General features: G+C 29.4%; 246 protein-coding genes and 1 tRNA gene (2 of these 247 running past the window's edge). 146 read left to right on the top strand and 101 right to left on the bottom strand.

What is annotated here, in order from left to right; all coding sequences use genetic code 11:
* The 4 genes from dnaN to mutM form a co-directional block, all read right to left on the bottom strand.
* A protein-coding gene (gene dnaN / locus ACTT88_RS07115) for a DNA polymerase III subunit beta (protein WP_440908600.1) crosses the window boundary here: on the bottom strand, positions 1-317 show its beginning. Its footprint begins 796 nt before the window's first position; only the first 317 of its 1,113 coding nucleotides appear in the window; it begins with the start codon at positions 315-317; its stop codon lies off the left edge, out of view.
* Positions 307-1,725 (bottom strand): chromosomal replication initiator protein DnaA, encoded by a 1,419-nt coding sequence (gene dnaA, locus ACTT88_RS07110; RefSeq protein WP_440908599.1) that lies wholly within the window; start codon positions 1,723-1,725, stop codon positions 307-309. Before dnaA ends, dnaN begins: the two co-directional genes overlap by 11 nt.
* Before the next feature lie 313 nt (positions 1,726-2,038).
* Positions 2,039-2,299 (bottom strand): 30S ribosomal protein S20, encoded by a 261-nt coding sequence (gene rpsT / locus ACTT88_RS07105; RefSeq protein WP_440908598.1) that lies wholly within the window; start codon positions 2,297-2,299, stop codon positions 2,039-2,041.
* 50 nt (positions 2,300-2,349) lie between these two features.
* Complete coding sequence (gene mutM / locus ACTT88_RS07100) at positions 2,350-3,213, bottom strand: bifunctional DNA-formamidopyrimidine glycosylase/DNA-(apurinic or apyrimidinic site) lyase (RefSeq protein ID WP_440908597.1); 864 nt, start codon at positions 3,211-3,213, stop codon at positions 2,350-2,352.
* A gap of 29 nt (positions 3,214-3,242) precedes the next feature.
* Here mutM and ubiE point away from each other — a divergent pair, with 29 nt between their 5' ends.
* From ubiE to ACTT88_RS07070, 6 genes are read left to right on the top strand one after another with little or no spacing between them, the layout of a single operon-like run.
* Complete coding sequence (ubiE, locus tag ACTT88_RS07095; RefSeq protein WP_440908596.1) at positions 3,243-3,947, top strand: bifunctional demethylmenaquinone methyltransferase/2-methoxy-6-polyprenyl-1,4-benzoquinol methylase UbiE; 705 nt, start codon at positions 3,243-3,245, stop codon at positions 3,945-3,947.
* Positions 3,947-5,515, top strand: coding sequence for a 2-polyprenylphenol 6-hydroxylase (gene ubiB, locus ACTT88_RS07090; RefSeq protein WP_440908595.1), 1,569 nt, complete (start codon positions 3,947-3,949; stop codon positions 5,513-5,515). Before ubiE ends, ubiB begins: the two co-directional genes overlap by 1 nt.
* Positions 5,516-5,523: 8 nt before the next feature.
* A complete protein-coding gene (gene coaBC / locus ACTT88_RS07085; protein WP_440908594.1) occupies positions 5,524-6,729 on the top strand; it encodes a bifunctional phosphopantothenoylcysteine decarboxylase/phosphopantothenate--cysteine ligase CoaBC in 1,206 nt (401 codons plus the stop codon).
* A complete protein-coding gene (gene dut, locus ACTT88_RS07080; RefSeq protein ID WP_440908593.1) occupies positions 6,729-7,166 on the top strand; it encodes a dUTP diphosphatase in 438 nt (145 codons plus the stop codon). Before coaBC ends, dut begins: the two co-directional genes overlap by 1 nt.
* Positions 7,163-7,930 carry a HesA/MoeB/ThiF family protein gene (locus ACTT88_RS07075; protein ID WP_440908592.1) on the top strand — a complete coding sequence of 256 codons (768 nt, stop codon included), beginning with the start codon at positions 7,163-7,165 and terminating at the stop codon, positions 7,928-7,930. The genes dut and ACTT88_RS07075 overlap by 4 nt, the downstream gene beginning before the upstream one ends.
* A complete protein-coding gene (locus tag ACTT88_RS07070; RefSeq protein WP_440908591.1) occupies positions 7,905-8,360 on the top strand; it encodes an SH3 domain-containing protein in 456 nt (151 codons plus the stop codon). The genes ACTT88_RS07075 and ACTT88_RS07070 overlap by 26 nt, the downstream gene beginning before the upstream one ends.
* Here ACTT88_RS07070 and ACTT88_RS07065 read toward each other — a convergent pair.
* The 4 genes from ACTT88_RS07065 to ACTT88_RS07050 all read right to left on the bottom strand — a co-directional run bounded on the left by ACTT88_RS07065 (position 8,357) and on the right by ACTT88_RS07050 (position 11,299).
* On the bottom strand, positions 8,357-8,950 hold the full coding sequence (locus ACTT88_RS07065; RefSeq protein WP_440908590.1) for a DUF3501 family protein: 594 nt from the start codon (positions 8,948-8,950) through the stop codon (positions 8,357-8,359). The genes ACTT88_RS07070 and ACTT88_RS07065 overlap by 4 nt on opposite strands.
* A gap of 2 nt (positions 8,951-8,952) precedes the next feature.
* The gene (locus tag ACTT88_RS07060) at positions 8,953-10,284 is read right to left on the bottom strand and encodes a (Fe-S)-binding protein (protein WP_440908589.1); all 1,332 of its coding nucleotides are present in this window, start codon (positions 10,282-10,284) and stop codon (positions 8,953-8,955) included.
* 64 nt (positions 10,285-10,348) lie between these two features.
* Complete coding sequence (locus ACTT88_RS07055) at positions 10,349-10,765, bottom strand: rubrerythrin family protein (RefSeq protein ID WP_075485664.1); 417 nt, start codon at positions 10,763-10,765, stop codon at positions 10,349-10,351.
* 105 nt (positions 10,766-10,870) lie between these two features.
* Positions 10,871-11,299 carry a Fur family transcriptional regulator gene (locus ACTT88_RS07050; protein WP_440908588.1) on the bottom strand — a complete coding sequence of 143 codons (429 nt, stop codon included), beginning with the start codon at positions 11,297-11,299 and terminating at the stop codon, positions 10,871-10,873.
* A 91-nt stretch (positions 11,300-11,390) separates the two neighbouring features.
* Here ACTT88_RS07050 and fabA point away from each other — a divergent pair, with 91 nt between their 5' ends.
* Genes fabA through ACTT88_RS07035 form a run of 3 tightly spaced genes read left to right on the top strand, consistent with a single transcriptional unit; the run spans position 11,391 to position 13,891 of the window.
* Positions 11,391-11,891: a bifunctional 3-hydroxydecanoyl-ACP dehydratase/trans-2-decenoyl-ACP isomerase gene (fabA, locus tag ACTT88_RS07045; protein ID WP_440908587.1), complete on the top strand. Its 501-nt coding sequence runs from the start codon at positions 11,391-11,393 to the stop codon at positions 11,889-11,891.
* On the top strand, positions 11,891-13,102 hold the full coding sequence (fabB, locus tag ACTT88_RS07040) for a beta-ketoacyl-ACP synthase I (RefSeq protein WP_440908586.1): 1,212 nt from the start codon (positions 11,891-11,893) through the stop codon (positions 13,100-13,102). The genes fabA and fabB overlap by 1 nt, the downstream gene beginning before the upstream one ends.
* A 3-nt stretch (positions 13,103-13,105) precedes the next feature.
* Positions 13,106-13,891, top strand: a complete 786-nt coding sequence (locus ACTT88_RS07035; RefSeq protein ID WP_440908585.1) for an enoyl-ACP reductase FabI — start codon at positions 13,106-13,108, stop codon at positions 13,889-13,891.
* A gap of 136 nt (positions 13,892-14,027) precedes the next feature.
* Here ACTT88_RS07035 and pnp read toward each other — a convergent pair whose 3' ends face one another.
* From pnp to ACTT88_RS06975, 12 genes are all read right to left on the bottom strand, one after another.
* A complete protein-coding gene (gene pnp / locus ACTT88_RS07030; protein WP_440908584.1) occupies positions 14,028-16,100 on the bottom strand; it encodes a polyribonucleotide nucleotidyltransferase in 2,073 nt (690 codons plus the stop codon).
* A gap of 57 nt (positions 16,101-16,157) precedes the next feature.
* Positions 16,158-16,406 carry a 30S ribosomal protein S15 gene (gene rpsO / locus ACTT88_RS07025; RefSeq protein WP_440908583.1) on the bottom strand — a complete coding sequence of 83 codons (249 nt, stop codon included), beginning with the start codon at positions 16,404-16,406 and terminating at the stop codon, positions 16,158-16,160.
* A gap of 12 nt (positions 16,407-16,418) precedes the next feature.
* Positions 16,419-16,787: a 30S ribosome-binding factor RbfA gene (rbfA, locus tag ACTT88_RS07020; RefSeq protein WP_075485631.1), complete on the bottom strand. Its 369-nt coding sequence runs from the start codon at positions 16,785-16,787 to the stop codon at positions 16,419-16,421.
* Complete coding sequence (infB, locus tag ACTT88_RS07015) at positions 16,787-19,006, bottom strand: translation initiation factor IF-2 (protein WP_440908582.1); 2,220 nt, start codon at positions 19,004-19,006, stop codon at positions 16,787-16,789. The genes rbfA and infB overlap by 1 nt, the downstream gene beginning before the upstream one ends.
* A gap of 10 nt (positions 19,007-19,016) precedes the next feature.
* Positions 19,017-20,570, bottom strand: a complete 1,554-nt coding sequence (gene nusA, locus ACTT88_RS07010; RefSeq protein WP_440908581.1) for a transcription termination factor NusA — start codon at positions 20,568-20,570, stop codon at positions 19,017-19,019.
* A 99-nt stretch (positions 20,571-20,669) separates the two neighbouring features.
* Positions 20,670-21,839, bottom strand: a complete 1,170-nt coding sequence (gene metK / locus ACTT88_RS07005; RefSeq protein WP_440908580.1) for a methionine adenosyltransferase — start codon at positions 21,837-21,839, stop codon at positions 20,670-20,672.
* The gene (lnt, locus tag ACTT88_RS07000) at positions 21,832-23,376 is read right to left on the bottom strand and encodes an apolipoprotein N-acyltransferase (RefSeq protein WP_440908579.1); all 1,545 of its coding nucleotides are present in this window, start codon (positions 23,374-23,376) and stop codon (positions 21,832-21,834) included. Before lnt ends, metK begins: the two co-directional genes overlap by 8 nt.
* 1 nt (position 23,377) lies before the next feature.
* Positions 23,378-23,839 carry an rRNA maturation RNase YbeY gene (gene ybeY, locus ACTT88_RS06995; RefSeq protein ID WP_440908578.1) on the bottom strand — a complete coding sequence of 154 codons (462 nt, stop codon included), beginning with the start codon at positions 23,837-23,839 and terminating at the stop codon, positions 23,378-23,380.
* Entirely contained in the window at positions 23,832-24,827 is a 996-nt protein-coding gene (locus ACTT88_RS06990; RefSeq protein WP_440908577.1) for a PhoH family protein, read from the bottom strand. The genes ybeY and ACTT88_RS06990 overlap by 8 nt, the downstream gene beginning before the upstream one ends.
* A gap of 3 nt (positions 24,828-24,830) precedes the next feature.
* The gene (gene miaB, locus ACTT88_RS06985) at positions 24,831-26,159 is read right to left on the bottom strand and encodes a tRNA (N6-isopentenyl adenosine(37)-C2)-methylthiotransferase MiaB (protein WP_440908576.1); all 1,329 of its coding nucleotides are present in this window, start codon (positions 26,157-26,159) and stop codon (positions 24,831-24,833) included.
* A gap of 2 nt (positions 26,160-26,161) precedes the next feature.
* Positions 26,162-26,575 carry a Fur family transcriptional regulator gene (locus tag ACTT88_RS06980; RefSeq protein ID WP_440908575.1) on the bottom strand — a complete coding sequence of 138 codons (414 nt, stop codon included), beginning with the start codon at positions 26,573-26,575 and terminating at the stop codon, positions 26,162-26,164.
* Between the two features lie 9 nt (positions 26,576-26,584).
* Complete coding sequence (locus ACTT88_RS06975) at positions 26,585-26,926, bottom strand: peptidase M22 (RefSeq protein WP_440908574.1); 342 nt, start codon at positions 26,924-26,926, stop codon at positions 26,585-26,587.
* Between ACTT88_RS06975 and ACTT88_RS06970 the strand changes: the two genes are divergently transcribed.
* Positions 26,919-27,980: a polysaccharide deacetylase family protein gene (locus tag ACTT88_RS06970; protein WP_440908573.1), complete on the top strand. Its 1,062-nt coding sequence runs from the start codon at positions 26,919-26,921 to the stop codon at positions 27,978-27,980. The two genes, ACTT88_RS06975 and ACTT88_RS06970, sit on opposite strands and share 8 nt — an antisense overlap.
* On the opposite strand, the gene ACTT88_RS06965 is transcribed toward ACTT88_RS06970, so the two are convergent.
* Genes ACTT88_RS06965 through murJ form a run of 4 tightly spaced genes read right to left on the bottom strand, consistent with a single transcriptional unit; the run spans position 27,977 to position 32,179 of the window.
* Entirely contained in the window at positions 27,977-29,041 is a 1,065-nt protein-coding gene (locus tag ACTT88_RS06965) for a glucosaminidase domain-containing protein (RefSeq protein ID WP_440908572.1), read from the bottom strand. The two genes, ACTT88_RS06970 and ACTT88_RS06965, sit on opposite strands and share 4 nt — an antisense overlap.
* Before the next feature lie 6 nt (positions 29,042-29,047).
* Positions 29,048-29,590 carry a NifU family protein gene (locus ACTT88_RS06960; RefSeq protein ID WP_440908571.1) on the bottom strand — a complete coding sequence of 181 codons (543 nt, stop codon included), beginning with the start codon at positions 29,588-29,590 and terminating at the stop codon, positions 29,048-29,050.
* A gap of 53 nt (positions 29,591-29,643) precedes the next feature.
* Positions 29,644-30,645 (bottom strand): tryptophan--tRNA ligase, encoded by a 1,002-nt coding sequence (trpS, locus tag ACTT88_RS06955; protein ID WP_440908570.1) that lies wholly within the window; start codon positions 30,643-30,645, stop codon positions 29,644-29,646.
* Positions 30,646-30,649: 4 nt separating this feature from the next.
* Positions 30,650-32,179 (bottom strand): murein biosynthesis integral membrane protein MurJ, encoded by a 1,530-nt coding sequence (murJ, locus tag ACTT88_RS06950; RefSeq protein WP_440908569.1) that lies wholly within the window; start codon positions 32,177-32,179, stop codon positions 30,650-30,652.
* A 52-nt stretch (positions 32,180-32,231) separates the two neighbouring features.
* On the opposite strand from murJ, the gene ACTT88_RS06945 reads away from it, so the two are divergent.
* Positions 32,232-34,517: an NADP-dependent malic enzyme gene (locus ACTT88_RS06945; RefSeq protein ID WP_440908568.1), complete on the top strand. Its 2,286-nt coding sequence runs from the start codon at positions 32,232-32,234 to the stop codon at positions 34,515-34,517.
* On the opposite strand, the gene ACTT88_RS06940 is transcribed toward ACTT88_RS06945, so the two are convergent.
* Together ACTT88_RS06940 and rsmI are read right to left on the bottom strand one after the other, a co-directional pair.
* Positions 34,518-35,111: a BON domain-containing protein gene (locus tag ACTT88_RS06940; protein WP_440908567.1), complete on the bottom strand. Its 594-nt coding sequence runs from the start codon at positions 35,109-35,111 to the stop codon at positions 34,518-34,520.
* A complete protein-coding gene (rsmI, locus tag ACTT88_RS06935; RefSeq protein WP_440908566.1) occupies positions 35,101-35,964 on the bottom strand; it encodes a 16S rRNA (cytidine(1402)-2'-O)-methyltransferase in 864 nt (287 codons plus the stop codon). The genes ACTT88_RS06940 and rsmI overlap by 11 nt, the downstream gene beginning before the upstream one ends.
* Positions 35,965-35,998: 34 nt before the next feature.
* Between rsmI and ACTT88_RS06930 the strand changes: the two genes are divergently transcribed.
* Positions 35,999-37,153, top strand: a complete 1,155-nt coding sequence (locus tag ACTT88_RS06930) for an ABC transporter substrate-binding protein (protein ID WP_440908565.1) — start codon at positions 35,999-36,001, stop codon at positions 37,151-37,153.
* On the opposite strand, the gene rdgB is transcribed toward ACTT88_RS06930, so the two are convergent.
* Positions 37,137-37,739 carry an RdgB/HAM1 family non-canonical purine NTP pyrophosphatase gene (rdgB, locus tag ACTT88_RS06925; RefSeq protein ID WP_440908564.1) on the bottom strand — a complete coding sequence of 201 codons (603 nt, stop codon included), beginning with the start codon at positions 37,737-37,739 and terminating at the stop codon, positions 37,137-37,139. The two genes, ACTT88_RS06930 and rdgB, sit on opposite strands and share 17 nt — an antisense overlap.
* Positions 37,740-37,775: 36 nt before the next feature.
* Here rdgB and ACTT88_RS06920 point away from each other — a divergent pair, with 36 nt between their 5' ends.
* The 9 genes from ACTT88_RS06920 (at position 37,776) to ACTT88_RS06880 (ending at position 47,089) form a co-directional block, all read left to right on the top strand.
* Complete coding sequence (locus tag ACTT88_RS06920; protein WP_440908563.1) at positions 37,776-38,429, top strand: nucleotide exchange factor GrpE; 654 nt, start codon at positions 37,776-37,778, stop codon at positions 38,427-38,429.
* A 63-nt stretch (positions 38,430-38,492) separates the two neighbouring features.
* A complete protein-coding gene (gene dnaK / locus ACTT88_RS06915; protein WP_440908562.1) occupies positions 38,493-40,418 on the top strand; it encodes a molecular chaperone DnaK in 1,926 nt (641 codons plus the stop codon).
* Positions 40,419-40,447: 29 nt separating this feature from the next.
* Complete coding sequence (gene dnaJ, locus ACTT88_RS06910; RefSeq protein WP_440908561.1) at positions 40,448-41,575, top strand: molecular chaperone DnaJ; 1,128 nt, start codon at positions 40,448-40,450, stop codon at positions 41,573-41,575.
* A 49-nt stretch (positions 41,576-41,624) separates the two neighbouring features.
* Positions 41,625-42,779, top strand: a complete 1,155-nt coding sequence (locus tag ACTT88_RS06905; RefSeq protein ID WP_440908560.1) for a glycosyltransferase family 4 protein — start codon at positions 41,625-41,627, stop codon at positions 42,777-42,779.
* Positions 42,779-43,579 (top strand): hypothetical protein, encoded by an 801-nt coding sequence (locus ACTT88_RS06900; RefSeq protein WP_440908559.1) that lies wholly within the window; start codon positions 42,779-42,781, stop codon positions 43,577-43,579. The genes ACTT88_RS06905 and ACTT88_RS06900 overlap by 1 nt, the downstream gene beginning before the upstream one ends.
* Positions 43,563-44,717, top strand: coding sequence for a glycosyltransferase (locus ACTT88_RS06895; RefSeq protein WP_440908558.1), 1,155 nt, complete (start codon positions 43,563-43,565; stop codon positions 44,715-44,717). Before ACTT88_RS06900 ends, ACTT88_RS06895 begins: the two co-directional genes overlap by 17 nt.
* A gap of 11 nt (positions 44,718-44,728) precedes the next feature.
* Positions 44,729-45,505, top strand: coding sequence for a 4-hydroxy-tetrahydrodipicolinate reductase (gene dapB / locus ACTT88_RS06890; RefSeq protein ID WP_440908557.1), 777 nt, complete (start codon positions 44,729-44,731; stop codon positions 45,503-45,505).
* Positions 45,505-46,158 (top strand): endonuclease III, encoded by a 654-nt coding sequence (gene nth / locus ACTT88_RS06885; RefSeq protein WP_440908556.1) that lies wholly within the window; start codon positions 45,505-45,507, stop codon positions 46,156-46,158. Before dapB ends, nth begins: the two co-directional genes overlap by 1 nt.
* A gap of 1 nt (position 46,159) precedes the next feature.
* Positions 46,160-47,089, top strand: coding sequence for an adenosine kinase (locus ACTT88_RS06880; protein ID WP_440908555.1), 930 nt, complete (start codon positions 46,160-46,162; stop codon positions 47,087-47,089).
* Positions 47,090-47,091: 2 nt separating this feature from the next.
* On the opposite strand, the gene ACTT88_RS06875 is transcribed toward ACTT88_RS06880, so the two are convergent.
* Positions 47,092-47,211, bottom strand: a complete 120-nt coding sequence (locus ACTT88_RS06875; RefSeq protein ID WP_440908554.1) for an alternative ribosome rescue factor ArfA — start codon at positions 47,209-47,211, stop codon at positions 47,092-47,094.
* On the bottom strand, positions 47,192-47,749 hold the full coding sequence (locus ACTT88_RS06870; RefSeq protein ID WP_440908553.1) for a winged helix-turn-helix domain-containing protein: 558 nt from the start codon (positions 47,747-47,749) through the stop codon (positions 47,192-47,194). The genes ACTT88_RS06875 and ACTT88_RS06870 overlap by 20 nt, the downstream gene beginning before the upstream one ends.
* A 15-nt stretch (positions 47,750-47,764) precedes the next feature.
* Here ACTT88_RS06870 and ACTT88_RS06865 point away from each other — a divergent pair, with 15 nt between their 5' ends.
* A complete protein-coding gene (locus tag ACTT88_RS06865; protein ID WP_440908552.1) occupies positions 47,765-48,259 on the top strand; it encodes a L,D-transpeptidase family protein in 495 nt (164 codons plus the stop codon).
* On the opposite strand, the gene ACTT88_RS06860 is transcribed toward ACTT88_RS06865, so the two are convergent.
* Positions 48,256-48,915 carry a YggS family pyridoxal phosphate-dependent enzyme gene (locus tag ACTT88_RS06860; RefSeq protein WP_440908551.1) on the bottom strand — a complete coding sequence of 220 codons (660 nt, stop codon included), beginning with the start codon at positions 48,913-48,915 and terminating at the stop codon, positions 48,256-48,258. The two genes, ACTT88_RS06865 and ACTT88_RS06860, sit on opposite strands and share 4 nt — an antisense overlap.
* Between ACTT88_RS06860 and ACTT88_RS06855 the strand changes: the two genes are divergently transcribed.
* Positions 48,910-49,440, top strand: coding sequence for a thiamine phosphate synthase (locus ACTT88_RS06855; RefSeq protein WP_440908550.1), 531 nt, complete (start codon positions 48,910-48,912; stop codon positions 49,438-49,440). The genes ACTT88_RS06860 and ACTT88_RS06855 overlap by 6 nt on opposite strands.
* A gap of 48 nt (positions 49,441-49,488) precedes the next feature.
* On the opposite strand, the gene ACTT88_RS06850 is transcribed toward ACTT88_RS06855, so the two are convergent.
* Complete coding sequence (locus tag ACTT88_RS06850) at positions 49,489-50,478, bottom strand: porin (RefSeq protein WP_440908549.1); 990 nt, start codon at positions 50,476-50,478, stop codon at positions 49,489-49,491.
* A 216-nt stretch (positions 50,479-50,694) separates the two neighbouring features.
* Between ACTT88_RS06850 and ACTT88_RS06845 the strand changes: the two genes are divergently transcribed.
* Genes ACTT88_RS06845 through holA form a run of 4 tightly spaced genes read left to right on the top strand, consistent with a single transcriptional unit; the run spans position 50,695 to position 55,250 of the window.
* Entirely contained in the window at positions 50,695-51,246 is a 552-nt protein-coding gene (locus ACTT88_RS06845; RefSeq protein ID WP_440908548.1) for a DUF3576 domain-containing protein, read from the top strand.
* Between the two features lie 17 nt (positions 51,247-51,263).
* Entirely contained in the window at positions 51,264-53,804 is a 2,541-nt protein-coding gene (gene leuS, locus ACTT88_RS06840; protein WP_440908547.1) for a leucine--tRNA ligase, read from the top strand.
* 1 nt (position 53,805) lies between these two features.
* Positions 53,806-54,261 (top strand): hypothetical protein, encoded by a 456-nt coding sequence (locus tag ACTT88_RS06835; RefSeq protein WP_440908546.1) that lies wholly within the window; start codon positions 53,806-53,808, stop codon positions 54,259-54,261.
* Positions 54,258-55,250, top strand: coding sequence for a DNA polymerase III subunit delta (holA, locus tag ACTT88_RS06830; protein ID WP_440908545.1), 993 nt, complete (start codon positions 54,258-54,260; stop codon positions 55,248-55,250). Before ACTT88_RS06835 ends, holA begins: the two co-directional genes overlap by 4 nt.
* Here holA and ACTT88_RS06825 read toward each other — a convergent pair.
* The 5 genes from ACTT88_RS06825 to mnmE all read right to left on the bottom strand — a co-directional run bounded on the left by ACTT88_RS06825 (position 55,240) and on the right by mnmE (position 60,841).
* Positions 55,240-56,082, bottom strand: a complete 843-nt coding sequence (locus ACTT88_RS06825) for a ParB/RepB/Spo0J family partition protein (protein WP_440908544.1) — start codon at positions 56,080-56,082, stop codon at positions 55,240-55,242. The genes holA and ACTT88_RS06825 overlap by 11 nt on opposite strands.
* On the bottom strand, positions 56,082-56,876 hold the full coding sequence (locus tag ACTT88_RS06820) for a ParA family protein (protein ID WP_440908543.1): 795 nt from the start codon (positions 56,874-56,876) through the stop codon (positions 56,082-56,084). Before ACTT88_RS06820 ends, ACTT88_RS06825 begins: the two co-directional genes overlap by 1 nt.
* Positions 56,877-57,521, bottom strand: a complete 645-nt coding sequence (locus ACTT88_RS06815) for a 16S rRNA (guanine(527)-N(7))-methyltransferase RsmG (protein ID WP_440908542.1) — start codon at positions 57,519-57,521, stop codon at positions 56,877-56,879. It lies immediately after the preceding gene.
* The gene (gene mnmG / locus ACTT88_RS06810) at positions 57,521-59,392 is read right to left on the bottom strand and encodes a tRNA uridine-5-carboxymethylaminomethyl(34) synthesis enzyme MnmG (RefSeq protein ID WP_440908541.1); all 1,872 of its coding nucleotides are present in this window, start codon (positions 59,390-59,392) and stop codon (positions 57,521-57,523) included. Before mnmG ends, ACTT88_RS06815 begins: the two co-directional genes overlap by 1 nt.
* A 117-nt stretch (positions 59,393-59,509) precedes the next feature.
* Positions 59,510-60,841, bottom strand: a complete 1,332-nt coding sequence (gene mnmE / locus ACTT88_RS06805; protein ID WP_440908540.1) for a tRNA uridine-5-carboxymethylaminomethyl(34) synthesis GTPase MnmE — start codon at positions 60,839-60,841, stop codon at positions 59,510-59,512.
* A gap of 47 nt (positions 60,842-60,888) precedes the next feature.
* Between mnmE and ACTT88_RS06800 the strand changes: the two genes are divergently transcribed.
* Positions 60,889-61,740 carry a sulfotransferase domain-containing protein gene (locus ACTT88_RS06800; RefSeq protein ID WP_440908539.1) on the top strand — a complete coding sequence of 284 codons (852 nt, stop codon included), beginning with the start codon at positions 60,889-60,891 and terminating at the stop codon, positions 61,738-61,740.
* Between the two features lie 11 nt (positions 61,741-61,751).
* Here the strand turns inward: ACTT88_RS06800 and ACTT88_RS06795 are convergent, their stop codons facing one another.
* From ACTT88_RS06795 to hemE, 5 genes are all read right to left on the bottom strand, one after another.
* Positions 61,752-63,422, bottom strand: coding sequence for an O-linked N-acetylglucosamine transferase, SPINDLY family protein (locus ACTT88_RS06795; RefSeq protein ID WP_440908538.1), 1,671 nt, complete (start codon positions 63,420-63,422; stop codon positions 61,752-61,754).
* Positions 63,423-63,430: 8 nt separating this feature from the next.
* On the bottom strand, positions 63,431-64,699 hold the full coding sequence (gene rho / locus ACTT88_RS06790) for a transcription termination factor Rho (protein ID WP_440908537.1): 1,269 nt from the start codon (positions 64,697-64,699) through the stop codon (positions 63,431-63,433).
* Between the two features lie 66 nt (positions 64,700-64,765).
* Positions 64,766-65,200 (bottom strand): protoporphyrinogen oxidase HemJ, encoded by a 435-nt coding sequence (hemJ, locus tag ACTT88_RS06785; RefSeq protein ID WP_440908536.1) that lies wholly within the window; start codon positions 65,198-65,200, stop codon positions 64,766-64,768.
* A gap of 3 nt (positions 65,201-65,203) precedes the next feature.
* Positions 65,204-66,199, bottom strand: coding sequence for a ferrochelatase (gene hemH / locus ACTT88_RS06780; protein WP_440908535.1), 996 nt, complete (start codon positions 66,197-66,199; stop codon positions 65,204-65,206).
* Positions 66,196-67,200 carry a uroporphyrinogen decarboxylase gene (hemE, locus tag ACTT88_RS06775; protein WP_440908534.1) on the bottom strand — a complete coding sequence of 335 codons (1,005 nt, stop codon included), beginning with the start codon at positions 67,198-67,200 and terminating at the stop codon, positions 66,196-66,198. Before hemE ends, hemH begins: the two co-directional genes overlap by 4 nt.
* Positions 67,201-67,467: 267 nt before the next feature.
* On the opposite strand from hemE, the gene ACTT88_RS06770 reads away from it, so the two are divergent.
* The 5 genes from ACTT88_RS06770 to dnaQ are packed head-to-tail and all read left to right on the top strand — an operon-like array spanning position 67,468 to position 70,885.
* Positions 67,468-68,295: a pyruvate, water dikinase regulatory protein gene (locus ACTT88_RS06770; RefSeq protein ID WP_440908533.1), complete on the top strand. Its 828-nt coding sequence runs from the start codon at positions 67,468-67,470 to the stop codon at positions 68,293-68,295.
* Entirely contained in the window at positions 68,285-68,869 is a 585-nt protein-coding gene (locus ACTT88_RS06765) for a Maf family protein (protein WP_440908532.1), read from the top strand. Before ACTT88_RS06770 ends, ACTT88_RS06765 begins: the two co-directional genes overlap by 11 nt.
* A complete protein-coding gene (gene aroE / locus ACTT88_RS06760) occupies positions 68,866-69,663 on the top strand; it encodes a shikimate dehydrogenase (protein WP_440908631.1) in 798 nt (265 codons plus the stop codon). The genes ACTT88_RS06765 and aroE overlap by 4 nt, the downstream gene beginning before the upstream one ends.
* Positions 69,656-70,225, top strand: a complete 570-nt coding sequence (gene coaE, locus ACTT88_RS06755; protein ID WP_440908531.1) for a dephospho-CoA kinase — start codon at positions 69,656-69,658, stop codon at positions 70,223-70,225. Before aroE ends, coaE begins: the two co-directional genes overlap by 8 nt.
* Complete coding sequence (gene dnaQ, locus ACTT88_RS06750; protein WP_440908530.1) at positions 70,226-70,885, top strand: DNA polymerase III subunit epsilon; 660 nt, start codon at positions 70,226-70,228, stop codon at positions 70,883-70,885.
* Here the strand turns inward: dnaQ and ACTT88_RS06745 are convergent.
* Together ACTT88_RS06745 and ACTT88_RS06740 are read right to left on the bottom strand one after the other, a co-directional pair.
* On the bottom strand, positions 70,882-71,304 hold the full coding sequence (locus ACTT88_RS06745; RefSeq protein ID WP_440908529.1) for a protein-export chaperone SecB: 423 nt from the start codon (positions 71,302-71,304) through the stop codon (positions 70,882-70,884). The two genes, dnaQ and ACTT88_RS06745, sit on opposite strands and share 4 nt — an antisense overlap.
* Positions 71,294-71,713 carry an FxsA family protein gene (locus ACTT88_RS06740; protein ID WP_440908528.1) on the bottom strand — a complete coding sequence of 140 codons (420 nt, stop codon included), beginning with the start codon at positions 71,711-71,713 and terminating at the stop codon, positions 71,294-71,296. Before ACTT88_RS06740 ends, ACTT88_RS06745 begins: the two co-directional genes overlap by 11 nt.
* A 58-nt stretch (positions 71,714-71,771) precedes the next feature.
* On the opposite strand from ACTT88_RS06740, the gene ACTT88_RS06735 reads away from it, so the two are divergent.
* Together ACTT88_RS06735 and ACTT88_RS06730 are read left to right on the top strand one after the other, a co-directional pair.
* The gene (locus ACTT88_RS06735; RefSeq protein WP_440908527.1) at positions 71,772-72,368 is read left to right on the top strand and encodes a Tim44/TimA family putative adaptor protein; all 597 of its coding nucleotides are present in this window, start codon (positions 71,772-71,774) and stop codon (positions 72,366-72,368) included.
* Positions 72,369-72,791 (top strand): Smr/MutS family protein, encoded by a 423-nt coding sequence (locus ACTT88_RS06730; RefSeq protein ID WP_440908526.1) that lies wholly within the window; start codon positions 72,369-72,371, stop codon positions 72,789-72,791.
* Here the strand turns inward: ACTT88_RS06730 and hslU are convergent.
* Positions 72,781-74,154, bottom strand: a complete 1,374-nt coding sequence (hslU, locus tag ACTT88_RS06725; RefSeq protein ID WP_440908525.1) for an ATP-dependent protease ATPase subunit HslU — start codon at positions 74,152-74,154, stop codon at positions 72,781-72,783. The two genes, ACTT88_RS06730 and hslU, sit on opposite strands and share 11 nt — an antisense overlap.
* Positions 74,154-74,669: an ATP-dependent protease subunit HslV gene (gene hslV / locus ACTT88_RS06720; RefSeq protein WP_072090978.1), complete on the bottom strand. Its 516-nt coding sequence runs from the start codon at positions 74,667-74,669 to the stop codon at positions 74,154-74,156. Before hslV ends, hslU begins: the two co-directional genes overlap by 1 nt.
* Before the next feature lie 89 nt (positions 74,670-74,758).
* On the opposite strand from hslV, the gene hisB reads away from it, so the two are divergent.
* From hisB to ACTT88_RS06680, 8 genes are read left to right on the top strand one after another with little or no spacing between them, the layout of a single operon-like run.
* Positions 74,759-75,349 carry an imidazoleglycerol-phosphate dehydratase HisB gene (gene hisB / locus ACTT88_RS06715; protein ID WP_023854544.1) on the top strand — a complete coding sequence of 197 codons (591 nt, stop codon included), beginning with the start codon at positions 74,759-74,761 and terminating at the stop codon, positions 75,347-75,349.
* Positions 75,350-75,354: 5 nt separating this feature from the next.
* Positions 75,355-75,981 carry an imidazole glycerol phosphate synthase subunit HisH gene (gene hisH / locus ACTT88_RS06710; RefSeq protein ID WP_440908524.1) on the top strand — a complete coding sequence of 209 codons (627 nt, stop codon included), beginning with the start codon at positions 75,355-75,357 and terminating at the stop codon, positions 75,979-75,981.
* Between the two features lie 16 nt (positions 75,982-75,997).
* Positions 75,998-76,435 (top strand): hypothetical protein, encoded by a 438-nt coding sequence (locus ACTT88_RS06705; protein WP_440908523.1) that lies wholly within the window; start codon positions 75,998-76,000, stop codon positions 76,433-76,435.
* A complete protein-coding gene (gene hisA / locus ACTT88_RS06700) occupies positions 76,432-77,148 on the top strand; it encodes a 1-(5-phosphoribosyl)-5-[(5-phosphoribosylamino)methylideneamino]imidazole-4-carboxamide isomerase (protein ID WP_440908522.1) in 717 nt (238 codons plus the stop codon). Before ACTT88_RS06705 ends, hisA begins: the two co-directional genes overlap by 4 nt.
* Positions 77,141-77,896, top strand: coding sequence for an imidazole glycerol phosphate synthase subunit HisF (gene hisF / locus ACTT88_RS06695; protein ID WP_440908521.1), 756 nt, complete (start codon positions 77,141-77,143; stop codon positions 77,894-77,896). Before hisA ends, hisF begins: the two co-directional genes overlap by 8 nt.
* 1 nt (position 77,897) lies before the next feature.
* Positions 77,898-78,245 carry a phosphoribosyl-ATP diphosphatase gene (hisE, locus tag ACTT88_RS06690; RefSeq protein ID WP_440908520.1) on the top strand — a complete coding sequence of 116 codons (348 nt, stop codon included), beginning with the start codon at positions 77,898-77,900 and terminating at the stop codon, positions 78,243-78,245.
* Position 78,246: 1 nt separating this feature from the next.
* Positions 78,247-78,612, top strand: a complete 366-nt coding sequence (locus ACTT88_RS06685) for an HIT domain-containing protein (RefSeq protein WP_440908519.1) — start codon at positions 78,247-78,249, stop codon at positions 78,610-78,612.
* Complete coding sequence (locus ACTT88_RS06680) at positions 78,609-79,112, top strand: GNAT family N-acetyltransferase (protein WP_440908518.1); 504 nt, start codon at positions 78,609-78,611, stop codon at positions 79,110-79,112. The genes ACTT88_RS06685 and ACTT88_RS06680 overlap by 4 nt, the downstream gene beginning before the upstream one ends.
* On the opposite strand, the gene ACTT88_RS06675 is transcribed toward ACTT88_RS06680, so the two are convergent.
* Together ACTT88_RS06675 and ACTT88_RS06670 are read right to left on the bottom strand one after the other, a co-directional pair.
* Positions 79,109-79,657 carry a LolA family protein gene (locus ACTT88_RS06675; protein WP_440908517.1) on the bottom strand — a complete coding sequence of 183 codons (549 nt, stop codon included), beginning with the start codon at positions 79,655-79,657 and terminating at the stop codon, positions 79,109-79,111. The two genes, ACTT88_RS06680 and ACTT88_RS06675, sit on opposite strands and share 4 nt — an antisense overlap.
* A complete protein-coding gene (locus ACTT88_RS06670) occupies positions 79,657-81,741 on the bottom strand; it encodes a DNA translocase FtsK (protein ID WP_440908516.1) in 2,085 nt (694 codons plus the stop codon). The genes ACTT88_RS06675 and ACTT88_RS06670 overlap by 1 nt, the downstream gene beginning before the upstream one ends.
* 23 nt (positions 81,742-81,764) lie before the next feature.
* Between ACTT88_RS06670 and ACTT88_RS06665 the strand changes: the two genes are divergently transcribed.
* The gene (locus ACTT88_RS06665) at positions 81,765-82,880 is read left to right on the top strand and encodes a ubiquinone biosynthesis protein UbiB (RefSeq protein ID WP_440908515.1); all 1,116 of its coding nucleotides are present in this window, start codon (positions 81,765-81,767) and stop codon (positions 82,878-82,880) included.
* A gap of 1 nt (position 82,881) precedes the next feature.
* Here ACTT88_RS06665 and ACTT88_RS06660 read toward each other — a convergent pair whose 3' ends face one another.
* Positions 82,882-83,526, bottom strand: coding sequence for an LON peptidase substrate-binding domain-containing protein (locus tag ACTT88_RS06660; protein ID WP_440908514.1), 645 nt, complete (start codon positions 83,524-83,526; stop codon positions 82,882-82,884).
* A gap of 50 nt (positions 83,527-83,576) precedes the next feature.
* Here ACTT88_RS06660 and ACTT88_RS06655 point away from each other — a divergent pair, with 50 nt between their 5' ends.
* Positions 83,577-84,944: a tetratricopeptide repeat-containing sulfotransferase family protein gene (locus tag ACTT88_RS06655; protein ID WP_440908513.1), complete on the top strand. Its 1,368-nt coding sequence runs from the start codon at positions 83,577-83,579 to the stop codon at positions 84,942-84,944.
* A 1-nt stretch (position 84,945) separates the two neighbouring features.
* Here ACTT88_RS06655 and ACTT88_RS06650 read toward each other — a convergent pair whose 3' ends face one another.
* Genes ACTT88_RS06650 through ACTT88_RS06640 form a run of 3 tightly spaced genes read right to left on the bottom strand, consistent with a single transcriptional unit; the run spans position 84,946 to position 87,819 of the window.
* Positions 84,946-86,271 (bottom strand): tetratricopeptide repeat protein, encoded by a 1,326-nt coding sequence (locus ACTT88_RS06650; RefSeq protein ID WP_440908512.1) that lies wholly within the window; start codon positions 86,269-86,271, stop codon positions 84,946-84,948.
* Between the two features lie 16 nt (positions 86,272-86,287).
* The gene (locus ACTT88_RS06645; RefSeq protein ID WP_440908511.1) at positions 86,288-86,959 is read right to left on the bottom strand and encodes a hypothetical protein; all 672 of its coding nucleotides are present in this window, start codon (positions 86,957-86,959) and stop codon (positions 86,288-86,290) included.
* Positions 86,960-86,985: 26 nt separating this feature from the next.
* Positions 86,986-87,819 carry a hypothetical protein gene (locus tag ACTT88_RS06640; RefSeq protein ID WP_440908510.1) on the bottom strand — a complete coding sequence of 278 codons (834 nt, stop codon included), beginning with the start codon at positions 87,817-87,819 and terminating at the stop codon, positions 86,986-86,988.
* Positions 87,820-87,939: 120 nt separating this feature from the next.
* Here ACTT88_RS06640 and ACTT88_RS06635 point away from each other — a divergent pair.
* From ACTT88_RS06635 to ACTT88_RS06625, 3 genes are all read left to right on the top strand, one after another.
* Positions 87,940-88,014: transfer RNA gene (locus ACTT88_RS06635), tRNA-Gly, on the top strand.
* Between the two features lie 17 nt (positions 88,015-88,031).
* Positions 88,032-88,877 (top strand): sulfotransferase domain-containing protein, encoded by an 846-nt coding sequence (locus ACTT88_RS06630; RefSeq protein ID WP_440908509.1) that lies wholly within the window; start codon positions 88,032-88,034, stop codon positions 88,875-88,877.
* Complete coding sequence (locus ACTT88_RS06625) at positions 88,870-89,217, top strand: 4a-hydroxytetrahydrobiopterin dehydratase (protein WP_440908508.1); 348 nt, start codon at positions 88,870-88,872, stop codon at positions 89,215-89,217. Before ACTT88_RS06630 ends, ACTT88_RS06625 begins: the two co-directional genes overlap by 8 nt.
* Here ACTT88_RS06625 and purH read toward each other — a convergent pair.
* From purH to ACTT88_RS06595, 6 genes are all read right to left on the bottom strand, one after another.
* The gene (purH, locus tag ACTT88_RS06620; protein ID WP_440908507.1) at positions 89,207-90,745 is read right to left on the bottom strand and encodes a bifunctional phosphoribosylaminoimidazolecarboxamide formyltransferase/IMP cyclohydrolase; all 1,539 of its coding nucleotides are present in this window, start codon (positions 90,743-90,745) and stop codon (positions 89,207-89,209) included. The two genes, ACTT88_RS06625 and purH, sit on opposite strands and share 11 nt — an antisense overlap.
* The gene (locus tag ACTT88_RS06615) at positions 90,745-92,370 is read right to left on the bottom strand and encodes a heparinase II/III family protein (RefSeq protein WP_440908506.1); all 1,626 of its coding nucleotides are present in this window, start codon (positions 92,368-92,370) and stop codon (positions 90,745-90,747) included. Before ACTT88_RS06615 ends, purH begins: the two co-directional genes overlap by 1 nt.
* Positions 92,371-92,374: 4 nt before the next feature.
* Positions 92,375-93,034, bottom strand: coding sequence for a ribulose-phosphate 3-epimerase (gene rpe / locus ACTT88_RS06610; RefSeq protein WP_440908505.1), 660 nt, complete (start codon positions 93,032-93,034; stop codon positions 92,375-92,377).
* A 34-nt stretch (positions 93,035-93,068) separates the two neighbouring features.
* Positions 93,069-93,419: a hypothetical protein gene (locus ACTT88_RS06605; protein ID WP_440908504.1), complete on the bottom strand. Its 351-nt coding sequence runs from the start codon at positions 93,417-93,419 to the stop codon at positions 93,069-93,071.
* Positions 93,420-93,488: 69 nt separating this feature from the next.
* Positions 93,489-95,303, bottom strand: a complete 1,815-nt coding sequence (locus ACTT88_RS06600) for a sodium:solute symporter family protein (protein ID WP_440908630.1) — start codon at positions 95,301-95,303, stop codon at positions 93,489-93,491.
* Complete coding sequence (locus tag ACTT88_RS06595; RefSeq protein ID WP_271560210.1) at positions 95,300-95,560, bottom strand: DUF4212 domain-containing protein; 261 nt, start codon at positions 95,558-95,560, stop codon at positions 95,300-95,302. The genes ACTT88_RS06600 and ACTT88_RS06595 overlap by 4 nt, the downstream gene beginning before the upstream one ends.
* A 135-nt stretch (positions 95,561-95,695) precedes the next feature.
* Here ACTT88_RS06595 and ACTT88_RS06590 point away from each other — a divergent pair, with 135 nt between their 5' ends.
* Positions 95,696-96,319: an esterase gene (locus ACTT88_RS06590; protein WP_440908503.1), complete on the top strand. Its 624-nt coding sequence runs from the start codon at positions 95,696-95,698 to the stop codon at positions 96,317-96,319.
* Here ACTT88_RS06590 and acs read toward each other — a convergent pair.
* Genes acs through tsaD form a run of 3 tightly spaced genes read right to left on the bottom strand, consistent with a single transcriptional unit; the run spans position 96,316 to position 99,914 of the window.
* Positions 96,316-98,412, bottom strand: coding sequence for an acetate--CoA ligase (acs, locus tag ACTT88_RS06585; RefSeq protein ID WP_440908502.1), 2,097 nt, complete (start codon positions 98,410-98,412; stop codon positions 96,316-96,318). The two genes, ACTT88_RS06590 and acs, sit on opposite strands and share 4 nt — an antisense overlap.
* Positions 98,413-98,427: 15 nt before the next feature.
* The gene (locus tag ACTT88_RS06580; RefSeq protein ID WP_440908501.1) at positions 98,428-98,841 is read right to left on the bottom strand and encodes an EVE domain-containing protein; all 414 of its coding nucleotides are present in this window, start codon (positions 98,839-98,841) and stop codon (positions 98,428-98,430) included.
* Entirely contained in the window at positions 98,841-99,914 is a 1,074-nt protein-coding gene (gene tsaD, locus ACTT88_RS06575) for a tRNA (adenosine(37)-N6)-threonylcarbamoyltransferase complex transferase subunit TsaD (protein ID WP_440908500.1), read from the bottom strand. Before tsaD ends, ACTT88_RS06580 begins: the two co-directional genes overlap by 1 nt.
* Before the next feature lie 54 nt (positions 99,915-99,968).
* Here tsaD and hemC point away from each other — a divergent pair, with 54 nt between their 5' ends.
* The 10 genes from hemC to ACTT88_RS06525 are packed head-to-tail and all read left to right on the top strand — an operon-like array spanning position 99,969 to position 106,935.
* Positions 99,969-100,886: a hydroxymethylbilane synthase gene (hemC, locus tag ACTT88_RS06570; protein ID WP_440908499.1), complete on the top strand. Its 918-nt coding sequence runs from the start codon at positions 99,969-99,971 to the stop codon at positions 100,884-100,886.
* A 1-nt stretch (position 100,887) separates the two neighbouring features.
* Complete coding sequence (locus ACTT88_RS06565; RefSeq protein WP_440908498.1) at positions 100,888-101,586, top strand: uroporphyrinogen-III synthase; 699 nt, start codon at positions 100,888-100,890, stop codon at positions 101,584-101,586.
* A gap of 2 nt (positions 101,587-101,588) precedes the next feature.
* Positions 101,589-102,674, top strand: a complete 1,086-nt coding sequence (locus tag ACTT88_RS06560) for a mechanosensitive ion channel family protein (RefSeq protein ID WP_440908497.1) — start codon at positions 101,589-101,591, stop codon at positions 102,672-102,674.
* On the top strand, positions 102,671-102,961 hold the full coding sequence (locus tag ACTT88_RS06555) for a YggT family protein (RefSeq protein ID WP_023854572.1): 291 nt from the start codon (positions 102,671-102,673) through the stop codon (positions 102,959-102,961). Before ACTT88_RS06560 ends, ACTT88_RS06555 begins: the two co-directional genes overlap by 4 nt.
* 9 nt (positions 102,962-102,970) lie before the next feature.
* Entirely contained in the window at positions 102,971-103,816 is an 846-nt protein-coding gene (locus ACTT88_RS06550; RefSeq protein WP_440908496.1) for a bifunctional 5,10-methylenetetrahydrofolate dehydrogenase/5,10-methenyltetrahydrofolate cyclohydrolase, read from the top strand.
* Between the two features lie 38 nt (positions 103,817-103,854).
* Positions 103,855-104,058 (top strand): hypothetical protein, encoded by a 204-nt coding sequence (locus ACTT88_RS06545; RefSeq protein WP_440908495.1) that lies wholly within the window; start codon positions 103,855-103,857, stop codon positions 104,056-104,058.
* A gap of 3 nt (positions 104,059-104,061) precedes the next feature.
* Positions 104,062-104,337 (top strand): SHOCT domain-containing protein, encoded by a 276-nt coding sequence (locus ACTT88_RS06540; protein ID WP_440908494.1) that lies wholly within the window; start codon positions 104,062-104,064, stop codon positions 104,335-104,337.
* 11 nt (positions 104,338-104,348) lie between these two features.
* Positions 104,349-105,221, top strand: a complete 873-nt coding sequence (locus tag ACTT88_RS06535) for an alpha/beta hydrolase (protein ID WP_440908493.1) — start codon at positions 104,349-104,351, stop codon at positions 105,219-105,221.
* Positions 105,214-106,005 carry a TauD/TfdA dioxygenase family protein gene (locus tag ACTT88_RS06530; protein ID WP_440908492.1) on the top strand — a complete coding sequence of 264 codons (792 nt, stop codon included), beginning with the start codon at positions 105,214-105,216 and terminating at the stop codon, positions 106,003-106,005. The genes ACTT88_RS06535 and ACTT88_RS06530 overlap by 8 nt, the downstream gene beginning before the upstream one ends.
* Before the next feature lie 3 nt (positions 106,006-106,008).
* A complete protein-coding gene (locus tag ACTT88_RS06525; RefSeq protein ID WP_440908491.1) occupies positions 106,009-106,935 on the top strand; it encodes an AEC family transporter in 927 nt (308 codons plus the stop codon).
* On the opposite strand, the gene ACTT88_RS06520 is transcribed toward ACTT88_RS06525, so the two are convergent.
* From ACTT88_RS06520 to ACTT88_RS06510, 3 genes are read right to left on the bottom strand one after another with little or no spacing between them, the layout of a single operon-like run.
* Complete coding sequence (locus ACTT88_RS06520; protein WP_440908490.1) at positions 106,930-107,913, bottom strand: MBL fold metallo-hydrolase; 984 nt, start codon at positions 107,911-107,913, stop codon at positions 106,930-106,932. The genes ACTT88_RS06525 and ACTT88_RS06520 overlap by 6 nt on opposite strands.
* A gap of 1 nt (position 107,914) precedes the next feature.
* The gene (locus ACTT88_RS06515) at positions 107,915-109,009 is read right to left on the bottom strand and encodes a PQQ-dependent sugar dehydrogenase (protein ID WP_440908489.1); all 1,095 of its coding nucleotides are present in this window, start codon (positions 109,007-109,009) and stop codon (positions 107,915-107,917) included.
* On the bottom strand, positions 108,984-109,694 hold the full coding sequence (locus ACTT88_RS06510) for an SDR family NAD(P)-dependent oxidoreductase (protein WP_440908488.1): 711 nt from the start codon (positions 109,692-109,694) through the stop codon (positions 108,984-108,986). Before ACTT88_RS06510 ends, ACTT88_RS06515 begins: the two co-directional genes overlap by 26 nt.
* Positions 109,695-109,721: 27 nt before the next feature.
* Here ACTT88_RS06510 and ACTT88_RS06505 point away from each other — a divergent pair, with 27 nt between their 5' ends.
* From ACTT88_RS06505 to ACTT88_RS06490, 4 genes are read left to right on the top strand one after another with little or no spacing between them, the layout of a single operon-like run.
* Positions 109,722-111,212, top strand: a complete 1,491-nt coding sequence (locus ACTT88_RS06505; protein ID WP_440908487.1) for a cryptochrome/photolyase family protein — start codon at positions 109,722-109,724, stop codon at positions 111,210-111,212.
* Positions 111,212-111,340, top strand: a complete 129-nt coding sequence (locus ACTT88_RS06500; RefSeq protein WP_075504933.1) for a DUF2256 domain-containing protein — start codon at positions 111,212-111,214, stop codon at positions 111,338-111,340. The genes ACTT88_RS06505 and ACTT88_RS06500 overlap by 1 nt, the downstream gene beginning before the upstream one ends.
* 5 nt (positions 111,341-111,345) lie before the next feature.
* Complete coding sequence (locus ACTT88_RS06495; protein WP_440908486.1) at positions 111,346-112,065, top strand: type 1 glutamine amidotransferase; 720 nt, start codon at positions 111,346-111,348, stop codon at positions 112,063-112,065.
* Positions 112,062-112,283 (top strand): hypothetical protein, encoded by a 222-nt coding sequence (locus tag ACTT88_RS06490; RefSeq protein ID WP_440908485.1) that lies wholly within the window; start codon positions 112,062-112,064, stop codon positions 112,281-112,283. Before ACTT88_RS06495 ends, ACTT88_RS06490 begins: the two co-directional genes overlap by 4 nt.
* On the opposite strand, the gene ACTT88_RS06485 is transcribed toward ACTT88_RS06490, so the two are convergent.
* The 6 genes from ACTT88_RS06485 to ACTT88_RS06460 are packed head-to-tail and all read right to left on the bottom strand — an operon-like array spanning position 112,280 to position 117,051.
* Positions 112,280-113,419: an FAD-binding domain-containing protein gene (locus tag ACTT88_RS06485; RefSeq protein ID WP_440908484.1), complete on the bottom strand. Its 1,140-nt coding sequence runs from the start codon at positions 113,417-113,419 to the stop codon at positions 112,280-112,282. The two genes, ACTT88_RS06490 and ACTT88_RS06485, sit on opposite strands and share 4 nt — an antisense overlap.
* Before the next feature lie 6 nt (positions 113,420-113,425).
* Positions 113,426-113,806 (bottom strand): phosphate-starvation-inducible PsiE family protein, encoded by a 381-nt coding sequence (locus ACTT88_RS06480; protein WP_075504930.1) that lies wholly within the window; start codon positions 113,804-113,806, stop codon positions 113,426-113,428.
* Positions 113,806-114,264, bottom strand: a complete 459-nt coding sequence (locus ACTT88_RS06475; protein WP_440908483.1) for a hypothetical protein — start codon at positions 114,262-114,264, stop codon at positions 113,806-113,808. Before ACTT88_RS06475 ends, ACTT88_RS06480 begins: the two co-directional genes overlap by 1 nt.
* A gap of 57 nt (positions 114,265-114,321) precedes the next feature.
* Positions 114,322-115,509: an argininosuccinate synthase gene (locus ACTT88_RS06470; protein WP_440908629.1), complete on the bottom strand. Its 1,188-nt coding sequence runs from the start codon at positions 115,507-115,509 to the stop codon at positions 114,322-114,324.
* 4 nt (positions 115,510-115,513) lie between these two features.
* Complete coding sequence (locus ACTT88_RS06465) at positions 115,514-116,026, bottom strand: invasion associated locus B family protein (protein ID WP_440908482.1); 513 nt, start codon at positions 116,024-116,026, stop codon at positions 115,514-115,516.
* Positions 116,017-117,051 carry an aldo/keto reductase gene (locus ACTT88_RS06460; protein WP_440908481.1) on the bottom strand — a complete coding sequence of 345 codons (1,035 nt, stop codon included), beginning with the start codon at positions 117,049-117,051 and terminating at the stop codon, positions 116,017-116,019. The genes ACTT88_RS06465 and ACTT88_RS06460 overlap by 10 nt, the downstream gene beginning before the upstream one ends.
* An 81-nt stretch (positions 117,052-117,132) precedes the next feature.
* Between ACTT88_RS06460 and ACTT88_RS06455 the strand changes: the two genes are divergently transcribed.
* Complete coding sequence (locus ACTT88_RS06455) at positions 117,133-117,894, top strand: Bax inhibitor-1/YccA family protein (protein ID WP_440908480.1); 762 nt, start codon at positions 117,133-117,135, stop codon at positions 117,892-117,894.
* Between the two features lie 2 nt (positions 117,895-117,896).
* Here the strand turns inward: ACTT88_RS06455 and ACTT88_RS06450 are convergent, their stop codons facing one another.
* Both ACTT88_RS06450 and ACTT88_RS06445 read right to left on the bottom strand, forming a co-directional pair.
* A complete protein-coding gene (locus ACTT88_RS06450; protein ID WP_440908479.1) occupies positions 117,897-118,241 on the bottom strand; it encodes a DUF2794 domain-containing protein in 345 nt (114 codons plus the stop codon).
* Positions 118,234-118,785, bottom strand: coding sequence for a septation protein A (locus ACTT88_RS06445; RefSeq protein WP_440908478.1), 552 nt, complete (start codon positions 118,783-118,785; stop codon positions 118,234-118,236). The genes ACTT88_RS06450 and ACTT88_RS06445 overlap by 8 nt, the downstream gene beginning before the upstream one ends.
* A gap of 87 nt (positions 118,786-118,872) precedes the next feature.
* Here ACTT88_RS06445 and hspQ point away from each other — a divergent pair, with 87 nt between their 5' ends.
* From hspQ to mmsB, 15 genes are all read left to right on the top strand, one after another.
* Entirely contained in the window at positions 118,873-119,193 is a 321-nt protein-coding gene (gene hspQ, locus ACTT88_RS06440) for a heat shock protein HspQ (protein ID WP_440908477.1), read from the top strand.
* A gap of 179 nt (positions 119,194-119,372) precedes the next feature.
* The gene (gene ccmC, locus ACTT88_RS06435; RefSeq protein WP_440908476.1) at positions 119,373-120,080 is read left to right on the top strand and encodes a heme ABC transporter permease CcmC; all 708 of its coding nucleotides are present in this window, start codon (positions 119,373-119,375) and stop codon (positions 120,078-120,080) included.
* Positions 120,077-120,304: a heme exporter protein CcmD gene (locus tag ACTT88_RS06430; protein ID WP_440908475.1), complete on the top strand. Its 228-nt coding sequence runs from the start codon at positions 120,077-120,079 to the stop codon at positions 120,302-120,304. The genes ccmC and ACTT88_RS06430 overlap by 4 nt, the downstream gene beginning before the upstream one ends.
* Before the next feature lie 10 nt (positions 120,305-120,314).
* Positions 120,315-120,734, top strand: coding sequence for a cytochrome c maturation protein CcmE (gene ccmE / locus ACTT88_RS06425; protein ID WP_440908474.1), 420 nt, complete (start codon positions 120,315-120,317; stop codon positions 120,732-120,734).
* 1 nt (position 120,735) lies between these two features.
* The gene (locus ACTT88_RS06420) at positions 120,736-122,616 is read left to right on the top strand and encodes a heme lyase CcmF/NrfE family subunit (protein WP_440908473.1); all 1,881 of its coding nucleotides are present in this window, start codon (positions 120,736-120,738) and stop codon (positions 122,614-122,616) included.
* The gene (locus ACTT88_RS06415) at positions 122,606-123,124 is read left to right on the top strand and encodes a DsbE family thiol:disulfide interchange protein (protein WP_440908472.1); all 519 of its coding nucleotides are present in this window, start codon (positions 122,606-122,608) and stop codon (positions 123,122-123,124) included. The genes ACTT88_RS06420 and ACTT88_RS06415 overlap by 11 nt, the downstream gene beginning before the upstream one ends.
* Positions 123,121-123,483 (top strand): cytochrome c-type biogenesis protein, encoded by a 363-nt coding sequence (locus ACTT88_RS06410; RefSeq protein ID WP_440908471.1) that lies wholly within the window; start codon positions 123,121-123,123, stop codon positions 123,481-123,483. The genes ACTT88_RS06415 and ACTT88_RS06410 overlap by 4 nt, the downstream gene beginning before the upstream one ends.
* 44 nt (positions 123,484-123,527) lie before the next feature.
* Entirely contained in the window at positions 123,528-124,007 is a 480-nt protein-coding gene (locus ACTT88_RS06405; RefSeq protein ID WP_440908470.1) for an acyloxyacyl hydrolase, read from the top strand.
* A 12-nt stretch (positions 124,008-124,019) separates the two neighbouring features.
* Complete coding sequence (locus tag ACTT88_RS06400) at positions 124,020-125,171, top strand: alpha-hydroxy acid oxidase (RefSeq protein ID WP_440908469.1); 1,152 nt, start codon at positions 124,020-124,022, stop codon at positions 125,169-125,171.
* 102 nt (positions 125,172-125,273) lie between these two features.
* Positions 125,274-126,437: a pyridoxal phosphate-dependent aminotransferase gene (locus ACTT88_RS06395; RefSeq protein ID WP_440908468.1), complete on the top strand. Its 1,164-nt coding sequence runs from the start codon at positions 125,274-125,276 to the stop codon at positions 126,435-126,437.
* Positions 126,438-126,440: 3 nt separating this feature from the next.
* A complete protein-coding gene (locus ACTT88_RS06390) occupies positions 126,441-127,937 on the top strand; it encodes an FAD-linked oxidase C-terminal domain-containing protein (protein WP_440908467.1) in 1,497 nt (498 codons plus the stop codon).
* Positions 127,891-129,171: an FAD-binding protein gene (locus tag ACTT88_RS06385; protein WP_440908466.1), complete on the top strand. Its 1,281-nt coding sequence runs from the start codon at positions 127,891-127,893 to the stop codon at positions 129,169-129,171. Before ACTT88_RS06390 ends, ACTT88_RS06385 begins: the two co-directional genes overlap by 47 nt.
* Positions 129,171-130,460, top strand: a complete 1,290-nt coding sequence (gene glcF / locus ACTT88_RS06380; protein WP_440908465.1) for a glycolate oxidase subunit GlcF — start codon at positions 129,171-129,173, stop codon at positions 130,458-130,460. Before ACTT88_RS06385 ends, glcF begins: the two co-directional genes overlap by 1 nt.
* A gap of 5 nt (positions 130,461-130,465) precedes the next feature.
* Positions 130,466-131,419 (top strand): 2-hydroxyacid dehydrogenase, encoded by a 954-nt coding sequence (locus ACTT88_RS06375; protein WP_440908464.1) that lies wholly within the window; start codon positions 130,466-130,468, stop codon positions 131,417-131,419.
* Between the two features lies 1 nt (position 131,420).
* Positions 131,421-132,335 carry a 3-hydroxyisobutyrate dehydrogenase gene (gene mmsB, locus ACTT88_RS06370; protein ID WP_440908463.1) on the top strand — a complete coding sequence of 305 codons (915 nt, stop codon included), beginning with the start codon at positions 131,421-131,423 and terminating at the stop codon, positions 132,333-132,335.
* A gap of 7 nt (positions 132,336-132,342) precedes the next feature.
* Here mmsB and ACTT88_RS06365 read toward each other — a convergent pair whose 3' ends face one another.
* On the bottom strand, positions 132,343-133,473 hold the full coding sequence (locus ACTT88_RS06365) for a Gfo/Idh/MocA family protein (RefSeq protein WP_440908628.1): 1,131 nt from the start codon (positions 133,471-133,473) through the stop codon (positions 132,343-132,345).
* A gap of 23 nt (positions 133,474-133,496) precedes the next feature.
* Positions 133,497-134,552, bottom strand: a complete 1,056-nt coding sequence (locus tag ACTT88_RS06360) for a sugar phosphate isomerase/epimerase family protein (protein WP_440908462.1) — start codon at positions 134,550-134,552, stop codon at positions 133,497-133,499.
* Positions 134,553-134,668: 116 nt separating this feature from the next.
* Here ACTT88_RS06360 and ACTT88_RS06355 point away from each other — a divergent pair, with 116 nt between their 5' ends.
* The 19 genes from ACTT88_RS06355 to ACTT88_RS06265 all read left to right on the top strand — a co-directional run bounded on the left by ACTT88_RS06355 (position 134,669) and on the right by ACTT88_RS06265 (position 154,227).
* Complete coding sequence (locus ACTT88_RS06355) at positions 134,669-135,973, top strand: ABC transporter substrate-binding protein (protein WP_440908461.1); 1,305 nt, start codon at positions 134,669-134,671, stop codon at positions 135,971-135,973.
* A 67-nt stretch (positions 135,974-136,040) separates the two neighbouring features.
* Positions 136,041-136,940, top strand: coding sequence for a carbohydrate ABC transporter permease (locus tag ACTT88_RS06350; RefSeq protein ID WP_023854043.1), 900 nt, complete (start codon positions 136,041-136,043; stop codon positions 136,938-136,940).
* On the top strand, positions 136,940-137,884 hold the full coding sequence (locus ACTT88_RS06345; RefSeq protein ID WP_440908460.1) for a carbohydrate ABC transporter permease: 945 nt from the start codon (positions 136,940-136,942) through the stop codon (positions 137,882-137,884). Before ACTT88_RS06350 ends, ACTT88_RS06345 begins: the two co-directional genes overlap by 1 nt.
* Complete coding sequence (locus tag ACTT88_RS06340; protein ID WP_023854045.1) at positions 137,884-138,075, top strand: hypothetical protein; 192 nt, start codon at positions 137,884-137,886, stop codon at positions 138,073-138,075. Before ACTT88_RS06345 ends, ACTT88_RS06340 begins: the two co-directional genes overlap by 1 nt.
* A gap of 1 nt (position 138,076) precedes the next feature.
* Complete coding sequence (locus ACTT88_RS06335; protein WP_440908459.1) at positions 138,077-139,159, top strand: ABC transporter ATP-binding protein; 1,083 nt, start codon at positions 138,077-138,079, stop codon at positions 139,157-139,159.
* A complete protein-coding gene (locus ACTT88_RS06330; protein WP_440908458.1) occupies positions 139,159-140,166 on the top strand; it encodes an ABC transporter ATP-binding protein in 1,008 nt (335 codons plus the stop codon). The genes ACTT88_RS06335 and ACTT88_RS06330 overlap by 1 nt, the downstream gene beginning before the upstream one ends.
* Positions 140,156-140,785 carry a dihydroxyacetone kinase subunit DhaL gene (dhaL, locus tag ACTT88_RS06325; protein ID WP_440908457.1) on the top strand — a complete coding sequence of 210 codons (630 nt, stop codon included), beginning with the start codon at positions 140,156-140,158 and terminating at the stop codon, positions 140,783-140,785. Before ACTT88_RS06330 ends, dhaL begins: the two co-directional genes overlap by 11 nt.
* Before the next feature lie 8 nt (positions 140,786-140,793).
* Positions 140,794-141,786, top strand: a complete 993-nt coding sequence (dhaK, locus tag ACTT88_RS06320) for a dihydroxyacetone kinase subunit DhaK (protein ID WP_440908456.1) — start codon at positions 140,794-140,796, stop codon at positions 141,784-141,786.
* Positions 141,787-141,917: 131 nt separating this feature from the next.
* Positions 141,918-143,075 (top strand): TRAP transporter substrate-binding protein, encoded by a 1,158-nt coding sequence (locus ACTT88_RS06315; protein WP_440908455.1) that lies wholly within the window; start codon positions 141,918-141,920, stop codon positions 143,073-143,075.
* An 89-nt stretch (positions 143,076-143,164) separates the two neighbouring features.
* Positions 143,165-143,749: a TRAP transporter small permease subunit gene (locus ACTT88_RS06310; RefSeq protein ID WP_440908454.1), complete on the top strand. Its 585-nt coding sequence runs from the start codon at positions 143,165-143,167 to the stop codon at positions 143,747-143,749.
* A complete protein-coding gene (locus ACTT88_RS06305) occupies positions 143,739-145,100 on the top strand; it encodes a TRAP transporter large permease (protein ID WP_440908453.1) in 1,362 nt (453 codons plus the stop codon). The genes ACTT88_RS06310 and ACTT88_RS06305 overlap by 11 nt, the downstream gene beginning before the upstream one ends.
* 4 nt (positions 145,101-145,104) lie before the next feature.
* Positions 145,105-146,442 (top strand): amidase, encoded by a 1,338-nt coding sequence (locus tag ACTT88_RS06300; RefSeq protein WP_440908452.1) that lies wholly within the window; start codon positions 145,105-145,107, stop codon positions 146,440-146,442.
* Positions 146,435-146,611 carry a hypothetical protein gene (locus ACTT88_RS06295; protein WP_440908451.1) on the top strand — a complete coding sequence of 59 codons (177 nt, stop codon included), beginning with the start codon at positions 146,435-146,437 and terminating at the stop codon, positions 146,609-146,611. Before ACTT88_RS06300 ends, ACTT88_RS06295 begins: the two co-directional genes overlap by 8 nt.
* A gap of 127 nt (positions 146,612-146,738) precedes the next feature.
* A complete protein-coding gene (locus ACTT88_RS06290) occupies positions 146,739-147,863 on the top strand; it encodes a TRAP transporter substrate-binding protein (RefSeq protein WP_023854623.1) in 1,125 nt (374 codons plus the stop codon).
* 69 nt (positions 147,864-147,932) lie between these two features.
* Positions 147,933-148,916: a TRAP transporter small permease subunit gene (locus ACTT88_RS06285; RefSeq protein ID WP_440908450.1), complete on the top strand. Its 984-nt coding sequence runs from the start codon at positions 147,933-147,935 to the stop codon at positions 148,914-148,916.
* Between the two features lie 3 nt (positions 148,917-148,919).
* Positions 148,920-151,571, top strand: a complete 2,652-nt coding sequence (locus tag ACTT88_RS06280; protein WP_440908449.1) for a TRAP transporter large permease subunit — start codon at positions 148,920-148,922, stop codon at positions 151,569-151,571.
* 3 nt (positions 151,572-151,574) lie between these two features.
* Entirely contained in the window at positions 151,575-152,813 is a 1,239-nt protein-coding gene (locus tag ACTT88_RS06275; RefSeq protein ID WP_440908448.1) for an MFS transporter, read from the top strand.
* Entirely contained in the window at positions 152,797-153,615 is an 819-nt protein-coding gene (locus tag ACTT88_RS06270) for an alpha/beta hydrolase (RefSeq protein ID WP_440908447.1), read from the top strand. The genes ACTT88_RS06275 and ACTT88_RS06270 overlap by 17 nt, the downstream gene beginning before the upstream one ends.
* A gap of 48 nt (positions 153,616-153,663) precedes the next feature.
* On the top strand, positions 153,664-154,227 hold the full coding sequence (locus ACTT88_RS06265; RefSeq protein WP_440908446.1) for a hypothetical protein: 564 nt from the start codon (positions 153,664-153,666) through the stop codon (positions 154,225-154,227).
* On the opposite strand, the gene ftsY is transcribed toward ACTT88_RS06265, so the two are convergent.
* On the bottom strand, positions 154,220-155,137 hold the full coding sequence (gene ftsY / locus ACTT88_RS06260; protein ID WP_440908445.1) for a signal recognition particle-docking protein FtsY: 918 nt from the start codon (positions 155,135-155,137) through the stop codon (positions 154,220-154,222). The two genes, ACTT88_RS06265 and ftsY, sit on opposite strands and share 8 nt — an antisense overlap.
* Entirely contained in the window at positions 155,137-155,961 is an 825-nt protein-coding gene (gene dapF, locus ACTT88_RS06255; protein WP_440908444.1) for a diaminopimelate epimerase, read from the bottom strand. Before dapF ends, ftsY begins: the two co-directional genes overlap by 1 nt.
* A 160-nt stretch (positions 155,962-156,121) precedes the next feature.
* Here dapF and ffh point away from each other — a divergent pair, with 160 nt between their 5' ends.
* The 29 genes from ffh (at position 156,122) to atpC (ending at position 189,035) form a co-directional block, all read left to right on the top strand.
* Positions 156,122-157,480 carry a signal recognition particle protein gene (ffh, locus tag ACTT88_RS06250; RefSeq protein ID WP_440908443.1) on the top strand — a complete coding sequence of 453 codons (1,359 nt, stop codon included), beginning with the start codon at positions 156,122-156,124 and terminating at the stop codon, positions 157,478-157,480.
* Between the two features lie 12 nt (positions 157,481-157,492).
* Positions 157,493-157,987 carry a 30S ribosomal protein S16 gene (gene rpsP / locus ACTT88_RS06245; RefSeq protein ID WP_440908442.1) on the top strand — a complete coding sequence of 165 codons (495 nt, stop codon included), beginning with the start codon at positions 157,493-157,495 and terminating at the stop codon, positions 157,985-157,987.
* 14 nt (positions 157,988-158,001) lie between these two features.
* Positions 158,002-158,688, top strand: coding sequence for a tRNA (guanosine(37)-N1)-methyltransferase TrmD (trmD, locus tag ACTT88_RS06240; RefSeq protein ID WP_440908441.1), 687 nt, complete (start codon positions 158,002-158,004; stop codon positions 158,686-158,688).
* 16 nt (positions 158,689-158,704) lie between these two features.
* Positions 158,705-159,280, top strand: a complete 576-nt coding sequence (gene rplS, locus ACTT88_RS06235; RefSeq protein ID WP_440908440.1) for a 50S ribosomal protein L19 — start codon at positions 158,705-158,707, stop codon at positions 159,278-159,280.
* An 11-nt stretch (positions 159,281-159,291) separates the two neighbouring features.
* Positions 159,292-160,695, top strand: coding sequence for a 3-isopropylmalate dehydratase large subunit (leuC, locus tag ACTT88_RS06230; RefSeq protein WP_440908439.1), 1,404 nt, complete (start codon positions 159,292-159,294; stop codon positions 160,693-160,695).
* The gene (gene leuD / locus ACTT88_RS06225; RefSeq protein WP_440908438.1) at positions 160,696-161,301 is read left to right on the top strand and encodes a 3-isopropylmalate dehydratase small subunit; all 606 of its coding nucleotides are present in this window, start codon (positions 160,696-160,698) and stop codon (positions 161,299-161,301) included.
* Positions 161,294-162,400: a 3-isopropylmalate dehydrogenase gene (gene leuB, locus ACTT88_RS06220; RefSeq protein WP_440908437.1), complete on the top strand. Its 1,107-nt coding sequence runs from the start codon at positions 161,294-161,296 to the stop codon at positions 162,398-162,400. Before leuD ends, leuB begins: the two co-directional genes overlap by 8 nt.
* Before the next feature lie 26 nt (positions 162,401-162,426).
* Complete coding sequence (locus tag ACTT88_RS06215) at positions 162,427-164,190, top strand: acyl-CoA dehydrogenase family protein (protein ID WP_075484712.1); 1,764 nt, start codon at positions 162,427-162,429, stop codon at positions 164,188-164,190.
* A complete protein-coding gene (locus tag ACTT88_RS06210; protein WP_440908436.1) occupies positions 164,190-165,806 on the top strand; it encodes a long-chain-fatty-acid--CoA ligase in 1,617 nt (538 codons plus the stop codon). Before ACTT88_RS06215 ends, ACTT88_RS06210 begins: the two co-directional genes overlap by 1 nt.
* 7 nt (positions 165,807-165,813) lie before the next feature.
* On the top strand, positions 165,814-166,587 hold the full coding sequence (locus ACTT88_RS06205) for an alpha/beta fold hydrolase (RefSeq protein WP_440908435.1): 774 nt from the start codon (positions 165,814-165,816) through the stop codon (positions 166,585-166,587).
* The gene (locus ACTT88_RS06200) at positions 166,587-167,696 is read left to right on the top strand and encodes a dimethylsulfoniopropionate demethylase (protein ID WP_440908434.1); all 1,110 of its coding nucleotides are present in this window, start codon (positions 166,587-166,589) and stop codon (positions 167,694-167,696) included. The genes ACTT88_RS06205 and ACTT88_RS06200 overlap by 1 nt, the downstream gene beginning before the upstream one ends.
* Positions 167,697-167,711: 15 nt before the next feature.
* Positions 167,712-168,707 carry an aspartate-semialdehyde dehydrogenase gene (locus tag ACTT88_RS06195; protein WP_440908433.1) on the top strand — a complete coding sequence of 332 codons (996 nt, stop codon included), beginning with the start codon at positions 167,712-167,714 and terminating at the stop codon, positions 168,705-168,707.
* Between the two features lie 3 nt (positions 168,708-168,710).
* Positions 168,711-169,091: a succinate dehydrogenase, cytochrome b556 subunit gene (gene sdhC, locus ACTT88_RS06190; RefSeq protein ID WP_440908432.1), complete on the top strand. Its 381-nt coding sequence runs from the start codon at positions 168,711-168,713 to the stop codon at positions 169,089-169,091.
* Positions 169,091-169,420 (top strand): succinate dehydrogenase, hydrophobic membrane anchor protein, encoded by a 330-nt coding sequence (sdhD, locus tag ACTT88_RS06185; protein WP_440908431.1) that lies wholly within the window; start codon positions 169,091-169,093, stop codon positions 169,418-169,420. Before sdhC ends, sdhD begins: the two co-directional genes overlap by 1 nt.
* Positions 169,417-171,192, top strand: a complete 1,776-nt coding sequence (gene sdhA / locus ACTT88_RS06180; protein WP_440908430.1) for a succinate dehydrogenase flavoprotein subunit — start codon at positions 169,417-169,419, stop codon at positions 171,190-171,192. Before sdhD ends, sdhA begins: the two co-directional genes overlap by 4 nt.
* Complete coding sequence (locus ACTT88_RS06175) at positions 171,192-171,971, top strand: succinate dehydrogenase iron-sulfur subunit (RefSeq protein ID WP_440908429.1); 780 nt, start codon at positions 171,192-171,194, stop codon at positions 171,969-171,971. The genes sdhA and ACTT88_RS06175 overlap by 1 nt, the downstream gene beginning before the upstream one ends.
* A gap of 39 nt (positions 171,972-172,010) precedes the next feature.
* Positions 172,011-173,504, top strand: coding sequence for a CoA-acylating methylmalonate-semialdehyde dehydrogenase (locus ACTT88_RS06170; protein WP_440908428.1), 1,494 nt, complete (start codon positions 172,011-172,013; stop codon positions 173,502-173,504).
* Positions 173,505-173,513: 9 nt separating this feature from the next.
* Positions 173,514-174,476, top strand: coding sequence for a malate dehydrogenase (gene mdh, locus ACTT88_RS06165; protein WP_440908427.1), 963 nt, complete (start codon positions 173,514-173,516; stop codon positions 174,474-174,476).
* Between the two features lie 2 nt (positions 174,477-174,478).
* Positions 174,479-175,639, top strand: coding sequence for an ADP-forming succinate--CoA ligase subunit beta (gene sucC / locus ACTT88_RS06160; RefSeq protein ID WP_440908426.1), 1,161 nt, complete (start codon positions 174,479-174,481; stop codon positions 175,637-175,639).
* A gap of 1 nt (position 175,640) precedes the next feature.
* The gene (gene sucD, locus ACTT88_RS06155) at positions 175,641-176,516 is read left to right on the top strand and encodes a succinate--CoA ligase subunit alpha (protein WP_440908425.1); all 876 of its coding nucleotides are present in this window, start codon (positions 175,641-175,643) and stop codon (positions 176,514-176,516) included.
* Between the two features lie 35 nt (positions 176,517-176,551).
* Positions 176,552-179,470 (top strand): 2-oxoglutarate dehydrogenase E1 component, encoded by a 2,919-nt coding sequence (locus ACTT88_RS06150; RefSeq protein WP_440908424.1) that lies wholly within the window; start codon positions 176,552-176,554, stop codon positions 179,468-179,470.
* A gap of 5 nt (positions 179,471-179,475) precedes the next feature.
* Positions 179,476-180,762 carry a 2-oxoglutarate dehydrogenase complex dihydrolipoyllysine-residue succinyltransferase gene (gene odhB, locus ACTT88_RS06145; RefSeq protein ID WP_440908423.1) on the top strand — a complete coding sequence of 429 codons (1,287 nt, stop codon included), beginning with the start codon at positions 179,476-179,478 and terminating at the stop codon, positions 180,760-180,762.
* On the top strand, positions 180,763-182,163 hold the full coding sequence (gene lpdA / locus ACTT88_RS06140) for a dihydrolipoyl dehydrogenase (RefSeq protein WP_440908422.1): 1,401 nt from the start codon (positions 180,763-180,765) through the stop codon (positions 182,161-182,163).
* 22 nt (positions 182,164-182,185) lie between these two features.
* Complete coding sequence (gene priA, locus ACTT88_RS06135) at positions 182,186-184,141, top strand: replication restart helicase PriA (RefSeq protein ID WP_440908421.1); 1,956 nt, start codon at positions 182,186-182,188, stop codon at positions 184,139-184,141.
* 108 nt (positions 184,142-184,249) lie between these two features.
* Positions 184,250-184,807 carry an ATP synthase F1 subunit delta gene (gene atpH, locus ACTT88_RS06130; protein ID WP_440908420.1) on the top strand — a complete coding sequence of 186 codons (558 nt, stop codon included), beginning with the start codon at positions 184,250-184,252 and terminating at the stop codon, positions 184,805-184,807.
* Positions 184,808-186,343, top strand: a complete 1,536-nt coding sequence (gene atpA / locus ACTT88_RS06125) for a F0F1 ATP synthase subunit alpha (protein ID WP_440908419.1) — start codon at positions 184,808-184,810, stop codon at positions 186,341-186,343.
* A gap of 6 nt (positions 186,344-186,349) precedes the next feature.
* Positions 186,350-187,222, top strand: coding sequence for a F0F1 ATP synthase subunit gamma (locus ACTT88_RS06120; protein WP_440908418.1), 873 nt, complete (start codon positions 186,350-186,352; stop codon positions 187,220-187,222).
* A 2-nt stretch (positions 187,223-187,224) separates the two neighbouring features.
* Positions 187,225-188,643: a F0F1 ATP synthase subunit beta gene (gene atpD, locus ACTT88_RS06115; RefSeq protein WP_440908417.1), complete on the top strand. Its 1,419-nt coding sequence runs from the start codon at positions 187,225-187,227 to the stop codon at positions 188,641-188,643.
* Positions 188,643-189,035: an ATP synthase F1 subunit epsilon gene (gene atpC, locus ACTT88_RS06110; RefSeq protein ID WP_440908416.1), complete on the top strand. Its 393-nt coding sequence runs from the start codon at positions 188,643-188,645 to the stop codon at positions 189,033-189,035. Before atpD ends, atpC begins: the two co-directional genes overlap by 1 nt.
* On the opposite strand, the gene ACTT88_RS06105 is transcribed toward atpC, so the two are convergent.
* The 12 genes from ACTT88_RS06105 to metX all read right to left on the bottom strand — a co-directional run bounded on the left by ACTT88_RS06105 (position 189,027) and on the right by metX (position 198,064).
* On the bottom strand, positions 189,027-189,500 hold the full coding sequence (locus ACTT88_RS06105) for an RNA pyrophosphohydrolase (protein ID WP_440908415.1): 474 nt from the start codon (positions 189,498-189,500) through the stop codon (positions 189,027-189,029). The two genes, atpC and ACTT88_RS06105, sit on opposite strands and share 9 nt — an antisense overlap.
* A 1-nt stretch (position 189,501) precedes the next feature.
* Positions 189,502-190,641: a S41 family peptidase gene (locus ACTT88_RS06100; RefSeq protein WP_440908414.1), complete on the bottom strand. Its 1,140-nt coding sequence runs from the start codon at positions 190,639-190,641 to the stop codon at positions 189,502-189,504.
* Complete coding sequence (gene rsfS / locus ACTT88_RS06095; RefSeq protein WP_440908413.1) at positions 190,638-190,988, bottom strand: ribosome silencing factor; 351 nt, start codon at positions 190,986-190,988, stop codon at positions 190,638-190,640. The genes ACTT88_RS06100 and rsfS overlap by 4 nt, the downstream gene beginning before the upstream one ends.
* A 17-nt stretch (positions 190,989-191,005) precedes the next feature.
* Positions 191,006-191,533 (bottom strand): nicotinate (nicotinamide) nucleotide adenylyltransferase, encoded by a 528-nt coding sequence (nadD, locus tag ACTT88_RS06090; protein WP_440908627.1) that lies wholly within the window; start codon positions 191,531-191,533, stop codon positions 191,006-191,008.
* The gene (locus ACTT88_RS06085) at positions 191,529-192,779 is read right to left on the bottom strand and encodes a glutamate-5-semialdehyde dehydrogenase (RefSeq protein WP_440908412.1); all 1,251 of its coding nucleotides are present in this window, start codon (positions 192,777-192,779) and stop codon (positions 191,529-191,531) included. Before ACTT88_RS06085 ends, nadD begins: the two co-directional genes overlap by 5 nt.
* Positions 192,780-193,886, bottom strand: coding sequence for a glutamate 5-kinase (gene proB, locus ACTT88_RS06080; protein ID WP_440908411.1), 1,107 nt, complete (start codon positions 193,884-193,886; stop codon positions 192,780-192,782).
* On the bottom strand, positions 193,876-194,859 hold the full coding sequence (gene cgtA / locus ACTT88_RS06075; RefSeq protein WP_440908410.1) for an Obg family GTPase CgtA: 984 nt from the start codon (positions 194,857-194,859) through the stop codon (positions 193,876-193,878). Before cgtA ends, proB begins: the two co-directional genes overlap by 11 nt.
* Positions 194,860-194,890: 31 nt before the next feature.
* Entirely contained in the window at positions 194,891-195,145 is a 255-nt protein-coding gene (gene rpmA, locus ACTT88_RS06070) for a 50S ribosomal protein L27 (protein WP_023854670.1), read from the bottom strand.
* Positions 195,146-195,159: 14 nt separating this feature from the next.
* Positions 195,160-195,558 (bottom strand): 50S ribosomal protein L21, encoded by a 399-nt coding sequence (gene rplU / locus ACTT88_RS06065; protein WP_440908409.1) that lies wholly within the window; start codon positions 195,556-195,558, stop codon positions 195,160-195,162.
* Between the two features lie 64 nt (positions 195,559-195,622).
* Positions 195,623-196,348, bottom strand: coding sequence for a hydroxyacylglutathione hydrolase (gene gloB / locus ACTT88_RS06060; RefSeq protein ID WP_440908408.1), 726 nt, complete (start codon positions 196,346-196,348; stop codon positions 195,623-195,625).
* Between the two features lies 1 nt (position 196,349).
* Entirely contained in the window at positions 196,350-196,946 is a 597-nt protein-coding gene (metW, locus tag ACTT88_RS06055) for a methionine biosynthesis protein MetW (RefSeq protein WP_440908407.1), read from the bottom strand.
* Positions 196,947-196,948: 2 nt separating this feature from the next.
* A complete protein-coding gene (metX, locus tag ACTT88_RS06050; protein ID WP_440908406.1) occupies positions 196,949-198,064 on the bottom strand; it encodes a homoserine O-acetyltransferase MetX in 1,116 nt (371 codons plus the stop codon).
* 191 nt (positions 198,065-198,255) lie between these two features.
* Here metX and hisC point away from each other — a divergent pair, with 191 nt between their 5' ends.
* On the top strand, positions 198,256-199,341 hold the full coding sequence (hisC, locus tag ACTT88_RS06045; protein ID WP_440908405.1) for a histidinol-phosphate transaminase: 1,086 nt from the start codon (positions 198,256-198,258) through the stop codon (positions 199,339-199,341).
* Complete coding sequence (locus ACTT88_RS06040) at positions 199,338-200,234, top strand: prephenate dehydrogenase (RefSeq protein ID WP_440908404.1); 897 nt, start codon at positions 199,338-199,340, stop codon at positions 200,232-200,234. The genes hisC and ACTT88_RS06040 overlap by 4 nt, the downstream gene beginning before the upstream one ends.
* On the opposite strand, the gene ACTT88_RS06035 is transcribed toward ACTT88_RS06040, so the two are convergent.
* The 3 genes from ACTT88_RS06035 to ACTT88_RS06025 are packed head-to-tail and all read right to left on the bottom strand — an operon-like array spanning position 200,231 to position 203,785.
* The gene (locus ACTT88_RS06035) at positions 200,231-200,977 is read right to left on the bottom strand and encodes an NlpC/P60 family protein (protein ID WP_440908403.1); all 747 of its coding nucleotides are present in this window, start codon (positions 200,975-200,977) and stop codon (positions 200,231-200,233) included. The two genes, ACTT88_RS06040 and ACTT88_RS06035, sit on opposite strands and share 4 nt — an antisense overlap.
* A complete protein-coding gene (locus ACTT88_RS06030; RefSeq protein WP_440908402.1) occupies positions 200,967-202,343 on the bottom strand; it encodes an AmpG family muropeptide MFS transporter in 1,377 nt (458 codons plus the stop codon). Before ACTT88_RS06030 ends, ACTT88_RS06035 begins: the two co-directional genes overlap by 11 nt.
* Before the next feature lie 2 nt (positions 202,344-202,345).
* Entirely contained in the window at positions 202,346-203,785 is a 1,440-nt protein-coding gene (locus ACTT88_RS06025; RefSeq protein WP_440908401.1) for a TrkH family potassium uptake protein, read from the bottom strand.
* Between the two features lie 91 nt (positions 203,786-203,876).
* On the opposite strand from ACTT88_RS06025, the gene ACTT88_RS06020 reads away from it, so the two are divergent.
* The 4 genes from ACTT88_RS06020 to ACTT88_RS06005 are packed head-to-tail and all read left to right on the top strand — an operon-like array spanning position 203,877 to position 207,409.
* On the top strand, positions 203,877-205,439 hold the full coding sequence (locus tag ACTT88_RS06020) for a lysine--tRNA ligase (RefSeq protein ID WP_440908400.1): 1,563 nt from the start codon (positions 203,877-203,879) through the stop codon (positions 205,437-205,439).
* Positions 205,439-206,491 carry a quinone-dependent dihydroorotate dehydrogenase gene (locus ACTT88_RS06015; protein WP_440908399.1) on the top strand — a complete coding sequence of 351 codons (1,053 nt, stop codon included), beginning with the start codon at positions 205,439-205,441 and terminating at the stop codon, positions 206,489-206,491. Before ACTT88_RS06020 ends, ACTT88_RS06015 begins: the two co-directional genes overlap by 1 nt.
* A 52-nt stretch (positions 206,492-206,543) precedes the next feature.
* Positions 206,544-206,855 carry a 50S ribosomal protein L28 gene (gene rpmB / locus ACTT88_RS06010; protein WP_023854682.1) on the top strand — a complete coding sequence of 104 codons (312 nt, stop codon included), beginning with the start codon at positions 206,544-206,546 and terminating at the stop codon, positions 206,853-206,855.
* Positions 206,855-207,409 carry a queuosine precursor transporter gene (locus ACTT88_RS06005; protein ID WP_440908398.1) on the top strand — a complete coding sequence of 185 codons (555 nt, stop codon included), beginning with the start codon at positions 206,855-206,857 and terminating at the stop codon, positions 207,407-207,409. Before rpmB ends, ACTT88_RS06005 begins: the two co-directional genes overlap by 1 nt.
* On the opposite strand, the gene speB is transcribed toward ACTT88_RS06005, so the two are convergent.
* Genes speB through ACTT88_RS05990 form a run of 3 tightly spaced genes read right to left on the bottom strand, consistent with a single transcriptional unit; the run spans position 207,406 to position 210,511 of the window.
* On the bottom strand, positions 207,406-208,281 hold the full coding sequence (gene speB, locus ACTT88_RS06000) for an agmatinase (protein WP_440908397.1): 876 nt from the start codon (positions 208,279-208,281) through the stop codon (positions 207,406-207,408). The genes ACTT88_RS06005 and speB overlap by 4 nt on opposite strands.
* 2 nt (positions 208,282-208,283) lie before the next feature.
* Entirely contained in the window at positions 208,284-209,327 is a 1,044-nt protein-coding gene (locus ACTT88_RS05995) for a 1,9-bis(guanidino)-5-aza-nonane synthase (protein ID WP_440908396.1), read from the bottom strand.
* On the bottom strand, positions 209,327-210,511 hold the full coding sequence (locus ACTT88_RS05990; protein ID WP_440908395.1) for a type III PLP-dependent enzyme: 1,185 nt from the start codon (positions 210,509-210,511) through the stop codon (positions 209,327-209,329). The genes ACTT88_RS05995 and ACTT88_RS05990 overlap by 1 nt, the downstream gene beginning before the upstream one ends.
* 168 nt (positions 210,512-210,679) lie before the next feature.
* Here ACTT88_RS05990 and ACTT88_RS05985 point away from each other — a divergent pair, with 168 nt between their 5' ends.
* The gene (locus ACTT88_RS05985) at positions 210,680-211,243 is read left to right on the top strand and encodes an ActR/PrrA/RegA family redox response regulator transcription factor (protein ID WP_075505213.1); all 564 of its coding nucleotides are present in this window, start codon (positions 210,680-210,682) and stop codon (positions 211,241-211,243) included.
* Here the strand turns inward: ACTT88_RS05985 and ACTT88_RS05980 are convergent.
* A complete protein-coding gene (locus ACTT88_RS05980) occupies positions 211,236-211,787 on the bottom strand; it encodes a biotin transporter BioY (protein ID WP_440908394.1) in 552 nt (183 codons plus the stop codon). The genes ACTT88_RS05985 and ACTT88_RS05980 overlap by 8 nt on opposite strands.
* A 114-nt stretch (positions 211,788-211,901) precedes the next feature.
* On the opposite strand from ACTT88_RS05980, the gene polA reads away from it, so the two are divergent.
* The 7 genes from polA to ACTT88_RS05945 are packed head-to-tail and all read left to right on the top strand — an operon-like array spanning position 211,902 to position 220,389.
* Positions 211,902-214,676: a DNA polymerase I gene (gene polA / locus ACTT88_RS05975; RefSeq protein WP_440908393.1), complete on the top strand. Its 2,775-nt coding sequence runs from the start codon at positions 211,902-211,904 to the stop codon at positions 214,674-214,676.
* Between the two features lie 50 nt (positions 214,677-214,726).
* Positions 214,727-215,434, top strand: a complete 708-nt coding sequence (locus ACTT88_RS05970; RefSeq protein WP_075484256.1) for a response regulator transcription factor — start codon at positions 214,727-214,729, stop codon at positions 215,432-215,434.
* Positions 215,434-216,975: a sensor histidine kinase gene (locus ACTT88_RS05965; protein ID WP_440908392.1), complete on the top strand. Its 1,542-nt coding sequence runs from the start codon at positions 215,434-215,436 to the stop codon at positions 216,973-216,975. Before ACTT88_RS05970 ends, ACTT88_RS05965 begins: the two co-directional genes overlap by 1 nt.
* Before the next feature lie 42 nt (positions 216,976-217,017).
* The gene (ahcY, locus tag ACTT88_RS05960) at positions 217,018-218,304 is read left to right on the top strand and encodes an adenosylhomocysteinase (RefSeq protein WP_440908391.1); all 1,287 of its coding nucleotides are present in this window, start codon (positions 217,018-217,020) and stop codon (positions 218,302-218,304) included.
* On the top strand, positions 218,288-218,734 hold the full coding sequence (gene tsaE / locus ACTT88_RS05955; RefSeq protein ID WP_440908390.1) for a tRNA (adenosine(37)-N6)-threonylcarbamoyltransferase complex ATPase subunit type 1 TsaE: 447 nt from the start codon (positions 218,288-218,290) through the stop codon (positions 218,732-218,734). The genes ahcY and tsaE overlap by 17 nt, the downstream gene beginning before the upstream one ends.
* Before the next feature lie 16 nt (positions 218,735-218,750).
* A complete protein-coding gene (locus tag ACTT88_RS05950; RefSeq protein WP_440908389.1) occupies positions 218,751-219,695 on the top strand; it encodes a phosphotransferase in 945 nt (314 codons plus the stop codon).
* Between the two features lie 4 nt (positions 219,696-219,699).
* Positions 219,700-220,389 carry a sugar phosphate nucleotidyltransferase gene (locus tag ACTT88_RS05945; protein WP_440908388.1) on the top strand — a complete coding sequence of 230 codons (690 nt, stop codon included), beginning with the start codon at positions 219,700-219,702 and terminating at the stop codon, positions 220,387-220,389.
* On the opposite strand, the gene ACTT88_RS05940 is transcribed toward ACTT88_RS05945, so the two are convergent.
* Positions 220,367-221,074 (bottom strand): 2,3-bisphosphoglycerate-dependent phosphoglycerate mutase, encoded by a 708-nt coding sequence (locus tag ACTT88_RS05940; RefSeq protein ID WP_440908387.1) that lies wholly within the window; start codon positions 221,072-221,074, stop codon positions 220,367-220,369. The two genes, ACTT88_RS05945 and ACTT88_RS05940, sit on opposite strands and share 23 nt — an antisense overlap.
* 45 nt (positions 221,075-221,119) lie before the next feature.
* Between ACTT88_RS05940 and ACTT88_RS05935 the strand changes: the two genes are divergently transcribed.
* Together ACTT88_RS05935 and ACTT88_RS05930 are read left to right on the top strand one after the other, a co-directional pair.
* The gene (locus tag ACTT88_RS05935; protein ID WP_440908386.1) at positions 221,120-221,515 is read left to right on the top strand and encodes a VanZ family protein; all 396 of its coding nucleotides are present in this window, start codon (positions 221,120-221,122) and stop codon (positions 221,513-221,515) included.
* Positions 221,496-222,095, top strand: a complete 600-nt coding sequence (locus ACTT88_RS05930) for a transglycosylase SLT domain-containing protein (protein ID WP_440908385.1) — start codon at positions 221,496-221,498, stop codon at positions 222,093-222,095. The genes ACTT88_RS05935 and ACTT88_RS05930 overlap by 20 nt, the downstream gene beginning before the upstream one ends.
* Here ACTT88_RS05930 and ACTT88_RS05925 read toward each other — a convergent pair.
* Genes ACTT88_RS05925 through msrA form a run of 4 tightly spaced genes read right to left on the bottom strand, consistent with a single transcriptional unit; the run spans position 222,092 to position 227,475 of the window.
* Positions 222,092-225,214, bottom strand: coding sequence for an efflux RND transporter permease subunit (locus ACTT88_RS05925; RefSeq protein WP_440908384.1), 3,123 nt, complete (start codon positions 225,212-225,214; stop codon positions 222,092-222,094). The two genes, ACTT88_RS05930 and ACTT88_RS05925, sit on opposite strands and share 4 nt — an antisense overlap.
* A 4-nt stretch (positions 225,215-225,218) precedes the next feature.
* Positions 225,219-226,214, bottom strand: coding sequence for an efflux RND transporter periplasmic adaptor subunit (locus ACTT88_RS05920; protein WP_440908383.1), 996 nt, complete (start codon positions 226,212-226,214; stop codon positions 225,219-225,221).
* Between the two features lie 3 nt (positions 226,215-226,217).
* Positions 226,218-227,030, bottom strand: coding sequence for a sulfurtransferase (locus tag ACTT88_RS05915; RefSeq protein ID WP_440908382.1), 813 nt, complete (start codon positions 227,028-227,030; stop codon positions 226,218-226,220).
* 1 nt (position 227,031) lies between these two features.
* On the bottom strand, positions 227,032-227,475 hold the full coding sequence (msrA, locus tag ACTT88_RS05910; protein ID WP_440908381.1) for a peptide-methionine (S)-S-oxide reductase MsrA: 444 nt from the start codon (positions 227,473-227,475) through the stop codon (positions 227,032-227,034).
* A 34-nt stretch (positions 227,476-227,509) separates the two neighbouring features.
* On the opposite strand from msrA, the gene ACTT88_RS05905 reads away from it, so the two are divergent.
* Both ACTT88_RS05905 and ACTT88_RS05900 read left to right on the top strand, forming a co-directional pair.
* Positions 227,510-228,391 (top strand): DMT family transporter, encoded by an 882-nt coding sequence (locus tag ACTT88_RS05905; protein ID WP_440908380.1) that lies wholly within the window; start codon positions 227,510-227,512, stop codon positions 228,389-228,391.
* Positions 228,384-229,019, top strand: coding sequence for a DNA-3-methyladenine glycosylase family protein (locus tag ACTT88_RS05900; protein ID WP_440908379.1), 636 nt, complete (start codon positions 228,384-228,386; stop codon positions 229,017-229,019). Before ACTT88_RS05905 ends, ACTT88_RS05900 begins: the two co-directional genes overlap by 8 nt.
* Before the next feature lie 12 nt (positions 229,020-229,031).
* Here the strand turns inward: ACTT88_RS05900 and ACTT88_RS05895 are convergent, their stop codons facing one another.
* Positions 229,032-229,319 (bottom strand): DUF1330 domain-containing protein, encoded by a 288-nt coding sequence (locus tag ACTT88_RS05895; protein WP_440908378.1) that lies wholly within the window; start codon positions 229,317-229,319, stop codon positions 229,032-229,034.
* Positions 229,320-229,362: 43 nt separating this feature from the next.
* Between ACTT88_RS05895 and ACTT88_RS05890 the strand changes: the two genes are divergently transcribed.
* On the top strand, positions 229,363-229,686 hold the full coding sequence (locus tag ACTT88_RS05890; protein WP_440908377.1) for a c-type cytochrome: 324 nt from the start codon (positions 229,363-229,365) through the stop codon (positions 229,684-229,686).
* A gap of 7 nt (positions 229,687-229,693) precedes the next feature.
* On the opposite strand, the gene puuE is transcribed toward ACTT88_RS05890, so the two are convergent.
* On the bottom strand, positions 229,694-229,731 hold the end of the coding sequence (gene puuE, locus ACTT88_RS05885) for an allantoinase PuuE (RefSeq protein WP_440908376.1). It continues 862 nt past the right edge of the window; the window shows 38 of its 900 coding nt (coding positions 863-900); the start codon falls outside the window, past its right edge — the gene reads right to left on this strand; the stop codon is at positions 229,694-229,696.

Raw genomic sequence — 229,731 nt, 5'->3', positions numbered from 1 at the left:
ATAGATTTTTCAGACTCTACTTGTAATTTACTTATATCAGTTAGAGAAAGATTTATTTTTTTTCCTGAGTTAAATTTTCTTATAATATCATACATGATTGAGGAAGTTGTGGTTGTTTTGCCCTCCTCTAAAATTTCTACATTATTTAATTGATGTATAAATATTAAATCTAGATCAGTCGCAGTGATAGTAAGTTTTGAATTGCTTGCATCTAACAAAATATTAGAAAGTATTGGCAATGTACTTCTTTTTTCAATAACTCCTTGACAATAATTTAATGCTTGCTGAAGATCCTGTTGATTAACGTTAAATTTCATTTTCTTTATTATTATATAAAATCTGGTTTTTTAATTTATTTATATTATCAACCATCTCAGGATCTTTTTCTTTTATCTTTTCAATAGTTTTTACTGAATGAATTATTGTTGTATGGTCTCTGTTAGAAAATTCCCTTCCAATTTCAGGTAATGATTTAGAAGTTAAAATTTTAGTTAAATAAATTGCTGTTTGCCTAGGTCTTACTAAATATCTTGATCTTCTAGATGATAGCATTTCATTCTTGCTGATTTTGAAAAACTTACAAACAATTGTCTGAATTAGATCTATTGTAACCTTATTTTCTCCTAAATTTAATAAATCCTTTAAAACTACTTTAGTTTCAGCAAGATTTGGGACTTTGTTATAGATTCTTGAAAATGAAACAACTCTGTTTATTGCTCCAACTAGTTCCCTTACACTTCCAGTTATTTCATTACTTATAAAATCTTGAATTTCTCTAGAAACTTGTAATTGTTCAGAATACAAAGCATTCAATTCTTCAGTTTTTTTTTCAACTATTTTTTTTCTAAGTTCAAGGTCTGGCTTTTGAATATCAACAACTAATCCACCTGAAAATCTTGATTTAATTCTTTCTTGAATCCTTGATAATTTGTTTGGTGCTCGATCAGCAGATACTATTATTTGAGATCCCTTATCAAGTAATGCATTAAATGTATGAAAGAACTCCTCCTGCATAACCTCTTTTCCACTTATAAACTGGATATCATCGATTAATAAAATATCTGTATTTCTAAAATATTCTTTAAACTTAACCATGTCGTTTGATTTAATTGATTTTACAAACTGATACATGAAACGTTCAGCAGAAATAAACATTACTTTATTATTTTTTTTAAGCTCTAAACCTATTGAATTTAATAAGTGAGTTTTTCCCATCCCAACACCACCATAAATATAAAGTGGATTATAATGAGATATATTTTCTGAAACTTTTAAAGAAGCTTCGTAAGCTAATTTGTTACTTGAACCTGTAATAAAATTATCAAATCTTTTATTTGGATCAATTCGATTATACTGGAGGTAAGAGTCTTTTATAAATGAAACATTTTCATTTATATTATTCTCTTTAATATTATTTTCCTTTAAAGTGATATCTTGGGCTTTTTCGACGATTTTGAACTCAATTCTAATAATGTCCTTTTTATATACCTTAATTATCTTTAATATTTGGTCTAAATACCTTGATGTAATCCAATCTCTAATAAATCTTGTTGGAACAGATAATAATAAGTAATTATTGAATTCCTCGACAAAAGAAATCTTTTTTAACCAGCTCTCATAAACTTCTAAGCCTAGTTTATTTTTCAATTCATTCTGTACTTGCTTCCATTCAAAACTTTGAGAAGAAAAATTATTAATATTTTTTGTATTTGTTAATTTATTCATAACTTAAGGGGAAATCTCAGTTAGAACTATTTAAAAAAATTTGCAACAAGTTAATATAGAAAATTAAAAAAAAATAAAATCTATGATTGTGATTTATATTTTAAAAAATTAATTCTAAATTAAACTTAAATTTAAAATTATAAATTGAATCGAATATAGATTGAATCAATTAATTGATTGAATTAAAATTAAATCAAATATAGATTGAATGACGATAATCCAAATATTTACTAAATCTAAATATAGTAACTTAACACAAAACTTAAATATATAATGTGGATATCAGGAGTTGTTTGAAAATTTAAACTAACGTTTAGATTGCAGCAATTTTTTTTGTTATTCTAGAAACATTTCTAGAAGCATTTTGTTTTTTTATTATTCCGGTTTTTGCAATTTTCATCAACTCAGAGTTTAACTTTGGTAGAAATTTAAGAGCTTCATCTTTCTTTTTATTATCAATTAGAAGGTTCATTTTCTTAAGAGCGTTTCTAAACCTGCTCTTTCTAGCTTTATTTACTGTTGTTTGTCTAGAAATTCTTCTAATTCTCTTAATTGCTGATTTTGTGTTTGCCATCTGCGCAGGGGTATAGCTTGAGAATTTAAAGTGGTCAACTAAATATTTAACTATTTTTGACAAGAATTACAAAAAAAAGTTGATCTATTTGATGTTATTTTTTTTTTTATAATACCCTCACACTGCATACGCTTACAACCAGTGCCGTCTTGCTGATAAACTTTAAACTCTTTTTGAAAGTTACCTTTGTTACCTGAAATATCTTTAAAATCTCTTATACTTGAACCTCCCTTATTAATTGCCTGTTGTAGTATTTTCTTAGAATTTAAAATAATATTCAAACATTCATATTTGTTAAGTCTTTTTGCCTTTTTAAATGGATTTATTTTACTAGCGAAAAGAATTTCACTTGCATAAATATTACCTATTCCAGAAACAAATCTCTGATCAAGTAAGAAACTTTTTATATCCTTATTTTTTTTCTTAAAATAATTAACTACATAATTTAAGTTAAATTTGTCACTAAATGGTTCAGGTCCCATTGATTTAAATCTTCTCTGTAGATCTTGATAATTTTTAATTATTTCAAAAAATCCAAAACGTCTTGGATCATTATAAATTACTTTCAAGTTATCAAATACAAACTCTGCATGATTGTGTTTTTTAGGTAAAAAAGGTGAATGATAAAAACTAGTATTCGTAAATTTTAGAGGCTTTTTTTTATCAAGAATATGAATTGTTCCTGACATTCCTAAATGGATTAAACAATAATCTTCATTTTGAAAATGGATAATCAAATATTTAGAAAATCTACTAACTTCAATTATTTTTTTATTTTTAAGAAAGCTTTCAAAATCACTTGGTATTTTAAACCTTAAATTCCTGTTTCTGATTATTACTTTTTTTATGCTTTTTTTTTTGATCTTTTTATGAAGGGATTGTCTAACAATTTCTACTTCTGGTAATTCTGGCATTTGATACTATATTCAATATATATTTTTTTATGCAACAAAATCTTCAAAATAAAAAAGGACTTGTAGAAAATGTGTTTAATCAGGTCTACAACAAATATGACTTGATGAATGACTTTATGTCTATGGGTGTACATAGATATTGGAAAAAAAGTTTAATCAATATGATGAATCCGAGAGTTAATAGAAAATTAATAGATGTTGCGTGTGGGACGGGGGATGTTGGAAAGTTATTTTTAGATAGCACAAATAAAGAGGCTGAAATTACTTGTGTTGACCCTAATAAAGGAATGATTAGTCAAGGAAAGCAAAAATTATCTAATTACAAAAATGTGAAATGGGTTAATTCTTCAGCAGAAAAATTACCGATAAAACACAACTCATTTGATTATTACACTATTAGCTTCGGGCTAAGAAATACAAAAAATTTAAATAAAGCACTTTCAGAAGCATATAGAGTTTTAAAGCCTGGTGGACGCTATTTATGTCTGGAATTTTCTAAGATTCAAAATTCAAATCTTGATTTTGTATATAAAAATTATTCAAAATTCATTCCTATTATTGGTCAGTTTGTAGTTGGAGAAAAAGAACCTTACGAATATTTAATCAAAAGTATTGAACAATTTATTAATCAAGATGAATTAATAGAGTTGATGGAAAAAAATAATTTTCATAAATGTTCTTATAGAAATCTTTCTGGTGGTATTGTTTCAATTCATAGTGGTTGGAAAATTTAATGATTAAAAAACTTATTACTTTATTTAAATTAGGAAGAAAAATTGCAAAATCAGATATTTTAAAAATTGCATCAAAAATTAAAAAACCTCCTTTAGCTGTAACAATATTGTTCCAATTTTTATCCATTTCATTTGAAAAAAAGGAACAAAATAATTTAATTGAAGATGATGGAGAAAGACTATCTAGATCATTAGAATCTATGGGTACAACTTTCATCAAACTTGGACAATTTCTTGCTACTAGACCTGATATAATTGGAGAAGAATTATCTTTAAAGCTGGAAAAACTTCAAGATCGATTGCCCCCTTTTTCAATTCATGAAGCAAAAGAAATTATTAAAGAAGATCTCGGTGTCGATGCGTTTAATTCTATAATTGATTTAAGTGAACCAGTTGCTGCTGCTTCGATTGCACAAGTTCATAAAGCAAAAATAAATGACAATGGAACTATTAAAGATGTGGCAATAAAAATTTTAAGACCAAATATAAAAAAAATATTCAATGAAGAAATAGATGCGATGATGTTATTTGCATTTATTATTGAGTCATTAGTAAAAAAAACAAAAAGATTAAAACTTGTTGAAGTTGTTTTTTTACTTAAAGAAATAACTAATCTTGAAATGGATTTAAGATTCGAAGCTGCTGCAGCAAATGAATATGCAGAAAATACAAAAAATGATGCTGGATTTAAAGTTCCTGAGATTTATTGGAATTTTACCAGTGAAAATGTAATGACTTTGGATTGGATAGATGGAATTTCAATAAGAGAAGCTGAGGAGCTTAAGAAAAGAAATTTAGATACTAATAAAATAGCTGAAGATATTATCCAACATTTTTTGAGACATGCTGTAAGAGATGGTTTTTTTCATGCAGACATGCATCAAGGAAATATTTTTGTTGATAATAGTGGCCAGATTGTCCCTATAGATTTTGGGATTATGGGTAGATTAGATAAACTTAGTAAAAGGTTTTTAGCAGAAATTTTATTTGGATTTATTAAAAGAGATTATCGCAAAGTAGCTGAAGTTCACTTGGTTGCTGGATTAGTTCCTAAAGAAGTGCCAATCGATGATCTAGCTCAAGCTTTGAGATCTATTGGTGAACCTATATTTGGTCAAGAAGTAAAAGATATTTCAGGAGGTAAATTACTCAAACAATTGTTTGATGTAACAGAAAAGTTTAATATGCAAACTCAACCTCAATTATTAATGTTGCAAAAAACTATGGTTGTTGTTGAAGGAGTGGCAAGAAAATTAAATCCAAACACAAATATTTGGACAACTTCAAAGCCTGTACTAGAAAATTGGCTTAAAGAAACCAAAGATCCAATTAATAATTTAAATGAAACTTTAAAAAATACATCTGAAGTGATTAAACGTTTACCAGAATTTCCTGAGATTATGGATAAAGCAAATCAAGCATTAACGTTTTTAGCTAGTGGTCAAATTCCACAAAATTCAAATTCTTACACCGCTCTGAATGATAAGAAATCAGAAATGATAGCATTTAGAAATCAATCTATTATTGGTTTATTACTTCTTGTAATTTTTGGCCTTATAGTATTTTAATTCTGCAGATGAAAAATTTGATAAATAAAAAAATACTATTTATTATTTGTGGAGGAATATCTGCTTATAAAAGTCTTGAAACAATTAGGCTTTTTAAAAAGAATGGTGCAGAAATAAAGACAATTCTTACAACAAGTGCAAAAGAGTTTGTAACTCCGCTTTCAATAACATCACTTTCTCAAGGTAAAGTTTATAGTGATTTATTTAGTTTAGAAAATGAGGCTGAAATGGATCATATTTCACTTTCAAGATGGGCAGATATAATTGTAATTGCACCTGCAACGGCAAATACAATTTCTAAACTAGCTCAAGGAACAACTGATGATTTAGCATCCACTGTTGTTTTGGCATCAGATAAAGACATTATTTTAGCACCAGCAATGAATGTAAGAATGTGGGAGCATCCAACTACTAAAACAAATATAAAAAAATTAAAAGGTTTTGGATATAAACTAATAGGTCCAGATGTTGGTGATATGGCATGCGGTGAATATGGAGAGGGTAAAATGTCAGACCCATCAGTAATTGCTGAAGAAGTTGATAAATATTTCTTAACTCAAAAAAATAATAAAAAATTTAAAGCATTAGTTACAGCAGGTCCAACAAATGAGTACATAGATCCAGTTCGTTTTATTACAAATAAATCAAGTGGCAAACAAGGATATGAATTAGCAAAATCATTATCCAAAAAAGGTTTTGATACAACATTAATATCAGGTCCAACTAATCTTGAAATAACTAAAGATATTAATCTTATAAAAGTTGAAACAGCAGATGAAATGTTAGTTGCTACTCAAGAAAATTTACCTGTTGATGTAGCAATTTTTTCTGCTGCGGTAGCTGATTTTAAAATAAACAAAAAGCATGAAAATAAAATTAAAAAACAAGAGAACTTAAACTTAAATTTAGAAAAGAATGTAGACATACTTCATTATGTGTCTAACCATAACTCTATGAGACCTGAACTTGTAATAGGATTTGCAGCAGAAACTAATCAGATCAATAAAAATGCAGAGGAAAAATTAAACAAGAAAAATTGTGACTGGATAATTTCTAATGATGTATCAAATAAAGATATAGGGTTTAATTCTGATTATAATGAGGTAACAATTCATTATAAAAACAAAGATGTTAAAAAAGAAAAACTTTCATATAAAAAAAAATCTGGAATTTCTGATGAAATAGTTGATAGAATAATTGATCAATTAAATTAATGGCAAAAGTTCATATCAAAAAGTTAGACCCTGAGGTTGAATTACCTGCTTACAAAACAGAAGGTGCATCTGGTATGGATTTAATGGCATTAGTAAAAGAACCCATCAATCTTAAACCAAACTCATCATGTTTAGTTCCAACAGGGCTTGCTGTTGCATTTTCAAATGATTTCGAAATCCAAATAAGGCCAAGATCTGGTTTAGCTGCAAAAAACAGTATAAGTATTTTAAATACACCTGGAACTATTGATAGTGATTACAGGGGAGAAATAAAAGTAATCCTTTTTAATCACGGTAAAAATGATTTCTTGATAAATAATAAAGATAGAATAGCACAAATGATTTTAACTCCTGTAATTAAAATGGATCTTGAGGAAACTGATGATCTACCAGAAACAATTAGAGGAGAAGGTGGTTTTGGCTCTACTGGAAAATGAGCAAAAATTTAAGCAAAAAAGAAATAGATAAATTTTCTAGACAAATAATTTTAAAAAACATAGGTCCGTTAGGACAAAAAAAAATCCAAGACTCAAAGGTTTTAATAATTGGGATGGGTGGTCTAGGATGTCCAGCGGCTGATTTTTTGACCCGATCTGGCATTGGGAAACTAGGAATTGTTGATCATGACACCGTTAGCCTATCAAATATTCATAGACAAAGTTTATATGATGAAAAAGATTTAAATCACTCAAAAGTTATAATTGCCAAAAAAAAACTAAATAAAATAAACCCAAAAACAAAAATAAATCTTTATAACTTTAAAATGGATAGAGTAAAATTTGAAAAAATAATAAAAAATTATGACTTCATTATTGATGGTACTGACAATTTTGAAAGTAAATTTTTAATAAATGATTTAAGTTTTAAATATAAAAAATTTCTTGTGACTGGAGCAATTAGTAAATTTGATGGTCATATTTTTACTTTTAATTTTATAGATAAAAATACTCCTTCTTTACGAGACTTTTATCAAGAGGAAGTTATTACTGATGAAATATTAAACTGTGAATATGAAGGAATATTGGGACCAGTAGCAGGAACAATTGGAACAATGCTAGCTAATGAAGTTTTAAAAAAAATATTAAAAATTGGTCAAAATTTAAATGGATTTATTCTTATTATAGATTTATTAAATTTAAGCTTTAGAAAAGTTAAATTAAATAAAACAAAGAAAAGTGAAAATAAAAAATCTAATAAATAATATTTTTATATTCTCTCTTTTAATATTCTTTATTACCTCAAGTAATGCAGGAGAAATATTCGTTTCTCTTAAAAAAAATAAGGTAAACGTACGCTATGGACCAAGTTTTGAATCTGACATCAAGTATGTTTACAAGAAAATAAATTTACCTTTAAAACAAATCGATAAAAAAGAAAATTTTAGACGAATTATAGATTTAAAAAATAACAGTGGTTGGATTCATATTTCACAATTAAAAAAAAGTAATTCAGTAATAGCCATAAAAGATAAAGTTTTATTTAAGAAACCTACATCTTTTGCTAAACCAGTTGCTCAAATAAAAGAAGGAAGATTACTAATTATAGAAAAGTGTGAACGAAATTGGTGCAAAATTACATCAGAAGAATTTGAAGGTTGGATTAAAACAGATAATATTTGGGGACTAAATTAACTAAAATCAGTAGATAAAGAGGCTATATTTTCTTTAGATAATTTTGTGCTATGAGAATACTCTTTATGATCAATTCCAAGCTCAATTTCTGAGCTATTAGATTGAAATTTTTCTATTTGATCATCAGTAAAATTAAAATGAATAAACTGTACTGATGAAGCTTTTCCTTCAGAAGAAGTTCTATCAACATCTTCTTCGGCAACAGCTTTAATTTTCTCACCATTTATTTTCATAAATACTGTTTCTTCTATTCCACCAACTTTTCCAAGAAAGGCAGCCCTTGAAATAGGATTATCTATTTCAAACATTAAAGTTGCAGTTAGTTCTTTGCCGTTAGGTATTAAAGGATTGTACGCAGTTAACTCATCCTGAAGTTGCTCATCACCACCTTTTTCAATGTATAGCATTTCTTGTACTTGAGCTAACATTGTTTCATAACTTTCAAAATAAAAAGTAGCATAAGGCCCTAAAGCAACTCTTCTATTTTTTTTATAATCAACGATACTTTTTCTTAATTCACGTCTCTTTTCTATATAAACATCTAAAGGCATAATGTCTTCTTTTTGAATTTCTCTTTTATCTCTAGGCATAATCATAAGTTATAGCTTTTAGCCACCAATTCGATAGGGTGTAGTGCCTCATCATTAGATATGTTTGTATCAACTTCTAACTGTTTTAAATGTTTACCAGCTAAAGGACAATCAGAAGCCATATACTTATTATTTTTAGTTTTTATTTGTCTTGCTGTAGGTCTTCCAACTTTATTTGCTAAATCATGAGTTTCTTTCATTACTCCAAAAGTTCCTCCATGACCTGCACATCTTTCAACTACATCAATTTTAATGTTTGGTATCAATTTTAACATATCTCTTGCTTTGATACCCATATTCTGTGCTCTAGCATGACAAGCATGATGCACTGTTACTCCTCCATCAATCTCATTTAATCCTTCTGCTAATCCCTCATTATTTGCAATATCCACAACATACTCATCAATATCCATAACATTTGAAGATAATTTTTTTATTTTTTCATCGTTTGGTAATAACAAGGGCCATTCAAATTTTAACATCAATCCACAACTAGCTGTTAACGTTACTACTTTATATCCTTTATCAATCCATTCATTTAAATCTTTAGAAACTTTTTTCGCTTGTTCAACAACTTTTGGCAGATCTGCTTGCTCTAAAAATGGCATCCCACAACAACCAGGATAAGCTTCTTGAACCTCTACACCATTTTTTTTCAAAACTTTTAAAGCAGCAACACCCGTATTTTTTTTATTAAAATTTACAAAACAAGTTGAATAAATAACTACTTTTCTTTCTTTAGAAGGTGTTAGATAATTTATCTTATCTTTATTTTTTTTAAAAAAATATGAAAAAGTTTCTGAGTTATATTTTGGTAACTGAACTCTTTTATCTATTCCGATAATTAGTTCTAAGATCTTTCTAATTAATTTATTTTTAATATTTGATGCCCAATTAACTATTTTTGAGAACATAATACCAATTTTAGCGTTTCGATCTATTTGAGCTAATTGTGTTGGTACACTTGGTAGTTTACCTAATTTTTTTTGAGCCGTTCTATATCGCAGCATTAAATGTGGAAAATCCAAATCAAAATCATGAGGTGGAACATATGGGCATTTAGTCATAAAACACATATCGCACAAAGTACATGCATCAACGACGGGAGCAAATTGATCACTAGATAAGCTTTCAACATCTTCATTTTTAGACTCATCAATCATGTCAAAGAGCTTAGGAAATGAATCACAAAGATTAAAACATCTTCTACATCCATGACAAATATCAAACACTCTTCTCATTTCAGCATCTAATTTTTCAGGATTTAAAAAATCAGGATGCTGAAAATCTATAGGATGTCGTATAGGTGCACCTAAACTTCCTTCTTTGCTCATATAATAAGTTTTTTGAAATTCGAATTATTTTTAGTGGGCGACTAACGCCCACTAAGAAATTTGATTAGCTAATAGACTCTAAAGTTTTTTGAAATTTACCAGCGTGTGATTTTTCAGCTTTAGCTAAAGTTTCAAACCAGTCAGCAATTTCTTCAAAGCCTTCTTCTCTAGCTGTTTTAGCCATACCAGGGTACATATCAGTATACTCATGAGTTTCGCCTTGTACTGCCGAAGCTAAATTTGCTTTTGTTTCACCAATTGGCATACCAGTTCCTGGATCACCAACTTCTTCTAGATACTCCAAATGACCATGTGCGTGACCAGTTTCACCTTCGGCTGTAGATCTAAAAACTGCAGCTACATCATTGTAACCTTCTATGTCAGCTTTTTGTGCGAAATAAAGATATCTTCTATTTGCTTGACTTTCACCAGCAAACGCTTCTTTCAAATTTTCTTCTGTTTTACTTCCTTTTAAAGACATTTTTTCTCCTTTTTAATGATTAACAAATCATATAATGCATATTAACAGTATGTCAATAGTTTAGAATTATTATAATGTAGATTTTAAGTGTATGATTTAATTAAATTATTTTTGAGTTTGATTATCACTCGCAACTCTAACTAACACTTCAACTGAATTTATTTTTTTTCCTGTAATATTTTTTCTAATGTTTATTTTGTCTATATCGCTCTCATCACAATCAATCAACTCATGCGTATCTTCATCAAAAAAATGATGATGTGCTGATGTGTTTGTATCAAAATAACTTCTGTGACTATCGATTGAAATTTCTTTTAAATATCCTTTTTTTTCAAATGCATGAACTGTGTTATAAACTGTGGCCAGAGATATCTTTTCATTCATTTTTTCAGATATCATTTTAACCAAATCGTTAATTGTGAAATGGAAAGTTTTTTCTCTATTATACAAAACTTCACAAATTTTTATTCTTTGCTTGGTCGGTCTAAGCCCAACTTCTCTTAATTTTTCAATAAAATTGCAGTTTTTTGGCATTGTTTTTTATAATTATTCTAAAGTATGAATTAAAATATAGTGTTTTATTATATTATATTAGGATTAAATCAAGTATTAAGGGTGCTCTAATATGAAAAAAAACTCATACTCCTATGATGATCTAATAACTTGTGGTAATGGCGATCTTTTTGGTCCTGGTAATGCAAAATTACCACTCCCACCAATGCTTATGTTTGACAGAATAACAGAAATCAATGAAAATAATGGAGCATTTAATAAAGGCTCTTTAAAAGCTGAATTAGATATTAAAGATAATCTTTGGTTTTTTGATTGTCATTTTAAAAAAGATCCAGTTATGCCAGGGTGCCTAGGTTTAGATGCTATGTGGCAACTGGTAGGTTTTTTTCTAGGTTGGCTAGGAAATCCTGGAAAAGGAAGAGCTCTAGGAGTGGGTACTGTGAAATTTACAGGCGAAGTATTACAGAGTGTAAAAAATGTAAGATATGAAATAGATATGAAAAAAATTATGTCTCCTGGAGGAACAACTGTTGGGCTTGCAAATGGAATTGTTCTTGCAGATAATAAAAAAATATATTCAGCAGAAAGTTTAAAAGTGGGGTTATTTAAATAATGAGAAGAGTAGTTATTACAGGTTTAGGAGTTGTTTCTTGTTTAGGAAATAATCAAGAAGAAGTTCATCAATCTTTATTAAATTCAAAATCAGGAATTTCTTATGCTGAAGATTATAAAGAGCATAACCTGAAAAGCCATGTTCACGGTAAACCAAATATTAAACTTGAGGATCATATAGATAGAAAAACAATTAGATTTATGGGATCAGGCTCAGCTTACAATTATATTGCAATGAAAGAAGCTATTGAAGACTCTGGATTAGAAGAAAGTGAAGTAAGTAATTTTAAAACTGGAATTGTAATGGGCTCAGGTGGACCTTCTATAGAAAATGTAATTTTAGCTGCAGATAAAACTAGAGCGAAGACACCAAAATTAATGGGACCTTTTATTGTTCCGAGAACTATGGCCAGTACTGCTTCTGCAACACTTGCTGTGCCATTTAAAATTAAAGGAACTAACTACACAATGAGTTCTGCATGTGCAACTAGTGGGCATTGCATAGGAAATTCTATGGAATTAATTCAAATGGGTAAACAGGATGTTGTTTTTGCAGGTGGTAGTGAAGAAATTCATTGGGCAATGACAGCAATGTTTGACGCAATGACAGCTTTATCATCAAAATATAATGACACTCCACAATCTGCGTCTAGAGCTTATGACAAAACTAGAGATGGGTTTGTAATTGCAGGCGGTGCAGGCGTATTAGTACTTGAAGAATACGAACATGCTAAAGCAAGAGGAGCTAAAATATACGCAGAATTAACTGGTTATGGAGCAACTTCGGATGGATACGACATGGTAGCGCCATCGGGTGAAGGTGCTGTTAGATGTATGAAAATGGCAATGGCAACTGCTAAAAATAAAATTGATTATATTAATACTCATGGAACATCTACTCCAGTTGGAGATATAACTGAGCTTAATGCTATTAAGGAAACTTTTGGAGACAATGTTCCTAAAATAAGTTCAACAAAATCTTTATCGGGTCATCCTTTAGGGGCTGCTTCAGTGCATGAAGCAATCTATTGCTTGATAATGATGAAAAATAATTTCATAACAGGATCAGCAAATATTACAGATATGGATGATGATGCTAAAAAATTTCCAATTGTTGCGAAAACTGAAACAGGAGCAACCTTAAATACAGTAATGTCAAATAGCTTTGGCTTTGGTGGAACTAATGCAGCTTTAATTTTTGAAAAGGTTTAGTTTATGAGTTTGATGAAAGGTAAAAAAGGATTAATCATGGGGGTTGCGAATGAAAGATCTATTGCTTGGGGTATTTCTCAAAAACTTGCAGAGGCTGGAGCTGAATTAGCATTTACTTATTTAGGTGACGCTTTAAAAAAAAGAGTAGTTCCTTTAGCAGAAAAATTAAATTCAAATGTTACATTTAGTTGTGATGTTGAAAAAAAAGAAGAAGTAGTAAAATTATTTGAAGATACCAAATCTCAATGGGGTGAAATTGATTTTGTAGTTCATGCAGTTGCTTTTTCAGATAAATCAGAATTGTCAGGTGAATATTTAAATACTACTAGAGAAAACTTTTTAAGAAGTATGTTAATTTCATGCTTTTCATTCACCGAGGTTGCGAAAGAAGCATCTAAGGTAATGAAAGAAGGTGGTAGTATGTTAACTTTAACTTACGAGTCCACAAAAGCTATTCCAAATTATAATGTAATGGGTGTTTGTAAATCAGCATTAGAAGCAAGTGTAAAATACTTAGCTAGAGACTTAGGTGCCAAAGGTATTAGGGTAAATGCAATAAGTGCAGGACCCATAAAAACGTTAGCTGCATCTGCAATTGGAGATGCAAAATTTCTTTATAAGTGGAATGAAGACCATTCTTTTCTTAAAAGAAATGTAGATATTCACGATGTTGGAAATTCAGCATTATATTTATTAAGTAACCTTGCAAATGGGGTTACTGGCGAAATCCACTATGTAGATGCTGGATATAACAAAGTTGGTATGCCAGATCCTAAGAATATAAGCTAGATCAAATCAAAGGTATGGAAATCCTAATATTTATATTATGTCTTATATTTGTGATTTATTACTTGTTTAGACCCACCTCTAAAAAAGAAAAAGACCAATTTGATGATAAAAACAATTGGCGAGGTGGGTTTTAATTTTATTCAGTAGCTTGTTTCATAGAAAGTTTAACTTTACCTCTATCGAAACCAATCACTTTAACTTTTACTTCGTCACCTTCTTTGACAACATCAGTAACTTTAGCTACTCTTTTATCTGCAAGTTCTGAAATATGAACCAGTCCATCTTGTTTTCCTAAAAAATTAACAAATGCACCAAACTCCATAATCTTCATTACTTTTCCTGAATAAATTTTGTTTAACTCAGCTTTTGCAGTGATGTCTTTAATCATTTGCATTGCGATGTTTCTAGATTCTTCATCTGGAGCAGCAACTGTTACCACACCTTCGTCATTTACATCTACTTTCGCACCTGATTTTTCAACTATCTCTCTGATTGTTGCACCACCTTTTCCAATTACAGCAGCAATGTCTTTTTTATCTACATTGACTTGTTCCATTTTTGGAGTGTGTTTTCCAACATCAGATCTTGAAGCTGATAATGCTTTATTCATTTCACCTAAGATGTGAACTCTACCATCTTTAGCTTGGCTTAACGCCTGCTCCATAATTTCAAATGTAATACCTGTAATTTTGATATCCATTTGAAGAGAGGTAATTCCATCTTTAGTTCCAGCAACTTTAAAGTCCATGTCACCAAGGTGATCTTCATCACCTAAAATATCTGATAGAACGCTAAAATCATCACCTTCTTTAATTAATCCCATTGCAATACCTGCAACTGGCTCTTTAATTGGCACTCCCGCATCCATTAATGCTAAAGACGTTCCACAAACCGTAGCCATTGAAGAAGAACCATTAGACTCTGTAATCTCTGAAACTACTCTAAAAGTATATGGAAATGCTTCTTTTGAAGGTAATGAAGAGTTAATCGCTCTCCAAGCTAATTTACCATGACCAATTTCTCTTCTACCTGTTCCAATTCTTCCAGTTTCTCCAACTGAAAAAGGAGGAAAATTATAGTGAAGCATAAATCGCTCTCTTTGTAATCCATCTAAACTTTCAATTCTCTGTTCATCATCAGATGTTCCTAAAGTTGCTACAACAATTGCTTGGGTTTCTCCTCTAGTAAATAATGCAGAACCATGTGCTCTTGGTAAAACACCTACTTCACATTCGATAGGTCTTACATCAGATAAACCTCTGCCATCAATTCTATTTTTATTTTTTAGAATATCTGTTCTAACAATTGATTTTTCTAGATTTTTCAGCTGACTGTTAACATCAAGATCTGTGTAGTTTTCATCTTCCTCATAAAGTTTTTTAGCTTTATCAGTGATTTCAGAAATTTGATTTGATCTATCTTGTTTATCTCTTGTAGAAAAAGCTTTCTTAAGATCTTCAGTAAAAGTTTCCTCAAGTTTTTTCTTAACTTCAGATAAATCTTTTTTCTCAACTGTCCACTCAGGTTTTCTGCAATCTTTTGCAAGTTCCTCGATCATTTCAATCACTGGAATAAATCCTTCATGTCCAAATTTAACTGCGTTTAGCATTTCTTCTTCAGTTAAACCACTTGCTTCAGATTCAACCATAAGAACAGCATCTTTTGTACCTGCTACAACTAAATCTAATTTCGATTTTTCTAACTCTGCTTTAGATGGATTTAGAACATATTTACCATCAATAAATCCAACCCTCGAAGCTCCTACAGGACCCATAAATGGCATTCCTGATATAGCCAATGCTGCTGAAGATGCAGTGATTGATAAAATATCTGGTTCATTTTCTTTGTCATAAGAAATTACAGTTGGTAACAACTGAACTTCATTTTTAAATTCATCAGGAAACAAAGGTCTGATTGGTCTATCAATTAATCTAGAGATCAATGTTTCACTCTCAGTTGGTCTTGCTTCTCTTTTAAAATATCCACCTGGAATTTTTCCAGCTGCATAATATTTTTCTTGGTAATTTACAGATAATGGAAAATAATCCATATCAGGATTTACTTTTTTTGCTCCCACTACTGTTGCTAGTACGACTGTCTCTCCACATGTTGCAATTATTGCACCGTCTGCTTGTCTTGCTACTTTGCCTGTTTCTAAACTTATCTTTTTTCCAGCTACTTCAATTTCCTTCTTGTATACTTTAAACATTTCATTTCCATTTCGTTTCGTTCTTTTCGTTCCATTCCGATCTATCTATCTTGAATTCTACTTTCTTAAATTCAATTTCGACAGTACATTTTTGTAAGAATCCATTTTGTTTTTCTTTAGGTATTCTAACAACTTCTTTCTTCTATTTACCGCTCTCAACAATCCAACAGATGAATGTTTATCCTTTTTGAATTGTTTAATATGTTTAGAGAGAGTTTCAATTTTCTCTGTTAGCAAAGCAACCTGTATTTCTGAAGATCCAGTATCTTTATCGTGCATTGCTAGTTCTTGTGCCTTTTTGTTCATGCTTCTTTCTTCCTATTTATTTGTTTGTTTTATTAAGTTTTCTATTTTTTCTGCATACTCAAAAGATTCGTCTTTTCTAAAAAGTAATTTTGGTAAAAATTTCATAACCACTTTTTGTGATAAAATTTTTCTAATTAAAAATGAGTATTCTTTTAGAACATTAATTGTTTCCTCCGCATCTTTTCCACCCAATGGAAGAACATATGCTTTAGCAATTTTTAAATCAGGACTCATTCTAACCTCAGTAACCGTTATAGTGTTTGTTTCTAAATTTGGCACCTTAGCCTCGTTTCTTATAAAAATCATGCTTAAAGACTGCTTAATCATTTCACCTACTCTTAACTGTCTTTGTGAAACTGGTTTTCCTATTCTGTCTGCCATTAAATTGACCTCTCAGTAGATGTAACACTAAATGCCTCTATTGTGTCATTTTTTTGAAAATCCATATAATCTTTTACTGTAATTCCACACTCTTGACCGCCACTTACTTGTTTTACTTGGTTTTTTTCTCTAAATATAGTTGAGACTTTACCAGTATAAATAATTGCACCATCTCTAATAATTCTTACATCTGAAGTACTATTAATTTCTCCTTCAGTTACTTTTGAACCAGCAACTTTTCCTGCGCCTGAAACTTTAAATATTTCCAAAATTTGTGCTGTACCAGTAATTTTTTCTTGTACATCTGGTGACAATAGTCCTGACATTCTTTGTTTAATGTAATCCAAAACTTCATAAATAATATTGTATGAGGATATTTTTATCTTCTCATTTTCAGCAAGTTTTTTGGCCTCTTTACTTGGTTTAACGTTGAAAGCTATCAATACTGCATTTGAAGCTTTAGCTAATGTAACGTCTGTTTCTGTTACCATTCCAATATCTGCTAAAATTATTTTAGGTTTAACTTCATCATGTTTAATTTGACTAATTGCATTTTTTATTGCTTCAGATGATCCATGAACATCGGATTTAATAATTAAATTTAGTTCCTCTGTAGATTTATCTGAAAAAGCTGATTCTTGAGTAGCAAACGTAAGTGGATTTTTTCCATCCTTACTCTCTTGAGCTCTATTTTCACTCAGTGTCTTGGCTTCTTTTTCTGAATCAAGTACAATAAAATCATCACCAGCTTTTGCTGCACCATTTATACCTAAAATTTCAACTGGAGTAGAAGGTGATGCTTCATTAATATTTTGCCCTTTGTCATTAATAATAGCTCTAACTTTTCCCCATTTTAAACCACTTACAAAAAAATCACCTCTCTTGAGTGTTCCTGTCGTTACAATTATATTTGCAACAGGACCTCTACCAACATCTATTTTGGACTCTAAGACTATACCTGTAGCTTTTGACTCGTAATCTGTTTTAAGATCTAAAATCTCTGCTTGAAGTATTATAGAATCAACTAATTTATCTAGGTTTTGTTTTGTTTTAGTTGAAATTTCAACCATTAAAGTATCTCCGGATAAATCTTCTGCGATTAGTTCATGTTCTAATAGTTGATTTTTAATTTTCTGGGGATCTGCTTCTGGTAAATCACATTTGTTTATCGCTACTACTATTGGAACATTTGCAGCTTTAGCATGCTTGATAGACTCAACTGTTTGAGGTTTTACCCCATCATCTGCAGCAACAACTAAAACAACTACATCCGTTAATTTTGACCCTCTTGCTCTCATCTCCGTAAAAGCAGCATGGCCTGGTGTATCAATAAATGTTAATTTATTATCTTGGCTTTCAATTTGATAAGCTCCAATGTGTTGAGTTATTCCACCAAATTCTCCTGAAACCACGTTCGCACTTCTTAGCACATCTAATACTGATGTCTTACCATGATCAACGTGACCCATGACTGTAACTATTGGTGGTCGATTTTTTAAATTTTCTGCTCTTGAAGCTTTTATTTTTTGAATTATTTCTTCTGCTTTCTCTTCTCTAATTGGATTGTGACCAAATTCTTTAACTAAATATTCAGCAGTATCTGCAGCTAATGTTTGATTGATAGTTACAGTAACACCCATTCCAAATAAATGCTTAATTACATTGCTTGATTGTTCAGCCATCCTATTTGCAAGTTCTCTTACTGTGATTGCTTCAGGAATATTAATATCTCTTTTAATCGGTTTTAAATTTTCTTGAGAGACATCTTTTGTAGCATTTTTAATTTCTTTTTGTCTTGCTCTCTTAACTGATGCTAAACTTCTTTGTTTTGCATCAATCTCATCACTTAATGCTCTTGATACAGTTAACTTTAACTCTCTCTTTTTTGTGCCTGCTTTTAAAGTTTTTCTATCTTTGTTTTCACTGTCTCCTTTAAGTCGTTTAGTAGCTCTTTGCTCTGCTAGTTTTCTCTTTTCAAAATCATTTGTTATAGAGGGTGATTTAGGATTAAATGAAGTTTTTAATGGTGTTCCTCTGTTGAAAGTTGAGGTTGTTCTTGGCTTATTTGTACTAGATCTGAATGATCCTCCTCTACTTGAGAATTTTCCAGTTTGTTTTTCAATTACTACTGAGTTTTTACCTTGAGTTTTTGCAATCTCAATGTTCTTTATTGATTTTTTGGCTGAGCCTGAAATTGTTAATTTTGTTTTTTTCTCCATACCTCATTACTCAATCTTTATATACAATGTTTCGTGCAGACATAATAAGCTCATCTGCCTCTTCTTTTGATAAAGCAAAATCCTCAAGATAACCTTGAATTTTTACTCTTTCTCCTTTAACCAAATCATAACCACCAGTTAATTCATCAGATGCTAGGTCTGCAAAGTCTTCCAAGCTTAGAATTTTTTGTTCCCCAAGTGTAACTAACATTCCTGGAGTTAATCCCTTTAGATTAATCAAGGCGTCTTCAAGACCTAATTCTTTAATTCTTTGCGAAATATCCTCTTGATCCTTTTCATAAAACTCCTTAGCTCTTTCTATCAATGCTTTAGCAGTATCTTCCTCTATACCTTCTATCTTCATTAAATTTTCAGCTGTACTATCTTTGATGTCATCAATAGTTGAAAAGCCTTCAGCAACAAGTAACTGACCCAACGTTTCATCTAACTCTAAATTTTTTACAAAGTTCTCTGTTTTTTCTTTAAATTCTAATTGTCTTCGTTCAGAGTCTTCTGCATCAGTCATTATATTAATTTCATAATTTAAGAGTTTTGTCGCAAGTCTTACATTTTGTCCTCTTCTTCCAATTGCTTTGCTTAAATTTTCTTCAGTAAGAATTACATCAAGTTTTTTTCTTTCGCTATCAACATTCACTCTTTGTACATCAGCAGGAGATAACGCGTTAGAAACCAAAATTGCAGGATCTTCTGACCAATTAACTATATCAATTTTTTCACCTTGAAGTTCATTTACAACTGCTTGAACTCTTGAACCTCTCATACCTACACAAGCGCCCACCGGATCTAATGATGTATCAACCGCTTTAACACATATTTTTGCTCTACTTCCAGGGTCTCTTGATGAAGATTTGATTTCTATTAATCCATCATAAATTTCTGGTACTTCTTGAACAAAAAGTTTTTCCATAAATTTGGGATGAGCTCTAGAAAGAAATATTTGTTGTCCTCTAGGTTCTCTTCTAACATCATAACAATATGCTTTTATACGATCACCTGCTTTAATATTTTCACGAGGAATCATCTCATTTTTTTGAATTATTGCTTCAGTTCTTCCTAAATCAACAATTACGTTTCCAAATTCTAATCTTTTAACAATCCCACTTAAAATTGAATCTTTTTTATCAATAAAATCATTAAATTGTCTTTCTCTTTCAGCTTCTCTTACATTAAAGCTAATTACCTGCTTTGCAGTTTGTGCAGCTATTCTTCCAAAATCAAATGAAGGAAGTGGCTGTAATACTTCATCACCAATAGACTTATCTTTGTTTAATTCATTTAAATTAATTGCATCTTCCAATTTAATCTCTGTATTTGCATTTTCAGGATTTTCAGCGATTATCAATTTTCTAAAAAGCTCAATATCTCCATTGTCTCTATTGATATAAACTTTAATTTCATTTTCTTGTCCAAATTTTGATTTTGCAGCCTTTGCAATGCCGGTTTCCATAGAACTTATAATAAGTTCTTTATCAATTGATTTTTCTAAAGCTACGGCTTCAGCAATTCTTAATAATTCAAGTTTATCTGCTCTTTTATTTAACATAATTTTGTTTGCTCCAAAAAAAAATGGGCTAAAGCCCATTTTGTAAAGTTCAATAATGTAGCTGCAATATAGTAAAGTTTTTTTTTAATTCAACAGAAACTATTTAGAAAAAACGTTAATTTTATCAGTTTTTTCCCATGAAAATGAACCATTTTCTTCAGGTGCTCTACCAAAATGACCATAGGCAGCTGTTTTTTCATATATTGGTTTGTTTAAATTTAACATTTCTCTGATACCTCTAGGGCTTAAATCAAAATTTTCATTAATCTTTTCTACAACAAATTTATTTTTATCTAGGTCTTTATCAAATAAATCAACATAGATAGATAATGGTTTTGATACACCAATTGCATAAGCTAGCTGAATTAAACATTTGTCAGCAATTTTAGAACCAACAACATTTTTAGCAATGTACCTTGCCGCATAAGCTGCTGATCTATCAACTTTAGTTGGATCTTTTCCAGAGAAAGCTCCACCACCATGAGGTGCTGCTCCACCATAAGTATCAACAATAATTTTTCTACCTGTCAAACCACAATCTCCATCTGGCCCACCAATTACAAAATTTCCCGTCGGATTTACGTAAAACTCATCCTCATTAAAACCATCAAGAAAATTCTCAGGAATAGATTTTAACATATAGGGTCTAAGTAAATCTCTGACTTGCGATTGATTAACATCTGGTGAATGCTGTGAAGAGATAACTACAGATTTTACTTTTGAAGGTTTTCCATCAACATATTCGAATGTTACCTGGCTTTTTGAATCTGGTTCTATATTTTTTAATTCTCCAGATTTTCTATCTTCAGCCATTAACCTTAAAATTTTATGAGAATAATGTATAGGTGCTGGCATTAAAACATCTGTTTCATTACATGCATATCCAAACATGATACCTTGATCACCAGCTCCTTCGTCTTTATTGCCTGAAGAATCTACACCAATAGCAATATCAGCTGATTGGGAATGTAAATGACTCTCAATTTTTGTAGCTTCTTTCCAAGTAAATCCTTCTTGGTCATAACCAATATCTTTTATACAGTTTCTTACTTTTTCAATTAATTCATCTTTTTTAATCTCGGGTCCTCTTACTTCACCAGCTAAAACAACTTTATTGGTTGTTGTTAATGTTTCACATGCAACTCTAGAGTATGGGTCTCCAGAAATAAAACTATCAACAACCATATCTGAAATTCTATCAGATACTTTATCAGGATGACCTTCAGAAACAGACTCGCTTGTGAAAAGATAATTTTTTAATTTACTCATTTTTAAGTTTCTTAAATGAAAATATTAAAAAAATATACAACAAAATTATAAATCCGAAAATTTTATTTCCAAATTTTGCAAACAGAGTCATCTCTATTTTCCTTAACTCACTAAAATCTATATAACCAAATTTATTTATATCAACTTTTTGCTCAACAACTCCCATTGGGTTAATAATTGCTGTTATCCCATTATTTGCGGACCTTAAAACATATTTTCCACTCTCTATAGCTCTAAATATACTATGAGTGAAATGTTGCTCTGGGCCGATTGACTTACCAAACCAACCGTCTTCAGAAATATTTACAATATAATCAAATTTGTTGTTTGTAAAAATTTTACCTGAATAAATTATCTCATAACAAATAAGAGGTAATATTTTCACCGATAAATTATTATATTTAAGATCAATTATTTTTCTTTCTTTACCTTTTGAATATGATTGATAATCATTAGTAATTGTTTTTAAACCAATACTTTTTAATAATTTTTCAAAAGGTAAAAATTCACCAAAAGGAACTAGGTTAATTTTTTTATATGAATTTATTATATTTAGATTGTGATCAAAAATAGACAATGAATTAAAATATTTAATAGTTTTAGTTTCATCTTCTTTGATATTAATTCCAATTGCTAATAAGTGATTTTCATTGAATTTATTTTCAAATAACCATTTATATTCTTTTAGTTGGTCTTGTGAAATACCAGGAATAATACCTTCTGGCCAAATAAAAATTATTTTTTCATTTTTTTTAGGAGAGCTGATTTCAATTAGCTCTTCTATTGCCGTTATAGGATCAATATTATTATAAAATCTATCTATGCTTATATTGGAACTTAAAATTCTTATTTCATAATCAAGTTTTTTTACTTGTTTATTATTAAATTTTTCTAAATTTTGTGAACCAAGTAAATAAAATGACATTGTTGTAATAAGAAATGCTACACAAACACTAATATCTTTTTTATTTTCTCTTAAAATAAATACTGATGGACTTGTAAATAATGAAATACAAAAAAGATTAAAGCTGTAAGTACCTATGATTGACGTAATATTTAAAATTTCGATTTGATTAGAGAAACTATAAGCAATTAAATTCCAAGGAAAACCGGTTAGTATTGATCCTCGAAGAAATTCTAATAGTCCAAATATTAAAGAAAAAAGAAAAAAAGAACTTAAATTATTATTTGGTTTTAAAACCACAAATAAATAAGCAACTAAAGCATAAAATAAGGCTAAGAAACCAGGTATTAATATTATTGTTAAAGGTATTAAAAACTTAAAATTTTGATCAAACGTTAATGATATTGAGATCCAATATAAATTACTTACAAAATAACCAAACCCAAATAACCATCCATAAAGAAAAAATTTTTTTTTATTTTTATAAATCTCAAGTTTTTTTATTAAAAAAATATAGAATAAAGTGAAAGTTAAAAAATTTATTATTATATAATTAAATGGAGGTAAACTTAAGGAGGTAAGCGCTCCTAATAAAATTATATAAATGAATTCAATATAAAATTTATTTTTCAATTTAATTTTTTTTTGATTGTACAGACTTAAATAATATATTTTCCTCTTTTAACATTTTGGAATAATCTTTATTTTTTTTATGATCAAAACCTAAAAGATGAAGAAAACCATGTATGAATAATTTGGTAACTTTTTCTTTAAAAGATTTTAAATCTTGTGATCTTGGTTTGTCTAGATAATTATAGCTAATGATAATGTCTCCAAGATAAGTATTTTTTGAAATTTTTATTTTTTTATCTAATGGAAAAGATAATATATCGGTAGATTTATTTTTTTTTCTAAAAACTTTATTTAGTTTTTTAATATTCTGATTATTTGAAAGTAATAATGTTAATGTTACTTTTTTATTCAAAAATTTATATTTTTTTGGAAAAGCTTTACATATTTTTTTAAAAAAAATGTCCTTATTTTTAAGTCTTTTTGACCAAGCCTTCTCCTCAGAGAAGACATTAATACTAATCATTATTTGAGTATGCTTTAACTATTTTAGAAACAAGTGGATGTCTGACTACATCTGAATGATCAAAATCAACTATGGATATTTCCTTTAAATGCCCTAGTAACTCTTTTGATCGAACTAATCCTGACATGCTTTTATTTGGTAAATCAATTTGAGATGGGTCACCATTTACAACAATTTTAGAATTTTCTCCAATACGAGTTAAAAACATTTTTATCTGAGTATCTGTAGCATTTTGTGCTTCGTCTAAAATTGCAAAGGAATTTTTTAAAGTTCTTCCTCTCATAAAAGCTAAAGGTGCAATCTCTATATCTCCAATCTCAATCATTCTTTGTATTTTTTCAAAGTCAAAGAGATCATATAAAGAATCATATAAAGGTCTAAGATAAGGGTCTACTTTTTCCTTCATATCACCAGGTAAAAATCCCAAACGCTCACCTGCTTCTACAGCTGGTCTTGAAAGAATAATTCTCTCAATCTTTTTTTCTAAAAGCATAGTTAAACCTACAGCGACTGCCAAAAAAGTTTTTCCAGTTCCTGCTGGCCCGGCTGAAATTACAATATCACTCTCCCTCAAAGCTCTCACATAGCTTTTTTGTTTTTCAGATCTAGGGATTATAGATTTTTTAGGAGTTTTGATAATATCTGTAACATTATTGTTTTTTATTTTTTCATTAATCATAAAGTTGTCAACTGATGAAAGTATATCTTTATTCTCTATACTTCCATTATTAATAAACTGATTAACCAAAAATTGAATAGCGTTTTTAATTTTTTCATTCTTTTCAGGTGTTGATTTAATTAAAATTGAATTTCCCCTTGAATATAAACTACAATTTGTAATTTTTTCTAGTTCTTGTAAATTTTTATTAAATTCCCCAACAACACCCATCAACAAGTTATTGTCATGAAATATAACACTTAAAGAATTGTTATCTGAATAAACAAATTTTAAAGACTGATCGATATTTTTTTTAGTTATTCCGCTCAAATTCTATGCAACCTTCTGATCCGAATTAGTTATTACTTCACCGAATAAAGTATTTCTATTACTATCTTTAATTCTCACTTGAACTTTTTTTCCAATATCGTTCTTTTTACCATTAAAAATTACAGATGTCATATACTCAGATCTACCAAAAGCTTTGTATTTATCGTCGGTTAAATTCTCAACCAAAACATCAATAACTTTACCCTCCAATGACTTGTTCATTTCGATTTGATTTTTGAATAAGATAGTTTGAATTTTTTCTAATCTTTCGATAGAAATTTTTTTTTCAATTAGGTCTAAATTTTCTGCGACTGTTCCAGGTCTTGGACTAAAAATAAATGAATAAGAGTTAATAAATTTAATTCTTTCAATTAATCTAATAGTATCCTTAAAATCCCGATCCTCTTCACCAGGATAACCTATTATAAAATCACTTGAAAATTCTATATTTGAATTAATTTCTTTTAATTTATCAAAAGTGCTTAAATATTCCTCAATAGTATGTTTTCTATTCATCAACTTTAAAATTTTATTAGATCCACTTTGAACCGGTAAATGCACAAGTGGCATTAACTTTTCAGAGGTTTTATATATTTCAATTAAATCCTCAGTCATATCTTTTGGGTGAGATGTTGTGTATCTGACTCTTTTAATTTCAGATAATTTTTCAATATTCAAAATCAAATCTGATAATCTATATCCTTGATTATCATAAGCATTCACATTTTGACCAAGTAAAGTTATTTCTTTTGCACCATTATCAGCTAAATATTTTGCTTCATCCAAAATTTGTTTAAATGGTCGAGAATATTCTGGTCCTCTTGTATATGGAACTACGCAAAAATGACAAAACTTATCACATCCTTCCTGAATAGTTAAGAACGATGAAACTTTTCCAGCTTCATTTTTAATTTTACTCATATATTTAAATTTAGAAACTGCATCAAATTCAGTTTCTTCAATCTTTTTCTTTTTTTTGTTATAATTTAATATTGTGTCATTTATTTTGTGATAAGCTTGAGGACCAATAACTAAATCTATGTAGGGTTCTCTTTTTAGCATCTCTTGATTTTCTGCTTGAGCAACACATCCTGCAATAATTACAAGTGGTTTTTTTTTTGATCTAAAAATTTTTTTTACTCTACCTATTTCTGAGTAAACTTTTTCTTTTGCTTTATCTCTAATATGACATGTGTTTAATAGATAACAATTTGCTTCTTCATATTTTTCTGTTTTTTCATAGCCAATTTTTTTAACTGAGTCATATATTCTATTAGAGTCATACTCGTTCATTTGACATCCAAAAGTTTTAATAAATATTTTTTGATTCATGATTATTGGGATTTTTTCTTAACCCCATATAATTCCAATTTATGGTCTACTAATGTATATCCATATTTTTCTGCAACTTTTTTTTGAAGCTTTTCAATTTCTTCGTCTACAAATTCTATAATTTCACCAGTTTTGACATCAATTAAATGATCGTGATGACCTTCGTTAAGCTCTTCATATCTTGCTTTTCCACCTTTAAACTCATGCTTGGTTAATATTCCAGACTCTTCAAATAGTTTTACCGTTCTATAAACAGTTGCAATACTTATTTTTGGATCAATTTTAGACACTCTATTATAAAGTTCATCTACATCCGGATGGTCAGTAGACTCTGACATTACTTGTGCAATGACTCTTCTTTGATCAGTTAATTTAACTCCTTTTGCTATACATTTTTGCTCTATTGTTTCTGACATAAAATAATTTTAACTTAAATAAATAGGGTTAATCAAATTTTTTTTAATATTAAATTTATCGCACAAATGAGGGATATTTTCGTATTTTATGTCTTTTTCACCTTTAAAATCTCGTATGCTATAACAATAATAATCAATATTATTAGTTAAATTAAATGCCTTAACTATAGAAAATGAATTTCTTATTCCTGCAAAACTTCCAGGCCCTCTATTTAAATAAATTGTATTAATATCTTTCAAGTTTAATTTATGAGAATTTAAAAAATCATTAATAATTAAAGTTAATTTTTCATAATTAATTTTAGTATTCTCTTTAGTAATATTATAAATATCATTACTAGTTATGATCATTAAAAAAATTTTTTCGCCGGCTACATCAATTATCAGTTTATTCATAATTATTTTATTTTCTAATATCAGTTCTAAATCAGATGAAAATAATATCAAATACTATTCAAATGATGAAGGAATTCTATCAATTATGTATCATCGTTTTAATGAGAATAAGTATCCTTCAACCAATATTAAAATGGATATATTTGAGGAACATATAAATATTATTAAGAACTCAGATTTTAATTTTCATAATCCAAATAATTTTGATGAACAGTTTAATAAACCAAAACAAAAAAAAGAGATTCTTATAACTATCGATGATGCTTTTGAATCTTTTTATACTGAAGCATGGCCTTATCTAAAAGAAAATAAAATTCCATTTATTTTATTTGTTTCAACTGAACCAGTGGGAAAAAGAGGTTACATGACTTGGGAGCAAATTAAAGAGGTTGAAGGGAATGAATTTGCAAATATAGGACATCATTCACATACTCATGAATATCTCATAGATGTAAGCAATGAAGAGTTTATTTTAGATATTGAAACGGCTAATAAAATTTTTCTAAGGGAACTTGGTTATATCCCTAACCTATTCTCATATCCCTTTGGGGAATACTCTAAATTTATGAAAGACTATATATCTAAAAATTTCAAATATGCTTTTGGTCAGCATTCTGGTGTTATTGATTTAAATAAAGATAAATTTGAGTTACCTAGATTTCCAATTAATGAAAAATATGGAAAAATAAAAAGATTTAAATCAATTATTAATTATTTTCCACTTGAATATAAAAGAATACTTCCTGAGGAAAAACAATTATTCGAAAACACAAACCCTCCAAATTTCAAAGTTGAATTTTTCAAAGAGCAAAAAAATTTATCTAATATTAATTGCTATTCTAATGAGGGAAATATTTGGGACAAATCAAAAACAACATTTGCTAACAACTCTTTAACGATTGAATTTAGAGAACCATTCAAACCAAGAAGAGGAAGAATTAATTGTTCACTAAATGATGATGGAAAATGGAGATGGTTTGGTGTGCAATTTCCTATAAAAGAAAACTAAATTAAACTCTCTAAATCTTTGCTTGATGGCAACAATCTCGCTTCATCAAAATCTTTTAAGTTATTTTGTTCAATAATTTTTTGTAAAACCTCTATATATTGATTTCCTGTTTCTGCATATTTATCTAAATGTTTAGACAAAATTAGACTATCTAAAGGTTTATTTTGATTTCTAAGTTCTGTTCTTGCTTTCCTTAAATTTTTATATGTTGAGTGTGTATTTAAATTTCTTAAATATGCTCTTACAGATAATTGTAAGCTATGAAATTTCATAACTTTATGATCTTTACCTTCATCTGCATTTTTAGGTTTTAACCCCTCTCCAGACCAAGTCCATTGTCCAAATAGAGCATTTCCCTTTAAAGCAAATCTTGAGGTACCCCACCCAGTTTCTTTAGCAGCTTGAGCTATTGCTAATGAAACTGGTATTTCATCCATTCTTACTTTCAAAGTAGATAAATCATTTTTTCTTACACCGTATTGTTTATACTTTTTTTCTAACCATTTTTTTTCAATATCAGTATTGCTATTTTTATTTAAAATTGTGAATAATCTTTTTCTATCAACTCTAATTTTATTGTTTTCCTTAACTATTAGAGGGAGAACAATTTTTATAAACATATCTTTTCTTTTTTTAGTGTTAGCTATGTTTTTAATTTCATTCGGAAGAAGACCAATATCTATTGGTTTAACTAATTTTGTATCCCTTACATCTTTTAAATTATAATTTACCTCTTCAAATAAAGAGTCAATCTCAGATGTTGTATATCTAACTAGATTAATTTCAGAGTTATTTTCTTCTAAAATATCATATAATAAATCTCTTTCATCGGCATCTGCTGTTGAGTCTTCCTCAATAAATTTATCTTTATTTAAAGTATTATTTAAAATACTTTTTGAATTATTGGTAAATTCTTTGTTTTGAAAATTTTTATCTGTAAAATTAATAATTATTGGCACTACATAAAAGAATGAAATTACAATAAAAGAACTTAAAAAAAACCGTGAAACTATATTAAAGCTCTTATTTTTTAAAAAACCTGATTTTTTAAATTTTTTCATTCTTAATTATTGTATTGCAACAACCTCTTTTACCTCTGGTAAATAGTGACATAAAAGATTTTGAACACCTTGTTTTAAAGTCATTGTAGAACTAGGACAGCCTGAACAACTCCCTTGTAATTGAACCTTAACAATTCCGTCCTTAAACTCTTTAAATTTTATATCACCCCCATCTCTAGCAACAGCTGGTCTTATTTTTTCTTCTAAAATTTTTACTATTTTTGATTCAATTTCGCTTAAATCCAAATCTTCTTGTTTTATATTTTCGTCAATAACAAACTCTTTACCATCTGCGTAAAAATCATTTATTAGAGAAATTACGATATGTTTTATTTCGTCCCACTTAATGTTTTCATTCTTATTTACTGAAATAAAATCTTGACCTAAAAAAATGCCCTCAACACCATTTATTGACAAAATATTTCTCACCAATTCATTTTGCATATCTTCTTTATTTGTAATTTCATAAGGACCACTATTTGAAACTTTCTTCCCAGGAAGAAATTTCAAAGAATTTGGATTTGGTGTTACTTCTGTTTGAACGAACATAAATTATATATAATGAATATTTTAAAAATTAAAACTTGATAATAAATTTTTTTTTAAAAACCTACTATTTCTTTAATTCTTTCAATCTTTTTGGATGCAATTAAATTAGCTTTTTCAACTCCATCTAGAAGAATTTTATCTAAATGACTTTTATCTCTTAAAAGTTTTTTTATCTCATTAGAAATAGGTTCAATTTTTTTGACGAGCTCTTCAGATAATTGTTCTTTAAATTCTGAAAAGTTTTTACCTGCAAAATTTTTTACTGAATTTTCTAATGTAGAATTAGTCAAGCTTGAATAAATCCCTAAAAGATTGTTTGCCTCTAGTCTTTGATCAAGTTCCTTTATATCTTGTGGCATAGGCAAAGGATCTGTTTTTGCTTTTTTGATTTTATTTATTATTTCATCTTTATTGTCTGTTAAATTTATTCGACTTAAATCTGATAATTCTGATTTACTCATTTTTTTGGAACCGTCTTTTAAACTCATTATTCTTGAAAATTCTTTTTGAATTAGAGGTTCTGGAACATGAAGAAAATTTTCTACATCAAAATCTTTATTAAATTTTTGCGCTATATCTCTACACAGCTCTAAATGTTGTTTTTGATCATCACCTACAGGAACATGAGTGGCATCATATAATAGAATATCAGCTGCCATTAGAACTGGATAAGAATATAAACCAATACTAGCTTTCTCTTTGTCTTTCCCAGCTTTCTCTTTAAATTGGGTCATTCTATTTAACCAACCCATTCTAGCAATACAGCTTAAAATCCATGCTCCTTCTGCATGAGCAGGCACTCTAGATTGATTAAAAATTATACTTTTTTTTGGATCTATTCCACTTGCTATAAAAGTTGCAACAGTTTCCCGGATATTATTTTTTAATTCATTGGGATCTTGCTTTACTGTAATGGCATGTAGGTCAACTACACAAAAAATACATTTGTTATCTTCATCATTATTTAAGTCTACAAAGTTTTTTATGGCACCTAAGTAATTTCCAAGATGAAGATTACCTGTAGGCTGAACACCAGAAAATATTTTTTTACCCATAAAATTAATACTTTAATTTAATATCATTCATTTGAAAAGCTTTGATGAAATAACATACAATTAAATAAAACAATAATCCTAATATAACAGATAAAACTAAATAAAAAAATTTAATTGATTGATTAAATGCTAATTCGTTTTGGAAAAAATTTAAAATAAAGTTAAAAAATAAACCCATCATAATTGATGCAAAAATTATTTTAATAAATTTAATAAAAAATATTTGGTTAAAATAAAATAATTGTCGATTTTTTAAGAATACAAATAATAATATTGAATTAAACCAAGATGAAATAGATGTAGCTATTGGAATAATTATAAAACCAATTTCATTAAAATAATAAAGACTTATAAAAATATTAAGTAATACTGATATTAAAGAAATATAAAATGGAGTTGTGGTATTATGGTTTGCAAAGAAAAAACTTGAAAATACTTTTGTCAATGCAAAAGCAGGAAGCCCTAATGCAAAATAATATAAAGCTAAACTTGAATTGCTTACTGAATTTTCATTAAAAGACCCATATCCAAATAAAGCTGAAATAATTTGTTCCGATCCTATGATTAAAGCGATAGTTGCCGGAAGACTTAAAAATAAACTTAATTCAAGAGCTTTATTTTGTATAAGCAAAATCTTATTTTTTTTTCTAGATTGAATATGTTTTGAGAGCTGAGGAAGTATTACAACGCCAATTGCGATACCGGCTATAGCTAGGTTAATTTGATAAATTCTATCTGCATAATATAAATAAGAAACTGCACTCGCTTGAAATGATGCAATTATTGTACCTACTAAAATATTAATTTGAGTGACACCTGATGAAAAAATACTTGGTAAAAGTTTTTTAAAAAAGAATTTAACTTTGTTACTTACTTTTAATTTATAATTAAATTTAAGCGAGTAATATTTTGATACATGCTTATATAAAAATATTAATTGCAAAAAACCAGCAAAAGAAACACCATAGGACAAATAATAAACTAATTGATCACCTAAAGATTTAGAAAAAATCAATACTAAAATTAAAACAACATTTAAAATTATTGGGGCTGCAGCTGCAGCTGCAAATTTGCTATGTGAATTGAGAATCGCAGAAAAAAAAGAGGCTAAACAAATAAAAAATAAGAAAGGAAAAGTAATTCTTGTTAAATTTATAGCTACTTGCATTTTTTCTAAATCACCCACAAATCCTGGAGCAATAATTGAAACAAATGCAGGCATGAAAATTTCAATTATTATTGTTAAAAATAACAACCCTAAAAAAAGGAGATTAAAAATATCGTTAGCAAATTTGTTTGATTTTTTTTTTCCCTTTATAATTTCTGATGAATAACTTGGAACGAATGCTGCATTAAAAGTGCCTTCGGCAAACAATCTTCTAAAAGTATTTGGGATTCTAAATGCTACAAAAAAAGCATCAGCCAACATCCCTGTGCCTAGAAAAATTGCTATTAAAATATCTCTTAAATAGCCTAGCAATCTACTAATGATAGTATAAAAACCAAATGTGCCTGTTGACTTAAGTAAGTTCATAAATCATATTAGTCTTAATTTTACCCCAATTGTACACTTATTGTTATCAGAAATGAAAAAAACAAAAATCGATCATTACACAGATAAAGAAGCTTTAGATTTTCATAAAGACAAAAAACCTGGCAAGATTGAGATTATTTCTTCAAAAAATATGACAACTAAGCGTGACCTCGCTTTAGCATATTCTCCAGGAGTTGCTGCTCCTGTAAAAAAGATAAGTGAAAATCCAGAAGCAGCTTATGATTACACGAGTAAAGGAAACCTTGTTGCTGTAATAAGTAATGGTTCGGCAATATTAGGAATGGGAAATTTAGGCGCTCTTGCATCAAAGCCTGTGATGGAAGGAAAGGCAGTATTATTTAAAAGATTTGCAGATATCGATTCAATAGATTTAGAGATTGATTGTAAAGATTCAAACGAAATCATAAATTCAATTAAAAATTTTGCACCCAGCTTCGGTGGAATAAATTTAGAAGATATAGCAGCCCCAGATTGTTTTATAATTGAACAAAAATTAAAAGAAATTTTAGATATTCCTGTTTTTCATGATGATCAACATGGAACAGCAATTATAACAACTGCAGCATTAATTAATGCTTTGGATATTTGTGGTAAATCAATTAAAAAAATTAAAGTTGTAGTTAATGGTGCAGGAGCCTCAGCGCAAGCTTGTACTGAATTATTTAAAAACTCAGGAGTAAAATCTGAAAATATAATAATGCTAGATAGAAAGGGTGTTATTTATGAAGGAAGAACTGAGGGAATTGATCAATGGAAATCTAAATACACAGTAAAAACTCAGCATAGAACTTTAAAGGATGCTGTTAAAGGTGCAGATGTTTTTTTAGGATTATCTGCAAAAGGTGTTCTGAAAAAAGAGATGGTTAAATCAATGGCAAAAAATCCAATTATATTTGCTTGTGCAAATCCTGATCCAGAAATTACACCAGAGGAAATTAATGAAGTTAGAAATGATGCTATTGTTGCAACAGGGAGATCAGATTATCCGAATCAAGTAAACAATTTAATTGGATTTCCTTACATTTTTCGAGGAGCTTTAGATGTTAGATCCAAAACAATAAATGAAGAAATGAAAGTTGCTGCAGCTAATGCAATAGCTAAGCTTGCAAGAGAAGATGTTCCTGACGAGGTGGTTGCAGCTATGGGTGGAGAAAGACCTCATTATGGGAAAGATTATATTATTCCATCAACATTTGATCCAAGATTAATTAGTGTAATTCCAGCGGCTGTAGCAAAAGCAGCAATAGAAAGTGGTGTTGCTAGAAAAAATATAGATGACTTTGAGATTTATAAAGAACAACTCAAACAAAGGCTAGACCCAACAGTAACTATAATGCAGGGAATCAATTCATTTATTAAAAAGAACCAGAAAAGAATTGTTTTTGCAGACGGTGAAGATGAAAATACTTTAAAAGCTGCCATAGCATTTAAAAATTCAAAATTAGGTGTTCCAATCCTGGTTGGCAAAGAAAGTAAAATTAAAGAGCAAATTAGAAATATTGGTTATAGTGAAAATTTTGACATTGAAATTGTCAACTCAAAAGATGAAGAAAAGAGAAAAAGATACGTTAAACATTTATTTGAAAAATTACAAAGAGAGCAAGGATTATTAGAAAGAGATTGTGACCGAATGATCAGAAATGACAGAGTTGTCTGGGCCACAAGTATGGTTGCCTGTGGCGATGCTGATGGTGCTGTAACAGGTAATACAAGACGATTTGGTGCTTCATTTGAAAAAATTAAGCAAGTTGTTGATGTAAGAAAAGGTGAAATTATGTTTGGTTTAAACATGATCGTTCACAAAGGGAGAACAATTTTTATTGGTGATACAAGTGTCCATGAATATCCAACTTCTGAACAAATGGCTGAAATGGCGATATCTACAGCAAGAGTAGTTAGACTTTTTGGATTTGATCCTAAGGTTGCTTTTGTATCCCACTCTACATTTGGACAACCTCTTACTAGTAGAACAAAACATATTCGAAGTGCAGTTGAAATATTAAAAGAGAGAAAAGTAGACTTTGAATTTGATGGAGATATGCAGCCCGATGTTGCTCTTAATCCAGAGTATGAGGAACTTTATCCTTTTGCAAAAATAGTTGGTAAAGCAAATATTCTAATAATGCCTGGACAACATAGTGCGGCAATTTCATATAAACTGATGAAAACAATTGGGGACACAAAAGTTATTGGACCATTACTAATTGGACTTGGACTTCCGATAGAAATTGCACCATTAAGATCATCAACTTCTGAGATACTTAACCTAGCATCAATTGCTGCTTATTCTTCACAAGTGATTGACTACAATAAATAATTATTCTTTTTGAATTCTTAAATCTTCAACCAAAATAATACTGGCAATTACATCTTCAACATCAAGTATTTCTTTTGCTTCACTTATAACTAAATCCTTTTCTTCTAATGTTAAAGCAATTCCATAAATATAAATTTTCTTTTTATAAGTATCTATTTGATAATTGGTTGCCTTTATATTTTTATTAACAATTATAGCTGTTCTAAGCTGAGATGTTATTAATATATCTTTTGCAGATTGCTTGAAGTTAAACTCTTCCTTAATTTTAATATCATTTCTAACAGATCTAGCACCCTTTGTTTCCCATGCTAATTTTGTAATCATTAATTTTTCTTCAGGGCTATCTACTTTTCCAGTAAGAAAAATTCTACCATCTAAAACTTTAGTCTTTACTGATATAAGATATTTTTTATCTTTAGCTAAGATTTTTGCACTAATACTTTTTTGCATTATTGAATCATCTATTTGAGTACCAACAGTTCTAGGATCTAAAGCAACCGAAACACCAGTTCCAAAAAGACCTTTAGAACCAACACCAGCACATCCTGTTAAAATAAAACTTAGTAAGATAAAAATTAATAATTTATTTTTCATTTTTTAATTCTAAACAATAATTGTATATTTCTTTTTTAGGTACTTTAGTAATTTGACTTAAAATGTCTGTAATTTCTTTTGTGGATAATTTATTAATCATTTTTTTGATTATATTCATATCTGATTCAGTTAATTTTTGAGATAAATTTTTATTTATTTTTTTCTCAGAAATAACAATAGTAAGCTCACCTTTTGGCTCAATTTCAAATAATTCTAATTCATCTACGTTTTTTCTAATAAATTCCTCATAAATTTTTGTGATTTCTCGACAAAAAATTATTTTTCTCCCAGTAAAATTTTTTTTTATTTCAGGTATAATTTTGTTAATTTTTTTTGGAGAAATAAAAAAAACTAAGGAATTTTCAAATTCTGAGAATTTTTTTAATTCATTAGATAATTGCTGTTTTTTATCTGGGAAAAAACCACAAAATAAAAATTTATCTGAAAAACCACTAATTGAAACAGCTGCGGCAACAGCCGAAGGTCCAGGAATGGGAAATATTTTAATCTCGTTATTAATACACTCATTGACTAAAATTGAACCAGGATCAGAAATACTAGGCGTACCAGCATCTGATATCAAAGAAATTATTTTTCCAGATTTTAGATATCCAATAATTTTTACTACATTTTTTTTTTCATTAAATTTATGATTTGAAATTAATTTTGATTTTATTTGATATTTATCTAAAAGGTTTTTTGAAATCCGAGTATCTTCACATAAAATGTAATGAGACTGCCGTAAAATTTCAATTGCTCTTAAGGTTATATCTTTTAGATTTCCTAAAGGAGTTGATACTAAATAAAGACCATTTTCGTATTCTTTTAATTTAAATTGTGGTTTTATGATCATAATTCAGCTTAAAAAATATTATATTAACATCAAAATGAACAAATTAATTAAAATTATTTATTTTATTATTTTAAGTTTTTACTTTCTGTTTTTTCCAAATGTTAATGCTCAAGAAAAAATCAAAATAGGATTATTGGTACCTATGTCAGGAGAAAATAAGGAGATTGGAGAGTCAATCATTAAAGCAGTTGGATTAGCGGTCAAAGATATTGATAATGATCTGATAGAAATCTATCCAAAAGATACGGCAACTAAAGCTAACCAAACTTTAAAATCAGCATTTGAATTAAGTGAAATGGGGATAAAAATTGTTATAGGCCCTGTGTTCTATGAAAGTTTAACTTATTTAGATGAAATGAAGGATTTAACTTTTTTATCATTAACAAATAAGACTTTAGATCTTCCAAAAAATGTAATCTCTGCTGGAATTAATTCTACATCACAATTCAATACAATAAAAAAATTTTTAGAAACTAATCAAATACAAAGAACTATTTTTTTAACACCAATCCAAGATTATGAATTTGAAGTTAAAACAGGAATGAAAAATTCAAAAATTAAAATTTATAAAGATTACGAATATAATATAGAGCCTACAAAACTAACAAAACAAATAGAAGAAATTACAAACTACAGAATAAGAAAGCAAAATTTAGAGGATGAAATAAAAAGGATAAAAAATTCAAATGATCCAAATAAAGAAAAAAAAATAAAAAGACTTGAAAAAAGATATACTTTGGGTGGTTTAAATTTTGACGCTGTTGTAATTGCAGATTTTGATGAAAGTTTAAAAAGTGTATCTACATCACTTTTATATACTGACGTACTTCCAGAAAATAAATATTTTATAACCTTAAATCAATGGTTTGATGAAAGTTTGTTAAATGAAAATGATATCCAACCTTTATATTATCCATCAATAAATAAAGAAAATTTTGATAGCTACAAAATAAAGTACTATAACGCATTTAACGAAGATCCAACTCATTTGTCTTTATTAAGTTATGATCTTATTGGCTTAGTTTATTATTTATCAATTAATTCAAAAATGGAAAACTTAAATAAAATTTTTAAGAAAAAAAATTCATTCAAAGGAAAAATAGGAATTTTTGATATTAAAAATAATAAAATTAATCACAGACTTAATTTTTATAAAATTGAAGATCAAAAACTTATAGAAATTTTCTAATTTTTTTAAAAGCTTGATATCTATGATCCATTTTATACTTTTGAGATGGCTTCATTTCTCCAAAAGTTTTTCTTTTTCTTAAAGGAACAAAAATTGGATCATAACCAAATCCATTTTTTCCTTTTGCTTCATGTGAAATATGACCTTCAACTTTACCTGTGACGCAAGCGATTTTTTTATTTAAGTATGAAATAGAAAGTGCACAAATAAATCTTGCTTTTATTTTTTTGTTTTTCCAATTTTTGTCTTTTTTATTTAATTCTCTATAAACTCTTTTTATGGCTTTACTAAAGTCCCCATACTTTCCTCCCCACCTTGCTGAATAAATTCCAGGACTTTTATTTAAAAAATCTATTTCCAAACCAGAGTCGTCAGCTAAACACAACAATCCTGTCTTTTTTGAAAAATATTTAGATTTGATCAGTGAGTTTTCTTCAAAAGTCTTACCATTTTCAACTGGGCTTCTAAGATTAAATGTAGATGTAGAATAAAGTTTAATTTTTTTAGGCAATAAACTCTTGATTTCACGTAATTTACCCTTGTTATTAGTACCTATTAATAATTTATTAATTTTTTGTTTATACATCTAGAAATTAAGAAAATGCTTACCATATAAGAGACTATGGAAAAAGAAGAAATACAAAATAACACTTCTGCAGATCAAAACGAAGATACTGTAAAAGAACATCAGAAACCTGAAGAAAATCTAGCCGACGAAAACAAACAAGAAATAAATCAAGAAGCTAAAGAAGAAGTTAAAGAGCCAACTCCAGAAGAAAAAATTGCTGAACTGGAAGATAAATTAGCAAGAACATTTGCTGAAATGGAAAATCAAAGAAGAAGGTTTGAAAAAGAAAAAGAGGATGCTTTTGAATATGGTGGTTATAGTTTTGCAAAAGAAGCATTAAATTTGATTGATAACTTAGATCGATCCAAACATGTTCTTGAAAGCGACGATAAATTAAAAGAAACTGAAGCATTAAAAAAGACCCTAGAACATTTAGATATTATTAAAAAAGATTTAATCTCGATATTTGAAAAAAATAACATTAAACCAATAGATAGCCTTAACAAAAAACTAGATCCAAACTTTCATCAAGCAATGATAGAAATTGAGGACGATACGAAAGAACCTGGAACAATAATTCAGGAAATTCAAAAAGGCTTTACTATAAAAGACAGATTACTTAGACCCTCATTAGTAGGAGTATCAAAAAAAGTTACAATTAAAGAAGAAAAAACTGAGGAAAATCAAGAAAATCTAGAAAATAAATAATTATGAGATCAACTTGTAGTTTCACATTTAAACCCTATATGACGAAGGAGAGACACTAATATTATGAGTAAAATTATTGGAATAGACCTAGGAACAACAAATTCATGTGTTGCCATAATGGAAGGAACACAAGCTAAGGTTTTAGAAAATGCTGAGGGAGCAAGAACTACTCCATCAGTTGTTGCATTTACAGATGAAAACGAAAAATTAATTGGACAACCAGCAAAAAGACAAGCTGTTACAAATCCAGAAAATACTATTTTTGCAGTAAAAAGACTAATTGGAAGAAATTTTGACGACCCAACGGTAAAAAAAGATGTAGAGGCTGCACCTTTTAAAATAATTAATTCTGAAAAAGGCGATGCTTGGATTGAAGCTAAAGGTGAAAAATATTCACCTTCTCAAATATCAGCATTCATTTTACAAAAAATGAAAGAAACAGCAGAAAAATATTTAGGTCAGGCTGTAACAAAAGCTGTAATTACTGTTCCAGCATACTTTAATGATGCACAAAGACAAGCAACAAAAGATGCAGGAAAAATTGCTGGATTAGAAGTTTTAAGAATTATTAATGAGCCAACTGCTGCATCATTAGCTTATGGTTTGGATAAAAAACAAAATAAAAAAATTGCTGTATATGATTTAGGTGGAGGAACATTTGACGTATCTATTCTAGAATTGGGTGATGGTGTATTTGAAGTTAAATCAACTAATGGTGATACTTTTTTAGGTGGTGAAGATTTTGATAATGCTGTTGTTGATTACTTAATTTCTGAATTTAAGAAAGATAATGGAATTGATCTTAAGTCAGATAAACTTGCTCTACAAAGATTGAAAGAAGCTGCTGAAAAAGCAAAAATTGAATTATCTTCTGCAGAACAAACAGATATAAATCTACCTTTTATTACTGCAGATAAAACAGGTCCAAAACATATTAATTTAAAAATGACTAGAGCAAAACTTGAGGCTCTAGTTGAAGACTTAATAGCTAGAACTATGCCTCCATGTAAAACAGCTCTTAAAGATGCCGGAATTACTGCTAGTGAAATTGATGAAGTAGTTATGGTAGGTGGTATGACTAGAATGCCAAAAGTATTAGAAGAAGTTAAAAACTTTTTTGGGAAAGATCCTAACAAAAGTGTAAACCCTGATGAAGTAGTTGCCATGGGTGCTGCTATTCAAGCAGGAGTATTACAGGGTGATGTTAAAGATGTACTTCTATTAGATGTAACTCCATTGTCACTCGGTATTGAAACACTTGGAGGAGTTTCAACAAAATTAATTGATAAAAATACAACAATCCCAACTAAAAAAAGCCAAGTTTTCTCAACTGCTGAAGACAATCAGCCTGCAGTATCTATTAGAGTTCTACAGGGTGAAAGGGAAATGGCAGCTGATAATAAAGCCCTAGGTAACTTTGAATTAGTAGGTATTGCGCCAGCACCAAGAGGAGTTCCTCAAATTGAAGTTACATTTGATATTGATGCTAATGGTATCGTAAATGTTTCAGCAAAAGACAAAGGAACTGGTAAAGAACAAAAAATCCAAATTCAAGCTTCAGGTGGATTAAGTGATGAAGAAATTGAAAAAATGGTTAAAGATGCAGAAGCTAATAAGGAAGCTGATAAAAAGAAAAGAGAGTCTGTTGATGTTAGAAACCAGGCAGATACTCTAATTCACTCTACTGATAAGAATTTAAAAGAACATGGATCAAAAATTTCTGATGCAGAAAAAAAAGCAATTGAAGATGCATCAACTGCTGTAAAAGAAGCTCTAAAAGGTGAGGATATTGAAGATATTAAGAAAAAAACTGAAGCTTTGGTTCAAGCTTCAATGAAACTTGGTGAAGCGATCTATAAATCACAACAAAGTGCAAAACCTGATTCTGGAAAAGATGATGGTGGAGATGATGCAGGTAAAAAAGACGAGAATGTTGTTGATGCTGATTTCGAAGAAGTAAAAGACGAGAATAAAGAAAAAAGCGCTTAAACTGACATTTAATTGTCTGGGGTAATTTGATGGCTAAAAGAGACTATTACGATGTCCTAGGCGTTAATAAAAGCGCAAGCCCTGAAGAATTAAAATCTGCATACAGAAAGTTAGCTGTTAAATATCATCCTGATAAAAATCCAGGAGATTCCAAAGCAGAAGAAAAATTCAAAGAAGCAAGTGAAGCCTACGGAATACTTTCAGATAAAGAAAAAAAGCAAAACTACGATAATTTTGGTCACGCTGCATTTGAAAACGGTGGTGGAAGACCAGGTGGTGGCTTTGGTGGTTTTAGTGGAGCGGATTTCTCAGATATTTTTGAGGATTTCTTTGGTGATTTTGGAGGAGGTGGAAGATCTAGAAGTAGAAAATCAAATAATAGAGGTTCTGACTTAAGGTATGATTTATCAATTTCTCTTGAAGAAGCTTACCATGGAAAAAAACAAGACATTAAATTTTCAACAACAGAACAGTGTGGTACATGCAGAGGAAATGGATCTAAACCGGGATATTCTCCTGACAGGTGTTCATATTGTGGTGGTAATGGTAGAATAAGATCCAATCAAGGTTTCTTTACTGTACAACAAACATGTCCTCAATGTAATGGAAATGGGGAAGAAATTACTAACCCATGCAATGATTGTAATGGACAAGGTAAAAAACAAGCATCAAAGAAAATTTCTGTAACCATTCCAAAAGGTGTTGATGATGGAACAAGAATTAGATTAGCTGGCAAAGGTGAAGCTGGAAGCAGAGGTGGGGCGACAGGTGATTTATATTTATTTATTAATGTTCACTCTCACGATTTATTTAAGAGATCAGATGAAAATTTATTTTTTGAGTTCCCTCTTTCTTTAGCAGATGCAGCATTAGGTACAACAATAGAAATTCCAACTATTGATGGTGGAAAAGCGAAAATAAAAATTCCAGATGGAACCCAGAATGGTAAACAATTCAGATTAAAAGGTAAAGGAATGCCTTTTATGAGAAGAGGCGATTTTGGAGACTTGTATGTTCAAGTTAAAACTGAAGTACCAGTCTACTTAAATAAAAAACAAAAGGAATTACTAGAAAAATTTAGAGAAATTGAAAATGATAAGTCAAATCCAAGTATTAAAAAATTTTTTCAAAAAGCAAAAAGTTTTTGGAAGATTTAGCTAATAACAAATTTTGATTAAACTATTTTTCTGATATAGGATCATAAGAATGAATATTCTTATTGAGGGTTGGAGAGGAATAAATCATTCATTTTCCCTGGTTAATCAATGGCAAATACTTGAGCTTTTGAAAATTTCAAACATATTTTTTAAAGATATTCCCTTTATATCAGATAGATGGAATGTCAGAGATAATGCATCTGGATTTGAGGATGATAATAACAATCTAATAAATAATATTTCACCCTCAATGTCTAACGAAGAATTAGATATTACTTACAGAATTTCATTTCCATTCAACTTCGATTCAGATTTCAAATCAAAATTACTATTTGTGTTTGGAAATTGTGAGTATAAAAAATTAAACAATAATAAATATAAAAATGATATACCAGAAAGATTATCTGAAAACGAAAAATTTTTTATTCACACACCTTCTTATTGGTCCAAAGAAGGTTTTTTAAATGCAGGTTTTAGAAATGATCAAATTATAGTTGTTCCTCATGGTGTTGATGTTAATTTATTTAATTTAACTTCTCCAATTGAAAGAAATAGAATTAGAGCTGAATTTAATCTTAATGAATCAGATTTTATATTATCTAATATTGGTGCTATGACAAAAAATAAGGGAATAGAAGTATTAATTGCTGCCTACGGAATCTTAAAAAGAAAGTTTAAAAATTTAAAATTAATTTTAAAAGACCAAAGTAATCTATATAATTTTAAACCAAATTATATAATTGAAAATGTTGCAAAATCTGAACTAAATCGGAAGTATGGAATAATTAACTCAGAAACATTAAAGGATATTAAAATAATTTCTAATAATTTGAGTCTAAAAAAAATTAAAGATATATATTCAATTACTGATTGCTATGTTTCACCTTACTTGGCTGAAGGATTTAATTTAACACCTCTGGAAGCAGCAGCATGTGGAACAAGAATTTTAGTAACCAAGGGAGGTTCGACTGATGATTATTTTAATGAAAGTATGGGTTTTCAAATAGAAAGTGATGAAAAAAAGGTAAAAGAATCTTATCTTTTAGAGCCAAAATTGGAATCTTTAGTCCAAATATTAGAAAACAAGATTATAAATAATACTGATAATTCCAAAAAAATCAGAAGTGAATTAGTTCATAAAAGTTTCTCATGGAAAGTAGTTGTTAATAGATTATTTAACAATTTTAAAGAAAAATTAAGATAATGAACGCCATTAGAATAATTCACAATTTACCAAGAAGTGGTGGAACGATAATTAATAAGGCTATAAGTGCTCAAAAAGATATTGTCTTATTAAGTGAAATTCATCCCAATGGCCATGAAATAAGAAAAGCAATGCAATCAGAAACAAAACTTGCAGATCCCCTTTTACAATTTCAAGAATGGTACAATTATTTTGCGGAGGATGATTTTGAAAAAATTTTAAAATCTAAACCAAGCTTTTTAGATAAGATTAAAATTATTAATCAAAAAGTGATTGAGAAAAATAAAATATTAATCATTAGAGATTGGTCATTTGTAGATTATTTAAGTATTCCGTATTTTAAACCTAGTTATAAAAATTCTTTACTTAAAATTTTGAGTCATAATTTTAATTTTATTAATTTGTATATAATAAGAAATCCATTAGAAACATTCTTAAGTTGTATGAGAAGAATTCCAAACTTTTCAAATAATTATACATTTAATTTATTTTTAGAAGCTTATGAACATTTCATATTAAATATTTCTAAAAATAACTTTATTAGATATGAAAATTTTGTAGAAGATCCAAAAAAATCATTAATTCAAATAAGCATGATCCTAAAAATTCATAGTGAGGGATTGTTAAATTTGAAATCAAGAAAAATTAATATTACTGGTGATGATAATGCAATAAATTCAGATAAAATTAATAAAAAAAATTTATCAGAAAGTTTACTTAATAATGATCAACTTGATAAAATTAAAAATAATCTAAAATTTCAAAAAATTATGAAAAAATTAAATGAATATTCTAATTGAGGGTTGGAGGAACATTAATCACTCTTATGCTTTAGTCAATCAGTGGCAAATGATTGAGCTAGGAAAGATATCAAACATATCATTTAAAGATGTTCCATATTTAACTGAAAATTGGAATAAAATAAAAAATGACAGCGGTTTAAACAATGATATGAAAAATATTATTAATTCTTTTAAAAAACCGTCTGAAAATTTTAATTATGATATAACTTATCGAATTTCTGCACCATTTAATTTTAATACTAAATTTAATTCAAAATTATTGGTTGTGTTTGCTACAACTGAATATAAAAATTTGACAAAAAGAAATTATTTAAATGGTGACATAAGTGAGCTTAGTAAAAAGAAAAATTTTTTTATACATACACCCTCTAATTGGTCAAAAGACGGTTTTTTAAAAGCTGGTTTTCGAGAAGATCAAATTATAGTTATACCTCACGGAGTAGAAATAAGCACTTTTTGCATAATTTCAGAGGATGAAAAAAGAAAAATTAGAGATAAATTTAAAATTAAGGCAGATGATTTTGTATTAACAAACATTGGTGCAATGACCCAAAATAAAGGTATAGAGAGCTTAGTGGCAGCGTATGGTTTATTAAAAAAAAAAAATAAAAATTTAAAATTAATATTGAAAGATCAAAGTAATTTATATGACATCAAAGTAAATTATATCTTTGAGAAATTAATAAAATCAGATTTTAACAAAAAATATAAAATTATTAACGATGAAATGCTGAAAGATGTAATTATTATTTCTAAAAATCTAAGTTTGAAACAACTAAGAGAAATTTATTCTATAACGAATTGCTATGTCTCATCTTATATGGCTGAAGGTTTTAACATGACACCATTAGAAGCTGCAGGATGTGGTACACAAATAGCAGTAACGAAAGGAGGCTCAACAGACGATTATTTTAACGAATGTATGGGATACCAAATTGAAAGTGATGAAAGAAAAGTTAATAATGACAGCTTATTAAACCCCAAACTTGACTCACTGATAGAAATTTTAAATAAAATAATTAATAAAACAGACGAGTCGAAATTAATAAGAAGTAAATATGTTCATGAAAATTTTTCATGGCAAAATATAACAAAAAAATTGAAAAAAGAGTTTGAAATAAAATTAAGTAAATGAAATAAGAATTTATGAGAAAAATTAAATTAGCCATTTCAGGTTGCATGGGGAGGATGGGCCAGCAATTAATTAAGTCCTCAAAGAAAAATAAAAACTTTAAACTAGTTACACTTACAGAAAATAGATTAATAAATAAAAAGTTTAATGGAGTTAAACCTGAATTAAATTCTGATAAAGCTTTTAAAAAAACTGATGTAATTATTGATTTTACAATCCCAAAGTGTTCTCTCGAAATACTCAAAATAGCATCAAAACTTGGGAAAAAAGTAGTAATAGGTACTACCGGATTTACTAGAAATCAAGAAAATCAAATTAAAAAATTTTCAAAAAAAATACCTATTCTAAAAGCAGGTAACATGAGTTTAGGTGTAAATTTATTAATGTATTTAACAGAGATCGCATCAAAATCACTAAATGATGAATACTTAAGCAAAATATTTGAGGTACATCACAAACATAAAAAAGATTATCCATCTGGTACAGCGTTAATGCTTGGAAAAGGAATTGCTGATGGAAAAAGTAAAAATTTGTATAATTTAATTGGTAAAAAATTCTTGAATAAAAAATCTTTTCCTTATGGAAAAAAAATTAATTTCAACTCGATTAGAAAAGGTGAAATTATTGGTGAACATGAAGTTAAATTTTCAAGCGGTAAAGAAATAATTACCTTAAATCATGAGGCCTTTGACAGAGCCTTATACTCTGATGGCGCATTAACTGCTTCAAAATGGCTTATGAAAAAAAAACCAGGATTATATTCTATGAGAGATTTACTTAACTTTTCATAATGAATGAGAAACAAAAAGCAAAAGTAATTATTAAAACTTTAAATAAAATTTACCCTAAAGCACCTGTTCCTTTAAAAAGTAAAAATACTTTCACACTATTAATTTCTGTCCTACTTTCTGCACAATGCACTGACGTAAATGTTAATAATGTAACTAAAGATATATACCCAATATACTATAAGCCAGAACACTTTGTAAAATTAGGAAGAAAAAAAATTGAAAAATTAATTAAAAAAATAGGTATTTTTAGAGTTAAAGCTAAAAGTATCTTCTTAATGTCAAAACAGGTTTTAGAAAAGCACAAGGGTAAAGTACCTAAAACTTTCGAGGAACTCGAAAAACTACCAGGTGTAGGACATAAAACAGCTAGTGTTGTGATGTCACAAGGTTTTGGATATCCAGCTTTTGCGGTAGATACTCATATTCATAGACTTGCCCAAAGATGGGGATTAACCAACGGAAAAAATGTAATTCAAACAGAAAAAGATTTAAAAAGAATATTTCCTAAAAAATTCTGGTCTAAACTTCATTTACAAATAATTTTTTATGGAAGAGAATATTGCAAAGCAAGAGATTGTTATGGTTTAACTTGTGAAATATGTACTAGTTGCTACCCAAATAGAAAAAAACCTGTTATTACGAAAAAAGCTTAGTATGAAAATTTTAGGAATAGGAAATGCAATCGTTGATGTCATCTGCAAAGTAGATGACGGTTTTATTGAAAAAAACAATCTAACCAAAAGCACAATGAAATTATTTTTCGATGAAAATGAATTCAAAAATTTATTAACAGATCTTAAAGTAGAAAAAACTGTTTCTGGAGGATCTGTGGCAAACTCCATAGTCGGTATATCTCAGCTTGGCGACAAAGTTGGATTTATAGGTAAAATTTCAGATGATGAATTCGGTAGCAATTACGAAGAAGGATTAAAAAAAGAAAATGTAGAATACTTTTATTCTAAAAAGAAGGAAGAATTACCAACAGGAACATGTTTAATTTTAGTTACTCCAGACTCAGAAAGAACAATGTGTACATTTCTAGGTACAGCAGGAAAAATTAATGAAAATGATATTAGTTCTGATGTAATTAGAAAAAGTGAAATAGTATTTTTAGAAGGTTACTTGTGGGATGAGGGAGAGCCTAAAAAAGCATTTGATAAAGCTATAAATAGTGCAAATAAAGTTGCTATGTCGCTCTCTGATTTATTTTGTGTAGATAGACATAAACCTCATTTCTTAAATTTAGTAAAAAACAAACTTGATATAACTTTTGCTAATGAACAAGAAATTATATCATTAATTGAAGCAAAGAATTTTGATGAGGTTATTAAATTCTCAAAACAACTGAAAAAATTAATAGTTATAACCAGAGGGGAAAAAGGTGCAGTTTCAATTAATGGAAATGAGATTATTGAGTCTGATACACGAAAAAATCTAAAAATTGTTGACCTTACAGGAGCAGGTGATCTATTTGCTGCGGGATTTCTGCACGGATACGTTAATAAATTATCAACAAAGGAATGTCTGGAAAAGGGTACTGAAATGTCATCAAAGGTGATCCAACAAATTGGTGCTAGACTGTAAATTTATTTTTTCTTTCTTTTAAAACTTCCTTTACCTTTTTTAGGCTTAACTATTTTTGGTTTGTACTTTTTTGTAAATAAATCTTTAATTATCGGATTTTTCTTATTTAATTTGATAACCATTTTTTTTACTAATTATAAATTCTTCATCTTTAAAAGATTTTGCAATTTTTTTTCTTAATCTATAAATATGAGTCTCAACTGTATGAGTTTCTATATCAGATTGATAACTCCATACGTTTTCTTGTAGTTCATTAATACTGACTGGTTTTTTTGATTTTGATAAGTAAAGAATTGTATTAATTTCTTTTTCGGTCAATTTGATCTTGGTATTATTTCTAAGAAATTCTCTTGAATTTAAATTTAATAAATATTTAGTTATTTTCACCTCAGACTGGCTATTAAATTGTTTTTTTAAAAATTCGATATTGATCTTTTCTACTAATTTAAAAATATCAATTGGTATATTATCTAGAATAAACTGATTTCCGATGTCTGCATGTTTCTTATTAGATATAATTAAATAATTACTGAGATTTTTTAATTTTTCATTGAGGGAATTCTCATTGTTTACAAAAATGATATTAAAATTTAAATCTAAAGCCAACTCCTCAAGAATATGATATAATGAATTAAAATTATAAATTATTAAATTCTGCATTTTCAAGAAGAGAATATGACAATTTTTATAAAAAATAAATACACTGTTCTAATAGATGAATTTAAATTTAAGTGTTGTATTGGAAAAAAAGGTTCAACTAGAACAAAAATAGAGGGAGATAAAAAAACACCAAAAGGAACCTTTGAAATTGAAAATCTTTATTTTAGAAAAGATCGTAAAGTAAAACCACTAACATCACTAAAATGTATTGAAATCAAAAAAAATATGGGTTGGTGTAACGATATTCGTTTTCCAAATAAATATAACAAACTCATAAGAGTAGAAAAAAAGGTCAAACACGAAAAGTTAAGAAGAAAGGATTATAAATATGATTTTATGATTCCAATAAAATACAACTTTAAAAAACCTGTTACTGGTCTAGGAAGTTGCATTTTTATTCACCTTACACAGGATTATAAACCAACAGCTGGTTGCATTGCTTTAAAAGAAAAAGATTTTTTAATTATGCTAAAAATAATTAAAAAAAATTCAAAAGTTAAAATTTATTAGGACCTTTGACCAAAAATACTTGATCCTATCCTAATATATGTTGAAGAATTTTTTGCAGCTGCAAGATAGTCTGAAGACATGCCCATACTTAACTGATTAAAACCTAAATTGTCATTTAATTTTTTCATTTCTTCGAAGTAGCCTGATGAATCAGTATCAACAGGTGGTATACACATTAAACCTACTAAATCCAAACCAATTTTGTTACAGTATGAAGCTAATTGACCTAACTCATTTTTATTAATTCCTGATTTTTGATTTTCATCACCGATGTTTACTTGTAAAAATATTTTAATTTTTTTATTTATTTTCTTTTGTTCGTCTGCAATTTTCTTTGCAAGTTTTTCGCTATCAACTGAATGAATGAAATCAAATAATTTTACTGCAGGCTTAACTTTATTAGTTTGCAACTTACCTATCATATGCAATTTAATTGCAAAATTTTTTTTTTTAATATCTGTCCATTTTTCAACCGCTTCCTGAACTTTGTTTTCTCCAAAATCAAGATGTCCATTATCTATGAGAGGTAAAATTTTTTCAATTTTAAAAGTCTTTGAAACTGCTATGATTTTCGGTTTACTGTCAATCTTTAATTCACTTAGAAGACCTTTGATTTTATTTTCAATATCTAATAAATTTTTAACCGTACTATGCATATAAATAAAATAAGAAAATATTACTTTATAAACAATTTTGATACAAATAATATTGACAAACTAGATAAACAAACAGCTATCATTTATAGAGATTACACCTCCAAAATTCAAAATGAAGTTATTATTTATAAATTAAAAAAACACTGCAAAAAAAAAAGAATTAAATTTTATATATCTAATAATATTAAACTTGCAATTAAATTTAATTTAGATGGTGTTTATATTCCCTCGTTTAATAAAAGTTTCAAACATTTAGCTTATTCATATAAAAAAAACTTTGAGATAATTGGGTCTGCTCATAATCTTAAAGAAATTAGATTAAAAGAAAAGCAAAGTATTAATAAAATATTTTTATCATCCCTTTTTAAAAAAAATAAAAATTTTTTAGGAATTAATAGATTTCGAAATCTAAAAAAACTTACTGAAAGAAATATTATCGCTTTAGGTGGAATTTCAATTAATAACGAAAGAAAACTTAATCTTTTAAATCAAACAGAATTTGCCGGAATATCTTATTTTGAATAAAAAAAAGGCCCCATAAAGGGGCCCTTTTTTAAAGTAATCTAATCTAAATTAGAATGCAAATGCTAGGTTAACTGCGTAACCTTTAACATCGTCAACTGCTAATGTAGAACCACCTCTGTTTTTCTCTTCAGCCATTGCTACGTTAAATGTCATACTTCCCATAGTGTATGAAGCTGAAAGGTTAGAGTTTTCTTGGTCTGTAGCTACGTTACCATCATTGTAAGATGACTCAGTGTAACCAATTGTTAGGTCGTCGCTAACTTGGTATGTAATACCCATAGCTTCGAACTCATCATCATTAGTTGCATTAGTTGCATCTTGCTCTGTCTCTTGGTATCCAACAGTTACTGGACCATAAGCATACTTCACGTAGAAAGTAGTTATGTCTAAGTTACCAGTTCCACCTGCTGCGTTGTTTTCACCAACAGCGTAACCTAATGTTAATCCATCAACACCAGTGTAAGCAACAGCTAAATCAACTGAAGACTCAACTTCACCAGTTCCTGATGGAGTGTAAGAAGCGTTGATTGCTAAACCATCAACTAAATCACCAGATGAATAAGTGATCATGTTGTTTGAACTTGCACTTCCAATTGCATTGAAAATACTTGTTCCAGTTGTTGCACCTGTTTGATCGTTAGTTGTTCCTAAGATATCAAACGACTCACCGTAAGCAGTTGGCATTACATCGTCAACAGCACCCATTGCACCACTTCCACCGTGACCAGCGAAAGTAATAGTACCCATACCATTTGTATCGATCGCAATGCTTCTGCTATCCATGTACTCACCAGAACCACCAACAGCATTGTTATCTAACTCAAAACTTGCTGTTATAGTCATTCCGTTATCCATTTCACCGCTACCAGAAAAAGTAACTGTGTCAGACATAGATAAACCATTTCCACCAGTACCTGCGTCGTTACCAGCGAAAGTTATGCTTGCTGCACCAGATGCACTTAGAGCACCAGCATTAGCTGATGATACTGCAACAAGTGATCCTGCTAATGCAGTCAAACCTATTTTTTTAATGTTCATAATTAATTACTCCTTTATGATTGTTATTATTAATAATAAACGCTGATCTTTTAGCATTTCCCAAATAAGTTTTTCCCATTTTATTGAATAAAATTAGATAAAATTTTAATTTGTTGTATTTATGCAACAGTAAAAAAAGCTAGAAATATGGATATTTTTAACGATTTTGATCATTTTTACTGTATAAAATTTACTTTAAATTAAAAATACAACCAAATGCATAATTTAAAATCAATATTGATCCTAACATCTTTAGTGTTGTTTATATCAGGTTGTAAAGGGGGTTTACCTGGTGCTGACGCACGTAAAGTTTCTTACAAATCTGAAGATCGAGTTAAAAAAAATATAGAAGAAGGAAGAGGGTTTAGATTAGATAACCTTATCGAAGGCAAAAAAGGTGGAGATTTTGAATTTGCAAGTTCAAATGAATTATGGCGTGCATCACTGGATGTGATTGATTTCATGCCTTTAGCCTCAGCTAATTATAGCGGTGGAATGATTATTACCGATTGGTATGCAGATAGCAATAATCCAGAAGAGAGCTTGAAATTAACAATTAGATTTATGACTAACGAAATAAGATCTGATGCTTTAAAAATAAAAGCCTTTTACAGAATTTGTAAAGAGAATCTAAAATGCTCTGTTATAGAAAAAGATGGTCCATTAATAACAGAATTAAAAAAACAAATACTCAAAATTGCAGCAACGTATAAGGCAGAAAATGATGAAAAAAATTTCAAAGAATATACACCTAAAATAAAAAAATAATTTAAAATTTCTGATTTGTGAATAGATACAATTTCAAAGTAGTAGAGGAGAAATGGCAAAAATTTTGGGATGAAAATAAATCCTTTAAGACAAAAACTGATAAAAATAAAAAAAAATTTTATTGTCTTGAAATGTTTCCTTATCCTTCTGGGAAAATTCATATGGGTCATGTAAGAAATTATACAATTGGAGATGTTTTAGCGAGATACAAATCACTAAAAGGATTTAATGTACTTCATCCTATGGGTTGGGATGCTTTTGGAATGCCAGCAGAAAATGCAGCTCGGCAAAATAATTTAGATCCAAAAATTTGGACTGAGACAAATATTTCAACAATGAAAACCCAATTAAAGAAGCTTGGTCTTTCAATTGATTGGGACAGGGAAATTTCAACTTGTTCAGAGGATTATTATAAGCATCAACAGATATTTTTTTTAGAATTACTTGAAAAGGGACTTGTTTACAGAAAAGAAAACTATGTAAATTGGGATCCTGTAGATGAGACAGTACTTGCAAACGAGCAAGTAATAAATGGAAAAGGTTGGAGATCTGGCGCTCTCGTAGAAAGAAAAAAACTTAGTCAATGGTTTTTTAATATATCAAAATTTTCACAAGATTTATTGGATGGCTTAAATGATCTAGACGAATGGCCAAATAAAGTTAAAACAATGCAAAAAAACTGGATTGGAAAATCTTTCGGGTGTGAAATAGATTTTAAAATTGAGGGTAATTCTCAAATAGAAAAAATAAAGTGTTTCACAACTAGACCTGATACGCTTTTTGGATTTTCATTTTTAGCAGTTTCTGTAGACCACGAAATTTCCAAACTCTATAAAGATAATGGTAATTTTAAAAAATTCAAAGAGGAATGTTCAAAAACTGGAACAACTGAAGAAGCAATTGCTGTAGGCGAAAAAATTGGTTTCAAAACAGATCTTATGGCAATTAATCCTTTAGATACAAATCAAAAAGTACCTGTTTATTTTGCTAACTTTGTTTTGATGGATTATGGTTTTGGTGCTGTATTTGGTTGTCCCGCACATGATCAAAGAGATTTTGATTTTGCTAAAAAATATAAGTTAGAAATTAAAACTGTTGTAAGACCGGAAAAAGAAGATGACAATTTTCAGGTGATGAATGAGGCATATGCTGATGCAGGAATTTTAATTAATTCAGATTTTTTAAATGGTTTAAAAGTCCCAGAAGAGTCAGTTATTGAAACAATAAACATTCTCGAAAAAAAAAATATAGGAAAAAGAAAAATTAATTTTAGGCTAAAAGATTGGGGGGTTTCAAGACAAAGATATTGGGGATGCCCAATACCCGTGGCTTACGATGAAAAAGGAAACGTTTACCCTATTCCAAAATCGATGCTACCTGTCAAGCTGCCTGAAAATATTGATTTAAACGTGAAAGGTAATCCTCTAGATTCTCAAAAAAATTGGAAAGAAATAAATATAAATGGAAAAAAATTAATTAGAGAAACAGATACATTAGATACATTTGTATGTTCTTCTTGGTACTATTTGCGTTTTTGTTCTCCAAACGAATTAAATTATGGATTTAAAAAGGAAGATCTAAAATATTGGATGCCAGTAGACCAATATATTGGTGGTGTAGAGCATGCAATTTTACACTTATTATATTCAAGATTTTTTATGAGAGCACTTTCTGAAAATAATGCTGATTTCGAAATCAAAGAACCATTTCAAGGTTTATTTACTCAAGGAATGGTATGTCATGAAACATACAAAGACCCAGATAATAATTGGATAAGTCCTGATGAAATTAAGACTATAAATGGTAAAAAATATCTTATCCAAGATGAGACAAAATTAGTTACAGTTGGACCATCAGAGTCTATGTCTAAATCTAAGAAGAATACTATAGACCCTGAACAAATAATAAATAACTACGGGGCAGACGCAGTAAGATTGTTTATTTTATCAGATAGTCCACCTGAAAAGGACGTTCAGTGGTCTGATGAGGGTATGAAATCATCATTTAAATTTATTCAAAAATTGTGGAATTTAAATGAAAGAATAAATGATGAAATTAAAAGAAACAACCCAACTAACATTGATAATGAACTTGATAAATTTACAAATAAATTTATTAAGAAAATTTCTGATAATTTAGATAGCTTTCACTACAACGTAATAATTGCTAACTTACATCAAATGAGCAATTATTTGACAAAAAATTTAAATAAAGGATACAAAAAAGATACTTTAAAAGAAAACTATAAAAAAATTCTAATAGTAATCAATCCAATTATACCTCATTTATCAAATGAGTGTTTACAACAAATTGAGAGCGATGAATTTAATTTTAAATGGCCAAAATATGATAAAAAATATCTAGAAGAGGAAAATATATCTATTGTTATACAAGTAAATGGAAAAAAAAGAGGATTAATTACTGTGAAAAAAAATTCTAACGAAAATGACTTGGTAAATATTATTAAAAAGGACGAAAAAATATTCAAACACATCAAAGATAGAGAAATTAAAAAACAAATCTATGTGAAAGATAAGATTGTAAATTTTATAATATAATATGAAAAGAAATTTTATTTTATTAATTATTTTTTTATTTCTACAAAATTGTGGATACACTCCAATATTTTCAAATTATAATGATCAAAAAATCAATTTTAATATAGTTGAGATAAAAGGTAATGATGAGATGAATAATATTCTAAAACTACATATGAAAAAATATTCAAATAAATCAAATGGACAAAAAATAGATTTAAAAATTAAAACAGATTCACAAAAAAGTATTTTATCAAAAAACAAAAAAGGTGAAGCAACAAGTTATTCAATTTATTCTTTTATAGAGTTTGAAATAGTAAACACTAGAAAGCCTAAAATTTTGACATTTCAAGAGAATACAAAAACATCTAAAATTAATAATGAATTTGAGCTAAATAGATATGAAAACACAATTAGAACTAACTTTATTATTAACAAAATTAATGATTTAGTATTGAATTTAGTATCTAATAAATGATTATCAAATCTTTTGAAATCGAGAAAATTAACACTGATAAATACAAAATAATTTTATTTTATGGAAAAAATGAAGGCCATAAAAAAACCTGTAAAAATCAATTAATCAAAAATAGAAGTCAAATTTCAACATATTCACAAGAAGAAGTTATGGAAAATAGTGAAAATTTTCTTGAAAGTATAAATTCAAAATCTTTATTTGAAAATCAAAAAACAATTATAATTAAAAGAGCAACTGACAAATTATTAAACTTAATTGAAAAAATTAATATTAATTTACTTGAGGATACCTTGATTATAATTTTTGCAGAAATTCTAGAGAAAAAATCTAAACTGAGATCTACATTTGAAAAGAGTAAATCAAACGTTATAGTGCCATTTTATCCAGATACAAATCTAACACTAATTAAATTAGCAAATAAATTTTTGCAAGAGCGTAAAATTTCAATTTCACAATCAAATTTAAACATATTAGTAAATAAAAATTCAGGAGATAGAGATGCATTATTTAACGAGTTAGAGAAAATAGAAAGCTATACAAAAAATGGAAAAAAAATTAATCAGGAGGTGATAGAAAAAATAACTAACTTAAATGAACAGCACGACATAACTGAATTAATTGATAACTGTCTAGCTAAAAATAAGAGAAAAATAATTTCTATTTTAAACGAAAATAATTTTACAAACGAAGACAGTATACAAATACTAAGAACATTTTTGTATAAATCTAGAAAAATACTAAAACTTCGAGAGGAATTTGAAAAAAACAATAACATAGATTTAGCTATATCGTCTGCCAAACCACCAATATTTTGGAAAGATAAAGAAATTACAAAACAGCAAATTTCTAAATGGACATCTAATAATATAAGTAAACTTATCTACGAATTAAATAATATAGAGCTTCTTGCAAAAAAAAATATAGGTAACTCAGTCAATTTGATTTCAGATTTTATAATCAATCAGTCAGAATCAAGAACTAATAATTGAGCTTAATTATATCTATAATTTTATTTAGTTGATCTAAATCTTTATACTCAAAACTAATTTTACCTTTGTTTCTTTTGTTGTTTTGTATATCAACATTTAAACCGATTTTGTTCGAAATTGACAATTCAAGTGCAATAATATTTGCATCTTTCAATGGACGTGACTTTTCTTTTTTATTTTTAAAAATTTTAACAAAATTTTCAGATTGTCGGACAGAAAGCTTTTTTTCAATAATTTTTGCTGCTACGAAACTTGCATTACTAAGGCCGACTAGGACTTTGGCATGACCTGGAGTTAATTTTTGTTGTTCAATTAATTTTATAACATCATTGGGCAGGGTTAAGAGCCTTAAAGAGTTTGTTATATAACTTCTGCTTTTACCAATAAATTTTGAAACTTTTTCTTGGTCATAAGAAAATTCATCGATTAATCTTTTATATCCTTGAGCTTCTTCGAGAGGATTTAAGTCATGCCTTTGAACATTTTCTACAATTGCAAATTCTAAAGATTTTAAATCATCTGCTTCAGTTATGACAACGGGCACATTGTGAAGACCAGCTCTTTGCGCTGCTAACCATCTTCTTTCACCAGCAATTATTTCAAACTTTGATTTATCATTATTTGAATTTCTAACAATAATTGGCTGTATCATTCCTCTTTCTTTAATTGAATTGGTTAAATCTTCCAAACTATCTTCGTCAAAAATTTTCCTTGGTTGATACTTATTTGGGACCAAGTCACCAATTGATACTTGATTTTTTTGAGTCTCAACTTTCGTTTCTCCAATTAAAGATGATAGGCCTCTTCCAAGTCCTTTTTTGATTTTATCCATTAAGCTGCGCTCCCTATTGTTGTTTCTTGACTCATAAACTCATCGGTAAAACTAAAATATGATTTACTACCCGGACAGGTCTTGTCATAAATCAAAACTGGCATACCATGGGAAGGTGCTTCTGATAGTCTGACATTCCTTGGTATGACAGTTGAGTAAACTTTATCACTAAAATAATCCCTAGCTTCTTTCTCAACTTGTGATGAAAGCTTATTTCTTTTGTCGTACATAGTTAAAAGTATACCCCTGATTTTCAAATCTGGATTTAAACTTACTTTTATCCTTTCGATTGTTTTCATTAGCTGTGTTAACCCTTCTAAAGCAAAAAATTCAGTCTGAAGTGGTACCAATAGTGAGTTTGAACTTACAAGTGCCATTACTGTCAACAAGCTTAACGAAGGTGGGCAATCGATCAAGACATAATCATACAATCTTCTAGAATCGTTTAAATATGCGGTTAATTTAGTCTTTAGTATAAAAGCTCTATTGCTGTCATCAGCCGTCTCTACTTCTAAGCCCGATAAATCTACATTAGATGTTATAATATCTAAATTTTCAAACTGTGTTTTTTTAATCACATCACTAATTTCTCTAGTTCCATTCAAAACTCCATAAATTGTATCACTTGAGTTATCCATATTAGATAATCCTAGACCTGTAGTAGCATTACCTTGTGGATCTAGGTCAATTACTAAAATTTTTTTGTCTATTTGAGATAAACCTGCTGCAAGATTTATCACCGTAGTAGTTTTTCCAACCCCACCCTTTTGATTTATTACTGAAATAATTTGCATTTATTTTTTTTTTTTTATTTTTTTAATATTTATTAAAAATGAGTCTTCATTTGTTAAACTTTTCTTTTCTATATACTCCAGTTCCCAATTTTTTTTAGAATTTTCAAACAATTTTTTTCCACTCTTCCCCATAAAAAAAATTAAATTTTTATATTTTGAAAAATTTTCATATACTAATTCCAAAACTACTGGCATTGGTTTAAATGCTCTGGACATTATCGTTCCTGTTTCTAAATTTTTTATTTCAAAAATATTTTTTTGAAAAACTTTTGTGTTTAAATTTAATTTTTTTGAAACTTCCTTTAAAAAATGGCTTTTATGATAACTTTTTTCATAAAGGTGCACATTCATATTATTTTTCATATTTTTTAGTATAATTGCTATGATTATACCTGGCATACCCCCTCCTGAACCTATATCTGTGGTTGTATTACTATTTAAGTCAACAAAATCAATAATTTGAGCAGAATCAATAATATGACGGTTAATTATAGCCTTTTTTGATGCTGTATTTTGGCTAATTATGTTAATTTTTTTATTTTTTTCAAGAATCATAGATATATAGTTTTCAAAGTCCAAAAATGTTTCACGTGAAACATTTAAGTGATTGATTCTAGAATAAGAATTAAAAATTTCCTGATCCATTAAGCTATATGCTTAATAGACTTTCTTTTGACATGTGACAACAAAATATATACTGCGGCAGGAGTTATTCCGTCAATTCTTAGAGCTTGCCCCATTGTTTTAGGCTTTATTTCTTTAAATTTTGCTTTTACCTCATTAGACAAACCTGATAGCCCGTCATAATTGATTTTATCTGGAATAATCAGGTTTTCGTCCCTCTTAAATGCTAAAATATCAGCTTTTTGCTTCTTTAAATACCCTCTGTAATGAGCGTTAATTTCCACTTGTTCATCAATTTCTTTGCTAAAAAAAGGTATATCGGACCATATTTCCCTAATTTTACTCATATTTACCCCTTTTTGAGTTAAAACTTCGCTAGATGATCTCAATATTCCATCTTTTGCTATTTTTATCCCAAATTTCTCAGCTTTAGAAGGTGAAATTTTAGAATTTCTCATTTTTAAATTTATTTGACTAATTTGTTCAAATTTACTCAAATATATTTCTTTTCTCGCACTACCTATTAAGCCGATTTCTATTCCCTTTGCAGTTAATCTTTGATCAGCATTATCAGATCTCAAACTCAATCGATATTCTGCTCTTGATGTAAACATACGGTATGGCTCAGCTACTCCTTTAGTGACCAAATCATCGATCATTACTCCTATATAAGCGTCAGATCTATCAAGTATAAATGGTTCCAATTTTTTAACAGACAAGGCAGCATTTATTCCAGCTATAAGGCCTTGTGCAGCAGCTTCCTCATATCCTGTAGTCCCGTTAATTTGGCCGGCAAGATAAAGATTGCTTATCTTCTTGGTTTCAAGAGTTAGGAATAGTTCACGCGGATCTATATAATCATATTCTATTGCATATCCAGGTCTTAATATAGTAACATTTTCTAAACCATTGATATTATTACATATTTCTTGTTGTACCTCAGCTGGAAGTGATGTCGATATACCATTTGGGTAAATTGTGTGATCATTTAGACCTTCTGGCTCTAAAAATATCTGGTGACGATCTTTATCTGCAAATTTTACTATTTTATCTTCTATAGATGGACAATATCTTGGGCCTACCCCTTTTATACTACCCGAGTACATAGCGCTCTTTGATAAATTCTTTTCTATAATGTTATGAACCTTTTCGTTTGTATAAGTCATTCGACAAGATATTTGTTTATTTAGATTTTTTTTAGTTAAGAATGAAAAAAAATAAGGATCATCATCTGCGAATTGTTCTTCTAAGTTTTCAAAATTAATTGTCCTTGCATCTAACCTTGGTGGTGTTCCGGTTTTTAATCTTCCAATTTTAAAATTATATTTTGCTAGTTGTTCACTCAAACCTGTAGAAGGTTTTTCGTCGTATCTACCTGCTGGTGTTCGTTCGTCACCTATATGTATCAAACCATTCAAAAAAGTTCCTGTTGTAAGTATTATCTTGTTAGATAAAACTTTCTTGCCTTCTTTAGTTTCAAATCCACTTATTGAATTTTTATTAAAAATAAACTTTATAACTGGATCTGAAAAAACGCTTAAATTACAATAATTTAGCAATATTTCTTGCATATATTTACGATAAAGTGATCTATCTGATTGTGTTCGTGGCCCTCTAACTGCTGGCCCTCTACTTCTGTTTAACAGTCTAAATTGTATACCTGATTTGTCTGCTACATCTCCCATAACACCATCAAGGGCATCTATTTCTCTAACCAAATGACCTTTACCCAAACCTCCAATTGCTGGGTTACAGGACATCTCACCGATAGTTTCTATTTTATGTGTGAATAGGGCAGTTTTCACTCCAAGACGAGCAGAAGCTGCTGCAGCTTCACATCCAGCATGGCCTCCTCCAATTACAACTACATCAAATGACAAATCATTTTTCATAAACCAAATCTATATGTGATTATATAATTTACAAGATAGGCTTAATTTTTTGTAAATAAGCCTTATTTATCAACGTTTTTTGATAAAAAAAGTGCAAAAAACCAACAAAATAGGGTATTACTTGCCTATACAAAAATCGTTGAAAATACTACCTAATATCTCCTCAACATCAACTTTTCCAACTATCATACCTAAATGTCTAGTAGCTAATCTTAAATCTTCTGCTGCTTTATCAAAATCTTCTATTTCTTTTTTTTGATTAAAATTATTTAAATGATCCAAACACTGTTGCAGATGTTGTCTGTGTCTCTCTCTTGTAATTAAAATATCATCGCTTGTAATAAATTTATTTTTTAAATTATTTTTTATTTTTAAAATTAACTCCTCGATATTTTTATTTTCTTTTATTGAAATTAAAACATGATTTGTTTTTTTAATTTCTGGATCAATATCTTTTTCTAAAAGATCAGACTTATTTAGAACTAAAATTGCATTTTCATGTAACAAATCCTTCAAAACATCAGTAAAATCAAGGTTTTTGGCATCTACTACAACAAGTTTTAAATCTGCCTCTTCAGCTCTATTTAGAGATAATTTAATACCTTTTTTTTCTATCTCATCTTTAGAGTCTCTTATGCCAGCTGTGTCAGATATTATAACTGGATAACCATCTATATTTAGATGAGTCTCAATTACGTCTCTAGTTGTACCAGCAATTTCAGAAACTATTGCTACATCCCGATTAGATAAATGATTTATTAAACTAGACTTACCAGCATTAGTGGGTCCAAGAATAGCAATTTTAAAACCTTCTCTAATTCTTTCTCCAACTTTTTGATCGTTTAATATTTTTTTAATTTTATTTATTACTTCATCTGAACTATTTTTGATTTCATCTAAAATATTATTAGGCAGATCTTCCTCTGGAAAATCAATTTTAGCTTCAACATGTGATAGAATTTTTAAAAGTTTTTCTCTCATGAAATTAAATTCATTGGCTGAATTTCCGTTCATAATTTTTATTGCTTGTTGTCTTTGAATTTCAGTTTCAGAGGAAATTAAATCAGCTATGCTTTCTGCTTTGAGTAAATTTATTTTTCCATTTTGAAAGGCTAGCTTTGTAAATTCACCTGGCTCTGCTAATCTACAATTTTTTATATCTGAAAGAGAAGAGTGAAGGGCATCAACAACTGCTTTACTCCCATGAACCTGTATCTCAGCCATATCCTCACCTGTATAGCTCTCAGGTCCAGGAAACCAGAGAATTAACCCCTCATCAATCAGCTCAGAAGTGTTGATTTTGTTGATTTTTCTTAATGTTGCTACTCGTGGCTGCGGGAGATCTTTTCCCGTTAATAATTTAATAACATTTGAAGTGTCTGTCCCAGAAATTCTAATAACTGCGACACCGGAAATTCCTGGTCCTGATGAAAGTGCATAAATTGTCATCAATTTTTATTATAGCTATATATTATCTTTAATTATATAAATTTTTTATGATCATCTGGTTAGCCTCTTATCCTAAAAGTGGAAATACTTATGTTAGGGCTTTTCTCTCAGCTTATTATTTTTCTGAAACAGGTGAATTTGATTTTAGTCAAATTGCCAGGATTGATCAATTTCCACATGAAAAATTTTTTAAAGAAAAAGTTAGTAGTATAAATGAAGCATCAAAACAATGGGTGCCTGTTCAAAGAGAAATAAATAAAGACAAGAAAATTAGATTTTTTAAAACACATAGCTTTTTGGGAAACTATCAAGGTAATCAATTCACCACTCCAGAAACTACTCTTGGTGCAATTTACATAGTCAGAGATCCAAGAAACGTGTTAAGTTCTCTAAAAAATCATTATTCTTTTGATGATGATAATGCTCTCAAAATGATCAAAGATAAAACAAGAAGCCTTATGTCCAACAATGGATCACATGCTTCGCTTACATATATTAGCTCCTGGTCTGAAAATTATTTATCTTGGTTGAGAAATAATCAGTTTAGGAGACTTTTTATAAAATATGAAGATCTTATCGAAAACAAATATGAAACCTTTAGGGATATAATTGTTTTTGCAAATACTCTTATGAATAAAGTAGAAGGTGTAAATAGGTCTAAATTACAGAAAGCTATTGAGACTACAAACTTTGATGTACTTAAGAAAAAGGAGGTAAGTGAGACTTTTGATGGATCTGAAAGTAATTTTAAAAAGTGGAGAAAATTTCACTCAGAAAATAAAAATTTATTTTTTAACCTTGGGCCAGAAAATAATTGGAAAAAAATTTTAAATAAAAAAATTTCTAAAGAAATTGAAACAAGTTTTGAAAAAGAAATGAGAGAGTTAAAATATTTATAAATATTAAATTATTATTTTTTATTACAAACTTGTTTAAGAATATTCTCAAAATCTTTAGTAAATTTATCTGTATCAAACAAGGGAGAAGACAAAGCCTTGTTTCTTAAATTATTCCCATAATTCTCTTTTAAATTTTTGTCTTTTGCTAAAATAATAGCTTTTTTTACATAGTCTTCATAATCATCAGCAATTAAATGGTTCATTCCTAAATTTTTATTAATGCTCTCACCACATCTAGAATTCATATTGAAACCTTTCATTGTTAAAACTGGTAAGCCCATTAATACTGCTTCATAAGATGTTGTTACTCCTGGATAAGGAAAAGTGTCTAATGCAGCGTCAGCTTTATTGTAAAGTTTCAAATGATCGTAAATTTCTTTTTCTTTATCTAAAAAAACAACTCTCTCAGATTTAACACCATATTTTAAAAATTTATTAACAACATTTAGCTGCAATTCTTTTCCACCATTTAGTGAGTCTTTTAATAATAGGTTAGAATTTGTTTGAGTTAAAATTTTAGACCAAACTTCAATTGTTTTTTCAGTTATTTTGAAAAAATTGTTGAAAGAACAAAATGTAAATTTTGAGTTATTTAAATTTTTTTCTATATCAGGTAATTTATCTGGCGGAGAGAGTGCATTCCATATTTTCGGCATGTAGAGAATTTTTTCCTTATAAAAAGAAACCTCATTTTCTTTAATTAAATTTTTATCAGAAATAATATAATCAATATTTTTGCTGCCTAGTGTGTTGTTATAACCAAGCCATAGTATTTGAGTTGTTGCACATCTTTTACAAATTGCTTCAAATCTATTTCCTATAGTAAATCCACTTAAATCAATTAAAATTTCAAGATTTAAAGACCTAAGAAATGTAACTAAATTCGTATCATCGTAATGCTCAATATCATACCATTGATCAGATAATTTTTTTAATTCCTCAGAAACATCATCATTATCAGCTATTTTTAAATTTGATATCAAAACTATTTCAAAATTTGATCTATCAATTTTTTTTAATAAATCTTTGAGGAAATGTGAAACTGAATGACTTTTAAAATCAGCAGATAAAAATGAAAGTCTTACTTTTCTATTATCTTGATTTGTGGCTTTAAAAATATCTTTCTCTGGTTGATTTTTTTTTTCTAAAACATCAATGTATTCTAAACATTCTTTCAAATATTGCTCTTGAGAGATATCATTAGCGTAATTAAGAGATGAGATAAAAGGCAATCTTCCATTAAGTTGTTCTGGTAATATTTTAAATAAAGATTTAAAATATTTTATACCTTCGTTATGATTTGCTAAATACAGGTTAATTCTTGCCAACCCATCAATTAACATTGTATCTTTTTCATTCTTTTTATATTCTTTTTCAGCCAAAACCATAACGTCTTTAAAAACTCTTGTTTTCAGGCTAATTGCAATCATATTGTATAAAGATTTTAGATGATTGTTTTGTTTTTTATAAACTTTTTCAAGTAAATTTGAGGCGAATATCAATTCATTCTGATTAGAATTTTCCTTAAAAAATATAGATGAAGCATAATAAAAGACTAACAAAGAATTTTCTTGGGTCTCTATATCACCCATCATCTCTATTTCAAATTGAAGCCTGTCGTACTGTTTGTTTTCTAAATAATTAATTAATTTTTTTTCTAGATCTCTATTTGGATCACTCATTTGCTATTTTAGGAAGGCTTATTCATAGAGTTAAAAAATTCAGCGTTATTTTTTGTATCTTTTAATTTTGAATTTATAAACTCAATTGCATCCATAGTTCCCATGGGCGCAATAATTCTTCTCAGCACATTCATTTTTTGCAAATCATTTTTGTCAAAAAGAAGTTCCTCTCTTCTAGTTCCTGATTTTGTAATATCAATTGCTGGATAAATTCTTTTATCTGCAATTTTTCTATCTAGTATTGTTTCACTATTACCTGTCCCTTTGAATTCTTCAAATATTACTTCATCCATTCTACTTCCAGTATCAATTAAAGCTGTAGAAATAATCGTTAATGAACCACCTTCTTCAATATTTCTTGCTGCTCCAAAAAACCTTTTAGGTCTCTGAAGTGCATTTGCATCAACACCTCCTGTTAAAACTTTACCTGAACTTGGTATTACAGCGTTATAAGCTCTTCCTAATCGTGTTATAGAATCTAACAAAATAATAACATCTTTTTTATGTTCGGTTAGTCTTTTGGCTTTTTCAATAACCATTTCAGCCACTGCTACGTGCCTCTGAGCTGGTTCGTCGAAAGTAGAGCTAATTACTTCACCTTTTACGGTTCTTTGCATGTCAGTTACTTCTTCTGGACGCTCATCAATCAGCAATACCATCAAGTAACACTCTGGATAATTTTTAGCTATTGAGTTTGCAATACTTTGCAAAATCATTGTCTTACCAGCTTTAGGTGGAGAAATAATTATAGATCTTTGTCCCTTTCCGATTGGGCTGACCAGATCAATAAGTCTTGGCGTTAAATCTTGTTTTTTTTCAACTTTTGTAGTTTCAACTTCCATCACTAATTGTTTATCTGGATATAGTGGCGTCAAGTTATCAAATGCAATTTTGTGTCTAGCTTTTTCCGGTTCCTCAAAATTTATTTTGCTTACCTGTAGTAAAGCAAAATATCTCTCTCCTTCTTTGGGGGCTCTAACTGGTCCCTCGACAGTGTCTCCAGTTCTTAATCCAAATTTTCTAATTTGACTTGGGCTTACATAAATGTCATCTGGTCCAGGTAAATAATTTGATTCCATTGCTCTAAGAAAACCAAAACCATCTTGTAATAATTGCAAAACACCTACGCCAGTAATTTCCTCTTTTTCAGCAACTTTCTTAAGAATAGCAAAAAGTATCTCTTGCTTTCTTAATGTACTGGCATTTTCTATACCAAGCTCCTCGGCCTGTGTAATAAGCTGTTCAGATGATTTCAGTTTTAGTTCTTGAATATTCATGATTAATTTTTTGATAAGGACTTATCAGATATTAATAATATATATACTGCTGTTATTATTTCAACCCTAGATTGGCTTAAAAATAGCTAAAAATACAACGATTATTAAGATAACCGTCGGTATTTCGTTAATTATTCTAAAAAATTTTGCAGATCTTGTATTTGTGGAATTTTTTAAAGCAACAAGACATTTTCCTAAATAATCATTATATGCTGATAACAATATCACTAAGACGATCTTTATTTGAAACCATAATTGAGAGAAAATGTCTATTCCATTGAGATAAATTAATACTAATCCAAAAACCCAAGTAAAAATCATTGCGGGTCGCATAATGTAAAAAAATAATTTTTTTTCCATCACCTCAAAAATATCAGTTGCTTCTTTTTTCTCTTTATTTTCAACGTGGTAAACAAAAATTCTAGGAAGATATAAAAGACCAGCCATCCAAGAAACTACAGCAATTAAATGTAAAGATTTAAATAATAAATACGAATTCATGTATCAGATATTTCTTTCGATTAAGGAGTTTAATAAAGTAATATGATCATTATTATCATTTAAACAGGGGACCATATCAAAATTTTCTCCACCTGAATTTAAAAAACTTTCTTTAGCTTGAATTTGTATTTCCTCTAAAGTCTCTACACAATCAGATGCAAACCCTGGACAAATTGTAAGGACATTTTTAACACCCTCTTTAGGCAAATTTTCTAAAGTCTTGTCAGTATATGGTTGAAGCCATTCTTGTGGACCAAATCTTGACTGAAATGTAGTTTTAATTTTAACTGAACTAAATTTTTCTGAAATTAGTCTTGTCGTTTTATGACAATAACAATGATAAGGATCACCTTTATCAAAATATTTTTTTGGTATCCCATGATAAGAAGCTATGATTAGATCTGGTTTCCAGCTGATTTCATTTATTTTTTTATTAATCGAATTAACAAGTGCATCAATATAAAGTGGATCAGATTCGTAATGAGGGATTATTTTTAAAGAAGGTTGCCACCTCATTTTCATTAAAGTTCTATATACCTCATCACAAACTGTTGCTGTTGTAGCTGCTGCATATTGGGGATAAAGAGGAAGTATCACCAAATTTTCGCAACCAATTTTATGCAATTTATGAATTTTGCTCTTAATGCTAGGATTTCCATATCTCATAGCAAAATCTATGATAATATTTTCTTTTGATAGTGAATTTGAAACTTTCTCACTTTGTTTTTTTGTATAATAAAGAAGTGGTGAAATATTTTCGTCCTTCATCCAAATCTCTTTATACGCTTTAGCAGTTTTAGAGGGTCTAAAATTTAAAATGAACAAATTCAAAATTATTTGCCAAATTAAAGGATTTACTTCAATTACTCTTCTATCAGAGAGAAATTCTTTTAAATATTTTCTTATATCAAACCAACTAGTAGAATCAGGTGTGCCTAAATTAACTATAAGCACACCTGTGTTACCGTATTTTATAGGTGGGTGACTTTTTTCAATCATTTAAAATCTTTTACAATTTTTATTAAATTTTCAACCATTTCAGGATTTGTTTCAGGCAAAATACCATGGCCGAGATTAAATATATACGGGTGATCTCGAAAAATTTCTAAATAATTAAAGGCTTCTTTTTTTAATTTTTCTTTATCTGTTAACAAAATTTTTGGGTCTAAACCTCCTTGTATAGGTATATTTATATCTTTAAGTATTTTTTTTGGGTCAACATTATAATCAATGCTCACAGCATCAGGTTTAACAATTTCACAAAACTCTTTATAATTTTTAATTTCTCTGGGAAAACATATAACTGGCACATTTAAAGATTTTACATAATTTACTAAATTTAAGGTCGGAGAATAAACATAATTAGGTAAATCTTTTTCCTCTAATAAACCTGCCCAACTATCAAAAATTTGAATTACATTCGCACCGTTATCAATTTGATTTTTTATATGGACTTTTAAAAATTTTTCAATAATTAATAATATTCTGTTTATTAAAAACTCATCTTTAAAAAAATCTTTTTTCAAATTTTTTTTAGGCGATTGTTGATTAATCATATAAACTAATAATGTCCATGGAGCACCAATAAATCCGATAGTGTTTTTATTTTTTAAACTAGAATCTGAGCTAACTTTTTTTAATGCTTTATACACACGATGTATTTTCTCTACAAAGTCAATTTCATCTGTCCTAGCAATTTCATTTAGATTTAGTTCCCCTAATTTTGGCCCAAAGTTTTTTTCAAATTCTACTTTTTGACCTAATCCATAAGGAAGCATTAAGATATCTGAAAATATTATTGCAGCATCTAGATCAAATCTTTTTAATGGTTGTAGAGTTATCTCTGAAGATAAATCGTCATTTAAACACAAATTAATAAAATTAGGATTTTCTTTTCTTATTTCTCTAAATTCTGGTAAATATCTACCAGCTTGTCTCATAATCCATATAGGATTAAACGAAGTATCTTTGTTAATTATCACTTTGTTTAAAGGTTTCATAAATAAGTATTATTAATTATTGTAGTTGTAATATATCTTGTGAATAAAGGTGATTAATTTTTATAAACATTATATTCACATTTTACCAACTTCTAATGTGGTTAAAATTGTTTAAAATGAAGCTTTTTTGACCATATTAATTTTTGTGGATTGTTTTACCCTATTTATTATTAATGTTAATAAATAGCAGTTTTTACAAGGTTAATTTAAAAAATTTTAAATTGTGTAATTTAATTAAAATATTACAAATTTATTAACAATTTATTCATGAGCAATACATATCAAATATATTTAATTTCTGACTCAACGGGCGAGACTTTAGATAGAATATTTTTAGCCCTGAAAGCTCAATTTTTAAATATAGAATATAAGGTTCATTCTTACTCTTTTACAAGGACAGAAAATCAAATTTTAAAAATTCTAGAAGATGCAAAAAAAAATGAGAATTCAATAATCCTATATACAATCGTAGATAACAATTTAGCCAAATACCTTGCGAACGCGAGTGAGGATAAAAATATTCCATGTTTTGGCGTTTTAGGAAATTTAATTCTGAATTTTTCAAAAATATTAAATCAAAAAGCAACACACGAGCCAAGTGGTCAACATATATTGAATGAAGAGTATTATGACAGAATTGAAGCAATTCAATTTACAATGAACCATGATGATGGAAATTTAATAAACGAAGTAAACAAATCAGATATTATTCTTGTGGGCGTAAGTAGAACAAGTAAAACACCAACATCTATTTATTTAGCTAACAAAGGTTTTAAAACGTCAAACATCCCGTTAGTAAATGAAAATTCTTTGCCGGAGTCCCTTAAAAAAAATCCACAAATGACATGTGTTGTAGGACTAAGCACAGAGCCTGAAAGGTTGGCCGATTTAAGAAAAAATAGAATGAATTCTTTAAAAGAAACAGAAAACATTCAATACACAGATTTAGAAACCATAAAAAGAGAGGTCCTAGAAGCAAAAAAAACGTTTCAAAAATATAAATGGCCTCTTATAGATGTAACCAGAAAGTCAGTTGAAGAAACTGCGGCCTCAATAATTAAAATTCACGAAATATATCTAAACAATGTTAAGTAAAATTATTCTAGCATCAAAAAGCGAGGTTAGAAAAGATATTTTAGATAAAAATAATATCAAATGTATTGTTGAACCGTCGAACGTTGATGAGGATCCTGTTAAAGAAAGCTTATTAAGAGAAAACGCAAGTCCAGAAATAATTTCAAAAAACCTAGCTGAGCTGAAAGCAAACAAAGTGAGTATAAAAAATACTGATGAAATAGTCTTGGGAGCAGATAGCGTTATAGATCTAAACGGTGAATTAATATCAAAGCCAAAAAATAGGGAAGAGGCTTTGACAATATTAAAAAAACTTAATGATGAATCACATTTTTTAATTAGCTCTGTTTGTTTGTCAAAAAATGGATCTATGATTTGGAACTATACTGAGAAGGCAAAACTAACCATGAAAAACTTTTCTAATCATGAATTGAAACATTATTTATCTAAAATATCTGATGAAACTCTTTATGCATATAATGTCTACCAAATAGAAGGAGAGGGTAGAATGTTATTTGCAAGCATAGAAGGCGATGAGGATACGATTATGGGGCTACCTGTTAAAAAAATAAAAGATTACCTAGGATCTTTATAATGAAAAAATTTATAGTTATTGGAAATCCAATTAGTCATTCGCTTTCACCAAGACTTCATAATTATTGGCTAAAACAAAACAATATTGATGCCATTTATGAAAAAATAAATTTAGAAGAAGACGGAATTAAAGAAATTATACAAGATATAAAAAAACAAAAAATCGGTGGTTGTAACGTTACTGTTCCATTTAAAAAAAAAGTTATTCCATTTTTAGACAAATTAAGTATGGAAGCAGAGCAAACGCAGTCTGTGAATACAATTATTTTTAGAAATGGAAATTTAATTGGACATAATACTGACATCACTGGTTTTACCAAAGCAATCGAAGCTTTGGAATTTAATTTAAAAAATAAAAAAATTTTTATTTTGGGGGCAGGAGGTGTTGTTCCTTCTTTAATATTTGCTTTGAGAAGAATGAATGTTTATGAAATAACAATCAGCAACAGAACTAGAATTAATGCAGATAATTTGAAAAGCCAATTTAAAAATATAAAAATTTTTGATTGGGGCGATTTGCCTAATTTTGATGTGATAATAAATGCTACTAGCCTTGGTTTAGACAACGAAACTATAAATTTAGATTTTTCTAAAGTAGAAAACAATAAATTATTCTATGATGTAATTTATAATCCACCAGAGACAAACTTTTTAAAACAAGGTAGAAAATTAGGAAATCAGGTAGAGAATGGAAAATTAATGTTTATTTATCAGGCATCAGAGGCGTTTAAATTATGGCACGGAATAGATCCTGAGGTAGATAATCAAATTATAAAATTATTAGACAATGATTAGAATAGGAATTTTAGGGGACATTGGTGCTGGGAAAAGTTTTATTGCAAATAATTTCGGTTATCCAGTATTCAATGCAGATCATGAAGTATCAAAAATTTATAAAAAAAATAAAAAAATTTTTTACAAATTAAAAAGTAAATTACCAAAATATATTTATTCTTATCCAATAAATAAGAATGAAATTACATCAGCAATACTTGCCAATAAAACAAATTTGAAAAAAATTATAAATATTGTTCATAAGGAAATTAGAAAAAAAATGAATCTTTTTTTAAAAAAAAACAAGAGAAAAAAAATTGTTATTTTAGATATACCTTTATTGTTAGAAAATAAGATAAATAAAAAAAATGATGTACTAATTTATGTTCAATCTAAAAATTCTGAAGTTCTAAAAAGGTTAAATAAAAGAAAAAATTTTAACAAAAAACTTTTTAAAATTTTTAAAGAAATTCAACTTCCGCTTGATTATAAAAAGAAAAAGTCTCAATTTATTATTAAAAATAATTTTACAAAAAAGACAGTTATTAAAAAAATAGATTATATTTTAAGTGAAATTAATTAAATGAAAGAAATAGTACTAGACACAGAAACTACTGGAATTTCTATAAAAGAAGGTCATAGAATAGTAGAAATAGGCTGCATAGAGTTAGAAAATTTAATCCCAACAAAAAAAACTTTTCATTGCTATTTAAATCCAGAGAGAAAAGTTTCTGAAAAGGCCTTTCAAATTCATGGATATTCAGACGAGTTTTTATCGAAACAAAAAAAATTCAGTGAGATTGTTGATCATTTTTTAGATTTTATTAAAAATAAAAGACTCATTATTCACAATGCAGAGTTTGATATATCTCACCTTAATAATGAGTTGAATTTGTTTGGAAAAAACAAAATTTCAAATGAAGTAATTGACACACTTGTTTTAGGAAGAGAGAAATTTCCTGGGTCTCAAGTTAGCCTAGATGCTTTATGTAAAAGATTTAAGATAGACAACTCCAAAAGAACCAAACATACAGCTTTGATAGACTGTGAGCTTTTATCTAAAGTTTACATAAATTTAATTGATCAAAAAGAACCCACATTAAATTTTCAAAATCAAAATGATTTAATTGGAAGCAACAACAGTGTAGTTTCTTATTTTAAAAAAATTATTAAACCTTCTCAGAATGAGATTAACAAACACAAAGAATATTTGGATAAAAACCTGAAAAAAAATTATTACTAATTTTTATTTTTATTATAAAGATCCTCAAAATTAACTTTTTTATTAAACTTAAGATCTGGATAACCTGATCTATGTAATAGTGTGAGAAAAGTTTTTTCTATCTCAGGGTATATTTCATTCTGTACATCACATAGGATAATTTTTTCCAAATTGTTTTGTTCTTTAGCTGAAACGTCTAATCTAATTATTGACGCAAATACTATTTCAAAAAAAGATTTTTTATTACTTTTATTTTTATCAGAATATTTTAATGTTGTCTCAACTTGTATTATTTTTTCTTTTAAAATTTTTGATTTAATGTCAATATTCAAGGAATAGTTTGAAATATTATCTTTTACAAAAAGATAAGTATCAATGTCTGGTGTTTCACTTGACATATCTTTAATAAACTTTGCAATTATTTTGTAATTATTTTCCATCGCGTTCATCTATATCTTCAAATTCTCCTTCAATAAAATTATTTTTTTTATTGATTTTCTTATCAAATTTTTTTGAGAATTTATTAAAAATAATTTTTCTTGTTATTGGAAATATAATAAAAAAACCCAGAAAATCGGTTGCAAAACCAGGTACGATTAACATTAAAGCCCCTAGAGCAATAGCTGCACCTGATATCATTTCATATGCTGGTGCCTCATTTTTACTTAATTGAAAGAATGCTGATTTTAAAGTGTTTAGACCTTCGTATTTTGCATAGTAAACACCAATTATTGCAGTTAAAAAAATAAGTAAAATTGTTATTAATGCACCAATTTGTGAGCCAATTTTAATAAATAAGTATATTTCAATTATTGGAACTAAAATAATAGTTAATAATATTGAGTTCATTTGTCCTTAATCTAAATTGCTAGTTGAAATTAATCAACAGAGTAATTACTATAAAGTTATGAGTTACAGTTTTGAGTACATAGATATTATTTTATTAGCAATGATTGCTGGCTTTATTTTTTTAAGATTAAGAGGAATTCTTGGTAAAAGAACTGGTTTTGAAGGAAAATCACCAGCTCAATTTAAAGAGATATTAAAAAATACAAAGGTTGATCAAGTAGTTAAACCAAAAGAGAAGTTTGATGATGCAGCCCAAAAAGAATTTTTAAAAGGTGCAAAAATCGCTTATGAAACAATCATTACTGATTTCAGCGATAATGATAATAAGATCATAAGTGCAAAACCTCTCTTAAATAAAGATATATATAATCAATTTGATGATGCTTTGAAAGAAAGAGCGAAAAGAGGTCACTTTGCAGAAATAACATTTATTGGAGTTAATAAAGCTGAGATTAAGGAGCATAAAAAAACAGGAAATATTTTAAATGTTACAGTGGATTTTATAGCAGAGGTGATTACTTGCATAAGAGATAAAGATAAAAAAATTGTTTCCGGAGACCCTGAAAAGATTAAAAAAATTTATGATACTTGGATTTTTTCAAGAGATACAACTTCAGCAAATCCAAATTGGCAGCTAGTAAATATATTAACATAATTGACCAATAATATTTCAGACAAAGATAAAAAAGATTGGAACAAATTTATAAACAGTACTGAAAAATTACCTAATAAGGACTTCAAACATCAAAAAAATAAAAATCTAAAAGAAAGATCAATAGATTTGCACGGTTACAGTTTAGATGAAGCAAATAAAACAATAGAAGATTTTATAAACAAAGCTTTTTCAGAAAATGTTAATAAATTAGTTGTTGTAACTGGTAAAGGTCTTCACTCTGAAAATGAAAAAGATCCTTATGTTTCAAAAGATCTTAGTATCTTAAAATATTCTGTTCCAGAATTTATTAATAATAATGCCGGTTTAATGAAGATGATAAATGAAATAACAGATGCTAAAATAGAGGATGGTGGTGGTGGCGCGTTTTATATTTTTCTGAAAAAAAATAAATCTATAAAATAAATTTCGAAAGATCAGTATCTTTAACTAAAGTATCTAAGTTTTTATTAATATATTCTTTATCAATAATAATTTTCTCTCCCGCTCTGTCTGTTGCAGTAAAGCTAATTTCATCCAAAATTTTCTCAATGATAGTGTGTAACCTTCTGGCTCCAATATTCTCAACAGTGGCATTTACTTCAGAGGCAATATTTGCAATAGCGTCTATTCCATCATCTGAAAATTCAAGATCAACATTTTCAGTTTTTAATAAAGCTACGTATTGTTTAATTAAACTAAAATCAGGTTCTCGTAAAATTCTTTTAAAATCTTCACTAGTCAAAGCTTCAAGCTCAACTCTAATTGGCAATCTTCCTTGTAATTCGGGTAACAGATCAGACGGCTTTGCAAGTTGGAATGCTCCAGATGCAATAAACAAGATATGATCTGTTTTGATTGGACCATGCTTTGTGTTAACTGTAGTTCCTTCTATCAAGGGTAATAAATCTCTTTGAACACCTTCTCTTGAAACGTCTCCACCAACTCTATCTGTTCGTGCTGAAATTTTGTCAATTTCATCAAGAAAAACTATTCCATTGTTTTCTGTTGAAAGTTTTGCAGCTTTAATGATTTTGTCTTGTTCAATTAATTTATCTGATTCATCGTTAATTAAGATTTCATGGGATTCTTTTACACTCATTTTTTTCTTCTTCTCTTTATTTCCCATTGATTTACCAATCATTTCTCCAATGTTGATCATTCCAACATTTGCTCCTGGCATTCCTGGGATTTCAAAAGAAGCTCCATTTGAACCAGTGTCACTTACAGCTATTTCAATTTCATTGTCATCTAAATCACCATTTCTTAATCTTTTTCTAAAACTTTCTCTTGTAGCCAAGCTTGCTTTTTTACCTACCAAAGCATCTAAAACTTTTTCTTCAGCTGCTTTTTGGGCTTGGGCATGAACTTCTTTTCTCTTTTTTACTTTTTCCATTGAAATAGCAATCTCAATTAAATCTCTAACAATTTGCTCTACATCTCTTCCAACGTATCCAACTTCAGTAAACCTTGTCGCTTCAACTTTTACAAAAGGTGCTTCAGCTAATTTTGACAATCTTCTTGAAATTTCAGTTTTACCAACACCAGTTGGACCAATCATCAAGATATTTTTTGGCAAAACTTCGTTTTTCATCTCACCCTTAAGTGCTTGCCTTCTCCATCTGTTTCTTAAAGCAACTGCAACAGCTCTTTTGGCTTTATTTTGTCCAACAACAAATCTATCTAATTCTGAAACAATTTCCCTAGGAGATAAAGAACTAACTAAAGAAGTTTCGTCTTTTTGATCTTTATCCTTTGGGTGCAGTTGTGTTACGTTTGATTTATCCATTATATTTTTTCAATTTTTACATTATCATTAGTAAATACACATATATCTGCTGCAACTTTAATTGCTTTCTTTGCTACTTCTTCAGCTGACATATTACCTTCCATCAAAACTTTTCCAGCAGCTAAAGCATAATTGCCACCTGAACCTATTCCTATTACATCTCCTTCAGGCTCAAGAACATCGCCAGTTCCTGAAATAATATAACTATTGTTTTTATCACCAACAGCCATTAGCGCCTCTAATCTTCTTAAGTACTTATCTGTTCTCCAATCTTTTGCTAATTCAACAGCGGCTCTTGATAAATTGCCTGCATGTTTTTCTAATTTTCCTTCTAATCTTTCAAATAAAGTTAATGCATCAGCAGTTGATCCTGCAAAGCCAGCCACTACATCCCTTTTTTCAATTTTTCTAACTTTTGAAGCAGTGCTTTTAACAACAGTATTTCCCATACTAACTTGTCCATCACCAGCAACTACTACTTCATTGTTTTTTCTAACTAATACAATTGTTGTCATATCTAATAAATGGTAACTATTTTTGATACTTCAAGTGTTCAGACTGATATTGATATCGCAGGATTATGTATGTATACCATTAAAAATATATGGCTAGAAAAGGAAAAGTATCTCGAAAAACAAAAGAAACCAGCATCAATGTTGAAGTTAATATCGATGGTAAAGGAAAGTACCAAATTGACACTGGCATTGGTTTCCTAGATCACATGCTTGAGCAATTATCAAAACATTCATTGATCGACCTAAAAGTAAAAGCAAAAGGAGATACTCATATTGATCTTCATCACACAACTGAAGACACGGGTATTGCAATTGGAGAAGCTTTAAAAAAAGCTGCTAAAAAATTTGTGGGAATAAAAAGATATGCTCACACTGTAATACCAATGGATGAAACGTTAACTAGAGTTGCGATCGATGTTTCAAATAGACCTTATTTGATTTGGAAAGTAAAATTAAAAGTTGAGAAACTTGGTGAGATGGACACAGAATTATTTAAAGAATGGTTTCAGGCATTCTCACAATCTGCAGGTATTACGATGCATGTTGAAAATATTTATGGGGACAATAGTCACCACATAATTGAATCTTGTTATAAAGCATTAGCAAGATCATTAAGAGCTGCGTTAGAGATGGATCCAAGAAACAAGAAAAGCATTCCATCCACTAAAGGCTCATTATAAGTTTAATGAACGTCACAATTGTTGATTATAATTCGGGCAATATAAGCTCGGTGATAAACTCCTTTAAGGAAGTTGCTAAAGATAAAGTAAATATAGAGGTAACTTCAGATTTAAATAAGATTAAATCTTCAGATAAAGTTGTTTTACCAGGGCAGGGTTCGTTCAAGAGTTGTATTGATGCACTTAACAACATCAGTGGTTTAGTTGATGCATTAAATGATTTCGCAATTATTAATAAAAAACCTCTTCTTGGGATTTGTGTTGGATTACAAATGTTTGCAGATATTGGTTTTGAAGAAACAGAAACCAAGGGCCTTGGTTGGATATCAGGTAAAGTATCAAAGATAGATAACCAAAACGGAAAATTTAAACTTCCTCATATTGGTTGGAATCAAATTAATATTGTCAAAGATAGTAAAATTTTAAAGGATGTAGAAAATAATTCTCATATGTATTTTGTTCATAGTTATGAATTTATTCCTAATGATAAAAGTGTAATTTCAGCTACAACAGATTATTCATCAAATATCGTTTGTTCTGTTGAAAAAGAAAATATCTTTGGAACCCAATTTCACCCAGAAAAGAGTGATAAAATAGGATTACAATTAATAAAAAATTTTATAAATTTATAACTATGAATTGGCTAAAATGACATTGGTTAAAAAGAGTGAAAAAGAACAACTTAAACAAAGATTATTAAATGAATTACCAGAGCTAGAAAAAGCAGGATGGAAAAAAATACACATTGATCTTTTAAAGAAGCACTTTACATTTTACTATAGTCTTATTCATTCAGAAATACCTCCTAAAGAGGAAAAATATAAGAAGTTTGTTGAAACCATCAAAAATTGGAAGACTGCAAAACCTAAAAATATACATGAGGAAATTTATCTAAATTACACTAAATTTTTTATGAAAAAAAATTCGAATAAAAAAGATGATAAAATTTTAGATCCAGTTTGGAAAAATATTCCTCAAAATATTTCTGGAGCCATGCAGTATTCACAAGAAATGATCGATAAACTTAATACAGAATATGAATCTGAAAGTTGGGAAGACTGGTATGATGATTGGAAATATAGATGAAAATATTTCCAGCTATAGATATTAAAAATAAAAAGTGTGTAAGATTAGTTAAGGGGGATTTTGATAAAAAGACTGAGTATGAATTGTCTCCAATTGAACAAGCAGGAGAATTTAAAGATCATGGATTTAAAAATTTACACATAGTTGATTTAGATGGTGCTTTAACTGGCGAAACAGTAAATTTAGATATTATTCAGGAAATAGTTGGTAAATTTAATTTAAAAGTTGAAGTAGGTGGTGGTATTAGAAATTCTGATAGTATTAAAAAATACGTTGATGCTGGTGTTGAGAAAGTAATTCTGGGTAGTGCCGCAATAAAAGATAAAAATTTTTTAAAAGAAGCTTGTGAAAAATTTCCAAATAAAATTGCCTTAGGGTTAGATGCTAAAGACGGTTATTTATCGGTCTCAGGCTGGAAAGAAAACTCTAACCAATTAACATTAGATTATTTGAAACAAGTTAATGATTACGGTGTAAGTAGAATAATTTATACTGATATTAATCGAGATGGCATTAAACAAAGTCCAAATTTCGATGAAACATCAAAAGTTGCAGAAATATCAAATTGCCCAGTGATTATATCCGGTGGAGTTTCATCAATAGATGATATTAAAAAAGCAAAGAATTTAAAAAATGTTGAAGGTATAATAGTTGGTAAAGCTATTTATGATGGTGATATAAAATTAGAAGAGCTTGTAAAAGAAGATGCTTAAAAACAGAATAATCCCTTGTTTAGATGTAAAGAATGGACGTGTTGTAAAAGGTATCAATTTTGTTGATTTAAAAGATGCTGGAGATCCAGTCGAACAAGCCAAAATTTACAGTGATGGTGGAGCAGATGAAATTTGCTTTCTTGATATTACCGCATCAAATGAAAATAGAGACATTATTTACGAAGTTGTAGAAAAAACTTCAAAAAAATGTTTTGTTCCTTTAACTGTTGGTGGCGGTATAAGAAATGTAGAGGATATTAACAAATTACTAAATTGTGGTGCAGATAAAGTTTCCATAAATACTGCTGCAGTTGAAAATTCAAAAGTTGTTGTTGATAGTTCAAAAAAATTTGGATCTCAATGTATTGTAGTAGCAATTGATGCAAAAAAAAATGGAGATAAGTGGGAAGTGTTTACTCATGGAGGAAGAAATAATAGTGGAATCGATGCATTAGAATATGCAAAAAAAATGGAAGAAAATGGTGCTGGAGAGCTTTTAGTGACTTCAATGGATAGAGATGGGACACAAGCTGGTTATGATATTGATTTGATGTCTAAAATTTCTTCTAAAGTAAATATTCCGGTAATTGCTTCAGGTGGTGTAGGTAACTTAGATCATTTAGTAGATGGAATCAAATTAGGAAATGCAAGCGCAGTTTTAGCAGCATCAATTTTTCATTATGGTAAGCATTCTGTTAAAGAGGCTAAGGAATATTTGGAATCAAAAGGGATTCCTGTTAGGATTTGAAATGTCTGAAATTTTAGATAACCTTGTAAAAACAATAAGAGACAGAAAAAACTCTACAGAGGAGAAGTCATACACAAAAAAACTTTTAAATAATAAAAAACTATCTGAAGAAAAAGTGTTAGAGGAAATAAATGAACTTATTCAAGCTGTAAAATTATTAAATTCTAAAGATAAGGTTTTTGATGCAAAATCAGAATTTTTTAAGTCTGATGTTAAAGAAGCGTCAGATGTTATTTATCACCTTTTGGTTTATCTCGAAGCCAATAATATAAAATATGAAGACGTACTTGATGAACTAAATAATAGAACTTCTCAATCAGGTTTAGAAGAAAAAGCGAGCAGAAATTAAGATGGTTTATGATGACAATAATATTTTTGCAAAAATTTTACGTGGAGAAATACCTTGTAATAAAATTTATGAAGATGATTTTGTTTTGTCATTTCATGACATTAACCCACAAAAAAAAATTCATGCTTTAGTTATTCCTAAAGGGAAATATATTGATTTAGATGATTTTTGTTTGAATGCCTCTTCAGAAGAGATGGTTGGATTATTAAAAGGAATTAATATGGTTGCTAAAAAGCTTGGTATTTCAACAGAAGTAGGTAAAGGCTATAGAGCATTAGCTAATATTAGTGATCATGGTGGACAAGAAGTTCCCCATTTACATTTTCATCTTTTTGGAGGTGAACGAGTAGGAAAAATGGTTGAGTGACCGAGGAAGTTAAAAGAAATTATCTTGAAATTAATTCACTCAAGGATCTTAATGAGGGAAACAAACCATCAGAAGATTATTCTCTAAATTTAATTGATCCAATTAATTTTCAATTAAATAAATTTTTCTACAAAACAATTGGAAAAAATCATAAGTGGTTAGATAGATTGTCTTGGTCAGAAGAAAAGTGGATCAACTATGTTTCATCTGAAAATGTTAAAACATATGTATTTAAATTTAAAAATGATTTAGTAGGTTTTTTTGAATTAATTATTCACCCAGAAAAAAATGAGACTGAAATTGCCTATTTTGGTATATTAGAGGAATATCAAAATAAAAAATTAGGTTCCTATTTATTATCTGAGGCTATTAAAAAAGCTTTTGAAAATAAAGTTAATCGTGTTTGGGTTCATACATGTTCATTAGATCATAAAAATGCTTTAAATAATTATGTTTCGAGAGGAATGAAAATATTTAAAACTGAAATTTTGAATATCTAATTCTGAATAGGGATTTTAAAAAGATTTTTTGGAAGCACTCTATTTTTATTAATTAAACTAAGAAAAGTAATATTGAAATTTTGATAAATATCTGTATTTTGCCAACCAACTAAATCATAAGTTTGTTTATCAAAAAAAATATTAATTTCGTTATCTCTATCAAAAATTGTAAAATTAATTAGATTATTATCCACAATTCTTTCCTCAAGATCATTAATTTTATTTATTAGAAAATTTTTGTCTAAAATTAAATTTAAAGCAGTTTTTTTCAATGGATATCTATAATAACTAGTCCTTGTTTTTATTACTAAAGATTTTCCATTAGATACTAAAATTTTATTATTACTTCTCGCATACTCACAAAAGATTTTTTTTGGATACTGAATAGTACAGTTTCCATTTTCTATTTTTCCATTAATATTTTGCTCGAATTTAAAATCAAGATTTTCTGTATCTTTTAAATTTTGTACAATTTTGTCTTTGATTTCAGCATTTGCGATAGAGGTAGCTATAAACAAAAAAAATATAAGAAAATATTTTAGCATTAAAGTACATCTCTTTTACCAACATGATTTGCTTTGCTAACAATTCCGTCTGCTTCCATCATATCAATAATCCTTGCTGCTCTATTGTATCCAATTTGAAGTTTTCTTTGTAAAAAGGAGGTAGAGGCTTTACCTTCAGACCTAATTATGTCTAAAGCTTGTTCATAAAGCTCGTCTTTATCACCTTGGTTTTGACTATCACCAATTTCTTTCTCATCAGCAAAATTTAAAATTTCATCAACGTAGTCTGGCTCTGCTTGGGATCTTAATGAATTATTTATTTTTTCAATTTCGCTGTCAGATACAAATGGTGCATGAATTCTAACTATACGATTAGCTGAAGACATGTATAACATATCTCCTTTTCCTAACAATTGTTCAGCTCCTTGTTCTCCAAGAATAGTTCTGCTGTCTATTTTAGAAGTAACCTGGAAAGATATTCTGGTAGGGAAATTAGCTTTTATTGTACCTGTAATGACATCCACACTTGGTCTTTGTGTGGCCATAATAATATGGATACCGGCTGCTCTTGCCATTTGAGATAGCTTTTGAATATAATTTTCAATTTCTTTACCTGCAACTAACATTAGGTCAGACATTTCATCAACAACGACCACAATATAAGGCATTGGAAGTTTATGTTTTGCATTGTAACCATCAATATTTCTGACACCTTCTTTTGTCATCAATCTATATCTGCTCTCCATTTCCTTAACTACCCAGCCTAGTACTGAAGCTGCTTTTTTTGCTTCTGTTATGACCGGACAAAGTAAATGTGGAATTCCTTCGTAAGTAGATAATTCCAACATCTTGGGATCGATTAAAATAAATTTACATTTATCTGGAGCATGTCGGTAAAGTAAAGATAGAATTATTGTATTAATGCAAACAGACTTACCTGACCCTGTTGTCCCAGCAATTAATAAATGAGGCATAGAAGACAAATCCCCTATAATAGGTTGTCCAGAAATACTTTTGCCTAAAGCAATAGGTAATTTTATTTCTTTTCTTCTAAAATCAGAATTACTCAAAATTTCATTCAGATAAACGTTCTCTCTTGTATTATTTGGAAGCTCTATTCCAACTGTATTACTTCCAGGTATTGTTGCGATTCTAGCCGACTCAGAACTTGTATTTCTTGCTATGTCATCTGATAAATTTATTATTTTTGAAACTTTTACTCCAGCAGCAGGTTCAAATTCGTTTAGAGTAACAACAGGTCCTTGACTTACTTTTTTAATATTACCATTAACTCCAAAGTCGAGTAATATTTTTTCTAAGAAATCAGGATTATATGAATCATTATTTTTTGAATTTTCTCGTTCTGATTTATTTGGTACTTTTAGCAAATCAAGACTTGGTAATTTAAATTTAATTTTAATATCATCTTTATTTTTAGCTTTAATAAATGGCAAATCTTCTTGGATCAAATTTTTGATTTCTTCTTGGGGTATGTATTCACTTATAATTTCATTTTTGTTAGTGTAATTTTTAACATTTTTTTTATTGAATAAATTAATTAAATTTTTAAAAAATTTATAAAATTCTACTGGATGAAAATTTATACTTACTAAAAATAAAAATATTATTAATATTAATAATGTATAGTATGAAATTATTTCGTTAGTTAGCACTATTGAATTTAAAAATGTTGAGTTGAAGTAGGTCCCAACAAAACCTCCATTTCCATTAATATAAAGTGTAAATGCATTTGAATAAAAATGAGTTAAAAAAAGAGTACCAAAAATCAAATATAGAATAGAAAAAAATATATTTTCAATGATTAAAAAAAATTCTTTAACACGTAATATATTTATGCCAGAAATTATTAAAGTAAAAGAAACCAGGTAAGACATTAGTCCAAATGATTGTAAAAAAAAATCAGATATATAACTACCATGGTAACCAAATATGTTATTAATTTCAGTGTTTTCAGGAAATATGAAGTTTGGGTCTTCAGGCGAATGCGTTACTAATGAAATAAGTAATAGTATTCCTCCACAGAAAATTAACAATCCTAAAATTTCTGCCAATCTGTTTCCTGCAAAATTTATTAACAAATTTGATGTTTTTTTTATATCCATATAAATGAATCAATTATATCACTTTGTATCATCTAATTTTTGTTGTTAAAATTAAAAATAATATGAGAGTTTGTATTCTTGGCAATGGTTTATCCAGCTTAGCTTTGGCTAAAGCATTAATTAATAAAAAAATTTATGTTGATGTAGAAGTTTCAAAAAATAAATCTAAATTAAATAAATCAAGAACACTTGGAATTTCAAAATCAAATTTAGATTTTTTCAATAAAAAAATTATCAATATTGAAAAAATTATTTGGAAATTGAAGCAAATACATATTTATTCTGAAAATTTAAAAAATGAAAAATTACTTGATTTTAAAAGTAAAGAGGATCAGCTTTTTTCAATTTTAAAAAATTACGAACTTCATAATAATTTAGAAAAAAGTTTAAAAAAAAATAAATATTTTAAAACATTAAACTCAAAAGAAAAAAAAAATAATTATGACAATTATGATATTATAATCACCACTGATTATTTTAGCTCAATTACGAAAAAATATTTTAATAAACAAATAATTAAGAAATATAACAGTTCTGCGTTTGTTACAATTATTGAACATCATAATATCTTAAATGATGTTGCTACTCAAATTTTTACAAAAGACGGACCTTTAGCTTTTTTACCTATTTCACCTAAAATGACTTCAATTGTATATTCTGTAGATAATTCTAAAAAGTATAATATTGAAAAAATTGAAGAGTTAATCAAAAAGCATAACTTTAAGTATAAAATAAAAAAAATAAATAATATAGAATCTTTCGATCTCAAATGTTTAAATTTAAGATCATATTACAATAAAAAATTTTTAGCATTTGGAGATCTTCTACATAGTATCCACCCTTTAGCAGGCCAAGGATTTAATATGACTATACGTGATATTAAAATTTTATTAAAAATAATTGAAAATAAAATTAATTTAGGTTTGCCTATTGATTACTCAATTAATTCTGAATTTGAAAATAAAACTAGACATAAAAATTTTATTTTCACAAATGGAATCGATTTCATCCATGAATTTTTTAATTTAGAAAGAAAAATGAATAATAATACTTTGAGTAAATCAATACAGTATTTTGGAAGAAACTCCTCTATAAATAAAGTCTTTATAAGTTTAGCAGATAAAGGAATTTATATTTAGTTTATTGTAGGGTGTTATTATTGAAATTATCATAACTGTAAGTTTTTAAAATTTCAGAAATTTTTTCTTTCCTTGAATTGAGGCTTTTTGCTTCCAACAATATTTGTTTTTCTTCTAAAGAAAATGGCGATGCCATCGCCAATGCATTTATCGTTTCGTCCAAACTTTGTTTTTCAAGAGCCTTCCAATTAACGATAAAACCTCTTTTTTCAAATAAAGACTTCAAATCTTTAAATATTAGTTCTAAATCACTAAATTTTAACTCTTCTTTCTCATTATTTAAATCATGGTAAAAATCATCATATAAAATTTCTAAGGATCTATATTTTTTTTCTGTTTTTATTTCGTTTAATTTTTCAAATCTCAAAATACCTTTTAGTTCAATTAAATATCTTCCATCCTCTGTCTCTCTAAAACTTATAATTTTACCCAAACAGCCTACATTGTATAATTCTGGTATATTATCAGAATTATTTGATATTTTGGGTTGTATCATCCCTATAAATTTATTTGATTTCATGCTGTCGTCTATCATGTCCAGATATCTTGGTTCAAAAATATTTAGTGGCACAGTTGTTCTAGGAAAAATTATAAAATTACTCAAAGGAAAAACAGGTATGATTTTTGGTAATTCTTCTTTTTTCATAACTATTAAGATAATAATAAATAAACATATAACAATATTATAATATTCATATGAACCTTATTGAAGCACAAAAACTTGTTAAACAAAAAGAATTTGGGAAAGCATTAAATATATTCTTAAAATTAGATAAAAAAAACAGCAATGATCTAAAAATTTTTTTTTATTTAGGACTAATTTATTACGAGTTAAATAAATATGAAAAAAGTATAAAATATTATGATAAATGTTTAAAAATAGATCCAAAGTCCATTTCTACTTTGCATAATTTAGCAATTACATTCCAAGCATTAGGCAAATTTGAAAAAGCAAAAAGAATATACCTATCAATATTAAAATTGAATAAGTCAAATATTAGAGCATACTATGGTCTATATACTCTAGATAATAACAATTTATCAGATGAGATGTTTGAAAATCTAATTGAAATTAAAAATACCGATAAAATTAACTTGTATGAAAAAGGGTTTATAAATTTTTTACTTTCAAAAAAAGAAAAAAAAAACAAGAAATATAAAAAAGAATTAGATTACTTGGAGAGCTCACACGAGGATATTTATAAATCAAATTTGACATACAATAGATCATCACTGTTCTATTATAATAAGATTATTTGTAATCATTATAATAAAATTAAATTTAATAATTATAATACAGAAATTTTTAAAAAATCAAAAAGTGAACCAATTTTTATAATAGGATTACCCAGATCAGGCTCTACATTAATTGAATCAATCTTAACTTCAAGTAAAGAAAAAATTTTCTCATTTGGTGAATGTAATGTTATAAATATGTCTGTTCTAAATGAAATAGGAAAAAAGATTTATAAAAAAGATTTTGATATAAAATCATTTGAATTTTCTATTCAAAAAGAAAGCATAAGAAAAAATGTATTTAATAGATATTTTCAATTTAATAATAAAATTAAAGAAGATACAAAATTTATTGATAAATCTTTAGAAAATTTTTTTAATATTGAAATAATTTATAACATTTATCCAAATGCAAAATTTATTCATACATTTAGAAACCCTGTTGACTCAGTAATTTCAATCTATCAATCCATGTTACCCGAATTATCTTGGACTCATAATGTCGAGAATATTTTAATTTATATTGATAACTATTTGAAAGTAATGAAAACCTTTAACTTAAAATATAGAGAGTCTATAATAAACATTGATTTAGAAAATTTTACTAAAAACAGTACAGAAGTCTCTAAAGATATATTTAATTTTTGTAATCTAGAATGGAATCAAGATGTTTTAAAATTTTATAAGAGAAAAAATTTATATAGCAAGACACTCAGTAATACTCAGATTAGATCTAAAATAGAAAAATATAATCTTGATAAATATAAACCTTATTTCGAAATGTTAAATAAATACAAAAAGAGTTATAGTTGGCTCAATATTGTCTAATTTACCATTGATTTAGTTGTTGTCTTCTAAAATCTAATTGTTTAATTAATAAACTTTTAATTGTTAAAGAGGTTTTTATTTCTTTTTCATAAATTCTTTTATACGAAAAATCCTCAGTAGCTTTGGCATAATAAAGCCAGTTATAAATAATTAAAATATCCGAAAGGTTTAGCCCTCTAAGACTCGCTTTCCAGATTTTTTTATCTGCATTAATTCTTTTTGGCTCATCATCATCTACTAATTTTTCTTTCTGCTCCCAATTTTTATTATATTCAAATTCTTGTTTGCCCTCATAATTAATTTTTTCAAACTTAGGATAAGATTTGTAAAATTCAGAGCACCCATGTTTAATTGTTATACTGTGATTTTCTAAGTTCATATTTAAAAGTTTATCTTCAACTATTTTTTTCACAGTTTCTGCATCTGATAGATCTTCACAATACAAGTATCCTTTATAGTTTCCTTTTATCTTATCTCTTGTTTCCACTATACATTTTCTAGTATTATTGTTTTTTAAATTGAGATTATCAAAAGCAAAATAGAGTTTAATTAAATCAACCACATTACTTAAATTAACCTGGACTTTGTAGCAACTAAAACAATATTTTGGAATTATATTAAATTTGTTAAATACCTTAAAATGTCTTTTACAGTTTAAGTTTATTGAATTATTTCTAAATATTTGAGTTTCATTAAAATTAATATTTTTTTTTAAATTATTTATTAATTGATCACTTTTTTTTAAAATTTTTTTAATATTATGTTCATCTAAATTATTTTTTAATTTAAATTCGTTATTAATTTTTGAGATATGAAAATCAATTTTTAATAAAATATGTCTATTTGCATCTTTTGGTTTTGATAAACTTAAAGTCCTGATTAAATTATTTTGTGAATTAATATTTTCTTCATTCAATTCTAATGATAGAATAAAATTTTGTATTGCTTCTTCAAATTTACCAATTTCAAGATATGAAATTCCTAAATTATCATATGCTAAGTAATAATTTGGTTTCTCTTTAATAGCATTCTTAAAATAAGGAATTGATTCATTTATTTTTCCAAGTTTAAATAATGCAACACCTATATTGACGTATATTCCATATTTTTTATTCTCAAAATTTAATAATTTTTTATAGTATTTAACTGCATTTTCCCATTCATTAAGATTGAAATATATATTAGCAAATAATTTAAATAAAATTTGATTATTTGGATATTTCGAAGAAATTGACTTTATTTTTTCTAAAGCATTTTTAAATTTTTTTTCTTCTATATCATTAATAATTATTTGTAATTCTTGTGAATTTTCGAGGTTAATAATCATCAATAATTAAAATTATTTATTTTTTTTTAAATCCTATCCATGCTGTTTGATAATTTGAAAAAAAAATTTTAGCCCCACAAGTATTTGCATATTCGTTTATGAGATAACCTTTTCCACCTACAAATGCACCAGGTGCAGGATGTTGGGTAATCGCTTGATATTTTTTATTTTCAATTTGCATAGGCAAAAATATTGGCGCATCATCAACAACAACTAACGTATTTTCTGAAATAGAATCAATAATTGCAGTTAGTTCTTTTAGGTGATGAGCTGCTGATTGATGAGGAAATTGCCAATTTACGTCAAATGAGTCTAAGTAAAATAATGAAATTTTTTTTCCTTCAAGTTTTAAACGTTTCATTAATTCAATTAAATACTGAACGCTATCACCAGTATTTACCTCAACATTTTCACTTACAACAGATTTACAAATTTTAGTTGCGTTTTGGTCGATATCGACTGTATAAACTTTAGACCCAGGTTCCCTAGATAGTGTGTATTTATCAAAAAGTAATGTACTTTGACCATCACCAGCATAGTTGTCTTTTATTCTTAAACATCCAGTTTCGACAATGTTAATTGGTCCTTTAAGTTCATCTAAATATTTGAAAATTTTTATAAAAGATGATTTTCTTACACCTAGATCGTCTTTTATTTGATCAAAGAATTTATAAAATTTATTATTCATATTATTAATTTATATTACAACTTAAATTATTTTATATTAAATTTTTTAAGTAATAACTCTTTTAGATAAAGAGAATGCCATAAAAAATAATAAGAAAATAATAATTCTTGTAATTCAGAAAGTCTAAAATAATTGCTTGTAATTATTAAATTAAAAAGAGTGCTTTTATCAAAACTTTGAAAACTATCATTTTTAATTACATGTAAAGAGGAATGATCAATTAAATTCAGTTTACTCATTATTAAATCTGGTAAAACAAAAAATGATATTATTAAACTTATGGTTATTAATTTTTTTGAAGGTAAAATTATGCGCAGAACAATATTTTCTTTTTTTATTATTTTATAAAAAAAAATAGGGAAAATACACCATATAACTACCAAAGATCTTGGTAACTCATTAAATAAGTTTGATATATTATGTAAATTAGTTTCACCTTGTTTATTATAAAAAACACTTTCATTAGTAAGAAAAATTTCAAAACTTTTAAAACCAAATATATGTTGACCCCAGCTTATTTCTTCTAAAAAAAAATAAAGTAGACCAATTATTTCAAAAAAAATGAAGTATTTGATTATTTTATTTTTAATACCAAATTGAAATCTAAAATATATATTTAGAAGAATACCAATTGACATCAATAATAATAATATTTGTATAGTCTCTACAATTCCATTTTCACTCCATATATATGGGTTCCAACCCTCATCTTGAGTTCCAAATGTATAAAAATATATATTTGGAAACATGAAGTTCATACCCCATCCAAAACTTTGATCAAAAGCTTGAATTAAGAGAATAAAAATTAGTAAATAAAGAAATTTATTTGAAGTTTTATATAAATTTGAATTTTTATTCATATATAAGTTTTATTTTATTATTTTTATTAAGCATAACAGAGAAATAAAAAATTATAATTTAAGATATTTTGTCTCTTGCTAAATATTAAAAAACCACTAATTTTGAAACATATATAATAAGCGGGCATAGCTCAGTGGTAGAGCGTCTCGTTGCCAACGAGAAGGTCGAGGGTTCGACCCCCTTTGCCCGCTCCAAATAATGTAAAATATTCATGATAATTTGGATTGCATCATACCCAAAAAGTGGCAATACCTATATTAGGTCTTTTCTTGCAAGTTATTATTTTTCACAAGATGGAAAATTCGATTTCGATCAATTGCTTAAAATTCATCAGTTTCCAAATATGAAGTTCTCGAAATTTAAATCAAATGACAAAGAGGAAGCTAGTAGAAATTGGTTGTATAATCAAAATTCTTTTTTTGATAAAAAAAATTTAAATTTGGTAAAGACTCATAATTGTTTATATCCATTTAAAGGAAATAAATTTACCACTAAACAGCAAACTCTAGGAGCAATTTATATAATTAGAGATCCAAGAAATGTTATCACCTCATTAACACATCACTATTCTCTTGAATATTCTGAGGCGTTTAAACACATGATAGATGAAAATTCGTCTCTCTTAGAAAAGTCTCATGAATTAGATCATAGTAATTTTACTTATCTTAATTCATGGGCAAATCATTATAAGTCATGGAAAAATAATTCAAATTTTGAGGTTTTATTTATTAAGTACGAAGATTTTGAAACAAATAAAGAAGAAACCTTTAAAAAAGTAATTTTATTTATTAATAAATTAACCAATAGAGGTCATAAGATTGATGAAAAAAAATTTGTAAATTCAATAAAATCTACAAATTTTACAAACTTAAAAAATAAAGAGTTAAATGAAGGTTTTGAAGAAAGTGTATTCTCGAACAAGACAGGAAAAAAAATTAATTTTTTTAATTTGGGCTTTAATAATCGTTGGCAGAAACTACTACCAACTGATATAAAAGAGAAAATTTTTTTATATTATAATAATGAACTAAAAGAATTGAATTATTTAGATGAGTGATGATTTAGCAAATAAGAAATGTATACCATGTGAAGGAAATATAGCTCCTTTTAATACTGAAGAAATACATAAATATCTAAAAAAAGTTGATGGCTGGGAAGTTTTAGAGGATAAAATCGATGGTTTTCATTTAATAAAAAGTTTTAAATTTGATAATTTTTTAAAAAGTCAAGAGTTTGTAAATAAAGTTGGAGAAATAGCTGAGGCAGAAGGTCATCACCCTGATTTATGGTTTGGATGGGGTTATGCAAGAATTAAAATATTCACACATGCAATTAAAGGTTTAGCAGAGAGTGATTTTATTCTTGCTGCAAAAATAGATCAAATATCTAATGTCTAAAATGTCTTGTCTTTGAAAAAAGAAGCACAGTATCAGTTTCATTTGCAAAATTAATTATTTCTTTATCTCTTATTGAGCCAGAGGGCTGAACTATTGCTTTAACACCAGATTGTACTAATTTTTCAATACCATCTACAAAAGGAAAGAATGCATCTGAGGCAGCAACTAAATTATCATTTTGAAGATTAAATTTTTTCATTTTATTTATTGCTATTTCACAGCTATCTAATCTACTCGGTTGACCAGAACCAATACCGACAGTGGTTTCGTTTGATGCTAACACTATTGCGTTTGATTTGACATATCTGCACACATTGAAAGCAAACATAAGATCTTTAAGTTGTTTTGTTGTTGGTTTCCGTTTTGAAACGACTTTAAAATTTTTGGTTGAAAATAAATTTAAATCCTCTGATTGTATCATTATATCTTGATTAAATGATACAAATTTAAGAAGTTCTTTTGATGTATAATTTGTTCCATCAATTAATCTTAAGTTTTTTTTAGCTTTTAATATTTTAATAGCACTCCTTTCAAATCCATTTGCAATTATGACTTCTAAAAATAATTTATTTAACTCTATACCTAAATTTTTAGTAATTTTAAAATTACAGGAAATTATTCCACCAAAAGCACTTACGGGATCACAAGAAAGAGCAGATTTATAGCTTTCCAAATTGACGTTTTTAGCAGAAACACCACATGGATTTGCATGTTTAACAATGACTGTTCCTTTACCCTTTGGTAAAGATCTTGAAATAGCTAGAGCACTAAATATATCATTATAATTGTTGTAACTTAGTTGTTTTCCATGAATTTGTTTTAAATTTGTACTCGAACTACTTGAATAGATTGCACTTTGTTGATGAGGATTTTCTCCATACCTAAGTTGCTCTATTAGATTTCCATGAAAAATTTTTTTTCTAGGGAAAATAGTATTTGTTTTTTTGTTAAAATAATTTGAAATTAAAGAGTCATAATAAGCGGTCTCAGCAAACGCTATTCTTGATAGTTTTTCCCTAAAATTTAAAGAAGTAGATCCCCTGAATTTTTTTAGTTCATGAATTAATTCCTCATATTGATCTGAAGACGTTATTACAGCTACATCACTATAGTTTTTAGCCGCAGATCTAACCATAGTAGGACCACCTACATCTATATTTTCTATTATTTTATGATGATTATTTGTTTTTTTAAGGGTGTTTTCAAATGGATAAAAATTAACTATGACTAAATCAATATTCTCAAAATTATTATCTTTAAGATCTTTTAAGTGAGATTTTTTTTCTCTTTTATTTAAAATTCCTGCATGGATTTTTGGATGAAGAGTTTTTACCCTACCCTCTAAAATTTCAGGAGAATTGGTAAAATCAGATACTTCTAAACAATTAAATTTTAATCTTTTAATTTCTTTATAAGTACCACCCGAACTAATTATTTTAATTTTGTTCTTTTTTAAAATATTTAATAAAGGTTTTAAATTTTTTTTATCAGATACAGAAATAAGAGCTGTCTTGATTTTTTTCTTCATTATAATTTACTGATCTCCCATTTTATTATTTGCTCTTTTTCATTATTCATTCCTGAGATAAAAATATTCTGGTTTTCTTTAGATGAATTTTTATTACCGAAATATAAACCATTATCAATATTAATATCAAAGTTATCACAACTAAATTTCCAACCTTCTTCATCTACTTCAATTAGTATAGATTTGTTGTCTTGAGTTTTCATTACTTTTGAGCTTGGATCAAGATGAAATCTTATATCAAATTTAATTTCTTTATTAGGTGTTTTTCTTAATAATTTATCATAACCAATAAATTTCATTTGTTCTGGATAAAACTCAATTTGTCTTTCATAAATTGTTCCAAATTTAATTGAATATCCATCATGTGCACCTGATATTTTCCAATAATTATTTTCAAAAACCACATTTTTTTTTGATACTTTAAGTCCCTTATCAATAATTAAACTTTTTTGATGTTTAGTAAAATTACAAGAAGAATAATCTTCAATGGTTAAAGTGGAATGAAGAGAAGTGCTTCTTGATAATTTATTAAATTTATTATTTCTATCTGAGTAATAACCAGCATTTGAAATTATTTTTTTTTCATTTGAAAATATTTCAAAGGATAATGCACCTGCTTGATAGTCGTTGGAAAAAGTTTTATTAGGACTAGAACCTATATCAACAGCAAGAATTATTTTTTTATTTTTAAGAATTGCATATCCACTAAGTTCATTAATTTTGTTTTTGAAAGTATAACCAAACCTTTTTAAATATTGATCAAATTCTTTATTTTCAGAAGAATAATTACCATTAAAAAAAATATCTTGTTTTATATTTTGCCATATGAAAGCGTAACTTGAGCCTAAATAATAAATGGTCTCATCAATATATTCAGGAATTAAATTCTGAGATTCTTTGAACCACTCTCTAATAATTATAAAATATTTTAAATAAAATATTAGTTGTCGGATATTTCTAGATTTTGTAAAGCCTTGATTATCAATTGAGAATTTAATGATATTTTTTAATAAATTCAATCCATTTTCAAGATAATGTTTTTCATTTTTATAAGCTAATCCAGTTAAAATTATTGCAGCGCATCCAACCATCTTATTTTCCACTTCCTTAGAGTTTTTGATTTCATTTAACAAATGATTAGTCTGTTTTTGAATCATATAATCAAAAGTAGATCTGTATTCCTGGTCACTATCTTCATAGGTGAGTTGGTGATTTGATAACCATGAAATAATTCTTTTTGCTGTTAAATCAAATTCCCAGCTTTTTTTTTGATATTTACTATTATTTGAAATCCAGTTTTTGACAACTGTTTGTGTATTTTTTTTTGAAGATTTTAAATCTAAGCTAAAAAACCAGAAAAAATTATTTAATTTTTCATAATCTTTTGAGCTTAAATTATTTTGCCAAATTGATTCAATAGCAAAATCTTCAATTTTATATTTCTTATTTTGGTATTTAATTATAGACGAAAGCAAATGAGGACTTGGTTTATATTCAAAATTACTGTTAAAAGTTTTTGATATTTTTTTTTCGTAAAAATTTGAATTTTGATAAATTGATTTAAAACTTTCTTTTATATTAGAATAAAATTGACCTAAAATGCCCAAAGAATTTGTATTAATCATTAACTTATTTTAATTTTAATAAATTAATATTTTTCTTTATATCTCCATCATTACTTTTAAAAACTGTAGTACCAGAAACAAGAATATTAGCACCAGCATCAATTGCACTTTTGCAATTATCAAAATTGATGCCACCATCAATTTCTATGTCAAAAGCCATCTTATTTTTTTCTCTAATTTTTTTTAGTTCTTTAATTTTATCTAAAACTTCTGGCATAAATTTTTGACCTCCGAATCCAGGATTTACACTCATAATTAAAACTAAATCAATTTGATCTAATAGATCTAATATTAAATTAATTTTAGATTCAGGATTAAGTGAAACTCCAACTTTCTTATTTTTTTCTCTTATTTTTTTTATTGAATCTTCTAAATTATCAGTAGCTTCGGGATGAATAGTAATTATATCTGCTCCCGCATCAGCGTAAGCATCTATATATTTGTGTACTGGTGAAATCATTAAATGAACATCAAATTTTAATGAACAGTGTTTTCGAAGTGCTTTAATTACAGGTGGTCCTATTGTTAGATTAGGAACAAAATGACCATCCATCACATCGACATGAATCATATCAGCTCCACCTTCTTCGAGTCTTTTAATTTCTGAACCTAATTGACTAAAATCAGCTGATAAAATTGATGGTGAAATTTGTATATTTTTCATTGATTACTAGATTAACTAGTATCAATTTTAAAAATTAAAATGAATTAAAAAATTGATAAATTTGTCTAGAAATTTCACTCTCCAGAGGAAATGACAACATTCCCATGACAGAGTAGCCTAAGATCCAAGGCATCAGATAAAATCTAATCATGTAGAAAAACCAAGCAACATACAAGGGTACCAATGGCCCAATGATAAATGAGGGTGTTATTGGTTTAAATAATTTTATTAGAGGATTGGTGTATTTTACAAATACTCTCATGAAAAAGAATTGTGAGTCTTCTTTTTGAAAAATATTCATCGCTACTCTTCCAATAAGAGTCCACATGATGATCCCGAGCAAATAATCAATAAAATATATTAAAGGATGAAAATTAGCCGACATTCAAAATTTATATTGGAAAATTTATTGAAATAAAAGGGGCGAAATTAATCGCCCCATTTAAAAGATTATTTAGTGTGATTTACCAAGAATTGATTTACCACTTGGTACACGCACGTCATCAACCATTTTTTGAGTAGCTTTATCTGGTTCTGCAGTCATTAAACTAACTATTACCATTAAAACTAAACTAACAGCTGATCCGAAGATACCAAATGTTAACTGTGTAATTCCTAGGAATCCACTTCCACCAGTTCGTACCCAAACTAAGTACCATGCACCAGCGATTAGACCACCTAGCATACCAGCAATCGCACCTTGTCTATTAGCTCTCTTCCACCATACACCAAGTACAAGTGGGAAGAACAATCCAGACATCGCAAAATCAAAAGCCCAGATAACCGAACCTAAGATTCCTTGTATCTCCATTGCTGCAATAGTTGCTCCAGCAAAACCAATTATTACAAGTAATACCCTTGCAACAAGTAGTCGTTTTGCAGTTTCCGCTTTTGGATCAATGATCTTATAGTAAACATCATGTGATATAGCGTTTGCAATCGCTAGAATCAAACCATCGGCAGTAGACATGGCAGCTGCCATACCTCCTGCAGCAACTAGACCTGAAATTACATAAGGTAATCCAGCTATCTCTGGTGTTGCTAATACAACGGCTTTACCACCCATGAAGAACTCATTTAATTCAAGAGTTCCATTTCCGTTAAAGTCGCTGATAAACATTAGGTTTGCTTGGTTCCAGTTTTGGTACCAATCTATCGCTTCCACTTCTGCAAATGTCTTACCGATAATACCAGTTGGTAAATTCGGGTCGATCAATGATAACTTAGATAATGTAGCTAACATTGGAGCAGAAGAATAAAGTAGGAAGATAAAGAATAATGACCAACCTACTGATTTTCTAGCTGCTTTTACACTTGGAGTAGTAAAGTATCTCATCATCACGTGCGGTAATGAAGCTGTTCCCATCATCATCGCTAATGCTAATGAAATAAATGCCCAAGGTGTAGCGTTCACTGCAGAGTGAGCTTTAGTTATTCCTGCTAAGCCTTTAGGTACTGTTTTTAGATCAGCAGCTGCGTTTTTAACAAAACCGAACTGTTGTTCTAATTCACCAATTCTAGCAACCTCATCAGCTAACATAAAGTGAGGGAAGAAACCCGCACCCATTTTGTTACTGATCCAGAATACTGGAAGTAGGTATGCTATAATTAGAACGATATATTGTGCAACCTGTGTCCAAGTCACCCCTCTCATACCACCTAACATTGAACATAATAAAATACTTATTAGTCCAACATAAACTGCGTATTGGAATGGGATATCAAGTGCAACAGATGCAATAGTACCTGTAGCGTTAATTTGTGCAGTCACATAAGTAAATGAAGCAACAGTTAAAACTACAACTGCGCTAAATCTAGCTAAATTACCACCGTATCTCGTACCTATAAAATCTGGAACTGTATAACAGCCAAATTTTCTTAGGTATGGTGCTAATAAAGATGCAACAAGCACGTATCCACCAGTCCAACCTACAAGTAGTGCCATATAACCGTAACCTTTAAAGTAAATACCACCTGCCATAGCAACGAATGATGCACCAGACATCCAGTCTGCTGCAGTCGCCATTCCGTTGAAGACTGTTGGTACTTGCCTTCCAGCTACATAATATGCATCTGCTTGGGCTGTTCTTGATAGATAACCGATTAATGCATAGATGAATACAGTAAATGCAACGAAAGCGATACCTATCGTTTTAGCTGTCATACCCATCTGTTCAGCAATTGCCATAATGATTATGAAACCTACAAATCCTCCTGTATAGATTCCGTAAATCTTAGGCAAATTATCTATGAAATTACCTTTCATTATTCGTCCTCTCTTTCGCTAAAGCCGAACTCTTCATCGATTTTTTCTTGTCTATTCGCAAACCAGAAAATTAGGATTACAAATGCACCAAGAGATCCCTGACATGTAAACCAGTATGTCCATGGATAACCGAAAGGTCCTGTGACCTCGTTCATTTCAGCTCCAAAGAGAAAGATGCCAATTGAGAAAACAAACCAGATTGCCAGTGTTATAAATAACAATCCCCTGGTTTTTTCCCAGTGTTTTTGTTGATTTGACATTTATACCTCTCTATTTAGTTATAACTGGTTGAAACCATAACCATTATGAAGGTTTTGAAAAGACCTAAAATTCACCATATAAGGTACTTATTTACTTGCTTTTTTAAGATATAATTGGCGCACTTACAAATTAACATGGGAAAATACAAATTAACTTGGAGAGACATAAAACTTGAGGATTTCAAAACATATTTATTCGCCATGTTTAAGGCGTTTATTCCAAAGAAAAAAATAAAAACTTTGGATGACTTAGAGCAGTTTATTCAAACAAAATCTGCCTGGGCTACTCAAGTTACTTTATATAATTATTTAAAAACTCGAATGGGAACAAGATATGTTCTTCATTTTGATAATGATGAATTTATGTCATCAGTAAATCTTGCTAAATGGAATATTTATTCTGTTGCATTACAAGATTTAACTTTTTTTACTTTTTCATATTTAAAAGTTAATTTCAATTATCAGGATATTCATAAAGCGAACGAAATTTTCAATAAAATTTTAGATGACGAAATTTCTAATAAGATGCCGTTAGATATTATTGATGAAGCTAGGAAAAGTTTTGACGAACGATTAGAGAAAATAAATTGGGATGGATATTATCAAGACTTACCTTTTAATCCTAGTGCTCTTTCTTTATATAAGTGGGCTCCAATTGCAGACGAATTAAAAACTTTAGATCGAAAGATTGTTTTAAATTCGATGATTTTAAAATGGGATGTTGTTAAACAAGAGTTTAAAGATTTAATTCAGTTTTAAATATTTTTTCTATTATCTACTAAACTATCAACAACACTTGGATCCGCTAGAGTAGTGGTGTCTCCTAATTGACCATGCTCGTTAGCAGCAATTTTTCTTAAAATTCTTCTCATTATTTTTCCTGATCTTGTTTTAGGAAGACCCGGAGTAAAATGAATTAGATCTGGAGTTGCTAAAGGACCAATTTGTTTTCTAACCCAAAGTTTTAGATCTCTTTCTAGTTCACCAGTTTCGCTTTCTCCTGCATTCAAGGTTACATAACAATACAACCCATTACCTTTAATATCATGGGGATAACCAACCACAGCAGCTTCAGCTACTTTTGGATGAGCAACAAACGCACTTTCAATTTCAGCTGTTCCAAGATTATGTCCCGAAACAATAATTACATCATCTACTCGACCAGTGATCCAGTAATATCCATCTTTATCTCTTCGACATCCATCACCAGTGAAATATTTTCCATTAAATTGAGAAAAGTATGTATCGATAAATCTTTGATGATCACCATAAACAGTTCTCATTTGTCCAGGCCATGATTGAGCTATACATAATCTTCCTTCTCCAGCTCCTTTAATTTCTTTGCCGTTTTTATCTACAAGCACTGGCTTGATTCCATAGAAAGGTTTTGTTGCAGATCCAGGTTTAAGAGGAATTGCACCTGTTTGAGGAGCAATCATTATACCTCCGGTTTCTGTTTGCCACCAAGTATCTACTATTGGGCATTTAGAATTACCTACAGTTTTATAGTACCACATCCAAGCTTCTGGATTTATTGGTTCTCCTACAGTTCCTAAAAGTTTAAGTGATTTTCTAGATGTTTTTTTAACAGGTTTATCTCCTTCACGCATCAAAGCTCTAATTGCAGTTGGAGCTGTATAAAAAGTATTTACCTTGTATTTATCAACTATTTGCCACCACCTTGAACTATCGGGATAATTTGGAATTCCTTCAAACATTATAGTAGTTGCACCGTTCGAAAGTGGTCCATAAATAATATAACTATGTCCAGTTACCCAACCAATATCAGCAGTACACCAATAAATATCTTTTGGTTTATAGTTGAAAATATATTGATGTGTCATTGATGCATAAACCATATACCCACCGGTAGTGTGAAGAACTCCTTTAGGTTTACCTGTTGAACCGGAAGTATATAAGATGAATAAAGGATCTTCCGCATTCATTTCCTCAGGCTCACAGTGATTAGGAACGTCTTTAATTAAATCATGATACCAAACATCTCTATTTTGATCCCAGTTGATATAATTACCTGTTCGTTTTACAACAATGCAGTTCTTAACATTTGGGCAACTCATTAAAGCTTCATCAACAGTATATTTCAGTGGTATAGTTTTTCCACCTCGTACTCCTTCATCTGCAGTAATAATGTATTCAGACTCACAATCATTAACTCTTCCAGAAATAGAGTCTGCTGAAAAACCACCAAAAATAATAGAGTGAACTGCACCAATTCTTACACAGGCCAGCATTAAAATTGCTAACTCTGGTATCATAGTTAAATAAATTGTTACACGATCGCCTTTTTTAATTCCTAATTTTTTTAAACCATTTGCAGCTTTAGAAACTTTTTGGTGAAGTTGTTTATAAGAAATTTTCTGATTATCCTTTGGATCATCACCTACCCAAATAATTGCTGTTTTATCTTTTTTATCTTTTAAATGTCTATCAATACAATTTGCAGAAGCATTTAAAGTACCATCTTCAAACCATTTAATTTTTACTTCTTTCGTACTATATTTTACGTCTTTAATTTTTTTATAAGGTTTTATCCAAGTAATTCTTTTACCTTCTTTTCTCCAAAATTCATCATTACCCTTTATTGATTGAGAATATTTTTGTTGGTATTTACTTTTGTTTGCTAAGCTACTTTTAATCCATTCAGGTTTTGTTTTAATAATTACTTCAGGAGGAATATTTCCGTTTTCTTTTTTTGCTTTAATTTTTTTTTTTATTTTTTTTGAGGTTTTTTTTCTTACATTAGATTTTCTCTTCACCTTTTTTGAGGTTTTTTTTCTAACTTTGGACTTTTTTTTTCTTACCTTGCTTTTCTTTTTCTTTTTTTTTGGCATAGGATAATTTTTTTTTTAAATTCTACTCATGTTATTTATAATTTTCCAGCTTTTATAATCAACAGGCATTACAGAAAGCCTACTTTGCTTTATAAGAGCTAAATGGCTTAAATCCTTATTTTTTTTAATACTTTCGAGTGTTATAGGCTTTGAAAATTTAGATTTAAATTGAACAGTAACTGCAACAAACCTCCCTGTTTTATCAGTTTTATCTATATAAGATTCTTTAATAACTTTTACGACTCCAACTATCTCTTTTCCGATATTTGAATGATAAAAAAAACAAAGATCTCCTTTCTTCATGCTCTTTAAATTTTTAGCAGCTTGATAATTTCTAACACCATCCCAAGGTGCACCTTTAACTCCAGCTTTTTTTTGTTGATTAATTGACCAAACATCTGGCTCAGATTTAATTAACCAATACTTCATTATAATTGAACTCCAGCACCTTTGAGAAAAGCTGCATCTTCATCTAAAGGCCATCTAGGCTTTGCTGGATAATCTAAATTATTAAATTGATTTAATTTAAATTTTTCTAAACCTACCATTGCAATCATTGCTGCATTATCTCCACAGAACTCTATAGGTGGAAAAATACTTATATAATTATTTTCTTCACATAGATTACTTAACATAGATCTGATTTTTTTATTTGCCGCAACCCCTCCAGCAACAACGAAAATTTTTTCATTAAGTTCATTTATTTTTTCAAATTCAGTAAAAGCGATTTTTGTTTTCTTATATAAAATTTCTTCAATTGTTTTTTGAAATGATGCTGCAAGATCATATTTATCTTGTTCTGATTTAATTGTTTTGCTTATCTTCAACACGGCAGTTTTTAGACCTGCAAAAGAAAGATTGCATCCTCCTTTGCTGAAAATTGGTTTTGGTAAATCATATTTTTCTGGATCACCTTTTTTAGCTAAAATTTCTATTTGAGGTCCTCCTGGAAATTCTATTCCTAAAAGTTTTGCCGTTTTGTCAAACGCCTCACCTAATGCATCATCAATAGTTGTTCCCAATCTTTTATATTTACCAAGATTCTGAACACTTAAATATTGTGAGTGCCCACCAGAAATTAAAAGAAGTAAATATGGATAATTTAAATTTGTATTTAGTTTTGGACTTAAAGCATGTCCCTCTAAATGATTAACAGCAATAAAAGGTTTATTCATTGATGTTGCGAAAGCTTTACCAAAACTTAACCCAACTGATAAACAAACAATTAATCCAGGACCAGCGGTAGAAGCAACCGCATCTATCTCTTCAATTTTTCTTCCACTTTCATCAATAGCTTTTTTGACAATCCAATCAATTTTTTCAATGTGTGAACGTGCTGCTAGTTCAGGAACTACACCACCAAACTCCCTATGAACCTTATCTTGGCTAGAAATAATGTTAGATAAAACTACTGGGAATCCTTCTTCATTTTCAGTTATTAAAGAAGCTGCTGTTTCATCACAACTAGACTCTATTCCAAGAATTAAGGGTTTTTTGCTCATTCAAATAGTTTTTAATAATTGTACAATCTTTATACAAGTAAGAAATAATTTTTTATGAGAAAAAAAATAATAATTGGAACTAGGGGTAGCAAGCTTGCCTTACTTTATGCTCAACAGGCTAAAAATAAGATTATTGAAAATACCGACCTTGGCAATGAAGATATTTTAATTAAATCAATTACAACTAAAGGTGACGAAGTACAGGATATAAGATTATCTGAGCTTGGTGGCAAAGGTTTGTTTTCTAGTAATATTGAAAAAGAACTTCAGTTAAAAAATATTGATATTGCAGTTCACGCGCTGAAAGATATGCCCGCGAATGAGACTGAAGGATTAAGGACAGATTCTTTTCTTGAAAGAAATGACCCTAGAGAGATTTTAATTACAAAGAACAAAAAAAAACTTAAAGACCTAGATGAAAAGTCAACTGTTGGTACCTCCTCATACAGAAGAGAATTTCAAATAAAAAAAATTAGACAAGATTTGAACTGTAAACTAATTAGAGGAAATGTAGATACTAGAATTAGAAAATTGAATGAAGGGATGTATGATGCAATTATTTTATCTTATGCTGGTATCAAATTTTTAAAATTTGAAAATGAAATCTCAGAAATTTTTTCAGCTGAAGAAATAATTCCTAGTGCAGGACAAGGCGTAATTGCTCTTCAGTGTAGGCAGAATGATGATGAGACAATTTCTACTTTAAACAAAATTAATCATGAGGAAACACATAAAAGAGCTCATCTTGAGAGAAATATTCTAAAAGTTTTAGATGGAGATTGTGAAACAGCAATTGGTGCTCATTCAGTGGTTGATGGAGATAAGATTATAGTGGAGGCTGAACTTTTTTCTTTAGATGGTAAACAAAGGTTTTATGAAAAAAAAGTTGGTAATTTAAATGAGTTTAAAGAAATTGGTAAAGAGATTGGAATACTTTTAAAAACAAAATCAAATAATTCATATAAAAGATAATATGCATATTTTGTTAACTAGACCACTGGAGGATTGTTCTGAAATGATAATAAAATTTCAATCATTAGGACATCAAGTTTCTCATCTCCCATTAATAAGAATTGAAAAGGTTAATTATGAAGAAATTAACTTTTCTGAATATGGTGGAATTGTTTTTACTAGTGCAAATGCAGTAAAATTTTTAAACACAGTAAAATTAGATAAAAATATTAAATGCTTTTGTGTTGGAAACGCTACAGAAAACAAAGCAAGAAGTGTTGGTTTTCAAAATACAATTGCGGCTGAAGGAAATGTCACAAACTTAAAGGAGTTAATTATACAAAGTTATGAGTCCAAAAATAAAGAATTACTTTACGTAAGTGGTGAAACAATATCGGTTGATTTAGATCAACAGTTATTAAGCGAAGGTTTTAAGGTAAAAAGAATTATTAATTACAGAGTAGATCATAATCAAAAATTTGATGAGAAATTTGTTAATGAATTAAAATTAAATATGCCTGATATGGTCTATGTTTACTCTCAAAATAGTGCGTCAAGTTTCTTAAATTTCATGAAGATTTACCAAACCGAAAATTTATGGATGAATACAAATTTGATGTGTATAGGCGAAAAAACCTCGTCAATACTGAACGAAATCAAATGGAAAAAGATTTTTCTTTTTAATCCTGGAGAAGAAGAGTTTTTGTTATATAAAATTTAGAAATGGAATTAATTAATAATTTTTCAGAGATATTTTTATCAGTATGGAATAAAGGAATTCTTGGTGTTGATATATTTCAAATCCTAATTGGTATTGGAATATTTTTACTGTTCTTAATTTTTAGAGGTCTAATAAGCAAATTAGTTATTAAAAAATTAGAAATTATCTCTAAAAGAACAACAAATAAATTAGATGATACTTTTGTTCAATCACTTGTAGGTCCAGCAAGGTTTTTACCAATTGTATTAGGATTTTTTATTGCAAGTTACTACATGACTTTCTCATTAGAAGGAAGAGAAGTAGTAGATACAATTAATAGAACGTTGATCACTATTTTAATTTTTTGGGTAATTCACCAAATTATAGAACCAATCTCATACATACTTAGTGGTTTAGATAAATTGTTAACGAGAGAACTTATTGGCTGGATAATTAAATCGCTAAAAATTTTAATTTTTATTTTAGGTTTAGCAGCAGTTTTAGAATTGTGGGGAATTAAAATAGGTCCAATCATTGCAGGTCTTGGATTGTTTGGTGTTGCTGTAGCATTAGGGGCACAAGATCTATTCAAAAATTTAATATCAGGAATTTTAGTTTTAGTTGAAAAGAGATTTAAAATTGGAGACTGGATAGCTGTTGAGGGTATTATTGAAGGTGTAGTAGAAAAGATTGGATTTAGATCAACAACAATTAGAAAATTTGACAAATCTCTTGCTATTATTCCAAATTTTCAATTTGCCGAAAACGCAGTTGTAAATGTAAGTGAAACCTCAAATTGGTTAATCAGTTGGATTATTACACTTCAATACGACACTTCTGTAGATCAGTTAAAAAAAATTAGAGATGAAATCGAAAGTCATATTAATTCAAGCGAAGATTATAATACCTCAATTGGTGTTGCGGTAAGAGTTGATAAATTTTCTGATAGTTCAATAGATATGTATGTAAGATGCTTTACAAAAACAGGAAGTTGGAATAATTGGCTTGATGTAAAAGAAAGATTAGCGATTGCGATTAAAGAAATTGTAGAAAAAAATGGTGCTTCATTTGCTTTCCCAAGTCAGTCGATTTACGTTGAGAAAAAATGATAGCTATTTTTTATTTAGTTTTACAAATTTTAAAATTGTACTCTTATGTTGTAATCGCCAATGTTATTGTAAGTTGGTTAATAGCTTTTAACGTTCTTAATACTCAAAATAGGTTTGTGTATGCAATTTTAGAGTTGAGTTACAAATTAACCGAGCCATTTCTGAATAAAATTAGACGTTTTTTGCCAAATTTAGGTTCACTAGATATTTCTCCGATCATTCTTCTTTTATTGATTTGGTTTATCGAAATGTGTATGAAGCTGTACATCGCACCAATGATTTTTTAAGAGAGAAATATGATTTTAATTGATGGAAAAAAAGCAGCCGCAGAATTAAGAGCAGAGTTGAAGGAAGAAGTTGCAGAGTTAAAATCAAAACATAATAAAGTACCAGGTTTAACAGTAATACTTATTGGTGATTTAACACCTAGTCAGATTTATGTAAGAAATAAAGAGAAGTCAGCAAATGAGGTAGGATTAAAATCTGAAGTAATTAAATATCCAGACACAGTTGAAGAAAAGATTGTTCTAGAAAAAATTCAAGAACTAAACAGCGATGAAACTGTTTCAGGAATTTTAGTTCAACTTCCTTTACCTAAGCATATTGATAAGCAGAAGGTAATAGAAGCTATTGTTCCCTCAAAGGACGTAGATGGATTTCATCCAATGAATGTAGGCAATCTTTCATCTGGTTATGAAAGTTCGATACCTTGTACTCCGCTTGGATGTTATTTGTTGATAAAAAAGATTGAACCCAATTTAAGTGGTAAAAAAGCTGTGGTTGTGGGTAGATCAAATTTAAATGGTAAACCAATGACACAACTTCTTTTAAAAGAAAATTGCACCGTAACTATAACTCATTCAAAAACTAAAGATTTAAAAGCTGAATGTTTAGAGGCAGATATAATTGTTGCCGCTGTAGGTATACCCGAACTTGTTAGAGGAGATTGGGTTAAAAAAGATGCTATTGTTATTGATGTTGGTATAAATAAAACTGACAACGGTATAGTTGGTGATGTTCATTTTGATGAAGTTTCAAAAAATGCAAAAGCACTTACACCAGTTCCAGGCGGTGTAGGTCCAATGACTATTGCATGTTTGCTTAAAAATACGATTGACTGTTTCAAAAGATCGCAAATTTAATAATTAAACCATAAGCTGTAATCTGTTAATTTATTAGGATGAAAAAACCTAAAAGACCATACAGATTTGGTATAATTTTTTTGCTTCTTACAGTTCCACCTATTGGGGCAACTCAGATAGGTTGGTATTTGCATGACAAGCAAACTGGTTTTGATTATGGTATGATTGTAGGTACTGTATCAGTAATATACGCTGCATATTTAATGTATGAAAAAAACTGGCGTGAAGAAGATGAAGATTAAATTATGGAAAAAATAATTTTTTTTGGATTGGTTATTCCTATCATGGCTTATGTTTTATACTTAGGTGGAATGGCAATTATGAATGGTTTTAAGTCTAAGGAAGCTAATAGAGCTGAGAAAGAGGAAGCTGAAAGTGAGGGTAGGGAGACAAGCGAGACTTCTGATGAACAAAGCAGCAATTTAAGTGATGAACTTGCTAAATTGAATGATTTAAAAGAAAAAGGAATTATTTCTCAAGAGGAATTTGAAAAGGCGAAAAATAAACTATTAAATAATTAAATAGTTTAATCATGTTTAATGGTTTTAAAAAAAAATTTGTTAAGGTAAACAAGGGTAAAATATTTTGTAGATTTAAAGGTAATGGTCCTCCTTTATTGCTACTTCACGGATATCCACAATCACATGTAATGTGGCACAAGACTGCCCCTGAACTTAGTAAATATTTCACAGTAATAGTTGCTGATATTAGAGGATACGGGAACAGTTTGGTTTTGCCTGGTGGAATTAATCATAAAAATTATTCTAAAAGAGAAATGGCTAAAGATATGGTTCAATTGATGAGTAAATTAAATTTTAAAAAATTTTTTGTTGCAGGCCATGATAGAGGCGGGAGAGTTGCACACAGAATGGCAAGAGATTATAGAAATAAAATTATGGCTTTAAGTGTATTAGATATTTGTCCAACTCTAGATATGTACGAGCATACAGATATGAAATTTGCAAAAGGATATTTTCATTGGTTTTATTTAATACAGCCCGCACCTTTACCAGAGAAAATGATAATGGCAGACCCTAAAAGATGGTTACATAGTCGGTTTAACAGGTCATCTAAACGTGCGATTGGAAGAGTTGAAGATGAATATTTAAGAGCCTTTAAACAAAGAAAAAGAATTCATGCAACATGTGAAGATTATAGAGCTGCGGCCACTATAGACTTAGAGCACGATAAAAAAGATAGAAATAAAAAATTAAATATTCCTATCCAAGTTTTGTGGGGAAAAAAAGGAGTAGTAGGAAAGCAATTCAATTCGATTAAAATTTGGCAAAAATATACAAATAAAAAAATTTATGGTGCAGAAATTAATTCAGATCATTTCATTCCAGAGGAAAGTCCTAAACAAACAATAAATCACTTAAAAAAATTTTTTCTTAAAAATGTTTAAAATAATTCCAAATAAAAAAAATATTGGAGCAGAAATAATTGTAAACTTAAAAGATATTTCAAATAAAGATATTTCAAAAATCAAAAAAGCACTGAATAAATATGGAATGTTATATTTTAGGGAACAAAAATTAACTTCTAAACTTTTCATTAAGTTTGCAAAATATTTTGGAAATTTAGCCAACTATCCAAGACTAAAAGGTTTAAATAAAAAATTTCCTCAAATTACGGTAGTGCAAAGAAAATCAACAGATAAAGGACCAAGTTTTGGTGAACAATTTCATACAGACTCCATTTACACAAAAAAGCCACCAAGATTTACAATGTTACTTTCAAAACTTGTGCCAAAAAAAGGAAAGGCCAATACAGAATTTTGTTCTCAATATCTTGCTTATAAAGAATTACCAAATCCAATAAAAAAAAAATTTAAAAATATTAAAGGCAAATATTCCTCTGAGGGTCCGATTTCGGTTACAACAAAAGAAAGAGTAAAAGAAAAAGGAAAAAATATTAAAGAACTTGAATCTTCACATAAAATAATTAGGAAAATCAGTACAAATTATTCGATTTATTGTAGTCCAGGACATTTTGTTGGTTTTAGTTCAAAGATAAAAAATCAAGAAAAGTTCAAAAAATTTTTATTTAAACATCAAATTAAAAAGAAGTTTCAATTTTCATTGCCTTGGGAAAAAAATCAATTGGCTATATGGGATAACAGATCTATGCTCCATCAGGCAACACCCTTCAAAGGAAATAGAATAATGCATAGAATAACAATTAAATAATTTATGTTCACAATTTTTTTAGGACTAACGCCATTTATATTTATTACTTTTTTAGGGTTTGTATTTGGTAAGTTAAAAGTTTTAGACCTTAGTCATGCAAAAATTTTAAATCTTTTTTTGTTCTATATTGCAGTTCCGGCATTGATAATTAAACTAATAGCACAAAATGAAATTGGACAAGTAGATTTCAAACAAATTTTCTCTTATTTAATTATGCAATCGATATGTGGAATTATCGCTTACTTAATTACTTCAAAATATTTTAAAAGATCAATCCCAGAGTCAATTATTTGGGCTTTAACAGTTGCATTATCAAACCATGTGACTTTGCTTTTGCCAATAACAGAAATTTATTTTCAACAAAATGTAATCACACAAGTTGCAAGCATCATATTAATGGATGGGATAATTTTATTATCTATAATTGCTTTTTTTCTTGAATTATCTACAAAACAAAATGTAAATTTATTTAATTTTATTAAAAATTTATTTTTAAACCCATTTATTCTTTCAATAATTATAGGTCTATTATTTTTATTATTAAATCTTAATATTGATCAAACACCGATTGAATACACTTTGTCTAAACTTGCAGCATGTGTTTCACCAGTTGGATTGTTTGCAATTGGCATAATTCTTTCGTTTTATACTAAAAATGTAATTAATAAATTATCTGTTTCTATTTCAGTTTTAAAATTAGTCATTTCCCCGATAATTTTATTGTTAATTGGATTAGCGATCTTTAATGCAGGATTGCCAGCTGAAATACCAGGTGCTTTCTTTGTGAGTGTTGCGCCTTGCGGAGTTACTTCTATAGTTTTATGTGCTGCATATAATGTAAGTCCCGAAAATATAATTAAAGCAATTTTTGTTTCTACTATTGCTTCTATAGGGACTATATTTTTTGCAATTAAGTATTTAACTCTATAAAAATTTATCTAGAGGACTAACTTCTCCAATTTTAAAAATAATAGCATCTTCTTTGCTAAAACCATATTTTTCAGCACTATCTTTAAATCTTATTGGGGGTTCCATAATTGGTTCTAATGACAAAACAAATGTTCCCCAATGCATTCCTAATACTTTTTTACTTTTTAGGTCTTGTGCAACATTCAGGGCTTCCTCTGGCGTAGTATGATATATAGTTTTATCAAACATTGGTTTGAAATTATAAGCCCCAATATTAATCATTGTCAGATCTATAGGACCATATTTTTCACCCAGTTCTTTGTAGATTTCCCCATATCCAGTATCACATGCAAATAAAATTTTTTTATTTTTATGTTCTATCAAAAAATTACCCCACAAAGTTTTATTAGTGTCTGTTAAACTTCTTTTTGACCAATGAACTGCTGGAAGTAAAGAAATTTTCAAATCCTCATTTATAATTATTTGATCATACCAATCCATTTCATTTACATCTTTATATCCTTTAAAATATTTACCGAGGTTTAATGGTGTTAATACTTTTGCACTTTTAAAAGGAAAATTTCTAATTGTTGACATATCCTGGTGATCATAATGATTATGAGTAAGTAAAAATATATCTGTTTGGGGTATCTCATTTAATTTTATTGCGGGATTAGTAAATCTTTTTGGACCAAAGATAAGTGGTCCAGCATTTTTTGAAAATACAGGATCTGTTATAATTGTATTTCCACCTAATTTTATAAGGTATGTTGCGTGACCTATCCAAGCAATATAATCGTTATCTTTATATTTTTCTAAATCAGCTAATACTTTTTCTTTTTCAATCACATGTTCTTTTGGATAAGATAAATCAACTTTTTTTCTTAATTTATTGAAAGTTCTATAAGAAAACTTTCCTGATCTGGATATTATTACTGGAGATCCTTTTGGATTCCTGAAAGTACCATCAGGTAAATGATGATAAGGTCTTTCTTTCATATTATTTTTTTTTCTCCATTAACCATAAACTGTTTCCTGCAAGAAAATATATTTTTCCATTAACTGGGTGAACCTGTATATCTCTTATTCTTCCAATTTTATTTTTGAAAATAATTTTTTCTTCAATCTTAGATGAATTTTTTAAGTTTAATTTTCTCATTGATTTATCTTTTAAAGAAGTAATTAACGCTTCGCCGTTCCATTCACTAAATTCTTTTCCCTTATAAATAGTTATAGCACTTGCTGCTATTGAAGGTACCCAGTATTGGATTGCCTTGGTAAAGCCTGGTTTCCATTTGGGTCCAATCTTTGAGCCTGAATAATTTGTTCCACCCCAACCTAAAATTTTCCAACCATAATTTTCTCCTTTTTTTATTTCACCAAACCAATCACCACCTTTTGCACCATGGTTGCTTGCATAAATTTTTCCATCAAAAGAGGAATAAGTTAAGCCTTGAGGATTACGAACACCAATTTGATAAATTTCTGGTAACCAATTTGATTTACCTTCAAACTTAGGGTTATCTTTTGGAATACTACCATCTAAATAAATTCTGATAATACTTCCAGGATGATTTGTCGGATCTTGAGCAATCATACCACCACCTCGTTCACCAGCAGAAGCAAAAAGATAATTGTCTTTTATAGCTAGTCTTGAACCAAAATGATAACCAGATTCTATTGGTGGTTCAGCTTGAAATATATTTTTGAAATCTAAATTTTTTTTATTTAATTTAGCTTTTGCAATTGATGTACTGGTTTTCCAATCCCCTCTATTTTCTGAATAAGAAATCCATAAGTAATTATCTTTGTAAATAATATCTAATAAACCTCCTTGTCCGTGAACAAAATAATTTAAGTTGTGTCCAACTTCATAAACTTCTTCAGAAATAATATTTACTATTTTTATTTTTCCAGTTTTTTCAGTGATAATAAGCTCTTCATTATTTATAAAAGACGATCCCCATGGCTCGTTTAAATCTGCCAATGTTTTAAAAGTAAAATTTTCAGAAAAACTTTTCGATGAAAATATTAAAAAGAAAAATATCGATATAAAATATTTGACCACTTTATGAAAGTTTAGATCTACCACCATCTACAGCAATTATTTGGCCCGTAACCCAAGAACTATCTTCTGTTAGTAAGAATTTAGCAAGAGCGGCAGAGTCTTTACCTTCACCTAATCTTTTAAGGGGGTGTGCTTTTGCAATACCTTCGGCTATAGCAGTATTTTTTAACATTGGTTCTGCTATTTTAGATTTTGTTAAACTTGGTGCCACACAATTTACTCTTATGTTCGGAGCAAATTCTGCTGCAAGAGAAACCGTCAATCCTTCAATAGCAGCTTTTGCTGAGGCTATGATTGCATGGTTAGTAAAACCTCTTTGAGCAGCAACAGTTGAAAATAATACTATCGAACCTTTATTTTTTTTTAAACTTTCTTGAAATCCTTTAATAGCCTCTACAGCAGAATAAAGATTAAGTTTCATGCATTTTTGAAAGTCTTGTTCACTCACCATTCTTAATGGTTTTAAATCAATTGAACCCACGCAATAAGCTATGCCTTTAATTTCAGAAATATCTGATTTAACTTTTTCTATAAACCCATCCTCTAAAACATCTGCAACTGTATGTGAGCATCCAAGTTTTTCAGAGATAGAACTAAGTTTACTTTCATTTCTTCCAACTAAATGAATATTGTTTCCAGAGTTTTTTAATTGTTCCGCTAAACTTGATCCAATAGAACCTGTCGCACCAAAAATTACATATTTTTCTGACATAAAAAATTTTATTAGTTATATTTAATTATGAAGTTATTTTTTATACTTGGTAATCAATTATTTCCAATAAAATACCTAGACCGCTTCAAAAAAGACCACCTATTTTTTATGGCTGAAGATAAGGGTTTATGCACTTATGAAAAGCATCATAAACAAAAAATTTTATTATTTTTATCCTCAATGCGTTCTTATGCTGATGGGTTAAAAAAAAACAAATTTAAATTAGATTATTTTAAAATTGAAGACAAAGAATTTAATGATGATTATTTAAAAAAATTAAAAAAAATAATTACACAAAAAAAAGTAAAAGAAATTTCAAGTTTTGAAGTAGAGGATAAATTTTTTGAAAAAAAAATTTCACGATTTCTAATAAAAGAAAAAATACACTGGAATATTGTTCAAACTCCTATGTTTTTAAATTCAAGAGCTGAATTTAAAAATTATTTATCAAAATCAAAAAAACCTTTTATGGCAACTTTTTATAAAGATGTTAGAAAAAAATCTGGAATATTGATGGGCTCAGATGGTAATCCAATCGGAGGGAAATGGAGCTTTGATGAAGATAACAGAAATAAATTACCTAAAAACATTTCAATTCCTAAATTTCCAAAAATAAATGAAACCAATCATACAAAAAAACTAAAGCTTATTATTGAAAAGGAATTTAAAAATCACCCAGGGAGTACAAATAATTTTTGGTTTGCAACTGAATACGAGGACGTTGTTAAACTTTTAAATTTTTTTATAAAAGAAAAATCAAACTTATTTGGTGATTATGAGGATGCAGTTGATCAAAAAGATAATATTTTATTTCATAGTGCATTAAGTCCTTACATAAATTTAGGTTTAATTACTCCTGAATTTGTTATCCAAAAAATTATAGATTTTCATAAAAAAAATAAAATTAGAATGAATTCTTTAGAGGGCTACATCCGCCAGGTGATTGGTTGGCGAGAATTTATGCGTGGAATTTATCAGTCCTATTCACAAGAAATGGAAACTGGAAATTTTTTTAAACAAAATAGAAAAATGAAAAGTTCTTGGTATGATGGGACCACTGGTCTTCCACCTTTGGATTATGCAATTAAAAATGCTGTTAACCATGGTTGGTCACATCACATTGAAAGGTTAATGATCTTATCCAACATTATGAACCTTTGTGAAATTAAGCCAACAATTGTTTACAAATGGTTCATGGAAATGTTCGTAGACTCTTCAGATTGGGTTATGGTTCCTAATGTTTATGGAATGGGATTATTTAGTGATGGAGGAATTTTTGCAACCAAACCTTATATTTGTGGATCTGCATATTTTATGAAAATGATGGATTTTAAAAAAGGTGAGTGGTGTAACATTATGGATGGTCTTTATTGGAGATTTATTGACCGAAATAGAAAATTTTTTTTAAAAAATCCTCGTCTTTCGATGATGGTAAGAATATTTGATAAAATGAAATCTGATAGAAAAAAATTAATTTTATCAGAAGCTGATAAATTTATTAAACTAAATACAATTTGATGAAAAAAGAGAATTTACCAACAAAAATTTGTCCGGTTTGTAAAAGACCGTTTACTTGGCGAAAAAAATGGAAGTTAAATTGGGATAGAGTAAAATATTGTTCCAAGAAGTGTTCTAAGCTAAGCTAAGCTTAGTGAACATAATAGTATTACAACATATCAAAATAGAAGACCCAGGTTACATTAAAGATCTAATGTTATCTGATGGATTAAACTTAACTACCATTGAGTTAGATGAAGGTGAAAAAATACCAGATGATTTAAGTAAATTTGATGGAATGTTTTGCATGGGAGGTCCAATGGATACCTATATGGAACAAGAATATCCTTGGTTAATAGAAGAAAAGAGAGCAATTAAAGAATTTGTTGTTAATCTAAAAAAACCTTATTTAGGTTTTTGTTTAGGTTGTCAGCTTTTAGGAGAAGTAGTTGGTGGAAAAGTAGTTAAATCTAAACCAGCAGAAATAGGAATTATGGATATTAATTTCTCTAATGAAAAAGACGAAGATACATTATTTTCAAAATTTCCTTATACGATTAAAAGTTTACAATGGCACTCTTATGAGGTTCAAGGTATTGAAAATAATAAAGATGTAACTTTATTAGCTTCTTCTCCAATTACCAAGTATCAAATCTTTAAATATCAAAACCATGCTTATGGAATTCAATTTCATATAGAAATTAAAGATACCACAGTCAATGAGTGGGGATGTGTACCGGAATACAAAAAAGCTTTAGAGGATCAGCTTGGTAATGGTGCATTAAAAAAGTTTGATCAATCTGCAAAAGATAACATGAAAGATATGAATAACTATTCAACAATCCTTTATAATAATTTTAAAAAACTTTTATGAATAATAAGATCTTTGAATGGGCAGGGGTTATAACTGCAATATTATATTCCTTATTTGTTGCTTTAAATATAGGGATAGAATTTTTTGGTTTTTGTCTACTGCTATTGTCAGCCATTTTAATTGGAATTTGGGCCTATAGAGGTGGTCATAAAGGAATTTTATTTTTGCAATTTTTTTATGCAACCGCTGGAATTATTGGAATGGTTCGTTGGTTTTAATTAAAGCTTGAAACTATTTTAGGAATATAATTTTTAAAATTAAAAAAACCTTTATTACAGTATTGCCAAGCTAATTGATCAAGATTTCTATATAAAAAATCTATCTTTAAATTATTAGAATTTAAAAAATCTAAATTTTCACCTATTGTTGGATACAAACCGTAATAATTTTCAATATTTGTTAATTTACTTATATCTATAATTTGACAATCAATAGATTGATTTTTTAATCTTTGTTCTTGGTCTTCTATTAAATGAGATTTAAATTTCACTAACTTTTCACTGAGTTTTATTGCTCTATTTTCATTTTTATTAGAAACTAAGTAAATTTTTTTAAAGTTGTTTTCCTTAAAGTCAGTGATTTCAAACGAGAGATTATTTTCAAAAATTAAAAGATTCTTATTTTCAATCTTTTGTGGGTTATTGAAATCCTGTTTAATTATTTGATAAGATTTTTCAGATACATTTGGAGGAGCATTTTCATTTAATTTTATATTTTGAAATCTATTGTTAGTGAATTTTTTAATATTCCATTCACTTGCCAGGTAGTGTTTACCTTGAGTTTGAACTCCAGCCACCCATCGCCATCCGAGAGTATTTGATGCAGCATCCCCATCATAAAGATGTTGCATAAAAAATTCTGCACCCAATTGCCAAGGTAATTCTAGAGTAAAAATCCAAATACTAGCAAACCACATTCTCGTGTGGTTATGTAAATAATTATTTTCTTTTAGCTCGCTTACCCATTCATTAAAGCAATCTATATCTGTTTTTCCCTCAATTGCAGAAAGATAATTTTGATTATTTTGAAATTCATTTTTGATTTGATTTAACTCAATAAGATAATCTGCCCAAACATTTGGTCTAAGTTCTAACCAACCTTTCCAATAAGTTCGCCATAGAACTTCTTGAATAAACTTTTCATTTTTTGAAAAAGAAAATTTACTCAGCGCTTTTTGAATAACTTCTTTTTCATTAATTATTCCATGAGTTATATATGGTGATAAACAAGATATATTAGATCTTTTTTTAGGTCCAAAATCAAAATTTCTTAATTTTGAGTATTCTCCAAGATTATTCTCAACAAAATTATTTAATTGATTTAAGGCCTTAGCCCTTGATGCTTCAAATATCATTTTAAATTATTTTGATTTTTTTTTCTTAAGACCTAATTTGTCACTATGTCTTAATCTTAAAACAACAATTGCTCCAGCTATTAACAAAATAGCTACTGCTTCATAAACAAGTGCAGTAGGATCCATTTCTTTACCTTGTAGAATAATAAATCGTGCAAGGGCGGTAATCGCAATAAGAAGCGGTAGGGTAATACTAATAGATTGTTGGTTCCAAAAAACCCTAACCATTGCTAGTACCTCCAAATAAAGAAACATTAAAAGCAAATCTGCTAAAGTAACAGATTGATTTAAGAACATGTTTTTCATTTCAATCCCAACAGCAATAACAGTACTGATTAAGATAATAACCATTAGTGCTAACTGTAAGTTTTTTGCTATCTTATCCATTATTTATCTTTACTAAAAGGTAACCATTTTTCAATTGCAGATTTTAAGGGACCATCGTAAGGGATTGAATAAGAGTTCGGGTTTGGACTTGTCAAAACCTCAATTCCTTTTGAAAATACGAATATAAATACTATTACAAAAACTATGACCATGATTTTAAAAGGATCAAAATTTTTTGTTCGAAAAACACTTGCAGACTTCTCTTCTGCTCTATGGAATTGTTTAAAAGTCATATAAACGGCAAATATTAAACCTATATGAGCTAAAAAAAGTCCAGCCCATCCAAATGCGAAAGTTGTATAAGAAAAAACATATAAACTGAAAACAGTAGTCCAAATAAAACTTAAAACTAAAAGAATTTGTAATCTAACTGTCTTAGGAAGTGCTCGTAGATCATTTTTACTATCATCAAATAAAATATTTGCAGCATCTCTCATCCAATTCTTTATTGATTCCATGTTGTAAGGATATAATTTTTAGTGATTTAAACAAATGTTAATTTGTCCTAAAGCAATCTAAGTACGAAGCTTTTTCTTATGAAAATTGATAAATCTCTCAACGTTAGATTTATTAAATGATTTATTTTCTTCAAAAGATACCTTCTTCATTGAATATGCGCTGCTATTAGTAACTCTAGATTGAATTGTAATATTTCCTTTATACAATTTAAGTTTAACTGAGCCATTAACTTTACTTCTTTTTAAATCTACAATTTTTTGAAGTTTAAATCTTTCTTTTGAGTACCAATAACCATTGTAAATTAACTCTGCATATCTAGACATTATCTGATCTTTTTTATGCATAGTTTCTTTGTCTAAAGTAACAGACTCAATTGCTCGATGAGCATTGATTAAAAGAGTTCCACCAGGTGTTTCATATACACCTCTAGATTTGATACCTAAAAATCTATTCTCCACTAAGTCAACTCTTCCAATTCCATTTTTACCTGCGATGTCATTGAGCTTTGTTAATAATTTAGCCGGAGATATTTTTTTTCCATTTATTCCAAAAGGATCACCGTTTTTAAAATTGATAGTAATAAACGATGATTTGTTTGGTGCCTTTTCTGGAGAAATTGTTCGCTGGAAAATAAATTCTGGTGCTGAATTTTTTGGATTTTCTAAAACCTTACCTTCAGTTGATGTATGAAATAAATTATCATCAACTGAAAAAGGAGGTGCACCTTTTTTATCTTTAGGAATAGATATGTCATGTTTTTTTGCATAATTAATTAAGTCTGTTCTTGATTTTAATTTCCAAATTCTCCACGGGGCTATAATTTTAATTTTGGGACCAAAATAATGATAACCTAATTCAAATCTAACTTGGTCATTGCCTTTACCAGTTGCTCCATGCGAAACTGCATAGGCTTTAAATTTTTTAGCTACTCTTATTTGATCTTTTGCAATAAGAGGTCTTGCTATCGATGTCCCTAATAAATAAACACCCTCATAGATCGCGTGTCCTCTAATCATTGGATAAACATAATCTTTAACAAAAATATCTTTTAAATCTTTAATAATTATATTTTTAACACCAAATTTTTTTGCATTAGTTATAATTTTTTTTCTATCAATTTCTTGTCCAACATCTGCTGTATAACAAATTACATCTGCATCATAATTTTCTTGAAGCCATTTTAAAATTATAGAGGTATCGAGTCCTCCAGAATAAGCCAGAACAATTTTCTTTTTTGATTTCATTGAATTAACTACAAGCTTTTTTTGAAGCATTATAAGCTTTAGTAAATCCTAATAATGAATAATGATCAATTGTCTGAGAACCTTGTTTATTGTATCCAGTGATCATAATTCTAGATCCTTTTCTCATTTGTTTAATCATTTTTAATTCTATTTTATTGTCTGCAATCCACGCAAAACCTTGTTCTTTAATATCAAATTTAAATTTATTCTTCCCTGAAGCAGCTGTTACAGAATTATTTTTGTTGAATTCATAACCTGGGGTAACACTTACTTCATTTTTTATATTGTCGTTTGGTCTGAATGCTACAAATAATTTTGCATCTCTTTTATTTGTTTTGGGTGCTTGTAAAATAGGAAGTGATTGAGCAAAGCATACTTTGCCATCAGCATCAGAAACGACCATTGCCTCCCAATCTTTATATTTACCAATTTTTTTAATTTCTTGAGCTGAAACTTGAGCAATACCACTTATAAAAAATATTCCTAACAATATTGTAATTTTTTTAATTATGGACATGGATTTGGATAAATCGTTTGTACGTGGTTAATTTCTTTAATGACATCATCAGATAAGTTTACATTTACACTTTCTATATTTGTTTTCAACTGCTCCATTGTAGTTGCTCCGATTATAACACTGGTCATAAAGTCTTGGATTTCACAAAATTTTAAGGACATTTGAGCCATATCAAGATTATATTTTTTACTTATTTTGAAATATTGTTCAACAGCATCTTCGGTATTTGGTTTTCTATATCTTGTCCAAAAATCCCAATCTCTTTCCATTCTTGAGCCTTTGGGATAATTTTTGTTTCTATATTTTCCACTCAAATATCCACTTGCTAGTGGTGAGTAAGCTAAACATCCAATGTTTTCTCTTATCGATACTTCTGACAAACCAATTTCGTAAGTTCTATTTAATAAATTATAAGGATTTTGAATTGACATCATCCTTGGTAATTTTTTGTCTTTAGATAATTGAAGATAATTTAAAACTCCCCACGGGGTTTCATTTGATAAACCAACATATCTTATTTTTCCCTGATCAATATATTTATTTAATTCTGCAAGAACATCTTCAAATTTATTCCAGTAATTTTCCTTATGAACATAACCAAGTCTTCCAAAATTATTTACATTCCTTTCTGGCCAATGAAGTTGATATAAATCTAAATAATCGGTTTTAAGTCTTTTAAGGCTGTTATGTAAAGCAGATTCTAAGTTTGGACCTGTAAAACTATTTTCTCCACTTCTTAAATAATCTCTTGCTGGGCCAGCGACTTTCGTTGCAAGAATGACATTTCCTCTTTTTTTTGTTTTTTCAAACCAGTTACCAATTATTTCTTCTGTATCACCATAGGTTTCTTTTCTCGGAGGTACCGCGTATAATTCTGCTGTGTCCCAAAAGTTTACTCCTTGATCTAAAGCAAAATCCATTTGTTCAAATGCTTCAGGCTCAGTATTTTGCTCTCCCCACGTCATAGTACCGAGACAAATTGTACTCACTTTAATATCGGTATTACCTAAATTTTTGTAATTCATTAGAAATATTAAGTTAAAATTTTGTTAATCTTTTAAGGTATCTTGAATAATTAGTAAAAGAATATATATATATTACTCACTATGGAATTTAATAAAAACGGAATACTAAATAGAGCAAAAGCAGCACAACAAACAGCTGCTGTAATGGATGAAGGCTTAAGAGCCTACATGTTAAAAGTTTATAACTACATGGCAACAGGTATATTGCTAACTGGAATTGTAGCACTCTTAACATTTAAAATGTCTGTTGTTACTAATGATGCAGGTTCAATCGTTGGTCTAACGCAGATAGGGAATGCAATTTATTTATCAGGTCTTAAATGGCTTGTAATGTTAGCACCTCTAGGTATCGTTTTTTACATGAGTTTTGGAATTAATAAGATGAGCGCATCAAAGGCACAAACTACTTTTTGGGTTTTTGCAGCTTTGATGGGTCTATCATTATCTTCAATATTATTGGTTTATACTGGAATGAGTGTAACAAGAGTTTTCTTCATTACATCTGCAACATTTGGAGCGATGAGTATCTACGGATACACAACTAAAAGAGATCTTACAAAGTTAGGATCTTTTTTAATGATGGGTCTAATTGGAATAATTATAGCTTCAATTGTTAATATCTTTATGAAATCTTCTATGATGTATTTTGTGATTTCAATTTTAGGTGTTTTAATATTTGTTGGTTTAACAGCTTATGACACTCAGAAAATCAAAAATATGTATGTTGCGTCAGACTCAGGTGAGTTAATGGGCAAGAAAGCTGTTATGGGCGCTTTAACTCTATATTTAGATTTTATCAATCTATTTATAATGTTGTTAAGATTATTTGGTCAAAGAAGATAAATTTATTTTTGAAGTTTCTTCCAGTTGGTATTTTTTAATAAAATTCTAAGATCATAAGAATTTTTTAGTATCTTACCACTTGTATCAGTAATCAAATATTTAAGATTTTTATTTTTAGGCTTAAAATTTTTACAAATTTTATATAGGGCATTTTCAGCAGCATTTCTAAAAACACTAAACCCCACTTGTTTACTTGATATACTTAAACCATAATCTTTCCAAGATCCTTCAGAAACCATCTTAGCATATAAGTCTAATATAATTTTTAGCTCATCTTTTTCAAAAAAGTGTTTTTCTTCAATTTTATTATGAGGATTATTTACTACTAATTTTAAATTACTACGCATCAATCTTATGTTTATTAATTAATGGTACCTGAAACCCTGTAAATATTATTGTTATTGGAAGCATTCCCCATACTTTAAAATTAACCCAAAATTCTTCTGTTTGAGTTCTCCAAACAATTTCATTTAATAAAGCAAGACCAAAGAAAAAATACATCCATCGTTTATTAAGAATTTCCCAACCAATATCAGTTAGAGGAATAGATTTACCCATAATTTTTTTAAGAATAGGTTCATTGGTAAAATATTTCCCAAAGAATAACGCAAGAGCAAACATAATGTTAATGATAGTTGGTTTAACGTAAATAAATATAGGATCATTAAAGTAGATTGTTAATCCACCAAAAAAAGTAATTAAAATTCCACTTACCAAAGGCATTGGAGGAATTTTTTTTTCAAAAAACCAAACCACTGCTAATGCAACTAAAGTTGCAACTATTAGTGGAGGTATTGCTACAGATAAATTTTTACCACTATTGTAATAATAGAAAAAAAATATTGCTAAAGGACCGAAATCAGTAACAAATTTTAAAAAAGATTTATTCACTTAAAAGATATTAACATATTTGCCACATCACAAAACATTTATATTTTTAGCATTGATTTTTATTTCTAAATACCCATACTAAGATCTATGCCAGTTCAAAAAGCTAAATTTTCAATTGGAGACATTGTAAAGCATAAACACTTTGAATTTAGAGGTGTGATTTATGATGTTGATTTTGAGTTTAATAATTCTGAAGAATGGTATCAGTCTATTCCAAAAAATGTCAGACCAAGAAAAGATCAACCATTTTATCACTTATTAGCAGAAAATGATGAGATAACTTATGAAGCTTATGTTTCTGAGCAAAACTTGCTTATAGATGACTCTGATGAACCAATAAAACACCCTTTAATTGAAGAGATTTTTTCGGGAAAAAAAGGCTCTAGTTATTTCAAGCTTTCTAATTAAGGCAATCATCATTCAACCACATTTAGCTCAAATCTAGGCCATACAAATTAGCTATATTTTTAGTAACTTCTGGTCAAGAGTGTTAAACGTTAATTTCAATCTTATTATCTCCCCTCTGCATTCTTGATCAGAAAACTATTTCATAATAGAAATCACCAAAAAAAATTCTAAATTAAAATATGTTTAAACTTTTTGAACCTAACAAGATTTTCAAAATCACGTCAAAAGCACCTAAGTACGTTTTATTTTTGTTTATTGTTGTATTGAGTGTTGGTTTAGTTGAAGCATTAATCATATCGCCTGAAGATTATAAACAAAGTGATGCAGTTAGGATTATGTATGTTCATGTTCCTGCCGCTTGGATTTCACTTGGAATATTTTCTTCTATAACTTTGTTATCTATTTGTGGTTTTGTATTTAAAAATAAAAACTTTTTTTTAATCTCTAAAAGTTTAGCTCCTTCAGGATTTGTTTTTAATATCATAGCTTTAGTTACAGGATCAATTTGGGGAAAACCAACTTGGGGAACATGGTGGGCTTGGGATGCAAGAATTACATCAATGTTAATATTAGCTTTATTTTATGCAATGTATTTAATTGTTTGGAGAATTTATGATAAAGAAGAAAAAGTCTACAAGATCTCAACTTTTATAACTATTTTAGGAATTATTAATGTTCCAATAATAAAGTACTCAGTTGATTGGTGGAATACACTCCATCAACCTGCATCTATTAATATTTTGTCAAAAAGCTCAATTCATTCATCAATGCTTTACCCATTATTAATAATGACTGCGGCATTTGCTCTTTTTTCATTGTTAATTTTCTTAATGAAATATAATACAGAACTGATAAAAATTAAAAATAAAGGCTTAGATAGATTATGATAAATGAATTATTTTTTATGAATGGATATGCAGTGTATGTGTTATCTGCTTTTAGCTTTACGTTATTAAGTTTCTTAGGTTTATATTTGGTAACTAAAATGCAATTTGTTAAAGAACAAAATAAATTTGTTGCGAAATTTGGATCACTTACTACTGAGCAAGCTAATTCTGCAAAATCACAAAGAATAAATAAAGAAATTTTAGCAAACGTAACAAATAATTAACTTTTAAACCATGTATGGTCGAAAAGTTAAATTAAGATTTCTGTTTATAATAATAATCTTAATTACTTTAATTTTAACAACATTTTTGATTTTAAAATCATTAGAGGAAAATGTTGTGTATTTTCAATCGCCTTCTGAAATAAAATCACTTACTGAAATAGATAAAAGCAAAATAAGAATTGGAGGTATGGTTAAAAAAAATTCTATTTCGATAAATTCAAATGAAGTTAACTTTATAATAACAGACTTTAAAAATGAAATAAATGTTATTTATTCCGGAGCAGTACCAAATTTATTTGCTGAGGAAAAAGGTGTTGTTGCAGAAGGTTTTTTAAAAGATAGAAACTTCTTCTCTGCAACAAAAATTTTAGCAAAGCATGATGAAAATTATATGCCACCAGAAGTAAAAGAAGCATTAGGGGAAAAATAAATTGATTTATAGTCTTGTTGGATATTATTCGTTAATTTTAGGATTAATTATTGGATTATCGTTATTTTATTTTTCATATAAAAATTTTAATAATTCAAACGTATTAGATACCAAAATATTATCATTTACATTTTTACAATTATTTTTTGTTGTCATAAGTTTTTTGTGTTTAATCTTTTCTTTTGTTATTTCAGATTTTAGTAATGTAACAGTATTTAATAATTCTCACACTACTAAACCATTATTTTACAAAATAAGTGGAACCTGGGGGAATCATGAAGGTAGTTTATTATTATGGTTACTTGTTTTAACTTTATTTATTTTCATATTTTTATTACGAACAAAAAATCAACCAGTAAAATACAAAATTTTAACTCTAGTTTTTCAACAAATAATAATTGTTGGTTTCTTTTTATTTCTAATTAAAACATCAAATCCATTTAATTATATTTTTCCAATACCTACCGAAGGTCTTGGATTAAACCCAATTTTACAAGACCCTGCTTTAGCAATTCATCCACCTATTTTATATTTAGGCTATGTTGGTTCTTCAATTATTTTTTCATCTGTTTTGGCAGCAACAAGTTTAAAAATTATTTCTACTAGTTGGGCATCACATATAAAAAAGTGGATCTTAATTTCATGGATATTTTTGACTTTAGGAATACTGCTTGGATCAATTTGGGCTTATTATGAATTGGGCTGGGGAGGTTTTTGGTTTTGGGATCCAGTTGAGAATGTTTCTCTAATGCCATGGCTTGCATTAACCACTCTATTACATTGTATTTTAGTATTAGAAAAAAAATCTATTTTAACTTCATGGGTAATAATTCTTTCCATTGCAACATTTACGTTAAGTATGTGTGGAACATTTTTAGTAAGATCAGGGATATTAAATTCAGTTCATACATTTGCTAATGATCCTGAAAGGGGTTTATTTATTCTTATTTTTTTATTTATTTTGATTTTTTTATCTATTTTAATTTTTTTCTTTTTTCATAAAGATAATGACAGAAAATCTTATAGTTTTTTTTGGTTGAGCAAAGAAACTTCAATATTAATTAATAACTGGTTTATGATGTATTTTTTATCAGTTGTATTAATAGGTACCGTTTATCCAATTTTTTTAGATGTAATTTCTTCAGAAAAAATATCTGTCGGACCACCATTTTATCATAAATTAATAATTCCATTTTTAATTCCATTTTTACTTATTATGGCGATAGGTCCAAAATTAAAATGGATAAAATCTCAATTAGAGGATAAGATTTACTTAATTTCTTTTTTAATTATCTCAATTTTATTAGCATTTTTAGTATTAAAAAATTTTAATCAAAATATTTTAATAAATACAATTTTGATATCGAGTGCGCTTTATTTATTCTTTATTACCTTGCGAGATTTTTTTGTAAAAAAATATAAAAATATTTCACAAAATATTGCTCATTTTGGATTTAGTTTATTGATTCTAAGTATATTGTTTAACAATATATTTGCAAGCGAAATTATAACAAATCTTAAGGTTGGTGAAACTTTTGAAAATTCGAAAACTAAGATAGTTTTTGAAAGTGTTGATCAGAAAAAAGAAAAAAATTATAATGCTATTATTGCGAATTTTTCTATAAGTAATTTAAATGGTGAAGAGGATAGATTTTCACCTGAGCTGAGAATTTATAATCAACCTGTCATTGCCACAAGTGAAGCTGATATCAAAACAACACTTATGTCAGATAAATTTATTGTAATTAATCTGGTTCAAAATCAAGATTTTTTCAATGTAAGATACCAAGTTAAACCATTTATGTTATGGATCTGGTTATCAGTAATTCTAATATCTTTTGCTGGCATTGTTAGTTTTTACAAAAAAGATTATGAAAAATAAAATATTACCTTTTTCAGTTATTATTATTTTTGGAATAATATTTTTTATTTTTTATAAAGGTCTAGAAGACTCAAAAATATACACTCCAAATGTTAATACAAAAAAAGAGATACCAGTGTTTAATACTAAAGAATTTTTTTCTGGAGAAAATGTGAATTCATCAAGTATCTTTGAGTTAGATAAGGTTTATTTATTAAATATTTGGTCATCTTGGTGTGTACCATGTCGACAAGAGCATCCTCTTTTGATGAATTTAAATTTAGAGAATAAATTAAATATTATTGGGATGAATTATAAAGATAATTTAAAAAATGCAGAAAATTTTTTAAAAGAACTAGGAAACCCTTATAAACAAATCTTTATTGATTTGAATGGTACAATTGCAATTGAGTGGGGAGCATATGGGGTTCCCGAATCATTTTTAATTTATAATAATGAAATTATTAAAAAATATATTGGACCTCTTAACCAAGAATTAGTTGATGAAATTAATTTATTTATAAAATGAAATTTTTTAAATTTTTTTTAATTGTTATAATATTATTCCCTTTAAACAGTGTTAATGCTGAGGAGAACGATAAAAGAAATAAAATAACTAAAAATTTACGATGTCTTATATGTCAAGGTCAATCGGTTTATGACTCAGACTCTGAATTTGCAAACAGTTTAAAAATTGTAGTTGATAAAAAGCTTCAAGAAGGTCTTTCTGAAGATCAAATTTATGAATATTTTAAAACTAAATATGGAGAATGGATACTTTACGATCCAGGTTTAAATAAAAATACATATATTCTTTGGTTATTGCCGATATTGATATTTTTAATTGGAGGTGCAATAATCTATAAAAGCTTTATAGTTAAAAAATAAATTAATTAGTGATGAATTTAAAAAAATTTTTAATTAATCTGTTAATGATCACATTCGCATTTTCTTCGATCGCAGAGGAAAAAGTTTTAAAAGATCAAAATACAGAATTCAGTGTTTACACAGGAATGTTTGATTTTAGTGATGATGGAAAAAAATCAACTTTAATTGGTTTTCAACATCAGAATGAAAATTTAAATAGAGATACTTTTTTAGGAAATGTCTCTCCTATAACTGGATTTTTAATTACAGCTGATAATGCAGGATATTTATACACCGGTGTTCAGGCTCAATATAAATTAGGAGCATTAAATTTAACTCCAAGCTTTACACCGGGAATATATCATGAGGGAGATGGTAAAGATTTAGGCCATTTAATTGAATTTAAAAGTGAGTTACAAATTTCACTTGATCTGTCAAAAACAAGTGAATTAGGTTTTTCCTACAATCATATATCTAATGCAAGTCTAGGAGATAAAAATCCTGGGGCAAATAGTTATATGTTTAATTTCTTCAAAAACTTCTAATAGATATACATCATGAATATCAATGACTGTTATAATTTTGATGATTTTCGGAAATTAGCTAAAAAGAAATTACCGGCTCCTATATTTCATTATATTGATGGTGGTGCAGATGACGAAGTCACTTTAAATAGAAATACAGATGCCTTTAATGACTGTGACTTAGTCCCAAATATTCTCAATAGCGTAGGTGAGCCAGATTTATCAACTACTGTTTTTGGTAGAAAAATTAGTATGCCATTATTTTTATCTCCTACGGCAATGCAAAGTTTGTATGACCCTCAGGGTGATAAGGCTTCTGCTAGAGCTGCAGAGAAGTTTGATACAATTTATAGTATGTCTACAATGGCATCGTTTTCAATTGAAGAGGTTGCAAATGTTTCTAGTGGGCCAAAACTTTTTCAACTTTATATACATAAAGATAAATCAATAACTGATGATTTAATTGAAAGATGCAGTAGAGCTAATTTTGATGGAATGTGTATCACTGTAGATACACTTGTTGCTGGAAATAGAGAAAGAGATCATAGAACAGGATTTACAACGCCACCTAAATTTACTTTGGATAGTTTATTGAGTTTTGCAATGAGACCTGGATGGGTTTTCAAATACTTTACTAATAAAAAATTTGAATTAGCAAACATTAAAAATAAAACAGATAAAGGTACCAATATTGCAAAATCAGTTATGGATTATATTAATGAACAATATGATCCAGCAATGAATTGGAAAGATGCAGAATATTGTATAAAAAAATGGAATAAGCCTATGGCATTAAAAGGTGTAATGTCAGTAGAGGATGCTAAAAGAGCAATAGATATTGGTTGTACAGCAATCATGATTTCAAATCATGGAGGAAGACAACTTGATGGATCAAGGTCTCCATTTGATCAAGTTAAAGCAATTTCAGATGCAGTTGGTGATAAATTAGAAATTATTCTTGATGGTGGTGTTAGAAGAGGAACACATGTTCTTAAAGCTTTAGCAGCAGGAGCAACAGCATGTAGTTTTGGAAAAGCATTTCTTTTTAGCTTAGGTGCTGGTGGACAAAAGGGTGTTGAAAGACTTTTAGAAAACATGCAAAAAGAAATTAGAAGAAATATGATTTTAATGGGTTGTAAGTCTGTTAAAGACCTTGATGCGTCAAAAATAATATATAGAGACTAAAAGATTAGAATTTTTACCATTTTTTGAATAATTAAATTTTTAAACTAAATAGACAAAAAACTAATTTTCGTTTATTTTGGCGGCTTTAAATTTAAATTTATTATGGAACTTGCAAAATCACTAAATAGGCTTGGAACTGAAAGCGCTTTTTCCGTTTTAGCTGAAGCAAAAAAACTTGAAGCACAGGGTAAACCCATGATCCACTTAGGATTGGGTCAACCTGATTTCAAAACTCCAAAGCATGTTGTCGAAGCAGCAAAAAAAGCTTTAGATGATGGTCATCACGGGTATGTGCTTTCAAACGGAATTTTAGAATGTAGACAGTCAGTTACTAGATGGATAAAGAAAAGATATAGTGCAGACGTAGATCCTGAAAGGATTATTATTATGCCAGGGGGTAAACCAACAATGCATTATGCAATTCAGTGTTTTGGTGAGCCAGGAGCGGAGATAATTCATCCAACTCCAGCGTTTCCTATTTATGAGTCAATGATTAATTATACTGGTTCTACAGCAGTACCTTACGATCTTACTGAAGATAAAGATTTAAAGTTCAGTGCAGATAAAATTTTATCTCTAATTACTGATAAAACTAGATTATTAATTTTAATAAATCCAAACAACCCAACAGGAAGTTTTGTAGAAAAATCAGAAATAGATAAATTGGCTGAAGGTTTAAAAAAACACCCTCATGTAACTATTTTAAGTGATGAAATTTATAGTAGACAAATATTCGACGATAAAGAAATGCCAACATTTTTTAATTATCCTGAACTTAGAGAAAGATTAATTGTTTTAGAAGGTTGGAGTAAAGCTTATTCCATGACAGGTTGGAGACTTGGCTGGAGTTTTTGGCCAGAAAATTTAGTTGAGCATGTAAATAAATTATTAATTAATAGTGTATCATGTGTAAATGCTGCAGCTCAGTTCGCAGGCATTGCTGCTTTAGACGGACCTGATGACTCAATTGACGAGATGATGGAAAAATTTACTTTAAGAAGAAAATTAATCCATGAAGGCTTAAATAGTTTACCAGGTGTAGAATGTAGTTTGCCTGGTGGAGCGTTTTATGCGTTCCCTAAAGTTATTGGAACGGGCATGGATGGTTCCGAATTTTGTAAAAGAGCTATGCATGAAGCTGGTGTTGCTATTGTTCCTGGAACGGCTTTTGGAAAAACATGCAAAGATTATGTAAGATTTAGCTTTGCTGCTTCAAGAGATAACATTTCTAACGCATTGGAAAATATCAAAAAAATGTTAGGTTAAGCTATGTCTGATTTAGCTTTACCAAAAATTGATAACTCTATTTTAAATAGAAAAACTGAGATAGTAAATAATCTTTCAAAATTAACAGATAAAGAAAATGTTCTGAGTGAAGCTGACGAATTGAGACCTTATGAAACTGATGCTCTGTCAGTTTACACACAAACACCTTTAGCAGTAGTACTTCCAGAAAATAGTGATGAGGTTAGTGAGATATTAAAATATTGCTATAGTGAAAACATAAAAGTAGTTCCAAGAGGCGCAGGCACTGGATTGTCTGGAGGTGCATTACCCTTACAAGATGCCATTCTTCTTGGTTTAGGAAAATTTAATAAAATACTTGAAATAGATTATGAAAATAAATGTGTCGTAACACAGCCTGGAGTAACAAATTTGGGAATTACTCATGCAGTTCAACATAAAGGGTTTTACTATGCCCCAGATCCTTCTAGCCAGTTAGCATGTTCTATAGGTGGAAATGTTGCTGAAAACTCTGGTGGAGTTCATTCACTAAAGTATGGAACGACTACAAATAATATTCTGGGTATACAGATGGTAATGATGGATGGAACCATTTGTAGATTTGGAGGAAAATCTTTTGACCAAGAAGGATATGATCTTATGGGTTTAATTTGTGGATCAGAAGGATTATTGGGAGTTGTTACTGAAGTAACAGTTAAAATTTTAAAAACACCTGATGTGGTAAGAGCGGCTTTAATAGGCTTTCCATCTATTAAAGAAGGAGGAGATGCTGCTTCAGAAATTATTTCAAGTGGAATAGTGCCAGCAGGAATGGAAATAATGGATAAAGCTTTAATTGAGGCAACAGATAATTTTAGTAAAGCAGGATATCCAAGAGATGCGGAATTATTATTAATAGTAGAACTTGATGGAACAGAGTCAGAGGTTAATGAATTAATTAGGAAAGTAGAGGCTATCTGTAAAAAAAATAATTGTTCTAGTCTTAAACTTAGTAATAGTGAGAAAGAAAGACTTTCTTTCTGGGCTGGAAGAAAAGCTGCTTTTCCAGCTTGTGGAGCTATGGCCCCTGATTATTATTGCATGGATGGATCTATTCCAAGAGGCAAGCTTGCTGAAGCATTATTAGAAATTAAAAAATTATCAGAAAAATATGAATTACCGGTTGCAAATTGTTTTCATGCAGGTGATGGAAATTTACATCCACTTATTATGTTTGATGGAAATGATAAAGAACAACTTAGAAAAACTGAGGAATTTGGTTCTGAGATATTAAAAACATGTGTGAGACTTGGTGGAGTTATTACAGGTGAGCATGGTGTTGGTATAGAAAAAAGAGAACTTATGTGTGAAATGTTTAATGATAACGATATACAACAACAATTAAGTATTAAAAAATCATTAGACGAAAAAAATCTATTAAATCCTGGTAAAGTTTATCCTATACTTAGAAAATGTGCAGAGGAAGGAAGGGTTCATGTCCACAAAAATAAAGATAAATTCCCAGATCTTCCAAGATTCTAACAACGTCTATTACCCTAAAGATGAGGTTGAAGTTTCAGATTTAATTCGGGAACTATATAAACAAGATTCTCCAACGGAAATTATCGGTAATAATTCAAAAAGCTTTATTGGAAACAAAACTCAATCGGCTAACACTACTTCTTTGTCTAAAATTTCTGGTATCATCGACTATAGACCTGAAGAATTGTATATTAAAGTAAAAGCCTGCACACCAATTAATGAAATCGAGAAGGTCTTAAGTGAAAATAGTCAGGAGCTAGCTTTTGAACCAATAGACTTCGGGTATATTAAAGATGGCAAATCAAATAAAGGAACAATAGCAGGATACTTATCATGTAATTATGCAGGCTCACGAAGATTTAAAGTTGGAAGTGTTCGAGATCATGTCCTAGGTTTTAAGGGAGTGAATGGGAAAGGAGATATAATTAAATCAGGAGGCACTGTCGTTAAAAATGTTACGGGTTATGATTTATCAAAACTTATAGCTGGTTCGTTTGGTACACTTGTTGCTTTGACTGAAATTACATTAAAGGTTTTACCTAAAAAAGACTCTTCGAAAACTGTAATAATTTATCCTAATAATTTTGAACAAATTTATGATTTGTTTAATAAATTATCAAGTTCAAGTAGTGAAATTTCTGGTGCTGTCTTTATTCCAGAGCAGTCAAATGATAAAGAATTTTCAGCTAAAAGAAATAATGTTTTTAAGTTTAATGATCTTAAATCAAAAGTTTCGTTTGTAGCATTTAGAGTTGAGGGGGATAAAATTTCAATTGAGGAAAAAATTAATAATTTAAAAAAAGAACTTGAATTAAACAATTCAGATATTTCTACTCTTGATGTTTATCAATCAGAACCATTTTGGAAAAAAATAAATAATTTAGAGGTATTCGAAAAGACCGAACACAATTTAATACGAATGGTGATACCGCCAGCGAATGGTTCAAAATTATCCAAATATTTGGAAAATAACCATAATTATTTTACTGACTGGTGTGGGTCGTTATTCTGGATTGAAGTTAATAGTAAAAAAGAGGAAAAGATTAAAGATTTAAAAAAAATGGCAAATGATTTTGGAGGTTATTTGACAGTAATTAAAACTTCATCCGAATATGATTATGGTGAACCTATTTTTACCGTTGATAAAGTACGTTTGATGATTTCTGAAAAAGTAAAACAAAGTTTTGATCCAAAAAGAATTTTAAACCCAGGTAAAATGTATAGAGGTGTTTAATGCAAACAAAATTTACTGAAGAACAGCTAAGAGATCCAGACAATTTTGCAAACGAAAAAGTTTTTAAAAAATGTGTGCATTGTGGAATGTGTAATGCTACATGCCCTACTCATCAACTTTTAGGTGATGAGCTAGATGGACCTAGAGGACGTATCTATCTAATTAAAGATATGTTAGAAAATAATCGGAAGCCAACTGAAAAAGTTGTAAAGCATATCGATCGATGTCTCTCATGTTATAGTTGTATGACGACTTGCCCAGCTGGTGTAAATTATATGCACATAATTGACCATGGAAAAAAATATATTGAAAAAAATTATCAAAGATCATTCTTTGATAAGTTAATAAGATATTTTTTATCTATCACTCTTCCAAATACAAAAGTTTTTAGATTATCAAGTTTATTAGTAAAATTATCGAAGCCATTTAAATTCTTAATGCCTTCAAAAATTAAAGACATGATTGAGTTAATGCCTACTAAATTTCCTAAAAAAAGCTTACCAATTAAAGAAGTTTACAAATCCTCTACTAAAAAAAGAATTGCTAGAGTTGCTCTTTTAACAGGATGTGTACAAAAAGAAATATCTCCTCAAATTAATGAAGCAACAATAAGGCTATTAAACAGACACGGCGTAGAAGTAGTTGTTCCAAAAAAAATTCGTTGTTGTGGATCTTTAAATCATCATCTTGGAAAAGAGGAGGATGCACATCAAGATTTTAAAAATAATATAAACACTTGGTATGAGGAGCATCAAAAAGGAAATTTAGATGCAATTTTATCAAACACATCAGGTTGTGGTACAACAATGAAAGATTATGGATTTATTTTTCGTGAAGACAAAGAACTAAGTAAAAAAGCTAAAGTAATATCTGAATTAACAAAAGATATAACAGAATATATATTTGAAAGTTTAAAACTTGATATTAAAGATAAAGGAAAAAAATATAAAGTAGCTTATCACTCTGCGTGTTCAATGCAGCATGGTCAAAAAGTTCATTCTCAGCCTTTTTCATTACTCGAGAAAACTAATAATGAAATTATGGAAATTCCTGAAGGACATATATGTTGTGGATCAGCTGGTACTTACAACATATTGCAATCAAAAATTGCAAAACAATTATTGAAGAAAAAAGTAAATAATATTGAAAGTTTAAATCCAGATTTTATTTCTACTGGAAATATTGGTTGTATTACCCAAATCGCTCATGGTACTAAAGTTCCAATATTACATACAATTGAAGTTTTAGATTGGTACACTGGCGGACCAAAACCTGAAATTTTAAAATAGAAATTATGAAAAAAGTTTTAATTACAAGACGCTTGATAAGAGAAAGTGAAGACAAAGCATCTAAGTTATTTGAAGCAAAATTTAATACTAATGATGAACTTTATTCACAAAAAAAAATTATTGAAATGAGTCAAGGATTTGATGGCATATTATCATCACTAACTGAAAAATTAGATGCAGAAACAATCAATCAATTACCAGATACAATTAAAATAATTTCTAATTTTGCAGTTGGATTTGGAAACATTGATTTAGAAGCAGCAAAGAATAAAGGTATAGCAGTTACAAATACACCAGAAGTTTTATCAGATGCTACAGCAGAGATTGGAATTTTATTAATTCTAGGAGCATGCAGAAGAGCTTCCGAAGGAATAGAGTCTGCAAGAGAAGGTGGATGGAAATGGTCTGCTGACTATTTAATTGGTAAACAATTAACTGGAACAAGATTAGGAATTTTAGGTATGGGTCGTATTGGCCAAAAAATTGCAAAAATTGCAAAATCTTTAGGCATGATCATTCATTATCATAATCGTTCAAAATTAAGTGAAGATAAAGAACAAGGTGCAACATATCATGACAGCATAAAAAGTCTTTTTTCAGTTTCAGATGTTTTATCAATTTGTTGTCCAGCTACAAAAGAAACGGAGAACCTAATTAATAAAGAAACTGTTGAGTATTTTCCTAAAGGTGCCGTGATAACTAATGTTGCTAGAGGTGATATAGTTGATGATGAAGCTTTAATTGATGCATTGAATAGAAGAAAAATTTATGCAGCAGGATTAGATGTTTATAAAAATGAACCAAATTTAAATCCTGGTTATTTAAAAATTCCAAGCGCTTTTGTTCTACCTCATCTTGGGAGTGCAACAAAAGATACAAGAATTGCAATGGGAAATTTAGCAATTGATAATTTAGATGAGTTTTTTAGAACTGGAAATTGTATTAATAGAGTAAATTAAAATGTCTCAATCGATAGCTTTCATTGGCGTTGGTAACATGGGTTGTCCAATGGCTGAAAATCTAATGAAGGCAGGTAAATCTGTAAAAGTTTTAGATGTTTCAAAAAAAATGTTGGAGATTGCAAAAAATAAAAATCTTGAAACAGTATCGAACTTAGATGAATTAATTACAGATGATATTGAAACAGTCATTACTATGCTTCCAGAAGGCAAACATTCAAAGGAAGTTTATTTAGGAGAAAACGGAATAATAAATAAAGTTTCAAAAGATTGTCTACTAATAGATTGTTCAACAATAGATATGAAAACTTCTATTGAGATTGGGAAAAAAGCCTCAGAATTAGGAATAAAAATGATCGATGCTCCGGTTAGTGGTGGAGTAATGGGAGCTCAAAAAGCAACATTAAATATAATGGTTGGTGGATCAAAAGAAGCATTTGATAAAGCATTTCCTTTGTTAAAAATCATGGGAAAAAATATATTTCATGCAGGTGATTTAGGTAGCGGGAATGGCGCTAAGATTTGTAACAATATGGCTTTAGGGATTGCAATGATTGCTGCTTCAGAGTCATTAATGTTAGCGAAAAGATTAAACATAGACATCAAAAAAGTTCATGAAATTATGAAAAATGCATCAGGAAATAGTTGGCCAATTTCTGTTTATCCACCTTTACCAGGATTAATTGATGGAACACCTTCTAATAATAATTATCGACCAGGTTTTTCTGCAGGAATGATGAATAAAGATCTTAAACTTGCAAATGATTGTGCTCAAAGTGTAAATGCTGAAACACCATTAGGAAAAATGGCCCTAGAAATTTATGATCAGTTTTGTAAAGAAGGAAATGATACTAAAGATTTTTCAGCGATTTCTAAAGTAATAGGTGGTACTGCTTGGGATTATCCAATTGATTGAAAAATATTTATTTGTAATTAAATCGTATCCATTTACTATTATTATTACTTGATTCCAAAACAGTTTCTATAAATTTCATCCCCTCAATACCATCATAGATAGTTGGATAACAATCATTTGATTGTTCATAGTTTTCCTTATTTATTTTGGCAAACAGTACTTTAGAAACATCGCTATAAATGTTGGCAAAACCTTCTAAATATCCCTCAGGATGTCCCGGAGGAATTCTCGTTACATCATTAGCTTCTTTCACTGCGTTACCACTTCCTCGTGTAATCTTTTGAGTTGGTCTTCCATACTTTGTGTAAAATAGATAATTAGGATCTTCTTGTCTCCACTCTAATCCTCCACTCTCACCATAAACTCTTATTTTAAGATTATTTTCATTGCCAACTGCTACTTGACTAGACCATATTGAACCTTTCGCACCATCTTTAAATCTAAGCATGATTTGTGCATTGTCATCTAGTTTTCTTCCCTTCACAAAAGTATGAATATCTGCTGATAACTCATCTAACTCTAATTGAGTAATAAATTTGATAAGATTAAATGCATGAGTTCCTATATCACCTATACACCCGCCACCTCCTGACCTTTTAGGATCAGTTCTCCACTCAGCTTGCTTTAATCCAGTATCCTCAGCTTTTGTTGTTAACCAATCTTGAGGATATTCTGCCTGAATAACCCTTAAGGATCCAAGATCTCCATTTTTGATAAGTGATCTTGCATGTCTAACCATTGGATATCCAGTATAATTATGTGTTAAAGCAAAAATTAATTTTTTATTTTCTACTATATCTTTAAGAGAATTTGCTTCTATGCTTGATAAAGCAAGAGGTTTATCACAAATAATATTAATACCTTTTTCAGCAAAAATTTTTGCCACTGGTACGTGAAGATGATTAGGAGTAACTATAGAAACAACATCTATCCCATCAGACAGTCTAGACTCTTTTTCTGCCATTTCTTGATAAGTTTCATAAATACGTTCCTCAGACAACCCAAGTTTTCTCCCAGTTTCTTTTGAGTTGTCATATTTAGATGAAAAACATCCTGCTACTAATTCGTAATGACCATCAAGTCTTAAAGCTATTCTGTGAACACCCCCAATAAAAGCACCATCTCCTCCACCGACCATTCCGATACGGATTTTTCTTTGCACTAGTTTATACCCAGCATTTTTTTATTAGCCTCAATATCAGCACCACTTCCTGCAAAATCATCAAATGCTTTTTCTGTAGTATTGATAATATGGTTTTTAATAAATTCAGCTCCTTCTCTTGCTCCATCTTCTGGATGTTTCAAACAACACTCCCACTCAAGAACTGCCCAACCATCATAACCATATGAAGTAAATTTTGAAAAAATTGATTTAAAATCTACCTGTCCATCACCAAGAGATCTAAATCTACCAGCTCTGTTAACCCAAGATTGAAAACCACCATACACCCCTTGTTTTCCGGTAGGATTTAACTCCGCATCTTTAACATGAAACATTTTTATTTTTTCATGGTAAATATCTATATGAGCTAAGTAATCTAAATTCTGTAAAACATAATGGCTAGGATCATAAAGCATATTGCATCTTTTATGATTACCAACTTTTTCTAAAAACATTTCAAATGTAATACCATCGTGAAGATCTTCACCAGGATGAATTTCATAACAAAGATCGACTCCATTTTGATCAAATTGATCAAGAATTGGTTTCCATCTATTTGAAAGCTCAATAAATGCATTTTCAATTAATCCTTCTGGTCTTTGTGGCCAAGGATAAACATAAGGCCAAGCTAGTGCTCCTGAAAAAGTAACATGCCTATCTAGCCCAAGATTTTTTGAGGCCTTAGCTGCCATCATTAATTGATTTACTGCCCACTCTTGTCTTGCTTTTGGATTTCCTCTAACTTCAGGTGCTGCAAATCCATCAAATGCAGTGTCGTATGCTGGATGTACCGCAACCAATTGCCCTTGAAGATGTGTTGATAATTCAGTGATCTCGAGATTATATTTTTTTGTTATTCCTTTGATTTCATCGCAATAATCTTTGCTTTCAGATGCTTTCTTTAGATCAATTAATCTACCATCCCAACTTGGAATTTGAACACCTTTATAACCTAATGAAGATACCCATTTACAAATATTATCTAAAGAATTAAATGGTGCATCTTCACCTACAAATTGTGCTAGGAAAATTGCAGGACCTTTTATATTGTTCATAATCTCCCCCTTTTTTAAATATATTTACAATTTATTTTATATAAAAAAAAATACTAGCAGCCACAACTCATCTTGGATAGACTATTCTTCAGAAAAATAAACTAAGAGGAGATAAAATGAAAAAAATAATGATTTTATTGTTTGTTTCTCTATTTTCGTTCTCTGTAAATTCAAATGCTAAGTCTATAACATTAGGATGGGCTGCTTGGGACCCAGCTAATGCTTTGCAAGAATTAACTAAAGAATTTACTGCTGAAACTGGAATAGAAGTTAACTTTGAGTTTGTGCCATGGCCAAATTTTGCTGACCGTATGTTAAATGAACTTAACAACAAAGGTAAAACATTTGACTTATTAATTGGTGACTCACAATGGATTGGTGCTGGAGCTGTTTATGGGCATTACGTAAAATTGAATGACTTCTTTGATAAAGAAGGAATTTCAATGAGTGATTTCTCGCCAGCTACAGTTTATGCATATTCTACTTGGCCTAAAGGCAGTAAAAACTACTATGCATTACCTGCTATGGGAGATGCATTGGCTTGGGCTTATAGAAAAGACTGGTTTGATAGACCAGAACTTAAATCTGAGTTCAAAAAGAAACACGGATATGATTTAGGAGTTCCTGCAAACTGGAATCAATTATACGATATGTGTACTTTCTTCCAAGGAAGAGAAATTGATGGTCAAAAAAGGTATGGGGCTGCAATTAACACAGAGCGTGGATCAGAAGGTATAACAATGGGTGTTACAGCTGCTATGTATGCGTGGGGTATGGAATATGAAAATCCTAACAAACCATACGATATGGAAGGATATTTCAATTCACCACAAGCTGTAGAAGCAGTTGAGTTTTATAGAAAGTTATATGAAGACTGCGCACCTCCAGGACACTCTGATGCTTACATGGTTGCAAATTTAGATGCCTACAAATCTGGACAAGTTGCATTCCAAATGAACTGGTATGCTTTCTGGCCTGGTGTTTCTAAAGAAGACAGCGATGGAAGAGTTAGTGGCTTCTTTGCAAATCCTAAACAAAATGTTGCAGCTGCAACATTAGGTGGACAAGGTATATCTGTTGTTAAATACTCAGATAAACAAGATCTTGCTCTTGAATATATCAAATGGTTTGCAAGACCAGATGTGCAACAAAAGTGGTGGGATTTAGGTGGATACTCATGTCATAATGATGTTTTAAATTCACCGTCATTTCCAACATCAACTGTTTACGCACAAGGATTCTTAGACTCAATGGGAATTGTCAAAGATTTTTGGCAAGAACCAACTTTCGTTGAGTTAATGCTTCCTATGCAAGAGGCAATTCACGACTATGTTGTTAATGGAAAAGGAACTGCTAAAGAAGCTCTAGATAAAATTATCGAAGAGTGGGTTGAAGTATTCGAAGCAGACGGAAAACTTTAACATTAATAGTTAAGAAATAAAAAAATTAGGGGGGGTTACACCTCCCCTTTTTTTATTAAAAATTCATATGAGCGTTAAAAAAAAATTTAAGGGACTTTCCGATAAGGCTGTAGGTTGGCTTTTTATTGGACCAACTGTACTTCTGCTACTGGCTATAAACATTTATCCATTGGTCTATGCAATTAAAATGTCTTTTACAAATTTTTACGCAAATAAAATTGGAAGAGAACCTCAATTTGTTGGTTTAAAAAATTATATTAAAGTTCTTAATAAAGAAGCCATATGGGAAAAAATGCAAGTTACAGCAAGCTTTATGTTTTGGACTTTGTTACTACAAGCAATTATAGGTTTAGGTTTAGCTTTACTTCTAAACAGAAAATTTAAAGGCAATGAACTACTAACCACATTAATTGTTTTACCCATGATGTTATCACCTGCAGTGGTAGGGGTATTTTGGACTTATCTTTATAACCCTCAAGTAGGACTATTTAATTACGTAGTAAATTTTTTCTATGATTTAGGAAGCTTTGACATGATTGGTTCAAGTACACTTGCTCCTTGGGCTATTGTTATTGTTGATACATGGATGTGGACACCATTTACAATGTTAATTTGCTTAGCAGGTCTAAGATCTGTTCCAAATTATTTATACGAAGCCGCAGAGGTTGATAGAGCCAGTAAATGGCAGCAATTCATATATATTACTTTGCCTTCTGTTCTACCATTTTTATTGCTAGCTCTACTTTTTAGAGGGATTGAGAATTTCAAAATGTTTGACATGGTTGTTGAGCTTACCTCTGGTGGTCCTGGCTCTGCTACAGAGCTTGCTTCAATTAACTTAAAAAGAGAAGCATTTGAAAAATGGAAAACAGGTTACAGTTCAGCATTTGCTGTTATTCTTTTTGTTACCATATTTGGTTTCGGAAATGTCTACGTAAAAGTAATGAATAAAATAAAGGAACGCTGATGGATACTTCTAGATCATATTTGGAACCTTCGTCTTTTTCAAAAAAAATGGCTGCTGCTATTATCATAGTTTACGCTGTAATTACTTTGATACCAATATCTTGGATGGTAATGACGAGTTTTAAAAATGTTGATAGTGCTATTTCATATCCACCCGAAGTTCTGTTTGAACCATCGCTAGAGGGATATGTTAACTTGTTTACTAATAGGTCAAGACAGTCACAAGAATACCTTGATTCATTACCTCCCCCAAAAAATTGGTATGAAGAACTAGTTAGAAGTAGAGAAATGGTTATAACAGGACCATCAAAATTTTTGGGTAGATACTCAAATTCAATGATAATTGGATTTGGTTCAACATTTGCATCTGTATTTTTAGGAGCATTGGCTGCATATGCGTTTTCAAGGTTTAGGGTACCTTTAAAAGATGATTTATTATTTTTTATTCTTTCAACCAGGATGTTTCCCCCAATAGCAGTGGCTGTTCCTATATTTATTATGTATAGAAAATTAGGTCTTGGGGATACTCACCTTGGAATGATCATATTGTATACAGTTGTAAATTTAAGTTTAGCAGTATGGTTATTAAAAGGATTTATGGATGAAATTCCTAAAGAATATGAAGAAGCAGCTATGATTGATGGATATTCTAGACTTCAAGCTTTCTTTAAAGTTGTCCTTCCACAAGCAATGACTGGTATAGCCGCAACTGCAATCTTCTGCATGATTTTTTCATGGAATGAATACGCTTTTGCTGTTTTGCTAACTCAATTCAATGCACAAACAGCTCCACCATTTATTCCTACAATCATTGGTGAAGGTGGTCTTGATTGGCCAGCAATTGGGGCAGGAACAACTTTATTTCTATTACCTGTTATGATTTTTACAATAATTTTAAGAAAACATCTTTTAAGAGGTATTACTTTTGGAGCAGTAAGAAAATAATGCAAGAAGAAAAGTCATTAATGAGAAAAATATTTAGAAGAGTTTATTGGGAAAACTTATCAACGATATTAATTTTAATTGGAGTTTTCATGTTGTTACAACCATTTGCAATGTGGATGTTTACTTATTCTTTTATTGTAATTTTAGTAGGAACTATAGGTTTCATAATCACAAGCCACTTTCCGGATTAATATGTCTCAAATTAAAATAGTAAATTTACAAAAATCTTTTGGAGATTTTACTGCAGTTAAAAATTCTAATTTAACAATTAATGATAAAGAGTTCTTTGTTTTACTTGGGCCCTCTGGTTGTGGAAAAACTACAACACTTAGAATGATTGCAGGATTAGAATTACCTACATCTGGTGAGATATATCTTGGAGATGAAGAGGTTGGAATGTTAAGAGCATCAGAAAGAGATATTGCTTTTGTTTTTCAATTGTTTGCCCTCTACCCACACATGAATGTAAGAAACAACTTATCATTTCCTCTTAAAATGCAGGGTTATAAAAAAAGTGATATAAAAAATCGAGTTGAAGAAGCAGCAAAACTTTTAAGAATAGATCACATTTTAAATTCTAACATTTCCTCTCTTTCGGGTGGAGATAGACAACGGGTAGCTTTAGGTAGAGCACTAGTTAGAAGACCAAAAGCATTTTTAATGGACGAGCCATTGGGAACTTTGGATGCTGAATTTAGAGAATTAATGTGTTTAGAATTAAAAAAACTACATTTAGACATTGGAGCAACTACAGTTTATGTAACTCATGATCAATTAGAAGCGATGTCATTAGCTGACCGAATTGCAGTTATGGACGGTGGTGAAATATTACAAGCTGATGAGCCTAATATTATTTACAATAAACCTAAAACTAAATTTGTAGCTTCATTTATAGGATCTCCAGGTATGAACTTTTTTGAAGTTAATGAGGGAATTTCTAAAGATCAATCATTTGTAAATATCGAAGGAGCTAAATTTGTTATTCCCAAACAACTTGAGGAATCAAAAGGAAGTAAAAATTTCTTTGGCATACGTCCAGAAAATTTGACTCTAAACAATAATGAAGGTCTCAAAGGTTCAGTTTTTGGAGTTGAGTATTTAGGGTCAAGAAAAATAATTACAGTTAAAACAAGTTTAGGTGAAATTAAGGTTAAAACAGATATTTCTATTAACGTTAAATTGAATGAAAACGTGCAGGTTAAACCTCTAAATAATAATATTATTATTTTTGACGGTCAGACAGACAAATCTTTAAACAGTGAGTTTATAAAATAATGGCAAAAGTAGAATTAAAAAAATTATTTAAAACTTATAATAAAAAAATTAAAGCTTTGGAGGATATAAATCTTACAATTGAAGATGGTCAATTTTTTGTTTTACTAGGTCCATCTGGTGCCGGAAAAACTACAACACTTAGATGTATAGCCGGTTTAGAAAAAATTGATTCTGGAGATGTATTATTTGATGATGAAAATATAACTCATGATCAACCTGCCTCAAGAGATGTGTCTTTTGTTTTTCAACAATACTCTCTTTATCCTCATTATACTGTTTATGAAAATCTTGCTTTTCCTTTGAGGTCTCCAATGAGAAAACTTCCTGAGGAAGAAATTAAAAATAAAGTAGAGAAAATTGCTGAAATGCTCAAAATTTCAAACAAATTAAAAAATAAAGCCACTGAACTTTCTGGTGGAGAAATGCAGAGGGTAGCTATCGGTAGAGCTCTGGTTCGTGAACCAAATATTTATTTGATGGATGAACCACTTTCCTCATTAGATGCCAAACTAAGAGAAACCCTTAGAGTTGAGTTAAAAAATATTCAACTAAATCTAAACGCAACTATTCTGTATGTTACACATGACCAGGCTGAAGCAACAACATTGGCAGATAAAATTGGAGTTTTAAAAAAAGGCAAAATTGTTCAAATTGGAACTCCTGAAGAAATTTATGAAAATCCAAATTCAATTTATGTATCTCAAAGATTAGGTTCACCAAAAATAAATATTTTACCTGGTTCTTTGTTTAAACTAAACAACACAGCAAAAATTGGGCTTAGACCAGAAAATATAGAATTAGGTAATGGACCATACGAAGGAAAAGTTATTTCTACAGAAAATTTAGGATCAGAGACTGTTGTGGCTATTAATTTTCAAGACAATGAAATATTAGCTTCAATTCAAGGTAGCTATAAATCATCAATAAATGAAAAGATTAATTTTGACATTAATACAAATAAAGTTTTAAAATTTGATAAAGGGGATCAAAGAATTTATGAGCGTTAATTTTTTAATTTCTCAAGCAAAAAATATTCAGATAGTCATTGATGAAAATGCAGCAGAAATTGAAGCACTAGATCAAAATATTGGGGACGGAGATCATATATTTAATGTGCAAAGAGGTCTTAAGTTAGTAGTTGAGCTTGAAAATGATATTAAAAACTTACCTTTGCAAAAAGGTTTAAATATGATTGCTATGAAAGTCTTGTCAGGTATTGGTGGTTCCTCTGGAGCTTTGTTTGGAACTTTCTTTATGTCTATGGCTAAAACACCAGATCTAGATGGAAATATAAATTTTAACAAAGCATGTGAAATGGTTATAACAGGAATTAATGCAATGAAGGAAAGAGGAAAAGCGGATGTTGGAGAAAAAACAATGATGGATGTTTTAATTCCAGTATCAGAAAAACTTAATGAATTAAAAAGTGGCAATACCGATATGAATGAAGGGTTAAGTGAGATAATAAAAATTGCCGAAGATAGAATGTTGGCAACAAAAGACATGCTTGCTACTAAAGGTAGAGCTTCATTTTTAGGAGAACGTGCGAAAGGTCATATAGATCCAGGGGCTCGTTCATCACAACTTATAATAGATACAATATGCAAATCACTAATTAATAAATAGGAGGAAATATGAAAAAATTTATAAATAATGTTGACGACTTTTTAAAAGAAAGTCTTAATGGATTTGGTAAAGCTCATAGTGATATAATCAAAGTAAATTTTGAGCCAAACTTCATTTCTAGAAAAACAAAAACTAAAGAAGGAAAAGTATCTTTAATTTCAGGTGGAGGGAGTGGACATGAACCAATGCACGGTGGTTTTGTTGGTCATGGAATGCTGGATGCAGCGTGTCCAGGTTTTGTTTTTTCAGCACCTACTCCAGATCAAATGCAAGCAGCTGCTGAACATGTAGATAGCGGTGCTGGTGTTCTGTTCATAGTTAAAAATTATTCTGGTGATATTATGAATTTTCAAATGGGTGCTGAAATGTACTCAGGTAAAAATGATAGTATCATTACTAACGATGATGTTGCCGTTGAGGACTCAACATTTACAACTGGAAGACGTGGTGTTGCCGCAACAGTTTTAGTTGAAAAGATAGTAGGATCACTTGCTGAGAACGGAGGTTCGTTAGAAGAATGTAAAAAACTTGGTGAAAAAGTAAACAAAAACTCAGGAACCATGGGTGTTGCTTTTACTAGTTGCACCGTTCCTGCTGCGGGCAAACCAACTTTTGAAATTGGAAATGATGAAATGGAATTTGGTGTAGGTATACACGGTGAACCAGGAAGAAAGAGAGAAAAAATCCAACCGTCAAAAACAATAGTAAATAACATGTTGGAGGCTATACTTGATGATTTAAAACCACAAAAAAATGAAAAGACGCTTCTATTTATAAACGGTATGGGCGGAACTCCTCTTACTGAATTATATTTAGTATACGATGATGCTTGTGAAATTTTAAAATCTAAAGGAATTGAAATCACAAGAAGTTTAGTTGGTAATTATTGTACATCACTTGAAATGCAAGGAGCATCAATAACACTCTTAAAATGTGATGAAGAAATTTTAAAAAATTGGGATGCACCTGTTCATACTGCAGCTATGCGTTGGGGTATGTAATAATTTCAATTAGAAATTGAAATTTTTTTTAAAAATTGTTCAATATGGGTCATTTTGGCTTATCTTTTAGAAAGACTCTAATCTGAATCTATGTTTTATTTTCGACAGTTAATTAACTAGAGGAGAATAAAATGATTAAGAGTAAAAAATCATTGAAGGGTTCTAAAACTCCTTCAAGAAGAAAGTTCTTCAAAGCCGCAGCAGCAACTGGTGCAGCCGCAGCAACAGCTGTAGCGATGCCTAACGTTGCTTTTGGTGCTCCGCAAACATTAAAGATGCAAGCAGCATGGCCTTCAGGTGCTAACATCTTTTTTGAAATGGCCGGAGACTATGCCAAAATGGTTGGAGACATGTCAGGTGGAAGTTTAAAAATTGACCTTCAGCCTGTTGGAGCAGTTGTAAAAACTGGAGAAATTGGACAAGCTGTAAGTGATGGTGTTCTTGATATGGGACACTGGGTTACTGCTTATTGGTATGGAAAAAATCCTGCCGCGTCTCTTTTCGGAACTGGCCCATCTTACGGTCTATCATCTCAAGAAGTAATGGCTTGGATGGAAGAAGGTGGTGGAAGAGCATTGTATGAAGAAACATTAGCAAAAGTTGGATACGACTATGTTGGTGTTTTTGCGATGCCTATGCCAGCTCAACCATTTGGTTGGTTCAAAAAGAACGTAACTAAAGTAAGTGACGTTAAAGGTATGAAGTATAGAACAGTTGGTCTTGCTACTAACGTTCTTACTGCAATGGGTATGGTAGTTAGACAATTACCAGGTGGTGAAATTCAGCCAGCTATGAAAACTGGTTTGATTGAAGCTGCTGAGTTTAACAACCCTACTTCAGACTCTCAATTTGGTATGCAAGATGTTTCTAAGCATTATCACTTAGGATCTTTCCACCAATCACAAGAGATGTTTGAAATACCTATTAACAAAAAAACATTTAATAGCTTATCTCCTGCAAACCAAGCAATATTAAAAAATGCTTCGTATGCAGCAAATACCGCTAACTACTTTAAAGCTTTGGTAAGATACTCAGCTGATTTATCGAAATTGATGAATGAGCATAAAGTAAACGTTTACCAAACTTCAGATGCAATTTTAGCAGAACAGTTAAAAGGTTGGGATAAAGTTGTAGGTGATTTCTCTTCTAAAGATCCATTCTTTAAGAAGATTGTTGATTCACAAAAAGCTTATGCGAAAAGAGTAATGAAATACTTACTAATGAATCAGCCTAACTACAGACTTGCTTACGAAAACGAGTTTGGTCCGTTAGCGAAAGTTAAAATCTAAGGTTTAAAAATATAAAATATTAAGGGGGCTTTTTAGCCCCCTTTTTTTTAATTGAATTAATTAAGAAAATTAAGATAAGCTAGTAAAATATGTACTCTTATATAAAATTTGCAGACACACTTAGTTCCTCAATGGGTAAAGCCTTCTCATGGTGCATAGTTATTTTAATGGGTGGAACATGTTACGAGGTCATAATGGCTTATGCATTTAATGCACCTACTTTATGGAATTTTGATTTTAGTTTACAGATGTACGGAGCAATATTTATGATGGCTGGAGCATACACTTTGGCAACTGAGGCTCACGTAAGAGGAGATGTTATTTACAGGTTGTTCCCAACTAAAGTTCAAGGATGGATTGATTTAATACTATATTTTATTTTCTTTTTTCCAGGGGTAATTGCACTTGCATTTTATGGATATGAGTATGCAGCTAAAGCATGGATGGTAAAAGAAACAAGCTGGAATAGTCCAGCACAAATTCAAATTTATATGGCAAAATCATTGATACCTTTGTCTGGAATACTTCTTACTCTCCAAGGAATTAGTGAAGTTTTTAGAGCAATTATTTGCATTAGAACGGGACATTGGCCAGAGAGAGATGCTGGTGCAGAAGAAACAGAGAAAATTTTAATGAGAAAATCTAAAGAGGAAGAAAAAATAGATGTTGTTTAGTCTAACAAATCCAGAAATTGCAATTTTAATGATGGTGATATTTCTGTTTGCTGTTTTACTTGGATTTCCTATTGCATTTACCTTAATGGCAATGGGTTTAGGATTTGGGTATTACGCATATTTTGATCCTGCAAGAATGGATCATTTATTAGATAATAGGATATTTAATTTATTTGTTTCAAATACCTACTCCGTCATGGATAATCACGTCCTCACCGCCGTACCTTTGTTTTTATTTATGGGATATTTAGTTGAAAGAGCAGGTATAGTTGCAAGATTATTTTATGCAATAAGACTAGCGTCTCATTCTCTTCCAGCATCAATGGCAGTTGCTGCACTTGTTACTTGCACTTTATTCTCTACAGCAACGGGTATAATTGGAGCAGTTGTGACTTTGATGGGTTTGCTCGCTTGGCCTGCAATGGTGAAAGCTGGTTATGATAAAAAATTTGCATCAGGAGTAATATGTGCTGGAGGCTGCTTAGGAATTTTAATCCCTCCTAGTATTATGCTTATTGTTTATGCTGTGATAGCACAGTTATCTCCATTAAGATTATTTGCTGCAGCAATATTTCCTGGTTTGATGTTAGCGGGTTTATATATTTTGTATGCAATTATTTTGGCTTACTTTAATCCATCAGTTGCACCTAAGCCCCCTAAAGAAGAAATACCTCCAAGATCAGTGATTTTAAAAGAAGTTTTGGTTTCATTCTTACCATTATTTTCATTAATTATTTTAGTATTAGGAAGTATTCTTGCAGGTCTAGCTACCCCAGCAGAAGCAGCAGGAGTTGGAGCTTTTGGAGCATTAGTTTTATCTTTCTTTTATAAATCTCTAAAATGGAAAAATTTTAAAGAGTCTGTCTTTCTTACCGCAAAAACTACTGCAATGATTATGTGGTTGTTTATTGGATCTTGGACGTTTGCGTCAGTATTTTCATATTTGGGAGGACATGAAGTATTTGAGCAATTTTTTAAATCAATGGATATAAAACCTTGGCAATTTTTAGTAATTACACAAATTATAATTTTCTTATTGGGCTGGCCATTAGAGTGGACTGAAATATTAATTATATTTGTCCCAATATTTTTACCATTAGTAGAATTTTTTGGAGTTAACCCTTATTTTTTTGCTATGTTAATTGCGTTAAATTTACAAACATCATTTTTAACACCCCCCATGGCCATGTCGGCTTATTATTTAAAAGGTGTACAATCTAAAAATGTTGAATTAATTGAGGTATTCAAAGGTATCATGCCATTCTTGGCGATAGTTATTTTTGGAATGGTTTTGATGTATTTATTTCCAGGTATAGCTCTGTGGTTACCTGATCAATTATTTGCAAACTAATTTAATGAATGAAATTGTAAATTATTCTGTTGAAGAATTAATAAATAAAATTTCAAATTCTCAAATTACTTCTGTCGAAATATGTGAAGCATATATTGAGAGAATTAATAAGTTTGAAAAAGATATAAATGCTTGGGCTTTTTTTGACAAAGAATTGTTATTGGAAAAAGCCAAAGAGTCAGATGCTTATAAAAAATCTGGAAAACCAATTGGACCACTGCATGGTATTCCTGTAGCTGTTAAGGATATTGTTGGTACTCTAGATATGCCAACAGAATGTGGAACACCGATAAGAAAAGGCAAATCTTATTCTCAGAATGCAGAAATAGTTGATTTATTAACGTCTTCAGGAGCTATTGTGATGGGTAAAACAGTTACTACTGAATTAGCATATTTAAATCCATCTAAAACAAAAAACCCACACGATTATTCGCGAACACCAGGAGGATCATCAAGTGGTTCTGCTGCAGTTATCGCATCTTATATGGCACCACTTTCAATTGGATCACAAACTGGTGGCTCAATAATTAGACCAGCGTCTTATTGCGGTGTTGTTGGATACAAACCTTCATTTGGCTTAATTTCTAGAAACGGAGTATTAAAGACTTCCGAAAAACTTGATCATTTAGGAGTTTTTGGAAAAACAGTTGAGGACATAGCTTATTTAGTTAAAGAATTGATTAAAAAAGATTCCCATGACCCTGCCACTGTTTATTATTCTTCGAATAATATGGTCGATGCTGTAAAAAAAGGTCCTTTATATGAACCTAAGTTCATATTTTATAAAACTGAATTTTGGAAATCAATTGACAAAAAATCTAAGGAAGCTTTTGAATATTTTATAAAGTCGTTTAAAAAAAATATAGAAGTTCATGATACTCCTTCTTATTTTAAAGATATCCATAAATATCATCAAATAATTTATGAAAGTGATCTAGCTAATAATTTTAGTGATTATTATAAAAATTATAAATCAAAACTTTCAAAAATTATGCAAAATGCAATTGCAAGTGGAAGAAAACATACTGCAAAAGAATATGCTGAAGCAATAGATTTTATGAAAAGAAGCTACGATTCTTATAAAGAAGTATTTGAGGACTATCACGGGGTTTTATCCCCATCCAGTCCAGGTGTTGCTCTAAAGGGTCTTAAGAGCACTGGATCAGCTGATTTCAATAAAGTTTGGTCTTACTTAGGAACTCCTTGTATTTCACTTCCTTTACTTCAGGGTGAAAATAATTTACCATTAGGAATTCAAGTTATTGGAGAGAGATATGACGATAATCGTTTCTTAGGAGTTTCCAGTTGGCTTGAAAAGGAAAGTGAGAAATTTAATGAATAAACTTGTAACACTAATAGGACTTTCTTTTGCAATCTTTTTTCTTGTTGGTTTAGCAACAACACTTACAAAATCTATGATGATAGGTTTCTTTGATGTATTACCAGTTTACATATTGATGATACTTGCGATATCGATGATGTTATACGAAGCCTTTTTTGATAAAAAATAAATTTAATAATTCCTAAATTTACTACCTCAGATTGTAATACAATAGTTTATAGTTATTTTAATCTAGACTTAAACGCACATTTGTAATTTAATCTTTACAGTTAATTAACAAAGAAGAGGAGAGAGTAATGATTAAAGAAAAAAAATCATTGAAGGTTTCAAGATCACCTTCTAGACGTAAGTTCTTTAAAACTGCAGCTGCAACAGGTGTTGCTGCTGTTGCTTTATCTGCTCCAGCAGTTGCCAAAGAAAGAGTCGAAGCTTCTATGGTAGCTACTTGGCCTAGAGATTTTCCAGGCCTAGGAACTGGTGCACAAAGACTTGCTCAAAGATTAAGCGATATGAGTGATGGAAGAATTCAAGTTACTTATTACGCTGCTAACGAAAGAGTAAAAGCATTTGACTCATTTGACGAAGTTGCATCAGGTAACTCTCAAATGTATCACGGTGCTGATTACTACTGGGTAAAAAAACACCCTGCATTTGGATATTTTACTGCCGTTCCATTTGGCTTCACATATGCTGAAATGAATGCGTGGTTAAAATTTGCTGGTGGACAAGAGTTGTGGGATGAATTGACTGATGATTTCGGAACACAAAGTTTTGCTGCTGGTAACACTGGAGTGCAAATGGGTGGTTGGTTTAACAAAAAAATTAGATCAGCTAATGACTTTAAAGGTTTAAAAATGCGTATGCCTGGTTTAGGTGGACAAGTTCTTGGAAAACTTGGTGGTTCTCCAATTTCACTTCCTGGTGGACAAATTTATGAAAACCTTGTGTCTGGAGCAATTGATGCAACTGAATGGGTAGGACCTTGGAATGATGAAGCTATGAAGTTCCAGGAAGCTGCTAAGTATTATTACTATCCAGGAATGCATGAACCAGGATCTACACTAGCTTGTGGAGTGAACAAATCTTGGTTTACTAGTTTGTCAAAATCAGATCAGTTAATTATTAAAACTGCATGTGATTGGGCTGACACAACTACAATGGCCGAATACAATGCTAAAAACGGAGCTGCCTTAGCACGATTAGTTAACGAAAGTGGAGTTAAACTAGAGAAGTTTAATGATAAAGTTTACGATGCTTTCGCTAAAGGTGCTGCTGAAGTTTTCGATGAAGTTCAACAACATAGTGCTCTTGCTAAAAAAGTACATGCTGCCTTTGTTAAAGGTCGTAAGGAAATTGGTGCTTGGACTAACTTGTCTGACGGGCCATATGTTGCTCAAAGAAATAGAGCATTAGGAGTATAATTTAATTCTAATTAATATTAGAGGGCCCTTAAATGGGCCCTCTTTTTATATATCAATAAAAGATTTAATATGATGGCGAAAAATAACTTATCTATTTTAATAAGAATATTTAGTTATTCTATCTTAGCTTTAACTTTTGTTTTTTTAGTAAATAATGTTTTAACAGTTTGGTTTGATTGGCCAGGAGTTAAAAAACTTTTTGCTCATTATGAATTATTTGGATTTAAAAAATTAAATAAGCCTTTAGAGGGGCTTGCAATAAATTTATCATATATTCAATTACTATTTTATTTTGTATCTTTAGCAGGAGTTATATTTTTTGTTTTGAAATCCATAAAACAAACATTGCAAACAGACTCTGAGATCTTATCGAAAATTACAGCTTACGTGGTAAGGTCTTCTTTCTGGGCTGTGCTAATTGTTGGAGTAGCAGACTTTTTAATCTCATTCATGGTAGTAGAAAAACTAGTCGAGCCAATTTTTGGAGAACAGCTTAAAATTAATTTAGTAATACCTGCTTTCAGAATCACATATATACACTTTCCTTTAATATTAGCTTCTTTTGTAATTGGTTATTTTACAAGGTCTGTAGGCTTTATTTGGTTAGCAGTTTTAGTGGTTGGAAGTGAATTTTTGATAGTTCTCTCAAGGTTCATATTTCAGTATGAACAGGCATTCCAAGGTGACTTAGTTCGTTTTTGGTATGCAGCCCTTTATTTATTTGCAAGCGCTTATGCGTTAATTCATGAGGGCCACGTTAGAGTTGATGTTCTTTATACTGGTTTTACCGAACGTAAAAAAGCATGGACTAATGCAATTGGCTCATTAATTCTAGGAATTCCTTTATGTTTGATTGTAATATTTTTAGGCATGGGGGGCAAAGCTAGTATCATCAATGGTCCTGTAATTTCATTTGAAATTACGCAGCAAGGTTCAAACGGATTATATTTACTTTATCTAATGGCAGTTTATTTAGCAGTCTTTGCCGTAAGTATGTTAACTCAATTTACTAGCTACTTTATGAGCAGCAGTCATAAACTTTTAAAGAATTAAATAATGGAACATCTGTTTTTAGCTTTACTTGTAATTATAATGATTGGAGCATTAGCTTCTGGTTTTCCAGTAGCTTTTGCACTACCTGGATCAGCAATAATTTCAATCGGGCTAGCTGCTTTTTTTGGTTATTTATTTGCAGGAGATAGTAGCGCTTATTTTGCTGTTGATGGCCCTAAAGAATGGTTAACCGCCGGTATTACAAACTTTAGGAGTAACTACTGGGATGTAGAAACTGATACTTTAATTGCAATTCCTTTATTTATTTTCATGGGGATCATGCTGCAAAAATCAAAAATTGCGGAAGATCTTTTAGTCACAATGGGGCAGTTGTTTGGACCTATACCTGGAGGTTTAGGAATATCAGTAATTTTTGTTGGGGCATTACTTGCAGCTACAACTGGTATTGTTGGCGCAACAGTAATAGCAATGGGATTAATATCATTACCCACAATGCTTAATAATAAATATGATAAAAGTCTAGCAAGTGGAATTGTTTGTTCATCAGGAACACTTGGGCAAATTATACCTCCATCAATTGTATTAATTATTATAGCTGATCAATTAGCAAGTGCGGCTGATGTTGCAAATACTATGCGTCAGACTGATTACAAAATTTTAACTGGTGAATTTAATATGCCCGGAGAATTTAGAGTGGGATCTACTTCTGCAGGAGATATGTTTTTGGGGGCATTATTACCTGGTTTAGTTTTGGTTGGTTTGTATATGATTTATGTATTTGTATACGCAAGACTAAATCCCAAGGCAGCTCCTCCCGTTCCATTTAAAGGAAATTTTGATTCAAAATTTTGGATTAAAGTTTTAATAGTAATTATTCCTCCCCTTGCTTTAATTTTTGCGGTTTTAGGATCTATACTTTTAGGTATTGCAACCGTTAATCAAGCTGGATCAATTGGAGCAATAGGTGCAACCATGATGGCTGGTTACCGTTTACATAAAGGAAAAAAAGATGCTTACTATCCAATTATAATAGCAATTTTATCTGTCATTCCAATTTATATTTTATCTAAGAATTACAATTTAAATATTAAGGCTGTAGAAACTAGAGATCTTACAGCAATTTTTATCACAGGATTTTTTACAATTACTTTTTTAATTGGAATTGTTTGGAGTTTTTGGAGAGCATACAAAATTGAGAATGTTTTAAGAGAGGTTGTTACAGAAACATGTGTAACGACTTCAATGGTTTTTATAATTTTATTAGGTGCTGCAATGTTAACCTCTGGATTTAGAGCATTTGGAGGTGAAGAGCTAGTAAGAGATTTTCTTCAAGATTTGCCAGGGGGATTTTGGACACAGTTTGTTGTTGTAATGGCAGTGATTTTTTTACTAGGTTTCTTTCTTGATTTTATAGAAATAGCCGTTGTTGTTGTTCCTATCATTGCTCCGATATTATTAGCTGAACCAGGAGCTAATGTAAGTGCAATTTGGCTTGGTGTAATGATTGGAGTAAATTTACAAACCTCATTTTTAACACCACCATTTGGTTTTGCATTGTTTTACTTAAAAGGTGTAGCTTCAAAACTTGTTACTACTTTAAATATTTGGAAAGGTGTTGTTCCATTCATTATTTTACAATTAATAGGTCTTGGAATTGTTGGTTTCTATCCATCATTAGTAAATTACTTGCCAGCAAGAACATATTTAACTTCGAACGTTGCTCCACCACCGATGAATCCAAAGCTACAATATTGCTTACAAGAGTATAAATTTGCGATTTACAACACCGAAGAACAAAGAATTACTAATGCAATAAAAGACATGCAGAAATTAACTCCCGCAAATCTTCCAATGGATAAATTAGATATTTTTGAAGAGCATTTTGATAATGCGCTTGGGACTTTTGCTATTGTTAAAAAACTTCAAAAAACGGAACAAGAATATGAATTATTTACAAAAGATTATAGGGACTTGCATTTCAATGTTAGAAAAATTGAGAAAAAAATTAGAAAAATAGACCAGAAAATTAAAAAAATAAAAGCTGAAATTAGAAATTTAGATGATGATAAGTTATCAGATAAAAATAAATTAGAATTAAAGATCGAGAATTACGAGCTAGAAATTAAAGAACTGCAAAATAAAGTTCCTGAAAGCTGGAAAGCTAAAAATGGAGAGTTTGAAATATTGCACAAAGCAAAAAACACAAGAACAAAAAGGTATAGAAAAAATGTTGATGAAGCTTATGAAACTCTGGATCAAATAGTAATGTTTATAAATGATAATGAAAAATTAAAAGAACTTTCATCAGAAATAAAAGAATTAAAATATAATATTGATAATAGAAATTACGAAAACGCAATATCAATAATTGATAATCTTTTTGAAAAACTAGGAGAAATTTCTGGAACCGAAGAATTTGCAAATAAATTAGATGACCTAATATCTGTTATAGATAATGATGAGGTAGATGAGCAAAAATTGTCTGAAGTAAGTTTAGAGACTTTTGATCTTTTCAATTTAGAAGTTTCATGGAGAGATGATGCTAATAAGAATTTGATGCCTGAATTAATTAAATATAATGATGTTATCAAACATAATATTGGTCTTAGACTTCAAAACAGATTAACTAAAGAACAAGCTAAATTTGTTGCTAGGTGTAACTCAGTTCATAGAGATATATCTTTAAACTTTTAATTAATGGAAAATTATACTTTACCAAAAAAACAGGCTATTATTGTTTTTTTTGTATTTGCATTTGGTTATTTTTTATCATGTTTGTTACGTGCAATTACTGCAACACTTTCACCAGTATTAACCTCAGAATTTAATTTATTAGCAGCTGATTTAGGATTATTAGCTGGAGGTTATTTTTTAGGTTTTGCTTGTATGCAAATACCACTTGGATATTTGTTAGATAAATATGGACCAAAAAAAATTGTCTCTTCTTTTTTATTTATCGCATTAGTTGGAACAGGATCATTTGCTTTGGCTGAAAGCTTTTCAGGATTGTTAGTTTCACGAATTCTAATTGGTGTAGGTGTAAGTGCTTGTTTGATGGCCCCGTTAACGGGTTACAGAATATGGTATGCAGAAAATCAACAACAAAGAGCAAACTCATGGATGTTAATGATTGCATCATTAGGTTTTTTGTCATCTACATTGCCTGTACAACTTTTATTGCCTAGTTTCGGTTGGAGATGGATATTTGGTGGTATTGCTATCTTAATTTTAATTAGTATTTTTTTTATGTTAGTTTTCATTCCAAAATGGAATTTAACTAAAAATAAAGAGTTAGAAGAGCCAAGTAATACTGGAACTTTATCAGAAGTTTGGAAAAATCGATTTTTTATAAGTGTAATTCCAATGGGTTTATTCAATTATGGGGGCTTAATGGCTATACAAACTTTATGGGCAGGCCCATGGATGACTAGAGTTGCTGGCTATACTCCACTTCAGAGCGCTACAGGATTATTTTGGATCAATGTAACTATGTTGGTATCCTTTTTTTTGTGGGGTTATTTTTTACCAAAAATTTCAGGTATAGGTTTTACTGCGAAAAAAATACTTAAATTAGGTTTGCCAATTAGTTTTTCTGTAATGTTTGTGATTATATTGCTAGGCCCAAAAGCAGGTGCATACTACATAACTTTATTCATTTTAAGTTCAATTTTTTTATCAGTTACACAGCCAGCTGTGGGCCTTTCTTTTTCAGGTTATTCTGCTGGTAAAGCACTAACTTCATTCAATTTATTAATATTCGCGGGAACATTCATAATGCAATGGCTAATGGGCTTAGTGATAGATATTGTTAAAGGCATGGGTCACACAGAAATATTTGCTTTTAAATCAGCTTTTTCAGTTTTCTTAATCTTAAGTATTATTTCTTATATATTTTTTTTAATATTAAATAGAAAAAAATATGAAAATAAAACGTAGGAATTTTTTTTTGGAATTATTTATTGGTATTGTTGCTATTTACTTAATTGTTTTAATTTTCTTATTCTTTTTTCAAAGAAATTTAATGTATCATCCTGATGAGAATAATTATTTTGGAGATAATTTAGAAGTCAACATTGAAAAAGTTTCTATCAAAACAAAAGATAATATTAATCTTTTAGGCTGGTTTCATAATAAAAATTTAAAGAGTTACAAAACAATAGTTTACTTTCATGGAAATGCAGGGACACTTGAAAACAGAATCCACAAGTTAAATCATTTTAAAGACATGGATGTTAATTTTTTAATAATTGCATGGAGAGGGTTTAGTGGCAATAAAGGAAAACCAAGCGAGGAGGGTCTTTATACAGATGGTGCTAGTGCAATAAACTGGCTTAAAGAAAAAGGTCTAAATGAAGAGGATATAATTATTTATGGAGAGTCATTAGGAACTGGCATTGCTACTGAAATTACTCAGAATAAAAATTTTGCAGGATTAATCTTAGAAACGCCCTTCACATCAATGATAGAAGCTGCGAAAAATTTTTATCCATATATTCCAGTAGGTTTAATTTTAAAAGATAAGTATGAAAATAATAAAAAAATTAAAAATATAAATATTCCAGTGTTAGTAATGCATGGTGAGGCTGACCAAATAGTTCCATTTTGGATGGGTAAAAAAATTTTTAATTTAGCAAGTGAACCTAAATATTCATACTTTACAAAATATGACGATCATATGATGGAATATGATGATAAACTTGTATTAGCCCTAAAATCGTTTGTTGATAGTTTAAATTAAGCCATAATCTAAACAAAGATAATTCAAATTTTTTTTTTAAGTAAATCTATGAAAAATTTTCTCTTATTTCTTATCGTTCTTTTTTCTTTAAATAATTTATCAAATGCTAAAGAAAATTTAGCATCTGTAGACAGCCTTTTTCATATTGATCAAATGAATTCGCACGATGAAAATTTTGCATTATATTTTAAAACCCGTGAAAAATCTGTCTTAGCTCGAGGGGAAAATTCAAATTATATTAATGATTTTCCAAAAGATCTTTATATTTATAATTATAAAACAAAAGAGTCTTTGCCATTAATTTCTTATGAATGGTTTCCCAAAACAGCAAAATATTTTTTGCAAGAGTATGATTTCCCAGTTTTTCCAGATGATTTTGCATATTATCTTTTAAAAGATAACAAAACTCTGGTGATGATTAGTGCTGTAAAAAGTCTAAAAGCTAATTTTAAATTTGATATTGTTGAAAAAAAGTTAGAGCTTTATCCTGTAAATGGAAAATTTGATTTTATTATTTCTTCGATAGCTAAAAATTGTGGACATTATGAATTTAAAGAACACTATAAATGTAGTTTTTATAAACCTCTAATTTCCAGTACCTTAATTAATTAATTTGAGTAAATGCTTCTGCGAATTTTTCGGCCTCAAAAATTTGCAAATCATCTTCTTTTTCACCTAATCCAAGGGCAATAATTGGCAGTTTATATTTTTTAGCAACAGCTAGAAGAATACCTCCTTTTGCTGTACCATCTAATTTTGTCATAATAAGACCAGTTATTGGAATAATTTTATTAAATTCTTCAACTTGATTAATAACATTTTGTCCCGAAGTTGCATCCAAAACTAAAATAACATCATGTGGAGCATCAGGATCAATTTTTTTAGTAACGTTTGCAATTTTTTTATATTCCTCCATCAAATTTTTTTTATTTTGTAATCTTCCAGCTGTATCAATTAAAACTTGGTTAAAATTATTGTTTAATGCTTCATCAATAGCTCTGTAAGCAACTGATGCAGGATCTGAACCTTGAGATGATTTTGTAATTTGAACATCAACTTTGTTTGCCCAATTTTCTAGTTGTTCTATAGCTGCTGCTCTAAAAGTATCTGATGCAGCTAGCATTACTTTATTTCCATTACCCTTTAATATTTTGCTTATTTTTCCAATAGTAGTTGTCTTTCCAACACCATTAACACCTGAAATTAATGTTGCATTTAATTTTTCTTTTTTTTTGAAGAATTCAATATTTTCTAAAGGTTTCATAATTGAAATAATATAATTTTTTAAAATATTATTTATTTCGTCAGTTAAATCTTTATTGGGATCAATTTTTGTTTGAGAAATTATTTCTCTTATTTCTGAAGCAGAAACAATACCAACATCGGATTGAATTAAGTAATCTTCAATTTTGTCTAATGTTTTGTCATCAATCTCTTTTTTTACAACTATATCTCTTAAACCCGTCGTAAAAGCTGAGGCACTTTTTTTAAAACCTGATTTAAATTTTTCAAAAATTCCCATTAAATTTTAAAATTTATCTCCTCGATATCTGAAACTGGTCCTTTCATATGAATACTATTGTTTTCATCAATTGAAATTGTTAATCTACCTGTAGAAAATTCAATATCCACTTTATCATTTACCAGTCCGTTTTGTTTTGCAGCAAAAGCTGTTGCACAAGCTGCTGTACCACATGCTTTAGTAAGTCCAGCCCCTCTTTCCCACACTCTAACTTTTATTAATTCTTTGTTAACAACAGTTGCTAAAGTAATATTACATTTTTCTGGGAATAAAGAATGGTTTTCAATTTCTGGTCCAATTTTTTTAATCTCAAAATTTTCGTTATTATCAACAAAAAAAACTACATGTGGGTTTCCAACATTTACAGCAGTTCCACCAGAAAATTCATTATTATTTTTGTCAATAATTTTAATTCCTAAATTATTCGTATTTAATTCTTTAGACAACGGAATCTCATCCCATTTTGTTTTTGCAACACCTATTTCTGTAGAAACCATTTTTTCTCCAACAATATTAGATTTTAATTTGCCGGATAAAGTTGTCAGGACAATTTCTTTTTTGTTACTTTCCTTGCCTAATAAATCAGCAATACATCGTGTACCATTTCCACACGCACCAGACATTCCTCCATCTGAATTGTAAAATTCTAGCGAAGCATCTGAAATATCATTTTTTTTAATCAATATTAGTTGGTCACAACCAATAAATTTTCTGTCACAAATCTTTATTATTTGCTCTTTCGTCAAATTTGTAATTGTTTGTCTATTATCTATGATGACAAAATCATTACCTAAACCGTCCATTTTAAATGCTTTAATATCCATATATAGATATTTAACTTATTTATTGACTTTTTGAACCTCTATTATAGGTTGTTGCCGTTTCCGCAAAAACATTAACTTTGCGGTGTCTTTGGAAACAAAGAGATCGACACTAGTCAGCGAGGGTTCGCCCACTAGTGCGTTACTGCTATGCGTAATAAATATGTTTGAAAATTTAACAAATAAATTTGAAGAAATTTTTTCTTCTCTGAAAAAGGCACCTTCGCTTGATGAAGCTCAAGTAGATGAAGGTTTAAGAGGCATTAGGCAAGCCTTACTTGAAGCAGATGTCTCTTTGGATGTTGCAAAAGATTTTATTGAAAAAGTTAAGCCAAAAGCATTAGGCCAAGAGATAATAAGGTCTACATCTCCTGGGGATATGGTTGTTAAAATTGTTTATGATGAGCTTGTAGACTTATTAGGTGCAACAAATAATGAGATAAACTTAAACGCAGTACCGCCTGTGCCAATGATGTTAGTTGGGTTACAAGGTTCTGGAAAAACGACAACAACAGCAAAATTAGCAAAATTTTTAGAAAACAATAAAAAGAAAAAAGTAATGATGGTCAGTCTAGATATTTATAGACCAGCTGCTCAAGAACAACTTAGATCTTTAGGAGAACAAAATAATATTTTGACTTTACCTATTATAGAAGGTCAGCAACCTACTGATATTTGTAGAAGAGCAATAAGTGCTGCTAATTTAAATGGAGCTGAAATAATTTTATTTGATACTGCTGGTAGAACTCAAATCGATTTACAAATGATGAGTGAGATTAAGCAAATTGAAGCTGTCATTAATCCAACAGAAACCTTTTTAGTTGCAGACTCTTTAACAGGTCAAGTTGCAGCTTCAGTGGCAAAAGAATTTAAAAATACAGTTAACTTATCTGGAATTATTTTAACTAGGGCTGACGGTGATGCAAGAGGTGGAGCCGCAGTGAGTATGAAATATGTTTCAAATGTTCCAATTAAATTTTTAGGTGTAGGAGAAAAAGTAGATAATCTTGAAGTATTCTATCCAGATAGAATTGCAAACAGAATACTTGGTATGGGGGATATCGTATCCCTTGTAGAAAAGGCGGCTCAAGATTTAGGAGAAGAAAATCTAAAAAAAGCAGAGGAAAATTTAAAAAAAGGTCAATTTTCTATGGAAGATTATTTATCCCAATTAAGACAAATGAAAAAAATGGGTGGCATTGAGGGAATTATGTCTTTTATGCCAGGAGTTTCTAAAATTAAATCCCAAATGGACTCAGCGGGAATTGATGAGAGTATAATTAATAAAAATGAAGCGATTATTTTATCAATGACAAAAAAAGAAAGAGAGAACCCCAAAATAATAGATGGTTCTAGAAAAAAAAGAATTGCTAATGGCTCTGGCACAGATCCGGCCACTATCAATAAATTGCTTAAGCAATTTAAAATGATGTCTGAAATGATGAAAAAGATGTCAAAAGGAAATCTGAAAGGTATGTCTGATAAAGGTATACCGCCAGAGCTATTTAACCAATTAAAGTAAAAAGGAGAAGAAATGTTAAAATTAAGATTATCAAGAGGTGGAACAAAAAAACGTCCTGTTTATAAAGTTGTTGTTGCCGACAGTCGTTTTGCAAGAGATGGAAGATTTATAGAAAAGGTTGGTTTTTTTAATCCTCTATTACCAAAAGAGAAAAAAGAAAGAGTGGGCCTAGAAGCTGAGAGAATTAAATATTGGCTTGGTCAAGGAGCTCAACCAACAACTAGAGTAGCAAGAATTTTAGGTGAGAACGAACTAATGCCTATGCCTGCAAATGGAAATAATCCAAATAAAGCAGTGCCAAAAAAAGAGAGAAATAAAAAAGAAGAGGATAATAAAGAAGCTCCAAAAGCAGAAGCAGCTCCATCAGCAGAAGCTCCTAAAGAAGAAGCTCCATCAGCAGAAGCAGCTCCATCAGCAGAAGCTCCTAAAGAAGAAGCTCCAAAAGCAGAAGCAGCTCCATCAGCAGAAGCTCCTAAGGAAGAAGCTCCAGCAGAGGAAAAAAAATAATTTAAAGATTATTTATGTGGCAAGCTCAAGTGTTTACACTTTATCCAGAGGTTTTTCCTGGTCCTTTATCTAAAGGACTCTATGGAAAAGCTTTATCAAATAATTTATGGAAACTTAAAGTTGTAAATATAAGAGATGCAGCTGATGACAAACATAAAACAGTAGATGATACACCTTATGGGGGTGGTTCAGGGATGTTGTTAAAAGCAGATGTTCTTGCAAAGTCTTTAGATGAAAACAAAAATGAGAGTGAGAGAATTTTATACTTATCGCCAAAAGGAAAAAAATTTGATCAAAACTTAGCAAAAGAGCTAGCTAGTGAAAAATCTCTGTCTTTAATTTGTGGTCATTTTGAAGGTGTGGACGAAAGAATACTTTCAACAAGAAATATTGAGGAAATTAGTATCGGAGATTATGTTTTGTCAGGCGGGGAGTCAGCTGCATATGTAGTTATAGATAGTATTTTAAGATTGCTGCCAGGTGTATTAGGAAATGAAAACTCTAAATTAGATGAAACCTTTGAAAACGGTCTTCTAGAGTATCCTCAGTATACAAAACCTCAAATTTGGGAGGAAAAAGCTGTGCCAGACGTGCTATTATCAGGTGATCATAATAAAATTAAACACTGGCGTTTATCTCAATCTGAGGCTATAACACGCGACCGAAGACCAGATTTATGGGAAAAATATAAGAAGAATTAATTTGATAAATATTAACATGAAAACAATTGAAGAAATAAATCAGCATAACGTTAACAAAATTCTTTCAGAGAAAAAAATTCCAGAATTTTATCCTGGAGATGTTGTTAAAGTTGGTGTGAGAATTACCGAGGGTAAAAAAGAAAGAATTCAATATTTTGAGGGAGTGTGTATTGCTAAAAAAAGCAGAGACTTAAACTCATCTTTTACGGTTAGAAAGATTTCATTTGGAGAGGGTGTTGAGAGAACTTTTCCTTTATTTGGAACTTTAATTGACTCAATTAAGGTTATTAGATCAGGTAAAGTAAGAAGAGCAAAACTTTACTATCTAAGAGACAGAACTGGTAAATCAGCAAGGATTGCTGAAAAAATTAGAAAAAAAATTGGTATTGATATCGAGGCAAAACCAGAAACAGTTACAGAGGAAAATGTAGCTCCTGCAGTAGAAGCACCAAAAGAAGAAGCTCCTAAAGCAGAAGCAGCACCAGTAGCAGAGGCTCCTAAAGCAGAAGCAGCACCTAAAGAAGAGGCAGCTCCAGCAGCCGAGGCTCCTAAAGAAGAACAAAAATCAGAAAGCTCTACAGAAAAAAAATAATTTTTTTTTCAATGTCTACAACATTATACGATAAAATTTGGAACGATCATCTAGTTGACCAACAAGATGATGGCACATCTTTACTTTTTGTAGACAGGCATTTAATTCATGAGGTGACAAGCCCCCAAGCTTTTGAAGGATTAAGAAATTCTAACAGAAAAGTTAGACATCCAAATTTAACTTTAGCAGTTGCAGATCATAATGTTCCAACAACTGACAGATCAAAAGGTATTTCAGATGAAGAGTCAAAAATTCAAGTAGATACTTTAGAGGCAAATTGTAAAGAATTCGGTGTTCAGTTATTTGGTATGGATGATAAGAGGCAAGGTATCGTTCATATTATAGGACCTGAACAAGGTTTTACTCAACCAGGTACAGTTATTGTTTGTGGAGATAGTCATACCGCAACTCATGGAGCATTTGGTGCTTTAGCATTTGGAATAGGAACTTCAGAAGTTGAACATGTTTTAGCAACCCAAACACTAGTTCAGAAAAAAGCTAAAAATTTTAGAATTAATGTTAACGGTGAACTTCCTTTAGGAGTTACTTCTAAAGATGTAATACTTCAAATAATTGGAAAAATAGGTACAGCAGGTGGAACAGGATCTGTTGTGGAATATGCTGGAGATTTAATAAGATCTTTAAGTGTTGAGCAAAGAATGACTATTTGCAATATGACAATTGAAGGTGGTGCAAGAGCAGGATTAATTGCACCAGATGAAAAAATTTTTGAATATTTAAAAGGAAAACCAATGTCACCAAAAAGTGAAAATTGGGATAAAGCTTTGAACTATTGGGAAACTTTAAAAACAGATTCTGATGCTAATTTTGATAAAGAAATTAGCCTTAATGCAAATGAAATTTTACCTATGATTACATGGGGTACGTCACCACAAGATGTAATAACAATTGATGGAAAAGTTCCAAATCCAAATAATGAGACTGATGTAGATAAAAAAAATTCAATTGAAAGAGCTTTAAAGTATATGGGTTTAAAACCCGACATGGCAGCTACAGATATAAAAATAGATAAAGTATTTATTGGTAGTTGTACTAATGGCAGAATAGAAGATTTGAGAGAAGCAGCAAAAATCGTAAAAGATAAAAAAGTATCATCGCATGTTAATGCTATAGTAGTTCCAGGCTCAGGCTTGGTTAAAGAACAAGCAGAGCAAGAAGGACTAGATAAAATTTTTGTTAGCTCAGGGTTTGAATGGAGAGAACCAGGTTGCTCTATGTGTTTAGCGATGAATGCCGATAAATTAAAACCAGAAGAAAGATGTGCCTCTACATCAAATAGAAATTTTGAGGGAAGACAAGGTAGAGGTGGTAGAACTCATCTAGTTAGTCCAGGAATGGCTGCAGCAGCTGCAATTTCAGGTAATTTAGATGATGTCAGAAAGTATCAAAATTAAATGCAAAAATTTAATAAATTGAAAAGTATCCCAGCTTATTTACCAATTGTAAATATTGATACAGATATGATAATTCCAAAGCAGTTTTTAAAAACTATCAAAAGAACTGGTCTAGGAAAAAATTTATTTTTTGAAATGAGATATGATGATCAAGGCAAAGAAATAAATGATTTTGTGTTAAACAAAGATCCATTTAATCAATCTAAAATTTTAATTGCTGGAAAAAACTTTGGATGTGGTTCATCAAGAGAACATGCTCCTTGGGCTTTATTAGATTTTGGAATTACTTGTGTGATAAGTTCAAGTTATGCAGATATTTTTTTTAGTAATTGTTTTAAAAATGGAATTTTGCCTATAATCCTTGAGGAAGAAAAAATAAAAGAGCTATCTGAATACGCAAATAGACAAGAAGAAATTTCTATTGATTTGCAAGAGGAAAAAATAGTTTATGGAAATAATGAGCTAAAATTTGAAATTGATCCATTTAAGAAAAAATGTTTGTTAGAAGGGCTTGATGATATCGCTTTATCACTAAAAAAATCAGAAAAAATAGAAAAGTTTGAAACAAATTTAAAAAACGAAAAGCCTTGGGTATTTAATGATTAAAGTAAAAAAAAGAAAAATACTTTTACTTCCTGGTGATGGTATTGGTCCGGAGGTAATAACTGAGGTAAAAAAAATCATTAACTGGTTTAATGATAAAAAATCTTTAGATTTTGAAATTGATCAGGAGCTAGTTGGTGGTTGTTCTTATGATAAACATGGCACTCCAATCACTGATGAGGTTTTTTATAAAGCACTAGAAAGTGAAGTAATTATGCTTGGAGCAGTTGGTGGTCCTACATGGGATAACCTAGAATTTTCCAAAAAACCAGAAAGAGCATTATTAAAACTAAGGAAAGAATTAAAGCTTTTTGCAAACTTAAGGCCTGCAATTTGTTTTAAACAATTAGTCGATGCTTCAACCCTTAAGCCAGAGGTAGTTTCAGGACTAGATATAATGATAGTAAGAGAGTTAACGGGTGGAATATATTTTGGTGAACCTAGAGGAATAAAGCCAATTGAAAATGGTGAAAGAAAAGGAATTAATACTCATACATATACAACTAGTGAAATTACAAGAGTAGCTAGAGTTGCTTTTGATTTAGCAAGAAAAAGATCAAACAAAGTTACATCATGTGAAAAGTCAAATGTAATGGAAGCCGGACAATTGTGGAAAGAAGAAGTTAAAGAACTTCATGAGAAAGAATACAAAGATGTAGAGTTAAGCCATATGTTAGCAGATAACTGCGCAATGCAACTTTTAAGAAACCCAAAGCAATTTGATGTAATTGTAACCGATAATTTATTTGGGGATATGCTGTCTGATCAAGCTTCGATGTTAACTGGATCTTTAGGTCTTTTACCATCAGCATCTTTAGGTGCAAAAAATAAAGATGGTGAGATGAGAGCAATGTATGAGCCAATACATGGATCGGCTCCTGATATAGCAGGACAAGGTATTGCAAATCCAATAGCTTCTATTTTAAGTTTTGCTATGGCTTTAAGGTACTCTTTAGATCTTGATAAAGAAGCAGATGTTTTAGAAAAGGCAGTGCAAGATGTTCTAAATGATGGATTAAGGACAAAAGACATAATGTCAGATGGCATGAAAGAAACGTCTACTTCAGCAATGGGTGATGCGATAATTTCAAAATTGCAATAAAACTAGAATTATTTTAAGGTTTAAATATGCCAAGTTATACAGCTCCAGTAAAAGACATGATGTTTCTCTTTGAAAAATTAAGAGACAATAAAAATTATAATGAACTTGAAAAATATAATGAAGTTAGTTCAGATCTTGTTAAAGATATTTTAGAGGAAGCAGCTAAAATAAATCAAAATTTAATTTTACCTCTTGCTAAATCAGGAGATGAAAATCCAGCAGTTTTAGAAAATGGTGTTGTCAGAACACCCCCAGGCTACAAAGAAGCGTATCAAAAGTATATTGAGGATGGTTGGACTTCATTGTCTTGTGATCCAAAATATGGAGGTCAAGGAATGCCAAAAACAGTAAGTGCATTTTTTGATGAAATGCTATCTTCAGCAAGCTTATCATTTAAATTATATAGTGAATTAAGTATTGGTGCTTATAATTGTATCAATCATCATGCTTCTGATGAAATTAAAAATAAATATTTACCAAAGATTGTAGAAGGTAAGTGGAGTGGTACAATGTGTTTAACAGAACCAGTTTGTGGTACCGACCTTGGCTTGTTAAAAACTAAAGCAATTAAACAATCGGATAATACTTATAAAATCAGTGGTCAAAAAATATTCATAACCTCAGGAGACCATGACTTAACCGAAAATATTATTCACTTAGTTTTGGCAAGATCACCAGACTCTCCATCTGGTACTAAGGGAATTAGTTTATTTTTAGTTCCAAAATATATTGTGAACCAGGATGGTAGTATTGGTCCAAGAAATGGAATTTCAACTGGATCAATTGAGAGTAAGATGGGTATTAAAGGTTCAGCAACTTGTGTTTTAAATTTTGATGATGCAACTGGTTACATGATTGGTAACAAAGATAAAGGTCTTAGTGCAATGTTCACAATGATGAATTTAGAGCGAATAGTTGTAGGCATTCAAGGTTTAGGTATTTCTGAAATTGCTTATCAAAATTCACTTTCTTACGCAAAAGAAAGAAAGCAAGGAAAAACAAATAATTCAAAATCTAATAATGGTGCAGATTTTATAATTGATCATGCAGACATTAGAAGAACTTTACTTAATATGAAATCAATAATTGAGGGCGAAAGAGCATTATGTTTTTGGCTTTCTCAACAAACAGAAGTAAGTCTTTATCATCCAGACGAAAAAATTAAACAAGCTGCTTTAGATTACGTTTCATTAATGACGCCTGTGGTTAAATCACTTTTTACAGATTTAGCTATGGAAATTACTAGCGATGCAATGCAGATACATGGAGGATACGGATATACTAAAGACCAAGGTATTGAGCAATTATATCGAGATAATCGTATTACCCCAATTTATGAAGGAACAAATTCCGTACAGGCTGCAGATTTAGTATTTAGAAAATTATCTAACAAAAAAGGCGATGTTATAAATAAGTTTTTAGAAATGATTAAATCTGAATGTGAGAGCAAAAATGAAAAAGTAAAAACATTTTCTAAAGAATTAAACCATTATTTAGATATTTTATCCAAATTCACAGATTGGATAAATGATAAAAATAAAATTGAAAAGGATGATGTTAGTGCTGCAGCAAATGATTATTTAAAAAGCTTAGGTTATGTTTCAATTGCTTATGCTTGGATTAAAATATTAGAGGTTAGTTTTAATGATTTTAATACAAATAAAGAATTTTATAGTGATAAAATAAATACAGCTAAATTTTATTTTGATAAGGTATTACCTCGGGCTGAGTATCATTATAAATCAGCAATCTCAGGAAGCTCAAATATAATGAATTTTAAGTTTAATTAATGAGCCATTACGATACAAATTTAGATAAAAATAAAGCAAATCACGTACCCCTTACTCCCTTAACTTTTTTAAAAAGAGCAAAAGAAATTTACCCAAATTATGAGGCTATAATTTATGAAGAAAGAAATTATACCTGGGCTGAAGTTTATAAAAGAGTTGTAAAATTTGCTAGTGCATTGACAAAAATTGGTATTAAAAAAGGTGACACGGTTTCATTCTTAGCTTTCAATACACCAGAGATTTTTGAAGCGCACTACTCTGTACCTATGACTGGTGCAGTTCTTAATACTATAAATATAAGATTAGATGCCAAAACAATTTCCTATATTTTAGATCATAGCGAAGCAAAAGTCTTAGTTGTGGATAGACAACTTCATGGAGAAGTAAAAAAAGCATTAAAAAATCTTAATAAAAAAATAACTATTATTGACATAAACGATAAATATGCTGACCAATCAAAATTGGAAAAAATTGGTGATTTAGAATATGAAAGTTTTTTAAATACAGGCGATGAAAATTACCAATGGCAAATGCCCGAAGATGAGTGGCAAGCTATATCACTAAGTTATACATCAGGTACTACAGGAAATCCCAAAGGTGTTGTCTATCATCATAGGGGAGCATATTTAATGTCTACAGGCAGCTCAGTTGCTTGGAATATGCCAAATAGATTAAATTTTTTAACAGTTGTTCCAATGTTCCATTGCAATGGCTGGTGTTATCCATGGACTGTGCCGATGCTAAACGGAAGAACTATATGTTTAAGAAATATAGATATTAAAAAAATTTTTGAACTTATTGATAAATATGAAATCACTCATTTTGGTGGTGCTCCAATAGTATTGAATATGATTACTGGAGCCCCAGAAAGTGATAAAAAAAAATTAAAACAAAAAGTTTATGTTTTAACTGCTGGTGCTCCTCCACCAAGTATAATTTTTAAAAAAATGAGAGCTCTCGGATTTGAAGTAATGCATGTATATGGTTTAACAGAAACTTATGGGCATGTTACTCAGTGTGCCTGGAATGATGAGTGGAATAATTTTGATGAAGAAAAACAAAACGAGATTAAAGCAAGACAAGGTGTAAAGTATCCTAATACGGAAGGTGTCGTTGTTTTAGACCCTGAGACAATGAAAGAAGTTCCTAGAGACGGAAAGACAATCGGTGAAATCATGATTAGAGGAAATGTCGTAATGAAGGGATATTTCAAAGATAAAGAGGCTACCGAAAAAGCCATGAAAGATGGTTGGTTTCACAGTGGTGATTTAGCTGTAATGCATTCTGATGGCTATATTAAAATACAAGATAGATCAAAAGATATAATTATTTCTGGAGGAGAAAATATTTCTTCAATTGAAATTGAAAATACTTTATCCAAACACCCATCTGTTTCGATTGCTGCGGTTGTTGCAAAACCAGACGAAAAATGGGGTGAGGTGCCATGTGCATTTATAGAAGCAGTTAAAGACAAACCAGTTAGCGAGAAAGAATTAATTGATTTTTGTAAAGAAACTTTAGCAGGCTTTAAAGTTCCAAAAAAGGTTGTTTTTTGTGAGTTACCAAAAACTTCAACAGGTAAAATACAAAAATTTGAACTCAGAAAACAAGTTTAGGTAACTTTTGATTTTTCAAATAGAAAATAAAAATATTCATGCATCAGATGCTGGACAGGGAATAGATCCAAATAAACAAACATTAGTTTTTCTTCATGGAAGTGGTCTTTCACACATAGTTTGGTCATTAACTGAACAATTTTTTTCTAACAAAAATTTTAATGTTTTATCTATTGATTTACCTGGGCATGGTAATTCAGATGGACCTTGCTTAGATAGTATTGAAAAAATTGCTGATTGGTTAGAGCAAGTATTTATAAAATTAAATTTAAAACAACTATTTATTGTCGGGCACTCTCAAGGATGTTTAGAGATACTTGAATATGCATCTAAATATAAAAATAGATTAAAAAAATTAGTTTTTATTGGTGGTTCAAATAGAATGCCAGTTCATCCAGATCTAATCAATTTAGCAAAAAATGGGGACTCTGATGCTGTTAAATTGATGATGAAGTGGGGCTATGAAGGTTCAAAAAAATTTATAGGAGGTAATCCAGTGGAGAAAATAATACAGTCACCAAGAGATATTAGAGAAATATTAGCAATCGATTTAATTGCATGTAATAATTATACTAACGGCTCTCATGCTGCTAGATTAATAGACTGTCCCTCTTTGTTGATATTTGGATCATTAGACAAAATGGTAAATCTAGAATCAGGTAAAAAGTTTTCTAGTTTAATTAAAAAATCAACAACACATATAATTGAGGGTTGTGGTCATATGATTATGATTGAAAAAGCATTCGAAATGAGAGACAAGGTTTTAGAATTTTTAAAATAATGAAAAGTTTTTCAATTGCAAAATCAAGAAGGCTGAGAGGCACTCCTTATACCTCTAGAATAGAAAAACAAGGGGTTACGGCTTATACAATATACAATCATATGTTGCTTCCAGCTGCCTTTGGTTCAATTGAGGACTCATACCATCACTTAAAACAGTATGTTCAAATTTGGGATGTAGCTGCTGAAAGACAAGTAGAAATTTCTGGTAAAGACTCAGCGAAATTAGTTCAGTTGATGACTTGTAGAGATTTATCTAAATCGAAAGATGGAAGATGTTATTATTGTCCAATAATTGATGATAACGCAGGTCTGATAAATGATCCAGTTGTACTTAGATTAAATGAAAATAAATGGTGGGTATCTCTTGCTGACTCAGATGTGATATTATTTGCAAAAGGATTAGCTATTGGAAATAAATTTGACGTAAAGATTTTTGAACCTGATGTTGATATAATGGCCATACAAGGTCCAAAGTCATTTGAATTAATGGAAAAAGTTTTTGGAGATAAGATAGTTAATTTAAAATTCTTTGGTTTTGATTATTTTGAATTTGGTGGTGATAAACATTTAATTGCAAGATCTGGTTGGTCTAAACAAGGTGGTTATGAAATTTATGTAGAACATAATGTTTCCGGATTAAAATTATATGATCATCTTTTCGAAGTTGGAAAAGAATTTAATATCAAACCAGGTTGTCCGAATTTAATAGAACGTATTGAAAGTGGATTATTATCGTATGGAAATGATATCGATAATGGAGATAATCCATATGAATGTGGATTTGATAAATATATTAACATAGACAGCGAAGTTAATTTTTTAGGTAAAGAGAAATTAAAAAAAATTAAATCTGAAGGAATTAAAAAAAAATTAATGGGAGTAATGCTTGATATAGATAAAATAAGTATTACAGGATCATTAGAATTAAGTGATCAAAACAATAATATAATTGGAGAATTGAGATCAGCTTGCTATTCACCGCATTTTAAAAAAGTTATTGGTATTGCTATGATGAAAAAACCACACTGGAACGTCGATCAAGATATAAAAGCCAAGATAAATGGTGAAATTTGTGTGGGTAAAGTTTGCGATTTACCTTTTATTTAGTATAAAACTCTAAATATGAACATAGCTATAGTAGGTGCAACAGGTAATGTGGGCAGAAAGACTCTTGAAGTTTTTGATAAAAAAAACTTCAAGTTTCATAATCTATATTTAGTTGCTTCAGAAAAAAGTGCAGGAAAAAAAATCTCTTTTAGAGATAAAGAGTATGTTATTGAAAATTTAGAGACATATGATTTTTCAAAAGCAGATATAACTTTTTTTGCAGCAGGAGGAAAGATTGCTGAAAAATTTGCAGAAAAGGCTGCCAAGCACACAATTGTAATAGATAATTCAAGTTTTTTTAGGATGGATCCTGATGTTCCATTGATTGTTCCACAAGTTAATGCAGCGGAAGTTAAAAATATGAAAAAAAATATTATTGCCAATCCAAATTGTTCTACAGCACAACTTGTTATAGCGCTTAAACCACTACATAATTTATTCAAAATTAAAAGAGTTGTAGTTTCAACTTACCAATCTGTTTCAGGTGGCGGCAAAAGTCCAACGGACGAATTAATCGATCAAACTAAACAATATTTAGATGGAAAAAAAATAGTTTCAAAAAATTTTACTAAACAAATCGCTTTTAATGTTATTCCACATATCGATGTTTTTGCTGATGATGGATATACAAAAGAAGAATTAAAAATGACAAATGAAACAAAAAAAATCTTAGATGAGTCAATTGAACTTACAGCTACATGTGTAAGAATTCCTGTTTTAGTATCTCATTCTGAGTCTGTAAATATAGAATTTGAAAAACCATATACTTTAGAAAAAGTGAGAGATGTTTTAAGTAAAGCAGATGGTTGTGAGGTTATCGATAGAAGAGAAAATGGAGGTTATAGCACACCATTTGAAGCAGCAGGAAAAGATGAGACATTTATATCTAGAATTAGGGAAGACAAAACAAAAAAAAATTCATTAAATTTGTGGATTGTATCAGACAACCTGTTGAGAGGTGCTGCACTTAATTCTGTTGAAATTGCAGAAACAATTATTAATTCAAAATAAAATATGGAAAACAGACCTTTATCACCACATATACAGATTTATAAATGGCATATTTCTTCACTAGTATCTATTTCACATAGGATTACAGGAATAATTAATTTTTTTGCAATCACATTAATTTGTATTTGGTTTGCATTAATGCTTCTAGCAGAAAGTAATTATCAAATTATAAAAATTTTTTTAGAAACTTTTTTAGGTAAATTTATTTTAATTGGAATAACTTGGTCATTTAGTTTTCAAATGTTAAGTGAAATAAGACACTTGATTATGGATTTGGGTTATGGATTTGAATTACAAACAACAAAAATTACAGGTTTGTTAGTTATTTTTGGTTCGATTATTCTGACTATCCTAATTTATTTTATTGGCAAAGGATTAATATAATGCTGCCAGTAACAAAAAAATGGTTATTCTTAAAAATTAGTTCTGCAATCTTATTACCTTTAATGCTTTGGTTTATTATAAACTTAGTGAATATTTATGATAAAAGTTATTCGGAAATAGTGAATTTCTTAACAACACAACCATCTAAATTCTTAATTGGGTTATTTTTAGTTATTGCTTATTTTTTTTCAGCTTTATCTATAAGTGAGGTTTTTGAAGACTATATTAAGGATAAAAAAATCAAAAATGCCGCAAACAAAGTCCTAAATTTTTTTGCTATAACAATCCCAATTACTACAATAATTGTAATTTTAAATTTAAATACATGAAAGCATATAATATTATAGACCATGAGTACGATGTTGTTGTACTTGGAGCAGGTGGATCAGGTTTGAGAGCGGCTGTAGGGCTTAGCGAAGCTGGCTTAAAAACAGCTTGTATCTCAAAAGTATTTCCAACCAGAAGCCATACTTCAGCTGCGCAAGGTGGAATATCAGCAGCACTTGGAAACATGGGAGAGGATGATTGGAGATGGCACATGTATGACACTGTCAAAGGTGCAGATTGGTTAGGTGATCAAGATAGTATTGAATATCTATGTAAAGAAGCACCTAAAGCAGTTTTAGAATTAGAGAAATATGGAGTTCCATTTAGTAGAACTGAAGAGGGAAAAATTTATCAAAGACCATTTGGTGGAATGACGAAAAATTATGGGAACGGAATAGTTCAAAGAACTTGTGCAGCAGCCGATAGAACAGGACATGCTATTTTACATACATTATATGGACAAGCGTTAAAGCATAATACAGAATTTTTTATAGAATATTTTGCATTAGATTTGTTGATGAAGAATGGAGAATGCAAAGGTCTAATTGCTTGGAATTTGAATGATGGAACAATTCATAGATTTAGAGCACATTCAGTAATTATTGCTACAGGTGGTTATGGAAAAGTTTATTATTCAGCAACATCAGCACATACTTGCACTGGTGATGGTAATGCAATGGTTTTAAGAGCTGGATTGCCGCTTCAGGATATGGAGTTTGTTCAATTTCACCCAACAGGAATTTATGGCCACGGTACCTTAATAACAGAAGGTGCGCGAGGAGAAGGGGGTTATCTTACAAATTCTAAAGGTGAAAGATTTATGGAAAGGTATGCTCCAAATGCTAAAGATTTAGCATCAAGAGATGTTGTTAGCAGATCAATGTCTATAGAGATTAATGAGGGAAGAGGTGTTGGAAAAGATCAAGATCATGTTCATTTGAACCTAAGTCACTTAGATAAAGATATTATTGAAAGCAGGCTTCCTGGAATTACCGATGCAGCAAGATTATTTGCAAATGTAGATGTAACTAAAGAACCAATTCCTGTTGTACCAACAGTTCATTATAATATGGGCGGCATTCCAACAAACTATAAAGCAGAAGTATTAACTGTAAATGGCTCAGAAAAAACTGTTCCAGGTTTAATGGCTATAGGAGAAGCTGCATGTGTCTCTGTTCACGGAGCAAATAGACTTGGTTCTAATTCTTTAATAGATTTAGTAGTATTTGGAAGAGCAGCAGCAAAAAGAGCAGCTGAATTAGTTAAGCCAGGAACTCCTCATGAGGAAATTCCTGAGTCAGAAACACAAAAATGTTTAGATAGATTTGATAAACTAAGAAATGCACAAGGAAATAATAGTACTGCTGAACTTAGACTTTCAATGCAAAAAACGATGCAGTCGAAATGTGCAGTTTTCAGAACAGAAAAAAATCTTAAAGAAGGTGTTGCTGAGATTAAAAAAACTTATGATGGCATGGACTCAATTTCAGTTAAAGATAGATCTTTAGTATTTAATACTGATTTAGTTGAAACATTAGAATTTGATAATTTAATAAGACAAGCAGTAACTACTGTAGAATCTGCATACCATAGAAAAGAGAGCAGAGGTGCTCACGCGAGAGATGACTATCCAAAAAGAGATGACGAAAAGTTTATGCAACATACTCTTGCTTGGTGTGATGGGAAAAATACAAAGATAAGTTACAGAGAAGTACATAAATCAACTTTAACAAACGAAGTTCAATATTTTCCACCACAAGAGCGAGTATATTAATGGCTCAGCTAAGCTTACCTAAAAATTCAGAGGTTAAAAAAGGCAAATATTTTAAAGACAAAACTGGATCTAAAAATTTAAGAAAGATCAATATTTATAGATGGGATCCATCGACAGAAGAAAATCCTAGAATTGATACATACGAAGTTGATATGGATAATTGCCCATCTAAGGTACTGGATATTCTAAATAAAATTAAAAACGAAATTGATCCGACATTGGCATATAGGAGGTCTTGTGCTCATGGTGTTTGTGGCTCTTGTGCTATGAATATGGGAGGAAAAAATGGATTAGCTTGTACAACTCCACATGCAGAGATAGATGGTGACATCGATATTTATCCTCTACCTCATTTAAAAGTTAAAAGAGATTTGATCGGCGATTTAGATGGCTTATATAAACAATATCAATCTATTGAACCTTGGTTAAAAAATAACTCAACAAAACAGTCAACAGAAATTTATCAGTCTAAAGAAGATAGAGCAAAACTTGATGGTGCTTATGAATGCATTATGTGTGCCTGTTGTTCTACATCTTGCCCAAGTTATTGGTGGAATGGAGATAAATATTTAGGTCCTGCAGTTCTGCTACAGGCCTATAGATGGATTATTGATAGTAGAGATGAAGAGAGAAAAACTAGATTAAAAAAAGTTTCCGATGAATTAAAATTATATAGATGCCATACAATATTAAATTGTACAAATGCATGTCCCAAGGGCTTGAATCCAGCAAAAGCTATAGCTGAAATAAAAAAAATGTTAGCAACAGCTAATGTTTAAATAGACTATTCGATATTTTTGATCTAAAACACCGTATTCATGAAATTAATTGAACACTTCGTAAACGGTAAAATAATTCCGGGATCTTCAGATAAAAAGGGGAAAGTTTTTAATCCAGCAACCGGCGAACAAGAGTCTGAGGTAAGACTTGCTTCAAGATCTGACTTAGATAGTGCTGTTGAAGTAGCAAAAAAAGCATTTGAAACTTGGTCTTTAAAACCTGCTCTACAAAGAGCCAGAATAATATTTAAATTTAAAGAATTAATTGAAAAAAATTCTGATGAATTAACGAAGTTAATAGTTTCAGAACATGGAAAAGTTTATGAAGATGCAAGAGGCTCTTTAACTAGAGGACTTGAGGTGGTAGAATTTGCTTGTGGAATACCACATTTATTAAAAGGTGAGTTTTCAGAAAATGTTGGTACCAATGTTGATAGTTGGTCAATCAGACAACCATTAGGAGTTGTTGCAGGTATTACACCTTTTAATTTTCCTGCTATGGTACCAATGTGGATGTTTCCAATAGCTATAGCTTGTGGAAACACATTTATTCTTAAACCATCTGAAAAAGACCCTTCTTGCGCAATAAGATTAGCAGAACTACTTTCTGAGGCGGGTCTTCCAGAAGGAGTATTTAACGTAATAAATGGAGATAAAGAAGCTGTTGATGCAATTTTAGAAAACAAAGATATCAAAGCTGTTAGTTTCGTAGGATCTACTCCTATTGCAAAATATATTTATGAAAATTCAGCTAAAAATGAAAAAAGAGTTCAAGCTTTGGGTGGAGCAAAAAACCATTTGGTTGTCATGCCAGATTGTGACTTAGATGGTGCAGTAAATGGCTTAATGGGTGCCGCTTATGGTTCAGCTGGGGAAAGATGTATGGCTCAATCAGTTGCTGTTGCGGTCGGAGATATCGGTGATGAACTTGTGTCAAGATTATCAAAAAAAACTGAAGCTTTAAAAGTTGGTCCTGGAATGGATAAGACATCAGAAATGGGACCTTTAGTTACAAAAGAACATTTAGAAAAAGTTACAAGCTACGTTGATTTAGGTGTCGAGGAAGGCGCAAAATTAGTGGTTGATGGTAGAGGTTTAAAACTCCAAGGCTATGAAAATGGTTTCTATATAGGTGGATGTTTATTTGATCATGTAAATAAAGATATGAGAATTTACAAAGAAGAAATATTTGGCCCAGTCTTATCAGTTGTTCGAGTAAAAACTTTTGAAGAAGCTGCAAAATTAATTAACGACCATGAGTACGGAAATGGAGTTAGTATTTATACAAGAGACGGTGATGCAGGCAGAACTTTTGCAAGTAAAATTCAAGTAGGTATGGTTGGTATTAACGTGCCGATCCCAGTTCCAATGGCATTTCATAGTTTTGGTGGTTGGAAAAGATCATTATTTGGAGATAGCGGAATGCATGGTATGGAAGGAATAAAATTTTATACTAAACTTAAAACTGTAACATCTAGATGGCCTTCAGGTGTCCGATCAAATGCGGAATTTGTTATGCCAACAATGAAATAAAGGAAATAAATGACAAAAATATCTTTAATTGGTGCAGGCCAAATAGGCGGAACTCTTGCACATTTAATAGGAATAAAAGAATTAGTGAATGAAGTGGTTTTATTTGATGTAGCTAGTGGTATTGCAAAAGGAAAAGCATTAGATATTGCACAATCTTCATCTGTAGATGGTTTCAATGTTAGGTTTTCAGGAACTGATAACTATGAGGACATAAAAGATTCAGATGTAATAATAATTACAGCAGGCGTTCCAAGAAAACCTGGAATGAGCCGAGACGATCTTCTTGGAATTAATTTAAAAATTATTAAACAAGTTGCTGAGGGGGTAAAGAAAAAAGCTCCTAACGCTTTTGTGATCTGTATCACTAATCCTTTAGATGTTATGGTTATGGCATTTCAAAAATTTTCAGGTTTGCCATCAAATAAAGTTGTTGGTATGGCAGGTATTTTAGATAGTTCGAGATTTAAATTATTTTTATCATTAGAACTAAATGTGCCAGTAAGAGAAATTGAGGCAATGGTTATGGGTGGTCATGGTGACACCATGGTTCCTATGCCAAGATTTACAAAAATTTCAGGTAAACCATTGTTGGATCTTGTAAAGGATGGAAAGATTTCTTCAGAAAGAGTTGAGGAAATTAATCAAAGAACGCGAGATGGTGGTGCGGAAATAGTTAAATATTTAGAAAAAGGATCAGCCTTTTATGCACCAGCAGCTTCAGGTGTTCAAATGGCAGAAGCATATTTGAATGATCAGAAAAAATTATTACCCTGCGCTGTGCAATTAAATGGAGAGTATGGTGTGAAAAATGTTTATGCAGGTGTTCCCGTTGTCATTGGAAAAAATGGTGTGGAAAAAATTGAAGAGATTGATTTAGATGAAAAAGAAAAAAAAGAATTTATGCATTCAATAGATGCTGTAAAAGCTTTATGGGAAGCTGCATCTAAAATAGATCCTGATTTATCTAAATAATAATGAATATTCACGAGCATCAAGCCAAACAAATATTAAAAAAATATGGAGCTGTAGTTCCCGAAGGAGTATTTGCGCTTAATGTTGATGAACTTATTCAAAAAGCAAAAGCACTCAAAACTGATAAATATGTGCTTAAAGCACAAATCCATGCTGGAGGCAGAGGAAAAGCTGGTGGTGTAAAAATTTTAAACTCTATTGAGGAACTAACGGTAGCAGCTAAAGAATTACTTGGAAAAACACTAGTTACTCATCAAACTGGCCCTGAAGGTAGAGAGGTTAAAAGATTATACGTAGAAGAATCATCAAATATAGATAAAGAATTTTACTTATCGTGCCTGGTTGATAGGGCAAGTTCTAAAATTGCATTTATATCAAGTGACCAAGGAGGGATGGATATTGAAGAAGTTGCAAGCAGCTTACCTGAAAAAATTATAACTACAAAAGTTGATATGGGTGATGAAATTTCTGATTCAGATTGTGAAAAAATAATTAATATTTTTAATTTAAATGAAGACGCAAAAAAACAAGCAATAACATTAATTAAATCAATATATAAAATGTTTGTAGGTACTGACGCAAACATGGTTGAAGTAAATCCATTAATTTTGACAAAAGAGGAAAAAATTGTTTGTTTAGATGCAAAAGTTAATTTCGACTCTAACGCTTTATTCAGGCATCCAGAAATTGTTGGATTAAGAGATTTAAATGAGGAAGATCCTACCGAGATAGAAGCTAGCAAGCATGATCTTGCATATATCAAGCTAGATGGAAGTATTGGCTGTATGGTGAATGGGGCAGGATTAGCAATGGCAACAATGGATATAATTAAATTGTATGGTAAAGAGCCAGCAAATTTTTTAGATGTAGGTGGTGGTGCATCCAAAGAAAAAGTATCCGCTGCATTAAAGATAATTCTCTCAGATAAAAATGTTAAAGGTATTTTAATTAATATTTTTGGTGGAATAATGAGATGTGATGTTCTTGCCCAAGGAGTAGTTGATGCAGCTAAAGAAATTAATATTAGCGTACCTTTGGTTGTAAGATTAGCTGGCACAAATTTCAAAGAAGGAAAAAAAATTCTTGATAATTCTGGATTAAAATTAATTTCTGCAGAAAATTTAGATGACGCTGCTAAGAAAATTGTTGAGGCGATAAAATAAAATGTCGGTTTTAGTAAATAAAAATACTAAAGTAATTTGTCAGGGATTTACTGGCTCACATGGAACATTTCATTCAGAGCAGGCTATAAAATATGGAACCAATCTTGTTGGCGGAGTTACGCCAAAGAAAGGTGGACAAAAACATTTAGACAGACCAGTTTTTAATAGCGTTTTAGAGGCAAAAAATGAAGTAGGAGCAGATGCAACTATGATTTATGTACCTGCTAAATTTGCTGCAGCAGCAATCATTGAAGCTATTGATGCATCAGTTGAACTTATTGTCTGTATAACAGAGGGTATTCCAATTCAGGATATGCTTAAGGTCAGACAAAAATTAAGTGGATCTAGTAGCAGATTAATTGGACCTAATTGTCCAGGAATAATCACACCAGATGAATGTAAAATTGGGATTATGCCAGGAAGTATTCATAAAAGAGGAAGTGTTGGAATTGTATCAAGGTCAGGAACATTGACATATGAAGCAGTAGCACAAACTACCGAAAATGGACTTGGTCAATCAACTTGTATTGGTATTGGTGGTGATCCTATTAATGGAACAAATTTTATAGATTGTTTAGATTTATTTTTAAATGATTCTGAAACAGAATCTATTTTAATGATAGGTGAAATTGGAGGAACAGCCGAAGAAGAAGCGGCTGACTTTATAAAAAATCATAAGATTAAAAAACCAATGGTTGGATTTATCGCTGGAATTACTGCTCCTCCAGGAAGGAGAATGGGGCATGCTGGTGCCATTATATCAGGTGGCAAGGGTGGAGCTGAAGATAAAATAAAAAAAATGGAAGAATGTGGTATTACAGTTGCCAAATCACCGTCAATTATTGGAAAAACTTTATTTGATAAACTGTCTAATTGAAAAAAAATATTAGAGAGATATATTAAATAAATAAGATGTCTTCATCAAAAAATCTTGATTTCGAAAAAACTTCATTTTTAAACAAATCTAATAGTGCGTTTATAGAAGAAATGTATTTAAAGTTTGTAAATAAAGATGCTGATCTCCCAGAAAGTTGGGTAAATTATTTTGAGGGAATTGGTGAAGAATTAAATGTTATAGCAAAAGAAATTAATGGTCCATCATGGGGACCTACTAAAAAAAAGATTGATATTGATGAATTACAAAAAAAAATAGAAGAACAAGATAAAAATGATTTTGATAATGTCAAATTAGACACTTCAGAAAAATTTAATTTTCAATTACTTGCTGACTCAAATAAAGATTCTATTAGTGCTGTAGCATTAATTAGAGCATATAGACTAAGAGGACATTTATTAGCAGATCTTGATCCTTTAGAAATGAGAGAGTCAGAATATCTAGATGAGCTTCATCCAGATTTTTACGGTTTTAAAAAAGAAAATTACGATAAGAAAATTTTTCTAAACGGGGTAATCAATCGTAAATATGCAAATATAAAAGAAATACTTAAGTTTATGAAGAAAACCTACTGTGGAAAAATAGGTTATGAGTTCATGCATATTTCAAACCCAGATGAAAGAATGTGGTTTAGGGACAGGATAGAGCAAGATAAAAATGCACTTCAATTTACAAAAAATGGTAAAGAGGCAATTTTAAATAAATTGGTACAGGCAGAAGGATTTGAAAAATTTTTAGCTACAAAGTATGTGGGAACAAAAAGATTTGGTTTAGATGGTGGCGAAAGTTTAATACCTGCTCTTGAACAAATAATAAAAATTGGTGGTCAAAATAATATAAAAGAAGTTAAAATAGGTATGTCTCATAGAGGTAGGCTTAACGTTTTGGCAAACGTTTTACAAAAATCTTACAAAAAAATTTTTAATGAGTTTGCTGGTGAGTTTAGTTCTGATTCTGAAGATAGTGCTGGAGATGTAAAATATCATCTTGGAGCGTCGTCTGATAGAGAATTTGATGGAAATTCAGTACATGTCAGTTTAACAGATAATCCCTCTCATTTAGAAGCTGTTAACCCAGTTGTTTTAGGGCAAACAAGAGCAAAACAATTTTTCCACAAAGACCGTGAAAGAAATAAAGTTATACCTATTCTCATTCATGGGGATGCAGCCTTTGCTGGTCAAGGTGTTGTAGCGGAATGTTTTGCAATGTCTGGACTACCAGGACACAACACTGGAGGAACAATTCATATTATTGTTAATAATCAGATAGGATTTACTACTAGTCCAAGATTTGCCAGGTCTTCACCTTATCCATCTGATGTTGCAAAAATGGTAGAGGCACCAATTCTTCATGTTAATGGTGATGATCCAGAAGCAGTTGTTTATGCAACTAGAATAGCAACAGAATTTCGATTAAAATTTAATAGAGACGTTGTAGTAGATTTAATTTGTTATAGAAGATTTGGACATAATGAGGGAGATGAGCCTTCATTTACCCAACCTTTAATGTATAAAAAAATTAGATCTCATCCCAGTGTTTACAAAATTTATGGAAATAAATTAGTAAACGAAAAATCTATAACTGAAGAATTATTAAACCAAAATGTTAAATCATTTAAAGATTTACTTGATGAACAATACAAAAGTGCAAAAGATTATAAACCTAAAATAGAATGGTTTGAGGGAACATGGTCAAGATATAAACCTGAAAGAGGTAAAGATAAAAGGGGTATAACAGGTTTTGACGAAAATAAATTAAAAATAATCTCTGGTAAAATAAATAGTATTCCTGAGGAAAAAAATATTCATAAGACTATCTCTAAAATATTTAATGCCAGAAAAGAAAGTGTCGAAAAAGGTACTGGAATTGATTGGTCTTCAGCTGAATCTTTAGCTTTTGGATCTTTGCTAGAAGAGGGATATCCAGTTAGGCTTGTAGGACAAGACTCTGGAAGAGGAACATTTAGTCAACGACATTCTGTTTTAAGAAATCAAATTGACAATTCTAGGTACATTCCACTGAATAATATTTCTAAAAATCAAAAGCAATTTGAAGTAGTAGATAGTTTTTTATCTGAACTTGCGGTTTTAGGTTTTGAATATGGTTATAGTCTAGTAGAGCCAAACACACTTACTCTTTGGGAAGCACAATTCGGTGATTTTGCTAATGGAGCTCAAGTAGTAATTGATCAATTTATTGCATCTGGTGAGAGAAAATGGAACAGAGCATCTGGTATAGTAATGTTATTACCTCACGGATATGAAGGACAAGGACCAGAACATTCTTCAGCAAGATTAGAAAGATTTTTACAATTATGCTCAAACGATAATATGCAAGTAATGAATTGCACAACTCCAGCAAATTATTTTCATGCTTTAAGAAGACAAATGCATAGGAGTTTCAGAAAGCCACTAATCATAATGACACCAAAATCATTATTAAGAAATAAGTATTGTGTTTCAAATTTAGAAGATTTTAACAAAAAAAATACTTTCCATAGAGTACTGTGGGATCATGCTATAGATCCTAAGTCTAAAGGATTTATTAAATTAAAAGAAAATTCTAAAATTAGAAAAGTAATTCTTTGTTCTGGAAAAGTATATTTTGATTTGTTAGACGCCAGAGAAAAGCTCAAAAGAGATGATGTAGTAATGTATAGAATTGAACAATTGTATCCATTTCCAGTAAAAGCTTTGGTTAAGGAGTTAAAACCGTACGCTAAAAATGCTGAATTCTTTTGGTGTCAAGAAGAACCAAAAAATATGGGTGCCTGGTTTTCAGTTAGAGATTATATCCAATGGACATTAGACACTTTAAAGGCTAATAATAATAAAATTTCTTATATAGGAAGAAGCCCAGACGCAACTCCTGCAACAGGATATGCCAAAAGGCATAATTCTCAACAACAAGAAATAATTAATAAGGTATTTGATTAATTTTAATGAGTGAAAAAATAGTAGTCCCAGTTCTTGGTGAAAGTATAACAGAAGCGACTGTTGCAAAATGGTTAAAAAACGCAGGTGATACAGTCGAAGCAGATGAGCCAATTGTAGAACTTGAGACAGACAAAGTAAACCTAGAAGTGCCATCTCCAATTTCTGGTGTGTTAACAGAGATAAATTCACAAGATGGATCAGTTGTTGAAGTAGGAGCATTATTAGGTTCTGTATCAGCAGAAGGTGGAGCGGTTAAATCTGCGCCAAAAATCCAAAAAGAAATTAAGCAGGAGGAAATAGTTCTTACTGAGAGCAATGTAATAAAATTAGATGCAAATAAAAAAGAACCAAAAGTATTTGAAGAAAAACTCAAAGATAAACCATTGGTTTTAACTGAGGAAATTAAACCAGATGTTGCTCCAAAAAGAAATGTTAATCCAACCTTGTCTCCAGCAGTGAGAAAAATAGTAACTGAAAATGATATCGATATTAATTCAATTCAAGGTTCAGGAAAAGATGGGAGAATTTTAAAAGGAGATTTAATAAGTTTGATGGGTGCAAATCCAAAACCATCTGAAAGAAAAATTCAATATGGTGAAGAAGAACGAATTAAGATGACTAGGTTGAGACAAACTATTGCAAAAAGATTAAAGCAAGCTCAAGAGAATGCCGCTCTTTTAACAACATTTAACGAGGTTGATATGAGCAGTGTGATGGGAATGAGGAAAGAAAATCAAGAGGATTTCCAATCTCGTTATGGGATAAAATTAGGATTTATGTCTTTCTTTGTAAAAGCATGTGTAGTTGCTTTAAAAAATTTCCCTGCGGTGAATGCTGAAATAGACGGAGATGAGATTATCTATAAAAACTATTACAATATTAGCTTTGCTGTCGGAACAGATAAGGGTTTGGTTGTTCCAGTTTTAAGAAATGCAGATGAATTATCCTTTGCTGATATTGAAAAAAATATTAAAGAAATTTCAGAAAAAGCGCGAGATGGAAAGCTAACAATTGAAGATCTTCAGGGAGGAACATTTACAATAAGCAATGGAGGTGTATATGGGTCTATGCTTTCAACACCAATACTAAATTTACCTCAATCTGGTGTGTTGGGCATGCATAATATAGTAGAAAGACCTGTTGTTGTAGATGGTGAAATCAAAATAAGACCAATTATGTATTTAGCATTATCATATGATCATAGAATTATTGATGGAAAAGAATCTGTGTCTTTCCTTAAAATGATTAAAGAAAACTTAGAAGACCCTAGAAGGTTGTTTTTAGATATTTAAATGTCAGAAAAATTTCAAGCTGTAGTTATTGGAGGTGGACCGGGTGGTTATGTGTGCGCAATCAGACTTGCTCAATTAGGATTAAAAACTGCATGTATTGAGTCTAGAGGGTCTTTGGGAGGTACTTGTTTAAATGTTGGTTGTATCCCATCAAAAAGCTTACTTAATCTGTCTGAAGAATTTCACAAAGTAAAAAGTTTAGCAAACAAAGGTATTGAAGTTGGTGAAGTAAAATTAAATTTAGACAAAATGATGAAAAGCAAAGATAAAGCTGTAACAGTTCTTACAAAAGGTGTTGAATTTCTTTTGAAAAAAAACAAAGTTACTTATTTTAAAGGACACGGAAGTTTTAAATCTAAAAATGAAATTTTAATAAAGGATGATAAAAATAAAGAAACCATCATCCAAACAGAAAAAACAGTTATTGCAACAGGATCAGTTCCAGTTTCATTACCAGGAGTAGAAATAGATGAGAAAACAATTGTCTCATCAACAGGTGCTTTAAAGTTAGAAAAGGTACCCAAGAAAATGGTTGTAGTAGGAGGAGGCTATATAGGATTGGAGATGGGATCTGTATGGTCAAGACTTGGAGCAGAGGTGCAAGTTGTTGAATTTTTAGATCATATTACACCTGGAATGGATAAAGAAATCTCTTCAGAATTTATGAAAATTTTAAAAAAACAGGGAATGAAATTTAATATGCAAAATAAAGTTGAAACAATTAAAAAAAATGGAGTAGGTGCAATGGTTTCAACGGTAGATAAAGATGGTAGTAAAAATAATTTTGAGTGTGATGTTGTTTTGATTTCTGTTGGGAGAAAACCTAATACAGATGGATTAAATTTAGAGTCTGTAGGAGTAGATCTTGATGAAAGAAAAAGAATTAAAACTGATAAAATTTTTAAGACTAGCGTTGACAATATTTATGCAATAGGCGATGTAATAGTTGGTCCAATGCTTGCACATAAGGCGGAGGACGAAGGTATAGCAGTTGCAGAAAATATAGTTGGTCAATCAGGACATGTAAATTATGATACGATTCCAGGAGTAATTTATACAACACCAGAAGTAGCATCAATTGGTAAAACTGAGGAACAATTAAAAGAATTAAATAAAAAATATAAAGTAGGGAAATTTTCGTTTATGGCTAATTCAAGAGCTAAGGCTATAGATGATGCAGAAGGTTTTGTTAAAATTTTAGCTGATGAACAAAATGATAAAGTATTGGGTGCACATATAATTGGACCTCATGCAGGAGAGTTAATTGCAGAGATTGGTGTTGCAATGGAATTTGGAGCTAGTGCAGAAGATATAGCCCGAACGTGTCATGCTCATCCTACGTTTTCTGAAGCGGTTAAAGAAGCTGCTTTATCAGTAGATAAAAGAGCAATACACTCTTAATTTTTTTTCATATTATAAAAATATGAAATATCCGATTCTTGTACCAAATATTTTTAATTATCCATTTACTTATGAAACCAGCTTAAATCTTAAAGTTGGTGATTATGTATTGGTACCTTTTGGAAAATCCAAAATTACTGGTGTTGTTTGGGACGAATTTGAAAAAAATAACAATAAAAATTTTAAAACTAAAAATGTAATAAAGAAATTAGATGTTACTCCATTAAAAAAAAATACTATAAACTTTTTAAATTGGTTTGCAGAGTATAATCTTATTCCAAAAGGTATGGCTTTAAAGTTAGTGCTCCTAAGCAGCAAGGCAATAGAGAATAAAGAAACTCAACTTTATCAAATATTTGATAGTAAAATTAAACAAAACTTAATCAAGCTGTCTAGTGATCAAAATAAATCTCTAAAAAAAATGAATGTTTCAAATACAAAATTTAGAGTTCATGTTTTACAAGGCACAACTGGATCAGGAAAAACTTTAGTTTATTTTGAAGCGTTAAAACCACTGATAGAGAGAGGTTTTCAAGGATTAATTTTGTTACCAGAAATTGGTCTAACCAGTCAGTTTGAGCAAAAATTTTTAGAATATTTTGGTTTTAAACCTGCAGTTTGGCATTCAGGTATTTCAAAAAAAAAGAAAGAATTAATTTGGAGTGGTGTTTCTAATGGTAAAATAAAAATAATTATTGGTGCAAGGTCTTCATTATTTTTACCATTCAAAAAATTAGGAATGATAATTGTTGATGAGGAACATGATCAATCATTTAAACAAGATGAAGGCATAACCTATAACGCTCGTGATATGGCAATTTCTAGAGCATCTTTTGAAAATATTCCAATCAATTTAATTACTGCTGTTCCTTCTATAGAAACTTTTGAAAATATTAAAAAAGGTAAATATGAGGTTTCTAGATTAAATGAAAGATATCAAAACGCAGCATTACCTAATTATGAAATTATTAATTTAAATAATACCAAACTTGAAAAACAATCATGGCTATCAAATAAAATTATCGAAAAAGTAAATTTACATTTGGAAAAAAAAGATCAAGTTTTATTTTTTTTAAATAGAAGAGGTTTTTCTCCAAATGCTTTATGCAATAAATGTTTTACAAGTTTTACATGTCCAAATTGTAGTATCAATTTAGTTTATCATAAAAATAAAAATAATTTATTATGTCATTATTGTGGATACAAATCCGATCTTAAAAGGAATTGTACAAAAGAAGGTAATTGTGAATTTATTTTTAGTGGTCCTGGTGTTGAGAGAATTTCAGAAGAGGTAAAAAGGAAATTTCCTGGAAAAACAATAGAGATTTTTTCAAGTGACACAATGAATAAAAAAGATTCTAAAGAAAAAATAGACAAAATTATTAATAATGAAACGCATATTTTAGTTGGAACCCAATTAATTTCAAAAGGTTTTCATTTTCCAAGCTTAAATTGCATTGTAGTTGTTGATATTGATCTTTCATCTCAAGGACATGATTTAAGAGGTGCAGAAAAAAATTTACAGCTTTATCATCAACTTTCAGGACGTGCAGGAAGAACTGGAAAACCAGCAACCGTATATTTCCAAACCTATGAAAATAATACTAAGATGATTTCAGAAATTACAAGTAAAAATCCAGATATTTTTTTAGAAAGAGAACTGCAGATAAGAGAAAAAAACAAACTACCTCCATTTCAAAGGTTTATTTCTTTAATTTTAACGGGAGATAATGAAATTAAATTAGAAAAAGAAGCTATTAATTTCAAAAATTTTATTGAAAAAAAAATAGAAGGAAAAATATTAGGGCCAGTGAATGCTCCATTATTTAGATTAAAGAGAAAATTTAGAATTAGATTTTTAATTAGAGGCTTAAAATCTATGAAACTACAAAGCTCTCTTGCAAAAATTATTCCAAAATATAAATTTTCTTCTGGAATAAAACTTTCAGTTGATGTTGACCCAATTAACTTCAATTAACCGCAAAAAAGATGCCTTTTTTACGAATCCGCTACTTGAAGACATAAGGGTCATATGCTATTTAGGGCGTGATTTTTAAATAATCTTCAACATTATAGAGGAACCAAGTTGAGTAAAGATACCGGATTTTCAATAACTTCAGCTGAAAGGTACTCTCTTGCGCTTTTTGAACTTTCAGAAGAAAACAATCTTTTAAGTCAGATTGAAGATCAGTCTTCATCTATTATTAATTTAATTGATCAAAGTGAGGATTTTTCTTATTTGATTAAAGATCCAACTACTAGTCAAGAAGATTTACTAAAAGTAATTAATATAATCTCTGAAAATAATAAATTTGAGTATTTATTTAAAAATTTTTTAAGTTTCTTAATTCAAAAAAGACGTTTCTTTTTTATTGAGCGTATACTTAAAAGCTTTATTGAAATTTGTTCAAGAAAAAGAGGTGAACTTAAGGCAGAATTAAAATCAGCAAAAGAATTATCTAATGAAGAAATTGCAAAAATTACAGAGGAGTTAACAAAAAATTTTAGCTCAAAAATAAAATTAAACTACAAACATGACGAAAGTTTAATAGGAGGTTTGGTAGTACAAGTAGGAAGTACTATGGTCGATACCTCAATTAAAAATAAATTACAACAAATCGAAAATAGAATGATAGAGGCATAAATGGAAATAAATCCTTCAGAAGTTACAAAAATATTAAAAGAACAAATTAAAAATTTTGGTGATAAAGCGGAAGTTACAGAAGTTGGTCAAGTTTTATCAGTTGGAGATGGTATTGCTAGGATTTATGGTTTAGATAATGTTCAAGCTGGTGAAATGGTAGAGTTTGCAGATGGTTCAAAAGGTATGGCTCTAAACTTAGAAAGTGAAAACGTTGGTGTTGTAATTTTTGGTGATGACAGAAATGTTAAAGAAGGAGATGTAGTAAAAAGAACTGGTGATATTGTTGATACTCCAGTTGGAAAAGAATTATTAGGAAGAGTAGTGGATGGTTTAGGAAATCCTATCGATGGAAAAGGACCATTAGATAAAGGAATTAAAAAAAGCAGGGTAGAAGTAAAAGCTCCTGGTATTATTCCACGACAATCAGTAAGTGAACCGATGCAAACTGGTCTTAAATCAATTGATAGTCTAGTTCCGATTGGAAGAGGGCAAAGGGAATTAATTATCGGTGATAGACAAACTGGTAAAACAGCGGTTGCAGTAGATGCAATTATTAATCAAAAAAAAATTAATGAATCTGGTGATGAAAAACAAAAACTGTATTGTATATACGTTGCAGTTGGACAAAAAAGATCAACAGTAAGACAAATTCAAAAAACATTAGAAGAAGCTGGAGCTATGGAGTACACAACAATCGTTGCTGCGACTGCATCTGACTCTGCTCCTTTACAATTCTTAGCACCATACACAGGTTGTGCCATGGGTGAATATTTTAGAGATAATGGAATGCATGCGTTAATAATTTATGATGATTTGTCTAAACAAGCAGTTGCTTATAGACAAATGTCATTGCTACTAAGAAGACCCCCAGGACGTGAGGCTTATCCTGGAGATGTATTTTATCTTCATAGTAGATTACTTGAAAGAGCAGCTAAATTAAGTGATGAACATGGTGGTGGATCACTCACAGCACTGCCAATTATTGAAACACAAGGTGGAGACGTATCCGCGTTTATTCCAACTAACGTTATTTCAATTACAGACGGACAAATTTTCCTTGAAACAGAACTATTTAACCAAGGTATAAGACCTGCAATTAACGTAGGTTTATCAGTGTCTAGGGTTGGTTCATCAGCTCAAACAAAAGCGATGAAAAAAGTTTCTGGTTCAATGAAATTAGAGCTAGCACAATACAGAGAAATGGCAGCTTTTGCTCAATTTGGATCTGATTTAGATGCATCTACTCAGCAACTTTTGAATAGAGGCTCTAAACTAACTGAACTTTTAAAACAAAAACAATATTCACCTATGACTGTTGCAGAACAAGTTATTTCAGTATTTTGTGGAGTAAAAGGTTATCTGGATGATATTGATTTAAAAGACGTTGCTGAATTTGAGAGCAAGATTATTGAAAAATGTAAATCAGATAAGCCTGAAATTATCGAGTCAATTTTAACTTCAGGAAAACTTGAGGAAGATAAAGAAAAATTACTTGTTGAGGTAATAACTCAATTAAAAGGAAATTTTAAATCTTAATAATTTATGGCAAGTTTAGACGACCTAAAAAAAAGAATAGCTAGTGTAAAGTCTACACAAAAAATTACTAAAGCTATGAAAATGGTTGCAGCAGCTAAATTAAGGAGAGCTCAAGAAAGTGCTGAGAAGGGAAGGCCTTATTCTGAAAAAATGAATAATGTTATTTTGAATTTATCAAATGGTATATCTGATAAAGAAAATGCACCAAAGTTATTGTCAGGTACTGGTCAGGAAAAAACTCATCTTTGTATAGTGATGACTTCTGATAGAGGTTTATGTGGTGGATTTAATTCTAATATTATTAAAAAAGCTAAAAGTTATTTTGCAAAAATTTTAGATGAAGGTAAAGAACTAAAAATTATTACAGTCGGCTCAAAAGGAAATGATCAATTAAAAAGAGTTTATGGTGACAAAATAATTGAAAATATTTCTTTCAAAGAGTCTAAAAATGCAAATTATTTCGATGCTGACAAAGTTGGGAAAATGGTAATTGAAAAATTCGAGGCTGGTGAATTTGATGTTTGTACAATTTTTTACAATCAATTTAAAAATGTAATTACTCAAATTCCTCAAGCACAGCAAATTATCCCTTTAAATAATGAGGGAGAAGAAAATAGTTCAGAAGAAAGTTACGAATTTGAACCAGATGAAGATGAAATTTTAAGCAATTTATTGCCAAAGAATATTTCTACGCAAATATTTAAAGCAATGTTAGAGAATTCAGCTAGCGAGCAAGGGTCTAGAATGAGTGCAATGGATAATGCAACCCGAAACGCAGGTGAAATGGTTGACAAACTTACTATCGAATATAATAGAAGTCGTCAGGCAGCAATTACAAAAGAACTAATAGAAATCATATCAGGAGCAGAAAGTTTATAATTATGAGCAAAGGAATAATCACACAAGTTATTGGAGCGGTAGTAGACGTAAAATTTGATGGGGAGCTACCAGAAATTTTAACAGCATTGGAATGTAAAAATGGTGATAACAGACTAGTTTTAGAGGTAGCACAACACTTAGGTGAAACTACTGTTAGAACAATTGCTATGGATGCTACTGAAGGATTAAAAAGAGGTGATGATGTTACTAATACCAATGCTCCTATTCAAGTTCCAGTTGGACCTGAAACACTTGGAAGAATTATAAATGTAATTGGGGAACCTATTGACGAAAGAGGTGAGGTTAAGACTAAAGAAAGTTGGCCAATTCATAGATCTGCACCTGAATTTAATGACCAATCAACAGAAACTGAAATACTTGTAACAGGTATTAAAGTTATTGATTTGCTTGCGCCTTATGCAAAAGGTGGAAAGATTGGATTATTTGGTGGAGCAGGAGTAGGAAAAACAGTTTTAATTATGGAATTAATTAATAACGTTGCAAAAGCTCATGGTGGTTTTTCAGTTTTCGCGGGAGTTGGAGAGAGAACTAGAGAAGGAAATGACCTTTATCATGAAATGATTGAATCTGGAGTAATTAAAAAAGAAGGAGCTGGTTCAAAAGCTGCCCTAGTTTATGGACAGATGAATGAACCTCCTGGAGCAAGAGCAAGAGTTGCACTTACAGGGTTAACTGTAGCTGAATACTTCAGAGATCAGGAAGGTCAGGATGTACTTTTCTTCGTAGATAACATTTTTAGATTTACTCAGGCAGGATCAGAGGTTTCAGCCTTGTTAGGAAGAATTCCATCTGCTGTTGGGTATCAACCGACATTAGCTACTGACATGGGTAATCTACAAGAAAGAATTACGACTACAAACAAAGGGTCAATTACATCTGTGCAAGCAATTTATGTGCCTGCTGATGATCTAACAGATCCTGCTCCAGCGACATCGTTTGCTCACTTAGATGCAACGACTGTACTTTCAAGACAAATTGCAGAAATTGGTATTTATCCTGCAGTAGATCCACTTGATTCTACATCAAGAATTTTGGATCCAAGAATTGTTGGAGATGAGCATTATAGAGTAGCAAGGGATGTTCAAAGAATACTACAATCATATAAATCACTACAAGATATTATAGCTATTCTTGGTATGGACGAGTTATCTGAAGAAGATAAACTAGTTGTAGCAAGAGCAAGAAAAATCCAGAGATTTTTATCTCAACCATTCTTTGTTGCAGAAGTATTTACTGGTTCCCCAGGAAAACTTGTTGATCTTGACTCAACGATCAAAGGTTTTGATGCAATCTGTAAAGGTGAGTATGATCACTTACCCGAAGCTGCTTTTTATATGGTTGGAACAATTGAAGAAGCTATAGAAAAAGCTAAGAAAATGGAACAAGAAGCTGCTGCTTAATGAGCGAAGAGTTTAAAGTTGAAATAGTAAATCCTGAAAAATCTTTTTTAGTAAAAGATGATGTTTCAGAAGTTGTAGTCCCTGCTTTCGAAGGAGAGATGGGAATATTGAAGGATCATATTTCTATTATTTCCTTTTTGAAACCTGGGATAATTAAGATTTTATCTAAATCAGGAGATGAAAATTATTATGTTGAAGATGGAATCGTTGAGTTTAAAAATAATAATCTATCTATTTTAACAAGTACAATTTTTAATCTTGCTGATATGGATAAATCAAAGCAACAAGATTTACTTAAACAGGCAGAAGAAAAGGCTAATAAAACCGATATTAACGATCAATCTAAATATTTAGCAGATCAAAAAGTTGAAGTTTTAAAAACTCTAAATTAATTTTTTTATTTTTTCTTTAAGTTCTTTGTAGACATGATGTTTAAAATCAACCACAACATCAGTGATTAAATCTAAGTCAATCCACTTCCAATCTAAAAATTCTGGATTAGGTGTATTAATATTTATTTCATTATCATTTCCAATAAATCGCATCAAAAACCATTTTTGCTTCTGACCTTTATACTTACCTTTCCAAATAATGCCGAGTAATCTATCAGGCAAATCATAGGTTAATGTACCATCTAATTCTTTTATAAGTTCTACGCTTTTGATACTTGTTTCTTCCTCTAATTCTCTAAATGCAGCTTTTAAATTATCCTCTCCCTCATCAACACCACCCTGAGGCATTTGCCAAAAATTTTTAGGATTATCTATTCTTTTTGCTACGAATACTTTATTTTGTTTGTTCAATAAAACAATTCCGACCCCACTTCTCAGTGGTAAATCTTTAAAATTTTTATTCATATTATCCGTTAAGTAATTTGATAGCGTAGTTTAATTGATTATCAGTATCAGTTTTTATTCTAAAATCATCACCTTCTTCATTTATTTCAATATCTGGTCTAACACCTACTTCAGAAATAGATTTTCCAGAAGGAAGATAATATTTTGCAACAGTTAATCTGATAGCTCCACGATTTTTTAAAGGAATAATTGATTGGACAGAACCTTTACCAAAGCTATTTTCACCAACGATGATTGCTCTTTTGTGATCTTTTAAAGCTCCAGCAACAATTTCGGATGCAGATGCTGAACCATAGTTAATTAAAACCAACAATGTTTTTCCATCAGTAATATCTCCTTTTTTTGCAAACCATTTTCTATTTTCAGATTTTTTTCTGCTTTTTGTTGAAACTATCTCTCCATTTTCTAGAAAAAAATCTGATATCTTTATTGCTTGAGATAAAAGACCTCCAGGATTATTTCTTAAATCTAAAATAAATGAATTAAGATTTTTATCTTTTTTAAGTTTTTTAATTTGTTTTTCTATTTGATCACTACTGTTATCGTTAAATGAAGTGAGCCTGATGTATCCAATATTTTCATCTATAATTTCAGATTTTACAGATTGAACCTGAATAACTTCTCTTATGATATTAAATGTTAAGGCTTTTCTTTCACCTCTTCGTCTTACCGTTAACTCTATTCCAGAACCCACAGGTCCTCTCATTAAATCAACAGCTTCACTTAATGATTTTCCCTGAACCTGAATATCATTTATTTTGACTATGTAATCACCTGCTTTTAGTCCAGCTCTGGATGCAGGTGTATCATCTATTGGTGAAATTACTTTTACTACTCCTGCCTCCATGCTTACCTCAATTCCTAATCCACCAAACTCACCACTAGTCTCAGTTTGCATTTCTTCAAAAATTTTAGGAGACATGTATGCTGAATATGGATCCAGTGATTGTAAAAGACCATTAATCGCAGAATCCATACTTTCAGATTGATTGATCTCGTCAACATATTCTTTATTAATTTTTTCTAGAACTTCACCGAATAGATCAATTTTTTTATAAATATCAATTTCAGCTGAAATAGCTGTTTTATTTAAATAAAAAAAGGAAAAAAAAATTAATAATAAAAATTTAATTTTTTTCATATCATCACTTTTTCTTTTGGAATTAGTTCTGACCAAATTTTCTCTAATTCATAAAATTTTCTTTTTTCTGGATGAAAAATATGAATAATCAAATCTATCCCATCAACAAGTTTCCATTCTCCACTTTCTTTACCTTCAATTTTAGATTCTTTTACACCGTTATTTTTAAGTTTTTCTAAAACTTGTTCTGACAAAGATTGGATATGTCTAGATGAGGTTCCACTTGCTATGATCATGTAATCAGCCATAGAACTTTTGTCTTTAAGATCAATAGTTACAATGTCTTTAGCTTTATTGATATCTAGTGTGTTGATTACAATTTCTTTTAAGTCTGAAATTTTGTCCATTAATTGATTTTAGATTATCAAATTTTTCTTAATTGAGAAGATGAAATGTTGACTTTATTAAACTCAATAAACTCTAAATTGGCCTTACCAAGTTGCTTAAATGTCTTTGATTTTAAAGAATTTTTTTTATACCCATGTCTGTCAAAAACTAGAATATTACATTTTTGTGAAATTAATTTAGATTTATGCCATTTATGAAAATTGATAAGGTTATCGGCACCCATTAAAAAATAAATTTCAATCCTTTTATTTTTTTTTAAATGATTGATTAGATTTATAGTTTTATTTGATTTAATAATTTTTTCATAAAATTTAACTTTAATAAATGAATTTATACCAATTATTTTTTTACAATATTTAATTCTGTCAGTAACAGATGTTTTACTCTCTATTTTAAATGGATTTTTTTTTGTAATTGCCCAAATAACTTTTTTGAGTTTGAATCTTTTTTTTGCTTCCTTAGAAATTGCTAAATGCCCTTCGTGAGCAGGATCAAAGGATCCGCCCAATACACCAATTTTTATTTTTGTGTTATTCAATTTAATTTCTTATTTTACCATTACTAGTGATTTCATATTTGTATGAAATCAATTGATTTAAACCTACAGGACCTCTTGGTGGTAGTGTGTTAGTGGAAATTCCAACTTCTCCACCAAATCCAAATTCACCACCATCAGCAAATTGAGTTGAGGTATTATGCATTGCAATTGAGCTTTTAACATTTTTTATGAAATATTTTGCTGTTTTTTTATTTTTTGTAATGATGGAGTCAGTGTGCATAGTGCCATATTTATTAATATGCTTAATTGCCTCTTCAGAATTTTTAACAACTTTAACAGATACAATTGATGCCAAATATTCAGTTGACCAATCTTTTTCTTTTGCAGGATATACTTGACCTTTGTAATAACTCTTCAAAATTTTATCACCAATTATTTTACAACCATTATTTTCAAGCGCCTGCAATATAGGATTGCTAAATTTTTTGACTATATTTTTATGAATAAGAATAGTTTCAGTTGCACCACAAATACTTGTATTTCTTAATTTAGCGTTATAGACAACTTCTTTAGCCATTTTTAATTCTGCATCTTTATCTATATAAGTATGACAAAGTCCCTCTAAGTGCCCAATTATAGGTACTTTGGATAATTCTAAAACTTTTTTAACTAAATTTTTTCCACCACGAGGTATGATGACATCGATATATTTTTTCATTTTAGAAAGCATTATATCTACGAGTTTTCTTTGTTTTGAGTCGATAAACTGAATAAAGTTTTCATCAACTTTATTTTTTTTAAGTGCTTTTCTAAACAGTTTAGCTAAAGCTTTATTTGAATTTATGGCCTCAGAGCCTCCTTTTAAAATCACTACATTTCCAGATTTAAAACAAAGACTAGCAATATCTGAAGTTACATTTGGTCTACTTTCATAAATAACACCAATAACTCCAATTGGTATTGATACTCTTTTTATGTTCAAACCATTTGGTCTTTTCCATTTTTCTAAAGTGTTATTTATAGGATCCCTTAATTTAGCTATTTTTAAAATAGAATTTATAATTCCATTCAATTTATTTTCATTTAAATGAAGTCTTTTGATTAAGTTCTCTTTTAACCCTCTTTTTCTTGCATAATTAATATCTTTTGAATTTTGATTAATAATAAATTTTTTTTCATTCTTAATTAATTTTGCGTAATCATTTAAGACTTTATTTTTTACTTGAGTTGTAACTTTATACTCACTAGCTTTTCGAGCTTTTATTCCAGTTAAATTCATATGTTTAATCATTTAAATTTCCACCATATCATCTTTATGAATAACTTCTGATTTTGCAACATAGCCTAATAATTTTTCAATTTCATTCGAGTGATGACCCATAATTCTAATCACTTCATCAGAAGTAAAGGAACTTAACCCTCTAGCACATTCATTATTTTTTTTATCTAACACTTTAATATGATCACCTTTATCAAATTTTCCTGAAACTTTTTTAATTCCTGCTGCTAACAGGCTTTTTCCAGATTTTAATGCTTTTTTAGCACCATCATCAATTATTAAAGCCCCTTTGGGTGCTACAGAACTTATTATCCATTTTTTTCTAGCATCCAACTTTGAAATTTTTGGACTAAACCAGGTACAGTTATTTTTTTCAATTATTTTTGAAATAGGATTTGAATATAGTCCGTTCGCAATAACCATACTAGTACCAGCAAGCTGGCATATTTTTGCTGCTTCAATTTTTGTGTGCATACCACCACTTCCATATTCATTTATACCTTTAATATAAATTTTTTTTAGATCTATTTTGAGATCATCAATTCTCTTTATTAGTTTAGCATCCTTAAAAATTTTAGGATTTTTTGTATATAAACCATCTACATCAGATAATAAAATTAAAGTATCTGCATTTGTAATTTGTGCAACCCTAGATGCCAATCTATCATTATCTCCATATTTTATTTCACTTGTTGCAATAGTGTCATTTTCATTAACTACAGGAATAAAACCAAGTTCAAAAAGATTATCAAAAGTTCGTTTTGCATTGAGAGATCTTCTTCTTTCCTCAGTATCTTCTAATGTAAGCAAAATCTGAGAAATATTTAATTTATATTTTGCAAAAGTTTGTGAAAATAAATTCATCAGTTCTATTTGACCAATAGAAGCAATAGCTTGACTCTTATCTAATTTGATATTTTTTTTATTATAATTCATTTTCTTGCAACCCAAAGCTATAGCACCAGAGCTTACAATAACTACTTTTTGATTTTTATCTTTTAATTTTTTAATATCTTTTGCAAAACTAGATAACCATTGTTTCCTAATTTTTTTATTTTGATCAACTAGGAGAGATGATCCGATTTTGACAACAATTATTTTGGAGTTTTTAAGATACATAAGACAAAAGCTTTGCTTTAATTTTTGATACAGATTCTTTTTCCAGAGTTGTCATTGTCATAATCTCACAATTTTTACCCTTTGAAAAATGATCTATAACTTCATTTGCTGTTTCTTCATCAATTAAATCGATTTTATTAAGCACAATTAGTTCTTTTTTTTTTAATAACTTTGCACTGTAGCTTTTTAATTCATTTTTCACCTGATTATAAGACTCATTCAGATCTAAGTTGGTGACATCAATTAAGTGCAGTAAAGACTTGCATCTCTCTATATGTTTTAAAAATTGTATTCCTAACCCTATACCTTCGTGAGCTCCTTCAACTAATCCTGGAATATCTGCAATGGTAATTTCTTTATCATCGTAAGAAGCCACACCAAGGTTTGGATTGATAGTTGTAAATTTGTAATTCGCAATTTTTGGACTTGCGTTTGTTAATGCTGCTAACAAACTTGATTTTCCTGCATTTGGCAATCCAATAATACCGATATCAGCAATTGTTTTTAATTGAAGCCATATTGTAAATTCTTCTCCGATAGTGCCTTTAGTAAATTTTCTTGGAGCTCTATTTGTAGAACTTTTAAATCTTGTGTTTCCTAAACCTCCTTTTCCACCAGCAGCTGCAATATATTCTTCACCCTTTTTATTAAAATCAAAAAGAAGAGTTTTGTTATCCTCTTCAAATACCTGTGTACCAAGAGGAACTTTTAAAATTAAATCTTCACCACCTCTTCCTGTTCGATTTTGACCTGAACCGTTTTCTCCACGTTCGGCTTTGTGGTGTTGTTGATATCGATAATCAATAAGGGTATTTAAATTTTCCTCTGACTTTAAAATAATTGATCCACCTTTTCCACCGTCCCCACCATCTGGTCCACCAAACTCAACATATTTTTCTCTTCTAAAACTAGGAGATCCATCTCCACCGTTTCCAGCCTTAATATAAATTTTAACTTGATCGAGAAATTTCATAATACAACATCTATTTTAATTGGTTGTACTATTAATTGGGCTTTACAGAAACGAAAGTTCTATCTGATTTAGATTTTTTGAAAACAACTTTCCCTTTAACAACTGAAAATATTGAGTGATCTTTACCCATACCAACATTTTCACCTGGAAAAATCTTAGTTCCTCTTTGTCTAACAATTATGTTTCCAGGAATTACTGTTTCACCACCGTACTTTTTTACACCAAGTCTTCTACCAGCACTATCTCGTCCGTTTCGTGATGATCCACCTGCTTTTTTTGTTGCCATAATTTACCTAATAACTATTTGCTTACTGCTTCCTTAACTTCTTCTTTTTTTGAAGTTTTAGAAATTTTTTCAGCTTCTGATAACACTTTACCATCTTTTGAAAAAATTTTTTTAATTCTTATCATAGAATATTCTTGTCTATGCCCATTTTTTCTTCTTGAATTTTGTCTTCTTCTTTTTTTAAAAATTAAAATAGTTCTATTTTTGCTATTTTTAATTAAATCAGCCTCTACTTTTGCACCCTCAACATTTGGAGTTCCAATTTCAATTGATTTGTCATCACCGTATGCCAAAATTTCATTAAACTCTATCTTAGTCTCAGGTTTAGAATCTGGTAGTTTTTCAATCTTTAGAATTTCTCCAGATTTTACTTTATACTGTTTTCCACCTGTTTTTATTACTGCGTATGACATAGTATGATTTAATTTAAAGTTACCGCAATATAGTTGTAGTCAGCCTTTAGTCAAGCCGAATTAATCAGAAATTATCCTTAGAATCTCTCAATTTTGAAAAGGTTTTTACATCTTTTGCTCTTAAAAATATATTACAATCCAATTCCTCTTTTAAAGTTGAGGGTATGGTAGGAATTCCATTTTCTCTTAATTCTTCTATTGTTTCTATTTTTTTTTGTAAATCTTTGTTCTCAGAGTCATATTTTTTACAAAATTTTGCATTATTAAGAGTGTATTCATGACCACAATAAATTTTTGTCTCTTTTGGTAATAATTTAATTTTGTTCAAAGACTCAAACATTTCTTCATAAGAGCCTTCAAATATTCTTCCACAGCCAAGTGAGAAAAGTGTATCTCCAGTAAAAACTATTTTTTCTTTAAAAAAATTAAAACAAATATGGCCTGATGTGTGTCCAGGTATATGCATAATTTTAGCTTCAAAGTTTTCAGCTTTCCATATTTGATTGTCTTCTAACAATATGTCTATTCCAGGTATTCTTTTTGAGTCCCCTTTAAAACCCACAACAACAGATCCATATTTTTTTTTTAATTCTTGATTTCCTCCGATATGATCATAATGATGATGAGTATTAAGAATATATTTTAATTTTATATTTTTATTTTTATTTTTTAGGAAATTTATTATTGGTTCAGACTCACTGGGATCTACAACGCACGCAAAATTATTACTTTCGTCTATTATTAAATAGCTATAGTTGTCTTGAAGGCAGGGTATAATTTCAATACGCATTTTATTTTTCTATCAAAAATATACCTAGATCTGCAAATAAATTTTTAACCCCTAAATTACTCTCATTTATTATTGATGAATTAAGATTATTTAAAGCGAGTGATTTGAAAATCTTTATATCTTTTGATTTTACAAAGTGAAAAAAATCTTTGATTGTGCACATATGTAAATTTGGTGTGTTATACCATTCATCTGGTAATGTTTTTGTAACTGGCATTGTGCCTTTTAATAATAAATGAAATCTTACTTTCCAGTATCCAAAATTAGGAATTGTAACTATTGCTTTTTTTCCAACTCTTAAAAGTTCATCTAAAACTAATTCAGGATTAAGAAAAGCTTGTAGGGTTTGACTTAAAACAACATAATCAAATGATTTGTCTGGAAATTGTTTTAAATCTTTTTCAGCATTTCCTTCAATTACAGTTAAACCTTTTGCAATACATTCTTGCACTTTTTCTTTTGAAATCTCCAATCCTCTTATATTTGTATTTTTATTATCCTTTAAAAATCTCATTAAAGTTCCATCAGCACAACCTACATCTAAGACTTTCTTATCTTTTTCAATTAAATCTGCTATTACTTGAAATTCATTTTTCATAATTAATTTTCTTCATAAGATTTATCTAAAAAGTTTTTAAGTGCACTTAAGAAATCAGGAACGTCTAGTAAAAAGGAGTCGTGACCTTTATCTGATTCAATTTCTACAAATCCAACATCAGCTCCTATTGAGTTTAACGCAATCACAATATCTTTATTTTCTTGGGTTGGATAAAGCCAATCTGAAGTAAATGAAATTATAAAAAATTTTGCTTTTGTATTTAAAAATGCTTGTGAAAGATTACCATTGAATTGCTTAGCTAAATCAAAATAATCCATAGCTCTAGTAATATAAAGATAACTATTTGCATCAAATCTATCTACGAAAACTGAGCCCTGATATCTTAAATAGCTTTCTATTTGAAAGTCAGCGTCAAATCCAAATTTGAGATCTTCTCTTTCTTGTAACTTTCTTCCAAATTTTTCCTGCAAACCTTTTTTAGATAAATAAGTAATATGAGCTGCCATTCTAGCTACCGCCAATCCTTTTCCAGGATTAGTTTCGTTTGATGTATAATTTCCATCCTTCCAGTTACTATCAGCTGTAATAGCTTGTCTACCTAGCTCATTAAAAGCAATATTTTGAGCTGAATGACTAGATGTGGTTGCTATCGGTATCACTGTTTTAGATTTATCAGGAAAGTTGCTAATAAACTGAAGGACTTGCATACCTCCCATTGAACCACCAGTTATAGAAAATAGTTTATCAATACCAAAATGATCAAGTAAATTATATTGAGCATTCACCATATCATTAATTGTAATAACTGGAAAATTTGTTCCAAAAATTTTTTGATCAGAATCTTTATGACTTGGTCCGTATGATCCCATACATCCACCAATTACGTTAGAACAAATAACAAAATATTTATTCGTATCGATAGCCTTATCAGGACCCACTGCATAACTCCACCAACCCTCTTTGTTAGTTACAGGGTTTATTCCGGTTACAAATTGATCTCCTGTTAGAGCATGAAAAACTAATATTGCATTATTTTTTTTTGAATTAAGTGAACCGTAAGTTTCATAGGCTATAGGAAAATCATTTATGGTCTTTCCACAGTCTAATTTTAGCGGTTTCTTTACAATTAAAGTTTTTATGTTTTTCTCAGTATTCATAGTTTTTGACTGTTTCGAATTGTGAGAAAAAAAACTATTTTAGCGGTTTTTTTTAAGCGCTCGCAATTCAGTTAAATCAGCGCATAATTTTTTTACTAGAACTTATTTATTATGTCAATTTTTTAAAAAATCCTCTTATTCTCTATAAAATTTTGTAATTTTATCTATAAAGAGCACATAAATTAAAAAAAATGATAACTCCAAATTTCAAAAAATTTAAAATTGAGGCTTATAAGCCTGGCAAATCAAAAGTTAAGAGACTTAAGAACATAATTAAGCTTTCTGCAAATGAGTCTGCTTTAGGCATGAGCCCTAAAGCAAAGAAAATAATATCAAATAAAAATCTGAATTTAGATAAATATCCAGATGGAAAATCTCAAAATTTAAGAAAAGCAATATCTAAAGCTTATAAATGTAATTCTGAGAAAATTATTTGTGGAGCTGGTTCAGATGAAATTATTCAAATGCTCTGTCAGTTGTTTTTAAACCCAAAAGATGAGGTTGTGGTACCAGAGTACAGTTTTCTAATGTATAGAATTTACTCAAAAATTGTAGGTGCAAAAGTTGTATTTGCAAAAGAAATTAATTTTAAAGTTTCAGTAAATGAAATTTTAAAAAAAATAACAAAAAAAACTAAAATTGTGTTTATAGCTAACCCAAACAATCCTACAGGAACTTACTTAAAGAAAAAAGAAGTTTTAGAATTAAGAAAAAGATTAAATAAAAAAATTTTACTAGTTATAGATGATGCCTATGCAGAATATATGAAAAACAAAGATTATTCCTCTGGGTTAGATTTGTTTAAAAATAAAGACAATGTTTTCATTCTTAGAACTTTTTCAAAAATGTTTGGATTAGCTTCTCTGAGAGTAGGTTGGGGATATGGATCAAAAAAAATAGTTGATGCGCTAAATGTTATAAAACCACCATTTAATGTAAATGGTATTGCTCAATTAGCTGCCACCGAGTCACTGAAGGATAAAGCTTTCATAAATAAATCGATTAGACATAATTTATTATATTCTGAAAAAATTAAGAAATTTCTTGAGACATATAATATTTTTTCAAATTCAGTTTCAGCAAATTTTTTGTTACTTAATTTTGAAAAATGCAGATATTCAGCAAAATTTCTGTATGAAAAACTTAAAAATAAGGGAATTATTTTAAGATCAACAGAAGATGGTTATCATATAAAGAATAAATTAAGGTTAACTATTGGATCTAAAAAAGAAAACTTAAAATTAATGAGTGTTATTAAGCAAGTATTGAAAAAATGAAAAATATTTTAATTATTGGCTGTGGATTATTAGGTTCATCTTTATTAAGGCGTATTAGCAAAAAAAAAATAGCAAAAAAAATATTTATTTATGAAAAATCAAAATCAAATCTTGCTAAGATAAAAAGATTAAAATTACCTGGAACAATTGTTAAATCATTAAAAGAAGGTGCATGTAATTCCGATTTCATCATCTTTTGTACGCCAATGAGTGAATACAAAAATATTATTTTAAAAATTAATAAATTTATAACATCGAAAACATTGATTACAGATATTGGTTCTTCGAAAATTGAAACTTCTAAAATTATAAATCAATTTTTAAAGAAAGGTATTCATTGGATTCAAAGTCACCCAATAGCTGGATCAGAGGTCAGTGGACCAGAGCATGGTAAAGAAAATATGTTTACTGATAGATGGTGCATAATAATTAAAGAAAAAAATATTAAAAAAAATAAGATAAATATTCTAACTAAGTTTTGGAAAAAAATTGGAGCAAAAGTAGTTGTTATGAGCGCTGAAAAACATGACAAAATTTTTTCTATTACTAGTCATTTACCACATTTAATTGCATATAATCTGGTGAAATCGGCACAAGATTTTGAGAAAAAACAAAATTATGAACTAATCAAATATAGCGCTGGTGGATTACGAGATTTTTCTAGGATTGCAGCATCAAATGAAATCATGTGGAGAGATATTTTTTTTAACAATAAAAATAATATTTCAAAAGCGATTGATTTGTTTATTAAAAATTTAAATCAATTTAAAAAAGATATTAATTCAAAAAATAATAAGTCTATCGTAAAGAAACTTATTCAGACTAAAAAAGTAAGGTCAAAAATCATCAAATTGAAACAAGATATAGACAAGCCTGACTTTGGAAGAAATTAATATTTTATTCTAGATACTTTTTTTACTTTTAACTTAGCAGTTTTTTCAATTCTATTAATTGTTTCTATGATTGGCATAATAATTACTTTTCTTTCTGGACCATAAGCATGAATTAGTTGTTTAGAATTTAAACACATAGCAACATGACCTTTCCAAAAAATAATATCTCCTTTTTTAAATAGTCTTTTCTTTGAATTCTTTTTTTTATATTTGATCTGATCTTTTGTATCTCTTGGATAAAATGAATTATTATAACAATAAAATATTTGTAATAAGGCTGAACAATCAATACCTTTAAATGTTTTTCCACCCCAAACATATTTTACATCGAGAAATTTTTTAAATATTTTTGTAAAATTATTTTCTTTATGGTTTATTTTTTTAATATCTGCTTTTTTAATCCATTTATTTTTTTCAATTTTTACGTAATTCTTATTTTGCTCAAATACAGATAATTTGGATGCAAATGGAAGCCAACTGCTAGTTCCAATTCCAGGACTTTTATAAATCTTTGCTTTTAGTGAACTGACTTTATAATTAGGGCTAAATTTTTCTATATATTTTGAATTTTTTATAAAACCCTTATAATTATCAAATAAAGTTTTAATTTTTATCCAATTTTTATTTTTTGCTAATATTTTGAATTTTTCACCATGTATAATTTGTGAAGTTACCTCAGATCTGTTCGAAGGATTTTTGTAAATATTCGAAAAATTACCTATGAAATAAAAATTATTTTGCACCAATTTTAATTTTGTTTTTAATTAACCACAAACAAATTAATGATGGTATCACCATTATAGTCGTTAAAACAAAAAATGTTCCCCAATCTCCGTTTAACCAGTCAACTAGAGCTCCAGAGGATGAAGCTAAAGTAGTACGACCAGCAGTACCAATTGAAGCAAGCAATGCATATTGTGTGGCTGTATAAGTTCTATCAACTAGTAATGATATAAATGCAACAAATGCTACAGTTGCAAAAGCTGCTGTGATATCATCAGCTATAACCGCAATTGCAAATAAAATTTCTGATTTTCCGGTCCATGCTAAAACTGCAAATAAAAGATTGGTTATAGCCATTAACCCACCAGCAAAGAACATAGTTTTAATTGTTCCAGCTCTCATGGCCATTACTCCACCCAACAAAGTAAATACAACTGTTGTTATCCAGCCAAGTCCTTTTGAATAAATTGCAATTTGACCTTTGGAGAAACCAATTTCTTTATAAAAAACAATAGACATTCTTCCCATAAATGCCTCACCTATCTTAAATAAGAAAACAAATCCTAAAATTCCAGCTGCAATGGCAAAACCATTTTTTTTAAAAAAGCTTATAATAGGTCCGCCTATAGTTCCTGTAATATAAGCGATAAAGTTTGTAATAATATTGCTAGATCCAAGTTTTCCTTCAATTAATTTGTCTGTTTCTCTCTGTTTTGCTTGTCTGTTTGTCTCTGTAGGTTCATGAACGAACATTAATCCAATATTCATTAAAATTATTAAAATACCTAAAATTAAAAAAGTAGCTTGCCAGTAGTCAGCCACCCCTAGGTTTTCAAAAAATTCTGCTGTGAATAAAGCAACAACTCCACCTAATTTATAACCTGTCCACCAACCAACAACAGCCATAGCTGCACCAGCAGCCATTGATTTTCCCTCATTTTCGTTTATCTGTTCAATTCTTAATGCATCTACAGTTATATCTTGGGTTGCTGACGCAATAGCAATAATTAAACCTACAGTAATTAATAAAGCCAAATTTTCAGTTGGATTAATCACACTCCAAACAACAAGACTTAACAAAATAATTAATTGCATCAAAACTATCCATCCTCTTCTATGACCTAATTTTTTTGTAAGTATTGGAATTTGAATTCTATCTATAATGGGAGCCCATAAATAATTGAAAGCGTATACTCCAAAAATTAAACCTGCCCATCCGATTGTTGATCTACTAAGACCTTCTTCTTTAAGCCAAAGACTTAAGCTGCTTGCAATTAATACCCATGGAAATCCACTTATTGCACCTAATAAAAGAATTCTTACCATTCGAATATCTCTATAAACTGCAAGAGAATCAAGCCATGTTTGTTTCTTTGTTTCAGACATAATTAATTTCTCCAAAAAGATGGTAAGAACAATACTAATATTGCAAACAACTCAAGTCTACCTAAAATCATACCTACGGTTAAGATCCATTTAGAAATATCAGGCAAAGATGAAAAATCTCCATTAGGTCCTATTATAGGACCTAATCCAGGACCAACATTTGATATTGATGTTGCTGCTCCAGAGATAGCAGTTATAAAATCGAGACCTGTTAATGATAATAATGCAGCTAAAATAAAAAAAATAACAAAGTAAAAATAAATAAATGAAATTATTGATGCAATAAATTTATCATCAACAAATCCTTGATCATATTTAATTACAAATATTCCCTTGGGATATATAATTTTTTTTAATTGATTTAATATAAATAAATATAGAATTTGAATTCTAAAAATTTTGACTCCACAAGTAGTTGATCCAGCACAGCCACCAATAAACATTAATGCAAGAAATATTGTTATAGGAAAACTTCCCCAACCGTCGAATTCAGCATTAACATAACCTGTTCCAGTCAATATTGAAATCGTATTAAAAAAAATAGATCTTAAACTAAAGTTTCCGTTATTATTAAATAATAAATAAATTGATAATATAATAATGCTTATAATTATTATTTTAATAAATGTTCTGATTTGAATATCGTTTAAAAATATTTTTTTATTACCACTAATAAATTTAATATATGCAATAAATGGGATACTTCCTAAAATTATAAAAATCATCGATGATATTTCTATAAGAACACTGTCAAAATATCCGATAGATTGATTATAATTCGAAAATCCACCTGTAGCTATGGTAGTCATAGAATGAGTTAAACTATCAAATTTTCCCATTCCAAATACCCAATATGATAATGCACAAATAGCGGTTAGGCCTGAATAAATATAGATAAGTCTTAAAGCTATTTCTTTTGATTTAGGAAGAATTTTTTCAGATGAGTCGTTGCTAGAAATTTTAAATAATTGCATACCACCAACATTCATTATAGGCATCAGGGTAATTGCCATAACAATTATACCAATACCCCCCAACCATTGAAGTATTGCTCTCCATAATAGAATACCTTTTGGTGCATTCTCTAAGTCAGAAATAATTGTTGATCCAGTTGTTGTAATACCAGACATACTTTCAAAAAAAGCATCAGTAATTGAAAGTTCAATAGTCGAAAATATAAATGGTAAAGATCCAAAAATAGCAATACTTAACCATGATAAGGCAGTTAATAAAAATGCTTGTTGCAAATTTAATTTTTTGTCGTGGTCTAGATTTGAAAGAAAAAATAATGATCCAAAAATTATGGTAACAATGGATGCACCAAAAAATGATGAATCTATTTCTGAATAAATAAATTGAGCAATTATAGGGATGAACATTGAGATCCCTAAAATTATTTGCAAAATTCCTAGTGTAAAAAAAACAGTTTTATAATTAGACATTTTGAAAGAACATTATTTTATGGTAAATAAATTTCAACTCTATAAGAATTAATAAAATCGCCAATTTAAGATTTTTATAAAAGATATATTCGTGATTAAAAAAGAAATTTTAGACAAAACAAGTGCTTGGCCTTTCGTTGAGGCAAAAAAAATGCTTCGTGAGAGAAAATCATTTATTGATAAAAAAGGTAAAATTACTCTTCAAACAGGATATGGTCCAAGTGGCCTTCCGCATATTGGAACATTTGGCGAAGTTGCAAGGACTTCAATGATGGTTAATGCCTTAAAGCAACTTACAGATCTACCAACAGAAATAATTACTTTTTCTGATGATATGGATGGTTTGAGAAAAGTTCCTGATAATGTTCCTAATCAGGAATTACTAAACGAAAACTTACATAAACCATTAACACAAGTTCCAGATCCATTTGAAAAATTTACAAGTTTTGGAGAACATAATAACGAAATGTTAAAAGATTTTTTAAATAGTTTTAATTTTAAATACACTTTCAAAAGCTCAACATCTTTATACAAAGGTGGTTTTTTCAACCCAACTTTAAAAATTATTTTAGAAAATTATGATGGTATAATGAACATTATACTACCAACTTTAGGCAAAGAACGTCAACAAACTTACTGCCCTTTTTTACCTATTTGTCCAGATACAGGTCATGTACTCGAAATTCCAGTTATAGAAATTGATAAAAAAAATTTTAAAATAATTTTTGATAATAAGGGTAAAAAATTAGAGTGTAGTATTTTGGATGGAAATTGTAAATTACAATGGAAAGTTGATTGGGCAATGAGATGGTACGCTCTAGATATAGATTTTGAAATGTATGGAAAAGACCTTATTGAGAGTGCAATTTTATCAACTAAAATTATAAATTTAATTGGTAAAAAAAATCCATCTGGATTTGCTTATGAATTATTTCTTGATGAAAAGGGTGAAAAAATTTCAAAATCAAAAGGAAACGGTATTACTATCGACCAGTGGTTAAAATATGCCTCACCTGAAAGCTTATCTTTATACATGTATCAAAATCCAAAAAGAGCAAAAAAACTTTATAAAGAAATAGTGCCAAAAGCTGTAGATGAGTACCTTGATAATATTGAAAAATCAAAAAAACAAACTGAACAACAATTAGTAATGAATCCTGTTTGGCATGTTCATAATGGACACATTCCAAAAGAAGAAATGATCATGTCTTTTTCTATGTTGTTGAATTTAGTTGAAACAAGCAATGCTGATAACAAAGACTTATTATGGAAGTTTGTTAAAAAATATAAATCTAACATTCATGAAAAAAACTTTCCAATTTTTGATGGACTAGTTGGTTATGCAATCAAGTATTTTAATGATGTTATTAAGGCTCAAAAAAAATATAAACAACCATCTGAAAATGAAAAATTAGCTCTACAAGCTTTAGTTAAAACTTTAGAACAATGTAATGATCAGATGTCTCCAGAAGATATACAAACCTTAATTTATTCAACAGGCAAAGAAAATGGGTATGCTGAAAACTTAAGAGATTGGTTTAAGTTAATTTATGAAGTGGTGTTTGGAGATGAAAATGGACCTAGAATGGGTTTTTTTATAAGTTTTTTTGGTGTTAACGAAACTAAAGAATTGATAATTAGTAAATTGAAATAATGTATTCAAACTTAAGATCTTTAATATTTAAAATAGATCCTGAAAGAGCACATTTTTTAGCAATTCAATCACTCAAACTCAATCTAGTTTCAAATATATTTGATGAAAACAAAAGTGATCCTATTTTAAAAACAAAATTATTTAATCAAAATCTTGATAATCCTATAGGTATTGCAGCAGGTTTTGATAAGAATGCAGAGGTATATAACCCTTTATTTAAATTGGGCTTTGGATTTGTTGAAGTAGGTACGGTTACACCATTAAAACAATATGGAAATGAAAAACCAAGAGTGTTTAGATTGGTAGAAGATCAAGCATTAATTAATAGGTTAGGTTTTAACAACCATGGATCAGATACAATATTAAACAGAATAAAATCTAATAAAAAAATAGGTGTACTAGGTGTAAACGTAGGTCCAAACAAAGACTCTAATGACAGATTGAATGATTATCTAATTGGATTAGAAAAATTTTCTGAAGTTGCAGATTATATTACAATCAATATTTCTTCGCCAAATACTGAAAATCTAAGAAACTTTCATGATGAGAATAAATTAAAAGATTTATTAACATCTATCTCAGAGAAAAAAAAACAATTAAAAACTGAAATTCCTATAGCTGTTAAGATTTCACCAGATATTAATGAAAATCAAATTGAATTAATTTCAGAAATACTTTTAGAAAATGATATAAGTGCAATAATAATTTCAAATACATCCGAAGCTTCTAGAGAAACACTTCAAAATATACAGAGACATCAAAAAGGTGGTTTATCTGGAAAACCTATTGAAAAAAAATCAAATCTTTTAATAAGTAAATTTTACAATTTGATTAAAGGTAAAATTAAAATAATAGGAGTAGGTGGTGTTGATTCTGGTAAATCAGCTTATGATAAGTTTTTATTGGGAGCAGATTATGTTCAACTTTATACTGGCATGGTATTCCAAGGACCCAATATTGCTGGGATGATTAAAAAAGACCTAAAAGAATTACTGATAAGAGATGGTGTCAAAAATTTCACAGAAATTGTGGGAAATAAAACTGTTTCTTAAATGTATTAAACTTGACGCCTTCAATATCTCCCCTTATATAGGCACTGTTATTATGTCAAAAAAATGTGAACTTACCGGTAAAATTCCAATGAAAGGTCATAATGTTAGTCATGCTAACAACAAGACTAAAAGAAGATTTTTACCTAACCTAAAGAAAGTAAAATTTACAAGTGAGCTTACTGGAAGAAGTTTAAAACTTACTGTAAGTAACTCAGGTGTGAGGTCAGTTGACAAAAAAGGCAGTTTTGATGAATTTTTAAAAACTGTAAAAAATAAAAATTTATCTCCTAGATTAAAAAAGTTAAAAAAAGTAGTTTTAATTAAATCCCCTTTTAAAAAAAAACCTGTAGCTAAATCAGCTTAATGAACAAATTATTTATCACCCTGTCAATAATGATGGGTATTGTTGTACTATCTTCTAATTATTTAGTTCAGTTCCCTATCAACTATTTTGGATTAAATGAGATTTTAACTTATGGAGCTTTTAGTTACCCAATAGCTTTTTTAATAACAGATTTAGCAAATAGGTCGTATGGAAAATTATTAGCAAGGCAAATTGTATATTTGGGGTTTTTAATAGGAATTATATTTACATTGTTATTCTCAACTGATTTTGCAGATTTAATCTCAGTTAGAATTGCAATTGGATCAGGGGTTGCTTTTATTACTGCTCAATTGTTGGACATTCAAATTTTTGATCGATTAAGAAAAAAAGAGTGGTTTGTTGCACCACTTACTTCATCTTTGATTGGATCAACAGTCGACACATTTTTATTTTTCTCAATATCATTTTATGCAACAGGGGTGCCTTGGGTTACTTTATCTCTTGGAGATTTAGCGGTAAAAATTTTAGTTGCTATAATAATGTTGATACCATTCAGAATGTTACTGAAAACTATTAAACCAATTAAAGTTTAATATAAGAATTTATAAGACAAAATTTTGTAAGCTAATTTTGCAACAAGAAAATTATAAGAATTAAATCCTTTAATTGGAGATAGTTCATTAATATCTGCACCAACAATTTTGGAGTTTTTAGCTGCAATTCTTATTATATCTAATGTTTCGTCCCACAAAAGTCCTCCTGGTTCAGGTGTACCAGTTGCAGGCATAATACTTGAATCTAATCCGTCTACATCAAATGTAAGATAAACAGTTTTGTTTTTAATCAGTTTTTTAAATTTAGATAAATTCCATTTTTTTTTATCTTTTGCCCAAAAAATATTTATTCTTGAAGAATTTTTTTTTAAAAATGGGATTTCACTTTCTGAAATGTTTCTTATCCCAAATGAAATTAAAGAAACATTTTTATAATCTAGACACCTTCTAATTGCTGAGGCATGGGAAAATTTTTCTCCATTATAACTTTGACGTAAATCTGCATGAGCATCAAAATGTAAGAGACAAATGTTTTTATATTTTTTAGTAAAAGGAACAATACATCCAGGAGTTATTGAATGCTCTCCACCTAAAGTCATTGGGAAAAGTTTTTTATCTAAAATTTCTCTATTAATATTTGAGATTTTATTAAGTGCTTTTTTAATATTTTTATCAATTTTAAATGGTTTTAAAGTTTTAATACCTATTTTTTTATAAGGTTCACAATTAAGTTCTTCATCATATAGCTCAACTTGATGTGATGCTTTTATGATTTCTTTAGGTCCATTTCTTGTTCCTCCCCCATAACTGACAGTTTTTTCTAATCCAAATGGAACAATCACAGCTTTTTCTTTAAAGCTAAATTTATTATCAATTCCTAAAAACCCGTTTTTATTTGATAGATATTTCAATTTTATTCAAAAATTTTTGTAAAGTTTTTTCTTTCTCTGTTTTTCCACTCACCCTTATGATAAGCATCACTTGCTATCAATGGTAAAACACTAGTTGCCTCTGCAAACACCATCTGTTCTTTTGTAATATCTACTTTTCCCCATGAACTTGCTTCTTTTAATGTGGAGCTGCTACAAGCTCCGTCTCTACTATCAGCAACAGTAATTTGAACAGCATATTTATGCATGTCTACATTTTTTCCTAATAGTTCAGCACAAATAACAGTATCTTGAATAAAGTTTTTAGGCACACCACCACCAATCATAAATAATCCAGAATCTTTAGATTTAATTTTAATTTCTGTTAGTTCTCTAAATTCTCTAACTGAGTCTATTGTTATATGTTTTTTTGGATTTTGTTCTTGATGCATAACTAATCCGAATCCTGCACTCGAGTCAGTAAAAGCAGGGCAGAAAATAGGAACATTGTTGTCAAAAGCGGTTTCAATTAAAGAGTCTTTTTTCTTTGAGTTATTTTTTAAATATTTGCCCATTTCATAAATGAACTCTCTTGAAGTATAGCTTCTCGCCTCTAGGTTATTAGCGATTTCACATATAATTTTATCACACATTTGAAGCTCTTCTTCATCTATGTAGGTATCGTAAATTCTATCTATATAGTTGTCTCTCAGTTCAGTATCATCTTGAAATTGTGAACCTTGATAATGTTTAAAACCAAGAGCTTCAAAAAAATCCATATCTACTATAGAGGCTCCTGTTGCAACAATTGCATCGACCATATTATATTTAACTAAATCTTTATAAATATTCATACATCCAGCTGCCGAAGTAGAGCCTGCTAAGGTAAGGAAAATTGTACAATCTTTATCTTTAAGCATCTCGTTATAAATATTAGCAGCATTAGCTGTTTCTCTAGAAACAAATGACATTTTTTCCATTGAGGAAATAATTTTTCTACTATCAAAAGAAGTTATATCGATGTGTTCAACAGGATTTTTTAAGAAATCTCTTTTACTGTTATGACCTGGATTTTTTTGACTCGACATTAAGCTACCATGTTAGCTTTATTAACGTCTTTATCATACATTGTCATTATTGGATTATCTTCAACTTCGTAAATTTCATTTGAGTAATAACCATTAAATTGAGTTCTAAATGTCAATCCGTATGCACCAAGTTGACCAAGTTCGATATAATCATTTTCTTTAATATTATTTGGAAGCAAAAAAGGACCTTTCATATAATCCATGCTATCACATGTAGGTCCAAAGAAATCAAAAGCAGTTAATTTTTTTGAAATTATTTTGTTAGAATTTTCTTTAATCATTCTAGATGGGAATACAATGTTAGGTGTACCTGCATCAAAAAGAGTACCATAGGTACCATCATTAATATAAAGCTTTTGTTTTTTTCTTAAATTAACTCTTACAACTGTTGAGCCACTTTCTGCAACTATAGCTCTACCAGGCTCACAAATAATTTCAGGAAGTTTTTCAAGTTTTAAATTTTCTAAACTCTTATTTATTTCATTAAAATAACTAATTAAAGATTGTGGAATTAAGTCAGGATAGATTGTAGGGAAACCTCCACCTATATTAATATAATCTGGAATTATCTTGGTTTTTTTAATTATATTCCCAATTTCACTAATTCCTTTCGCATAAGAAATAGGATGCATACATTGTGAGCCAACATGAAAACTTAAACCAATCTTTTTAGCATGCTGTTTTACAAGTCTTAACAAACCTATTGCTTCTGATGTTAAAGCACCAAATTTTTTAGATAAATCAATTTCTGCATGTTCATTGGAAACAGCAACTCTTACAAATAATTCTAAATCTTCAGCATTATTTGTACTTTCAATTATTTTAATCAGTTCATCTTTAGTATCTAATGAAAAAGTTTTTACACCATAATTAAAATATGCTTCTTTTATACTTTCTCTACTTTTTACAGTATGCATATAAGAGCATTTAGCAGTTTTGCTAAAAGTTCTAATATTTTTAATTTCTTCAATTGATGCAACATCAAATTGTTCTACTCCACTTTCTATGATTGTTTTGATTATCTCAGGGTGTGGATTGGTTTTGACTGCATATAAAACTTTACCTGGAAATTTGTTTAAGAAAAATTTAACAGCAGATTTTATGGAATTTTTTCTTATACAGTATACTGGTTTTTCAGGTTTCAGTTGATTTACTAATTCTTCAACTGATTTAAATTTTTGCATTTTAAATGCCTCCAAAAAAAATTTAATAAAAAAAAAGTCTTTTTTACAAAAACTTTAATATTTTTCGCATATAAAAGTAAGCAGCACTAATGTAAAGCAAATAATTCAAGCCAGAAATGCGTAAAATTCATATATTGTAATATTTTGCAGAGACCCTATATGAGGTTCATGAAAGAAGAAGCAAAACTACAGAATTTAAGCGATTTTGAGAATAAATCATTATTAATCGTCGATGATGATAATCCTTTCCGTGAGCGTTTAGCAAGAGCGATGGAAAAAAAAGGATTTGAAGTTTTTCAAGCTGAGAGTGTGCAAAAGGGAGTTGAATCTGTAAAAACTAAAAAACCTGGTTTTGCGGTTGTAGACTTAAGGCTTGCTGACGGTAATGGACTTGAAGTTGTAAAAGAAATTCAGTCTTCAAATAGTGATAGTAGGATTATCATGTTAACTGGATATGGAAATATTCCAACTGCAGTAGCTGCAATCAAAGAAGGTGCTATAGATTATTTAGCCAAACCTGCTGATGCAGAAGATGTAGAGAAAGCATTATTGGCAGATCCATCAAAAAAAGCTGCCCCACCAGAAAACCCCATGTCGGCTGACAGAGTTAAGTGGGAACATATACATAGAGTTTTCGAGTTATGTAATAGGAATGTTTCAGAAACAGCCAGAAGACTTAAAATGCACAGGAGAACTCTTCAAAGAATTCTTTCTAAAAGATCACCTAGATAAATTTTTTAATTTTAATTATTTGCTTAGTCAAAAGAGCTAAAAGCATAATTTTAAAAATCTCGGCTAATAGAAACGGTTTTGCACCTAAAGCAAAAATTGGCTTATCCCATCCAATCAATGTCCCAAGCCAAATTAGACCCAAAATGTAAATTGTTGAAGTTGCGATAATTAACTTAAATAAAACAACGAAAAAATTATCATCAATATTAATTTTAGAAGCTAAGTAACAAGCTGTTAAAAAACCAATTAAGTAACCCATAGTTGGCCCTGTAAAGTAAACTAATCCAACACCTTTTTCAGGAGAATTTGAAAATACGGGAAGCCCTGCAATTCCTTCAATTAAATACAGACCAATTGTAGCTAGTGCAATTTTATGTCCTAAACTTATTCCTAAAAATAATACAACAAATGTTTGCATAGTCATAGGAACTGGATAGAAAGGAATTTTGATCTTTGCAGATATAGTTAGTGCTATTGAACCAAGAACAATAACAACCAGAGATTTAAATAGTTTAGCTTGTGAGAGATTTTTTGTTAATTCCATTGTTAAATAATACTCAAAATATAAAAAATAATCTACTTATAATTGTTATAATAATTGAAAGTAAATTTTTTTATATACAGATTATATTATCATTATAATATTTAATATTACTTCATGAATAAAATTCAAAAAACAGATCATTTTTATTTGATTGATGGCTCTGGTTATATTTTTAGAGCTTATTATGCTTTGCCTCCATTGAGTAGAAAAAGTGATGGTCTTCCAACAGGTGCTGTAAGTGGTTTTTGCAGTATGTTATTTAAATTATTAGAAGATTCAAAATCCAATCAAAACTTGCAAAAACCAACACATTTTGCAGTAATATTCGACTCAGCAAGAAAAACTTTCAGAAATGAAATTTATAGTGATTATAAAGCTAATAGATCTGAAGCGCCTGACGACTTAGCTCCACAATTTGAATATATAAGAAAATCAGTCCTGGCATTTAATTTGCCATCTGTGGATCTTCCTAATTATGAAGCAGATGATTTAATAGCCACATATGTTGATCAAATTCTTAAAATAGGTGCAAAGGTTACAATTGTCTCATCAGATAAAGATTTAATGCAGCTTTACAAAAAAGGGGTTCGAATTTTTGATCCCATGAAAAACAAATTTATAACTGATGATGATGTTATAAAAAAATTTGGAGTAGATGCCTCAAAAGTTATTGATGTACAATCTTTAGCAGGAGATAGTAGTGATAATGTTCCCGGTGTCCCAGGGATAGGTGTTAAGACAGCTGCAGAGCTAATAAACAAATATGGCACTTTAGAAAATTTACTAAAATCTGCTCATGAGATTAAGCAAAATAAAAGAAGAGAAACATTAATAGATAATAAAGATAAAGCATTAATAAGCAAAAAACTTGTAACACTGGATCATAACTCTCCTGTTAATAGAGAGTTAAGTGAATTTAAATTGCAAAATATAGATAAAGATAAATTATATAAATTTTTAAGAGAAATGGAATTTAACAGGTTGTTAAGTTCTGCAATTTCTGCTTATGGAGAACCTGAACTAGAAAGTAACAAGATTGAAACTCAAAATCTAGAAAAACAACAAACGATAAATAATAAAAATTATTACTTAATTAATAGCTTAGATGAAATTGATAAATGGATAGATGAGGCAGAAGAGGTTGGTGAAGTTGCTGTTGATACAGAAACAACCTCATTAGATCCTCACCAAGCAGATTTAGTGGGCATTTCTCTCTGTTCTAAAATTGGAAAAGCATGTTACATACCAGTTGGTCACAAGTCACCCAAGTGTCTTAAAAAAGATGCAGTAATTAAAAAATTAAAAAAAGTATTAGAAGATCCAAGTATAAAAAAAATAGGTCAAAATATAAAATTTGATTTTATCGTATTTTATAAGTGTGGAATAACGCTTTCATCAATGGAAGACACAATGCTGATGTCTTATGTCTTAGATGCAGGAAAAAATAGACATAATATGGATACTTTATCAGAAATTCATTTAGGACATAAAACTATTTCTTTTAAAGACATGGTAGGCACAGGCAAGAAAGAAATTAATTTTAGCGAAGTAGAATTAGATAAAGCAAAAGATTACGCTGCTGAAGATGCCGATGTTACTTTTAGATTATACAAGAAATTTATCAAAAATTTAAAATCTGAAAAAATGATAAATATCTATGAAATTTTTGAAAAGCCATTAATTAAAATTCTTGCATTTATGGAAATTGAGGGAGTTGAAATTGATAGTAAGTTTTTAAAATCTCTTTCATCTAAATTTGAAAAAAAAATCCAAAAACTTGAAAAAGAAGTATTTAAAATTTCTAAAAAAGAGTTCAATATCGCATCACCAAAGCAATTAGGTGAAATAATTTATAATGACTTGAAAATAGCTGGATTAAAGAAAACTAAAAAAGGAAGTTTTGCAACAAGTGCAAGTGTTTTAGAGGATTTAGCCTTTAAAGGTCATGAGTTTCCAAAATTAATTTTAGACTGGAGGCAAGTTTCAAAATTAAAAAATACTTATTCAGATGCTTTACCCGAACATTTAAACCCAAATACAAAAAGAGTTCATACTTCGTTTTTGCTGGCTGCTACAACGACCGGAAGACTAGCATCAAGTGATCCCAATTTACAAAACATACCAATTAAATCAGAAGATGGAAAAGATATAAGAAAAGCTTTTAAAGCAAAAAAAGATCATTTACTTATTTCTGCAGATTATAATCAAATTGAGATGAGAATTTTAGCAGATCTGGCAGATGTAAAAGAACTAAAAAAAGCTTTTAAAAATAAAGAAGATATCCACTCTTTAACAGCTAGCCAAATATTTAATATTGATATTAAAAAGGTTAATCAAGACCACAGACGAAAGGCTAAAGCTATTAATTTTGGAATTATTTATGGAATTTCGCAATATGGATTAGCTAAGCAAATAAATGTATCTAATTATGAAGCTGAGGAATTTTTAAATTCATATTTTGCAAAGTTTCCAGAAATTAAGGTTTATATGGATAATACAATTAAATTTTGTAGGAAAAGTGGATATGTTAATAATATATTTGGAAGAAGATCTCATTTTAATGGAATTAATGACAAAAACTTTAATGTAAGAAATTTTCAAGAACGTGCTGCAATTAACGCACCCATTCAAGGTTCTGCCTCTGAGGTAATGAGATTAGCTATGATAAGATTAGATAAGAAATTATCAGAGGAAAAAAATTCTAATTCAAAAATGCTTTTACAAATTCATGATGAATTAATTTTTGAAATTCCAAAAAAAGATGAAAAAGTAATGATTAAATTAATTGAGAAGGAAATGACCAGTGTGGCTCAGAGTGATTATCATTCTTTTTCAACTCCTTTAACAGTTGATATTAATGTTGGAGATAATTGGGGTATGTTGCATTAAATTTATAACATTGCCCAAATTAGGACAATTTAGTATTTTTAAACTAATTTATGCAAAAACAGACAATAGCTTTAATAGATGATGATAGAAATATTTTAACAAGTTTAAGTATCGCATTAGAAAAAGAGGGTTTTAAAGTTCAAACATACATTGATGGTGAAAGCGCATTAATCGGCCTAACCAGAATGCCACCTGACTTAGCAGTTATAGATATAAAGATGCCTAAGATGGATGGAGAAGAATTACTAAAAAAACTTCGAAAAAAAACTTCCTTACCAGTAATTTTTTTAACATCTAAAGATGATGAAATTGATGAGTTGTTAGGTCTAAAGCTGGGTGCAGATGATTTTGTAAAAAAATCAGGAGGTTTTTCTATAAAAGTTTTGATTGAAAGAATTAGAGTGCAGTTAAGAAAAAAAGATTCAAATAATATTCTTGAGGAAAATAAAAGCCTGATATCTCATGGAAGATTAAAATTAGATCCATCTCAACTCGAGTGCGAATGGAATGGAAAACAGTTGCCTGATAAATTGACGACAACTGAGTTTTTAATCGTTAAAGAATTAGCAAAGAGGCCTGGTATAATTAAAGAAAGAGCTCAGCTAATGGATATAGCTTACCGAGAGGACACTGATATTGAGGATAGAACTATTGATAGTCACGTAAAAAGAATTAGAAAAAAATTTAAAAAAGTAGATCCTGATTTTTCAGCTATTGAAACTAGGTATGGTAGTGGATATAGATGGAATGTTAGCTAATGTTTAGTAAATACTTAAAAACTCTTTCTATATTAAAAAAATTTTTATTTATAAATTTTGTAATTTTCACAATTATTGGACTATTTACATTCATATATTTAAATAATATTCAACCAAGTTTAATAAAAAAAAAATCTCAAAATCACACAAACATTATTAACAACACTATTGATAATATTTTAAGACTAGATGTAAAATTCCAATCTGACGATATTAGAAGATTTTTATTTTCTACGAGGTTTATTTTTCAGAATTTAGATAGAGTAATATTTTTTGATGACCAACTAAACCTTATTGGAGACACTGATACTTTAGATCTTGATCCAAGATCATTCTCTACTAGACTTGATAAAATTGAATTTGAAAGTTTAGATAATGAAGAAATTGAAAAAACTATTGAGGAAAAAAATATAAAAATTGATGAAAAAAAACCTGTTTCATTCAAAGATATATTAAAAAATTATTCTAGTTCTGAAAATTTAGGAGATCCTTACACATTTACGCAAGAAGATTTTAATCAATTTAATGTAACAACAATTAAGAATGTTACAAAGAATGAAATTAATCTTGGTTATGTAGCTATTACAGAAAATGCTAATGAAATAAAGACAGCGATAGATGAGAGAAAAGCATTTGTAATAAGAACAGCTATATCCGTAGGATTTGTAATATTAATTTTTTCTTTTGTGTTGAGCAGATATTTTATTAAACCAATACAAAATCTTGTTGGATATACAATTCGTATTAAAGAAAAGAGTCAAATTAAACCAGGTATTGAAAATCTTAAAAAAAGAAATGACGAATTGGGACTTTTATCAAATTCTTTAGAGGATATGACAAATGAGCTTCAAAATAGAGTTACGCATGCAGAAAACTTTTCAACAGATTTAGTTCATGAAATTAGAAATCCATTAGCATCTTTAAAAAGTGCATCTGAAATTTTACAAGACACAAATGATAGCGAACAAAGAAATAGATTATTGAATATACTTAGTCATGACGTTCAAAGAATAGAAAGATTGATTACAGATTATTCGCAAATGTTAAAGGATGAAGTTGCTTTAAGTAAAGAAAAAATGAAAAAAATTGATATTGAACCTATTATTCAATCTGTTGTTGATGATTATAATAATATTCATCAAGTGAAAAAAGGAATTAAAATTGAATATAAAAATGACGGAAAAGATAAATATTTAATAAATGGTATTGAAAACAGAATTGAACAAATCATTGCAAACCTATTAGATAACTCAATATCATTTAGTAAAAACGGCGCTAATGTTTTTGTTGATGTTTCTGTTAATGGAAAAAATCAAATATCAATCAAAATTCTTGATGAAGGACAAGGATTTAAAGAAAAAGACACATCAAGAATATTTAAAAGATTTTATAGTAATAGACCTGAAAAATTTGGAGAACATTCAGGCTTAGGTTTAAATATAGTAAAAAACTTAGTTGAACTCCACGATGGTGAAATTGTAGCATCTAATCGTATTGATAAAGAAGGGGCAATGATAGAGATAAGATTTCCCAATGTTTAATCATTTCTTGATAAATAAATACTTAGCTGTATAAAGCTTGCCATGGAAGATTATAAAGTAAAAGACATTGCTCAAGCTGAATTTGGTAGAAAAGAAATATCAATAGCTGAAAGTGAAATGCCTGGTTTAATGGCTTTAAGAGAAGAGTATTCTAAAGATAAACCATTAAAGGGCGCAAGGATTATAGGATGTCTTCATATGACAATTCAAACAGCTGTACTAATCGAAACTTTAGTTGCATTAGGTGCTGAAGTAAGATGGTCTTCTTGTAATATTTTTTCAACTCAAGATCATGCAGCTGCTGCAATTGCAAAGGCTGGAGTCCCTGTTTATGCCTGGAAAGGTGAAACAGAAGAGGAATATTTATGGTGCATTAAACAAACTATAGTTGGAAAACCTGACTGGAGGCCTAACATGTTATTAGATGACGGTGGAGATTTAACAGCTATCATGCATAACGAGTATCAGGATTTAATGAAAGATATTAAGGGTGTTTCAGAAGAGACTACCACTGGAATTAAAGCACTAAATAAAATGGAAAAAGATAAATCCCTTTTGGTTCCAGCAATAAACGTGAATGATTCTGTGACAAAATCAAAATTTGATAATTTATATGGATGTAGAGAAAGTTTAGTAGACGGGATAAGAAGAGCTACTGATGTAATGATGTCTGGAAAAATTGCTATTGTTGCTGGTTTTGGGGACGTTGGAAAAGGAAGTGCTGCATCTTTAAGACAAAGTGGAGCTAGAGTTTTAGTTACAGAGGCAGATCCAATTTGCGCTCTTCAAGCTGCAATGGAAGGTTATGAAGTGGTTTTGATGGAGGAGGCTATAAGTAGAGCGGATATCGTTGTAACAGCTACAGGTAACAAAGATATTGTTACTGCAGATCATATGAGAGATATGAAGGATAGAGCCATCTTATGTAATATTGGTCACTTTGATAATGAAATACAAGTTGAGGCTCTTAAGAATTATAAGTGGACTGAAGTAAAACCTCAAGTGCATGAAATAGAGTTGCCTAGTGGTAAAAGAATTATTCTTTTAGCTGAAGGAAGATTAGTTAATCTTGGTTGTGCAACTGGACATCCAAGTTTTGTAATGAGTGCATCATTTACTAATCAAGTTATTGCTCAAATAGAACTTTGGCACAATCATAAAAATTATGAAAATAAAGTTTATGTACTTCCAAAACATTTAGATGAAAAAGTAGCAACTTTGCATTTAAAAAAAGTTGGGGCAAAACTAACAAAATTATCAAAAGAGCAAGCAGATTATATAAGTGTTGGAACAGAAGGTCCTTTCAAACCAGATGCCTATCGCTATTAAAGATAGCACAATCGATATCACTTCAGAGAAGTTAACTAAAGAATTAGCTAAAGAATTTACAAAATATCTTAAAGGCGGCGAGTTTGTTTTTTTATATGGAGAGATGGGTGTTGGTAAAACAACCTTTGTTAAATATTTTATAAATGAGTATCAAAAAATAAATAATTTAACACAAACAGAAATTACAAGCCCTACTTTTAGTTTATTAAATGAGTATCAAGTTAAAGATATAAGAATAAAACATTATGATTTATTTAGAATTAATAGGAAAGAAGATATCAATAATTTAGATATTTTTGAAAAAGATAATAAATTAATAACACTTATAGAATGGCCGCAATTGATTGATGATAAAGATATAAAATTTATAACTTTAACATTTAATTATTTAAATCAATTAAATGATAGATCTGTAGATATAAAAGTTTAAATTAAAACCTATTTTGATGAAAAGCTTAGCAAAATTAAAAAAAATAAAAGGTGATGCGTCTTTTAGAGAATTTTATAGAAACAGAGACAATAAATCTATTATTGTAATATCCAAGAAAGAAAAGTTAAAAAATCTTTTAATTTATGATGCGATAAATAAAATTTTAATTAAAAATAAAATTTTAGCACCAAATCTAATAAGTGAAAATTACATTAATAATTATGTAGAAATAAATGACTTCGGAGATCAAACTTTGTTTCAAATTTTAAAAAACAAAAAGAATAATAAATATGTCATTTTTAAAAAGATAATAAAAATTTTAAATAAAATACAATTAATAAAAGATAAAAAAGTAAAAAATTTTAAAAACAAATTATATAAAGTTCAAGAATATAAAAACAAAATTTTGTTTGATGAAACTAAACTTTTTTGTGACTGGTATGCACCAAAGATATTGTCTAAATCTAAAAGTATTCAATTTAAAAAAAAATTTAGATTAGAGATAAAAAAATTATTATCAAAATTAAATTATAAAAATGTTACATTTGTTCATAGAGATTTTCATGTTTCAAATTTGATGTATTACAATAAAAAAATTGCAGTAATAGATAGTCAAGATGCACTAATAGGTAATAGAGCTTACGATTTAGCATCTTTAATTGACGATGTAAGATTAAAAACATCTAATGAACTGAAAGAGAAAGTATTTAAATTTTACATCAAAACAAATAAAAAAATTGATTTGGAAAAATTTAAAAAAGATTTTGAAATATTATCTGTTTTAAGGAATTTCAAAATAATCGGTATATTTATGCGTTTAGCTGAAAGAGATAATAAAAAAAAATATCTTAAATTAATTCCTTACGCTTGGGAATTGATTAATCATAGAATTAAAGAGCAAAATCAATTTAAAAATTTGATGTTGCTATTAAAAAATAATTTTCCAAAATTTATAAGGTGAAGTTGTGAAAATAAATACAGCCTTAATTTTATGTGCAGGTTTTGGTAAGAGATTAAACCCAATTACTTTAAATACTCCTAAGCCCTTATTAGAGATTAAAGATGTAAGTATGCTGGAGAGATGTATTAATTTAATCGAAAAACTAGGTATTAAAAAAATCTTAATAAATACTTTTTATTTAAAGGATCAATTTTCAGTTTTTTTAAACAGTAAAAATTTCAATATTGATATTAAAATAATCGAGGATGGTGAGCAAATTTTAGATACAGGGGGAGGTATTCAAAATATGATTAAAGACTCTAATGAAAAAGATTTTATAATTTTTAATCCAGATACAATCTGGAGTAATGACTATAAAGATGAGATATTAAAAATGGAAAAAATATATTTTTCTGAAAAATTAGAAAACATTCTTCTTTTAGTAAATAAAAAATTTAGTTTTGATAAAAAGTTAAAAGGTGATTTTAATTTAAAAAATAATTTAATTAACAAAGAAATTGAGAAAGAATTTATTTATATTGGATGTCAAATAATTAATAAAAAATTATTTATTAAAGAGAAAATAGAAAATTACTCAATTTTGGAAATTTGGAATAATTTATTAGATCAAAAAAAATTATTTGGTTATGAAAGCCAAAAAGATTTTTATCATTTAACCGATCTGGATATTTTTAAAAAACTAAAAGATCTTTAGCTCTTTCTTGATCAAGATATTTGCAATTAGAAATTATGTTGTTTTCTAATTCAACTAAAAGTGGGTTTCCTGTTGGAATTTCAAGTTTAGAGATCTCATTGTTATTTAAATTAAACAAATATTTGCAAAGAGCTCTAATGGAATTTCCATGAGCAGAAATAAGAATATTTTCACTTGATTTCTGTTCTATCTCGTTACAATAAAACTTTATTACTCTTTCATATGTATCTTTTAGGGACTCGGTATCAGGAATTTCTTCTAAAGGAATATTTTTGTATGTTTCAATATTTAGTGGGTGATATGGATTTTTTTTATCTAAAGGGTCGGGTCTAAGGTCCCAAGAACGTCTAAATTGATGAACTTTTTCTTCTCCAAGTTTTTTTTTCATTTCATCTTTATTTAACCCTGTCAGAGCTCCATAATGTCTCTCGTTTAATTCCCATGCACTCTTTACTTCTTTAAAATCTTGTAATTCTTTCTGTATAATTTTTAAAGTATTTTTAGCCCTCAATTGAAAAGAGGAGTAATAAAGATTAATTTCAATTTTTTCTTGTTTTATTAATTCACCAGCTTTTTTTGCCTCTGATTTTCCATTTTCTGTCAGATCTACATCAACCCATCCAGTAAATTTCTTTTCAAGATTCCACACACTTTGACCGTGTCTTACTAAAATTAAATAACTCATTTGTTTATCTTTTAAATCAATTTGATAAATAAAACTATATTATTAATGATTAATTATTTTTCAAAATATAAATTTATTTTTTACTTATGTAATTTCATTCTAATTATTTTGTATTTGTTCCCAGGTAGTTTACTTGGCTGTTATATTTACAATGATTGTAAAATCCAACCTCAAATAACTGCAAATTATATTGTTTCCACAAATCATTTATATGCATATATAGTTCTCTCAATTATTGGTTTTCTAACTTACCGAAAAAATAATCAATTTAATATTTTAAGTATTTATTTAATATTTTTATCTATTCTACTTGAGGTATTACAATACTTTGTGCCTAATAGAAGTTTTGAATTTTCGGATTTGTTTGGAAATCTAGCAGGTGTAGTTATAGCCATAATTATATTTTACTTTTTTAAAAAAAATGAAAATTTTAAAAATTAATTATTTATTTATTTTAATAATTTTTATTTCTGGTTGCTCGTCTGTTCCAAAAAATACAGCAGATAGTTGTTCTATATTTAATGAAAGATACATGTGGTATAAACATGCAAAAAAAGCTGAGAAAAAATGGGGAACTCCAGTTTATTTACAGCTTGCAATTATAAAAATGGAATCCAGTTTTAATAGATTTGCAAAACCTCCTAGACAGAAATTATTTAAAGTAGTGCCTTACAAGAGACCATCAAGTTCTTTCGGGTATTCACAGGCTGTAAAAGGAACGTGGAAACAATATAAAGAAGAAACTGGGAATAAGCTTGCTGCTAGGACAAGATTTAAAGACAGTGTAGATTTTATTGGTTGGTATACTAATAAAACTGAAAAAATTTTAAAAGTTTCAAAAAAAGATGCTTTCAAGCAGTATATTGCTTATCATGAAGGGTGGGGTAACTATAAGAATTATAAAAAAAATAAAAAAGTTATTAATCTAGCCAAAAGAGTCGAGAAGCAATCAAATATTTATAAGCAACAATTATCAGAATGTAAAAATTCTTTATCAACGTCAAAATATATTATTTTTTAATTTAGCTGTTTTTTTAATTCAATATCAACTGCATCAATTCGCTTAGTATTTTTTGCAAGAGCTAAATACATTGTTGGAGTTACATACAAAGTAAAGAAGGTTGAAATAATCATTCCTCCTAAAATTGTAGAACCCACAGCTAATCTAGAGCCTTCACCTGCTCCTGGGCCAATATTACCAATAACTAATGGAAGCATTGCTATCATTGTACTAAGTGAGGTCATTATGATTGGTCGAATTCTAAGTTGGCAAGCTTTAATTATAGCGTCCTGAATTTTAACACCGGTAGTTCTTATCTGGTTTGTGTAGTCTACAATCAAAATACTATTCTTTGTGGATATACCAATCAGTATTATTAAAGCGATTTGAGAGAAAATATTTACTGAACTATTTAAAAATAAAATAAATACTAATCCACCAAATACAGCTAGTGGAACTGTTAAAATAATAATAAATGGATGAACAAAAGAGTTAAATGTTGCTGCCATTACTAAATAGGCAGTTAACAAAGCAAGAGCAAAAATTAAGTATATTTCATTTGTTGTTTCTTTTAACTCTTCAGATTTTCCTTTCCAAGTGATTTGATTTTGAGGAGCAACTCTAATCATGACATCTTCCAGGTATTTTATAGCCTCTGTTAGAGTGTAATCTTCTGCAAGCGCAGCAGAAATTGTAACTGCTCTTTGACGATTGTATCTTGGAAGCGCTTCAGCAGTGCCTTTCTCTTTAAACTCAACTAAACTTGCAACAGATACAAGTTTACCAGTTGTTTCAGATCTAACAAAAATTTTTGACAACCCATCTTTATCTCTTCTGTCTGCTAAATATTGTTGTAAAATAATTGGGTATTCTCTTCCTTCTTTACTAAAAGTTGTTACTCTTTTTCCTCCATAAAGAGTTTCTAAAGTTCTACCTATATTTTCGGTAGAAACTCCCAAATCATTTGCTCTGTTTTTATTGGTGATTAATTTAACCTCAGGTTTATTTTTTGTATAATCACTTTCAATTCTAGACATATTTCTATTTTTTCTTAATTCTCTTAAGATATTATTTTGAATTTCTTCTAATTCTTCGTAGCTCGATCCATATATCACCATTTGAACAGGCTTATTGTAACTAGATACTCTTATTGACTGTGGAGAAATTGGAAACGCAAAAGTTTCAGGCACAGAAACCACTTGTCCAATTGCTTCTCTTAATATTGTTTGACTACCTTTTTCTCTATTTTTCCATTCATCAAGTAATGCAATAATTATAAAACTGTTATAAGACGTTGCAGATCTTCCAAAACCAGGAACTCTCATGATTAGTCTTGCATAGGGACTGTCTTCTGCCTGCAATAATCTTAATATTCTTCCTTCAATTATTTGCGCTTTTTCCTGGGTATATTCAAATGAACTTCCTTCATCAGTTGACCCAATAATTAAATAAGCACCCCTATCTTCAATTGGTATTAATTCTTTTTTGGAAAAACTAAACAAATAAGCTGAAGTAGCTATAATTAAAATTATAAATATTGAAATAGTTTTTTGTTTATTCACCCAATATTTAAGAGAGTTTACATAAAATCCTGTAAAAGATTTAAATCCATTATTGAATTTTTTTACGAAGAAATTAATTTTTTCTTTTTTGTTTAAAAATTTACTTCCTAGCATTGGAGATAATGTTAATGCCACAAAAGAAGATACAACAATTGAAAAAGATAAGGCTATTGCTGTTTCTTTAAACAAAGTTCCTGATATTCCTTTAATAAAAATTAAAGGTAAAAATACTGCTATAAGAATTAAAGTTGTTGCAATAATTGCAAATGTAATTTGTTTAGAACCTTTGTAAGCAGCCACTAAAGGTGTTTCTCCATTTTCAATTCTTGTATAGATCGCATCAGTCATGATTACAGAGTCATCAGTGATTATACCAATTGCTAGAATAAAACTTAGTAATACAAAAATATTAATTGATAGATCAAATATATATAACCCGAGAAATGATCCAATAAGACTAACTGGTAAAGCAACCGCAGGAACTATTACAGCTTTTAGGTTACCTAAAAAAAGATAAATAATTAAAACAACTAGTACGAATGCAATTACTAAACTTTTATATACTTCTTCAATTGCTGCGCCAATGTAGGTCGCTCTGTTAAATGCTATTTCTAACTTTAATCCATCAGGTAAGGATTTGTTAAGTTCTTTAATTTTAATTTTTATTTGTTTAGAAAGCTCTACCGTTGATGCACCACTTTTTGCATAAATTCCAATTCCTACAGTTTTTAAATTTACTGCATTTTTTCTTTGTGCTTTAAATAAAGTTTTTTCTGAAACAGGTCCAAACTCTATATTAGCCACATCAGATAAAATAATAACTTTTTCTTTATTTTTTTTAAGTGGCAATTGTTTAATAGTATCAATATTAGAATAGGATTTATCAATGTTTAAAGTTAAGTCTTTGTTATTAGCTTCTAAGGTTCCAGCTGGAAGATTTATATTCTCATTTCTAAGAGCTCTTTCAACTTCTTGAATTGTAAGATTGTTTGCAGCTAATTTTATTGGATCTATCCAAACTCTAACACTAAGCTCTCTTAATCCACCAACTAAAATTCGACCTACGTTTGGTACGCTTGAAAATGCATCTATTAGATATCTTTCAGCATAATCACCAAGATCTAGATCATCCCAGGTTGGGGATGATAATGCTACCCACATTGTAGTTGTAAAACCTGCTGCCTGTTTTAAAATTTGTGGAGGGTTTGACTCACTTGGTAAATTATCTACAACTCTTGCAACTCTTTCCCTAATATCATTAGCTGCATCATCTAAATCAATGTCTGTGTTGAATTGAATATTAATCCTACTTCTTCCATTGAGAGAACTTGAGTCAATATTTTTGATACCTTCAGCGCCTCCAATTACATCCTCTAATTTTTGAGTTATTTCTTCATCAACGATTTCTGCAGAAGCAGATTTATAATCGGTTTGAACTTGAACTACTGGGGGCTGTATACCATCTGGAAGTTCTCGTACTGGCAATTCTAAAAAGACAAAAATACCAAAAATTATTAATATCAAAGACATAACCCAAGCAACAACAGGTCGTTTAATGCTAACTTCAGTTATATACATTTAATTATTTTTTCTCTTTATCTGATTTTTTAAAAATATTTTTGAACCAATCAAATTTACCTTTTTTTTCGTCAGCTTTTTTTGATTTATCTTTTTTACCCCAGCTAGAATTTCCTTGTTTTTTTTTAGCACCTTTCTCTATAGGTCTGATTGTTAAATTTGGTCTTACTTTTTTTGTTCCTTCTGCAACAATTTTATCTCCATTATTTAATCCATCTAATATTTCTACAAAGCCCAAATATCTATCACCAATGGTTACCTTTGTTTTCATTACTTTATTTTTTTCATCTACTTTATAAATAAAAACATTTTCACCCTCGACAATTGTACTAGTGTCAGGAGCACTTAAGCCATTTCTCACATCATATTTAATTGATATTTCTAAAAATGAGCCAGGTAAAATTTCACCTGATGAGTTGTCCATTTTAATTCTTGTTGCTAAAGCTCTTGTATCCTCACTTATCCTGCTAGCAAAAGAGTCTACTTCACCTTTATAAATTTTATTTTTATATCCAGAAAATTTAATATCAACTGGCAGACCAACCTCAATAAATGGTACAAAAATTTCAGGTATATCTACATCACAATATATTGAGCTAGTATCTTCAAGATTAATTAATATTGAGGATTTTGAAACCTCTATATCTTCCGAAAATTCTCTTTTTCCAATAACACCATCAAATTGAGCAATAACTTTTCGATTTTTAAGCTCAGCAATTACATCACCTTTTTTAACTTTTTGATTAAATTTTATAGGTTTTAATATTTCATATTTTTCAATTTTAAATGATTGTGTTTGAATTGGAGTTGCAGTCCCATAGGTACTAACAACATTTTCAAAAACTCTCTCTTGAGTAGTAGTTATTATTATTCCAGGAGGCGGTCTTTTACTAAATTTTTTTTTGAAATGATTTCCTATCATTGTTCTTCCAATGATCACTGTTGCAATGATTAAGAAAAATATGATTACTATACTTGTTATTTTTGTAGATGTTTTCATAAGTTAATTTTTTCCGTATTCAGCCCAAGAGCCATCGTAAATTGTCGGCATATATTTAGCATTTATTAAAGAATAAGCTAGTGCCAATACACTTGCAGTCACTCCAGAACCACATGAAAACACTAGATTTTTATCATGGTCAAATTTAAAGGACTTAAATTTTTCCATTATTTTATCTTTACTAATAAAAGTATGGTCTTTGTTTACTAATTCAGAAAAGGGTAGGCAAAAAGAATTTTTTATTGAACCACTTCTAAGACCTTTCCTTGGTTCATCAACTTTGCCTTCAAATCTTTCTCTACTTCTTGCATCAACAACATTAAATTCATGTGAATTAATATTTTCATCTATTTGTTTTTTATTTTTAACTAGCTCTATATTTTCTTTGCATATATACTTTGAAGTTTGATTGGTTACTTCTTTGTTATCTGTAGGTTTATTTTCTTTTTTCCATTTTTTTAATCCACCATCCAGAACATGAACTAGTTTAGGATCATGTCCGTAATAAATTAAATTGTACCAACATCTACAAGAACTAATAACATCAGAATTATCATAAATTACTATTCGATCATTATTTTCTATACCCATGTTGCTCATTATTTTTTCCCAAGATTTAGTATCGGTAAGCATATGTGGTAAATCAGTATCTAATTTAGAATTTTTATCTAAATCAAAAAAAATAGCATTTGGAATATGCTCCTCTGTATATTCCTCAAAACCATTTCTTTGAGTTTGAGGCATATGCCATGAGCAATCAATAATTTTTACTTTATCAATATTATTTTCTAACCAACTTGTATCGACTAGAGACATTTTATCTTTTTTCCAAATATCTTTGATGATACTCTTCAGCTGGGCAATAATTTTTAACTAAAGAAGTTTTTGTTACTACTTTTCCTGATAATTTGGCGTTTTCTTTTTCTATCATTTTTTCAGCGGTAATTTTTTGCTGATCATTTAAATAAAATATTTCACTTCTATATTGGGTTCCAAAATCTGGTCCTTGAGAATTTAAAGTTGTTGGATCATGAATTTCAAAAAAATATTCAAGAATTTTCTCGTAAGATATTACTTTAGGATCAAAATCTAATTTTACTACTTCTGCATGATTTGTTGTGCCTGTGCATACTTCTTTGTAATTGGTTTCAGCATTATGACCTCCACAATAACCTACTTCTGTTTTAATAACTCCATCAAGTTTACTAAACTTAATTTCTGGTCCCCAAAAACATCCTAATCCTAAAATTGCTATTTCCATTGATAATTAACTTAATTAATCTAAAGTTAATCATATGCTATCAAAAAATCAATTAGGCTTTTTTTACATGTTCATATCGGTATGTGCATTTTCACTTATGGATGTGATTGTTAAATGGTCTGAGGATTATCCCGTTGGACAAGTATTATTTTTCAGAGGATTTTGTGGAATAATTCCTATTTTATTTCTTATTCCTAAAGATAGATATTTAGATTTTTATAAAACAACTAGACCATTTCTTCATTTTAAAAGATGTTTAGCAGGATTAATTGCTTTGGTTTCTATATTTGTAGCACTAAGAAATTTACCTTTGGCAACAGTTGTGAGTATATCTTTTGCAGCACCAATATTTATAACAATATTTTCAATTTTTTTATTAAAAGAAAAAGTTGGTATTTATAGATGGTTAGCGGTCCTAGTTGGATTTGTTGGTATAATTTTCATAACTGAACCAGGTTTTAGCTCTTTAAATTTATATTATATTTATCCAATAATTTTTTGCTTAGGTCTATCTTACGTTGCTATTGCTATAAGAAAATTATCATCGACTGAACCTGCCTGGTTGATTAGTTTTTTCTTTTCATTCTCAATAATGCTTTTAAGTTTTCTATCTATTTATCAGGGATGGATTTTGCCAAGTTTAATTGATTTATTTTTGCTATCTATGGTTGGTATATTAGGTGGTCTTGCTAATTTATGGTTATCACAATCTTATAAATATTCAGAAGTAAGTTTAGTTTCCCCTTTAAAATATCTTGGATTAGTCTTTGCTATAATATTTGGATATTTTATTTGGAACGAAATACCAACCTCTAAAACATTATTAGGAGCTTTATTAGTTATAGTTTCATCTATAATTATATTTAGAAGAGAGATGTATTTGAAAAAAAAGTTATCTGTTTCACGACATGAGTAAAACCCCATCATATTGGAATAAAGCAAAAAAATATTTATCTAAAAAAGATAAAATCATGTCTTCTTTGATTAAAAAATATAAATCCCCTTCAGAGACAGTACTAACTACAAGAAAAGATGTTTTTTTCTCCCTCTGTAAAAGTATAATTGGACAACAAATTAGTGTAGCTGCTGCTAATTCAGTTTTTTTAAAATTTAAGAAAAAATGTAAAAATAAAATTAACGCAAAAACAGTAAGTAAGTTATCTACTGTTCAGCTCAAAAGCTGCGGTCTAAGTAGACAGAAAGTGAAAGGAATAAAAAGTTTAGCCCAAAAAATATTAAGTAAAGAGTTTAATCCAAGACTTATTTCAAATATGTCTGATGAAGATGCCATAATATATCTTTCTCAATTAAGACAAATTGGAAGATGGTCAGCAGAAATGATTTTATTATTTACTTATAATCGTCCTAATATTTGGCCAATCCAAGATATTGGTTTGTTAAGAGCTATTTCAAAAAATTTTAATAAAAAATATCTTCCACCTGAAAGTTACGTGAAATATTTAAACAAAAAGTTTTCCCCTTACTGTTCTGTAGCGACTTGGTATTTATGGAGAAGTATAGATCCCGAACCTATTCAATATTAAGCCTTTATCAGCTTACATTCCCTCAAAAATTATATGTTCTCGAGTAGCATTATTTTCCAAATGTTTTCTAGCTTCAACATACTCTTTGGAATTGTAACAATTTTTTGCTGTTTCAATATCTGGAAATTCTGCAAGTGCTACTCTAACCATTTCCCTACCTTCTAAAGTTATATTATTTGCACTTCTCGCTATTATTTTTCCAGAATATTTTTCAACCGCTTCTTTAGCTTTAACGGCATATTTTTTAAGTCTTTCGTCGTCTTTTATTTCTGTATAATTTGCAACCCAATAAGCTTTCATAATTCTCCTTTTTAATTTTTTTTAATTATGATACCAAATTTATGTGAAAAAATTATTTTTAAATTTCTTTTGTACATTATTATTTTTGATATTTTCATCATTAACCCAGGTTAATGCCGATGAATTGTTTAATAAGGGAAAAGAAGTTTTTCTGGGGGCTGGAAATTGTGCAGCATGCCATATGCTCTCAGATGCTGGATCGAACGCAATGGTTGGTCCAAATTTAAATGAAATTAGACCCGATATTCAAAGAATTATAATGGCAGTTAGAAACGGTATAGGAGTAATGCCTGCGATGGAGGGTATATTAACTGATGATGAAATAGAAGCAGTTGCTCACTATACTTCTATAGCTGCTGAACAATAATAAAAATTTAACTGTAATTTTTTATCCAATGTTTAGCTATATCTA

Source organism: Candidatus Pelagibacter sp. (assembly GCF_052046145.1).
GTDB lineage: Bacteria > Pseudomonadota > Alphaproteobacteria > Pelagibacterales > Pelagibacteraceae > Pelagibacter.
The sequence above is the reverse complement of the archived record's forward strand: the minus strand, read 5'-3'. Positions and strand labels throughout refer to the sequence as shown.

What these genes read in the sequence shown, in the direction of transcription:
- dnaA (WP_440908599.1), bottom strand. Translation starts at nt 1,725, where the DNA reads ATGAATAAATTAACAAATACAAAAAATATTAATAATTTTTCTTCTCAA.
- rpsT (WP_440908598.1), bottom strand. Translation starts at nt 2,299, where the DNA reads ATGGCAAACACAAAATCAGCAATTAAGAGAATTAGAAGAATTTCTAGA.
- mutM (WP_440908597.1), bottom strand. Translation starts at nt 3,213, where the DNA reads ATGCCAGAATTACCAGAAGTAGAAATTGTTAGACAATCCCTTCATAAA.
- ubiE (WP_440908596.1), top strand. Translation starts at nt 3,243, where the DNA reads ATGCAACAAAATCTTCAAAATAAAAAAGGACTTGTAGAAAATGTGTTT.
- ubiB (WP_440908595.1), top strand. Translation starts at nt 3,947, where the DNA reads ATGATTAAAAAACTTATTACTTTATTTAAATTAGGAAGAAAAATTGCA.
- coaBC (WP_440908594.1), top strand. Translation starts at nt 5,524, where the DNA reads ATGAAAAATTTGATAAATAAAAAAATACTATTTATTATTTGTGGAGGA.
- dut (WP_440908593.1), top strand. Translation starts at nt 6,729, where the DNA reads ATGGCAAAAGTTCATATCAAAAAGTTAGACCCTGAGGTTGAATTACCT.
- ACTT88_RS07075 (WP_440908592.1), top strand. Translation starts at nt 7,163, where the DNA reads ATGAGCAAAAATTTAAGCAAAAAAGAAATAGATAAATTTTCTAGACAA.
- ACTT88_RS07065 (WP_440908590.1), bottom strand. Translation starts at nt 8,950, where the DNA reads ATGCCTAGAGATAAAAGAGAAATTCAAAAAGAAGACATTATGCCTTTA.
- ACTT88_RS07060 (WP_440908589.1), bottom strand. Translation starts at nt 10,284, where the DNA reads ATGAGCAAAGAAGGAAGTTTAGGTGCACCTATACGACATCCTATAGAT.
- ACTT88_RS07055 (WP_075485664.1), bottom strand. Translation starts at nt 10,765, where the DNA reads ATGTCTTTAAAAGGAAGTAAAACAGAAGAAAATTTGAAAGAAGCGTTT.
- ACTT88_RS07050 (WP_440908588.1), bottom strand. Translation starts at nt 11,299, where the DNA reads ATGCCAAAAAACTGCAATTTTATTGAAAAATTAAGAGAAGTTGGGCTT.
- fabA (WP_440908587.1), top strand. Translation starts at nt 11,391, where the DNA reads ATGAAAAAAAACTCATACTCCTATGATGATCTAATAACTTGTGGTAAT.
- fabB (WP_440908586.1), top strand. Translation starts at nt 11,891, where the DNA reads ATGAGAAGAGTAGTTATTACAGGTTTAGGAGTTGTTTCTTGTTTAGGA.
- ACTT88_RS07035 (WP_440908585.1), top strand. Translation starts at nt 13,106, where the DNA reads ATGAGTTTGATGAAAGGTAAAAAAGGATTAATCATGGGGGTTGCGAAT.
- pnp (WP_440908584.1), bottom strand. Translation starts at nt 16,100, where the DNA reads ATGTTTAAAGTATACAAGAAGGAAATTGAAGTAGCTGGAAAAAAGATA.
- rpsO (WP_440908583.1), bottom strand. Translation starts at nt 16,406, where the DNA reads ATGAACAAAAAGGCACAAGAACTAGCAATGCACGATAAAGATACTGGA.
- rbfA (WP_075485631.1), bottom strand. Translation starts at nt 16,787, where the DNA reads ATGGCAGACAGAATAGGAAAACCAGTTTCACAAAGACAGTTAAGAGTA.
- infB (WP_440908582.1), bottom strand. Translation starts at nt 19,006, where the DNA reads ATGGAGAAAAAAACAAAATTAACAATTTCAGGCTCAGCCAAAAAATCA.
- nusA (WP_440908581.1), bottom strand. Translation starts at nt 20,570, where the DNA reads ATGTTAAATAAAAGAGCAGATAAACTTGAATTATTAAGAATTGCTGAA.
- metK (WP_440908580.1), bottom strand. Translation starts at nt 21,839, where the DNA reads ATGAGTAAATTAAAAAATTATCTTTTCACAAGCGAGTCTGTTTCTGAA.
- ybeY (WP_440908578.1), bottom strand. Translation starts at nt 23,839, where the DNA reads ATGATTAGTATTAATGTCTTCTCTGAGGAGAAGGCTTGGTCAAAAAGA.
- miaB (WP_440908576.1), bottom strand. Translation starts at nt 26,159, where the DNA reads ATGAATCAAAAAATATTTATTAAAACTTTTGGATGTCAAATGAACGAG.
- ACTT88_RS06980 (WP_440908575.1), bottom strand. Translation starts at nt 26,575, where the DNA reads ATGTCAGAAACAATAGAGCAAAAATGTATAGCAAAAGGAGTTAAATTA.
- ACTT88_RS06970 (WP_440908573.1), top strand. Translation starts at nt 26,919, where the DNA reads ATGATCATTAAAAAAATTTTTTCGCCGGCTACATCAATTATCAGTTTA.
- ACTT88_RS06975 (WP_440908574.1), bottom strand. Translation starts at nt 26,926, where the DNA reads ATGATCATAACTAGTAATGATATTTATAATATTACTAAAGAGAATACT.
- ACTT88_RS06965 (WP_440908572.1), bottom strand. Translation starts at nt 29,041, where the DNA reads ATGAAAAAATTTAAAAAATCAGGTTTTTTAAAAAATAAGAGCTTTAAT.
- ACTT88_RS06960 (WP_440908571.1), bottom strand. Translation starts at nt 29,590, where the DNA reads ATGTTCGTTCAAACAGAAGTAACACCAAATCCAAATTCTTTGAAATTT.
- trpS (WP_440908570.1), bottom strand. Translation starts at nt 30,645, where the DNA reads ATGGGTAAAAAAATATTTTCTGGTGTTCAGCCTACAGGTAATCTTCAT.
- murJ (WP_440908569.1), bottom strand. Translation starts at nt 32,179, where the DNA reads ATGAACTTACTTAAGTCAACAGGCACATTTGGTTTTTATACTATCATT.
- ACTT88_RS06945 (WP_440908568.1), top strand. Translation starts at nt 32,232, where the DNA reads ATGAAAAAAACAAAAATCGATCATTACACAGATAAAGAAGCTTTAGAT.
- ACTT88_RS06940 (WP_440908567.1), bottom strand. Translation starts at nt 35,111, where the DNA reads ATGAAAAATAAATTATTAATTTTTATCTTACTAAGTTTTATTTTAACA.
- rsmI (WP_440908566.1), bottom strand. Translation starts at nt 35,964, where the DNA reads ATGATCATAAAACCACAATTTAAATTAAAAGAATACGAAAATGGTCTT.
- ACTT88_RS06930 (WP_440908565.1), top strand. Translation starts at nt 35,999, where the DNA reads ATGAACAAATTAATTAAAATTATTTATTTTATTATTTTAAGTTTTTAC.
- rdgB (WP_440908564.1), bottom strand. Translation starts at nt 37,739, where the DNA reads ATGTATAAACAAAAAATTAATAAATTATTAATAGGTACTAATAACAAG.
- ACTT88_RS06920 (WP_440908563.1), top strand. Translation starts at nt 37,776, where the DNA reads ATGGAAAAAGAAGAAATACAAAATAACACTTCTGCAGATCAAAACGAA.
- dnaK (WP_440908562.1), top strand. Translation starts at nt 38,493, where the DNA reads ATGAGTAAAATTATTGGAATAGACCTAGGAACAACAAATTCATGTGTT.
- dnaJ (WP_440908561.1), top strand. Translation starts at nt 40,448, where the DNA reads ATGGCTAAAAGAGACTATTACGATGTCCTAGGCGTTAATAAAAGCGCA.
- ACTT88_RS06905 (WP_440908560.1), top strand. Translation starts at nt 41,625, where the DNA reads ATGAATATTCTTATTGAGGGTTGGAGAGGAATAAATCATTCATTTTCC.
- ACTT88_RS06900 (WP_440908559.1), top strand. Translation starts at nt 42,779, where the DNA reads ATGAACGCCATTAGAATAATTCACAATTTACCAAGAAGTGGTGGAACG.
- ACTT88_RS06895 (WP_440908558.1), top strand. Translation starts at nt 43,563, where the DNA reads ATGAATATTCTAATTGAGGGTTGGAGGAACATTAATCACTCTTATGCT.
- dapB (WP_440908557.1), top strand. Translation starts at nt 44,729, where the DNA reads ATGAGAAAAATTAAATTAGCCATTTCAGGTTGCATGGGGAGGATGGGC.
- nth (WP_440908556.1), top strand. Translation starts at nt 45,505, where the DNA reads ATGAATGAGAAACAAAAAGCAAAAGTAATTATTAAAACTTTAAATAAA.
- ACTT88_RS06880 (WP_440908555.1), top strand. Translation starts at nt 46,160, where the DNA reads ATGAAAATTTTAGGAATAGGAAATGCAATCGTTGATGTCATCTGCAAA.
- ACTT88_RS06875 (WP_440908554.1), bottom strand. Translation starts at nt 47,211, where the DNA reads ATGGTTATCAAATTAAATAAGAAAAATCCGATAATTAAAGATTTATTT.
- ACTT88_RS06870 (WP_440908553.1), bottom strand. Translation starts at nt 47,749, where the DNA reads ATGCAGAATTTAATAATTTATAATTTTAATTCATTATATCATATTCTT.
- ACTT88_RS06865 (WP_440908552.1), top strand. Translation starts at nt 47,765, where the DNA reads ATGACAATTTTTATAAAAAATAAATACACTGTTCTAATAGATGAATTT.
- ACTT88_RS06855 (WP_440908550.1), top strand. Translation starts at nt 48,910, where the DNA reads ATGCATATAAATAAAATAAGAAAATATTACTTTATAAACAATTTTGAT.
- ACTT88_RS06860 (WP_440908551.1), bottom strand. Translation starts at nt 48,915, where the DNA reads ATGCATAGTACGGTTAAAAATTTATTAGATATTGAAAATAAAATCAAA.
- ACTT88_RS06850 (WP_440908549.1), bottom strand. Translation starts at nt 50,478, where the DNA reads ATGAACATTAAAAAAATAGGTTTGACTGCATTAGCAGGATCACTTGTT.
- ACTT88_RS06845 (WP_440908548.1), top strand. Translation starts at nt 50,695, where the DNA reads ATGCATAATTTAAAATCAATATTGATCCTAACATCTTTAGTGTTGTTT.
- ACTT88_RS06835 (WP_440908546.1), top strand. Translation starts at nt 53,806, where the DNA reads ATGAAAAGAAATTTTATTTTATTAATTATTTTTTTATTTCTACAAAAT.
- holA (WP_440908545.1), top strand. Translation starts at nt 54,258, where the DNA reads ATGATTATCAAATCTTTTGAAATCGAGAAAATTAACACTGATAAATAC.
- ACTT88_RS06825 (WP_440908544.1), bottom strand. Translation starts at nt 56,082, where the DNA reads ATGGATAAAATCAAAAAAGGACTTGGAAGAGGCCTATCATCTTTAATT.
- ACTT88_RS06820 (WP_440908543.1), bottom strand. Translation starts at nt 56,876, where the DNA reads ATGCAAATTATTTCAGTAATAAATCAAAAGGGTGGGGTTGGAAAAACT.
- ACTT88_RS06815 (WP_440908542.1), bottom strand. Translation starts at nt 57,521, where the DNA reads ATGGATCAGGAAATTTTTAATTCTTATTCTAGAATCAATCACTTAAAT.
- mnmG (WP_440908541.1), bottom strand. Translation starts at nt 59,392, where the DNA reads ATGAAAAATGATTTGTCATTTGATGTAGTTGTAATTGGAGGAGGCCAT.
- mnmE (WP_440908540.1), bottom strand. Translation starts at nt 60,841, where the DNA reads ATGACAATTTATGCACTTTCATCAGGACCAGGAATTTCCGGTGTCGCA.
- ACTT88_RS06800 (WP_440908539.1), top strand. Translation starts at nt 60,889, where the DNA reads ATGATCATCTGGTTAGCCTCTTATCCTAAAAGTGGAAATACTTATGTT.
- ACTT88_RS06795 (WP_440908538.1), bottom strand. Translation starts at nt 63,422, where the DNA reads ATGAGTGATCCAAATAGAGATCTAGAAAAAAAATTAATTAATTATTTA.
- rho (WP_440908537.1), bottom strand. Translation starts at nt 64,699, where the DNA reads ATGAATATTCAAGAACTAAAACTGAAATCATCTGAACAGCTTATTACA.
- hemJ (WP_440908536.1), bottom strand. Translation starts at nt 65,200, where the DNA reads ATGAATTCGTATTTATTATTTAAATCTTTACATTTAATTGCTGTAGTT.
- hemH (WP_440908535.1), bottom strand. Translation starts at nt 66,199, where the DNA reads ATGATTGAAAAAAGTCACCCACCTATAAAATACGGTAACACAGGTGTG.
- hemE (WP_440908534.1), bottom strand. Translation starts at nt 67,200, where the DNA reads ATGAAACCTTTAAACAAAGTGATAATTAACAAAGATACTTCGTTTAAT.
- ACTT88_RS06770 (WP_440908533.1), top strand. Translation starts at nt 67,468, where the DNA reads ATGAGCAATACATATCAAATATATTTAATTTCTGACTCAACGGGCGAG.
- ACTT88_RS06765 (WP_440908532.1), top strand. Translation starts at nt 68,285, where the DNA reads ATGTTAAGTAAAATTATTCTAGCATCAAAAAGCGAGGTTAGAAAAGAT.
- coaE (WP_440908531.1), top strand. Translation starts at nt 69,656, where the DNA reads ATGATTAGAATAGGAATTTTAGGGGACATTGGTGCTGGGAAAAGTTTT.
- dnaQ (WP_440908530.1), top strand. Translation starts at nt 70,226, where the DNA reads ATGAAAGAAATAGTACTAGACACAGAAACTACTGGAATTTCTATAAAA.
- ACTT88_RS06745 (WP_440908529.1), bottom strand. Translation starts at nt 71,304, where the DNA reads ATGGAAAATAATTACAAAATAATTGCAAAGTTTATTAAAGATATGTCA.
- ACTT88_RS06740 (WP_440908528.1), bottom strand. Translation starts at nt 71,713, where the DNA reads ATGAACTCAATATTATTAACTATTATTTTAGTTCCAATAATTGAAATA.
- ACTT88_RS06735 (WP_440908527.1), top strand. Translation starts at nt 71,772, where the DNA reads ATGAGTTACAGTTTTGAGTACATAGATATTATTTTATTAGCAATGATT.
- hslU (WP_440908525.1), bottom strand. Translation starts at nt 74,154, where the DNA reads ATGGATAAATCAAACGTAACACAACTGCACCCAAAGGATAAAGATCAA.
- hslV (WP_072090978.1), bottom strand. Translation starts at nt 74,669, where the DNA reads ATGACAACAATTGTATTAGTTAGAAAAAACAATGAAGTAGTAGTTGCT.
- hisB (WP_023854544.1), top strand. Translation starts at nt 74,759, where the DNA reads ATGGCTAGAAAAGGAAAAGTATCTCGAAAAACAAAAGAAACCAGCATC.
- hisH (WP_440908524.1), top strand. Translation starts at nt 75,355, where the DNA reads ATGAACGTCACAATTGTTGATTATAATTCGGGCAATATAAGCTCGGTG.
- ACTT88_RS06705 (WP_440908523.1), top strand. Translation starts at nt 75,998, where the DNA reads ATGACATTGGTTAAAAAGAGTGAAAAAGAACAACTTAAACAAAGATTA.
- hisA (WP_440908522.1), top strand. Translation starts at nt 76,432, where the DNA reads ATGAAAATATTTCCAGCTATAGATATTAAAAATAAAAAGTGTGTAAGA.
- hisF (WP_440908521.1), top strand. Translation starts at nt 77,141, where the DNA reads ATGCTTAAAAACAGAATAATCCCTTGTTTAGATGTAAAGAATGGACGT.
- hisE (WP_440908520.1), top strand. Translation starts at nt 77,898, where the DNA reads ATGTCTGAAATTTTAGATAACCTTGTAAAAACAATAAGAGACAGAAAA.
- ACTT88_RS06685 (WP_440908519.1), top strand. Translation starts at nt 78,247, where the DNA reads ATGGTTTATGATGACAATAATATTTTTGCAAAAATTTTACGTGGAGAA.
- ACTT88_RS06675 (WP_440908517.1), bottom strand. Translation starts at nt 79,657, where the DNA reads ATGCTAAAATATTTTCTTATATTTTTTTTGTTTATAGCTACCTCTATC.
- ACTT88_RS06670 (WP_440908516.1), bottom strand. Translation starts at nt 81,741, where the DNA reads ATGGATATAAAAAAAACATCAAATTTGTTAATAAATTTTGCAGGAAAC.
- ACTT88_RS06660 (WP_440908514.1), bottom strand. Translation starts at nt 83,526, where the DNA reads ATGAAAAAAGAAGAATTACCAAAAATCATACCTGTTTTTCCTTTGAGT.
- ACTT88_RS06655 (WP_440908513.1), top strand. Translation starts at nt 83,577, where the DNA reads ATGAACCTTATTGAAGCACAAAAACTTGTTAAACAAAAAGAATTTGGG.
- ACTT88_RS06650 (WP_440908512.1), bottom strand. Translation starts at nt 86,271, where the DNA reads ATGATTATTAACCTCGAAAATTCACAAGAATTACAAATAATTATTAAT.
- ACTT88_RS06645 (WP_440908511.1), bottom strand. Translation starts at nt 86,959, where the DNA reads ATGAATAATAAATTTTATAAATTCTTTGATCAAATAAAAGACGATCTA.
- ACTT88_RS06640 (WP_440908510.1), bottom strand. Translation starts at nt 87,819, where the DNA reads ATGAATAAAAATTCAAATTTATATAAAACTTCAAATAAATTTCTTTAT.
- ACTT88_RS06630 (WP_440908509.1), top strand. Translation starts at nt 88,032, where the DNA reads ATGATAATTTGGATTGCATCATACCCAAAAAGTGGCAATACCTATATT.
- ACTT88_RS06625 (WP_440908508.1), top strand. Translation starts at nt 88,870, where the DNA reads ATGAGTGATGATTTAGCAAATAAGAAATGTATACCATGTGAAGGAAAT.
- purH (WP_440908507.1), bottom strand. Translation starts at nt 90,745, where the DNA reads ATGAAGAAAAAAATCAAGACAGCTCTTATTTCTGTATCTGATAAAAAA.
- ACTT88_RS06615 (WP_440908506.1), bottom strand. Translation starts at nt 92,370, where the DNA reads ATGATTAATACAAATTCTTTGGGCATTTTAGGTCAATTTTATTCTAAT.
- rpe (WP_440908505.1), bottom strand. Translation starts at nt 93,034, where the DNA reads ATGAAAAATATACAAATTTCACCATCAATTTTATCAGCTGATTTTAGT.
- ACTT88_RS06605 (WP_440908504.1), bottom strand. Translation starts at nt 93,419, where the DNA reads ATGTCGGCTAATTTTCATCCTTTAATATATTTTATTGATTATTTGCTC.
- ACTT88_RS06595 (WP_271560210.1), bottom strand. Translation starts at nt 95,560, where the DNA reads ATGTCAAATCAACAAAAACACTGGGAAAAAACCAGGGGATTGTTATTT.
- ACTT88_RS06590 (WP_440908503.1), top strand. Translation starts at nt 95,696, where the DNA reads ATGGGAAAATACAAATTAACTTGGAGAGACATAAAACTTGAGGATTTC.
- acs (WP_440908502.1), bottom strand. Translation starts at nt 98,412, where the DNA reads ATGCCAAAAAAAAAGAAAAAGAAAAGCAAGGTAAGAAAAAAAAAGTCC.
- ACTT88_RS06580 (WP_440908501.1), bottom strand. Translation starts at nt 98,841, where the DNA reads ATGAAGTATTGGTTAATTAAATCTGAGCCAGATGTTTGGTCAATTAAT.
- tsaD (WP_440908500.1), bottom strand. Translation starts at nt 99,914, where the DNA reads ATGAGCAAAAAACCCTTAATTCTTGGAATAGAGTCTAGTTGTGATGAA.
- hemC (WP_440908499.1), top strand. Translation starts at nt 99,969, where the DNA reads ATGAGAAAAAAAATAATAATTGGAACTAGGGGTAGCAAGCTTGCCTTA.
- ACTT88_RS06565 (WP_440908498.1), top strand. Translation starts at nt 100,888, where the DNA reads ATGCATATTTTGTTAACTAGACCACTGGAGGATTGTTCTGAAATGATA.
- ACTT88_RS06560 (WP_440908497.1), top strand. Translation starts at nt 101,589, where the DNA reads ATGGAATTAATTAATAATTTTTCAGAGATATTTTTATCAGTATGGAAT.
- ACTT88_RS06555 (WP_023854572.1), top strand. Translation starts at nt 102,671, where the DNA reads ATGATAGCTATTTTTTATTTAGTTTTACAAATTTTAAAATTGTACTCT.
- ACTT88_RS06550 (WP_440908496.1), top strand. Translation starts at nt 102,971, where the DNA reads ATGATTTTAATTGATGGAAAAAAAGCAGCCGCAGAATTAAGAGCAGAG.
- ACTT88_RS06545 (WP_440908495.1), top strand. Translation starts at nt 103,855, where the DNA reads ATGAAAAAACCTAAAAGACCATACAGATTTGGTATAATTTTTTTGCTT.
- ACTT88_RS06540 (WP_440908494.1), top strand. Translation starts at nt 104,062, where the DNA reads ATGGAAAAAATAATTTTTTTTGGATTGGTTATTCCTATCATGGCTTAT.
- ACTT88_RS06535 (WP_440908493.1), top strand. Translation starts at nt 104,349, where the DNA reads ATGTTTAATGGTTTTAAAAAAAAATTTGTTAAGGTAAACAAGGGTAAA.
- ACTT88_RS06530 (WP_440908492.1), top strand. Translation starts at nt 105,214, where the DNA reads ATGTTTAAAATAATTCCAAATAAAAAAAATATTGGAGCAGAAATAATT.
- ACTT88_RS06525 (WP_440908491.1), top strand. Translation starts at nt 106,009, where the DNA reads ATGTTCACAATTTTTTTAGGACTAACGCCATTTATATTTATTACTTTT.
- ACTT88_RS06520 (WP_440908490.1), bottom strand. Translation starts at nt 107,913, where the DNA reads ATGAAAGAAAGACCTTATCATCATTTACCTGATGGTACTTTCAGGAAT.
- ACTT88_RS06515 (WP_440908489.1), bottom strand. Translation starts at nt 109,009, where the DNA reads ATGGTGGTAGATCTAAACTTTCATAAAGTGGTCAAATATTTTATATCG.
- ACTT88_RS06510 (WP_440908488.1), bottom strand. Translation starts at nt 109,694, where the DNA reads ATGTCAGAAAAATATGTAATTTTTGGTGCGACAGGTTCTATTGGATCA.
- ACTT88_RS06505 (WP_440908487.1), top strand. Translation starts at nt 109,722, where the DNA reads ATGAAGTTATTTTTTATACTTGGTAATCAATTATTTCCAATAAAATAC.
- ACTT88_RS06500 (WP_075504933.1), top strand. Translation starts at nt 111,212, where the DNA reads ATGAAAAAAGAGAATTTACCAACAAAAATTTGTCCGGTTTGTAAAAGA.
- ACTT88_RS06490 (WP_440908485.1), top strand. Translation starts at nt 112,062, where the DNA reads ATGAATAATAAGATCTTTGAATGGGCAGGGGTTATAACTGCAATATTA.
- ACTT88_RS06485 (WP_440908484.1), bottom strand. Translation starts at nt 113,419, where the DNA reads ATGATATTTGAAGCATCAAGGGCTAAGGCCTTAAATCAATTAAATAAT.
- ACTT88_RS06480 (WP_075504930.1), bottom strand. Translation starts at nt 113,806, where the DNA reads ATGGATAAGATAGCAAAAAACTTACAGTTAGCACTAATGGTTATTATC.
- ACTT88_RS06475 (WP_440908483.1), bottom strand. Translation starts at nt 114,264, where the DNA reads ATGGAATCAATAAAGAATTGGATGAGAGATGCTGCAAATATTTTATTT.
- ACTT88_RS06470 (WP_440908629.1), bottom strand. Translation starts at nt 115,509, where the DNA reads ATGAAATCAAAAAAGAAAATTGTTCTGGCTTATTCTGGAGGACTCGAT.
- ACTT88_RS06465 (WP_440908482.1), bottom strand. Translation starts at nt 116,026, where the DNA reads ATGTCCATAATTAAAAAAATTACAATATTGTTAGGAATATTTTTTATA.
- ACTT88_RS06460 (WP_440908481.1), bottom strand. Translation starts at nt 117,051, where the DNA reads ATGAATTACAAAAATTTAGGTAATACCGATATTAAAGTGAGTACAATT.
- ACTT88_RS06455 (WP_440908480.1), top strand. Translation starts at nt 117,133, where the DNA reads ATGGAATTTAATAAAAACGGAATACTAAATAGAGCAAAAGCAGCACAA.
- ACTT88_RS06450 (WP_440908479.1), bottom strand. Translation starts at nt 118,241, where the DNA reads ATGCGTAGTAATTTAAAATTAGTAGTAAATAATCCTCATAATAAAATT.
- hspQ (WP_440908477.1), top strand. Translation starts at nt 118,873, where the DNA reads ATGCCAGTTCAAAAAGCTAAATTTTCAATTGGAGACATTGTAAAGCAT.
- ccmC (WP_440908476.1), top strand. Translation starts at nt 119,373, where the DNA reads ATGTTTAAACTTTTTGAACCTAACAAGATTTTCAAAATCACGTCAAAA.
- ACTT88_RS06430 (WP_440908475.1), top strand. Translation starts at nt 120,077, where the DNA reads ATGATAAATGAATTATTTTTTATGAATGGATATGCAGTGTATGTGTTA.
- ccmE (WP_440908474.1), top strand. Translation starts at nt 120,315, where the DNA reads ATGTATGGTCGAAAAGTTAAATTAAGATTTCTGTTTATAATAATAATC.
- ACTT88_RS06415 (WP_440908472.1), top strand. Translation starts at nt 122,606, where the DNA reads ATGAAAAATAAAATATTACCTTTTTCAGTTATTATTATTTTTGGAATA.
- ACTT88_RS06410 (WP_440908471.1), top strand. Translation starts at nt 123,121, where the DNA reads ATGAAATTTTTTAAATTTTTTTTAATTGTTATAATATTATTCCCTTTA.
- ACTT88_RS06405 (WP_440908470.1), top strand. Translation starts at nt 123,528, where the DNA reads ATGATCACATTCGCATTTTCTTCGATCGCAGAGGAAAAAGTTTTAAAA.
- ACTT88_RS06400 (WP_440908469.1), top strand. Translation starts at nt 124,020, where the DNA reads ATGAATATCAATGACTGTTATAATTTTGATGATTTTCGGAAATTAGCT.
- ACTT88_RS06395 (WP_440908468.1), top strand. Translation starts at nt 125,274, where the DNA reads ATGGAACTTGCAAAATCACTAAATAGGCTTGGAACTGAAAGCGCTTTT.
- ACTT88_RS06390 (WP_440908467.1), top strand. Translation starts at nt 126,441, where the DNA reads ATGTCTGATTTAGCTTTACCAAAAATTGATAACTCTATTTTAAATAGA.
- ACTT88_RS06385 (WP_440908466.1), top strand. Translation starts at nt 127,891, where the DNA reads ATGTCCACAAAAATAAAGATAAATTCCCAGATCTTCCAAGATTCTAAC.
- glcF (WP_440908465.1), top strand. Translation starts at nt 129,171, where the DNA reads ATGCAAACAAAATTTACTGAAGAACAGCTAAGAGATCCAGACAATTTT.
- ACTT88_RS06375 (WP_440908464.1), top strand. Translation starts at nt 130,466, where the DNA reads ATGAAAAAAGTTTTAATTACAAGACGCTTGATAAGAGAAAGTGAAGAC.
- mmsB (WP_440908463.1), top strand. Translation starts at nt 131,421, where the DNA reads ATGTCTCAATCGATAGCTTTCATTGGCGTTGGTAACATGGGTTGTCCA.
- ACTT88_RS06365 (WP_440908628.1), bottom strand. Translation starts at nt 133,473, where the DNA reads ATGGTCGGTGGAGGAGATGGTGCTTTTATTGGGGGTGTTCACAGAATA.
- ACTT88_RS06360 (WP_440908462.1), bottom strand. Translation starts at nt 134,552, where the DNA reads ATGAACAATATAAAAGGTCCTGCAATTTTCCTAGCACAATTTGTAGGT.
- ACTT88_RS06355 (WP_440908461.1), top strand. Translation starts at nt 134,669, where the DNA reads ATGAAAAAAATAATGATTTTATTGTTTGTTTCTCTATTTTCGTTCTCT.
- ACTT88_RS06350 (WP_023854043.1), top strand. Translation starts at nt 136,041, where the DNA reads ATGAGCGTTAAAAAAAAATTTAAGGGACTTTCCGATAAGGCTGTAGGT.
- ACTT88_RS06345 (WP_440908460.1), top strand. Translation starts at nt 136,940, where the DNA reads ATGGATACTTCTAGATCATATTTGGAACCTTCGTCTTTTTCAAAAAAA.
- ACTT88_RS06340 (WP_023854045.1), top strand. Translation starts at nt 137,884, where the DNA reads ATGCAAGAAGAAAAGTCATTAATGAGAAAAATATTTAGAAGAGTTTAT.
- ACTT88_RS06335 (WP_440908459.1), top strand. Translation starts at nt 138,077, where the DNA reads ATGTCTCAAATTAAAATAGTAAATTTACAAAAATCTTTTGGAGATTTT.
- ACTT88_RS06330 (WP_440908458.1), top strand. Translation starts at nt 139,159, where the DNA reads ATGGCAAAAGTAGAATTAAAAAAATTATTTAAAACTTATAATAAAAAA.
- dhaL (WP_440908457.1), top strand. Translation starts at nt 140,156, where the DNA reads ATGAGCGTTAATTTTTTAATTTCTCAAGCAAAAAATATTCAGATAGTC.
- dhaK (WP_440908456.1), top strand. Translation starts at nt 140,794, where the DNA reads ATGAAAAAATTTATAAATAATGTTGACGACTTTTTAAAAGAAAGTCTT.
- ACTT88_RS06315 (WP_440908455.1), top strand. Translation starts at nt 141,918, where the DNA reads ATGATTAAGAGTAAAAAATCATTGAAGGGTTCTAAAACTCCTTCAAGA.
- ACTT88_RS06310 (WP_440908454.1), top strand. Translation starts at nt 143,165, where the DNA reads ATGTACTCTTATATAAAATTTGCAGACACACTTAGTTCCTCAATGGGT.
- ACTT88_RS06305 (WP_440908453.1), top strand. Translation starts at nt 143,739, where the DNA reads ATGTTGTTTAGTCTAACAAATCCAGAAATTGCAATTTTAATGATGGTG.
- ACTT88_RS06300 (WP_440908452.1), top strand. Translation starts at nt 145,105, where the DNA reads ATGAATGAAATTGTAAATTATTCTGTTGAAGAATTAATAAATAAAATT.
- ACTT88_RS06295 (WP_440908451.1), top strand. Translation starts at nt 146,435, where the DNA reads ATGAATAAACTTGTAACACTAATAGGACTTTCTTTTGCAATCTTTTTT.
- ACTT88_RS06290 (WP_023854623.1), top strand. Translation starts at nt 146,739, where the DNA reads ATGATTAAAGAAAAAAAATCATTGAAGGTTTCAAGATCACCTTCTAGA.
- ACTT88_RS06285 (WP_440908450.1), top strand. Translation starts at nt 147,933, where the DNA reads ATGATGGCGAAAAATAACTTATCTATTTTAATAAGAATATTTAGTTAT.
- ACTT88_RS06280 (WP_440908449.1), top strand. Translation starts at nt 148,920, where the DNA reads ATGGAACATCTGTTTTTAGCTTTACTTGTAATTATAATGATTGGAGCA.
- ACTT88_RS06275 (WP_440908448.1), top strand. Translation starts at nt 151,575, where the DNA reads ATGGAAAATTATACTTTACCAAAAAAACAGGCTATTATTGTTTTTTTT.
- ACTT88_RS06270 (WP_440908447.1), top strand. Translation starts at nt 152,797, where the DNA reads ATGAAAATAAAACGTAGGAATTTTTTTTTGGAATTATTTATTGGTATT.
- ACTT88_RS06265 (WP_440908446.1), top strand. Translation starts at nt 153,664, where the DNA reads ATGAAAAATTTTCTCTTATTTCTTATCGTTCTTTTTTCTTTAAATAAT.
- ftsY (WP_440908445.1), bottom strand. Translation starts at nt 155,137, where the DNA reads ATGGGAATTTTTGAAAAATTTAAATCAGGTTTTAAAAAAAGTGCCTCA.
- dapF (WP_440908444.1), bottom strand. Translation starts at nt 155,961, where the DNA reads ATGGATATTAAAGCATTTAAAATGGACGGTTTAGGTAATGATTTTGTC.
- ffh (WP_440908443.1), top strand. Translation starts at nt 156,122, where the DNA reads ATGTTTGAAAATTTAACAAATAAATTTGAAGAAATTTTTTCTTCTCTG.
- rpsP (WP_440908442.1), top strand. Translation starts at nt 157,493, where the DNA reads ATGTTAAAATTAAGATTATCAAGAGGTGGAACAAAAAAACGTCCTGTT.
- trmD (WP_440908441.1), top strand. Translation starts at nt 158,002, where the DNA reads ATGTGGCAAGCTCAAGTGTTTACACTTTATCCAGAGGTTTTTCCTGGT.
- rplS (WP_440908440.1), top strand. Translation starts at nt 158,705, where the DNA reads ATGAAAACAATTGAAGAAATAAATCAGCATAACGTTAACAAAATTCTT.
- leuC (WP_440908439.1), top strand. Translation starts at nt 159,292, where the DNA reads ATGTCTACAACATTATACGATAAAATTTGGAACGATCATCTAGTTGAC.
- leuD (WP_440908438.1), top strand. Translation starts at nt 160,696, where the DNA reads ATGCAAAAATTTAATAAATTGAAAAGTATCCCAGCTTATTTACCAATT.
- leuB (WP_440908437.1), top strand. Translation starts at nt 161,294, where the DNA reads ATGATTAAAGTAAAAAAAAGAAAAATACTTTTACTTCCTGGTGATGGT.
- ACTT88_RS06215 (WP_075484712.1), top strand. Translation starts at nt 162,427, where the DNA reads ATGCCAAGTTATACAGCTCCAGTAAAAGACATGATGTTTCTCTTTGAA.
- ACTT88_RS06210 (WP_440908436.1), top strand. Translation starts at nt 164,190, where the DNA reads ATGAGCCATTACGATACAAATTTAGATAAAAATAAAGCAAATCACGTA.
- ACTT88_RS06200 (WP_440908434.1), top strand. Translation starts at nt 166,587, where the DNA reads ATGAAAAGTTTTTCAATTGCAAAATCAAGAAGGCTGAGAGGCACTCCT.
- ACTT88_RS06195 (WP_440908433.1), top strand. Translation starts at nt 167,712, where the DNA reads ATGAACATAGCTATAGTAGGTGCAACAGGTAATGTGGGCAGAAAGACT.
- sdhC (WP_440908432.1), top strand. Translation starts at nt 168,711, where the DNA reads ATGGAAAACAGACCTTTATCACCACATATACAGATTTATAAATGGCAT.
- sdhD (WP_440908431.1), top strand. Translation starts at nt 169,091, where the DNA reads ATGCTGCCAGTAACAAAAAAATGGTTATTCTTAAAAATTAGTTCTGCA.
- sdhA (WP_440908430.1), top strand. Translation starts at nt 169,417, where the DNA reads ATGAAAGCATATAATATTATAGACCATGAGTACGATGTTGTTGTACTT.
- ACTT88_RS06175 (WP_440908429.1), top strand. Translation starts at nt 171,192, where the DNA reads ATGGCTCAGCTAAGCTTACCTAAAAATTCAGAGGTTAAAAAAGGCAAA.
- ACTT88_RS06170 (WP_440908428.1), top strand. Translation starts at nt 172,011, where the DNA reads ATGAAATTAATTGAACACTTCGTAAACGGTAAAATAATTCCGGGATCT.
- mdh (WP_440908427.1), top strand. Translation starts at nt 173,514, where the DNA reads ATGACAAAAATATCTTTAATTGGTGCAGGCCAAATAGGCGGAACTCTT.
- sucC (WP_440908426.1), top strand. Translation starts at nt 174,479, where the DNA reads ATGAATATTCACGAGCATCAAGCCAAACAAATATTAAAAAAATATGGA.
- sucD (WP_440908425.1), top strand. Translation starts at nt 175,641, where the DNA reads ATGTCGGTTTTAGTAAATAAAAATACTAAAGTAATTTGTCAGGGATTT.
- ACTT88_RS06150 (WP_440908424.1), top strand. Translation starts at nt 176,552, where the DNA reads ATGTCTTCATCAAAAAATCTTGATTTCGAAAAAACTTCATTTTTAAAC.
- odhB (WP_440908423.1), top strand. Translation starts at nt 179,476, where the DNA reads ATGAGTGAAAAAATAGTAGTCCCAGTTCTTGGTGAAAGTATAACAGAA.
- lpdA (WP_440908422.1), top strand. Translation starts at nt 180,763, where the DNA reads ATGTCAGAAAAATTTCAAGCTGTAGTTATTGGAGGTGGACCGGGTGGT.
- priA (WP_440908421.1), top strand. Translation starts at nt 182,186, where the DNA reads ATGAAATATCCGATTCTTGTACCAAATATTTTTAATTATCCATTTACT.
- atpA (WP_440908419.1), top strand. Translation starts at nt 184,808, where the DNA reads ATGGAAATAAATCCTTCAGAAGTTACAAAAATATTAAAAGAACAAATT.
- ACTT88_RS06120 (WP_440908418.1), top strand. Translation starts at nt 186,350, where the DNA reads ATGGCAAGTTTAGACGACCTAAAAAAAAGAATAGCTAGTGTAAAGTCT.
- atpD (WP_440908417.1), top strand. Translation starts at nt 187,225, where the DNA reads ATGAGCAAAGGAATAATCACACAAGTTATTGGAGCGGTAGTAGACGTA.
- atpC (WP_440908416.1), top strand. Translation starts at nt 188,643, where the DNA reads ATGAGCGAAGAGTTTAAAGTTGAAATAGTAAATCCTGAAAAATCTTTT.
- ACTT88_RS06105 (WP_440908415.1), bottom strand. Translation starts at nt 189,500, where the DNA reads ATGAATAAAAATTTTAAAGATTTACCACTGAGAAGTGGGGTCGGAATT.
- ACTT88_RS06100 (WP_440908414.1), bottom strand. Translation starts at nt 190,641, where the DNA reads ATGAAAAAAATTAAATTTTTATTATTAATTTTTTTTTCCTTTTTTTAT.
- rsfS (WP_440908413.1), bottom strand. Translation starts at nt 190,988, where the DNA reads ATGGACAAAATTTCAGACTTAAAAGAAATTGTAATCAACACACTAGAT.
- ACTT88_RS06085 (WP_440908412.1), bottom strand. Translation starts at nt 192,779, where the DNA reads ATGATTAAACATATGAATTTAACTGGAATAAAAGCTCGAAAAGCTAGT.
- proB (WP_440908411.1), bottom strand. Translation starts at nt 193,886, where the DNA reads ATGTATCTTAAAAACTCCAAAATAATTGTTGTCAAAATCGGATCATCT.
- cgtA (WP_440908410.1), bottom strand. Translation starts at nt 194,859, where the DNA reads ATGAAATTTCTCGATCAAGTTAAAATTTATATTAAGGCTGGAAACGGT.
- rpmA (WP_023854670.1), bottom strand. Translation starts at nt 195,145, where the DNA reads ATGGCAACAAAAAAAGCAGGTGGATCATCACGAAACGGACGAGATAGT.
- rplU (WP_440908409.1), bottom strand. Translation starts at nt 195,558, where the DNA reads ATGTCATACGCAGTAATAAAAACAGGTGGAAAACAGTATAAAGTAAAA.
- gloB (WP_440908408.1), bottom strand. Translation starts at nt 196,348, where the DNA reads ATGCGTATTGAAATTATACCCTGCCTTCAAGACAACTATAGCTATTTA.
- metW (WP_440908407.1), bottom strand. Translation starts at nt 196,946, where the DNA reads ATGAAAAATGAATTTCAAGTAATAGCAGATTTAATTGAAAAAGATAAG.
- metX (WP_440908406.1), bottom strand. Translation starts at nt 198,064, where the DNA reads ATGAATACTGAGAAAAACATAAAAACTTTAATTGTAAAGAAACCGCTA.
- hisC (WP_440908405.1), top strand. Translation starts at nt 198,256, where the DNA reads ATGATAACTCCAAATTTCAAAAAATTTAAAATTGAGGCTTATAAGCCT.
- ACTT88_RS06040 (WP_440908404.1), top strand. Translation starts at nt 199,338, where the DNA reads ATGAAAAATATTTTAATTATTGGCTGTGGATTATTAGGTTCATCTTTA.
- ACTT88_RS06030 (WP_440908402.1), bottom strand. Translation starts at nt 202,343, where the DNA reads ATGTCTGAAACAAAGAAACAAACATGGCTTGATTCTCTTGCAGTTTAT.
- ACTT88_RS06025 (WP_440908401.1), bottom strand. Translation starts at nt 203,785, where the DNA reads ATGTCTAATTATAAAACTGTTTTTTTTACACTAGGAATTTTGCAAATA.
- ACTT88_RS06015 (WP_440908399.1), top strand. Translation starts at nt 205,439, where the DNA reads ATGTATTCAAACTTAAGATCTTTAATATTTAAAATAGATCCTGAAAGA.
- rpmB (WP_023854682.1), top strand. Translation starts at nt 206,544, where the DNA reads ATGTCAAAAAAATGTGAACTTACCGGTAAAATTCCAATGAAAGGTCAT.
- ACTT88_RS06005 (WP_440908398.1), top strand. Translation starts at nt 206,855, where the DNA reads ATGAACAAATTATTTATCACCCTGTCAATAATGATGGGTATTGTTGTA.
- ACTT88_RS05995 (WP_440908396.1), bottom strand. Translation starts at nt 209,327, where the DNA reads ATGTCGAGTCAAAAAAATCCAGGTCATAACAGTAAAAGAGATTTCTTA.
- ACTT88_RS05990 (WP_440908395.1), bottom strand. Translation starts at nt 210,511, where the DNA reads ATGCAAAAATTTAAATCAGTTGAAGAATTAGTAAATCAACTGAAACCT.
- ACTT88_RS05985 (WP_075505213.1), top strand. Translation starts at nt 210,680, where the DNA reads ATGAAAGAAGAAGCAAAACTACAGAATTTAAGCGATTTTGAGAATAAA.
- ACTT88_RS05980 (WP_440908394.1), bottom strand. Translation starts at nt 211,787, where the DNA reads ATGGAATTAACAAAAAATCTCTCACAAGCTAAACTATTTAAATCTCTG.
- polA (WP_440908393.1), top strand. Translation starts at nt 211,902, where the DNA reads ATGAATAAAATTCAAAAAACAGATCATTTTTATTTGATTGATGGCTCT.
- ACTT88_RS05970 (WP_075484256.1), top strand. Translation starts at nt 214,727, where the DNA reads ATGCAAAAACAGACAATAGCTTTAATAGATGATGATAGAAATATTTTA.
- ACTT88_RS05965 (WP_440908392.1), top strand. Translation starts at nt 215,434, where the DNA reads ATGTTTAGTAAATACTTAAAAACTCTTTCTATATTAAAAAAATTTTTA.
- ahcY (WP_440908391.1), top strand. Translation starts at nt 217,018, where the DNA reads ATGGAAGATTATAAAGTAAAAGACATTGCTCAAGCTGAATTTGGTAGA.
- tsaE (WP_440908390.1), top strand. Translation starts at nt 218,288, where the DNA reads ATGCCTATCGCTATTAAAGATAGCACAATCGATATCACTTCAGAGAAG.
- ACTT88_RS05950 (WP_440908389.1), top strand. Translation starts at nt 218,751, where the DNA reads ATGAAAAGCTTAGCAAAATTAAAAAAAATAAAAGGTGATGCGTCTTTT.
- ACTT88_RS05940 (WP_440908387.1), bottom strand. Translation starts at nt 221,074, where the DNA reads ATGAGTTATTTAATTTTAGTAAGACACGGTCAAAGTGTGTGGAATCTT.
- ACTT88_RS05935 (WP_440908386.1), top strand. Translation starts at nt 221,120, where the DNA reads ATGATTAATTATTTTTCAAAATATAAATTTATTTTTTACTTATGTAAT.
- ACTT88_RS05930 (WP_440908385.1), top strand. Translation starts at nt 221,496, where the DNA reads ATGAAAATTTTAAAAATTAATTATTTATTTATTTTAATAATTTTTATT.
- ACTT88_RS05925 (WP_440908384.1), bottom strand. Translation starts at nt 225,214, where the DNA reads ATGTATATAACTGAAGTTAGCATTAAACGACCTGTTGTTGCTTGGGTT.
- ACTT88_RS05920 (WP_440908383.1), bottom strand. Translation starts at nt 226,214, where the DNA reads ATGAAAACATCTACAAAAATAACAAGTATAGTAATCATATTTTTCTTA.
- ACTT88_RS05915 (WP_440908382.1), bottom strand. Translation starts at nt 227,030, where the DNA reads ATGTCTCTAGTCGATACAAGTTGGTTAGAAAATAATATTGATAAAGTA.
- msrA (WP_440908381.1), bottom strand. Translation starts at nt 227,475, where the DNA reads ATGGAAATAGCAATTTTAGGATTAGGATGTTTTTGGGGACCAGAAATT.
- ACTT88_RS05905 (WP_440908380.1), top strand. Translation starts at nt 227,510, where the DNA reads ATGCTATCAAAAAATCAATTAGGCTTTTTTTACATGTTCATATCGGTA.
- ACTT88_RS05900 (WP_440908379.1), top strand. Translation starts at nt 228,384, where the DNA reads ATGAGTAAAACCCCATCATATTGGAATAAAGCAAAAAAATATTTATCT.
- ACTT88_RS05895 (WP_440908378.1), bottom strand. Translation starts at nt 229,319, where the DNA reads ATGAAAGCTTATTGGGTTGCAAATTATACAGAAATAAAAGACGACGAA.